Below are 226,754 nucleotides of genomic sequence, written 5' to 3' on the forward strand. Positions count from 1 at the left end.
CCTGGGCCGTGCCGGTGTGCGGGCCAGCGTGCTGCGCATTCCGGGTATCTACGCACCTGACCGTGAAGGCGGCACGCCCGAGGCCCGTCTGCGCCGAGGCACGCCGGTGCTGGTGGCCGAAGACGATGTGTTTACCAACCACATCCATGCCGATGACCTGGCGCGGGCCTGTATGGCCGCCGTGTGGAAAGGGCTGTCACAGCGCACTTACAACGTGAGCGACGCCACCCACCTGAAGATGGGCGATTACTTTGACCTGGCCGCCGACCTGTACGGCCTGCCGCGCCCCCCGCGTGTGCCCCGCACTGCAGCGCAGGAGCAGTTGTCGCTGATGCTGCTGAGCTTCATGAGCGAGTCACGCCGGCTCGACAACCAGCGCATGGTGCGGGAACTGGGGTTGCGGCTGCGATACCCCAGCGTGGCCGAGGGGCTGAGCGGGCAGCCGCAGCGTTAGGGCCTGCTGGTGCGCGCCCGTGGCATCAGCAGGGCGCCTGGCCGCCGTTTGAGCGGCAGACACCACCGGGCCCGGGAAACCGCCCCGGACCTGTGCGGGGGTAGGTGTTGCCCAGGTTGTCGGTGCAGCGAAAGTCGCCACATTGGGTGAGGCGTGGTGGGGGTTGTGGGTTACCTGCCTGGGGAAACGGATCGGGGTAGAGAGGGCGGTGCCTGGAGGGTGGGACCACCACCACACGCGGCTGGTTGGCACGTGCCTTTTCGACCTCGGCATAGCCCTGGGGGCCCAGGCAGTCCAGGTCCACCTGCCTCTGGGCCGCTTCGAGCCGCAGTTCCTGCTCATAGGTCGAGCGCGACAGGCCTGCAGCCACCATGTCGAAATTGCGCCGCGAACGTGCACATTCCGGGGAGCGGGCGTAGTCCTGCGGTTGTGGGGCTGCGGCAGCGGCCTGCGCAGCGCGTGCCCGGTCGCGCTCGGCGTTGCGGCGGGCCTCGGTCTCTGCGGCGGTGGCCTCGGCCTGCAGCCGCTGTTGCTTGCGCTCCAGCGCCTCAGCGGCCTGTTCGCGTTCCAGTTGGAGTTCTTCCGGCGTTTTGCGCGCTTCCACTTCGCGCGCCGCCGCTCCGCCCGTACAGGCCCCATCGGTATAGGTCACCTTGCCGGTGCGGGTGTCGGTGCAGCGCACCACTTGTGCGTGGGCCACGGTGCCCAGCCAGGCTGCGCACACACAGAGGAAGAGGGCGAGATGGCGGTTGCGGAGGCTCATGGTCTGCGGCCAAGGTGGGCAAAAGCGTGGCGGTGGGAGCCCTGGTCAGCCCCTGTCAGGGCTTGTCGGGGCTGTTGGACTGTTGGCGGGAGCGCCAGTCGTGGGGGTCAAACGAGTAGCTGCCTGGCGCAACACGGCCTGGAGGGGGTTGGCGGTTGCGGCGATCGTCTGCGGCGCGGCGGTCGCGCTCAGCCTGCTCGCGCAGGGCTTGGTCACGGTCGCGCTGGCGGCGATCGAGCTCGCGGGCCTGCTGTTCGCGGCGATCACGCTCGCGTTCCCGGGCCTGCCGGTCGCGCTCGGCACGTTCCCGTTCGCGTTCACGTTCTCGCCAGTCGTTACGGTTGCGGTCTCGCTCCCAGCGGTCGTCCCGGTCACGTCCGCCGTAGTAGATAACGGCTGGGGGCGCCGAATACGCGGGGTACACCGGCGGCGCGTTGTTGTAGATGTAACCCGGCTGCTCATAAACACGGTACGGAGTGGGTTCGTAGTACGGGTCACCCTGCACCGTGGCGCAGCCGGTCACCGCGGCGCCCAGGACCGTGGCAGAAATAAGGCGGGCAAGTGTGTTTGTCATGGTGGTCAGACCCTGGCAGGGAGTGGCCGTTCCACCCTGCTCGTAAAGTCCCCGAAAAGCACCCCGGCGGGGTGTTACAAATTTCGGAGGCTGGCGCGTTGAAGCCGCTTTCAATGTAGCGCGTGGCCCCCCGTTTTGGTTGACCTGCCTGCCGATGTGCCGGGTAGGACGGCGCCTATTGTCCCATCCGTCGGGGCCGGGCGCTGCCGTGGAGAAACTTCAAAAACAATAGCTATGAACCATTGCCCGATTAGCGGAAGCGGCCAATTTTTTACCCAATATCTGACCGTGGGGGCGGGGCGCCTGCTCCGCGGCAGGCCGCCCTGCCTTTAAGGCTTGGGCAGCACCCGGCGGATGGTTTCGGCCAGGTCTTCCGCCACAAACTTGGCGACGTACCCATCGGCTCCGACGCTGCGCACGTGGTCTTCATTGGCCGAGCCCGACAGCGAGGAGTGAATGACCACGGGCAGCCCATGAAAACGCGCGTCCTGCTTGATGTTGCGTGTCAGGGTAAACCCGTCCATTTCCGGCATTTCCAGGTCGGTCAGTACCATGGCGACGCGGTCCAAGACCGTTTTTCCCTCGGCTTCGGCGCTTTTCGCGATGGCGTTGAGACGGTCCCAGGCTTCCTTGCCGGACTTCACCATTTCATACGGGGCGTTGAGCACTTTGAGCTCTTGCTCGATGAGCGAGCGGGCCACGAACGAGTCGTCGGCCGCCAGGATGATGCAGCCGGGCTTGAGCTTGAGCTTGGCCCCAACCTTTTCTTCGGTGACCTCGTGGCCGTCCGAGGGTGAGATCATCTGAAGGATGGCCTCCACGTCCAGCACCTGGGCCAGGCGGGATTCATCGGTGTTGCCGTCCAGGCGGGCAATGCTGGTGACCAGCTTGCCAGCGGCGCCGCTGGTTTCGGCCGAGAGCACCTGTTTCCAGTCCAGTCGCACGATGTCTTCCACCGACTCGACGGCAAACGCCTGGGTGGTGCGTGCGTACTCTGTCACCAGCATGATGTTCAGGCCCGTCTGTGGCTTGCAGCCCACGATGGAGGGCAGGTCCAGCACCGGAATCACCTGTCCGCGCAGGTTGACCACCCCGAGCGAATGGGCCGTGGTGCCCGCGATCGGCGTGATGCTGGGCATGGCCACGATCTCGCGGATCTTGAACACGTTGATGCCAAACAGCTCTGACTTGCCCAGGGCACTGTCGGTGCCCAAGCGAAACAGCAGCAGTTCGAACTTGTTGGTGCTGGTGAGGTTGGTCCGCTCGTCGATATCCTGCTGCACTGCTTTCATGATGGGTCCTTCGCGCAGAAAAGAAGAAGATACGCGCGTTTACAAATTCTAGGATCAGAACGGGGTGCGCAGTGCGCTAAATGTTCAGGCAATACCCGAATAGTGCACTGCCGCATCCTTGCGTGGCAGCGCTGTCACACGTTGGAGCCGGGTTGCGGGCTCAAGCCGGGGCTGGCAGGGCCACCGGCCCACAGTGCAATACCGTGGGGAAAGGGTCGTAGAAGTGGTGCAGGAGCTGTTTCCAGTCCTGGTACCGGGCCGACTGGCGAAAGCCGATCTCATGGTCTTCCAGGGTGACCCAGCGCACCAGCAGCACATAGTCCTGCGGGCGCTCCAGACAATGGCCCAGTTCGTGTGACAGGTAACCGGGCATCGAGGCAATGATCTGTTGCGCCTGGGCAAAGGCGTGCTCGAAGGCCGCGTTCTGGCCGGGGCGGATGGTGAGGTGGGCGATTTCGAGAACCATGGTGGGCTGGGGCGTGCTGTGCGCTAGGGAAGTGCCTGTTTCTACCGCAAGACTGCCGGGTTACCGTATGCAGCCTGTTGTTCTGTGCCCACCCACACCGGGAGGCGGGAGGCTCAGGCAACGCTGCTCTGGGGAATCACAGAGGCCTTCAAACTGTCGGCCAGGCGGCCCAGCAGTGCGAGCATGGGTGCATCCGAGGCATCGCAGGCCAGACCCAGGTGGCGCGAGAACGCCAGGGGGCCATCGAGGGGGCGAGTGACCGAGCGGCGAGCATGCGCTGCGTGGGACTGTGGCACCACCGCCACGCCCAAGCCGCTGTCCACCATGTGCAGCAACAGCTCTTCGCGTGCGGCGCTGGCCTGTACCTCCAGGGCAATGCCGCGCTCGGCCAGCAGGCGGATGAACGACTGGTGCAGCGGGCAGTAGGGCCATTCAAGAAGCGGCACCCCTTGCAGATCCGCCAGACCGAATTTCTTCTTGAAGCGCAGGGGATGCTGCTCGGGCAACAGCATCACATAGGGCTCGCGCCACAAGGACACAAACGTGTCGCCGGGCGGTTTGCAGTGCTCCGCCACCAGGCGCAGCCGGGCCTCCTGCGCTGTGGCCGTGAGTCGGACCAGCGTGTTGGGCAGGAGGTCGGCAATCTGCGCAAACAGCGGCGCGGCTGGGCCCACCATCAGGTCGTCCTGCAGGAACACGCCCAGCGTTTCGCGGGGCGCATCGCGAAAGTCGCGCACCATGGCGCTGGATTGCGCCAGCAGGCTGCAGGCGCGCGGGTACAGGCGGTGGGCGGCGGGGGTGGGCGCCAGACCCTGGCGGCTTCGCTCGAACAGCACGGTGTCCAGCGCGTCCTCCAGCCCCTTGATGGCCATGCTGATGGACGGCTGCGCCACAAAGCAGCGGCGCGCCGCCGTGGTCACGGATCGTTCTTCGTAGGCCGCGACGAAGTAGCCGAGGGCGCGCAGGTCAAACAGCATGGGGTTTCAGCGGCCGGGGCCACAGTCAGGTAGGGGTGATCGTGGTGACGGTTTCGCGAAAGTAGTCGAGCTGGCCGTTTTGCGAGTGGCTCAGGATCCAGGTCAGCGACTCCACTTCGCGCTGTTGTACTCCATAAAAGAAGCGTTGGCTTAGCTGGGTCATCACCCAGTCGTCGCCCAGCGGCTGGCTGTGGGTGTGAACGATTTGCGTGCCTTGCGGAAAGATCTCCGTGCCCAGGCGCTGCAGCACCGTCAGCAGATCGGCCTGGTTGCGGGCGACCTGCCAGCTGGTGTCTGCATCATCGCGGTAGTGGTCGATGCGGAAATCCAGGTCATCGGCAACGCTACCGAGCAGCGTGGGGACATCGCCTTTTTCAAAGGCGGCCAGTACGCGGTCGATGGGGAAGTTTGTGGTGAGGTTGGTCGTCATGTGCGCTCTCCAGTCGGGGGGTTAAAGGGCCAGAAGCAGGCCCTTGGGGGGCGACTGTAGGCAGCCGGCGCTGCCTGCACAACGATGGAATTTGTGGGTTTGAACGATAAAAAAATGATGGATAAAAAGTGGCAGCGATATCCCTGCGAAGGAAGGCGCCGAAGGCAGTCACCCACGGACTGTTCCCCTCTCATTCCGTGACGCCGGGCAGCTGGCTCAGATAGCGGTGCAGCGCGGCAATGGTCTGGCGCACCTTGGCGGGCTGGGCGTCGCGCTGGGGCGTCATGGCCCAGATGTCCAGGGTGCCAAACGACCAGTCGGGCAACAGCCGCACCAGCCGCCCGGCCTGCAGCGCATCCTGCGAATCCATGCTACCCACCAGCGCCAGGCCCAGCCCCGCCTCGCACATCTGCTGGATCGAAAGCTGGTTGTTGCTGGCAATGCGCGGCTCCACCCGCAGGGCCCGGGGATCGCCCGTGGGGCTGCGCAGGTCGATCAGCAGGCCGCCGTTCTCGCGCGCAAAGCCCAGCCAGCTGTGCGATAGCAGTGCGTCCGGGTGCTGTGGCACGCCGTGGGCAGCCACCCAGCCGGGCGCCGCGCACAGGTACCACTGCATGCCTCCCAGGCGCCGTGCTGCCCAGGTGGAGTCCTGCAGGCGCCCGTAGCGCACGGCCAGATCGATGCGGGCATTGATGAGGTCAATGGGCGAATCGTCTACCAGCAGGCGCAGGCGCAGCGCCGGGTGGGCGGCTAGCAGCTCGCCCAGCGCTGGGGCAATGTGGCGTGCAAACCCGACGGTAGCCGACAGCCGCAGCTCGCCACTCGGGGCATCGCGCGAAGCGGCCAGCTCGGCCCGCGCCTGGTCGGCTGCGGCACACATGGCGGCGCAGCGCGCGTGGTAGCGCTGGCCTGCCTCGGTCAGCGCCAGCTTGCGCGTAGAGCGGTGAAGCAGCGTCACACCGCCATCGCTTTCCAGCTTGCGCACCTGCTGGCTCACGGCAGAAGTGCTCATGCCCAGGGCGCGGGCGGCGCCGCTCATCGAGCCGTGCTGCACCACGGCGGCAAACACCGCCATGCGTTTGAGGTCTTCCATATCAGGTCTTCTCGTCAATCCCCACTGGGCTGTTGTCCGCCTCCATGCCTTGGAACTGGCGCGACCAAGGCCAGTGCCCCCTCGCAAGGGCCGCCAAGCTGCTTGTGCGGCGCTTCGCTGGAGTGCGCTGGGGGTGTCCCCATCCCGCATGGCGCAGCCATGCGAGAGAGGGGGAAGGCGCAAAGCGACTCAGGATGTGATTCATCCATTGTGAAGTTGAGCTTCAAAGAGAAGGCAGATTTAGCCATCTACCGCCCGCTTTGACAATCTCCTATTCTCACTACATCGCAACTTCGACCCAAGGACATCGATATGAACATCGCCCTGATTGGCGCCACCGGCTTTGTTGGCGCTGCCGTGCTGAATGAACTGCTGCAACGCGGCCACCGCGTGACGGTACTGGCCCGCAACCCCGCCAAGCTCGCCGCGCGCGAAGGTCTTACGGTAGTGGCGGCCGACGCGCAAGACGCAGCCCAGGTCGCCAAGGCCGCTGCCGGCCATGATGCTGTGGTCAGCGCCTATAACCCCGGCTGGGAGAACCCCAACATCCACGACGAGTTCCTGAAAGGTACCCGCGCCATCATCGACGGCACCAAAGCGGCTGGTGTGCGCCGCTTTCTGATGGTGGGTGGCGCTGGCAGCCTGTTTGTGGCGCCCGGCGTGCAGCTGGTGGATACGCCCCAGTTCCCCGCCGAATGGAAGCAGGGCGCCCTGGCCGCGCGCGAGGCGCTGAACTGGATTCGCACCGAAAACACGCTGGACTGGACCTTCCTGTCACCGCCCATCCTGCTGCAGCCTGGCGAACGCACGGGCCAATACCGCCTGGGCGACGAAGCGCCGCTGATGAATGGCGAGCAACCCGGCAGCATCAGCGTGGCCGACCTGTCTGTGGCCATCGTGGACGAGCTGGAGACGCCGCGCCACGTGCAAAAGCGGTTTACGGTGGCGAACTGACCGCCAGTGCTTGCCGCGGTGCAAAGGTCGAAAAGGCCAGAATACTTCTGTTTTGATAGCTGCTAGCGCCTGATGGATAAGCGCTAGCGACCAATTTGGCTATAAATAGTCACGGTTTAGCCGATAAACCAGCGCATCGGCACCAGCACGATGGACGGGAACAGCACCATCAGGAACATCATCGCGAACTGCGCGCCCATGAAGGGGAGCACGCCCCGGGTGACTTCGTCCATGCGCATGCGTCCCACCCCCGCCACCACGTTCAGCACCGTGCCCACCGGCGGTGTGATCAAGCCGATGGCGTTGTTCATGATGAACAGCACGCCGAAGTAGACCGGGTCGATGCCTGCGGCTTTGACCACCGGCATCAGCATGGGCGCTAGGATCAGGATGGTGGGCGTCATGTCCATGGCGGTGCCCACAGCCATCACCAGCAGCATGATGGCCATCATCAGCAGGATGGGGTTGTCCATGAAGGGCTTCAGCAGCGAAACAAGCTGTCTGGGGATGTCGGCCACCGTGATGAGCCACGCGCTCACCATGGCGGCGGCCACCAGGAACATGATCACGGCCGTCGTTTTGGCAGCGCTCACGAACACGGCGGTCAGCTGGCGCCAGTGCAGCTCGCGGTACACCACCGTGGCCACGAAGAGCGCATAGACGGCGGCCACGGCGGCGGCTTCGGTAGGGGTGAACACGCCCATCTTCAGGCCCACGATCACGATCACCGGGAGGAACAGTGCCCAGGTCGATTCCCTGAGCGCCTGCAGCTTTTCGGCGGTGGATGCCTTGGGCGGTGGCGTGACGTTTTCGCGCTGGGAGACCCAGTACCAGGTGATGGCAATCGCCACTCCCATCAGCAGCCCCGGCACGATGCCGGCTAGGAACAGCTTGCTGATCGACACGTTGGCCGCCACGCCAAACACCACGAAGCCGATGGACGGCGGAATGACCGGCGCGATGATGCCCGCCGAAGCGATGAGCCCGCCCGCTCGTGCCTTGTCGTGCCCGGCCTTCACCATCATGGGCAGCAGCAGGGCCGCCAGCGCCGCCGTGTCGGCCACGGCGGAGCCTGACAGCGCCGCCAGCATGCAGGCCGCCAGGATGGCAACGAAACCCAGCCCGCCCCGCTTGTGCCCCACCAGCGTGAGCGCGAGCTTGACGATGCGCTGCGACAGACCACCCACGTTCATGATCTCGCCCGCCAGCATGAAGAAGGGCACGGCCAGCAGCGGAAAGCTGTCGGCGCCGTTGATCACGTTCTGCGCCAGGATTTGCGCGTCAAACAGGTCCAGGTGCCACATCAGGGCGACGCCGGACACCAGCAGCGCGTAGGCAATCGGCACGCCGATGGCCATGGCGGCCAGTAGGGAGCCGAGGAAGATAATAACGGTCATGGGAGAGCGCTCCAGGTCATTGCGGTGTGGGGTTCACTGGCGCGAGGCCGTGGGCGCTGGGGCTGTGTGCGGCACTTGGCTGCCCACGGCGGCCAGTTCTTCGGATTCGGCGATGTGCAGCAGCTCGTTGTCGGGCATCTGCCCCGACACAATCCGCCACAGATCCAGCGCCAGCAGCAGCCCCGCCGCCACGGCAAACACCACGCCTGACGCATAGAAGATGGCCATGGACGCGCCCGTGACCGGTGCATCCACATCCCAGTTGATGCGCGCCTGCTCCAGCGCGCCGCTGAAGAGCAGCCAGGTGCACCAGATCATCAGCGCGTAGCTGACGGCGAGGCAGATGCGCTGGCCCAGCGGCGGCAGGCGCGCCAGCAGAAAGTCCGTGCCCAGGTGGCCCCGCTCGCGCACCGCCACGATGGCGCCCAGGAAGGTGATCCACACAAACAACCAACGCGAGACCTCCTCGCTGATGGCGATGCCGGAGTTGAACGCGTAGCGCAGCACCACGTTGCCAAACACCATCACCACCATCACCGCCAGCGCCAGGGCAATGAGCAGGTTGATCCAGCGGCAGCAGCGGTCGATGAAGGCATTGAGCATGGGGTTGTCTCCTGTTTTTCTTTTGACTCAGAGCGCTGTGCCCTGCAGCAGCCCGCGCTGTGCCAGGTTGGCCATGAAGGCGCGCAGGCCAAAGCGCCAGGGCGGCGCGGCCTCGCTGTGCGCCACGCGGTTGTGCAGTCCGCCCAGCCAGGCGCTCTGAATGGACACCAGATCGTCCAGCTGGTGCGTGAAGCCGCCGCCCGGCTGGCCGCGGTCTTCGATGGGGGCGAACAGCGTGCCCATGAACAGCATGAACCCGTCCGGGTACTGGTGCGCGGCCAGCGTCTGCGCCACCAGGTCGGTGGGGTCGCGGCTGATGCTGGCCATGGTGTTGATGCCGCGCAGCTCAAAGCCATCTACGCCCGCGACGCGGAGGTGCACCGTCTCATTGCGCACTTGTTCCAGCCCGAAGCTGGCATCAAAAAGGCGGATGAACGGGCCTAACGCGCACGACGCGTTGTTGTCCTTGGCCTTGCCCAGCAGAAGGGCGCTGCGGCCCTCGATGTCGCGCAGGTTCACGTCGTTGCCCAGCGTGGCGCCCACGATCTGGCCCCGGCTGTTCACCGCCAGCACCACCTCGGGCTCGGGGTTGTTCCAGGCCGAGTCGGAGCGGATGCCGATGTCGTCCCCGCAGCCGACGGACGCCAGCACCGGCGCCTTGGTGAACACCTCGGCATCGGGGCCAATGCCCACCTCCAGATACTGCGACCACAGGCCTTTCTCTTGCAACAACGTTTTGAGTTCCATGGCCTCGGGCGAACCAGGGCGGATGTCGGCAAGGTTCTCGCCGATCAGCTCGATGACCTGGCTTCGCAAGGCTTGCGCACGGCTGGCGTCGCCCCGGGCCTGTTCTTCGATCACGCGCTCGATCAGGCTGGCCGCAAACGTCACGCCCGCAGCTTTGACCACCTGCAGGTCGCACGGCGCCAGCAGCCAGGGGCGGCTCGTGTCGCGCGTGCCGGGCAGGCTGTTGGCCAGCAGGTCTTCCACGCTGCACAGGTACTGGCCGGTGGCTGCACGCACGGCCTCGGCGGGCGCCAGGGCGTCGAGCAGCGTGCTCATGGTGGGGTAGTGCGCGCTGAGGTCGAACACGCCTTGGGGCCGCAGGGCCACCACAGCTGGGCCCGCGACGGCGCCCTGTGGTGCCCACACCCGGCCCACCAGCGAGCCCTGCAGGCCATCGTCGGGAAGCACTTGCAATGCGGTCTGGGGCGCACGGGCCCGTTCGGCAACTGCCGCCGCCGTCATGTTGTTCATGGAGAGTCCTTCGAAAAAATCCGGGGGTGGCGCCGGTGGCCCGCCCGCTCGTTGTCAGTGGTTGTGGCGTGGTGTCTTTTCGGAAATGCGCTGGAATGCCAGCGCGAAGTCGAGCGTCGCGCCATCGGCCAGCTGCCCCGTCTTCTCGCGGTACAGCGCTTCCCAGGGGGACTGGCTCGCGGGCACGGGTGGGTCGGGCAGTTCACGCTTTCGGCGGGCGATTTCCTCGGGCGCGACCAGCGCATCGCAGCGCCCGGTGTTGAGGTCGATGCGGACCGTGTCGCCGCTTTGCAGCCAGGAGAGGCCCCCGCCCACGGCGCTCTCGGGCGATGCGTTGAGGATGGACGGGCTGTCTGCCGTGCCCGACTGGCGCCCGTCACCCAGTGTGGGCAGGGTGTTGATGCCGCGCTTGATCAGCGCGTCGGGCGGCTGCATGTTGACCACCTCGGCCGAGCCCGGCCAGCCGATGGGCCCGGCGCCGCGCATGACCAGGATGCAGCCCTCGTCGATGTCGAGCGCCGGGTCGTTGATGCGTGCGTGGTAGTCGTCCGCGCCTTCAAAAACCACGGCACGGGCTTCGAAGATGCCCTCGCGGCCCGGCTGGCTCAGGTAGCGCTCGCGAAACGCGGGCGATATCACCGAGGTTTTCATGATGCCGAAGTCAAACAGGTTGCCGCTGAGCACCAGGAACCCAGCTTTTTCCATCAGCGGCGCGTTGAAGGGGCGAATCACTTCACGGTCGCGCGCTTCGTGGCCCTGCAGGTTGTCGCCGATGGTTTTGCCCGTCACGCTGGCGCAGTCGTTGTGCAGGCGGCCCGCTTGCTGCAGCTCCCACATCAGCGCAGGCACACCGCCCGCGCGAAAGAACCGTTCGCCCAGGAACTGGCCTGCAGGCTGCATGTTCAGCAGCAGGGGCAGGTCGTAGGCGTGGTCCGTCCAGTCCTGGGCCTCCAGTACCACGCCTGCATGGCGCGCCATGGCCATCACGTGCACCTGCGCATTGCTGGAGCCCCCGGCCACACTGATGACCGACAGCGCGTTCAAGAAGCTCTCGCGCGTCAGGATGCGCGAGGGGCGCAGGTCTTCATAGGCCATATCAACAATGCGCCGCCCGGTTTCGTACGCCATCTGACCGCGTTCTCGGTACGGTGCAGGAATGGCCGCGCAGCCGGGCAGCGACAGGCCCAGGGCTTCTGCCACTGCGTTCATGGTGGAGGCCGTGCCCATGGTGTTGCAGTGGCCCGCCGACGGTGCGCTGCTGCAGGCGCGCTGCAGAAACTCTTCTTCATCAATCTCGCCCGCCGCGAGCTGGCGGCGGCTGCGCCAGATGACGGTGCCCGAGCCCACCAGCTGCCCTTCGTGCCAGCCATCGAGCATCGGTCCGCCCGAGAGCACGATGGCCGGAATGTCCACCGTGGACGCGGCCATGACGCCAGCAGGCGTGGTCTTGTCGCAGCCCGTGGTCAGCACCACCGCGTCGATGGGGTAGCCGTACAGGATCTCCACCAGCCCCAGGTAGGCCAGGTTGCGGTCCAGTGCGGCCGTGGGCCGGCGGCAGTTTTCAAAGATGGGGTGAACAGGGAACTCCATCGGAATGCCGCCCGCATCGCGGATGCCGTCGCGCACGCGGCGCGCCAGGTCCAGGTGGATGCGGTTGCAGGGCGACAGGTCGCTGCCCGTCTGCGCGATGCCGATGATGGGCCGGCCCGAGCGCAGTTCCTCGGGCGTGAGCCCGTAGTTCATGAAGCGTTCGAGGTACATCGCGGTCATGTCCGAGCGCTCGGGGGCGGCAAACCAGTCGCGGGAGCGGAAGGGGCGGCGGGGTGTTTTGGTCATGGGGTCGGGACGTCGCAAAAGGAGGGGCGGGGCGCAGCTGCAACCAGCTGCGCCCCGGGAGGCGAATCGCTTACTTCCCGCCCCGCGCCTTCGCCAGCTCGCCCATCATTTCGCTGGTGGTTTCCTCACCAAACTCCTTGCCGTACTTGGCCAGCACGGGCTGCAGCTTGGTGCGCAGCTTGGCCTGCTCGGCAGCAGGCAGCTCGGTGATCTGCATGCCGGCCTTCTTCAGTTCGCCCAGGGCGGTTTCGCTGAAGGCGCGGATGGTCTTGCGCTCGAACACCGTGGCCTCGCGCGCGGCCTCCTGCACGATCTTCTTCTCGTCGGCCGAGAGGCCGTCCCAGGTCTTCTTGGAGATGAGCAGCACCCACGCGCTGTACATGTGGCGCGACAGCACCAGATGCTTTTGCACCTCATAGAACTTGCTGGCCAGGATGGTGGCAGGCGGGTTCTCCTGGCCGTCGACGGCCTTTTGTTCCATGGCCGTGTACAGCTCGGTGAACGGCATGGGCGTGGCGTTGGTGCCCAGCGCGTTGAAGGTGTCCAGGAACAGGGGGCTCTGGATCACGCGCAGCTTCAGGCCCGCCAGATCGTCGGCCGTGTTGATAGGTCGGCGCGAGTTGGTCACATGGCGGAAGCCGTTTTCCCAGAAGCCCAAGCCGATCAGGCCCTTGTCCGGCAGCATGGCCAGCAGCTTTTGGCCGAAGGGGCCGTCTAGCAATGCGTCGGCTTCGGCCTCGGTGTTGAAGGTGAGCGGCAGGTTCAGCACGCCAAAGGGCTTGATCAGCGACATCAGCGTGGACGAATCGGGAATCGTCATCTCCAGCGTGCCTCCGCGCAGGGCCGAGGTCATGCTGACATCGTTGCCCAGCGCACCGCTGGCGAACAGCTTGGCGTTCATCTTGCCGCCGCTCTTGGCCTGCAGGCGCTCGGCAAAGTGGCGCACGGCCTGGGCCTGCGGGTGGTCGTCGCTCAGGCCAATGCCGACCTTGAAGGTGTGTTCCTTGACTTGGGCCGCGACGGGGGCGGCAAAGGCGGCCAGCAGCGTGGCAGCAAGCGCCAAGGATTTAGCGAGGGTCTTGAATTGCATGGTGTCTTGTCTCCGTTGGAATGGCTGACCCCGTTGGCGAGGCCTTCGGCGTATGCAGCTTTTTGGGGCAAGCCGTCATGGACGCAAGGCGAAGGTTAGGTTTCGCGTCCTGCCGGGTCCACTGAATGTTTTGCGACAATCCATTCCAAACGCTTATGAGTCCAGACGAATTTCCGGGTAAACCCTTGTCTTTGGCGCAGGCCTGTGCGCGGCTGCGCTTTCGGCATTTGCAGTTTCTCGACATCCTGGGCCGCACGCGCAACCTGCGGCTCACGGCCGAGCAGATGCATGTCACGCAGCCTGCGGCCACCAAGATCCTGATGGACATCGAGGAGATCCTGGAGGCGCGTTTGTTCGACCGCCTTTCGCGCGGCATGCGGCCCAACGAGCTGGGGCTTTTTACGCTGCGCTACGCCAGCGCGGCGCTCGATGGGCAGCGCAAGTTTGTGGACGAGTTCAATGCGCTCAAGCAGGGCGGCCACGGCCATGTGACGGTGGGCGCCATCACCGGGTCAGCCGCGCATGTGCTGGTGGCGTCGGTGGTGGAGATCCAGCGCCTGCGGCCCCTGCTGGTCATCAAGATCCTGGAGCAGAGCAGCGACCAGCTCATCGCCTGGCTGGCCGAGCGCAAGATCGACCTGATGATCGGCCGCTTCACCACCGAGGACCAGCGCAGCCAGTTCCACTACGAGCACCTGTCCGCCGAGCCGCTGCATGTGGTGGGTGGGCAGCACCACCCGCTGCGCGGCGCCACCGACCTGTCGCTCACCGAGCTGGCGCACTGGCCGTGGATTCTGTACCCCGCCTCCACGGCCGTGCGCAAGGTGTCGGACGATCTGTTCGGTGGCGCGGGGCTGGCACTCACGGCGGGGGTGGTGGAGACGCCGTCCTTCCTGTTTGCGCTGGAGCTGATGAACACCACCCACATGATGTCGCTGCAGCCCGCCGCGCTGATCCAGAAATATGTGGACCGGGGCCTGCTCTCGCGCATCCCCGTCGAGCTGCCCGACCGCATGCCCAGCTACGGTCTCATCACCCGGCTGGGCGAGCCGCCCACTCCTTCGGCGCAGGCCTTTATCGATGTGCTGCGCGAGGCGGCGGGCGTGGCGCCGGACCCTTCGGCAGAGTGACAAGGTCCGCGCTATGCACGGCCTTTTTCGATAACCAACGGTTATTGAAGATCTGGGCCACCAGGCCCTGCCGTTATGCTCTGCGCCCTTTCCCGCAACCCAGGCCTTTTTCTCCATGACCGACGCACCCGACACGCCCGACACCATCCAGGAACCCCGCTGCTGGAGCGATGGTCGCTGGACGGCGCAGGTCATCAAGAACGAAGACGACGATGGCTGGGCCGTGTCCATGACGCTGAAGGGGGAGTCCGAGCCCGCGCTGGTGGGCCCCTGGACCATGGGCCGCGACAAGAAGAACCCCAAGCCGCTCGATGTGTCGGCCTTCCATACCCTGGTCAAGACCGCGAGCGAGGTGGTGCGCCGCCATGAGCAGCAACTGCACGCGCAGCTGAACAAGAGCGTGCACATCACCACCGCCGACGGCCAGCGCCTGCGCGTGGCGCTGGCCATCGTGCCCGACGAGGAAGGCGCCACGGCCACGCTGAGCGCCGAGGATGCACTGGGCCAGGAAATCGCCCGCGTGCCTGCGCCGCCCACCTTCCGCCTGACGGCCGCCAGCGCCACCGCCTGGGCGGACGGGGGCTTTGCGCGGCCCCGTTGACCTCGGCGCCCAGCGCTTTTGCACGCCCCCGACAAGGTGGCGAAGAGTTTCTTGCAGCCCTGCGCGCTGCCAGGTGCTGCGCGCAGGGCGGCGTTTGGGTAGATTGGAGGGCATGGCCCAGTGGCCCGTCGGAGTCCTGCCGTGCGTTCCTCATTTCAACCCTTGCTGCCATTGCCTTCCCCGTCCGAGGGCTTGTTCCCGCCACCACCGCGAGCAGGCTGTGCTGGAGCCGCCCTGCTGGTCTGCTGCGCGCTGTTGCCCCTGCCGGCCCTGGCGCAGCAGGGGGCTGGCGCGCCGCAGCCCTCCGCCCGGGCCCAGGAGCTTGCGGTCTCCGCTACCCCCGAGCCGCGCCGCATCTTCATCGACGGCGCACGCGCGGCCAGCGACGTCGGGCTGGCCTCAGTGGGTGTGCAATGGCCCTGGGCCTGGCGCCGTGATTTTTTGGGCGGCGAACTGACGGGGCACTGGGATATCCACATCGCGCACTGGCGCGTGCCGCCCGGCACCGCCGTGCCGGGCGGGCGCCGCCGCTGGACGCAGCTGGCGGTGGTGCCGACACTGCGTTGGCGATTCGACGGCGGGCGGTCCGCCTGGTTCATGGAAGGCGGCATCGGCCTGTCGGCGCTGGACGGGCACTACGCCACCCGGCACAAGGCCTTCAGCACCCGTTTCAACTTTGCCGACCACCAGGGCGTGGGCTTCAACTTTGGCGCCCGCCGCCAGCACGAACTGATGCTGATCGTGCGCCACATTTCCAACGGCGGCATCCGCAAGCCCAACCCGGGCGAAGACTTTGTGCAGGTGCGCTACAGCCGGTCTTTTGAATGATCCGGCTTCCATCAACTTGAACCGTTCGCTGAGCGCCGTTCAAGCGCCGCGCCTGGCTTGGGCAGGCTCAGCCAGAACGGGTGAACGGGATCGGCGAAGGGGGCCAATCGCCTTGGCGACGGCGCGAATGTCACCAAGCTCCTAGAATCCCCCTGCCGGCCCTGGATCCACTCCAGGGCCGGCAGCGTTCTCAGGGCGGGGCGGAATTCCCCACCGGCGGTATTTGAGGGCTGAAAAGCCAACAAGAGCCCGCGAGCGCCTGTGGTGCCGTTCTTTGGAACAGGCCCGCAGGGTCAGCAGATCTGGTGCGAAACCAGAGCCGACGGTCACAGTCCGGATGAAAGAGATCGCGAAACTAGGGATGTCCTGCATAACCCTCGCGAGTCGGTGGTAGTGCGGATCGGGATGGGCCGCAAGGCGACTTTTTGCAGCCAATAGCGCGGCTATTGGCATGAAAAGCAACGCAGCGGACCGCCCGAGACCGCGCCATCACGGACCGCAGGGAGTTATGCAGGACATCCCTAGAGCACCCGCTATGGGTGGCTGGGCCCTTGGCGTTTGCCTGCGTGTTTTTTGCCCGCTCGCAAGCGCCGTGAGGCCTGCGCCGCCCTGTGCGGGCGCCGTATTCGCGCGCGCCCTGATTCTGGTCTGACCTGTTTTGAGGAACCCATGAATCAGTCTTCTTCACATTCCGTTTCCCCCCTGGCCCCCGTCGCCGCACACCGTGGCGCCCGTGTGGCCATCATCAGTGCCAGCTGGCACCAGGACATCGTGCACCAGGCGCGTGACGCGGCCCTGGCCGAGTTCGACCGCCACGGCCTGCCACCCGCGCAGGTGGCGCTGTTCGATGTGCCCGGTGCGTTTGAGATCCCGCTTTTGGCCCGCAAGCTCGCGCGCAGCGGGCGCTACGATGCCATCGTGGCCTGCGCGCTGGTAGTCAACGGCGGCATCTACCGCCACGAGTTCGTCACCACCGCTGTCATCGACGGCCTGATGCGCGTGCAGCTCGACACCGAGGTGCCCGTGATGTCGGCTGTGCTCACCCCGCGCGACTTTCACGACCACGAGGACCATGTGCGCTTCTTCCGCGAACATTTCGTGAAGAAGGGCACCGAGGTGGCCCAGGCCTGCCTGCAGACCATGGCCTACCTGCGCAAGCTGGCCTCGCCCACGTTGGCCTCCGTGCAGCAGGCTTCGCCGGTGCTGGCAGAAGCCTGAGAAGGTGCCAGTTGCTACTTTTTATGTAGCTACTGGTGCATGATTTACTGGCGCTTCAGGCCGATTGGGCTTGAAATGCCCGCGCTACGTCAGCCCGCAGCCAACCGGGGCTGGTGGTGGCCCGGTGCGGGCATGCTGGCCTGCCTGGGGGTGTTGGCGTCGGTGTCTGCCAGCCGGAACACCGCCACTGCCTGCACCAGCTGCTGCGCCTGCACCTTGAGGCTGTCGGCGGCGGCGGCGCTCTGTTCGACCAGCGCCGCGTTCTGCTGCGTGGCCTGGTCCATTTCGGTGATGGCGTCCCCCACCTGGGCCACGCCTGCACTTTGCTCACTGCTCGCGGCGCTGATCTCGCCCACGATATCCGTCACACGGCGGATGGCGCTGACCACCTCGCTCATCGTGGCTCCCGCCTTGTCTACCAGCGTGGTGCCCAGCTCTACGCGCTCCACGCTGGCGTGGATCAGGGTCTTGATCTCCTTGGCGGCGTCTGCGCTGCGCTGGGCCAGGTTGCGCACCTCACTGGCAACCACCGCAAAGCCCCGGCCCTGCTCGCCCGCGCGGGCTGCTTCCACGGCGGCGTTCAGCGCGAGGATGTTGGTCTGGAAGGCGATACCGTCGATCACGCTGATGATGTCGGCAATCTTCTTGCTGCTGTCGTTGATGCCCTTCATGGTCGTCACCACCTCGGCCACCACATCACCGCCCTGCACGGCCACGGTGCTGGCGTTCACGGCCAGCTGGTTGGCGGTGCGCGCGTTTTCGGCATTGGCCTGCACGGTGGAACTCAACTCCTCCATCGATGCCGAGGTCTCTTCCAGCGCGCTGGCCTGCTGCTCGGTGCGGGCTGACAGGTCGTTGTTGCCCTGTGCGATTTCGGTGCTGGCGGCGGCCACGCTATCGGCGTTGTTGCGCACATTGCTCACCACGTGCGACAGGCTGATCTGCATGTCGTGCAGGGCATTCAGCAGCAGGGCGATTTCGTCCTTGCCCTGCACTTGCCGTGCCACGGTGAGGTCGCCGCTGGCCACGGCCTGCGACACGCGCACCGCGTTGTCCAGCGGGTTCACTACGGTGCGGCTGAAGACAATGGCGCCCGCAATGCCCAGGGCGCACACCACGAGCATCACCACCAGGCTGATAGTGGTGGCGCGCTGCGCTGCTTTGGCGGCGCGCTCGGCCACTTCGCTGCTGGCCTTGGCGATCAGGCCACCGGCCTGGTCCAGCAGCTGCGAGGGCTCACGGTCCATGCCCGCCACGGCCTTGTCGCCCGCCTGCGGGTCGTGGTCGGCGGCCTTGAAGGCCTCAAACCCCTTGCGGTAGGCCGCGCCCATGCGCTCGTGGGCCTGGGAAAACTGCAACACGCGTTCACGGCCTTCGCCGGGGGGCAGGGCGACCACGAGCTTTTGCGCCTCGTCCTTGATGGCCTTTTCCTGCTTTTCAAACGCGGCCCAGTAGCGCGTGAGCTGGGCTGGGTCCTTGCCGCGCAGCAGTACGTTCTTCCACTCCTGCACCTGCACCTTGAAGTTGTTGAGCATGTCCGCCGCCATGCGCTCGTGCTCGAAGCTCTGGGCCACGGTGGTTTGGTAGGTGTCGAGCGCCTGGTTCAGGCGGCTGATGCCAAACAGCGCCGCCGCAAACAGCAAAAGCAGCGACACGGTAAAGGCCAGGGGGAGCTTGAGGCTGAGCTTCATGGGGAACTCCTGTGGGGTCCACTATTCGCCGCTGGGGCGGGGCAAAGTGCATGCGGCCCAGCCGGACTTCCCCGTACGTTGCGGCGGTTGTCCCACTGCGCCTCTCGTCTCGGTCAACCGGCGCGTGCTGTGCGCCGTGCCGGAGAGATTCCCGCTGCCATTATGGAGAGATGTGTAAATTTTTGTACATGTCTTTTTTACCAAGGTGCGAACACATGTAGGCGCCGAGAGCACCAAGATTTGTTATCAAATTGATAGCTGATAGCGTTTGGTGGATAAGCGCTAGAACCTGATTTGGTTCAGATGGTGCAGACAAAAAAGCCTTGCCGGTCAGGGCAAGGCTGTTCAATGGCGGGGGCGTTGCGCAGCTCGGTGCAGCGTGGGTCTGGCTACAAAACCCCGTTGGCCCGCAGCGCCGCAATGCGCGCCGAGTCCAGCCCCATCTCGCGCAGCACTTCGTCGGTGTGCTGGCCCAGTGCCGGTGGCGCGTTGCGCAGCACGGGTGGCGTGGCCGACAGGCGCAGCGGGCTGGCCACGCCGGTGATCTGCAACACGTTGTCGGTGGCGGCCTCGCCGTCCTTCCAGCGCGGCAGCGTCACGGCCAGGCCACGGGCCTGCACCTGTGCGTCGTCAAACGCCTGGGCAATGGTGTTGATGGGGCCGCAAGGCACGGCCTTGTCTTCCAGCAGCGTGATCCATTCGGCTGTGGTGCGCGTGCGGGTCACGGCCTCCATGGCGGGGATCAGCGCGGTGCGGTTTTGCACGCGCAGGGTGTTGGTCGCAAAGCGCGGGTCGCTGGCCCACTGGGGCTGCTCGGCGGCGGCGCAAAAGCGCTGGAACTGCCCGTCGTTGCCAATGGCCAGCAGCATGTTGCCGTCGGCGGTGGGGAAGTCCTGGTAGGGCGCGAGGCTCGGGTGGCTGTTGCCCATGCGTCCGGGCGCCTTGCCCGTGGCGAGGAATCCCGAGGCCTGGTTGGCCAGCACGGCCATGCCCACGTCGAGCAGGGCCATGTCGATGTGCTGGCCCTGGCCGGTGCCATTGGTGGCGTTGTCGCGCACATGCAGCGCGGCCAGGATGGCGTTGCTGGCGTACAGGCCGGTGAACAGGTCGATCACGGCCACGCCCACGCGCATGGGGCCGCCGCCGGGTTCGGTGTCGGCCTGGCCCGTGATGCTCATCAGGCCCGTCATGGCCTGCACCATCAGGTCGTAGCCTGCGCGCTCGGCATAGGGCCCGTCTTGGCCGAAGCCGGTGACGGAGCAGTAGATGAGGCGCGGGTTGAGTGCGCGCAGGCTGTCATGGTCCAGGCCGTATTGCTTGAGGCCGCCGACCTTGAAGTTCTCCACCACGATGTCCGCCTCTTGTGCCATCTGCCGGATGAGCGCCTGGCCCTCGGGCGAGGCCATGTCGATGGTCACCGAGCGCTTGTTGCGGTTGCAGGCGGTGTAGTAGCTGGCCTGGTTGGTGTCGTTGCCCTCGGCGTCTTTCAAGAAGGGCGGGCCCCACTGGCGCGTGTCGTCGCCCACGCCGGGGCGCTCCACCTTCACCACGTCAGCGCCCAGGTCGGCCAGCACCTGGGTGCACCAGGGCCCGGCCAGCACGCGGGAGAGGTCGAGCACCTTGATGCCTGCGAGGGCGCCTGGGGAGGAGGGGGATGTGGTCATGAAGGTACTATAAGTTTGATAGCTGGTAGCGCTTATCCATCAAGCGCTAGAGGCCTAAAACGCTTGAAACATGTGTAGAGGAGCCCCGTTTTAACTCCCTCTCCCCTCGCGGGAGAGGGTGGGGGAGAGGGGGCGAACAGGCACAGCGCACGCCACTACCCCCTCTCCCCCGGCCCCTCTCCCGCGAGGGGAGAGGGGAGTTCTCACCACCGCATTGGATGGAGGGGAGGCCGGGCCTCAGTTGGCAAACGCCGCAATGCCCGTCTGCGCACGGCCCAGAATCAACGCATGCACATCGTGCGTGCCTTCATACGTGTTCACCACTTCCAGGTTCACCAGGTGGCGGGCCACGCCAAACTCGTCGCTGATGCCGTTGCCGCCCATCATGTCGCGCGCCAGGCGGGCAATGTCCAGCGCCTTGCCGCAGCTGTTGCGCTTGATGATGGAGGTGCCTTCCACGCTGGCCGTGCCCGCGTCCTTCATGCGGCCGAACTGCAGGCAAGCCTGCAGGCCGATGGCGATTTCGGTCTGCATGTCGGCCAGCTTCTTCTGGATGAGCTGGTTGGCGGCCAGGGGGCGGCCAAACTGCTTGCGGTCCAGCGTGTACTGGCGGGCGGTGTGCCAGCAGAACTCGGCCGCACCCAGGGCGCCCCAGGCGATGCCGTAGCGCGCGCTGTTCAGGCAGGTGAAGGGGCCCTTCAGGCCCTGCACTTCAGGGAAGGCGTTTTCTTCGGGCACGAACACGTCGTCCATCACGATCTCGCCGGTGATGGAGGCGCGCAGGCCCACCTTGCCGTGGATGGCAGGGGCCGTCAGGCCCTTCATGCCCTTTTCGAGCACAAAGCCGCGGATGGGGCCCACGGCGCCGCCTTCGGAGACTTCCTTGGCCCAGACCACGAACACGTCGGCCACGGGGCTGTTGGTGATCCACATCTTGCTGCCCTTGAGCTTGTAGCCGCCATCGACCTTGTAGGCGCGCGTGGCCATGCTGCCGGGGTCGGAGCCGTGGTCGGGCTCGGTCAGGCCAAAGCAGCCAATCCACTCGCCGGTGGCGAGCTTGGGCAGGTACTTCTGCTTTTGTGCTTCGGTGCCGAATTCATGAATGGGCACCATCACCAGCGACGACTGCACGCTGGCCATCGAGCGGTAGCCCGAATCCACACGCTCCACTTCGCGGGCGATCAGGCCATAGGCCACGTAGCTCAGGCCGGGGCCGCCGTACTGCTCGGGGATGGTGGGGCCGAGCAGGCCCACTTCGCCCATCTCGCGGAAGATGCTCACGTCCATCTTTTCGTGGCGGAAGGCGTCCAGCACGCGGGGTGCCAGCTTGTCCTGGCAATACGCTGCGGCGGCGTCGCGGATGGCGCGCTCGTCGTCGGTCAGTTGCTGGCTCAGGAGGAAAGGGTCATCCCATTGAAAAGCGGCGTGGGCCATGTGTGTCTCCGGTCGGAAAGAAGGTGAAAGAAACGGGTCTGAAGCGCATCGTAGGCCCTGGTGTTCCAGCCCGCAAGCGAGTTCTTTTCATCCAGATATGCGTTATTGGAATGTATGGAATACTCGCGTCCATAGGTTGCAAGTGAGATAACCTCGTTAAAAGTTCCTCTTCATCATGCGTCGCAACATCCCATCGACCCAGGCCCTGGCCTGTTTTGAAGTCGCCGCCCGACACGAGAGCTACACCCGCGCCGCGCAGGAGCTGTCGCTCACCCAAAGCGCGGTGTCGCGCCAGATCCAGGCGCTGGAAGAATTTTTGGGCGTGGCGCTGTTTCGCCGCACGCGCCACGGCGTGGTGCTGACGCCTGCGGGCGCCCACTACGGCCGCCAGGTGGCGCGCTGGCTGCAGGGCCTGGAGCGCGATACGCTGGATGTGATGGCCCACCAGGGCGAGGGTGGCACTCTGTCGCTGGCCGCAGTGCCCACCTTTGCCACGCGCTGGCTCATCCCACGCCTGCCGCTGCTGGCGCAGGAGCATCCGGACATCGTGGTGCACATCGACACGCAAACGCGGCCTTTTCTGTTTGCCGACACCACCTTCGATGCCGCCTTGTATGCAGGCACACCCGAGCAGGTTGCCAACTGGCCCGGCGTGCAGGCCCTGCTGCTGATGCACGAAGACGTGGTGCCCGTGTGTTGCCCCCGCCTGCTCGAATCCGCCGCGCCCCGGGGCCGCGGCCGCGCCCACCAGCCGATCGCTGCCGAGGCGCTGGCCGAGCTGCCGCTGCTGCAGCAAAGCACACGCCCCTATGGCTGGCGCCAGTGGTTTGATGCGATGGGTGTGGATGCCCCGCATGCGCTGGATGGCCCGCGCTACGAGCTGTTCTCCATGCTGGCCGTGGCCGCCACGCATGGCATGGGCGTGGCGCTGATGCCGCCTTTGTTGATCGAGGCCGAACTGGCCAGCGGCGAGCTGGTGGTGGCCTGCAACCGACCGCTGCGTGGCGAGCGTGCCTACTACCTCATCAGCCCCGCGCAAGCCCAGCCGCCGGTGTTGGGGGCGTTTGCACGGTGGCTGCAGGGTATGGCAGCGGCGGCAGGCGGAGTGCCGCCGGTCGCCGGGGCAGACGGCAAGGGATGACGCGCTTGCATCCGCCCAGGGGCTGAACTAATCTGGTGGCGCTGGAGTCTGTCTGCACATACCGATCCGGGAGTGACCCCATGACCACCTACCATGCCCCGCATTTCGACCCCACCGTGGACGAGATCGAGACCCTCAAACAACTCGAAATGGGCCAAGTCATTACGTTGCCCCATGCGCTCAAGGACCACGTGTCTGGCCGCCTGCTCGAATGGGGCTTCATCACCAAAGGCTCCGGCGGCGAACTGGCCATTACGCCCAGCGGTCGGCAACTGATTCGCCGACAGGACAACTAGTGTGGTGTTGCACGCTATCCGGCACTTAAAACCGCGTCTTTTCGACCAGGGCTGCGCTGCAAATCCGCGCGATACCTACGGGTATCGCTGTGGTTTGCGCCTTGCCCTGGCCAAAAAATCCATCGGTTTTCAATGTGCCGTCAAGCATGCAACACCACACTAGCCCCACGGCGCCGCAGAGCGCCACCGATGGCAAGGTCCTGCCGCACTGCTCCACAGTGTCGGGGCTTTCGCCAATCCTCGCGCAGTTGGCGGGGTATTGCAGCCCGCAAATTTCTCCGTGCAGCATTGGTCCTATCCTGCTTCCTTGCTTTCCTTTCTCTTTCTACACGAGGAGCTTCTGTGCGCGCACCGTCCCTGATTCGCAAAGCACTGTGTGTTGCCACCCTGGCGGCATGTGGGCTGCTGTTGCAAGGCTGCAGCACTGTCAAGCTGGCCTACAACCAGGTGCCGCACCTGGCCTACTGGCAGCTGAACAGCTACCTCGGCCTGTCAGAAACCCAGACCGAGCGCGTGCGCGATGAACTGGGCGACCTGCACCAGTGGCACCGTGACACCATGCTGCCCCGGCATGCCGAGCTGCTGCAAAAGGTACAGCAACAACTGCCATCCGCCATATCGCCCGGCCAGGCCTGCCGCACCTACGACGCAGTGCGCACCCAGATCGACAAGGTCATCGCCCAGGCCGAACCCAAACTGGCCTGGCTGGCCGCCCAGCTCACCGACACCCAGATCCGCAACCTGCAAAAGAAGCAGGCCGACAGCAACGCCGACTGGAAGAAGGAATGGGTAGATATCACGCCCGACAAGCTGCGAGAGCAGCGCTTCAAGCAGCTCTTGTCCCGCGCCGAAGGCTTCTACGGCGCCTTGGACGAACCGCAAAAATCCGCACTGCGCACCTTCATCGCCCAGTCGTCCTTTGACCCACAGCGCACCTATGCCGAACGCCTGCGCCGCCAGAAAGACCTGGTGCAGGTGCTGCAGAAAATCGCCGAAGACCGCACCAACACCGACCAGGCCCGGAGCCTGCTGCGCGGTTACCTCGCACGTTTTCAAACATCGCCCGACGCGGCCTACCAGCGTTATGCGCAGGCGCTGGTGGAAGAGGGCTGCGAAGGCTTCTCTAATGTGCACAACGCGATGACGGCTGCGCAGCGGTTGAAGGCAGTGCAGTCGGTAAAGGGGTATGAGCAGGACTTTCTGGTGCTGGCGGCGCAGTGAGTGTTGGAAGGTAGAAATACGAACAAGAGATGAACAAAAGGCCGCGTTGCCCCTGAAGCCGCTCAGGGTCGCCTGTGACGCCCGACCATGTCCCGCATGTGGCATCGAGGCCGCCTGCGCCAATTGCTGTCATGCTCAGCCCCCATTCCCTCAGGTACTTACTTGTATGCGTTTCAGCGGCTATTGCACTTTGGTCATCGCGATAACCGTGGCAGGTTTCGCTATCGCTCAGCCTGCGAATCCGGTGGACAACCACACGTCGTGCACTGCAGAAAAGGCGGACGTCGAAAAACGCATGGAAGTCGCGCGATCCAAGGGGCAGATGCTGCTACGTAGGCAACTGGCTGACCAACTGGCGGCGCTGCACTCGAGCTGTCAGCCGCTCGCGGTTGATCAGGGCCACACGGCGAATATTGAAAGGCTGGAAAAGGAAGTCCGAGCGCTCAGGGCAGAGCTTGAAGCTGCCGAGGAGCAGTTGCGCAAGCTGAAAAGCGAAGCAATTCGCTAGACGGTGAATGGACTGCAGGAGCCGCGCCAGGGGCCGCAGACTCGGCGTCACGCTGCGGGTTGAGAGATTTCCATGCCAGATGGCAGCCGTAAAAATGAACCCGGGGTGTGGGGCTAGTTGGGCTCTGTGTGCCGGTGACTGTAGCCTCGCAGACCACCCCAAAGTAACGCGCTGAAAATGGCACTTTAGAAGATGGAAGCCCCTGTGAATCAACCTGTTGCCCATGCCGAGCTGATCGCCACTTTCAAAAGGGCGCAGGCTGACGCCGCCCACAAGCACGGCCTCATCAAGGCTGTCGGCGCCAAGGGCCCAAAAGCCATTCAGGCGGCTGTTGATACGGCAGCCAAAGCAGCGAAGCGCAGGGATTCGTATGCGGAAAAGCTCGCTGCGCTGGGGGTGGTTCTCAAGGATTGAGCGGGGTACGGCGATGGCATCTGCCAGGACAAGACGATCGGTATCGCAGAGGTACCGGCTGCGGATGGGGCCACGCAGCACCGTCGAGCAGGCCAAACAAAAAAGACCCCGAGGCTGACGCCTGGAGGTCTTTGTTTGTCATTTGCGGAACGTCACGGCGAACAAACGCGGAACATGCTGCAAATAACATAGCTAAAAAGCTATGGTGCCGGGGCCGCACCCAAACTCTGCCCCGGAACCCGCATGAATGCTGGGTGTGGTTTGACTTTTCGCGGAATGTACCCCCAAATGTACCCCCAGACTGCGAAGGATACCCCCCACCATGAAGCTGACAGACGCCAAACTGCGCAACCTGACCGAGCCCGGCAAATACTTTGACGGCGGCGGGCTGTTCCTGGATTTGACCAAGGCGGGCGGCCGGTACTGGCGTTTGAAGTACCGCTACGGCGGCAAGGAAAAGCTGCTGGCGCTGGGCGTGTATCCGGCCGTGGGGTTGAAAGATGCACGCGACCAAGCCACAGACGCCCGCACGGTCCTGGCCAGCGGCGGCGACCCTGGCGAGCTGCGCAAGGCCACCAAGGCGCAGGCCGCCCATGAAGCCATCAACACCTTTGAGGCGGTGGCCCGCGACTGGCACCAGCACCAGGCCAGCCGGTGGGAGCCCGACACGGCCGGGCGCATCCTGGCATCGCTGGCGGCCGACATATTCCCCACGCTGGGCGCCCGGCCCATGGCCGGCATCAAGCCGGGCGAAGTGCGCGAAGCCATCGTGAAGATCGAGAAGCGGGGTGCAGCCGACCAGGCGGGCCGCGTGCTGCAGCGTGTGAAGGCTGTGTACCGCTGGGCGGTGATCCATGAGCGCATCGCCACGAACCCCATGCTTGATCTGGTGCTGTCCGAGATCCTCAAGCCCCGAGAGGTGCAGCACCGCGCCGCCATGGCAGACAAGGAACTGCCCGAGTTCCTGAAGAAGCTGGACGCCTACGAAGGCGACCCCCACACCGTGCACGCGCTGCGCATGGTGATCCTCACGGCCACGCGCCCGGGTGAGGTGCGCGGCGCACGGTGGGCAGAGTTCGACCTGGATGCGGCGCTGTGGGTGATCCCGCCCGAGCGCATGAAGATGCGGGCAGAGCACCGCGTGCCCCTGTCGCGCCAGGCTGTGGAGGTGCTGCGCCGCATGCAGGCCCTGAGCGGCTGGCGCGAGCTGGCGTTCCCGAGCCCCGTTTACCCCAGCAAGCCTCTGAGCGAGAACACCTTCAATTCGGCCCTGGCCCGCATGGGCTACAAGAACACCGCCACGGCCCACGGGTTCCGGGCGCTGTTCTCTACGGTGGCCAATGAGTGCGGCTGGAACCCCGATGTGATCGAACGCCAGCTCGCCCACAAGGAGCAAAACGAAATCCGGGCGGCCTACCACCGCAGCACCTACATGAAGGACCGCGAGCGCCTCATGCAGTGGTGGGCGGACTACCTGGACGGCCGCAAGGCGGGCAACGTGGTGAAGATGCCCACCAGGGCCGCATGACTGAAAACCTGGAACCGAATCGAGTGTGAAAAGCAGGAACCACAAAGGGCCGCAGGGCCCTTTTTTCATGGGCGCATGGGGCTACTTTGCATTTCCTTCGGCACCATGAACGCCAAAAGTGCCGGGGACACGGGGACAAATGGCCCGAATCCAGCAGCCATGCGGGTTTGCAGGGAATGGCTACCGGGGACAAACCGGGGACGGGCCGGGGACAAAGCGGGGACAAAGGAGATATTTATTGAATAGTGAAATTCATTCACACATTCATACCCATTGAACCCCGCCCCAGCCCTTCAAAGGGTCCCCGCTCTGCCACCTGCTGATGGGGCGGCACTGCCACCGCAGCGCAGCGGTGCAGGATGCCCGTCGCCTAGATGTGTTGCACGTGCATGCACATCGGTGGAAATGAGCGCGAGAGGGCCCTCCCCTGGCGCCACCCCCGCAGTGGTTGGCATGCCGTCGTCGGCCTGTGGATAACTATTCCCGGTAGAGTGCATAAAAATGAGGCAACTGCACACCACCCGCAACCCCGCATGAATGCTGGGTTTCCCGATAATGTGCTGAAGTTGTCCACAATGCGCACCATATACGACGAGCGTTATGTTAAATAGTGTGCGTGTTTGCATATGTTTTAGCACACTAACGGGAGTGATGCGACAATGCTGCACATGCCAAACCCAGAAACCCCCATGACGATTGAAGAACTGGACGCGGCCCTGCAGTCGCTGGGCTGGAAGGTGAGCGAGTTTTGCCGAGCCACTGGCTTGCACCGCAACACGCCCAGCCGCTGGCGCAATGAGGGTGTGGAGATACCTGCATGGGTGCCCAAGCACCTTGGCCTGCTGTTGGAACTGCAACGGTTGCACGCCGCGTATTTGGTGCCACCGAGCACCAAAGGCGACGATTGAGGAGCCACTCATGGCAGATCCAAAGTGGTATTTGGCCATCGGCGAAAGCGAAGAATTTGGCCAACACGACAAGCAAGAACCTTGGCGGTGGGCGTTGACAACCGAGCAGATCGCCGTGTTGCAATACCAGTGCGCTGACGATGACCGCAAGGGTCTTGCCGACCGGGCAGCGTGGCGCAAGGCACTGGACGATTCGATAGCGGATGGCAGTCTTCGAGGCTTTGAAAGTGGCGGTAAATTTTGCGGGTCTCGGGCATCTACGCCCGAGGAGGCCGCCCTCATTCGTCCCATGCTCTCGCACTTGGGACTGCCGCCTGGGTCTGAGTGGAGCACTTCAGCCCAAGCGCAGACGTACTACACGGTTGCGGCCCGCGACCTTGCGCGATGGATGCAGATGCAGGATGAGGAGCCTGCGGACTACGTTCTGTTGTGGTTCAAGAAAGCGGGTGTGGCTTGGCCTCTTGGGATCGCTTCTGTTGCGAGTGAATCACCAGCCCCTGCCACGCTTGGTGCGCATGACGTGAAGGACGCGGCAACTCTGGTGGCCTACCGCCTGCAGTTCGCGGGTGGACTGCCTCAGCAGCAGCCCGCATGGCTTGACTCACACGTTGCGATTCTGCGGGAGGCTGTGAAGGCATACGGGCGAGGTGGACAAGCGGAATTCGCTCGGCGCATGGGGTGCACTGCGGCACGCATTGGACAGTTGCTGAACGCAAAGAGCCGAGCCTCCCAGGCTGCACCGTGGCCTGCTATCGGCAGGGGCAAAGCGGCATAGGGCCCAGCCGCTGGCGCAATGAGGGCGTGGAGATCCCCGCGTGGGTGCACAAGCACCTTGGTCTGCTGCTGGAGTTGCAGCGCTTGCACGCCGAGTATTGGTGCCACCCAGCACCAAGGGCGACGACTGAGCGCAAGCCGTTACTACGCGGATGGGCGTTTGCCCGCCTTCTTGCGTGCATAGGCTGCCCGGGCGACGGCTCGTGAATGCTCGCGGTTAGCGGCCCGCCGTGCGTTGCATTGGGCTCGGTGCAGCTCGGGGGCTTGGGCGTAGGCTTCGCGGCGCCGTGCGTTTTTTTTGTCCCTTTGCTTGGCGTAGCTTCGGCGGTCTATTTCCCGATACAAATCCGGTTTTGCCGCTCTGCGTAGACGTTTCTTCTGAGCCTCCACCTGCCGCTTTTCATCGGACCACTCGCTGCGTGCAATCCTCATCCGGGCAGATCTGAACTGTTTCAGCTCCGCACAGGCTATTGCTCGCTCTGATCCAAATTCGCGATGAAACCAAGGGGTGTGACCCACGAGATCGTCGTAGCTTCTGCTGATCTGCCCCTCGTGATACACCGTCATGGCGGGCGCCTGCTGCACCCGCTTGCGTAGTCCAGTCGCGGTTTCTTCCATCTGGCTGCGCCAGCCCTTGATATGTCGCGTTTCGCCGGTAGTCATGCATGCCTCCGCCGTGCATAATGTATGCAACCCCTGACCGGGGCCGGTGCGTAAGAACACCTTTTCGCAAAGCGGCGCAACCTCCCCGATAGTGAGGTTTTGTCACGTCTGTATTCAGGCGCATGGCTGGTTTGCCATGTGCTAAGTTTCGGGCGGGATGGGGCTACCCGCAAGGGCGTCCGCACGTCTTTGCGCGTGTTCTTAACATCCCGTCCACCTCATGCGCGTAAGAACGTATGTGGTGGTTTCAAGTCTCGCAAAGGAGCAAGAAGCCATGACATCCGTCATCCCCGTGGCCGGCCGTCGCGCTGTGCCCAGCGGCCCCCAAGGCGCCCGCCTTGGAGCCCCCATTGACCCCATCCAACTACATGCCGAAGCGCACAACGCGCTGGCCATGGCGTTGCACTACCTGCGCCAGCCCGGGGCTTTGAATGTGCCCGGGGCCACGCGCAAAGCCGTGCAAGCCTTGGCAGCGCTGCGCCGCCTTGATGCACAGGTGCAAGGGGGTGTGGCATGAGCGCACCCACTGCAACCACTGTGCAACACGCTTTCTATTCCACGGGGCCATCGACGGGGAATTTGTTCGATGTGCGTGCGGGCGTTCCAGTTGTCATTTCGTTGGAGCAGGCATCGTGCTTTCTTGGGGCCGTGTTTCAAACGCTGCAAGACTCGGCAGAGGAGCCCAATGCAGACGTTATCTACGGTGCCGCCTATCTCACTGAGATGGCTAAGGCTGTGATTGATTCTGTTGTCTCTCGCCTTGCACGCGAGCAAGGGGGTGCGGTATGAGTGCCCTTCACATTGCACCACTGAGAAAACGGCGGGCATTGCCCCACCCTAAGGTGGGCGAAGCACTGCCCGTGTACGGCGTTGCTGATGCATCGAATAGTTTCCTGCGCGGGCTTCGGGCACGCGAGAGAGCAACCATCGAGCGGGCACTGGAAATCCTGGGATCGTGGATGACTGAGGATCGCAGCGTTTTCGATAGTTCAGACGCGGTGAAAAACTACTTGAGTCTGCATATCGGCTGTGAGCCATGCGAGCACTTTGCAGTGCTGTTCCTCGACTCGCAGCACCGTGCCATTGCTTTTGAACGCATGTTCGTTGGGACTCTGACGCAAACCAGCGTTTACCCACGCGAGGTGGTGCTGGCAGCACTGCGGCACAACGCTGCCGCCGTAGTCCTGGCGCACAACCACCCCAGCGGTAGCGTGCAACCCAGCCGGGCAGATGAGCACCTTACGCAGACGTTGAAAACAGCACTTGCCATGGTTGATGTGCGCGTGCTGGACCATGTGATTGTGGGTGGCGGCAACGCGCTGAGCATGGCAGAGCGGGGCTTGATTTAAGGCCTACCAGCAGGCGGGCATCAGTTGATCCCCGCCTGCTGCGAATGCCGCGCCGGTTCCCCCTTCGGTCAAACCCGTTCGCCTTGTGTTTACCTTGCGATTGCCTTGCGAAACAGGCGCTCGCTTGCCCGTCCTTGGTTCTGTACAGCCTTGCATGGAAATTTCAAGGCGACAGCAAGGCACTCCACCTGGAAATATTCCGCACATACCCACTTGATCCACGGTGGATGCGAGGGGACTCATATGGAGGTATCGCGGCAATGCAAGTAGTTCACCAGTCTCGACCAGTCGTTCCTCGTGATCGACTGTTGCGCATCGGCGAAGTGGAATCAGTCACCTCGTGCAAGAAGTCAACCATCTACCAAATGATGCGTGAAGGCCGATTTCCCAAATCGTTGCGCTTGTCTTCCCGCTTCGTGGTGTGGCCAGAAACGGCTGTTTTGCAGTGGGTGCAAGACCGCATTGCAGATTCGCAAGGGGCTCAGAAATGAGTGCGCACGGACTCGAACCCGGCGGCATGGAAAAGGCCATTTCCGCAGCTCGTGACAGCGCCCAGCAGTGCCTGCAAGCCGCTGCGGCTGCCATGGCGTCAAAGGTGTCTGCCGATGGCGCAATCTGTTCTGGCCTGCTGCGCAAGCCCGGTTGCAAGCCTGTATCCGTGCTGGTGCTGTGGCCCTGCTGGGTGTTGGAGTTGGAACCAGGCACCGGCACCATCATTGCAGAGACCCACATTGCAGAGCTGCAGGCGAAGCGACCCGACACGGCGGCGTTCCTGCAGCGCATGGCAGAGGGCGGCCCTGCAAAGTCGATGTTTTTGCACCCAGCCCAATCGAGGCGCCAGCGTGCCACGGTGGATGCCCAGTGTGTGGTGCGTGTGCACGACACGAAGACAGGCGAGCTGCGGGCCGAATCTGAACCCGGCCAGCCCGGCGTGTTGCGTGCGGGCTTTGAGCCCCTGACGCCTGCCGACCTGGCGCCGCGTCTGACTTGAGGTGCGGCATGGTAGCCCCAGCAAAGCCCCAAGAAGACACCCGGCCCGAACAGGCCGTGCGCGTTGCCGACTTCCTTGAAAAACACCCCGCCAGCACGCAAAAGGAAATCGATGCGGTGTGCGACACCGGTTGCATTTCCAAAGTGCTTTCGGACATGGAGCGCACCGACCTTTACGGCATGGGCTACGGCCTTGCACGTGACTGGCGGCAGATCCCGTGTGCAGGCGGCACCCACGTTCGCAAGGTGCGCACCTACACCCTGCTGCATCGGCCGCGTGAGCAACCGGACCTGTTCAACACCGAGTGAGCTGCTGTCTGCCTGTGCATGCCTGTGCGGTGTTTGCCACTACCGCCCGATGAACAGCCGCACGCCGCACCACAGCACGTATCCAGCCAACCCAACAGCGGCCAGCGCGGCCAGTGCCATCCCCACACGCACGGAAACGCCAGCCCCCACCAAAAAGGCAATGCAGAAGGTGAACGCGATCAAGCGGGCCATCTGCGCATTTTATGAATTGAGAGGTTCCCATGAGCGGAATGAAAGAAATCGGCATCGTCATCAAGGCCAGTACCGAGGGTGAAAAGTCCATAACAGACCTTGCCCAAGACCTGGAGAACGTGGCGAAGGTTGCTGAAGGCGACCTTCAGCAGGCGGCGCGTGCTGCCGCTGCACAGTTGCGCCAGCTTGGCGAACAGGACGCGGCCATATCGACGTTTCTGCGGCTGCAGCAAGGAGTGGCAGCCAGCACCAAGGCGATGAACTCTGCGGCCAGCGAGGCCGCAAACTACGCCCGGCAGATCGCACAGGCAGGCCCGGCAACCGCCCAAGAGGCTGCAGCACTGCAGCGGCTGGAAACCGCTGCTGAAGGTGCACGCGTTGAGTTGAGCCGACAGACTGATGAACTCGCCGCAGCGCAGGCAGCGTTGCAGCGGTTTGGCATTGCCGGAAAAAATGCGGTGGCCGCCCAGCAGCGTATTCGGGAAGAAGTGGCCCTTGTGCGCACTGCGGTGGATGGCATTGCCCCTGCGTACCAACGCGCTGCAACCGGTGCCGAAGCGGCCGGCACGAGCATGGTGCGCACCCATCGCCAGATCGGGGATGGCGTGGAGTCCATCAGCCAGCAGCTGGGGCGCCTGCAAGGGTTCGTGGCTGGGTTGGCGGGCCTGCAGGGCTTGAAGTCCATGGCGACCGATTTGGCGCAGACAGCCGACCAGGTGAACAACCTGCAGGCCCGGTTGAAGCTGGTGACGGGCGAGGGCAAGGCGTTTAGCGACGCATGGGCGGGTGTGCAGGACGTGGCATTGCGTACCAACAGTGCGCTGGAGGAAACGGCCACGCTGTTCTCGCGGCTGGCTCAGGCAGGCAAGGATGCGGGCCAGTCCAGCGCCGATGCCACGACCAATGCCCTGGCACTGACTGAGACCATCAACCAGGCAATCCAACTGAGCGGCGCCAGTGCGCAGGCTTCAAGCGCTGCCATTACCCAACTGGTGCAGGGCCTGCAGGGCGGCGTGCTGCGGGGCGATGAATTCAATTCGATCATGGAGCAAAGCCCGCGCCTTGCGCGTGCCCTGGCGGACGGCCTGAGTGTGACCACGGGTGAACTGCGCAAGATGGCCGAGGCTGGATTGCTGACCAGCGAAACCGTGATTGGGGCCCTCAAAGGGCAGAGCGATGCGGTGGCCGCAGAGTTCAGCAAGCTGCCGCCCACTGTGGGGCGAGCGCTGCAGAACCTGAGCACGCAGTGGCAGTTGTATGTGGCCGATACCGACAAAGCCACGGGTGCCAGCACGGCCGCTGCCGGTGCCATCAACGCTCTGGCGGGCAACCTCAAGACGATTGCCGACCTGCTGATTGACGCAGGGCAGGCGGCTGCAGCCTTTGCAGCACTGCGGTTGGCGCAGCACTTCCTGGGCATCGGCGCTGCAGCCCAGCAGGCTGCGGTGGCGATGGCGGCCCACAACGCGCAAATGGCTGCGACGGGCGCGGCCGCCAATGTTGCGGCCGCTGGCGTGGGGCGCATGGCCACCATTTTTGCGTCCCTGCGGACCTTCACCCTGATCGGGTTGCTGGTCAACATCAAGGACATTGGCACATGGCTTGGCGAGGCTGCGGCCAAGCTGGCGGGCTACAAGGACCGCACCGAGGAACTGGCACGCGCTGAAAAGCTGGCATCCGACATAGCGAAGGAAGCGGCAGCAGATCGCGCCCGCCTTGCTGCGGCGACGCAGGCCGCCATCGACAAACAGTTTGAGTTGTCCAAAGCATCCCGTTCGGCTGTCGCTGAGTTCGACCAATTGACCAAGAACGGCACCGCTGCGGCGGAGGCGATCAAGAAAATAACCGAGGGGTTCGACCTGTCGAAACTGCAGGGCGTGAAGGACTTTGCCGCGACACTGGACAAGCTGGCAGCTGATGGGAAGGTGTCGGCATCGGAGTTTCAGGCGGCATGGGCACAGGCGCTCAGCGGCAAGGATCTTGCGCAGTTCGAGGTGATGGCGCGGGCCGCGTTTTCCGGGGCTGCGCGTGAGGGTGAACGCGTGGCCCAAGTAATGGATGCCATCCTGCATGAGGCCGTGAAGCGCACGGGACTGGATTTTGAAGAACTGCAGGGGAAGATCGGCGCGGCCTCGCGCAGCGCCATCAATGACCTGGATGCCCTGATTGTTGGTGTGGAACGGCTCAAGGCGCAGGGCCTGGATGCGGGCCGGGTGCTGACGGCCAGCTTTGTCAATGCCATCAACACCGCCGACAGTGAAAAGGCGCTGGAGACGATCCGTGCAAAGGTCGAAGAGGTACGCAGTGTCTTGGGCGACAAGATTGCAGACGGCCTGCTGGACCAAGCCAAGGAGAAAGCCGAGGCGCTGGCTGATGCGCTCGACAAAGCTACACCGGGCATCAACAGCGTGCGCGAGGCCATGGCGCAACTGGGCATCACCTCGGACGAATCGCTGCGCAAGACCGCCGCCACTGCCAAAGAGGCCTACGACACCTTGACCTCCAGCGGCCTGGCCAGTGCCCGCGAACTGAGCGAGGGATTCAGGAAGGCGGCCGAAGCCGCCATTGCTGCAAACAACGGCGTTGCGCCTTCGTGGGTGGCCGCTGCTGCGGCTATGCGGGGCTTTGAAGTTGAGGTGGACCGTGCGGGCAAAAGCACCCTGCGCCTGCGGGATGCCACCAACAGCGCCGCCGATGCACACGGCCGCGCAGCCCGTGCAACCCGCGACCAGACCACTGAACTTGAACGCTTGAACGCCCAGAAAGAACGGGAGATTGCCGCTCAGGAAAAAGCCAACCAGCTCAAGGAGCGTGAGATTGAGCTGTACCTCAAGAAATGGAACATGGACAACCAGCACCGCAGCCTGGATGCCGATGGCAAGGTGCGTGAAGAAGACGGCATGCCCACCAAGAAAGGCATCTTTGACCGTGCGAAAAAAGGTGGCATGACCGATGAGGAAGCGCTCGCCTTTGCGGACGCCTTCGACACCAACAGCCTTAGGGATCGGGGCTCGCGGGGCACGCCGTTCATCAACCTGCAAAAGCTGGATGAGGCGATCAACGAAGCGGTGATGGAGGCCATTCGCAGAAGGATCAATGGCACTTCAACGGATGCCGACAAGGGGGGCACGAGCTCCGGCCAGGGGGGCGGCGCGACACCTGGCCGCGCCTCTGGTAGCTCTGCGGGGGTTGGGTCCTCTGGTTACTCTTCCTCTGGGGTAGGGGCTCTAGGCCAGTCGTCTTCTGGCGTGCAAATCACGATGAATGTTCACGGCATACAAGACCCCGTGAAGCTGGCCCGATTGATGGAGCCAGAACTTAAGAAGTTGGCGCGTCTTGCTCGTTGACCTCACGCATCTTTCATTGAGCCCCTACAGCGCCTTCCTGCAAGGTGCGGAGCATGCCCTGCAATGTTGACCCCGACACCTGAATTGATCCGCGCTGCTCTGGCGCACATCCCCGCCACCCTGGCACGCGAAGAATGGGCGCGGGTGGGCATGGCCATCAAAAGCGAGTTTCCCGACGCCACGGGCCAAGACCTGTTCGAGGCATGGAGCGCGACCGCAGACGGGCACGATGCCCGCGCCACGCGCAGCACCTGGCGCAGCATCAAGGCAGGCGGCGGGGTGGGCATCGGCACCCTGCTGCACCTGGCCAAAGAACACGGCTTTGTGCTGCCCAAGGCCAGCGAAGCCCCGGCCGCCCCGAGCCCCGAGGTGCTGGCGCAGCGTGAACGCGAGAGGGTAGAGCGCCAGCAGGCAGAGCAAGCTCGCCAGCAGGCCGCCCACGCGGCTGCAGCGGCCGATGCAGTGGCACAGTGGGATGCAGCCAGCGACACCGGCACCAGCCCCTACCTGGCCCGCAAGGGCGTGGCGGCCCACGGTGTGCGCTTTGCATCTGATGGCTGCGTACTGGTGCCCCTGCGCGATGCAGCCGGGGATCTGTGGAACCTGCAGCGCATTGCGCCAGAGCGCCCGGCCGATGGCACCGACAAACTGTTTTTGAAGGGCGGGCGCAAGTCGGGGCTGTGGCACTGGTGCGGTGATCCTGCGGGGGCTCAGGTGCTGCTGGTTGCCGAGGGCTACGCCACGGCCGCCAGCCTGCACCAGGCCACCGGCCGCCCGGTGGCTGTGGCCTTTGATGCGGGCAACCTTGCCCACGTTGCCAAGGCCCTGCGCCAGCAACACCGCGCCGCGCTGCTGGTGCTGTGTGGCGATGATGACCGCGCCACCGAAGCCCGTACCGGCACGAACACCGGCCGCGTGAAGGCCGAAGCCGCAGCCCGTGCCGTGCGTGGCCTGGCGGTGTTCCCCGAGAGCCTGCCCGATGGTGGCAGCGACTTCAACGACATGCACCAGGCGCAGGGCCTGCAGGCCGTGGGCGCCTGCGTAGAGGCCGCCATTGCAGCGCACCAGGCAGAGCAGGGCGAACGCGCCCAGCAGGCCACGCAAAGCACCAAAGGAGGCAAGGACAGCACACGCACACCACGCGAGCCCCACGCGGCCGATGGTGGGCACGGTGGCGGCAATGAGCCCCCCAGCGACGGCCGTCCGTTCGACCCCTTCACCGTCAATGATTTGGGTGTATGGCATGCAGGCGTGGACAAGGAGGGGCAACCCAAGGCGCCGCAGTGGGTGTGCAGCCGCCTCGATGTGCAGGCTCTGACCCGTGATCAGGACGGCGCAGGCTGGGGCTACCTGCTGGCCTTTGCTGACCCGCTGGACAAGCCCAAGCAGTGGGCCATGCCCGCCCGCATGCTGTCTGGCGATGGGGGCGAATACCGCGCCGCGCTGCTGAATATGGGGCTGCGCATCGCTCCATCACCTGCGGCCCGCAACCTGCTGACCCAGTACATACAGACCCGCCAGCCGGGCGAGTTTGCGAGCTGCACCGACCGCATCGGTTGGCACGGCCGCGCCTTCGTGCTACCCCATGAAACCATCGGCGACGATGCCGAGCGCATCGTGTTCCAGAGCGAAAGCCAGATGGAAAACACCTTCCGCGTGAAGCACGACGCAGCCGCCTGGCGTGATCGCATCGGGGCTTTGTGCGTGGGCAATTCCCGGCTGGTGTTTGCGGTGGCCTGTGCCTTTGCCGGGCCGCTGTTGCGCCCCGCAGGCATGGAGAGCGGGGGCTTTCACATCCGGGGCGACAGCAGCAGCGGCAAGACCACGGCGCTGCGCCTGGCTGCCAGCGTGTACGGTGGCCCCAGCTACATGCAGCGCTGGCGCACCACCGACAACGCGCTTGAAGCCATCGCCGCGCAGCACTGCGATTCGTTGCTGATCCTGGATGAGCTGGCGCAGGTAGAGGGCAAGGTGGCAGGCGAGTGCGCCTACATGCTGGCCAATGAACAGAGCAAGGCCCGCGCTACCCGCAACGGCGCACCACGCGCCCGCCTGTCCTGGCGCCTGCTGTTTCTGTCTGCTGGTGAGCTGGGGCTGGCTGACCACATGGCCGAAGGCATGAAGCGCACTCGGACCGGGCAAGAGGTGCGCATGGCAGACATACCAGCCGATGCAGGCGCGGGGCTGGGCGCCTTCGAGAACCTGCATGACTTTGCGGGCGGGGCTGCGTTCTCCAGCCACTTGGCCCGTGAGGCGCAGCTGTGCCACGGCGCACCAGGCCGTGCCTTCGTTGAATGGGCCTGCGCCCATGCCGACAACCTGCCCAAGCGCCTGCGCACCGCTGTGCAGGCCCTGGCCCGTGAATGGATACCGCAAGGTGCATCGGGCCAGGTGGAGCGGGTAGGCGCCCGCTTTGCGCTGGTGGGTGTGGCGGGTGAGCTGGCCACCGAGGCCGGGCTTACCGGTTGGCCAGCGGGCGAGAGCGCACGCGGTGCACGCGCCTGCTTTGACGCTTGGCTGGCTGCGCGTGGCGGGGCTGGCAATGGTGAAGTGGTGGCCATGCTGCGGGCTGTGCGCCGCTTCTTGGAGACGCACGGCGATGGCCGCTTTGCCATGTGGCACCGGGCTGCTGATGACCACGCACCCAAGACGCTGCAACGTGCCGGCGTGCGCCGCATGCTGAACGCCGATGGTGAGCCCATCAAGAGCGACCCCGAGCACCAGCGGGAGTATGGCGAGCGCATGCCCGCCACGCTGGGCGAGGGCGTCAGCTTTGAATACTTCGTGTTGGCTGAAACGTTCAAAGCCGAAATCTGCCAGGGCTTCGACCATGTGGCGGTGTGCCGCGTGCTGGCTGCGCACGGTTGCCTGACGGTCAGGGAGTCCGACCGATACACCATCAGCACCAGACTGCCAGGCATTGGCAAGGTGCGGTGCTATCAGATACCGCCTGCCATCTTTGAGCTGGATCTGTGAGCGGTAGCCCGGCCGGGGCTTTGCGTGCTCGCCCTGCGGCAGCAGCCATGCCATGCCGTGCCGTGCCGCCCGTGAGGGGCGGGGGCGGGAGCTGCCTTCGCGCTGTACATGCCCGGCTTACGGCATCTGGTGCCAAGGGGAAAGGGCGCGGCCCTGGCCGTTGATCTGGTGCGGGGCTCGCCCAGTCACCCGTGTCTCTCGCTGCCGTGTGCCTTGGGTCCTTCCTGGGTGGCCCAAGCGCGGGTAATTCGAGCCGCGTTGCCGCGCTGTTCTGCGGTGCTCTATAGGGGGTTAAGTGAAGGCAATGCGTCAATGGCTGGACGATTGCGCACGTCTGTGGATTCAATTGTCCCCGGTGTCCCCGGCAGATTTGCGTTTGTCCCCGGTGCTGCCGGGGACAAACTATTCAATACTGGCGCGGGTTTCCGGGCGGTTTTGATTTTGTCCCCGGTGTCCCCGGTAAAAAAGGGGTAACCCCCCGAAGGGTGTGCAACCCGCTGGGGTGTTGTGGGTCCTTCCTGGGTGGCTCAGGTGAGGGTAATTCGAGCCCCGCAGGCGAGGTAGTGCATGCGGTTTTGAAAAGGTTGACAAACGGTTGACGGTGGACAGTGGACACATCCATCCCCCCGGTCTTGGGTCCTTCCGGGGTGGCCCAAGCGCGGGTAATTCGCACCCCACAAAATTTCTAGTCCTGGCCGCTGGCAAGAGGTAAGTAAGCATGGCCTGGGTGGGGCGGTGCTTGGGTCCTTCCCCGGTGGTCCCGGTGCGGGTAATTCGAGCCGCGTTGCCGGACTGTTGCGGGACTCTCCCTAGGGGGGTTGTATTGTGGTGTGGCGCCCCTCAGCGTGGCATCTATTCTGGGGCGCCGCTGCCTATGGCTGCACCCTGGGGGTATCGGGGCCATGTACCCCCATTTTTCGGAAATGCACCCCCAAATGTACCCCCACGTACCCCCGGATTCATGCACACTCAAGCGCACGCATGCGCACTAGTCAAAGCCACTTCCCATAGGGGAAAAGAAAAAGGCCGCACGGTTATGGAACCATGCGGCCTTATCAGTGGTGCCCGGGGCCGGAATCGAACCGGCACGCCTTGCGGCGGGGGATTTTGAGTCCCCTGCGTCTACCAATTTCACCACCCGGGCTGGAATTCGTGAAGCCCCAAATTATGGCACAGTAGGGCGCATGAAATATCCGACGATTGAAGATGCAGTGGGTAACACCCCTCTGGTCGCTTTGCAGCGCATTGGGGCCAAGGACAACGCGGCGCGCGGCAATGTGGTGCTGGGCAAGCTGGAGGGCAACAACCCGGCGGGTTCGGTCAAGGACAGGCCCGCGCTGTCGATGATCCGCCGGGCCGAGGAGCGTGGCGACATCCGCCCCGGCGACACGCTGATCGAGGCCACGTCGGGCAACACCGGCATTGCATTGGCGATGGCGGCGGCCATCAAGGGTTACCGCATGGTGCTGGTGATGCCCGAGGATTTGTCCATCGAACGCGCACAGACCATGAAGGCCTTTGGTGCCGAACTTGTGCTCACGCCCAAGAGCGGCGGCATGGAGCACGCACGCGACCTGGCCGAGGCCATGCAAAAGCGCGGCGAGGGCAAGGTGCTCGACCAGTTCGGCAACCCCGACAACCCACGCATCCACTACGAAACCACCGGCCCGGAGATCTGGGAGCAGACGGGCGGGCGCATCACGCACTTTGTGAGCGCCATGGGGACCACGGGCACCATCACCGGCGTGTCGCGTTTCCTCAAAGAGAAGAACCCTGCCATCCAGATCATTGGTGCGCAGCCCGAAGAGGGTTCGCGCATCCCGGGCATCCGCAAGTGGCCGCAAGAGTACCTGCCCAAGATCTATGACCCGAGCACGGTGGACGAGCTGGTCTATGTGAACCAGGACAGCGCCGAAGACATGTGCCGCCGTCTCGCGCGCGAAGAGGGCATCTTTGCAGGCATCTCTGCCGCAGGCGCGTGCTGGGTTGCGCAGCAGATTGCGGCGCGCGACAGCAATGCCACCATTGTGTTCATCGTGTGCGACCGGGGCGACCGGTATCTGTCTACCGGTGTGTTTCCTGCGTGACAGGCGGCCGTCGGCTGCCGGGTTCGAAGGTTTTAATGAAATTGGCTGCTAGCGCTTGATGGATAAGCGCTAGCAGCTATAAAAATAATAGCTCTACCATGCACTACGAAGTCCGCCACTGTACCCACTGCGGTACCGCGCTACAGCCCATCACCCTGGCCGAAGACGGAGGCGACAAGGAGCGGCTGCGCTGCCCCGCCTGCGGCTGGACCCACTGGAACAACCCCACGCCCGTGCTGGCAGCGATTGTCGAGATCGACGGCAAGGTGCTGCTGGCGCGCAACGCGGCCTGGCCGGGCAAGATGTTCGCGCTGATCACCGGCTTCATGGAGGCAGGCGAGTCGCCCCAGGAAGGCATTGCGCGCGAGGTGAAGGAGGAAACCAACCTCGACGTGCAGTCCACCACCCTGGTGGGCGCCTATGAGTTCCTGCGCATGAACCAGATCATCATTGCCTACCATGTGGTGGCCACGGGGCAGGTTCAGTTATCGCCCGAGCTGGTGGATTACCGGCTGTACGATCTGGCAGACCTCAAATGCTGGCCGGCGGGCACGGGCTACGCGCTGGCCGACTGGCTGCGCACCAAGGGGCACGAGCCGGTGTTTTTTACCGCTGAAGAAAATGCAGAACGGCGGCGCGGCCTGGACGAACAACCGCCGCAGCCGCCAAAGGATTGACGACCATGGACATTCACAAAGAAATCGACACCCGGGGCCTGAACTGCCCCTTGCCCATCCTCAAGGCCAAGAAGGCGCTGTCCGACATGGCCAGCGGCCAGTTGCTGAAGGTGGTGGCCACCGATGGCGGGTCGCTGCGGGATTTTCAGGCGTTTGCCAAGCAGACGGGCAACGAACTGGTGGAGCAGCAGACGGTGGGCGAGGAATACATCCACATCCTGCGTCGTCGGTAGATTGAAGGAAAAATAGCTGCCAGCGCTCTATGGATAAGCGCTGGCAGCTATTAATTTGGAAGCGTTTGAGGCGCTTCCAGTGTGAGCCCGGACTGTGGCTTACAGCGCCAAGGTCTTCAGATATTCCCGGAACTGCGCGCCCACCTGCGGGTGCTGCAAAGCCAGTTCCACCGTCGCTTCCAAAAAACCTTCCTTGCTGCCGCAGTCGTAGCGCTTGCCTTCGTACTGGAAGGCGTACACGGCTTCGTGCTGCATCAGGCGGGCAATGCCGTCGGTGAGCTGGATCTCGCCGCCCACGCCGCGTGGCTGGTTGCGGATCTCGTCGAAAACGCCGGGCGTGAGGATGTAGCGGCCGGCCACGCCCATGCGCGAGGGGGCGACATCGGCCTTGGGCTTTTCGACGATGCGTTCAATGCGGATCAGCGGGCCGCCTGCGGGCTCGCCGGCCACGATGCCGTATTTGTGGACCTGGTCTTCCGGCACTTCCTGCACCGCGATGACCGAGCGGCCTTGCTGGCGGAAGGCGGTGGCCATCTGGGCCAGCACGGGCTGGCCGCCTGGGGGGCCCACCATCAGGTCGTCGGCCAGCAGCACGGCAAAGGGTTCCTTGCCCACCAGCGGCTCGGCGCACAACACGGCGTGGCCCAGGCCCAGCGAGCGGGGCTGGCGCACGAACGCGCAGTCCATGTCGTCGGGCTGGATGGAGCGTACCAGCGCCAGCAGTTCCTTCTTACCGGCGGCTTCGAGTTCGGCCTCCAGCTCATACGCCGTGTCGAAATGGTCTTCGATGGCGCGCTTGCTGCGGCCGGTCACGAAGATCATGTGGCGGATGCCAGCGGCATAAGCCTCTTCCACAGCATACTGAATCAGCGGCTTGTCAACCACGGGCAGCATTTCCTTCGGAGACGCCTTGGTGGCGGGCAGAAAACGGGTGCCCAGGCCAGCGACGGGAAATACGGCTTTGCGAACGGTGGTGGCAACAGTCATGAGACTCCTTGAGTGAAGACAGGGATTCGGGGTGTTGTGGTCGTCGTGGATATGCAAGTGTCAGGCCAGAGTTGCCCGGCCTTTCACTTTTGTTCTGTCAGCCCAGGCGACCCAGCTGGTCGCGCAGGCGGGTCAGCGTGGCGCCGAAGTCAGCGATGCGCTTCTTTTCCTGGTCGATCACGGCCGGTGGGGCCTTGGCCACAAAGGCTTCGTTCGAGAGCTTGTTGTTGGCCTTGGCGACTTCGCCTTCGATGCGGGCGATTTCCTTGGACAAGCGGGCCTTCTCGGCGGCCACGTCAATCTCCATGTACAGCGCCAGCCGAGCTTCGCCCACCACGGCCACAGGCGCTGCCTGCGCGGCAGCGGCCCAGGCGGCTTCGTCGTCAAACACCTTGACCTCGCTGAGCTTGGCCAGTGCCTGCAGCACCGGGCCTACGCCGCGCATGAAGTCGGTGTCGCCCACGGTGTACAGCGGCAGGCGGGTGGACGGGGACACGTTCATTTCGCCACGCAATGCGCGGCAAGCGTCCACCAGCCCCTTCACGCGGCCCATGTGGGCTATTGAAGCCTCGTCGATCTTGTCCAGTTGCGCCTGCGGGTAGCGGGCGATGCTGACCGATTCGCCGGGGATTCCGGCCACAGGCGCCACCACCTGCCACAGGGCTTCGGTGATGAACGGGATGATGGGGTGCGCCAGGCGCAGGATGGCTTCGAGCGTGCGGATCAGCGTGCGGCGCGTGGCGCGTTGCTGCGCTTCGGTGCCGTTCTGGATCTGCACCTTGGCGATTTCCAGGTACCAGTCGCAGTACTCGTTCCAGACAAAGTCGTAGATCGTGTTGGCCACGTTGTCCAGGCGGTATTCGGCAAAGCCCTTGGCGACTTCGGCCTCGGTCTTCTGCAGCAGCGAGCTGATCCAGCGGTCGGCCTGGCTGAACTGCATGTAGCCGTGGGCCGGGCCGCCGGGCTGGCACTCTTCCTTGGTGTGCTCTTTCAGGCCACAGTCCTGGCCTTCGCAGTTCATCAGCACAAAGCGGCTGGCGTTCCAGAGCTTGTTGCAGAAGTTGCGGTAGCCCTCACAGCGCTTGCTGTCAAAGTTGATGCTGCGGCCCAGCGATGCCAGTGCGGCAAACGTGAAGCGCAGCGCATCGGCGCCATAGGCCGGAATGCCCTCGGGGAATTCCTTTTGCGTGTTCTTGCGCACGGTGGGCGCGGTCTCTGGCTTGCGCAGGCCGGTGGTGCGCTTGTCGAGCAGGGGCTCCAGCGCAATGCCGTCGATCAGGTCCACCGGGTCGAGCACGTTGCCTTCGGACTTGGACATCTTCTTGCCCTGCGCGTCGCGCACCAGGCCGTGGATGTACACATGCTTGAACGGCACGCGGCCCGTGAAGTGCGTGGTCATCATGATCATCCGGGCGACCCAGAAGAAGATGATGTCGTAGCCCGTCACCAGCACGGTGCTGGGCAGGTACAGGTTGAAGTCGTCGGTGGCGCTGTCGCCCTGGTTGGGCCAGCCCATGGTGCTGAAGGGCACGAGGGCGGACGAGTACCAGGTGTCCAGCACGTCTTCATCGCGGCGCAGCGTCTTGCCCGGGGCCTTGGCCTGGGCTTCGGCTTCGTCGCGGGCCACGATCACGTTGCCGTCTTCGTCGTACCACGCCGGGATCTGGTGGCCCCACCACAGCTGGCGGCTGATGCACCAGTCCTGGATGTTGTTCATCCACTGGTTGTAGGTGTTCACCCAGTTCTCGGGCACAAAGGTCACTTCGCCGCTGGCCACGGCATCGATGGCCTTTTGCGCAATGCTCTTGCCGGTGGCGTCGCCTTCGCCCACCTTGCTCATCGCCACGAACCACTGGTCGGTCAGCATGGGCTCGATCACCTGTCCGGTGCGGGTGCAAATCGGCACCATGAGCTTGTGCTTCTTCACCTCGACCAGCGCGCCGATGGCTTCCAGGTCGGCCACCACGGCCTTGCGGGCCACAAAGCGGTCCATGCCCTGGTACTTGGCGGGCGCGTTCTCGTTGATGGTGGCTTGCAGGGTCAGCACCACGATCATGGGCAGCTTGTGGCGCTGGCCCACGGCGTAGTCGTTCTGGTCGTGCGCAGGCGTTACCTTCACCACGCCCGTGCCGAACTCCTTGTCCACGTACTCGTCGGCGATCACCGGGATCTGGCGGTCGCACAGCGGCAGGTTCACCATCTTGCCGATCAAGTGCGTGTAGCGTGAATCCTCGGGGTGCACCATCAGCGCCACGTCGCCCAGCATGGTTTCAGGCCGGGTGGTGGCCACCGTCAGGCTGCCCGATCCATCGGCCAGCGGGTAGGCGATGTGCCAGAGCGAGCCGTCTTTTTCTTCGCTCTCGACTTCCAGGTCGGACACGGCGGACTGCAGCTTGGGGTCCCAGTTCACCAGGCGCTTGCCACGGTAGATCAGGCCCTGCTCATACAGCTTCACGAAGGTGTCGGTCACCACGGCGCTGAGCTTGTCGTCCATGGTGAAGTATTCGCGGCCCCAGTCCACGCTGTCGCCCATGCGGCGCATCTGCGTGGTGATGGTGTTGCCAGACTTTTCCTTCCACTCCCACACCTTGCTCACAAAGTTCTTGCGCGCCTCGGGCGGGGTAGGGCCCATGTCGTAGCGGCTGATGCCCTGCTCTTGCAGCTGGCGTTCCACCACGATCTGCGTGGCGATGCCGGCGTGGTCAGTGCCCGGCACCCACACGGTGTTGAAGCCACGCATGCGGTGGTAGCGCGTGAGGCTGTCCATGATCGTCTGGTTGAACGCATGGCCCATGTGCAGCGTGCCCGTGACGTTGGGCGGGGGCAGCTGGATGGAAAAGGCGGGCTCGCCCGCCTGGGGCTGGCCCGTGCCACGGTGGCCCGCGGTGCCATACCCGCGCTTTTCCCATTCGGGGCCCCAGTGGGCTTCCAGCGCGGCGGGTTCAAAGGACTTGGACAGGCTGTCGAGGCCGGGTTGTGCTTGGGGCGTGCTCATGGGGTTTGGCAGAAGGAAGAGGCAGGCACAGGGCGTGCCTCAACGGTCAAGAGGGTGGACCGGGCATTTTACGGGAGCGCCAGCCGGTCTTCCCCTGCGCTCGCATCCCACCGGCATTCCGTCTGTCGGGCATTTCTCGCCAATTGTTACCTTGTCGCTCGACCTGCCCACCGTGGCGTCTTGATAATCCCGCCCGGTGGAGCGAGAGGGCCCCTGGAGAGGGGGGCGGGCTCCACGCATTGCCCGGGTCAAAAACATACAACCAATCGTTCCCATCCATGCATCTTCCATCCGCACTCCGCGCGGGCCTTGCCAAGGTCTTTGTCTACGCGCTGCTGGCGCTTTTTCTCATCCCGGCGTTGACCTATGGGTTCACCGTCTACGCGCAGCGCGACCAGGACGCGAACTTTGTGGCCGGCATCAGCCAGCGCATCGACGCTGAAAAGGGCATGCCGCCCGCCGAGAAGCAGGCGCGCAAGGATTACTACCGCAGCAATCCGCCGTCCACCATTTGCAGCAGCACCGACCCCGACGCGCAGGACTACCGCGAAGCCCTGTGTGAGCGCTATTCCGACGTGTGGCAGTTCCACATGGCGCGAGCCGTGTCGTTCTGGACCCTGGTGGCCAGCGGCGTGCTGCTGGTGGCGGTGCTGGGCCTGGGCGCGCTGGCCTTTGCCGACCGCACGCTGCAGTACACCAGCTTTGTCGCGGGCTGGCGCCTGACCACCTGGGGCAGTGCCGCCGCGCTGGTGGTGCAGGGGGCGATGGCGGTGTGGCTGTCGTTCTGGGTCACGGCGTTCTTCTTTCACAAGTATTCGCCCAAGCTCATCATCGTCGTGGGGCTGGCCGTGGCGGTGGGTGTGTTTGTGGCGGTGGCGGGCATCTTCAAGCGCGTGCAGTCTGACAACCATGCCGTGGGCGAGCTGGTGTCCGAAGACGATGCGCCCCTGCTGTGGAAGCGCATCCGCCACATGGCCCAGCGCCTGAAGACCGAGCCTCCGCAGAACATCGTGGCGGGCATCGATGCCAACTTTTTCGTGACCGAGGCACCGCTCACGGTGGGCAACCACACGCTCACGGGCCGCACGCTGTTTGTCAGCCTGCCGCTGCTGCGCATCCTCGACCAGGCCGAGGCCGACGCCGTGTTCGGCCACGAGCTGGCCCACCTGCGCGGCGGCGACACCCAGAGCAGCGCCCGGCTGGGCCCGAAGCTGGTGCAGTTTGACCACTACCGCCATGCGATCCGCAGCGGTGGGCTCTCGGCCGTGGTGTCGCCAGTGCTGGACCTGTACCGCACCATCTTCGAAATTGCCCTGGCGCGCGACAGCCGCGAGCGCGAGTTCAAGGCCGACCGCATCGCTGCCAAGCTCATCTCGCCAGCGGCCATTGCGCAGTCGCTGGTCAAGATCGCGGCCTACGCGCAATACCGTTTCAAGATCGAGGACGAGCTGTTTGGCCGCAACGAGCGGCACGACACCACCACGCTGGGCATCGCCCGCTTTGTGGCCCAGGGGCTGGCGCCCTATGCGGCGTCCAGCGATTTTGTGGATGCGATGAAGACGGCCAATGTGCCGCACCCCTTTGACTCGCACCCCGCCATGCCCGAGCGCCTGCGCAACGTGGGCATGGCGCTGAAAGAGCAGGACTACGGTGCCATCGCCGTGCGCGCGCCCGCTGCCACCTGGGTGCAAGAGATATTGACGGCGGACGCGATCGAGCAGCGCCTGTGGAGTGACTACGAACAGCAGTTTGCGCAAGACCATGAGCGCAGCCTGGCCTACCGCTACGAGCCCGCCACCGACGAAGAGCGCGCGCTGGTGCTGCGCTACTTTCCGCCCGTGGTGTTTGCGCTCAAGGGGGAGAACACGGTGGAGGTCAGCATCGACGGCATCCGCACCTCGGCCGACGAGACCACGGTGTTCTGGGACGCCATCAAGGCGCTGGAATTCAAGGAAAGCAGCTTCGGCAATGCCCTGGTCGTGACGCACCCCGAAAAGAACGCCCTGGGCCTGGGCGCCAAGACCAGCAAGATCAAGCTGTCCGGCCTCACCAAGGAAAAGGACCAGTTCAACGCCGTGGTGGGGGCCTACTGGCAGCGCCACCAGATCATGCGCGCGCAGCAGCAACAGCCTCAAGAAGGGTGATTGCTACCGCTGGAGTGGTTGGTGGAATTTTGCTACCAAATAAATAGCTGTTAGCGCTTGTTGGTAAAGCGCTAGAGGCTATTTTTACCTGCATTTTTATCGCTGACGCCACGTTGCACCTTGGGTGTGCAACGTGGCGGCGCCAAAGGCTTGTCAGCCTTTGACGAACTCTGGCCGGTCGTTCTGCTGCGGCTTGAGCGGTTCCACCGCCTTGCCTTCAGCGCGCTCCTTGCGCCACTGCTCCTTGCGCGCCGTCCACTCGTTCAGGCGGGCGTGGGCCACGGTGCTGTCCTTGGCCATCTGTTCTTCGTCGGCCAGCTGGGCCGACAGCTCCAGACGGATGCCGTTCGGGTCAAAGAAATAGATGCTGTGAAAGATGTGGTGGTCCGTTACGCCCAGCACCTCAATGCCGTGGGCTTCCAGGCGCTTCTTGGTGTTCTCCAGCTCCTGCACGGTGTCCACCCGGAAGGCGATGTGGTTGACCCACAGCGGCGTGTTGGGCGAAGGCTCTGCCTTCACGTCGTCGCCCAGGTCGAAGAAGGCGATGAAAGAGCCGTCCTTGAGGCGGAAGAAGAAGTGCGTGTAGGGGCAGTATTCGCCCGTGCTCGGCACGTAGTCGCTCTGGATGATGTGGTACAGCGGCAGGCCCAGGATGTCCTCATAGAACTGGCGCGTTTCTTCAGCGTCACGCGCCTTGTAGGCGTAGTGGTGCAGCTGCTGGATGGGCGCGGGCGGGGGCAGGGTGGCCAGATCAGGTTTCAGGATGGCGTTCATGCAGAGTCTCCTCAAATCGGTTTTGTGATTCTACTATTCGTAATTGATTTACGTTAAGTTAATTTTTGAGGGCGGAGATTGCGGTACATTCCGCAGTCGTCCTTCTTTGCCCCTGAGGTATTCGTCCGATGCGCCTGTAAGCCCCTCAAGCCTTTCCTTCCTGCTTGCCCTTTGCCGGGCCAGGCGGTTGTATGTCTTGTCTGGAGTGCTTTTGCATGGCGACACCTTCAATGCCGGGCGATTCCGCCCATCGCAGCCGCAGCGCTGCCGCAGCCTCGACGGCTGCCTTCCCTCCTCGGCCCTCTATTGCCGCCCCCCGCAGTGTGGCTTCGTCTGCGGGTCCCGTTGTCCTTCAGTTCCACGACGTCACATTCAGCTTGCCTGACGGGCAGGCACTGTGGGCACGCCCGCTGAATGTGGCCCTGGGCCAAGGCGTGATCGGCTTGGTGGGCGCCAACGGCGTTGGCAAAAGCGTTTTCTTGCAGCTTGCGCAGCGCATGCTGCAGCCAGCAAGCGGTGTGGTGGCGGGCAGCCCTTCAGTGCACGCGGTGGCGCAGGAGGTCGGTGCAGCCCCTTCAGCCACCGTCGCCGATATTGCGGGCCTGGGCCCGGTTCTGGGTGCACTCGACCGACTGGAAGCGGGCCGGGGCACGCCCGATGATCTGCTTTTGGCCGACGGGCGGTGGGACCTGCCCTCGCACTTGCAGCAGGCGCTGCACGCGCTGGGTTTGGGGCGCCTGCCGCCGGAACACGCGGCGCAGCACCTTAGCGGTGGCGAGCGCATGCGCGTGGCACTGGCGGGGGCATTTCTGTCGGGCGCCGAACTGCTGGTGCTGGATGAGCCCACCAACCACCTGGACCGCCCGGGTCGGCGCTGGTTGATGGAGTCGCTGGCGCAGTGGCGCGGTGGCGTGCTGGTGGCCAGCCACGACCGCGAATTGCTGGGCATGGCGAACAACATGGTTGCGTTGTCTGCAGCGGGGCTGCAGCGCTACGGCGGAAACTGGTCCGTGTACGAGGCACAGCGCCAAGCCGAGGCTGCTGCTGCCCAGGCCGCGCTCGATCAAGCACGCACCGAGCGCGAGCGGGGCATGCGGGCGCTGCAGCGCGAGCACGATGCCCAGCAGAGCCGCGCCGCGCGGGGGCGCGAGGCGGGCCGCACTGCCAACCAGGCATCCGTCCTGCTGGACCGCAAGAAGAACAACGCCCAGGCCCACGCGGGTCGCGAGCACGAGCGGCAGCAGCAGGAGCGCCTGCGGCTGAACGATGCGGTGCGCGAGGCCGCTCAGCGTGTTCCTGCGGGGGGCGATACGGCGCTGGTGCTGCCCCAAAGCGCCGTGCCTGCGGGCAAGCAGGTGCTGGCGTTCGAGCAGGTGCATGTGCCGCATGCGCCGCCCGGCTTTCCTCCGCTCCATGGAGTCTGGAACGGGCCCATCCGCATCGCCATCACCGGGCCCAACGGCTGCGGCAAAAGCAGCCTGCTGCGCACCATTGCCAACCCTGCGTTGGCCACTGCGGGGCGGGTGTTGCGGGGTGTGCGGGCCGCGTGGCTGGACCAGCACAACGCCGACCTGCTTCCACCCCAGCACGGTGTGCTGGCGCGCCTGCGGGCGCTCGGCACGCCCCTGCCCGAAGCGGCGCTGCGCACGCACCTGGCGCAGCTTGGCCTGGGCGCGGACAAAGTGCAGCGGCCTGCGGGCGTGCTCAGCGGTGGAGAGCGCATCAAGGCCGCCCTGGCCAGCGCCCTGTGGTCGGGCGAGCCCGCGCAAATGCTGCTGCTCGATGAGCCCACCAACCATCTCGATGTGGATGCCATCGAAGCGCTGCAGTCCGCCTTGCAAGCCTTCACGGGCGCGCTGGCCGTGGTGTCGCACGACGTCACCTTCCTGCGTGCGCTTGGGCCTGATGTGGTGTGGGCATGGCAGCCGCAAGGCTGGAATCTGGATGCCACGCTGGACGCTGCCTGACACTCTTGGCGAAGTGCGCGTGCATGAAAAAGCCACCCGCTGCGTGAACGCAGGGGTGGCCCGTGGGTTTGGCGCGCAGCAGCCGCCCTTCAGGGGCAAGCAGCCCGCGTGCCTGCCGATGGTGGATTACTGCTTCACAGCTTCGATCTGCACCACCAGGCGCACGTTCTTGGGGAAGCCCCATTCCACCCCGTAGTTCATGCCCCACTGGGTGCGGTCGATGGTGGTTTCAAAGTCGCCACCGCACACTTCGCGCTTGAGCATGGGGCTGTCGTAGCAGTTGAACTGCGTGGCCTTGAGGGTGACGGGCGCGGTCTTGCCCAGCAGCGTGAGCTGGCCGGTCACTTCGCTGACCTTGTCGCCGTTGAAGCTGAACTTGTCGGACACGAACTTGATCGTGGGGTGCTTGGCGGCGTCAAACAGATCGGCGCTTTGCAGGTGCTTGTCAAAGGGAGGCGTGCCGGTATTCACCGAGGTGGTGTCGATGGTGATGTCCACCTTGCCGGTCTTGGCGGCGCGGTCAAATTCCACAGTGCCTTGCTTCTTGTCGAAGCGGCCACGGTTGGTGGTGGCGCCAAAGTGGCTGATCTCGAACGTCACGAAGGTGTGCGTGGGGTCGATGGCGTAGTTGGCGGCCTGGGCAGCGCCAGCGGTCATTGCGGTGGCAGCGGCCACGGCGAGCAGGGAGAAGAGGGACTTGCGCATGAAAAAGACTCCTTGAAAAGAGGAACTACGAAACGAACCAGGGGAAAAACGGAGGATGAAAGAGGCGTAGCTGGAGCCAGAAGCTGGTCAAAGCTTGCCGACGCCCGTCAGTGCGAGCTTGAATTTCACGGTCACGTCGTCGGCCACCATCGAGGTGTCGGCCCACTCGTTCTCGCCAATCTTGAAAGCCAGCCGCTTGATGGGCAGCGTGCCGGTGGCCGTGGTGGTGGGGCCGCTCTGGGTCAACGTCACCGGCACTACCACGTTCTGCGCGGTGCCCTTGATGGTGAGCTTGCCCGCCACCTCAAACTTGCCGCCGCCCAGCGCCTTGATGGCCGTGGATTCGAACTGCGCCTGCGGGAACTTGGGCACGTTGAACCAGGTGGGCTTGGGCAGCTCGGCATCGGTTTCGCGCGAGCCCAGTGTGGCGCTGCCGGTGTCTACGGTGAAGGCGATCTTGCTGGTGGCCAGCTTGGCGGGGTCAAACGCCACCTGGGCGCTGAACTTCTTGAAATGGCCATCCAGCGGCACGCCCATCTGGCGCGCGGTGAACTGCACCTCGCTCTGGGCGGGGACCAGTTGCTGCTGGGCCAGTGCGGCCTGCGCGCTCAAGGCTACGGCGGCCACCAGGAGGGTGCGAGACAGGTGGGAAGACAGGTTCATGCAAAAAACTCCGTTCAAAAGACAGAAAGTGAAAACCAGATCCATGATCTGGAGGGCGGTGCGTTGCCCCGCCATGCACGCGACTCAGGGGTGTTTCATCTGCCCGGCAGCATGCGGGCGATGAGCCCATCGCGGTCCACGATCTGGTGCTTGAGCGCGCCTGCGATGTGCAGCAGCACCAGGCCCGCCATCGCAAAGGCGGTGTACTGGTGCCAGGGTTTGATCGCCTCGGCCAGCTCCTTGCTCACGGGCACGAAGTCGGGCAACTGCCACAGGCCCAGAAACACGATGGGAAAGCCTGCTGCCGAGCTGTAGGCCCAGCCAATCAACGGCACGGCGAAAAACAGCGTGTACAGCAGCCCGTGCGTGGCGTGGTGCGCCAGCTTTTGCCAGCCCGGCATGGCGTTTTCGATGGCTGGCGGCAGCGCGGGAGGGCGGTGCGTGACGCGCCACAGCAGGCGCAGCACCGACAGCACGAGGATGGTGACCCCCGCCCACTTGTGCCAGTTGTAGAGCTTGAGCCGCTGCGGCGAGAACGGCAGCCCGGTCATGTAAATACCCACGCCAAACAGCCCGATCAGTGCCAGGCCCAGCACCCAGTGCAAAAGCATGGCGGTGCGCGTATAGCGGCGGGGCGGTGCGTCGGCAGCGGTGCGGGTGGCGGTGGCAGTCATCAGGAAAGAATGGGAGGGTCTGGCAAACAGGGGGCTGGGCGAACCTGCCAGCCCGTTCGGGGCTGACATGCGTCAAGCGATGGGGCAGTGTAGGAAGCCGTTGCCGCATTCGGCTTCAGGCAGATTGATGCTTCAATTCAAAAAAAATGAATTGATAAGGCCTGAGCGCTCAAAGTTCCCCAATGCTGTGTACGCTGCACCAGCGTGTATCCGATGGGGTGTGAGGGCGGCGGATTCACCAGGGATGCCCTGGTTCGGTGCGGCCCAGAGCGCTGCGGCCCGGGCTTTTTTACGCAAAGGGCTGCGCCTGGAAGGCGCAGCCTTGCAAAGAAGGCCGTTTACCGGCCGAGCGCGGCCTTCTTCCAGGCCTCGGCGGCGGCGCCGTCGTCGCCACGTTTTTCTGCCAGCTCGGCCAAGTGGCGCCAGGCGCTGGCCCGCAGGCTGCTGTCGCCCAGCTGCTGCGCCGCCTGTGTGAGCAACTGCTGGGCCTTGCCCCACAGCTGGTGCTTGAGGCAGGCCATGCCCGCCAGGTACTGCAGGCGGGCGTCGCGGGGATTTCCCTGGTAGGCCGATTCGATGCGCGCCAGCCAGGGGGCGTCGAGGTCGTCCAGCCCGGCTTCGAGTGCGCGCACCAGCTTCAGCGCATGGTGTTCGGCCAGCGCGTCGGGCAGGTCCACCATGCGGTCCCACACGGGCAGCAGCCAGGCGCGCACCTGCGTCGCGTCACCGCCCAGGGCTGCCAGCCGCTGTGCGGCGTGGATGGCCAGCTCGGGCATGCTGCGCTCGGACGATTCCAGCGACATCCAGGTCTGCTGCAGCTGCGCGGTGTCGTGTGCGCTGTTGATGAGTTCAATGGCCAGGCCCCGCACGATGCTCTGGGCCGCAGCGGGCGAGAAGGCGCGGTGCTTGCCCAGCAGGCGTGCGGTGTCCAGCGCCTCCTGCGTCTGGCGTGCCAGGCGCGTGGCCTTGAGCTTGATGCGCAGCGACAGCGTGCGCCGGGCGGCACCTTGCGGCAGGGCGGCCAGGCGGTCGAGCGCAGCGTTGGCATCGCGGTCGTCCAGCGACCAGCGGGCGGCACGCATCTGGGCGCCCTCGCGCATTTCCTGCTCGTTCACGGTGCCGCGCAGCGGTGCCTCTTGCAGGGCGTCCTGCAGATGGCTTTCGCGCGTGGCGCTGTCTTGCAGCGCGTGCGAGGCCTCGGCCGCAATCATGTGGGCCAGGGCGCGCAACTGGCGGCCGTGGGGCACGGCCTCGCCAGCGGTGGCCAGCGCGTTTTCTTGCGACAGCGCAGCCACCGCAGCCTTGCGCGAGCGGATGAAGCGCCCGCCCAGCATGTGCGTCAGGGCGTCCAGCAAGGCCGCGTGCATGGCGCGCTCCTTTTGCTGCACGCGCCAGCGCCGGGCCTGGTGGGGCAGCTCCAGCAGCGCCGCCAGGGCGCGCAGCGCGGCGTACACGGTGACAAACCCGCCCACCAGCAACAGCACGACCAGGTTCAGCGACAGGTCGATGCGGTACGGCGGCCAGTACAGGGTGACGGTGCCCTGGTTGTTGCCCGCAAACAGCGCGGCGGCCACCGCCACGCCAAACAACGCCAAAAGCCAAAGAGCTGCTCGCATATCAGTTCAGTTGTCCGTTGCGCTGTGCGCAAATTGCTGAAACTGGCGCGACCAAGGCCATTGCCCCCGCGCAAGGGCCGCCCCGCCGCGCTGGGGGCGTCCCCCTCCCGCATTGCGCAGCAATGCGAGAGAGGGGGAAGGCGCGAAGCGACTCAGGGGGTGTGTCATCTTCCGGCTGCAGCTGTTGCCAGCGCAGAGAGCGTTTCGTCCAGGCGCGGCTGCTCGGCCGCTTTCATGCTGGCCTGGGCGGTCTGCAGCGTGCTGGCAGCGTTCTGCGTGCGGCGCGATGCCGGGTCAAAGTATTTGTTGAGCGCAGCGTTGGCGGCGGCCAGGTCGGCGCGGGCCGATTCGAACTGGCGCGCCAGCACGCCCAGGCGGGCATTGAGCAGCTTGAGCTTGAGGTTCTCGCGCAGGAAAAACGTCTGCTCGGGCGCCAGCAAGATGGCCTCGGGCTGGTCGATGCGGCTCACGCGCACCAGGCCCCGGGCCTCGTCGCGCACCACTTCCCAGCTGCGCTGCAAGGCTGCCTGCCACCAAGCCAGGTCACCCTGGTTGAGCGGTGGTGTGTTTGTGGGAGCGGGTGTGGCTGCCAGGCGGCGTGTGGCGGCCGCCTGGGCCACGGCGTTCAGCACGGGCAGCTCGTCCACCTGGCGCACCAGGTCGTCCAGACGGGCCAGCAGGCCGGCGGTGTCGGTCACGGTGGCGCGGGTCAGGCGGTCCAGGTCGCGGCCAATGGCGCGCTGCACGGGGGCCAGGCGGGGCTGGGCGGCGCGTTCGATGCGCTGGTTGGCGCTTTTGAGCGCGGCCACCAGGGGCTCCAGGCTGCCGGTGAGCTGCGCCTGTTGCTGCGCCAGGCGGATGGCCGATTCGATGTCCACCACCAGGTTCTCGTCGCGCGAGCGCGACAGGCTTTGCATGAGTTCTTCGAGCTGGCTGCGCTGCAGCGCCACTTCGCTCACCCGCGCTTCGGCCACCGACAGGCGCGCGGCTGTCTCGCGCACCAGTTCTTCGGCCTGGCGGGCCATGGTGCGGGCCTCGATGGCCTGCGCGCCCGAGTCTGCGGACTGACGGGCCAGTTGCTCTTGAATGGCGCTGAGCTTTTGCCACAGCATGCCGCTGCTGACCAGCGCGGCAGCGGCCACCGCGCCCAGGAGCAGCGTGACGGCGCCACCCCGGCCCGGGGTAGGTGCTGGAGGGGCGGGCGCGGCTGCCGGGCCCACGGCCGGTGCGCCCACAGATGCCGCGGCAGGTGCCGCCATGGGCGCTGCGGTGGGTGCGGGGGGCAGATCGTTGGGGGGCGCGGAACTCATGCGGCCGATTCTATCGAGGCCACCACATCCTCCAGCGCTGGACGGCATTCCCGCACGGTGCCAAAGCCCGCAGCGCGGGCCGCTTCGGCGATGCGCGGGTGTGTGGCCAGCGCGTGCGCGGCGCCCCAGTGCTGGCCGGGCAGGGCTTCGGCCAGGTGGGCTACGGCTTCAGAGCTGCTCAGCAGCCAGATGGAGCCATCGCACGCCGCCTGTTGCGCCAGCGCCACCTCGTGCGCTGAAAAATGCGGTGCGCCGCGTTGGTAGGCCACCACAAACTCCACCGTGCCGCCCGCTGCCTCGATCTGGCGCGCCAGCCAGTCGCGGCCGTTGCCTAGGCTTTCATGCACACCCTGGGGCGTGGAGGACCTCCCGCGCACGATCAGCACGCAGTCGCCAGGCCGGATCTGCCCAGAGACCTGCTGCCACAGCGCTTCCGAGTCGAACTGGGGGGCATCCGGTGCCGGGCCGTCGATGCAGCCAGGCGGCACACCGGCCTGCTCCAGCGCACGCGCCGTGCCGGGGCCCGGAGCCCATGCTCTTGTTTTGATAGCTGCTAGCGCTTGTCCATCAAGCGCTAGGGCCTTATTTGGCTCAAAAAAATGAAACACCGCATTGCCACTGACAAACATCAGGGCCCGGTACTGTGCAAGCCGGGCATGCGCCTGGGTGAGTGCTTGCTCTGCTGCCGCGTCACGGCAGGGACCGATGGCGATGAGCGGCAGGGCCATGGCATCCACACCACGCGCGCCCAGCAGCTTGACCCAGTGCGCAGCCTCGCGGGCGGGCCGCGTGACGATCACCCGGGGCATGGCATGCGCGTTCAAACCAGGGGTTCGGCGCCCCGGGCACCACCGGCACGCAGGCGCTGCGCAATCGCGTCGCCCAGCGCTTCGGCCTGCGCCAGCGTGGAGACGGCGGCGCTGGCCGCTGCGCGCACCAGGGGGGCCTGCGCGTCCACGTCGCCCCAGGCGGCGTCGAGCTGCAGTACGCCCTCGGTGAACGTGCCGTGCGCTGCCAGCGGCATGGAGCAGCTGCCGCCCATGGCGCGGCTCACGGCGCGCTCTGCGGCCACGGTCAGCCAGGTGGGCTGGTGGGCCAGCGGGGCCAGCGCTGCGATCAGGTCTTGCCGGTCGCTGCGCACTTCAATGCCCAAGGCACCCTGGCCCGCTGCGGGCAGCATGGCCGTGGGCGCAAACGTGGCGCGGATGCGGGATTCCAGCCCCAGGCGCTTCAGGCCCGCAGCCGCCAGCACGATGGCGTCGTACTGGCCTTCGTCCAGCTTGCGCAGGCGGGTGTCGAGGTTGCCACGCAGGGGTTCGATCTTGAGGTCGGGCCGCAGGGCCTGCAGCAGCACCTGGCGGCGCAGGCTGGAGGTGCCCACCACCGCGCCCTGGGGCAGGGCATCAATGTTCGGGTAGTTGGGTGAGACAAACGCATCGCGTGGGTCTTCGCGCTCCATCACGCAGGCCAGTGCAAAACCCTCGGGCAGCTCCATGGGCACATCCTTGAGCGAATGCACGGCAATGTGCGCGCGGCCTTCTTCCAGCGCCACTTCCAGCTCTTTCACAAACAGGCCCTTGCCGCCCACCTTGCTGAGCGAGCGGTCCAGGATCTGGTCGCCCTTGGTGGTCATGCCCAGCAGCTCCACCGTGTGGCCCTGTGCGCGCAAAAGAGCCTGTACATGCTCGGCCTGCCATAGCGCCAGGCGGCTCTCTCGGGTGGCAATGACGATGGAAAGGGGGGAATGGGCGAGGCTCAAGTTCGTAACCTGTTTGTAATCATTCAGGGGCGGGCGATGCTAGCATGCGCCCGCACTGGGGCCGGTGCGCCCCGGGGGATGCGGGGGCAGGCGGCGCCAGGTCACCTACCCACCTCCGGAGACCCACGCACCATGAAACGATCCGACAAGGACCAGCCCCTGATTGACGACATCCGCCTGCTTGGCCGTATTCTGGGCGATGTGATCCGGGACCAGGAGGGCGTGGCCGCCTACGAACTGGTCGAGCAGGTGCGCAAGCTCTCGGTGGCCTTCCGCCGCGACGCCGACCAGGAGGCCGACCGCGCGCTCAAGAAGCTGCTCAAGTCCCTGTCGGGCGACCAGACGGTGAGCGTGATCCGCGCCTTCACCTACTTCAGTCACCTGGCCAACCTGGCCGAAGACCGCCACCACATCCGCCGCCGCGCCGTGCACGAACGCGCGGGCGACACGCAAGAGGGCAGCATCGAAGTAGCCCTGTCGCGCCTGCGCTGGGCTGGCATTGCGCCCAAGACCATCTCGCAGACGCTGGCGGGCAGCTACGTGGCCCCCGTGCTCACTGCCCACCCCACCGAAGTGCAGCGCAAGAGCATTCTGGATGCCGAGCGCGACATCGCCCAGTTGCTGGCCACGCGCGACGACATCCAGGTGCGCGCCCAGCTCTACAACAGCGCCAAAGACGCGCTCACCCCGCGCGAGCTGGCCGCCAACGAAGCCCTGCTGCGCGCCCGCGTGGCCCAGCTGTGGCAAACCCGCCTGCTGCGCTACAGCAAGCTCACCGTGGCCGACGAGATCGAAAACGCGCTCTCTTATTACGAAGCCACCTTCCTGCGCGAGATCCCCAAAATCTATGCCGACCTGGAGGCCGAGCTGGGCCAGTACCCCGTGCACAGCTTTCTGCGCATGGGCCAGTGGATCGGCGGCGACCGCGACGGCAACCCCAACGTCACCGCGCAAACCCTGCAATACGCCCTGGGCCGCCAGGCCGAGGTGGCCCTGCGCCACTACCTGACCGAAGTGCACTACCTGGGCGGCGAGCTGTCGCTGTCGGCGCGCTTGGTGCAGGTGTCCGCCGAGATGGAGGCCCTGGCCCAGCGCTCGCCCGACACCAACGAACACCGCGTGGACGAGCCCTACCGCCGCGCCCTCACCGGCATCTACGCGCGCCTGGCTGCGTCGCTCAAGGACCTGACCGGTGGTGAGGCCGCCCGCCATGCCGTGGCCCCACAAAACGCCTACGCCAGCGCCGAAGAGTTCCTGGCCGACCTGCGCGTGATCGAAGCGTCATTGAAGTCGCACCACGGCGAAGCCCTGGCCGCAGAGCGCCTGCACCCGCTGATCCGCGCCGTGCAGGTGTTCGGCTTTCACCTGGCCACGGTAGACCTGCGCCAAAGCTCCGACAAACACGAAGAAGTGGTGGCCGAGCTGCTGGCCAAGGCGCGCATTGAGCCCAACTACGCCAGCCTGCAAGAGGCCGCCAAGCGCGCCCTGCTCATCAAGCTGCTGAACGACGCCCGCCCCCTGCGCGTGGTGGGTGCCGAATACTCTGCCCATACAAAGGGCGAGCTGGCCATCTTTGAAACCGCCCGCGTCATGCGCGAGCGCTTCGGCCACGAAGCCATCCGCCACTACATCATCAGCCACACCGAAACCGTGAGCGACCTGCTCGAAGTGCTGCTGCTGCAAAAGGAAGTGGGCTTGATGAATGGAACCTTGGACACCGAGTCCAAGAACCACCTCATCGTGGTGCCGCTGTTCGAAACCATCGAAGACCTGCGCAATGCCGCGCCCATCATGCGCGAGTTCTATGCACTGCCCGGCGTGGCAGCCCTGGTGCAGCGCAGCGGTGGCGAGCAGGACATCATGCTCGGCTACAGCGACAGCAACAAGGACGGCGGCATCTTCACCAGCAACTGGGAGCTGTACCGCGCCGAGATCGCCCTCGTCGAACTCTTCGACGAACTCGCCACCAGCCATGGCATCCAGCTGCGCATGTTCCACGGCCGGGGCGGCACCGTGGGCCGGGGCGGCGGCCCCAGCTACCAGGCTATCCTGGCGCAGCCGCCCGGCACCGTGCGCGGCCAGATTCGCCTGACCGAGCAGGGCGAGGTCATCGCCTCCAAATACGCCAACCCCGAAATCGGCCGCCGCAACCTCGAAACCCTGGTGGCCGCCACGCTCGAAGCCACACTGCTGCAGCCCACCAAGCCCGCTACCAAGGCGTTTCTGGATGCTGCTGCGCAGCTCTCGCTGGCCAGCATGGGCAGCTACCGCGCGCTGGTGTACGAGACGCCCGGCTTCACCGAGTATTTCTTCAACTCCACCCCCATCCGCGAGATCGCCGAGCTCAACATCGGCTCCCGCCCCGCCAGCCGCAAGGCCAGCCAGAAGATCGAAGACCTGCGCGCCATCCCCTGGGGCTTCAGCTGGGGCCAATGCCGCCTCACGCTGCCCGGCTGGTACGGCTTTGGCTCGGCCGTCGATGCGTTTGTGAACGTGGAGGGCAAAGACCCCAAAGCCCAGCTGGCCCTGCTGCAAAAGATGTACCGCCAATGGCCGTTCTTCCGCACCCTGCTGTCCAACATGGACATGGTGCTGGCCAAAAGCGACCTGGCCCTGGCCTCACGCTACAGCGAACTCGTCACCGACGCGCGCCTGCGCAAGAAGGTCTTCACCAGCATCGAGGCCGAATGGCACCGCACGGCCGAGGCCCTCACCCGCATAACCGGCGACAAACAGCGCCTCACACACAACACGGCGCTGGCCCGCTCCATCAAGCACCGCTTCCCGTACATCGACCCGCTGCACCACTTGCAGGTCGAGCTGGTGCGCCGCTGGCGCGCGGGGCAGGGGGATGAGCGGGTGCAGACGGGGATTCACATTTCTATTAATGGGATTGCTGCGGGGTTGAGGAATACGGGGTGATTTCCCAGAAGATCTGTGCGGTTTTAAATTGCAGCAGCCCCCTTGTTTTGTGTGCTACTTTTAAAAATGCAAATTGTTCCGCCGAACGATTTTGTGCGTGCGGAACGATTCAAATCTTGTCAACGTATCTTGGTTGCCTAAACGCCATGTTGAAAAGCTTGCTTAAAGTTTGTTTTATTTTTATATATTTCTTTGGGCAGGCATTCGCTTATCAAAACCCAACATGGCTTTTTAGTGCCGATGACTGCAACAAGGCCGGAGCCCTTTGTGTGCCGCCCATTCCAACAGAATGGCGTTATTTTTCGACTATCAGCGGCAATTGCTCTGGAGAGCGCGGATTGGGTGTTCCGGAGTCGGAAGGGGGTGAGGCAGTCGTCTTGAATTGTGAGATCAGCGTCTTGGAGTCTTTTGGCATGCCCCCGCAAAGGCTGGGAAGCCGGTGCTCCAAGTACACTGCCACCGCCCATGGGTGGAAAGCAAAACAATATTTCCCTCACCTGCCAGCGGTAACTTATGTTGAGGTTCCAGATTCCCCATTTTTGAAATTCAAATTTTGGGATATTGCAAGTCCCACTTCAAATTTGACATGTATTGGTGATGGGGAGCAAGCACCATTAATATATAGGCAACGTTTTCTGCGCTGCCCACAAGGCTTTATTGGCAATGATGGCTTGGTTGAGAGCCCGTCGATCAAGTTTTGCTACAGATATTCTGAGCAACAACCTGTCGAAAAATCCTGCAGTGCGGCAGTTTTTGGAGAGGGTACAGGTGCTTTTTATTTCGGAAATCCAGCAACTGAACGATATCAAGATGGGTTGTTGTTTGGTAATCCAGTTGAGACGGCTACCGGGGAGAAATTCCAAGTCGAATACGATTGGATCGACCCTTCTGGACGTGGCCTCAGTGTTGCGCGCCTTTACCGTACAGATTGGGCAGAACAAAAAAATGGTTTGATTGGCAACGCATGGCAATTGTCTTTTTCGGCATACCTGAATTCAGTAACAAACAATCAGAAGGCGATTCGTCTCCCAGACGGATCATTGAGAAGATTCACAGCAGACAATAGCGTAAGCCCTGCGCGATGGATTCCCAGTGGACATGCGAGTACTTTAATTTTGCTCGACGGAAAATTTTTATATGAGCATGCTGAGGACGGCAGTCGCTGGGTTTTTCAGGATGGGCTGCTGCAGGAGGTGATCTATCGCAATGGGTGGAGGAGAAAGTATTTTTATAGCTTTGGTGAAATTGCAAGAATTCAGGATGAATTTGGTAGGCAGATTGAAATAACTTATGGAACGAATGGTCCGGCTTCGATTTTGACTCCCGGTGGTGGACTGATACGCTATATTTATGGCGAATTTGGTAATTTGTCGCAAGTAGTTTATCCTGATGGTAGTTCTCGCAGCTATGCGTACACTGGCTCTGGAGAATCTCCGCTTCTTGCAAAGATATATGATGAAAATGGAAATATATTTGGCGAATATGCTTATGATGATAAAAAAAGGGCTATAAGCAGTTCTCAGCCTGATGGTGTGAATTCTTATGGCTTTTCGTACTATGATGGGGCGAATCCATATACTCGGGTGAAAGATCCGTTGGGTCAATTCCGTGATTATTGGTTTTCTGTGAAAGGCGGCGCAATCAATGTCACAAGTTCATCGCGCATAAGTCTTGATGGTTACGATGCGCGCTGGCGCACCGTTAATGAAAAAGGGCTTGTAGTAAGCGACACAAATGCTCTTGGTGTAGTGACCAAGCACTCGTGGGACGTTGCTCGCTATCTGCCAACATCGAAAATTGAAGCGGCCGACACTGCAGACCAGCGCACAACCAATGTGACCTGGCATTCTTTGTGGCGCCTGCCGGTAGCCATCACGGAATCTGGGCGCGTCACCCATTACACCTATGACGTGCAGGGCAACCCCCTGAGCCAGACCATCTCTGACACCGGTGGGGGCTCCGGTGGTTCCGGCACCACCCGCACCACCAGCTGGACCTATCACGCCAATGGTCTTGTCGCCACCGAAACAGCCCCGAATGGAGCCACCACCAGCTACCAGTACGACAGTGCAGGCAACTTGACAAGCGCCACCAACGCACTGGGCCATGTAGACAGCTACACCCACGACGGCGCAGGCCGCGTGCTCACCCACACTGCGCCCACGGGGCTGGTCACCACCTACACCTATGACGCCCGTGGCCGCATGCTTACCGTTAACCGCGGTGGGCAGCTCACCACACTCACCTACCGCCCCAGCGGCCAGGTCGCCACCGCCAGCCTGCCACACGGCCTTGTCGTCACCTACACCTACGACACCGCCCAGCGCCTCACAGGCTGGAGCGATAGCCGGGGCAACTCGGGTGCCTACACGCTGGACGCCATGGGCAATCGCACGCTGGAAGACATTCGTAGTTCCCAAGGACATACGGTATGGCGCTTGGCGCGCACCATCAACAGCCTCAATCGGGTGGAACGCGTTACCCTGGGCAACCAAACCACCACCTTTGGCTATGACCAAAATGGTGAACTGGTGAGCATTTACTACGGCGAGAACCAGAGCACCAGCCAAAGCCTGGACGTCCTGCGCCGCACCAAGGCCATCACCAATGCCGAACGTGCGACAGCATCACTTGCCTACAACGCCCTCGACAGCGTCACCCAGGCTAAGGACTTCAAAGGCATAGCCACCACCTACACCCGCGACGCCCTCGGCAACGCCACCACCGAAACCAGCCCCGACACCGGCACCGAAACCGCCCAGTACGATGCCCTGGGCCTGCCCAGCACCATCACCGACGCCCTGGGCCAGGCCACCACCATCGAACGCGACCTGCTGGGTCGCCCCACGCTCATCACCCATGCCGACGGGCGCACCACCACCCTGCGCTACGACCTCACGGCCACGGGCAAAGGCTTCTTGGGCGAAATCGTGGACCCCAGCGGCACCACCACCTACGAGCGCGACGCCCACGGCCGCGTCACCAAAAAAACCCAGCGCCTCATCAACAGCGACACGCGCAGCGTCAGCTACGCCTACAACGCCCAGGGCCTGCTGGCCAGCACCACCTACCCCGGTGGGCAAGTGCTGCAAAACGTCTACGACACCACCGGCCAACTCACCGGCCTGACCTGGGCAGGCCAACCGCTGGTTACCGGCATCACCTGGAACCCTCTGGGCCAGCCCACCGGATGGAGCTGGAGCCTGCCCGGTGGCGCGGCCGCCATCCCGGCGACCCGCAGCTACAACACCGCAGGCCAGCTCACCGCCACCGACTTCAGCAGCTACCAGTACGACGCCGCAGGTCGCATCAACGGCATCACACAAAACCTGTGGCAACCCGCCAGCACCAACCCGCAGGACGCCACCATCACCCAGGCCACTGCCAGCTGGACCGTGCTGTACGACAAAGCCGGCCGCATCACCGGCTTCACCCGAACCACGGCGGCCAACACCCCGGCAGACACCGCCGCCTTCCAATACGACCCCAACGGGAACCGAAAGAGCAGCACCCGCAACGTAGCCGGCACCACCACCAGCCGCACCTACAGCAGCGAAGCCAGCCACAACCGCCTGCTGGGCTTCAGCCAAACCACCAGCACCGGTGGCAACACCGCCAACACCAGCGTCACCTACCAATACAACCCCGCAGGCGACCTGCTGGGCGACGGCCTGACCACCTACCGCTACGACAGCGAAGGCCGCATGGAGAGCGCCAGCACCGGCCAGGGCGAAGACGCCCCCACCACCAAATACGCCCACAACGGCCTGGGCCAGCGCGTGTTCAAGACAGAGCCGCTGTACAGCAGCACCCCGGCCAGCGGCAGCAGCAACAAAAACCTCAACAACCTGCTGGCCGACGACGACGAACCGCAGGCCGAGCCACCCGGCCTCATCCAGCAAATCCTCAGCTTCTTCAGCAAACTCTGGAGCCCCAGCACCAGCGATGCCGAGAAACTGGGCTACAGCTACATCTACGCAGAAGACGGCAGCCTGCTGGGCGAATACGGCTCGGGCGGCAGCAACAGCAGCGGCACCGCCCAATACATCTATTTACCCACCGCCAGCGGCCCCATGCCGATAGCGGCAGTGATCAAAGGCCAGACCTACGCCGTCCACAGCGACCACCTGAACACGCCAAGAAAACTCACCCAGCCCGACGGCCAGGTGGCCTGGCAATGGGCGTACAGTGCGTTTGGAGACGAACAGCCCACCATCGGGGCCAAGCGATTCACCAGCGAGACCACCACCCCCACCACGGGCGCCACCAGCATCCCGGAAGTCACGTTCAACCTGCGGTATCCGGGGCAGTACTTCGACAAAGAGACGAAGCTGCACTACAACTATTTCCGCACGTACGCGCCGAGCACGGGGCGGTATACGCAAGGGGATCCTATTGGGCTGGATGGGGGATGGAATCGGTTTGGGTATGTGGGGGGGAATCCACTTTTGTTCGTCGATCCCGAGGGGTTGAGGTCTGCGAGGCCCGCCGCTCCTGGCGGCAATGCATACAACCGCAGACAGTGGCGTAGACATGGCCCAGGCTCATTTGAGCGGCCTACTGGCGAGGGCAATCAGTCTGCTTGGGAGTCAGGTGCTGAGATGTTCACACCTAATCCGGATGAGGGCGATTACCGGCTCCGTTGCTTGCGGTGGGAGTGCAGTGAAAACTCTTGTACTCCGGGGAAATCTCCGACCGATTTCTTGCCTGCGGCCTATCACCAGGATGACGCCCCAAGCGGGTGCAAGTGCACTCAAACAAATCTCGGCCCAGTGTTCAATCCGCCCAGCGCCGATCGGAACGATGTGCTGGACACAATTGGAAAATATCGCCGCAGCGATGGACAGTTAGGCCGTATGTGGCGCTCCCTTCGCTAGCAGGACTGCTCTATGAATAAGGTCGAAATTGGAATTGGGCTCACAGCCGTATCAATTGGACTGGCGCTCATGGTGAGCGGTCAGCGAATGTGCCGCACGAGTTGCTGGGTAGACAACGTGTTCAAGTTGCTACTCCCGAGCGGCTACGAGTTCTTGGCGGGAGGCATATCGTGGTTCCTGATAGGAGTCGCAATTGTTGCCCATGCCATTTGGAAGAGGCCGAAGCCGTGATGCCGTGTGCGGCCCAGGTCTTGAGGTAGCCACGCACTGAGGTCTATTACTCACAAAAAAAGCCACCCGCCACCCCTGCCAGCCGCTAAAGCTGTGGGGTTGCGGGTGGCTTTCTCTTTTAGCCGCTGGGTTGATGGGTTGCGCGCTACGTCTTTTTGCGCGGCCCTGACTTGCTCGCCTTCACCGCCTTGGCGCTCCCCTTGGGCTTGTCGTGCTCCAGCGGCAAGAACGCAGCAACGGGGTCAGGTCTTGCCTTTTGCCTAGATGGTGCAACCGCAGCACTCGTGCTGGCTCTCAGCTGTTGAAAACTCCTAAATTGATAGCTGCTAGCGCCTTTCTATCAAGCGCTAGCGGCCAATTTGGCTCCAAAACCGCAAAGGCCAGCAGGCTCCACACCCTGCTGGCCTTGGCCCTCGTCTTTGCCGGGGCCACGTGCCACGCCATCAGCTTTCCCCACATTTCCCCGGCCATCCACAACGACCCGCATCTGCTGGGCGACGGCCTGACCACCTACCACTACGACAGCGAAGGCCGCCTGGAAAGCGCCAGCAACCGACGGGTCAGGTTGAAGAGTTTCCGAGGCATTCCAACACCAACAAAAAGGGCTCCCAAGGGGAGCCCAGTTTGCTTGGCCAGCGCAGGAGTGTTTGTCTAAAACACCTCCCATGGCAGCAGCACCCGCACTGCGCGAAGTGCCACCACCATGGGAAGTCCCGCAACTGCTTCAACCAATCTCAAGCAGTTGGTCTGCCAATTACATGGCGCTGAATTCGCCGTGGGGGATCTGGCCGGTGCGCAGGGCTTCCGCAGCCTGGGCACGCACGGCAGCGCGGTCAGCGGTGGAGGTGTAGGTCACCACACGCGAACCAGCAGGTTCTTGGCTGCGGGTCTGGGCCACGGTGGCGGCTTCAGCGGCCACTTCAGCGCGGGTGCGGTTCGTTTCGAACTTCAGGGCAAATTGCGAGCTGTCGGCTTCGTCAGCCTGGGCGCCAAAAGAAGCGAAAGCGGCAACAGCAGCGACGGAGAGGAAACGGGCGGTCTTGTTCATGATGAAAATCCTTGAAGGTTAAAAAGCGTCTCAAAAAAGCCGGGTCAAGAACCATTCCTGAAGCGGGTTCGGTGAGTCGCCTTGCGGGTTCGGCTCATCGATGGGATGAACTGTACGCCGATGGTGTTCACGGAAAAACTACCTGGTCGCGAACTAACTGTTCCAGTATTGGAAACAATCTTTGAGGCCGCCTTGACCTCCTGGGCCACGCAGGTGCGCCGTGATGGCGAGTAATGTGGGTGGGGTGGGAGAGGTGGGTGAGGTGGGGCTGAGATGCCCATCGCCCCGCAGCGTGGCGAGGGGGCATCTGCCGGTTTGCGGCAGATGCCGTGTGTCAATCCCCCAGCAATTCGCCCACGGCCTTCAGGTCTTCGACCCGGTCGCACACGGCCTTCACGGCCATCATCACCGGGATGCCCAGCAGCAGGCCCCACAGGCCCCACAGCCAGCCCCAGGCGAGCACGCTGACGAACACGGCCACGGGGCTCATGCTGCTGGTGCGGCTGGTGAGCCAGGGGGTGAGCAGGTTGCCCACCAGGGTGTGGATGACCAGCGATGCACCGCCGATGGCCAGGGCCATGTCCAGGGTGCCGAACTGCAGGAAGGCCACCAGGGCCGATGCGCCGGTGACCAGGGCGGAGCCGATGTAGGGCGCGAGGTTGAGAACTCCGGCCGCCACACCCCACACGGCGGCGTTCTCCAGGCCCAGGGCCCAGTAGGCAAGGCCGGTGGCCACGCCCACCAGCACGCTGGTGAACACCTGCACCATCAGGTAGCGCTGGATCTGGTTGGTGATGTCTTCCAGCACGTGGATGGTGACCTTGCGCCGCTCCAGGCTGGTGCCCGCGATGCGCAGCAGCTTGTTGCGAAACAGGTTGCCCGATGCCAGTGCAAAGTAGGTAAGGAACACCACCACCGTGAGCTGCCCCAGCGCGGACATGAGCCCCATGGTGCCGCTCCACAGGTAGTCGCGGATGTTGAAGGGCGGGCGCTCCACCACCACGCGCTGCACGCCGCGCCGGGGCGGGCTGGCGGTGGCGCTGTTTTCGTTGGCGGCCTGTTCGATCTGCGTGGCGGCCTTTTGCATGGTGTCGAGCGGGCTGCTGGCGCCGGTGCGCGCCTTGAGGCTGTCGCGCACCTTCTTGGCGGCCACGGGCAGCGAGTCCACCAGTTGCGCGGCGCCGTCGCTCAGCGACCAGGCTGCGCTGGCCAGGCCCACCACGATGGCGATCAGCAGCACACCCGCCCCCAGCCAGCGGGGCACGTAGCAGCGCCGCAAGACCTCCACCACGGGCCGCAGTGCCGTGGTGAGCAGCAGGCTGAGCATGATGGGGATGAACACGGCGCTGGCCCAGTGCAGCAGGGCCACGCTGGCAAACAGCGCCAGCAGCGCGAGCGAGAGGTTGCGCACGTCCACGGGCATGTGGAGCATGAGCGGGCCGGGGAGGGATGCGGTGGCTGCGGGCGCGCCGCTTGGTGGTTGCGCAGGCGGTGGGGGGCTGTCGGGGGTTGACCGGGCTTTGGCGGGTGGGGCCGCTTCGTCCGCTTCGTCCGCTTGGGCCATTTGGGCCACTGGTGCGGGGCCGTCCGCCGCAGGCGCGCGGGGGGGCAAGGTCGGGGCTGCGTCAGCGGCGGGGCTGTCTGGCTGTGGGGGCTCGGCAGCGGAGGCGGGCGGGGATGCAGGGGTGGGCTCGGTCATCATGCGCGGATTGTGATGGGACTCGGGCCTGCTGGGTTGTAGGTCGGGCTGACATGCAGCGTGTCGGCGGGGGGATGTGGCGGTTCGGAAGCTCTGGCCGGTGGTTTGCCCGGCACCCCGCCAGCGGTGCCTGTGTGGCAGGGTTCGGCGCCCTGCCCGTTGGCATCAGCACAGCGGCAGCGGGCGCTTCTTGTTGAGTGCATCCACCGTGCCCAGCAGCTGCTGCCAGTAGGTGGGCAGTGATGACCACGAGGCGCCGATGGCCAGGTTGGTGGCATAGACCATGCCGGTGTTCAGGCGGGGCCGGTGGGCGTGCTTCACGGCAGCCTGCATGTCGGTGCAGGTGCTGGCGGTGTGGACCAGCATGGCCTGGGCGGTGTTGTCCTTGGCGTAGACCCAGGTGCTGGCGGGCTGGGGGTCTGTGGCCTGGTAGGCGGCGGCATTGCCAGCGTAGGTGACCAGCGTGTCGGCCACACCCGCATAGGCCGCTACGGGGTAGGTGCCTGGGTTGCCGATCACGGTGGGCGCGTTGGGCGGCGTGGCGCCTTTGCTCATGCCCGAGGCCCGGGCCTTGGCGTAGTTGTAGACGTCCTGAAAGTACGCCAGCCGTGCGCTGTCGGTGGCCATGCCGTCCAGGAAGAAGCCGTCGAGCTGGTCGGGGTAGAGGCGGATGTAGTTGTCGATGGTGGCCTTCACGTCGGCCACCGAGCGCGACCCGCCGCTGCCCGAGGTGGCCACGTAGGCGACGACTTTGTTGGCGGTTCCCGCCACGGCCTTGAAGTCTTTGATGGCCGTGAGCAGGTCGTCGTCAACCTCGGAGTCCGCCGTCAGCACGCCGTCGCTGGCGCTGGCCACGGCGGTGATCTGCACGTCCGGGTAGCTGGCTGCGCCGCTGGTGAGGGTGGCCCAGGGCGATGAGGTGCCGCTGGCGCTGAAATACGCGGGCACCAGCACCTGCAGGTTTTTGTGGGTGGGGCGCACGTAGTACGTGAGGCTGTCGCCCGCCGTGTTGGCGCTGCTGGTGGCCGTGGCGCTGACCTGGAAGGTGGCGCTGGGCGGCAGGCTGCTCACGGTGAGCGTGGTGCTGGCCACGCTGGCCACGGTGGTGGGCGCCACGGGAGAGAAGGTGGCGGCTGCGGAGGGGTTGACGGTAAAGGTGACCACCGTGCCGTTGGGGGCTGCGCCGCCGTTGACGGTAACGTCGGCCGCCAGCGGCTCGGATGCGCCGGGTTCGAGCACGTTCTCGGTGGGCTGCACGAAATGCAGCGTGACGGGCGCGCTCGCGGGTGGCGGTGGGGCTGTCGTGTTGTTGTCCTTGTCCGTGGCGCCGCCGCAGCCCGCCAGTGCCGCAGTGAGGGCCATCAAGGACGCGAGGCGGTGGGTGCGGGTTGTGGTGAGCATGGTCTTCACGGAGGGTTGGTATGAATGGGTTGATTGTGAAGGTTCGTGCGTGCGGCTCCAAGGGCTGAAACGGCCGCTTTGACCGGGAAAAACGGCCTTGTTGCGCCGATTGCCGCAGGCAGGCGCCAGTACCATGGCCCACATGCCATCCTTCCTTCACCGCATTCCGGCCGCCGCAGCAGCCTTGCTGTGCGCAGCGCTGCTGCTCGGCTGCGGCACGCTGGACGTGCCGCGTGCCGACAACTACCCCGCCACCGGCCAGAAGAAAGCCCGCGCCGTGCACCACTGGGATGTGCTGGCGGGCGATGTGGCCGGGCGCGTGGCCGAAAAAATCGCATCCTGGCCCGAGGGCGAATACCCGCTGTACGTCACGGTGGCGGACAACTCCAGTTTCAACCAGAGCTTTCTCAAGTTGCTCAAGGTGCACCTGCTGAACCGGGGCGTGGCGGTGTCCACGGTGCCCACGGCGGTGGAGCTGGAGGTGCAGACGCAACTGGTGCAGCACGGGTCTGGCTCACCGCGCGGCCTGCCCGTGCCCATGGCCGGCACCATCATCGGCACTGGCGTGGGCGTGTGGCGCGACTGGGCGGTGCACTATTCCGACCGCACCCTGTTGCCGGGTGTGGCCACGGCCCTGGGCGTGGGGGCAGGGGTGGCGCTGGACATGGCCCAGCTCTACACCCAGGGCGCCGCCGCAGGCGGGCCCACGCGCACCGAGGTGCTGATCACGTCCACGCTCAAGTCGCGCGACCGGTACCTGGCCGGCACGGCCGATCTGTATTACATCGAGGGGGCCGACGCAGTGCTGTATCAGCCCGAGCGGCCGCCCGCGCCTGCACCGATGACGCCCGTCAAGACCTGGCGGGTGGTGGCGCCATGAAGGGGCTGTGGACGTCGCAACAAGCTCCCCGGGGCGCACGCGCCGCCAGCTGGTGGGCGGCTGCCGCCCTTGCGCTGGGGGCGTTGCAGGGCTGCGAGACCACCAACCCTATGCACAGCTACTACTACGGTGACCGGGCGGGCGGAATATCGCGCTCCAACCTCATCGAGCTGAATGAACGCGCCACCGATGCGCTGCTGCAGACCGCACCGCTGGATGCCAACCAGCCCGTGCTGGTGGCCACGCTGGTCAATGTGGACCGGCTCACTGAATCGTCGCGGCTGGGCCGCATCTTCTCGGAGCAGATCGCGGGCCGCATGGTGCACCGGGGTCTGAAGGTGACCGAGGTGAAACTGCGCGAGAACCTGCTGCTGCAGCGCGACCAGGGTGAGCTGCTGCTGTCGCGCGAAGTGCGCGAGGTGAGCCAGTCGCAGAACGCGCAGGCCGTGGTGGTGGGCACGTATGCGGTTTCCACGTCGGTGGTGTACATCAGCCTCAAGCTGGTGAACCCGGTAGGCAACACCGTGGTGGCGGCGCACAACTATGCCGTGCCAATGGATGAAAACGTGCGCGCGCTGCTGGCTGGGAGATAGATGACATCCCCCTGAGCGGCTTCGCCGCTTCCCCCTTCTCTCGCGCGCTACGCGCGGGAAGGGGGACGCCGCCAGCGCGGCGGGGCGGCCCTTGCGCGGCGGCCCTGGCGGGTGCAGCGCCCATTTTTTCGGTCGGGGTGGGAATCAGGCTAGAGCGCCCGTTTGGTAGGTGCAAAAAGCTAATGCTTTGATATCCATCTCAGTGCAACATGAGTGCGCCAGCCGTCTTGCTCTTGCCGGCGCGGGCGGGTGGGTTGCACAGGCCGCAGGTGAAGTGGCGGTTCTCATACAGCTCGGTCACGAACTGGCCGCTGCACTGGCTGCACTTGGTGCGCGTCAGCATGCCAGCGTCCACAAATTTCACCAGGCGCCAGGCGCGCGTGAAGGAGAGCAGGGGTTCGATCTCGGCCGTGGCGACCTGTTCGTTGTACAGGCGGTAGGCTTTGGTCAGCAGCTCCACCGAATCCAGGTCCACGCCCTTGGACAGGTATTCGTAGATGTTCAGGAACAGCGAGCTGTGGATGTTCTCTTGCCAGGTCAGGAACCAGTCGGTGGAGAAGGGCAGCTGGCCTTTCGAGGGTGACTTGCCCGCGATCTCTTTGTACAGCCGGATCAGGCGTTCATACGACAGTGTGGTTTCCGATTCAAGCACCTGCATGCGGGCGCCCATCTGGATCAGCATGGCCGCGCGTTCGATCTGCTTGGATTCGTTCAGCACGCTCTTGGCGGGGGCTTTGGCAGCGGGTGCGTTGGTGGACATGGCGGGCTTTCGGTGGAGACTGGGGGAAGAGGGCTGCGGGCAAGTGCTTCAGAGCACTTCCGACACGCGGCTGGCCATCAGGATGTTGGCGTGCAGCGTGTTGGTGGCTTCGTTGCCCACCTTCTTGGCCGAGTGGTTGGTGAGCAAGCTCCACACCAGGTTGTCGTCCACGCGGAAGCTGCAAAGAAGCGTGTTGCGGGAGGCCAGTTTCATCACTTGCGCTGGCGACAGCGATGCCAGAATGTCGGCAGACTCTTCGTTCATTCCCAAGCGGAACACGGCTTCGGCCTTGTCCTGACGGATCAGGGTTTGGGCCAACATCAGGTAGGTGAGGTTGGCTTCGCGGATTTCAGCGAGGATTTGTTCGTTGGTCATGGCAGCTTCCTTTTTTCCAGTACCGGGTCTTGCGTTGCCTGCTGATTGCAGGTTTTGCGTGATCCGTTGAAATGGATTGTGAAACCGCCCCAATCAGAAATTAAGTCGGGGTTTGGCTGTGCCGCGTGTCTGGTTCTGCGGTGGGCTGTGTAGGAATTTGCCCTACACGCACATCAGGTGCAGGCTGGCATTTCAGGCGATGGCCGCTGCTGTGGCAGTGGGCCCAGGCTGCCCACTTCTGTTCATGGTTTTGATAGCACCCTCAAAACCATCTTTTTTGCACTTTTACAACCTGCGCTGCCGTGCTGGACGCTGGATCAGCCTTTTTCGACCGGGCGCGTGGGGTCTGAACACCACTCGCTCCAGCTGCCGGCAAACAGTGCCGTCGGGCCGAGGCCGGCTATCTCCATGCCCAGCAGATTGGGCACGGCGCTCACGCCGCTGCCGCACTGGTGCACCACGGTGGCGGGGTCACGGCCGCCCAGCAGCGCTACAAATTCAGCGCGCAGCACGTCAGCAGGCTTGAAGCGGCCATCCGCGCCGATGTTTTCGGCAAAGGGGCGGTTCAGCGCGCCCGGAATGTGGCCCGCCACGGGGTCCAGCGGCTCCACCTCGCCCCGGTAGCGGGCACCTGCACGGGCGTCGATCACGGTCTGGCCGGGCTGCTGCAGGCGCGCAAGCACCTCGCTGGCCGTGGCCAGCTGGCGCAAGGGGGCGCCCAGCTGGAAATTGGTCTGGAAGTGCGCGGGCTCTTCGCCGCTGTTCACCGCCCCACCGGCGGCCTGCCAGGCTTGCAGCCCACCGTCGAGCACGGCCACGGCATCGTGCCCCGCCCACTTGAGCATCCACCACAGGCGGCCACAGTAGTTGGCGCCCTGGCGGTCGTACACCACGGCCTGCATGCCGTTGGCAAAACCCACGCTGGACAGCCACATGGCAAAACGCTCGCGGCTGGGCAGGGGGTGGCGTCCACCGGATGCCGGCTGGTCGGCTTCCTGGGCGGTCAGCGTGCCGTGAGCGCCGGGGGCACCGTGTTTGGCGCTGAGGTCGTTGTCAAGGTTGGCGTACACCGCGCCGGGGATGTGCGCCTGTGCGTACTGCTGGGCACCGGCCGTGGGTTGCATCAGTTCGAAGCTGCAGTCAAACACCATCAGCGGCGCACCGCTGGCGATCAGGGATTGCAGGTCGGGGGCAGAGATGAGCGTGGTGTAGGTGGTCATCGGCAGAAAATGGGCAAAGTGACGGAGTGCGTCGAAAGGGGCTCCATTGTGGCCATCCCGGTAGGGCGTGTCCTCGTGTGGCCGTATCTGTTTTTGTATCCGTCAGTGTTCCTCGGCAGGTGCCCCGGGCGCAGCCCGCGCGCGCAGGATGGTGGCCACAATGCCGCTGCCCACGATGAGGGCCATGCCGAACCAGCCGATGGGCGGGATCTTGTCGCCAAACAGCAGCACGCTGTAGACGGCGGCAAACACGATGCCCGAATACTGCAGGTTGGCCACCACCAGCGTGCCGCGCTGGGTCTTGGCGCTGGCGTAAGCCTTGGTCATGCACAGCTGGCCGCCCGCAGCCAGCACACCGATGGGCAGCAGCCACAGCGCCTGCCAGCCCGGCCAGTCCGACATGCCGGTAAACAGCATGGCCCCGCCCCCCGCCACCGCAGAGCCCACGGCAAAGTAGAAAACGGTGCGCGATTCGGGCTCGCCCAGGCGCGACAGCGCCACCACCTGCATGTAGGCAAATGCGGCGGTCAGGCCCGACATCAGGCCGATCATCCCGGCAAAGGCCTGGTTCTGGTCCAGGCTGGGGCGCAGCATCAGCACCACGCCCACGAATCCGGTGAGTACGGTGAGAATCAGCGGCCCTTGCAGGGCGGGCCGTGGCGATGCCGCAGAAGGGCGCCAGGCCAGCAGCGTGCCGCCGACCAGGAAGGCGGCGATCCACACGCTGCTCATGTAGTTGAGCGTCATGGCCGTGGCCAGCGGCAGGTGGGCAATGGCGTAGAACCAGGCGCCCAGCGACGCCACCCCCACCAGGCTGCGCCAGGCGTGCATGCCGGGGTATTGCGTGGCCAGCGTCACTTTTTGAGAGCGTGCCAGCAGCCACAGGATGGCCATGCCGATCAGGCCCCGGTAACACACCAGTTCGGCCGAGTTGAAGAAGTCCGATGCGATCTTGACGCACACCCCCATGCTGGCAAACAAGAACGCGGCCAACACCATCCAGAGGGCTTGCATCGTGACGTGATCCTGTGAAAGGCCGCGCGCCGCACGTGGGGCATGGGATTGCACGGCTTGAAATAAAAATAGCTGCCAGCGCTTGCGGATCAAGCGGTGGCAGCTATTGTAATGAGAGCGGTCAGGGTAGTCGTCGCGAATGGATAGCGTTTACCTCGCTGTTCGAGACTTCACGGATCGACGGCACAGACTCAGGTTGGGGCCTCTCAAAATTGGCGGTGCTCAGGCCAGTGCCCCCGCGCGAGGGCCGCCAAGCCGCGGATGCGGCGCTTCGCTTGCGTGCGCCGCCCCGTGGGGGGGGAAGACGCGAAGCGGCTCAGGGGGGGCTTCCCATGACCTGGCGGTACCACTCGTGGAAGTGCTGCATGCCATCTTCCATGGGGCTCTGGTAGGGGCCGACTTCGTTGTCGCCGCGCGCCAGCAGGGCCTTGCGGCCTGCGTCCATGCGCTCGCCGATTTCGTCGTCCTCGATGCAGGTCTCCATGTAGGCGGCCTTCTGCGCCTCGACGAATTCGCGCTCGAAGGCGGCGATCTCCTCGGGGTAGTAGAACTCCACCATGTTCAGTGTCTTGGTGGGGCTGATGGGGTGCAGCGTGGACACGGTGAGCACATGCGGGTACCACTCGATCATGATGTGCGGGTACAGCGTGAGCCAGATGGCGCCGTACTTCGGCGGCTTGCCTTCGCGGTAGTCCAGCAGCGCCTTGTGCCAGCGCTCGTACACCGGGCTGCCGGCCTTGCCCAGGCGGTTGGCCACACCCACGGTTTGTACCGAGTAGTTCTTGCCGAACTCCCAGCGCAGGTCGTCACACGTCACAAAGCTGCCCAGGCCTGGGTGGAAGGGGCCAACGTGGTAGTCCTCCAGATAGACCTCGATGAAGGTCTTCCAGTTGTAGTTGCACTCGTGCAGCTCCACATGGTCGAGCACGTAGCCGTCAAAGTCCAGGTCGGCACGCGGGCCCATCTGGGCCAGGTCGGCGGCCACGTCGTAGCCGTTGTCTTCAAACAGCAGGCCGTTCCACTCGCGCAGCTTGTAGTTGTTCAGGTTCAGGCACGGGTCATGCGCAAAGTGGGGTGCGCCCAGCAGTTCGCCCTGGGGGTTGTACGTCCAGCGGTGCAATGGGCACACGATGTTGCCGCCCGCGCTGCCCTTTTGCTGGGTGTTCAGCGAGCCTTTGCCCTTGAGCATGACGGCCTGGCGGTGGCGGCACACGTTGGACACCAGCTCAATGCCGCCTTGGGCGTTGCGCACCAAGGCGCGGCCCTCGCCCTCCTGGGGCAGTGCGTAGTAGTCGCCCGTGTTGGGCACCGCCAATTGGTGCCCCACATAGCGGGGCCCGCGCTGGAAGATGGTGTCCAGCTCGCGCTGGAACAGCGCATCGTCAAAGTAGCTTGAAACTGGTAGTTGGCTTGCGGCCTGCTGCAGTTGAAGACTTAAATCAGACATGGGTGACCTGACCTAAAGACTCCCCACAGGGAGAAAGTGCGGGAGGTGCGCCGGGGAATGCGCATCTGGAAAAAAGGAAACCGGCTAGGGTGGCTAGCCGGCTCGACTGGAATGGGATTATAGGCGGTGGGGTTATTCCCGCACCCCCGCTACGTGAATAGAAAACATCGCTTTCTGAAAATAGAGCGGCGTCACGCATCGGACCGCGTCTGACACGAAGGGCGTACCGGTGCGCCTAAAATCATCGGTTTTTCACCCGCGCTCTGCCGCCCCCTCCATGCCCAAGGCCCCCGCAACCCCCGCTCCACCCGCCGAACCCGCCAGCTATGAGGCGGCCCTGGAAGAGCTGGAGCAACTCGTGGCCCGCATCGAGTCGGGCCAGTTGCCGCTGGACCAGATGCTGGCCGGCTACCAGCGCGGCGCCACGTTGCTGGCGTTTTGCCGCCAGCGGCTCGAAGCCGTGCAGGACCAGATCAAGGTGCTGGATGAAGGGCAACTGCAACCATGGAACCAGGAATGAGCGCGGTGCCAACGAATTTCGAGAGCCAGCCGCTGGACATGAACCTCTGGAGCCAGAACCACCTGGCCCGGGTGGAGCAGGCCCTGTCGCAATGGGTGGGCGATGGCGCACCCGCCGGGCTGGGCGACGCCATGCGCTATGCCGTGCTCGATGGCGGCAAGCGGCTGCGGCCCCTGCTGGTGCTGGCGGCCTATGAGGCGGTCTGCAGTGGCGCACCGGCCTCTGCGGTGGTTGACGATGCCGCGCTGCGCGCTGGCCTGGACGAGGCGGCCCTGCGGGCCGCGTGCGCGGTGGAACTCATTCATGCCTACTCGCTGGTGCACGACGACATGCCCTGCATGGACAACGACGTGCTGCGCCGTGGCAAGCCCACCGTGCATGTGCAGTTTGGCGAGGCCCAGGCGCTGCTGGCGGGCGATGCCTTGCAGGCCTTTGCATTTGAGTTGCTCACGCCCGACAACACCCTCATCCCCGCCGCCACGCAGGCCACGCTGTGCAGGCTGCTGGCGCGGGCCGCCGGATCGGCCGGCATGGCGGGCGGGCAGGCCATCGACCTGGCCAGCGTGGGTGTGGCGCTGACCGAAGACCAGTTGCGCCAGATGCACCGGCTCAAGACCGGCGCGCTGCTGCAGGGCAGTGTGCTCATGGGGGCGGCGTGCGGCCACGCCGTGGGCGCGGCCTACCAGGCGCTGTCCGACTATGGCGCCGCCATGGGTCTTGCGTTCCAGGTGGTGGATGACATCCTGGACGTGGTGGCCGATTCGGCCACGCTGGGCAAGACGGCCGGCAAGGATGCTGCGGCCGACAAGCCCACCTATGTGTCTTTGCTGGGGCTAGCGCGGGCGCAGGCCTATGCCCAGGAGCTGCTGGCCGAGGCCTATGCGGCCCTGGCCCGCAGTGGCCTGCCCGATAGCCGCGCGCTGGCGGCCCTGGCGGACATGGTGGTGCGCCGCTCGCACTGAGCCTGGCCCGATGATCCGTGCTGCACCCTGTTCATGCCCGTTGCAGTGAAATCAATGCCAAATTGGCCTCCAGCGCTTTCCTGTAAAGCGCTGGCAGCTATGAAAAGAATAGTAAATGTCCACGATGTCCTTTCCCCTGCTGCAGACCATCAATGACCCGGCCGACCTGCGCCAGCTATCGCGCGCAGATCTCAAGGCCCTGGCGACCGAGTTGCGCGGGTTCGTGATCGAAAGTGTTGCGCGCACGGGCGGACACCTCAGCTCCAACCTGGGCACGGTGGAACTGACGATCGCGCTGCACCATGTCTTCAACACCCCTGAAGACCGCCTGGTGTGGGACGTGGGCCACCAGACCTATCCGCACAAGATCCTGACCGGCCGCCGCGACCGCATGCACACGCTGCGCCAGTTGGGCGGTATCTCGGGCTTTCCGCAGCGGGCCGAGAGCATTTACGACACCTTTGGCACCGCGCATTCGAGCACCAGCATCTCGGCCGCGCTGGGCATGGCGCTGGCCGCCAAGCGCAAGGGCGAAAACCGCCACGCCGTGGCGATCATCGGCGATGGCGCCATGAGTGCGGGCATGGCGTTTGAGGCACTGAACAACGGGGGGGTGGCCGATGCCAACCTGCTCGTGGTGCTGAACGACAACGACATGAGCATCAGCCCGCCCGTGGGCGCGCTCAATCGCTACCTCGCTCAGCTCATGAGCGGGCAGTTCTACGCGGCTGCCAAGAACGTGGGCAAGACCGTGCTGCGCCCCGTGCCGCCCCTGCTGGAGCTGGCCAAGCGCTTTGAGCAGCAGGCCAAGGGCATGGTGGTGCCTGCCACGTTGTTCGAGAAGTTCGGCTTCAACTACATCGGCCCCATTGATGGGCATGACCTCGATTCGCTGATCCCCACGCTGGAGAACATCAAGGGCCTCAAAGGCCCGCAGTTCCTGCACGTGGTCACCAAAAAAGGCCAGGGCTACAAGCTGGCCGAAGCCGACCCCGTGGCCTACCATGGCCCCGGCAAGTTCGACCCCTCCGTGGGCCTCACCAAGCCCGCCACGCCGCCCAAGCAGACGTTCACGCAGGTGTTTGGTCAGTGGCTGTGCGACATGGCCGCACACGACTCTCGCCTGGTGGGCATCACGCCCGCCATGCGCGAGGGCTCGGGTATGGTGGAGTTTGAAAAACGTTTTCCGGACCGCTACTACGACGTGGGCATTGCCGAGCAGCATGCCGTAACCTTTGCCGCCGGCATGGCCTGCGAAGGCGTCAAGCCGGTGGTGGCGATTTACTCCACCTTCTTGCAGCGCGGCTATGACCAGCTGATCCACGACGTGGCCCTGCAAAACCTGCCCGTGGTGTTTGCGCTGGACCGCGCGGGTCTGGTAGGCGCCGACGGTGCCACGCATGCAGGCGCGTACGACATTCCGTTTGTGCGCTGTATTCCCAACATGAGCATGGCCTGCCCTGCTGACGAGCGCGAATGCCGCCAACTGCTCAGCAGCGCCTTCGAGCAGGACCACCCCGTGGCCGTGCGTTACCCGCGTGGCAGCGGCGCCGGTGTGGCACCACTGGCGGCGTTGGATGGCCTGCCTTTTGGCAAAGGCGAGATCCGTCGCGAGCGCCAGGGCACCGATGCCAAGGCGCCGCGCATCGCGATCCTGTCGTTTGGCACGTTGCTGTACCCCGCGCTGGAAGCGGCCGAGGCTCTGGACGCCACGGTGGTCAACATGCGCTGGGCCAAACCCATCGACGAGGCCTTGTTGCGCGAGGTGGCCGAGCGCCACGATGCGCTGGTCACGCTGGAAGAGGGTGCGATCATGGGCGGTGCGGGCAGCGCCGTGACCGAGGCGCTCCACAGCATGGGCATCGTGCGGCCCGTGCTGCAGCTGGGCCTGCCGGACGTGTTCATCGAACATGGCGACCCGGCCAAGCTGCTTGCGTTGCAAGGGCTCGATGCCGAGGGAATCCGCCTTGCGATCGAGCGGCGGTTTTTGCCCGCGCTGCAGTCTGTGCGGGCGGCCTGATCTGGCAGGGTGGTCTGCCGCAGTCCCGTTTTGCAGCGGGGCGTGTGCGGCTGTCCCCAAGATGCTTGCAGAAGCCTGAAGCCATGTGCAAGGGCAGGGATTTTCGCGGGAAAACCCGCAAAAGTCTGAGGGGGCATGTTTCTACAATGAACCCGGCTCAAACAAGTCCTTGACGGCGCCGTGCACAACGCGTGCGCCCAAGTTTCGCAATCACTATATCGGAGAGAACCTCATGGATCGTCGTTCAATCATCAAGCAGGCTGGCATCGCTGGCGTGCTGGCTGCAGGCGTTGCGCCTGCCGTCCACGCCCAGGCTGCCATTCGTTGGCGTCTGGCTTCCAGCTTCCCCAAGTCGCTGGACACCATCTATGGCGGCGCTGATGTGTTCTCCAAGGCCGTCAAGGCCATGTCGGGTGGCAAGTTTGAAATCTCCGTGCACGCTGGTGGCGAGCTGATGCCCCCCTTTGGCGTGATGGACGGCGTGCAGCAGGGCACCGTGGAGATGTGCCACACCGTGCCTTACTACTTCTACGGCAAGAACCCCGCCTTCGCGCTGGGTTCGGCAGTGCCCTTCGGCTTCAATGCCCGCCAGATGAATGCCTGGATGCTGCATGGCAATGGCCGCAAGCTGATGAACGAGTTCTACGCGAACTACAACGCCATCAGCTTCGCTGGCGGCAACACCGGCACCCAGATGGGTGGCTGGTTCCGCAAGGAGATCAAGTCGCCGGATGATTTCAAGGGCATGAAGATGCGCTTGGGCGGTGGTCTGGTCGGTGAAGTGATGCAAAAGCTGGGCGCTGTGCCCCAGAGCATCCCTGGCGGCGAAATCTACCAGGCCCTCGAAAAGGGCACGCTGGACGCTGCTGAATGGGTGGGTCCGTACGACGACCAGAAGCTGGGCTTCAACAAGGTGGCTCCGTTCTACTACTACCCCGGCTGGTGGGAAGGTGGCCCGGAAGTGGACTTCTTCGTCAACCAGAAGGCCTTCGACGGCCTGTCTGCCGAGAACAAGGCCATCATCGAAGCCGCAACCAACGTGGCCCACATCGACATGCTGGCCAAGTACGACGCGCTGAACCCGACGGCCCTCAAGCAACTGGTGGCTGCCAAGACCAAGGTGCTGCCGTTCTCGCAAGCCGTGATGGACGCTTCGTTCAAGGCCTCCATGGAAGTCTTCGCCGCCAACGACGCGAAGAGCCCCGAGTGGAAGAAGATCTACGCCGACATGCGCGCATTCCAGCGCGACCAGGTGCTCTGGTTCCGCTTTGCCGAAGCCCGCTACGACTCGTTCATGTCTTCGCAGAAGCTCTGATCCCGAGTGGCTCTGGAATGGCGGCGCAAGCTGCCATTCCAAGGTCTGCAAAACCCGTCCTCTCCCGGACGGGTTTTTTTTCGTCCCGGTGTTCTGTGAGGCGGCACCTTGCTGTGGCCATGCGGCCCCCTCAACCGCAGGAACGTGGGCGAGGTCCCAAGCCCCCAAGCCCAGCCCGGCCAGGCTGCTTGACTCTCGATGCCTTGGAGTGCGCGGCCGGTGCCTGTTTCCTGCTGAAGCCTCTCAAGTCGTGAAGAGGCTTCCTTGGGGCTGCTGGCCACCAAGAAAGGGGGGCAGGGGATCAAGAGGCTTGTCTGCTTGCGCGATGTGCCAAAGTCGATACCCCACCACTACCTCCATGATCCATGGCGCACCGGGCCCCTCCGCGTCTGCTTCATAAAAAAACCTCCGCAGAGGTTTCCCATCTGCGGAGGTTTGAGGACCAGGGCGCGGGGCCCGGGTCAGACTGAATCACGGTCGTCTTGCAAGCGGTGTGCTCACTTCTTGTCGGTGGACATGGAGTCTTGCAGTGCCTTCAGGGGGTCGTCTGCTGCAGGAGCAGGCGCAGGGTCCGCAGCGCCGGCCATGCCGGCAGTCGGGTCGGCCGCTCCGGCGCTAGCGTCGGGCATGGTCGCTTCCATTTCCATGCGGACCTTGTCGAGGTCATAGACCTCGGCCTTGTCCAAGCCGCTGGAGACGATGCCCGGGAAGACAATGATCAGGCCCACCATCAGCAGCTGGATGCACAGGAAGGGAATGGCACCCCAGTAGATCTGGGGGGTGGTGACCGGCGCAATCATCTTCTTGGTGACCTTGTCCATGTACTCCTTGGCAGGAGCCACGCTGCGCAGGTAGAACAGCGCAAAGCCGAACGGCGGGTGCATGAACGAGGTCTGCATGTTCACGGCCAGCAGCACGCCAAACCAGATCAGGTCAATGCCCAGCTTGTCGGCCACGGGGGCCAGCAGGGGCACGACGATGAAGGACAGTTCAAAGAAGTCCAGGAAGAACGCCAGGAAGAACACCATGACGTTCACGACGATCAGGAAGCCCAGCTGGCCCCCTGGCAAGCCGGTCATCAGGTGCTCCACCCACAGCGGGCCGTCCACGCCCTGGAAGGTCAGGCCGAATATCGTGGCACCGATCAGGATGAACACCACAAAACACGACAGCTTGGTGGTGGTGGTGACAGCCTGGCGCAGCAGCGACATCGTGAGGCGGCCGCGGAGGACGGCCATGATGCCGGCGCCCAGTGCGCCCATGGCGCCGCCTTCGGTGGGGGTTGCAACGCCCAGGAAGATGGTGCCCAGCACCAGGAAGATCAGCAGCAGCGGGGGGATCAGCACGAAGGTCACGCGTTCTGCTGCCCGCGAGAGCAGGCCCATCCGGGTGATCTTGTTGATGCTGGCAGCCACGAAGGCCAGTGCCACGCCAAAACACATGGACACCACGATGGTTTCGTCCAGCGCCACGCGGTCCACGGCTTCACCGGACCACCAGGTGTGCAGGGCAGGCATGTTCTTGGCCACATAGATGGATGCCGCCACGCAGATGCCGGTCAGCACCAGCAGCGAGGTCACACCGCTCTTGCCGTTGTCGTCGCGCAGCGTGCGCGCTTCGGGCGGGATGGCGGGCACCCACTGGGGCTTGAAGATGGCCAGCAGAATCACGTAGAGCGCATAGAAGCCGGTGAGCATCAGACCGGGCACGAAGGCGCCCTTGTACATGTCGCCCACGCTGCGGCCCATCTGGTCGGCAATGATGATGAGCACCAGAGAGGGGGGAATGATCTGCGCCAGCGTGCCGGAGGCTGCGATCACCCCCGCCGCGAGTCGCCGGTCGTAGCCATAGCGCAGCATGATGGGCAGCGAGATCAGGCCCATCGAGATCACCGATGCAGCCACCACGCCCGTGGTGGCTGCCAGCAGCGCACCCACGAAGATCACGGCCAGTGCCAGGCCGCCACGGATGGGGCCGAACAGCTGTCCGATGGTGTCGAGCAGGTCCTCCGCCATCCCGCTTCGCTCCAGTATGAGCCCCATGAGCGTGAAGAACGGAATGGCCAGCAAGGTGTCGTTCTGCATGATGCCGAAGATGCGCAGCGGCACGGCTTGCAGCAGGGCTTCGGGCAGCACGTTCAATTCAATGCCGATGAAGGCGAAGAACAGTCCGCAGGCGCCCAGGCTGAAGGCGACCGGGAAACCCACCAGCAAAAAGCAGATGAGCCCCGCGAACATGATGGGGGCGAGGTTATGGGCGAGAAATTCCATGGTGTGTGCTCCGCTCAGGCGGCCTCGCTCTTGTTCTTGCCGTTGCCCTTGGCGGCTTCGGCCAGGTTGCGGATGGATTCGGCCAGTTCTTCTTCAGCCGTTTTTTCAATCTTCTTGACCGTGGGGTCTTCGATGAGGCCCTGCAGGAACCCCAGGCGCTTGATGAGTTCGGAGATGCCTTGCAGCCACAGCAGGGTGAAGCCCAGCGGCATCATCAGGTACACAGGCCAGCGGATCAGCCCGCCAGCGTTGTTCGACATTTCGCCCGACGCGAGGGCGCGGGTGAAGAAGGGAATGCCATACCAGAGCACCGCCAGGCACATGGGCGTGAGGAAGACGATGTAGCCGAACACGTCGATCCAGATCTGGGTGCGCTTGGAAAAGCGGCTGGAGATCACGTCCACCTTCACGTGTTCGCCCTGGAGCAGCGTGTATCCGGCGGCCAGCAGGAACGACGCAGCAAACAGGTACCACTGGATTTCCAGAAAACCGTTGGAGCTGATGTTGAACGCTTTGCGGACCACGGCGTTCACACCGCTGATGACTGTGGAGGCCAGGATGAGCCAGACCACATATTTACCGACCTGGGTGTTAAGCCAGTCGATCCCCCTTGATAACTTCAGTAGAGCCTGCATGGTGTCTCCAATAAAAAGGCTTTGCGTGTGATATGCCGACCCACGCGCCGGTAAGCGCAACGATTCGACAAACTTTTACAACGGCGCGATTCTACGGAGCACTGTAGGCCCAGGCTGACGGCAGCGTGACGGTGTTATCCCGCAGCCGGTATTCATTCTGTAGCTATAAAAAAAGTAGCAATTAGGGTTTCTTCCTAGGCTCGGAAGTGCGCTTTTTGCGGGTGAACTGCCACCACGGCAGCACCGTGTTCATGGCCTGCACCTCGCCGCACTGCCAGGGGCTGTAGCCCGGCAAGGTGGCCATCTGGGCCAGCCATGCGGGGGTTTGCAGCAAGTTGCGCAGGGCCAGCGTGGCGGGTTGGTCCAGGCTGGCTTTCAGGCAGGCCAGGTGGTAGCGCTCGTGCACCAGCGGCACAAAATCCAGCCCACGCGCCCGGGCTGCCACTTCAATACCCATGCCCACATCGGCCGCGCCCGCAGCCACGGCCTGGGCAATGGCGGTGTGAGACGGTTCGTTGAGCGCATAGCCACGAATGGCCTGGGCCTCCACGCCGGCCTGGGCCAGCAGGTCGTCGAGCAGCACGCGGGTGCCGGTGCCCAGTGGCCGGTTGAGAAATCGGGCGCTGGTGCGGGCCACGTCGGCCAGACTGCCCAGCCCAAGCGGGTTGCCCGGTACCACGATGAGGCCCTGGGTGCGCTGGGCAAAGCCGATGATCTTGTGCAACCCGGGCTGCAGCAGGGGCTTGTAGGTGCGCGCAGTCAATGAATCGGCTGCGGGGTGCTCCACCGTGTGAAAACCCGCCAGCGTGCAACGCCCCTCATTCAGCGCACGGATCGCATCCACACTGCCGGTGAAGCGGATATCGAGGTGTAGCGCGCCCGCATCGGCCTGCGCGGCGGCGTGGGTGCGCAGCGCCACCAGCGCATCGTCATGGCTGGCGTACAGGGTGAGTACGTGGGCGTTGGGGTCAAAGGCCACGGCAAACGCGCGCTCCAGGTCGGCATGCAGCGCGGCGATCTGCGGCGCGAGCCGCGCCTGGGCCTGGCGCTCGGCCCACAGCAGCTTGGTGCCGAACTCGCTGAGCTGCGCCGACTGCCCCTTGCCCCAGATGATCAGCTCGCCGCCCAATTGCTCCTCCCAGCGCTTGAGGGCGCCCCAGACATGGCGGTAGGACAGGTCCAGCGCGCGCGCCGCGCCCGAGATGGAGCCCTGCTCGGCCACGGCCTGCAGCAGTTCGGGCAGTGGGTTGCGGATCAGCGCATTGCCTGCATCGCGGCTGAGCGTGTAGTGAAGTTGGACCCTATGCACGGACGTTCATATCGCTGGATATTGGTGAGGTGCCTACGATAGCTGAACCCGATCACAAGGCCCCATGTCCACCCTCACCGAAAGCGCGAGCACAGCGCTGCAACTCACCCTCTCCTCCGACCCCGTCCTGTGGACCATCGTGGGCCGCTCCTTGTCCGTCAGCGCCACCGCATGCCTGATCGCCTGTGGCGTGGGCCTGGTGCTGGGCGCCTGGCTCGGCGTCGCCCGCTTTGCCGGGCGCGGTGCCGTGCTGGCGGTACTCAACACCTTGCTGGCGGTACCGTCGGTGGTGGTGGGGCTCGTGGTGTACCTGGTGCTGTCACGCAGCGGGCCCCTGGGCTCGCTGGGCTGGCTGTTCAGCTTCAAGGCCATGGTACTGGCGCAGGCCATTTTGGTGCTGCCGGTGGTCACTGCGCTGACGCGGCAGGCGGTGGAAGACGCCGAGCGCGCGCATGGCGAGCAGTTGCGGTCCATGGGCGCGGGCCCGCTGCTGCGCGCCCTGCTGTTGGCCTGGGACGAGCGTTATGCGCTGCTCACGGTGCTGCTGGCCTCGTTTGGCCGTGCGATCTCCGAGGTGGGTGCGGTGATGATCGTGGGCGGCAACATCGACGGCTTCACGCGTGTGATGACCACCGCCATTGCGCTGGAGACCAGCAAGGGTGACCTGCCCCTGGCGCTGGCGCTGGGCATCATCCTGCTGGCCGTGGTGCTGGCGCTCAACGTGCTGATCGCGCTGGTGCGCCGCTGGCGCGAACGGGTGGATGGCTCTGCGTCCAGCGCGCCGGTGGGGGTGGCCGCGTGAACGCGCCGTTGGCCCCTTCGTGGGTGGATCTGCGCCAGGTGTCCGTGCGCTACGGCCGCGTGCAGGCGCTGGACCTGGTCTCGCTGTGCATCGCGCCCGGCGAGCGTGTGGCACTGGTGGGCGCCAATGGCAGTGGCAAAAGCACGCTGCTGCGCGTGCTGCACGGCTTGGCGGATGCGGCGGGCGGAGGCTTTCAGTGCGATGCCACCTTGCAGCAGGCCATGCTGTTCCAGCGCCCGCACATGCTGCGCACCAGCGCGCAGAACAACGTGGCGCTGGCGCTGTGGCTGCGCGGCACGCGCTGGCGCGATGCGCGGCTTCAGGCCCTCACGGCACTGCAGCGCGTGGGCCTGGCCGACATCGCCGCGCAGAACGCGCGCACCCTGTCGGGCGGGCAGCAGCAGCGTGTGGCGCTGGCCCGCGCCTGGGCGCTGCGGCCCGATGTGCTGCTGCTGGACGAACCCACCGCGAGCCTCGATCCCCATGCCAAGCGCGAGGTTGAGGCCCTGATGGCCGACTTTGCCGCCAGCCACAGCGCAGCAGGCCCGGCCCACCCCGTGACCATGGTCTTCAGCAGCCACAACCTGGGCCAGGTCAAGCGTCTGGCCAGCCGCGTGATCTATCTGGAGCACGGCCGCCTGGTGGCCGACCTGCCCGTGCACGACTTTTTCAACGGCCCCTTGCCGGAGGCCGCCCGTCTGTTTGTCAAAGGAGAACTGGTATGACAAGAATTGACCCCCACGCTCCCCACTTCGTGGGGTCGCTGCCCCGCCAGGGGGCTTTTTCATCTTGGGGCGGCCCGGTGATGAAAAATTTCAAGCCTTTTTATGGCCTAGCGCTTATCCATAAAGCGCTAGCAGCTATCATATTTGTAGTATCCGGCCCGGTGCTTGCGCAGAGCATCACCATGGCGTCCACCACCTCCACGGAGCAGTCCGGGCTGTTCGGCTACCTGATGCCTGAATTCAAGAAGGCCAGTGGCCTGGACGTGAAGGTGGTGGCGCTGGGCACCGGCCAGGCGCTCGATATGGCGCGCCGGGGCGACGCCGACGTGCTGTTTGTGCACGACCAGGTGGCCGAAGAAAAGTTTGTGGCCGACGGCTGGGGCGTGAAGCGCTACCCCGTGATGTACAACGACTTCATTCTGATCGGCCCCAAGAACGATCCGGTGGGCACCCAGGGCAAAGACATCGTGCAGGCGCTGCAGAAGCTGTCTGCCGCCAATGGCAACTTCATCTCGCGCGGCGACAAGAGCGGCACGCACGCGGCCGAGCTGCGCTACTGGAAGCTCGCGGGCGCCGACGCCGCAAATACCTCAAAAGGCAGCGGCTACAAGGAGTGTGGCTGCGGCATGGGCCCTGCGCTCAACATTGCGGCATCGAGCGGCGCCTATGTGCTGGCCGACCGTGGCACCTGGCTCAACTTCAAGAACCGCGCCGACCTGGCCGTGTTGGTCGAAGGTGACACCAAGCTTTTCAACCAGTACGGCGTGATGGTCGTGAACCCCGCCAAGCATCCCCATGTGAAGGCGCAGGATGCGCAGAAGTTTGTGGACTGGGTGGTGTCGCCCGCAGGCCAGGCGGCCATTGCGGGCTACAAGATCGGCGGCGAACAGCTGTTCTTCCCGAACGCGGGCAGGTAAATCCCCCTGAGTCGCTTCGCGCCTTCCCCCAAAGGGGGACGCCAGCGGTGGTCCGGCAAGGTCGGTTCTGCCGCATCGGCTTGGGTCGCGCCAGTTTCCAGGCGGCGGGGAGAAGGGCTACCGCCTCAGCGCCGTAGATCGGGCTGGCCCGAAGGGCTTAACCCGACAGCTGCATGCTCAGTCATCGTCGCGGTGGTGGCTGCTGCGCCAGATGGCGCGCACCAGCCACAGGCCACAAACCACGGCACCAGAGAACCCCAGGAAGCCAAACGCTGGCAGGCCAAACAGCGTAGGCCCACCCTTCACAGTCATCACGATGGACGAGCCAATGATGAGCGCTGCAATCACCAGCGCCATCGCCAGCCGGTTGGCCGACCGGTCGATCTGGTCGCCCACGCGCTTGAGGTGGGCCAGCTCGATGCCCACCTGCAGGTGCCCGCGCCGCGCATTGCGCAGCAGCCGCCCGAGGTCGTCCGGCAACTGCTCCACCGTGGCCAGTGCACGCCGCAGGGTGCTCCACGCGCGCCCGGCGAGCACTTTGGGCTCGTAGCGTGCGCGCACCACCTGCTTGAGCAGCGGCAGCGCTTCGCTGGCCATATGGAAGTCCGGATCGAGGTTGCGGCCCATGCCTTCGAGCGAGATGAAGGCCTTGATGAGCAGCGCGAGGTCGGACGGCAGGCCCAGGTGGTGTTCACGCAGGATGGCCGTCACGTCGGCCAGCATCTGCCCCAGGCTCAGCTGCGCCAGCGGCACGCCGTGGTACTGGTCCACAAAGGCCTCGATCTCGGTTTCGAGCTGGCCCAGGTTCAGGCCCTGCGCGTCGCCCGTCCAGTCCAGCAGCACGTCGGCCACGGCCTGAGGCTGGTGTTCGACCAGGCCCAGCAGCAGTTGCAGCAGCTCGTCGCGCCGGCGCTGCGACAGGCGGCCCACCATGCCGAAGTCGATGAAGGCAATGCGGTTGCCGGGCAGGTAGAACACGTTACCGGGGTGCGGATCGGCGTGGAAAACGCCGTCCTTCACGATCATCTGCAGCACTGCCTGCGCGCCCCGCTGCGCCAGCACGGTGCGGTCAAAACCGGCCTCGGGCGTCAGCGCCGCCAGGGCTCCGCCAGGCGTGCCGTCAATGAAGTCCTGCACGTTGATGCGCTCGCGCGTGTAGGCCCAGTGCACGCGCGGGATCACGATGTGGGGCAGCGCCGCCATGTTGGTGGCAATGCGTTCGGCCTGGCGGCATTCGCCGGCCAGGTCCAGCTCGCGTCGCAATGAGCGCGCGAACTCGCGCACCAGTTGCTGGGGCCGGTAGGGCTTGAGCGCGGGCAGCTCGGCCTCGGCCAGCGCGGCCAGGCGCTGCAGCAGGCGCAGGTCGGCCTGGATGGTGTCGGCAATGCCGGGGCGGCGGATCTTGACGATGACCTCGCTGCAGTCCTGCAGGCGTGCGCGGTGCACTTGCGCAATCGATGCGGCGGCCAGCGGCGTGGTGTCAAACCAGGCAAAAACGGCTTCGGGTTCGGCGCCCAGGTCTTCGCGCAGTTGCGGGCGCAGCGCATCGATGGGCACAGCGGGCACCTGGCTGTGCAGTTTCTCGAATTCTGCAATCCACTCCGGGCCAAACAGGTCGGCCCGGCCCGCAAGGATCTGGCCAAACTTGACGAACGCGGGGCCCAGCTCTTCGAGCGCCAGGCGCACCTGCACGGGCGGCTCCACGCGGGCCAGGTCTGCTGCGTGGGTCCAGTTCAGTGCCTGGCCCGCGCGCTCCAGCCGGTCGGCCAGGCCCAGGCGGCGCACGGTGTCGCCAAACCCGTGGCGCACCATCACGCCCAGGATTTCCTTCAGGCGCCCCAGGTCGCGGGCAGTGTCCAGGGTCTCGATCAGCATGGGGCGATGATAGGTTCAGAAGTTCAGGGTGGGTTTGTTCACCATCAGGTAGAACACCACGGCCATGGCCACAAAGGCCGGGTAGCCCAGTGCCTCCCACCAGCGGGCGTAGCGCCAGTACAAGGGCGGCAGCACGCCGCCGCCTGGTGCGGACTGCGCCGCCTCTGCAGTCTCTTTCGCTATGTCGCGCATGCGCAGCTGCAGCCACACCACAGGCAGCCAGCAGGCACCGGCCACCAGGTACAGCGCCATAGACACCGCGAGCCACGGCGTGCTCCAGGGCAGGCCCGCCATCGCAGCCATGGCCAGCCCCGTGGCGGGCTGGAGGAACACCGTGGGCGTGGTGAACCACCAGTCAGCCCGCACCACCAGGCGCGTGACCACCGCCTGCGCCTGCACATTGCCGCTGCGGTTGGTAAAGAACATGTAGAACGCCGAGCCCAGCCCGGTGCCCACCAGCAGCACGCTGGAGATGATGTGCAGCCATTTGAGGGTGAGGTACAGGCTCATGGCTTGGGTGGTGTCGTCGTCGCGTCTTGCAGCAGCACAAGCAGGATGGCGGCGATGGGCAGGTTTTTAGTCAGCGGGCCCAGCGGGTGCAGCCACCAGGACGGATCAACGAAAGTGGCCAACAGCGTCATGACCCCCATGAGCAGCAGCGCCGCCAAGTAGACGGCCCTGCGGGGGCGCCAGGCCATCCACAGGCCGATGACGGCGTCGGCGGTGGCACCCGCAAGGATCAGAAAGTGAGCCAGTCCTGGGGTACTCCAGGCTGGGGGCAGGCTGACCAGCAGTGCCCGGCTTTGTCCGTTCAACTCCACCACGCTGACGATGGCCGTGGCCAGCCACACAAACACCAGGCTCCAGCGCAGCAAGGCATAGGTGGCAGGGGTCATGGCTCCTCCACGATGTCCGTCACCATGCCCCACTTCGCAAACTCGGGTGCAAAGGCCGACAGCGGCAGCAGGCTGGTGCTGGTGTGTGCGCCGGTGGGCAAGGGTTGTCCAACAGCCAGTTGGCGCGCCAGCAGGATGGCGGCCATGCAGGGGATCTCGGGGCCATGGTCGTGGTCGGCTGCAATGTGCCAGGCGCGGCGGCGGGGCTGGCCTTGCGCACCGGTGCCCGCCACACGCACCACCATGCCGCCCAGCGGCGTGCCCAGAAAGTCCAGCGCGCCGCCCGCGTGGTGCATCAGCCAGGCCAGCTTTTCGGGATGGGGCAGCACGCCCCAATGGCGCAGCGCTGCAAGGGTGGCGAAGGCTCTCTGTGCCAGGCCCACCTCCAGCGCTGCGCGGAAGGTGACGCGGTCGCGGGCTTTGTAATGGGCTGGGAAAATTTCCAGATCCGGGATGTCGCAGACCGCCCCCAGGCGCGGTTGCAGCCGCTGGAACTGGACCGGCGTGGGCTGCGCCCAGCCCCGTTTCGGCTGCCAGCGGCCGTCTTGCCACACATCGATGGCCAGGCCGCAGTAGCTCAGCACGGCCGCCAGCGTGGCCTGTCCGCGTGGCGCGCGTTGCGCGGGGGCGATGCAGATATCGATGCTGTCAATGCACTGCCAGTCCGCGCACAGGTGGTCGATGACGGCCGAGGACAGCGCGGGCACGGTGCTGGCGCCAGCGATGGCGGTGCGTCCGGCGGCGGTAAACGCGGCCTGCATGGCAGCTGGAAAGTCGCACACAAAACGGCGGCCATCGGCCAGGTCGATGTAGTGCGCGCCCGCCTCAGCAGCGGCCTGGGCCACGCTGTAACCCTGTGCCTGAAAAGGCCCCGCAGTGTGGATGACCAGATCCACGCCCCATTCGCGCAAGGTGGCAGCCAGACCCGGGGCCTGGTGGTCGAGGACCACGCCCTGAGCGCCGTGGCCCAGTGTGTTCGCCAAGGCCTGGGCGCGGGATGCGTCGCGGCCTGCCACCAGCAGGGCGATGTGGTGGCGCGTGGCCGCGCCGCCTGCCAGCGCGCGGCAGATGCGTGCGCCAAAGTTGCCGTACCCGCCCAGGACCAGTGTTTTGAGTGTTGCCATGGGTTCAGAGTCCGGGGGCTGGCGCGATGGCGGGCGGGAGTGCTGAAAACGGTGTGGAACCCGCCGGGCGCAGCAAGGCCTGCAGCGCTGCGCGCTGGGGCTGCATGTGGGTGTGGTGCCAGTCGGGTACGTGGGCTGCTGGAATTGGTTTGCTGAACACGTAGCCCTGGATGCAGTGCAGCCCAATGGCGGCCAGCGTCTGCAGCTCCTCCACGGTCTCCACGCCTTCCACCACCACAGACAGGCCGAACTCGCCGGCCAGCGCGCTGATATGCCGCAGCAGCATCTGCCGCCGGCTGTCCTGCGGCAGCTTTCGCACAAAGAGCCGGTCGCATTTGATGCCTGCAATCGGCAGGTCGGCCAGCATGCCCAGCGACGAGTAGCCGGCGCCAAAGTCGTCCATCCACACGACAACACCCATGGCGCTGAGTGTGTGGATGGCGGCCACCATCTCCGTGCCCAGCGCAATGATGGCGTGTTCGGTCATTTCGAGTTTGAGGGTGCGCGGCGGCAGGCCGCGCAGGGCCAGTTCTTTACGCAGCCACGGGGCAAAGCGGTCGTCCAGCAGCGTGATGGGGGCCACGTTCACGCTGATGGTCGTGTCGTTCAGGCCCTGGGCTTGCCAGGCCTTGGCACTGTCGAGTGCGTTGCACAGGATCATCCGGTCCACTTCGGGCGTCTTGCCCTGCAACTCGCACACCAGCAGGAAGGTTTCAGGATTGATGGCGCCCAGGGTCGTGTCGGTCATGCGCAGCAGGGCCTCGAACTGCACGCCACGCTGCTGAAAATCGACGATGGGCTGAAAGTGCAACGCCAGGTTCTCCGGGTGCAGCAGCCGGTGCAAATGGTCTGCAATGAGCGACAGCTGCATGTCGCGCTGGGCGTTTTGCGCCGTGGCCGATGACCGCATCATCGACAGCCCGCGTCGCAAGAGCTGCTGGCGGCCAGCGTCCGAGCGCATGTTGCTCATCTGTTCCAGCGCTACGGCAATGGCAAAGGCCAGCACGGTGACCAGCAGCGCAATGCCGTCGGACTCCCCGCTCGGGTCGCCCAGGTGCAGTGCAAAGGTGTTGACCAGCATCCAGTGCAGCACCAGGATGGCCGCGCCGCACAGCACCTTGTCTTCCCAGGTTTGTGCGCGGTAGCGGGGCGTGAGCATGCTGAGCTTGGCCGAGCGGTGCCGGATTGCGGTGCACGCCGCAAGGGCCACGGCCGTGGCCATGGACGCCATGATCGCCAGCACATTGACCTGCGAAAAACTTTGCACGTGGCCCCAGGTGATCGCAAAGTGCCCCGTCAGCATGCCAGCCGCCAGCCATACACCGGCCACCACAATGCGCGCCTTGCTGGCGCTGGTGCTGAGTGTCGGAATGGTGAGTCGCGCACTCACCGCCATGATCAGCAGGCCACTGAGGGCGGGCACCAGCTCCAGCACGTGGTGCGCCAGCTCGGCATACATGAACAGACCCACCACATCCAGGGCCCAGACAATGCAGCCAATGCACAGGGCAGCTTGCGAGGCGCTGATGCGGCGGCTCGATGGATCGACCGAAAACGCCGTGTGTTCGACCAGGCGCTGGCACACATGCACCACCAGCGACGCGAAGATCCAGAACAGCAGGCTTTGGAGCAGCGGCGGAAACCCCACTGCAAACGCCATGGTGGCGTCGTGCCAGATTGAAACCATTTCCACCCCTTGTTCCCACCCTTGTTTTTTGACGGTCATCATACGACCGATGGGAGGCCCTGGTGGCCACTGGGTTCGCCTGTGAGGCCTTCGGTGGGGAGGCCTGGATTGCGCTGCCCATCAGTTCACGATGGCAATGCCCTTTACCTGCGCAAATACGGGTTGGCCAGGCGCCAGCGCCAGCGCCCGGGCAGAGCGTTGCGTGACCCGCGCCAGCAGCCGTGTGGTGCCTGCATCCAGGGCCACCATCATTTGCCCGGGGCTGTCTTCGCCCAGCGCCACCACCGTGGCTGGAAGCACATTGAGGATGCTGGTGTCGCTGGGTGCGGTGAGTGCCAGGCTTACATCACGCGCCTGCACCCGCAGCCGGATGGGCTCGCCCGTGGCTTGTGCCCTGGGGCTGACCAGCATCAGGTGCCCACCGCTGAATGCCACGGTCGTGATGTGGTCCTGCGGGTCGTGCTGTTGCACCGTGCCTTCGATCACCGTGGCGGCAGTGTCGCCATGGGCCAGGGGCAGGTCCAGCCGCACGATCAGTTCGTTGGTGCGGCCCTGGGCCAGCACACGGCCCTCGCGCAACAGCACCATGTGCCCGGCCAGACTTGCCACCTCGTCGATGGCGTGGCTCACATACAGCATGGGGATGTCGAGGGTGTGTTGTAACCGTTCCAGATAGGGCAGGACCTCGGCCTTGCGCTGGGCGTCCAGGGCAGCCAGGGGTTCGTCCATCAGCAGCAGGCGGGGGCTGGTGGCCAGCGCACGGGCGATGGCCACGCGCTGGCGCTCGCCGCCCGACAAGGCCTGGGGCTTGCGGTCCATCAGGGGGGCGATGCCCAGCAAGTCCACCGCCTGCTCCAGCGCCACCTTGCGGCGTGCGGGGGGCGTGCGCTTCAGGCCGTAGTCGATGTTTCCACGCACGCTCAGGTGGTCGAACAGACTGGCCTCCTGGAACACATAGCCCAGGCCCCGCTCGTGTGTGGCGCGCCAGATGGTCTGTGCATCGTCCTGCCACACCTCGCCGTTGACCTCCACACGCCCAGGCTGCGCGCGCTCCAGACCGGCAATCGCGCGCAGGCAGGAGGTCTTGCCGCAGCCCGAGGGGCCGAAGAGGGCGGTCACACCCCGGCCGGGCAATTGCAGGTCCACATCCAGCGTAAACCCGGGGCGAGTCAGCGTCAGTTGCGCGGTGATCTGTGCCGAAGAAGCAGTGGTGGTCATCACTGCACCATCGACAAGGTTTTGCGGCGGGTGAGGTTCAGCCCCAGCAGCACCACAAACGAAAACAGCACCATGCCGCCCGCCAGCCAGTGCGCCTGGGTGTATTCCAGCGCCTCGACGTGGTCGTAAATCTGCACAGACACCACGCGCGTGACACCCGGGATGTTGCCGCCCAGCATGAGCACCACACCAAACTCGCCCACGGTGTGCGCAAAGCTCAGGATCGCGGCGGTGATGAACCCGGGGCGCGCCAGCGGCAGCGCTACGGTGAAGAAACGGTCCAACGGCCCTGCGCCCAGCGTGGCCGCAGCCTCCAGCGGGCGCCGGCCGATGGCTTCAAAAGCGTGCTGCAGAGGCTGCACCGCAAAAGGCAGCGAATAGATGAGCGAGCCCACCACCAACCCCCAGAAGGTAAAGGGCAGGGTGCCGAACCCCAACCACTGCGTGAACTGCCCCAGGGGGCCGTTGGGGCCGAGCGTGACTAGCAGGTAAAAGCCGATCACCGTGGGCGGCAGCACCAGCGGCAGCGCCACCACTGCCGACACCGGGCCGCGCCAGCGCGACGGCGTGTGCGCCAGCCACCAGGCCAGGGGCGTGCACAGCACCAGCAGCAACACCATGGTGGTGCCCGCCAGCCGCAGCGTGAGGCCGATGGCAGCCAGATCAGCGCTGGAAAATGGCATGAAGATGGGCGATCCGTCGATGGGGCTATAGGCGGTCAGAAACTATAGCCGTACGATTGAATGATTGCGCGCGCCTTGCTGCCGCGCAGGTAGGTCAGCAGTGCGCTGGCCGCCGCGCTGTCCTTGCCTGGCATCAGCAGCACTGCATCTTGCCGGATGGGTTCGTGCAGGCTGGCCGGCACCTGCCAGGCCGAGCCACTGCGGATCTTGCCATCGGCCATCACCTGCGACAGCGCCACAAAGCCCAGCTGCGCATTGCCGGTGGAGACAAACTGGAAGGTCTGGGCGATGTTCTCGCCTTGCACCAGGCGCGGCTGCAGGGCCGTCGCCACGCCCAGCTTTTCCATCACCTGCAGGGCCGCCGCGCCATAGGGCGCCAGCTTGGGGTTGGCAATGGCCAGGTGTTTGAAGTCACCCGACTTGAGCACATCGCCCTTGGCATCCACGGTGCCGGGTTGTGCGCTCCACAGCACCAGCGTGCCGATGGCATAGGTAAAGCGCGAGTGGGCTACGGCCTTGCCCTCGCGCTCCAGCCGGGCAGGTGTGGTGTCGTCGGCCGACAGCAGCACCTGAAACGGCGCCCCGTGGGTGATCTGCGCGTAAAACTTGCCGGTGGCACCGAACGAGAGCTCGGCCTTGTGGCCCGTGTCGGCCTCAAAAGCTGCGGCGATCTTCTGCATGGGCGCCGTGAAATTGGCGGCCACCGCGACCGAGACGGTGTCGGCATGTGCCATCCCTAGCATGGCCCATGCAACACCAGCACAGGCGAGGGTGCGGATCATGGATGCGGCGAGGTGGGGCATGGTGGCTGGCGCAAAAGCGCTATTCGTTTATGGAATAGCGAGAGTATAGGCAAGGTCGTGCGTTTTCCCTGCCTGCCTCTGTCTATCCATCACGCGCGACGACCCGCGTCACCAGCTTGCGAGCCAGCGGCGCCGCCAGCATGACCGCCGGGAAGGCGAACAGCCACCCCGTGAGCCACGCGCCCGCCCAGAGGCCTAGAAACCCCTGGTCCACCTGCGCGGCTCGAAAGGTGGAGATGCCGGACACCAGCAGCGACATCACGCCCGACAGGATGAAGCTGAACAGCACGGGGCCGTAGCGGGCGGGGATCATGCAGCCACCGCCTCGGCGGGTTGGTGTGCCGCCACACCGCCCAGGCGCTGCAAGGTCTCGGCGAAATGCAGCCCAAACATGCGGGCGGTCTTGGTATCGCCTGGCACAAACGCATCCGCTGCCGCCCCATGGCCTGCCTGCGCCATCAGGCCCGACCAGGATCCGAGACGGTTGGCTGCTTCGTCATACGGAACCCCGGTGTGCTGCTCGGGCAGGATGGGGTTGCCCACCCACACCATGCCGTGCTGCATGGCAAACACCCACATCGACAGCAGTGTGGACTGCTTGTCGCCCGCTGGCAGCGACGACACGGTGAAGCCCGCCGCGAGCTTGTTCTTGAGCTGCTGCGTTTTCCACAGACGGCCGGTGGCGTCCATGAAGGTCTTGAACGGACCGGAGACTCCGCCCAGGTAGGTGGGCGAGCCCAGGATGAAGCCGTCGTAGTGCAACAGGCTGTCGGGTGCGTGGGCCAGGTCTTCGGCTTGGCGTAACTCGGCATGGATGCCGGAAACGCCCTGGGCGCCCTCCAGAACGTGGCGGGCGATGTGTGCGGTGTGTCCGTGGGCGCTGTGATAAATGATGGCGATGGTTTTCATGGCATGGGTTCCAAACAAGTGATTTCGAGGGGAAAAACGCGCAGAACCGTCATCGAGAAATCAGTGCGATGGCGAGCGCAGACAGGTACAGGCCGAAGCCAAAGACGGTGTGGTTGGCCAAGCTGCGCAGGCAGTTCTTGAGCGGCGTGGGCGTGCGCGATGCCGCAAAGCCCGAGCCCATGGCGGGCTGCATCACCAGCAGCGGCGCCGCCACGGTGCAGACGCCCACGGCCAACGCGGGCAGCAGGGTGGGGCTGCGTACCCAGTCGGCGCCCTGGAGGCCGACCAGCACGGTGGAAAACGCCATGCCCACGGCGTAGTGCGTGAGCCAGCCCCAGGCCAATTCCCCCCGGATGGGCACCGCCTTGGCGATGGCGGCATGGGCAAACTGGCCCCGAAACAGATGGCCCACCCAGCGGCCGATGAAGGCGAAGTTGAGGGTGGGGACGCCCAGATGCTTGAGCAGTAAAAGCCATGCGTCCATGACGGCGGTGGCGCCGATGCCTATCAGCATCGCGAGGGGAAATTCTTGCAGTGGGAGTGTCATCAAAGCACCTCGAAAAGTTGACGGAAGCAGGTTTTGAAGGGAATATAGAAGTTCAAGTCAACTTGAAGTCAAGGGGTTTTTTGATGGACATTGCCGAAGTCGCCAAACGCTCCGGGCTGCGGGCCTCCACGCTGCGGTATTACGAGGAAAAGGGGTTGATCCACTCTGTAGGCCAACCTGGCGAGCGCCGTCGTTTTGCGCCGGGCGTGCTGGACCAGCTGGCGCTGATTGCATTGGGGCAATCGGCCGGGTTCTCGCTGGACGACATCCGTGCCATGTTTTTGCCCAGCGGCGAGCCCAGCATTGACCGGCAACTGCTCTCGGCCAAGGCCGATGAACTCGATGCCATGGTCAAACGCCTCAAGGCCATGAGCAACGGCCTGCGGCATGCAGCAGCCTGCCCGGCCGAGAGCCATGCGCAATGCCCCTCCTTCCAGCGGCTGCTGAAGGCCGCAGCGACTGGCGCGCTGGAGCGCCAGCAGAAGCTGGCAAAGCCCGTCACGGGGCTGCGCCGCAAGGCGGCGTGAAGGGAGCGCTCAGGCATCATCCGCGCATGCCTGTATCTCTTTCTCTCACGGATGCGCTGGGCCATGCCCTGGCCGACAAACGCATCGACATCCTGCGCCAGATTGGCACCTGTGGCTCCATCTCGCAGGCCGCGCGTGCCGTGGGCGTGAGCTACAAGGCCGCGTGGCAGGCGGTGGACACGCTGACCAATCTGGCGGGCACGCCGCTGGTGGCCCGTGCGGTGGGTGGGGCAGGGGGCGGCGGTGCGCAGCTGACCGAGGCGGGGCACCAGTTGCTGGCGGCGGCAAATGCGATGGCGCAGGCGCGGGGCGCTGTGCTGTCGCGCTGGCAGGCTACGCCCCATGCGGGCCCTGCGCTGGCGCGGCTGGCGGTGCGCACCAGCATGCGCAACCAGTTGCCGTGTGTGGTGGAGCGGCTGGTGGTGCAGGGGCAGATCGTGGCGGTGCACCTGCGGTTGGGCAATGCGAGCGATGGCGACGGTGCCGCAATGGGCGTGCCTGCAGCACTGGCCGCGCGCATCACCCGCGAGAGTGCGGAGCTGCTGGGCCTGCAGCCGGGGCTGGCCGTGCAGGCGCTGTGCAAGGCCACGGCCGTGCGCGTGGATCGGGGTGGTCGTTTGGCATCAGCGTCTGGATCTGCGGTGGCCGATGCACCCGGCATCCACCGCCTGCCTGCAAAAGCCACGCGCGTGGTGCGGGGCGAGTCGGGCGATGAGGTGTCTGCCGAGCTGTCGGGTGGCTTGCAGATGGTGGGTTTTGCGGCGCCCGGCAGTGGCCTGCGCGCGGGCAGCCCGGTCGTGCTGGTGGTGGAAGACAACGCCGTGGTCCTGGCCTTGGCCGAGGTCTGAGACTGGGCCCGTTGTGGGAATTGCGCTATACATTTTATAGCTATTGGGGCTTGCTGAGTAAGCGCTAGCGGCCAATTTGATGCAAATATCTGCTACGCCTTGTTGGCAGGTGCCGCAGCCGCCGATCACAGCCCCTTGGGATGGCCCAGTTTGCGATACACCGTGGCGCGGCTGATGCCGAGCACCCGGGCAGCTTCTGCCACATTGCCACGGGCGTCTTGCACGGCTTGGCGAATCAGGGCGGTTTCAGCCTCGCGCAGCGGTGCGGCCGTGGGTGAGGCGCCCGCCAGCGCCTGGGACAGGGTGGCAACAGGCTGGCTGGCGCCACGGGTGTTTTCTGGCCGTTGCGCTAGCGCCTGCAGGCGCAGGCCCGACCACAGGGGCAAATCGATCGGCTGCGCCGGGTGCCGCCGCGCAGCATCGAACAACATGGCCCACGGCATGGCCAGCAGGTCGCTGGCGTGGGTGGGCGCACCCGGGGTGCGCAGTGGCTGGGGCACCAGTTGGCGGGCCATGCTGTTGCAGCCCACCACAAATCCATCGCCGTCCAGTGCCAGCAGGCCGTCGCCCTCGCTGCCCAGCGGGCCGCCGGGCCAGTTCACGCGCAGCAGCAGGGCATGGGGCAATTGCAGCAGCAAGGCGTCTTCCATGGCGCGGGCCGATCGGGCCACCAGGTGGCGCAGCTCGGGCCGCTCGGGCACATCCACGCCGGTCAGGTCCAGCATGCCCACACACTGGCCCTGCGGGTCGAACAGCGGTGCGCCTGCACAGCTGTAGCTGGCGTTGTCATCAAAGAAGTGTTCGCCCCGGTGCAGCCACACCGGCTGTAGTTCGGCCAGCGCAGCGCCGATGGCTGTGGTGCCCACTGCCGCTTCCGACAGGTCGATGCCCACGCGGCCAATGGCGCTGGCGCGCGGGTCGCCCGGGTCGCAATGGCCTTGCACGTCCACCACGATGCCGCGTGCGTCCGTCAGCATGGCGAAGTAGTGCATGCCCGCAATCGCGCGGGTGAGCTGTTGCAGCACGGGCCGTGCCGCGCGCAGCAGGTGGTGGTTCTGTTCCTGGCTACGGCGCAGCGCCGTGGCGCTGACGGCGTCAAATGCCACACGGTGGGTGGGGTTGAGCCCCTGGGCCAGGCAGCGTTGCCACGACCGTGCAATCCATGGCTCCACCTCGGCCCGCAGGGGCGCTGCGCCATCCGCCAGCAAGCTTTGGCGCGCCTGTGCAATCAGTGCGTGGCGGTGGGCGGGGGAGGTGGGCGCGGAGGACAGCATGGTGAACCGAATCCTTGAGCTGCGCATGATGCGCTGGTGTGCGCTGCAACATGTTTCATTTTGAGAATATCCGGCCGGGGCTGCCGGAAATCTAGGGTTGTCCCTAGGGATGGGTGGTGGGGCGCGGCAGAAGATGCGCGAGGTCAGTCCAGCCAAAACCTATTCAGGAGACAGCCAGATGCAAGTCCAGTTCACGGTCAACGGGCGCGCTGCCAGTGTTGACATCCCCCCCAATACCCTGCTTGTCCATGCGCTGCGAGAGCACCTTCTGCTCACCGGCACCCATGTGGGTTGTGACACCAGCCAGTGCGGGGCGTGTACGGTGCATGTGAACGGCAGGGCCGTCAAATCCTGCGCCATGCTGGCGGTGCAGGCCCAGGGGGCCGAGGTGACCACCATCGAAGGCATGGCCACCCCCGACGGCACCATGCACCCCATGCAGGCCGCGTTCAAGGAATGCCACGGCCTGCAATGCGGCTTCTGCACCCCGGGCATGGTGATGAGTGCGGTGGACCTGTGCAAGAACCACCCCAACGCCAGCGAAGGCGAGATCCGCGAGCTGCTCGAAGGGAACATCTGCCGCTGCACGGGCTACCAGAACATCGTGCGCGCAGTGCAGGTTGGCCAAAAGGCCATGGCTTCAGCGTAAACACACAGGAGAAGAACCATGGGTGCATCCGACTTTTCCAAGCTGCCGCACATCGGCGAATCGCTCAAGCGCAAGGAAGACTACCGCTTCCTGACCGGCGCGGGCCAGTACACCGACGACGTGGTGCTGGCGGCGCAAAGCCATGCGGTGTTTGTGCGCTCGCCGCACGCACACGCCAAGATCAACAGCATCAATGTGGAAGCGGCCAAGGCCGCGCCGGGCGTGCTGGGCGTGTTCACCGGTGCCGACGTGGCGGCCGACAACATCAACGGCCTGCCTTGCGGCTGGCTCATCACCAGCACCGACGGTCAGCCCATGAAGGAGCCGCCGCACCCCATCCTGGCGCAGGGCAAGGTGCGCTATGTGGGCGACCACGTGGCCATCGTCGTGGCGCTGACGCAGCAGCAGGCGCGTGATGCGGCCGAGCTGGTGGAGGTAGATTACGACGTGTTGCCCGCCGTGGTCAGTGTGGCCGATGCCGCAGCAGGCACCGTGGCGGGCGCAGGGCTGCATGACGCCGCGCCGGACAACCATTGCTACAAATGGGCCATTGGCGACAAGGGCGCGGTGGACGCCGCATTTGCCAACGCCGCGCACGTGACGAAGCTGGATCTGGTCAACAACCGCCTCATCCCCAACGCGATGGAGCCCCGCGCCGCCATTGGCTCGTACAGCCGCGCCAACGACGAATACACGCTGTACGTCAGCAACCAGAACCCGCACGTCGAGCGGCTGCTGATGACCGCCTTTGTGATGGGCCTGCCCGAGCACAAGGTGCGCGTGATTGCGCCCGATGTGGGGGGCGGCTTTGGCTCCAAGATCTTCTTGTATGCCGAGGACGTGTGCCTGACCTGGGCGGCCAAGAAGCTCAACCGCAACATCAAGTGGGTGGCCGATCGCAGTGAGTCTTTTGTGTCGGACGCGCATGGCCGCGACCATGTAAGCCACGCAGAGATGGCCATGGACAAAGACGGAAAGTTCTTGGCCATGCGCGTGCACACCGATGCCAACATGGGCGCCTACCTCAGCACATTTGCCAGCGCCGTGCCCACCATCCTGTACGCCACGCTGCTGGCCGGGCAATACACCACCCCGCAGATCTATGTCGAGGTCGATGCCTGGTTCACCAACACCGCACCAGTCGATGCCTACCGCGGCGCAGGCCGGCCCGAGGCCACCTACCTGCTGGAACGGCTGGTGTCGCGCTGTGGCTGGGAGATGGGCCTGGGCCAGGACGAAATCCGCAAACGTAACTTCATCACCAGCTGGCCCTACCAGACGCCCGTGGCACTGCAGTACGACGTGGGCGATTACCACGCCTGTATGACGCAAGCGCAGGAGCTGGCCGACGTGGCGGGCTTTGCGGCGCGCAAGGCGGCCAGCGAGGCCAAGGGCTTGAAGCGTGGCATCGGCTACAGCAGCTACATCGAAGCGTGTGGGATTGCGCCGTCCAACATCGCGGGCGCCCTGGGCGCGCGCGCAGGTCTGTTTGAATGCGGCGAAGTGCGTGTGCATCCCACGGGCAGCGTGACGGTGTTCACTGGCTCGCACAGCCACGGCCAGGGGCACGAGACCACCTTTGCGCAGGTGGTGGCCGCGCGCCTGGGCATCCCGGTGGAGAACGTGGACATCGTGCACGGCGACACGGGCCGCGTGCCGTTTGGCATGGGTACCTATGGCTCGCGCTCCATCAGCGTGGGCGGCGCGGCCATCATGAAGGCGCTGGACAAGATCGAGGCCAAGGCCAAGAAGATTGCTGCGCATTTGATGGAGGCCAGCGACGCCGACATCGACTTCAGCGGCGGTGAGTTCACCGTGCGCGGCACGGACAAGAAGATCCCCTTCGGCCAGGTGGCACTCACGGCCTATGTGCCGCACAACTACCCGCTCGACAAGCTCGAACCGGGCCTCAACGAAACCGCGTTCTACGACCCGACCAACTTCACCTTCCCTGCTGGCACCTACATCTGCGAAGTGGAGGTGGACCCGGCCACAGGCAGCACCCGCGTAGACAAGTTCACGGCCGTGGACGACTTCGGCACCATCATCAACCCCATGATCGTGGAGGGCCAGGTGCACGGAGGCCTGGTGCAGGGCATCGGCCAGGCGCTGATGGAAAACTGCGTGTACGACCGTGAAACGGGTCAGCTCCTGACCGGCAGCTTCATGGACTACGCCATGCCGCGCGCTGATGACTTCCCCGAGTTCAAGCTGGGCCATGTGTGTACCCCCTGCACGCACAACCCGCTGGGGACCAAAGGCTGCGGCGAGGCGGGGGCGATTGGCTCGCCACCGGCGGTGATCAATGCGGTGCTGGATGCACTGCGCCCGCTGGGGGTTAAAGAGTTCGACATGCCCGCATCGCCACACCGTGTGTGGGAAGCGATTCAGAGTGCCAAAGCCTGAGGAGAACCAGCATGTACGCATTCACCTTTGAAAATCCCTCCTCCACCGCCGCCGCTGCACAGCTCATCGCCCAGGGCGGCAAGCTGCTGGCCGGTGGCCAAAGCCTGCTGCCATCGATGCGGCTGCGCCTGGCCAACCCCGAGAAGATCGTTGACCTCAACAGCATCCCCGAGCTGGCGGGCATCCGCCGCGAGGGCAACGCGCTGGTCATCGGCGCCATGACGCGCCACATGGACGTGGCCAACAGCGCCGATGTCAAGGCCGCCATCCCCGCGCTGGCCGACTTGGCCGCGCACATCGGCGACCGGCAGGTGCGCGCACGCGGCACGCTGGGTGGTTCGGTGGCCAACAACGACCCAGCGGCGTGCTACCCCAGCGCCGTGCTGGGCCTGGGCGCCACAGTCATCACCAACCAGCGCGAGATTGCGGCCGACGACTTTTTTGTGGGCATGTACACCACGGCGCTGGAAGAGGGCGAGATCATCACCGCCATCCGCTTTCCGATTCCGAAGCGCGCTGCGTACCTCAAGTTCAAGCAGGCTGCATCGCGCTTCTCGCTGGTGGGTGTGTTTGTGGCGCAGACCGACGGCGGTGTGCGCGTGGCCATCACGGGCGCGGCCAGCAGCGTGTTCCGGCATGCGGGGCTGGAGGCAGCGCTGAACCAGAGCTTTACGCCAGCATCGGCGGCGGCGGTGAAGATCGATGCAAGCGATCTCAACGCTGACATCCACGCCAGTGCGGCCTATCGCGCCAACCTCATCAGCGTGCAGACCCAAAGAGCAGTAGCGCAAATCCTGGGCTGATGGGGGATAGCACCCGCGCCCTGCATACTGCATCCAGGGGCGGGTGTTTGAATGAAATTGGCCTCTGGCGCTTTTCTATCAAGCGCTATTAGCTATAGAAACTATAGTAATGAACGTTTCCCCTCCCGTGCCCATGACTGCGCCTGCGCTGTCCTCCATCGACGCCCTGGTGTCGGCCTTGCAGGGCGTGGGCTATTTTGCCGACCGGCGGCTGGCCACGGCCGTGTTCCTGGCGCTCAAGCTGCAACGCCCGCTGCTGCTGGAGGGAGAGCCCGGCGTGGGAAAGACGGCGCTGGCCCAGGCGCTTGCCAAGGTGCTGGAACGCAGCCTGATCCGTCTGCAGTGCTACGACGGCCTGGAGCAGCGCGAGGCCCTGTACGAATGGAACTACGCGGCCCAGCTCTTGCACATGCGCGCAGCGGAAGGCAAAGGCAGCGCCGACATGGCGCAGGTAGAGCGCGAGGTCTACCAGGACCGCTACCTCATCCGACGCCCTTTGCTGCAGGCGCTGCAGGCGCCAGAACCCGGCGCCGTGCTACTGATCGACGAAGTGGACCGTGCCGACGAGCCCTTTGAGGCGTTTTTGCTCGAATACCTGGGCGAGTACCAGGTGAGCATTCCCGAGATCGGCACCGTGCGCGCCACGGCCACGCCGGTCACCATCCTCACCAGCAACCGCACGCGGGATCTGCACGACGCCGTCAAACGCCGCTGCTTGTACCACTGGCTGGACTACCCCGAGCGCGAGCGCGAACTGGCCATCGTGCGTACGCAGGTGCCGGACGCCAGCGCGGCTTTGGCCACCCAGGTGGCGGATTTTGTGGGCCGCCTGCGCAGCCAGCCGTTTGCCAACGCTTTTCAGCGCGCGCCGGGCATAGCCGAGAGCGTGGAGTGGGCCAAGGCGCTGGTCGCGCTCGACACCATCGTGGTGGACCCCGAAGTGGTGTCCGACACCGCAGGCATCTTGTTCAAGCAGCGCGAGGACGTGGCTGCGCTCACGCGCGACATGGCGGCGCAGTTGCTGCAACCCGCTGAGGCCGATGCCTGAGGGCTCAACCGTGGTAGAGGTCAAAACGATCTCCCAGCTGGGCGATGCCCGCACGGGCAAGCTCGCCGACAACCTGAGCGGTTTTGGCCGCACCCTGCGCCGCGCCGGTGTGCGCGTGGACGCCGCCCGCATGGCGCTGGCCCAGCAGGCGGTGATGCTGGTGGGCCTGCGGCGCGAGGATTTCAGTGCCGCACTGGAGGCCGTGCTGGTCAGTCGCGAGCAGGACCGTTTGATCTTCCGCGAGTTGTTCGACGCGTACTTTCGCAACCCCAACGTGGCGCAAAAGCTGCTGGCGCAGATGCTGCCCAGCGCTGAGTCCAAGGCCGAGCCCGCCAAACGCAGCCCGCGCGTGAGCGAGGCGCTCGCCCCCGTGCGTGCCGCCCGCAACACCCCCCCGTCGCGCGAGGACGAGAAAATCGATTTCGACGCCGCCATGACGGCCAGTGACCTGCAGCGCCTGCGGCAGGCCGACTTCAACCAGCTCTCGGCCAGCGAATACCTGCTGGTGGAGCGCCTGGCGCGCGAGGTGCCCTTGCCCCTGCCGCGCTACGCCGCCCGCCGCACCCGCCCCGGTGGGCGCGGCAGCCGCCCGCACTGGCCCGGCGCCATGCACCACGCGGCCCGCAACGGGGGCGAGGTGCTGCGCATCCCGCTGCTGCAGCGGCGCCAGCAACCGCTGCCGCTGCTGGTGCTGGTGGATGTGTCGGGCTCCATGGAGCGCTATGCGCGGCTGCTGCTGGCGTTTTTGCATGCCGCCACGGCACCGCGCCACACCGGCGATGCCGTGCGCCGCGACGTGTTTGCGTTTGGCACCGGGCTGACCGATCTCACGCCAGCATATCGCCTGGCCGATACCGACGCGATGCTGCAGGTGGCCAGCCATTCCATCAATGATTTTGCGGGGGGCACCCGCATGGGCGACAGCCTGGCCCAGCTGCGTTTGCAGCATGCCCGGAGGCTGGTGGGGCGGCGCACCCTCGTGCTGCTGATCAGCGACGGGCTGGACACCGGCACGCCCGAGGTGCTGGCGCAGGAACTGGGCTGGCTGCGCCGCCATTGCGGACGCCTGCTGTGGCTCAACCCCTTGCTGCGTTTTGAAGGCTATGCACCCACGGCACGCGGCGCCTCCGAACTGCACCGCCAGGCCCACGGCATGGTGGCCGTGCACAACCTGAGCCGCTTGCAGGATCTGGCGGCCAGCCTGGCGGCCGTGCTGCGGCAGTGACCGATTTCAGAGATAACCAGACAACACAAGGAACCCACCATGGAAATGCAAGCCAGCCGCACCCTTGCCGTGAGCCAGCAGCAGGCCTGGGAGGCACTCAACGATCCTGAGGTGCTCAAGCTGTGCATCCCCGGCTGCGACAAGGTCGAGGCGACCGGTGAGAACCAATACGCGGTCGCCATGGCGCTCAAGATCGGCCCCGTGTCGGCCAAGTTTGCGGGCAAGATCACGCTGTCGGACATCGTGCCACCAGAGAGCTACACCATCGCCTTCGACGGATCGGGTGGTGTGGCGGGTTTTGGCAAGGGCAATGCGCAGGTCAAACTGGTGCCTTTGCCCGCGGATGCCGCTGGGCAGGAAAGCTGCGAGCTGCACTACACCGTGCATGCCACGGTGGGCGGCAAGATCGCTCAGCTGGGACAGCGGCTCATCGACGGCGCGGCCAAGAGCATGGCAGAGGATTTTTTCAAGCGCTTTGACAACGAAATGCAAAGCCGCCATCCGCGCGCGCCGGCAGACGATGGTGCGGCATCCTCCGAAGCGCCCACCGAGCCTGGGGCACTGGCGGCGTCGGCGGGGGAGGATATTCCCCCCAGCGGCATTCCGGTTTGGGTGTGGGTGGTGGGCGCGGCGGCGCTGGTGCTGATAGCCTGGGCAATCAATTGACTCCTCCTGAGCCGCTTCGCGTCTTCCCCCTGAGGGGGACGCCTCGGGTGGCCCGGCAAAGCCGGATCCACGGTGGCGCTGGCCTGGGCGCCGCGCGGCTTCAGACGCAGCGGACGTAGATGGGAATATCTGAATAAGCGGTAGAAATGAATTGGTGACGGAACGATGGAAAACCTGGATGTGATGGTGTTGCGCACGCTGCAGGGCTGGCGGGCCGTCGGGCGGCGGGCGTTGCTGGCGACGGTGGTGCGCACGTGGGGCTCTTCACCCCGGCCGGTGGGCTCCATCATGGCGCTGTGCGAAGACGGTTCGGTGGTGGGGTCTGTGTCGGGCGGGTGCATTGAGGACGATCTGATTGACCGCCATACGCGGGCCTACGCGCAGGGCGCGCCCACGGCGAATTCGGTTGGAGACAAGGATCACAGCATTCCCAGCGGCCCGCCGACGTTTGTGAAATACGGCGTCACTGCCGACGAGGCGCACCGCTTCGGTTTGCCCTGTGGCGGAACGCTGGAGCTGCTGCTGGAGTACGACCCGGCCCCGGAAAGCCTGGCAACACTGATCACCGCGCTGGAGGCTGGGCGCCTGATGCAGCGCAGCGTGCGCTTGGTCGACGGCGCGGTCACGTTGACGCCTGCGGCAGCGCCCACCGAGCTGGTGGTGGATGCTGAGCGGCTTATCAACACCTTTGGCCCCGAGTACCGCATGCTGCTGATCGGCGCAGGCCAGCTGGCGGAATACCTGGCCACCATGGCGCTGTTCAACGGGTTTGCGGTCACGGTGTGCGACCCGCGCGAGGAATACCGGGGCAGCTGGAACGTGCCCGCTGCCACGGTAGTGAGTGACATGCCCGACGATGTGGTGCTGGCCTTCAAGCCCGACCGGCGCAGTTGTGTGGTGGCCCTCACGCACGACCCCAAGCTCGACGACCTGGCGCTGCTGGAGGCGCTGAATACCGACGCGTTTTATGTGGGCGGCATCGGCTCGCGCCGCAACAACGAGGCGCGCCGTGCCCGCATGATCGAACACTTCGACCAGACCGAGGAGAGCCTGGCGCGCCTGCGCGGGCCGATCGGCATCTACATCGGCAGCAAGACACCACCCGAGATTGCGGTGAGCGTGATGGCCGAAATTTTGGCCGTCAAAAACGGTGTCACCCTGCCGCGCGACATGGAAGTGGCCCAGGCCAAGAATGACCGGGAGCTGGCGCACAACGACCCCGGTGCGCTGGTGTGTGGGGTGCGCGCCGCGTAGTGCTAAAGCGGCCTGGACCGCAGCTGCAACTGCTGCCGCACGTGGTGCAGCAGGCCATCACAGGCGTCTTCCACCAGGTCCAGCACCTCCTCAAAACCAGCGGCCCCGCCGTAGTACGGATCGGGCACCACGGGGCTGTCGAACCGTTGGCAGAACTCTGCCATACGGCGCAACTTGCGGGCGTGTTCGGGTGGGCAAAGGTCTTGCGCAAGGGCCAGGTTGTCCCAGTCCATCGCCAGAACCAGATCGTGGCGTTCAAAGTCGTTGGCCAGCATCTGCCGAGCGCGCAGATTCGACAGGTCGTAGCCCCGTTGCGCCGCATGGCGTTGCGTCCGCTCGTCCGGTGCCTTGCCGGGGTGGTAGTTGTGGGTGCCTGCCGAGTCCACACGCACCTGGCTGGCCAAACCACTGTGAACCACCTTGTGCCGGAACACGCCGTGGGCCGTGGGGCTGCGGCAGATGTTGCCCATGCACACAAAAAGCACCGAGTAGGTAGCGACGCGGTCAGGCATCTCTGTGATCCCGACGATGTTCAGGCGGACATCACCACCGGGCCACCCTTGGCAATGCCGCGCTGGTACGCGGGGCGGGCCTCCATGCGCTGCTTGTAGGCCAGAAGGTTTGGGCACGCACCGGACTTGCTGGCGCGTGAGAGGGCGGCCTCCACCGCAAAGCTCATCTGAAAATCGGCCATGGTGAGGTGCTCGCCCGCAAACCAGCGGTGCGTGCCCAGGTGCTGCTCCATGAAGTCGAGCGCGGTGTTCACATTGGGGTCGATCAATTTCTCCTGCACCGTGCCGCACAGTGCCTTGGCGATGGGCTTGACGAAGAACGGCATGGGCTGGGTGGGGATGGTCATGAACACCAGCTTCATCACCAGCCAGTTCATGAGCGAGCCTTCGGCGTAGTGCATCCAGAAGCGGCACTGGCGGTACTCTGGCGTGCGCGGCGCCGGTTGCAGGTGGGCCAGGTCGCCGCCCGCCTGGGCTCCGTAGGTTTCCACCAGGTATTCGATGATCGCGCCCGACTCGGCGATGACCTCTTTGCCGTCGGTGATCACCGGTGATTTGCCCAGCGGATGGATCTTCTTGAGTTCGGGCGGGGCCAGCTTGGTGGCCTTGTCGCGCTGGTAGATTTTCAGCTCGTAGGGAACACCCAGTTCTTCGAGCAGCCAGAGAACGCGCTGCGAGCGCGAGGTTTCGAGGTGGTGGACGGTGATCATGGGTGAATATTGGCACAGGTTGCCGGAGCAAGGCGCCACCGGCCGGGTGGTGTGAAAGCCCCAGAAAGCAAAAAGCCCTCTGGCGAGGGCTTTCTTGCAAGGAACCAACCGCAGTCGGCCCGTGGCGATCTGGCGATCAACCGCCCTTCTTGGAGCGCTTGCCAGGGTTCTTCTTGCTGCGGGTTGCCACACCGCGTTCCAGGCTCACGCGCTGGCCACGGCCGGGAGTGGCCAGGGTGTAGCCGGGCACGGGCGTAGGGCGGGGAGTGCGCTTGCGGTCTGCTTCGGTGACGATCTTGTTGCCCATGGTAGGTCTCTGAGTTGGTGGAAAAAGGGGAGATTTTAGGCCACAGCCGGGTTGCCGGGCTTTCAAAGGTGTTTGGCAGGTGTTTTGTGGGTGCTCAGGCCGCCACAAAACCTGCGGCCACACCCGCCGCCACACCCGCCGCCACACCTGCGCCGTGGTCGGTGGACAGCGCTTGTGTGCAGTGGCGGGGCAACTCAAAACCCCGCGCGGCATCCTGAATGGCCATCGTACGGATCACGGGGGGCTTGGCCCACACGCCACCGAAGATGGTGGCAAAGGCCACATCTGCCGCATCCCTCCCCACACCAAACCGCAGCAGGCCCATGGGGATCGCCGTGCCAGACGGGTCAAAGATGTACCAGCGGTCGCCCAGATACACCTCCACATAGGCATGAAAGTCGGGGGGGCCCAGGGCCGGGTCAGCGCCGTAGTCGGTTCCGGTGGTGAAACGGGCCGGGATGTTGATGGCGCGGCACAAGGCAATCATGAGGTGGGCGAAGTCACGGCACACGCCCACCTGCTCCACCAGCGTGTCCACCGCAGAGGTGTTGGAGTTGGAGGTGTTGGAGGTGAACGCCACGTGCCGCTGCACCCAGTCGCAGATCGCCTGCACGCGGCTGTGCCCTTGCCACAGCGCACCAAACTCGTTCGTCGCCAGGCGCAGCAGCCGGTCGGACTGGCAATACCGGCTGGGGTAGATGTAGCCCATTACCTCTTGCGGCAGGCGCCTCACCGGTACTTCTGCCAATTGGGAGGGGTCGATGCGGTAGTGGTTGATATCGACCGTGGCTGAATACGACAGCTCGAGCGTGCCGGGCTCGCCATGCAGCCGCAGGTAGCGGTTGCCCGTGGCTGGATCCGTATGAATGTGGTGGGCAATGGGCTGGTTGATGACCAGGCGCTCTGCGCTTACCGACTGGTTGGGTGTCTGCGCCGCGTGAATGTTGAAGACGAAATCGGCACCATGCTGGTCCACCTCGTAGCACAGATCAATCTGCAGCTCCATGCGTACGCGGTCATGGCTTGGCTGGTCTGCAGGGACTGTGCCGACTTGCTGGGCGGGGTAGGGGGCAGGCCAGGTGGCAGCGTTGCGGGTATTTGACTGCGGGGGAGGGCTTTGGGTGTTTGCCATGGGCATGTCCTTCGTGCACCGCGTTCCGGGGCATCCGGCACAGCAGCGTGGCTTGAGGATAGTCCTTTCCCCCGCGCTCGATGTAGGCGAACGACCCGCCGCCATGCCCGCCCGCTACCCATTCGCGGGAAGCCGCCAGGTCACCCCGTCAGGCGGGTATGGAAAGACGCGCCAGGACCTCGACGTTGCCACTGCGATCTGCCCGGAGAATCAGCCCCTCGCCCGAGCTGGTGTTGGTATTTGCCAGGTCGGACAGCACAAACATGTGGGTGAACCACACTTCGAAACGACCGGGCTGGGACGACGCTGTGGCCAGCGCTGTACGCAGTTCACGCAGGTGGGCTGCACCGGTGGTCTCCGGGCTACCCCGGGGCGACCCGAGTGCCGCCCAGACCTGCGGCGTACCAAAGGCGAGGGTGGCACTGTCCACGCAGCGACACCAGGGGCTTGATAAAACCTTGCCAGGTTGGAGTTGGCGCTGCTGAAACCACGCCCCCACGCTGCGTGCCTGTGCGCGGCCTTCTTCGCTCAGATTGCGCTGGGTGCTGCAGTCACCCAGGCGGAATCCTGGGGGGTCAAACGTGCCGGGGGCCAGCGAGTGGCGGAAGGCTGCCACCACCCCGCCCTTGCGCAACAAGGCTTCGGCATCCGCGTCTTGCGCCGCCCAGCCGCGCAGGCTGGCCAAGGCCAGCCCGGCGCCCAGCACCGCACGGCGGGCAATGCGGGGCTCAGGCGGCAGGCTGGAAGGCATAGCCATTGCCAGAAGCCTCCATGCGGCCAAACGCAGGGAACGGGAAGTGGAAGCCGCCCAGCATGGCATTGCTGGCGGTGATGCGCTGGAACACATCGCGCCGCACCTTGCGCGCAGCCTCGGCGTCCATGTCAAAGGTCACAGCCCAGTCGGGATTGCGTGCGAACAGTGCAGGCACATTGGTCAGGTCTGCCACGTAGAAGAACTTCTGGCCCGACGAGGTCAGCTCGAACAGCGTATGGCCCGGCGTGTGGCCATAGGCCGCCACAGACTTGATGCCCGGCGCCACTTCCGCATCGGCCGCAAACTGCACCAGCGTGTCTGCGGGCATGGTGGCAAAGGTGCGGCGCACGTTATCGAATGCACCCTTCATGCCAGCGGGCGCAGCGGCCATGCGGGCGTCGTCCATCCAGAACGCGTGTTCGGCGGCGGGCACCATCACCTTGGCCTTGGGGAAAACCAACTCACCGGCCTTGTTGCGGATGCCGTTGATGTGGTCGCCGTGGTAGTGGCTGATCAGCACGGTGTCGATGTCGGCTGCCTGCATGCCCGCCGCGCGCAGGCTGTCGAGCAGCTTGCCGGTGGTGGCGCCACCAAACTCGCCCAAGCCGGTGTCGATGAGGATCTTGCGCGCGCCTGCCACCACCAGAAAGGGGGTGTAGGGCACGTCGATGTAGTCGGTGGGCAGTCCTTGCGATGCCAGCAGCGCACGTACCTCGGTCAGCGGCGCGTTCTTCACAAATTCCTCTCCCAGCGGGCGGCGCGTGATGCCATCGTTCAGCGCAATCACCTCCACATCGCCCACCTTCATGCGGCGAAAGCCGGGGCTGGGCAAGGTGGGGGTTCCGAAGTTGGGCGCGTTCTGGGCCCACACGGGGACAAACGAGCCCGCTGCGTAAACGGTGGTGGCCAGGCTTGCACCCAGGAAGTGGCGGCGTGACAGCATGAAACTCTCCGGTCTTGAGTTGAACTGATGAGTCGCAACTGTAGCGATGCCGGAGAGATTGCCGCTTGCGGACGCGCTAACCTGTTCGCAACGTGGGGCTTTTGCTGGTAATTGGGGCTATGGAGGCTATTCGATCGCGAAGGCGTCGCGCAACGCACCGCAAAAGTCAGCATTTCCGCTGATTGTCAAGGTGATCGTGGTCCGGGGTGGGGCGGGGTTGCCTGGCGCCGCACGCAGCTGCCCGGCGGAGTCATCAAACGTCAGCACCAGCGGTGTGCTGACCTCCTGCACGCCCTGCAGGTCGTAGTGCCATATGCCCCCATCTTCCGACGGGCCACAGGCATCGGGCCAATGCTGGTGCGCCCAGACGAGCACGGCGCTGATCTCGGTCTGCAATGCGGGAATCTGCGCGGGCTGCACGCTCGCCATGGCGTCAAACGTACCTACGCCGTCCGCGTCTTCGCTGTAGTCAAAATCCAGGTAGTTCAGGTTCATGGTGTCCGTTAAAGAGATGTCATGTCCAGGTACGGCCCAGCGCCTGGGCGGCTTCGCCCAGGCGGGTCACCTGCTGTAGCGCCTGCGCCAGCGGCATGCGTGCCGCCGGTGCTTGCAGGGCCACGGCGCAGCGTACCTGCCGCCGCCCGCTGCCCAGCACAGGCACAGCCACACAAACGAGACCGTCCACAAACTCTTCGGCATCTGTGGCGTAACCCTGCCGCAGGATCTGCTCCAGCTCGGCCTCTAGGGCGGTGCGGTCGGTCAAAGTGGTGGCCGTGTGGCGGGTCAGCGGCAGTCCGTCCAGGATCGCCGCCCGGCGCGCGGCCGACAGGTGGGCCAGAAACAGCTTGCCGCTGGCCGAGCAGTGGATGGGCACACGCGTGCCGGGCCGCAGCTCCATGCGCAGCGGAAAGGCCGACTCCACGCGGTCCAGGTAGATCACCTCGGCGCCGCTGAGCGCCGTGAGGTTGCAGCTCTCGCCAATATCGGCCACCAGCTGGCGCAGCACCGCATGGCGCACGCCATGCTGGGTGCCCGCGCTGAGCGTGCTTTCGGCCAGGCGCAGCAGGCGGGGTGCGGGGGTGTAGCGGCGCCCATCGGGCTCGCGCGCCAGCAGGCCACCGCTTTCGAGCTGGCCCAGCATGCGGTGCACGCTGGGTTTGGGCCAGCCTGTGGCCTCGATGGCGTCCGCCAGGCTGAACGGGCGACCATGGGCGCACATGATTTCCAGCAGTTCAAACAGGCGCAGGCTGGGGGATGAGTTGGTCATAAATCCCGGAATTCGAGACGAATCCATAAAACATTTCGGGATTATTGAGCATTGTGGCTAAGCTGCAAACCAACATTTCACGGGGTGCTCATGGCGGCGACTTTTCAGAACGCGGTACTCACAGGCGCTTGTGGTGGCCTGGGCCAGGCCCTGGCGCGGGAGCTGATCGGCCAGGGCGCCGCCGTGGCGCTGGTGGGGCTTCACTTGCCCACGTTGCAGGCACTGGCTGCGCTGGCGCCTGGGCGCTGCGCGGTGTACGCGCCCGATGTGTCCGACAGCACCGCGATGCAGGCCATGGCGGCCGACTGGATGGCGCGCTCGGGCGCGGTGCCCGACCTCGTCATTGCCAACGCGGGCGTGGCAGGCGGCTTTGACACTGCCGAAGCCGACGACCTCGCGGTGCTGCGCCGCATGCTGGAGATCAACCTGCTGGGCGCGGCCACCACCTTTCAGCCGTTTGTGAAAGCCATGCGCGCGCAGCGGCGCGGCGCACTGGTGGGCGTGGCCAGCATTGCGGGCTGGCGCGGCATGCCGGGCAACGGCGCCTATTGCGCGAGCAAGGGCGGGCTCATCCGCTACCTGGAGAGCCTGCGTGCCGAGCTGCGCGGCGAATCCATTGTGGTCAGCACGGTGAGCCCTGGCTACCTTCGCACCGCGCTCACGGCGGGCAATCGTTTTGCCATGCCGGGCCTGATGGAGCCCGAAGCCGCAGCCCGGGACCTGCTGGCGGGCGTCGCGCAAGGTCGTACCCACATCGTGCTGCCCGCGCGCATCGGCTGGCTGGCCCGCTTGCTGAACCTGTTGCCCGACGCCCTGCACGACCGCCTGCTGTTGGGCCAGCCGCGCAAGCCGCGCGTGGGCGAGGCGGGGGCCACGGCCATTCCGGGCCTGCCGTTGCCTGCGGAGACACCGATACACAACGAAAGCAAAAACGCATGACAACGGAGACAACACCCACTGTGGCAGACACCCGCTCCCAGATCGCTTTGATAGGCGCCGGACCCAGTGGCCTGGCGGCTGCGCGCAACCTGCAAAAGCTGGGGGTGCCCTTCCAGGGCTTTGAAGCACACAGCGACGTGGGCGGCCTGTGGAACATCGAGAACCCGCGCAGCACGGTCTACGAATCGGCACACCTCATCTCCAGCAAACACACCACAGAATTCACCGAGTTCCCCATGCGACCCGAGGTGGCCGACTACCCCAGCCACCGCGAGATGCGGCAGTACTTCATGGACTTTGCCGAGCACTTTGGCCTGCGTCCCTGCTACTGGTTTGGCACCCGCGTCTTGAAGGTGGAACCCGTGGGCGAGGGCGCAGCGCCGCTGTGGCGCGTCACCTGGAGCCAGCACGGCGGACCCGCGCAGACCGCAGAGTTCAAGGGCGTGGTGATTGCCAATGGCACGCTGGCCGAGCCCAACATGCCGCGCTTTGAAGGCCAGTTTGATGGCGAACTGCTGCACACCAGCGCCTACAAAAGCGCCGAGTTGTTCAAGGGCAAACGCGTGTTGGTGGTGGGCGCGGGCAACTCGGGCTGCGACATAGCCGTGGATGCGGTGCATTACGCGCGCAGCGTGGATCTGTCGGTGCGGCGCGGCTACTACTTTGTGCCCAAATACGTGTTCGGCCAGCCCGCCGACACGCTGGGGGGCAAGTTCAAGATGCCGCCCTGGCTCAAGCAGAAGATCGACAGCGTGGTGCTGCAGTGGTTCACCGGCGACCCGGCGCGGTTTGGCCTGCCCAAGCCAGACTACAAGATGTACGAATCGCACCCCGTGGTGAACTCGCTGGTGCTGCACCACCTGGGCCACGGCGACATCCATGTGAAGCCCGATATTGCACGCCTGCAGGGCCACACCGTGTTCTTCAAGGACGGTAGCGCGCAAGACTACGACCTGGTGCTCTGCGCCACCGGCTACAAGCTGCACTACCCTTTCATCGACCACGGCCTGCTCAACTGGAACGGCATGGCGCCGCAGTTGTACCTCAACATCCTGTCCCCGCGCTTCGACAATCTGGCGGTGATGGGGATGATCGAGGCCAGCGGCATCGGCTGGCAGGGCCGTTACGAGCAAGCGGAGCTGGTAGCGCGCTTTTTCAAGGCGCAGTCTGAAGGATCACCGCGCGCCGAGGCCCTGCGCCAGGCCAAGGCCGGGCCTCCACCCGATCTGTCGGGTGGCTTCAAGTACCTGAAGCTCGAACGCATGGCGTACTACGTGCACAAGGACACCTACCGCAACGCGGTGCGGGCAGCGGCCGCTGCCCTGGCATGAAAGCCCCCCTGAGGCGCTGCGCGCCTTCCCCCCGCTCTCGCAGCGCTGCGCACTGCGGGCAAGGGGACGACGCCCTCGCTGCGGGGCGGCCCTTGCTCGGCGTCCCGCGCTGTCGCTGCGACAGTCTCGTGCGTTGCGCGTTGCGCAATACGCGGTGAAGAACTGAACTCAAAGGTTATCTATGCTGCCCGTCGACGAAATACGCCTCAACTTCAACCCTGCATCGCTCGTGGCGCTCAATGTAGTGCTGGGTTTTCTCATGTTCGGCATCGCGCTCGATACGCGCGTGGCCGACTTCAAGCGCGTGCTGCGCATGCCCGGTGCCATGGCGGTGGGCATTGCGGCGCAGTTCATCGTGCTGCCTGCCGTGACCTTTGTGCTCACGCTGCTGCTCCAGCCCGGCCCCAGCATTGCGCTGGGCATGATCCTGGTGGCCTGCTGCCCGCCGGGCAATGTGAGCAACATCCTCACGCACCGCGCAGGCGGCAATGTGGCGCTGTCGGTGTCGATGACGGCGATCTCCAACGCGCTCGCGATTGTGCTTATGCCGCTCAACTTCGCGTTCTGGGGCGGTTTGCACCCCACGGCGGCACCGTTATTGCGCAGCATTGCGCTCGACCCGCTGGAGATGGCGGGGCACATCGTCGCCATCATCGGGCTGCCGTTTGCGCTGGGCATTCTGTGTGCGGAGAAGCTGCCGCGTTTCACGCAGCGGGTGAACAAGCCCGTGCGCATCCTCAGCTTTGTGTGCCTGATCGGTTTCATCGTCGGGGCTGTGGCGGGCAACTGGCGCTACTTCCTCGACTACGTGGGGCTGGTGCTGCTGGCCGTGGTGTTGCATGACGCACTGGCCTTTGGCACCGGCTATGCCTGCGCGCGGCTCAGCGGCTTGTCGGACTACGACCGGCGCGCGGTGAGCATTGAGGTGGGCATCCGCAACGCGGGCCTGGGCCTGGTGCTGATCTTCAGTTTTTTTGGAGGCCTGGGGGGCATGGCTGTGGTGGCGGGTGTCTGGGGCTTCTGGGACATCATTGCCGGCCTGGCGCTGGCGGGATGGTGGGGCCGCAGACCTGCGGTGGTGCCGCTGGGGGCTTCGGCCAAGGAGCACGGTGCATGACGGCTTCTTCATTGGCAACGCGCCGCATCCTGGTGACCGGGGCCGACGGTTTTCTGGGCCGGGGTGTAGTGGCCGCCCTTGCGCGCGAGGGTGTGCACACGCTGGTGGCGGCCGATGTGCGCGAGGTGCCTGCCGAGCGCCGCCTGCCTGGCGTGATCTATCTGGTGCAGGACGTGCGTGACCCCGCGCTGGCGCAGACGCTCGCCGACCATGCCATCGACAGCGTGGTGCACCTGGCCTCCATCGTCACGCCGGGCAAAGGATCCAAACGCGAATTCGAATACTCCGTGGATGTGCTGGGCAGCCAGAATGTGCTCAACGCCTGCGTGGCCACGGGGGTGAAACATATTGTGGTCAGCTCCAGCGGCGCGGCCTATGGTTACCACGTCGACAACCCGGCCTGGCTGCGGGAGACCGATGCGCTGCGCGGCAATGAGGTTTTTGCCTATGCCCACCACAAGCGGCTGGTGGAAGAGATGCTGGCGCAGTACCGCGCGGACCACCCCGCGCTGGCGCAGACGGTGCTGCGCATCGGCACCATCCTGGGCGAGCGGGTGGACAACCAGATCACCGCGCTGTTCGACAAACGCCGCCTGCTGGCCATCCGTGGCAGCGAGAGCCCGTTTGTTTTCATCTGGGACGAGGACGTGACCGGCGCCATCCTGCATGCGTTGCGCACGCAGCGCGCTGGCTGTTTCAACCTGGCGGGCGATGGTGCGCTGCCGCTGCGCGAGATCGCCCGGCGCCTGGGTAAACCGGTGCTGGAGTTGCCTGCGGGCCTGCTGCGTGCCGCGCTGGCGGTGGGCTCCGCGCTGGGCCTGAGCCGCTACGGGCCAGAGCAGCTGGATTTTCTGCGTTACCGCCCCGTGCTGCTCAATGCCGCGCTCAAGGAGGTGCTGGGCTACGTGCCTGGCAAGACCAGCGCTGAGGCGTTCGAAGCCTTCGTGGCTGCCCGGGCGCGCCAAGGGCGGCCGGTGGCTGCGGCTGCGGCGGTGGCTGCATGACGGCGCTGGCACTGAGCCGTGGCGACTTGCTGCGCGCGCTGGCCGTGGTGGTCATCTGGGGGCTGAACTTTGTGGTGATGAAGCTGGGCTTGCAGGGGCTCAGCCCCATGCTGCTGGGTGCCCTGCGTTTCACTGCGGCATCCTTGCCGTTTCTGCTGTTCGTGCCCCGCCCATCGATGCCCTGGCGCTTTGTGGTGGGCTACGGGCTGGCGCAGGGGCTGGGGCAGTTCGGCTTTCTGTTCCTAGGTCTGCAGCTGGGCATGACGGCGGGCATGGCCTCGGTGGTCATGCAGACGCAGGCGTTTTTTACGCTGCTGCTGGCTGCACCGCTGCTGGGTGAGCGCGCCAAACCCTGGCAGTGGTGGGGTCTGCTGCTGGCGTTTGGCGGGCTCATGACCATTGGTCTTGCCCATGGAGAAGGGCCCGGGCAGATGACGCTGGCCGGTTTTGTGCTCACCCTCGGCGCGGCCTTCATGTGGGCGGTGTCCAACCTGGTGGCACGCCGCGCTGCGCAGGCAGGGACTTACGCGCCGTTTCCGTTCATCGTGTGGAGCAGCGTGGTGCCAATCGTTCCGTTCTTTGCGCTGGCGGTGTGGACCGAAGGCACCAGCGGTGTCGTGGCGCAATTGCAGGCGGTGGACGGCAGGGCCTTGCTCGCAGTGCTTTACCTCGCATTGCTGGCCACCTTGCTGGCCTACACGCTGTGGACGCAGCTGCTGCAACGCCACGCGGCCGGGCGGGTGACGCCGTTTTCGCTGCTGGTGCCGGTGGTGGGGCTTTGGGCTGCCTACTTCTTTTTGGGCGAAACGCCCTTGCCGCTGCAGTGGGCGGGCGCAGCCGCTGTGTTGTGTGGCCTGGTGGTCAACCAGACCGGCGGCTGGTTGTGGGCACGGTGGCGGCGCAAAGCCGAGACCCACTCGACCGCTCTCTAGAATCCTGGACCGGCGCAGGCTTGTACGGAATGTCCTGCGCAACAAACCCAAGGAAGCAGGATGTCTGAGAACGTGGTGTTGCAGGTGGAGGGGCTGTGTTTTGCCTATCCCGAATGTGGGGTGCTCAACCAGTGGTCGGTGGCGCTGCCTGCAGGCCTGGCGCTGGTGCGTGGCGACGAAAGCAGTGGCAAGACCACGCTGCTGCGCCTGCTGGCGGGTGAACTCACGGCGCAGGCCGGGCGCATCACGCTGCAGGGTGTGCGCCTGGGCGACACGCCCAAGGCCTTTGCGCAAATGGTGTTCTGGGTTGATCCCCGTGCTGGCGACCTGGACAAACTCACCGCCCGTGGCTGGCTGGACAGCCTGCCCGCGCACTACCCGCTGTGGGATGCCGCAGCGCTGGCCACGCACATTGAAGGCTTCACGCTGCACGAGCATCTGGACAAGCCGTTCTATGCGCTGTCCACCGGCAGCAAACGCAAGGTGCTCATGGCCGGGGCGCTGGCCTCGGGCGCGCCGCTGACCTTGATCGACGAGCCTGTGGGCGGGCTGGACAAGCCGTCGGCCACCTACCTGGGCCGCGCCCTGGCGCAGGTGGCGGGCCAGCCCGGGCGGGTGGTGGTCGTGGCGCACTACGAGGCTTTGCCCAGCGTGCCCTGGGGCACGGTGGTGGAACTGAACGGTTGAGTGGTGTCCGGGGCACCGAGCGCCTGCGCCTTCCGCCCCCGCTTTTTTTGGACTGGGCCGCTATCGGGTGTTTTCCCGTTCTCTGAAGGACTGTTCCATGGACGCGCTTCTTTTTGCCCCGGTGGCGGTTGCCATTGCCCTCACGCCTGGCCCCAACAATTTCTGTGGCCTCAACAACGGCATTCGCGCGGGGATTGGTGCGGCCATGGTGGCGACGCTGGGGAGGGTGGCTGCGTTCGCGATTTTCCTGACGGTGTCTGCGGTGGGCCTGGGGGCCATGCTGCTGGCGTCCGAGGCGGCCTTCACGGCCGTGAAGTGGGTAGGCGCCTGCTACCTGTTCTGGCTGGGCTGGCGCGCGTGGCGCAGCCGTGAGTTCAGCGGGCTGGATGTGGTGGATGGCGCAGACGGAGGTGCGGTCAAAGCGGGCGGTGCACCGGTGCGCCTGCAGTCGCTCATCGCGCAGGAGTTCTTGCTGGGCATCACCAATCCCAAGGCCATCATCCTGTTTGCAGCGGTCTTTCCGCAGTTCATCGACCCCGGCCAGCCGGCCCTGCGCCAGTTTGTGGTGCTGGGGGCGGTGTACCTGGGGGCTGAGTTTGTCTCCACGGCGGTTTATGCGGCGGGGGGGCGGCAGATCCGCCGGTTTATCCGCACCTCGCGGGGTGTGGTGCGTCTCAACAAGGCCACCGGCGGGTTCTTCATGGGGGCGGGTGGCCTGCTGCTGGCCACCAATCGGTAAACACGTTCTAAGAACCCTCGGGGACTACATCGCCTTGAAAAGGTGCGCGTAAAGGCGGCTCACGGGCAGCTTCTCGGTCCGGCCCGCCAGCTCCAGATGCAGCTTGCCCGCCTCGTCGCGCGTCACCGTGGTGATGGCGCTGGCGCGCACCAGGGTGCTGCGATGGATCTGCCAGAACACCTGCGTATCAAGCTGGCTCGTCAGCTCCTTGAGCGGCGTGCGGATCAGGTACTCGCGCGCCGCAGTCAGCACCCGCACGTATTTGTCGGCCGCTTCAAAGTACAGCACGTCGGCCACCGGCACCATGTGGATCTGGCTGCCGCTGCTGGCCTGGATGAGGGTGAGGGGGGCGGTGCTGCTTGGTGCCGCTGCAGCGGATGGCGAGGCAATGCCGGGCGCTGCCAGCAGGTGGCGCAGCTGCTCCATGGTTGCTTCTAAATTGATAGCTGGTTGCGCTTTATTCATAAGCGCTAGCTGCAGTTTTTGCACTGTTTTTTGCAGCCGGGCCGCCTGCACGGGCTTGAGCAGGTAGTCCACAGCCTGGGCTTCAAACGCTTGCACGGCGTACTGGTCGTAGGCCGTCACGAATACGAGTGCGGGAAACGGTTTGTCGTCGGGCCAGGCGTCGGCCAGTTCCACGGCGGCATCCAGCCCGCTCTGGCCCGGCATGCGGATGTCAAAGAAGAGCACGTCGGGGAGCAGGGCCAGCGCCTGCCTGACGGCCGACAGGCCGTCGCCCACGGTCGCGGCGATCTGCAGCGCGGGCCAGGCGCGGGCCAGCTCCTGCTGCAGTGCGGCAGCCAGCAGGTGTTCATCCTCGGCAATCAGGGCGCGGGGGGCGGGCTGGTTCATGGGTTGGGAGCGGATTTCAAAGGAAAAACGACGCTAGCGCTTGTCCCTCCTGCGCTAGCAGCTATCAAATCAAGAGTGCCTGATGCGCCGTGCAAGGTGGCCAGGCGTTCGCGCACCTGGGTCAGGCCAAAGCTCTGGCCGGGGCCCGGCGTGGGCAGGGTGCCGGGCAGGCCCACGCCGGTGTCGTTGACCTCGATCACCAGCAGCGGGCCGTTGGCGCCCGGGCGCGTGCTGGCACGCACGGTGATGTGGCCGCCTTCCACCCGGGGCTCCAGGCCGTGGCGGATGGCGTTTTCCACCAGGGGCTGCAGCAGCAGTGGCGGCACGGGCACATCCCGCAGTGCCTCGGGCAGGTCCAGCGTGTAGGCCATGCGCGGGCCCATGCGCACCGCCATCAGCTCCAGGTAGTCGCGCAGGCGGTCAAACTCGTTGGACAGCGGGTGCTGGGTGCTGCGCGACGCGGTGAGCGTGGCGCGCAGGTAGGCAATCATGCGGTCCAGCATCTCCTGCGCACGCGCGGGGTCTGTGCCGATCAGCACGCGCAGGTTGGCCAGCGTGTTGAACAGCATATGCGGTTCGAGCTGGGTTTCCAGCAGCTTCAGGCGCGCCTCGCTCGCGTGCATGCGCGCCTCGGCCATCTTGTCTTCCAGATACGCCGATTTGTGGATGGCGTAGAAGTAGTAGCTGCCCACCAGCCCGGCAATGGCCGTGATGAGAATGGATGTGCGCTGATCAGACCCGGTAGTGGACGTGCCCGGTGGGTAGAAGTGAAAGTAGTACACGCACAAGGCGTTGGCCAGTGCCGTGCCTGCCACATACCCCACAACGATGCCCCCCGCCACCAGCGCCATGCCCTGCCACCCATGCGGCCAGCCCGTTTCGGCGGCAGACGGTATCAATTCGCGCCCCAGGTCGATCACGGCCCAGGTGAAGGTGCCGATCAGTATCGAATACACCACCGGCGGCCCGTAGGGCTTGTCGGGCATGAAGGCATATTGGATAGTCGCAACGACCAGGGTGAAGGCGAGCACCTGAAGGAAGTGCCGCAGCTTGCTGATGCCGTTGAAGGGGCGTCGCAGCATCATGGCCGGTGCTGCTCTTGCTGCTCTTGCTGCTTTTGGGCTTGTTCGCGCTGCAGGGCTTCGCGCTCGCGCTGCACCATGCGTTCGCGCAGGCCGTTGCCGTTGCCCAGCAGGAACACCGACACCCCGTGCAGCACCAGCCCCAGGCCCCAGCCCAGCAGTGGATAGATCGACCAGGGGCGCGTACCGAACGCGTAGCGCGACATGGCAAAGAGCAGCGCGTTGACCAGCACGAACGCCACGGCGTGCACGTACCAACCCAGCTTGGCGCTGGCGCGCCGGCGGGCCAGCGTTTCGATTTCTTCGGGGCTAAGAGGGGAGGTCATGGCGGGGCGGTCGGGGGTGAAAAGCTCGGGGCGCTGCAGGGATTCTAGGGGCGGGCTAGGCCGGGCAGGCGTGGCGCGCCACCGTGGCCACAGCCTGGGCGTCCAGCGTCAGCCCCATGTGGTTCACGCCGGGCACCAGGGTCACGGGCACAGGCTTGCCCGCCTGGGCAAACAGGTCGGCAAAGCGGTCGGCGTAAAAAAGCTCATCGTCCTGCCCGGCCACGATGCAGACCGTGCCCCGGGCATTGCGGATGTCGGCCTGGTAGTCGTCGTGGGGGCGGAAGTTGGTGGCCACCGTGTACGAATAGCGGGGCGTGAGCAGCTCGCGGGCTACGTCGTTGAGGGCAAAGCTCAGCACTGGCAGGTGGTTCCACCGGGTGATGCCGATCTGATTGAGCAGCGTGATGGCAACCATGCGGGGCAGTCCCACCGACACCCAGCCGCCGCTGTCAGGCCGCGATGTGGGGGCGTTGTGGTGCAAAAAAGGCGAAAGCAGCACATAGCGGTCGAACAGGTCCTGCCGCGCGCTGCCCGCAAAACGCAGCGCAAACCCGCCGCCTGCCGAAAATCCCATCAGCGTTTGCGGGCCAGCGTGCGGCACGGCGCGCAGAAAGTCCTCGATGTCGTCTTCCATCTGGCCGATGTACGCGGCCTGGCCCCTGGGGCCGGACGCGCCGTGACCCCGAATGTCCAGGGAAGCCACGGCATAGCCCTCAGCCGCCAGCGCCTGTGCCAGCACGTGGTTGGACTGCCCGCGTGCGGAAGACCCATGCACCAATACCACCCGGCGCTGTGGTGTGGCTGCTGTTGCCGGACTGGGGCTGTAGCCATGCCACGCCAGTGAAGTGCCGTCGCGCGCTGTGTAGCGCTGGGCTGGTGGAACACCGCCGTAGTCCACGCCCTTGAACGGATTGTTGATGCTGGACAGTGGCGGGATGTCGTGGGGGCCACCCCAGGCGATGGCGGCAGCAAGTCCGGCAAGCCCCAGTGTCAGCAGGGCTGCAGCGATGAACAAGGGGTACCGGCTGCGGGGCCGCAATCTGGAGGTTTGCGTCATGGTGGCGAGCAGGCCAAGGGTGGCGGCAGAGATGAGGAGCATGGGGGCGTGTGACGCAGGATGGCCGCGTTAGGGCACTGGTTGAAAGGGGTGCAAGGGTTGCAGGTGCTGGGCGAAGAACGCCACGATGCGTGCATCCACCTCGGGCAGCACCTTGCGGTCAAAGCCGGGCGGGTCGCCCAGCAGCGCGGTCTGCACGTCGCTCAGCAGGTGCAGCGGTGGCATGGGCGACAGCATGGCGCCGTGGCTGGCGTCCGGCAGGTGGGCTACGTGGGTGCAGCGGTCCTGGCAGGCCGTGAGCACGGCGTCACTGTGAAAGCGCGGCACCTGGTTCACATCCATGCCCGCAGTCACCAGCCCCAGCGCGATGCTCGGGGTGGCAAGGGTGGCCATGTCAAAGTCGGCTGCAAAGGGCACGCTGGCCACGGCGGCTTGTATGCGGGAGTCCTGGTGTGTGTAGGCGGTGTCATCGCCAAAGCGGTGCCGTATCACGGCCAGTGCAAACCACTTCTTCAGGCCATCCAGCAGGTTGCCGTGCAAACGGGTGATGAACCCGACGCAGGAGGAAAAATCATCGGCAATATGGGCCTCGCAGTGCTGGCGAAAGCGCGCGGGCGACCACGCGCCGCCCGCCAGCGTCAACGCCGTATGGCCACCGGCGGAACCACCAAAGACCCCTACCTTGTCCAGTGTGAGCAACGGGGCCAGGCGGTTGTCCTGTGCCACGGCGTCGATGGCGCGGGAGACCTCGGCGGGGCGGCGCTTCCAGCTCTCGGGGCCGGGGGTGGAAGGGTCTTTGGAGTTGTCTCCCGCATGTTCGGGCAATGCCACGACAAAACCTGCGGTCACCATTGCACGTGCCAGATCGGTGTGGACCCACGGATTGCCGCCCGAACCGTGTGTAATGACGATCAGGCGGCCGTTGCCCCGCACGGGGCTGCCCTGCCAGGCCAGCTGCAGCTGGAAGGGGCCGCGCTGCACGGGTTCGTCGGCACTGCTGCTGGGGTAGAACACCGTGACGGGGCCATCCCCCAGCAAGCCGGGCAATTCCATCAGCCCCGTACCCGCCTGGGAGGCGGTGGCCGCACCCCATGTCGCGAGTGTCAGCAGGGTCAGGGTCAGTCGTCGGAGCATCTTCATGGGATTTCTTTCGTGCGGAAGGCGGGTGTAGGCGGGTTCAAGGACGTTGCCCCTGCTGCGCCAGACGGTCGCGTTCGGCCTGCACCATGCGCTCATGCAGCCCGCCGCCAGCAATCAGGAACACCACCGCCCCATGCACCACCAGGCCGATGCCCCATCCCAGCGCGGGGTACACCGCCCAGTGCCGCCCGCTGGCGGCCGACAGGGTGATCAGCAACAGGTTGACCAGCAGATAGACGCCGGCGTGCATGTACCAGCCGAGTTTGGCCCCGGCGCGCTTGCGGGCCAGGCGTTCCATGGGATCTTGGGTGGGGTGGATGTAGTGCATGGTGATGTCTCCAGACAAGGTGAGTCAGTTCGATGGGAGGGCAGGGTTCTGGCCGGGCTCAGGCGCCCACGGGGGATGCGCCGTAGACCACGCTTTGCTGCGCCAGGCGCCACATCCGCAGGGCCCGGGCGGCGAACAGGCCGTTGAACACCCCATAAAGGGCCGAGATCTGCAGCGCGAAGGTGCCGTCCCGTGCCAGGGTGGGTTGCATGGCCAGCTCCACCCCTACGAAATACTTGGTCAGGAAGATGCCGACGATCAGCGCGAGCGGCATGGCGCTGCCCGGAATGTAAAAACTGCGCGAAGAGGCGCTGTAGAGCGTGCCGGTGGGCGCCGTGGGCTGGAACCACAGGGCCAGCGCCGTGGTCGCCGTGGCGGCTGCCAGCCAGAGACCCACTGCCTGTACGCCGGAGGAGGCCGAACCGCCGAATGCCGACAGCAGTCCTGCCACCGAGAAGGCGGCCATGCCCAGCGGCATGAGCTGGGTTCGCAGCAGGCTGGCGCTGCGGTCGCGCAGCTGGCTGGCTCCCAGCCCCACCAGGCCGGCCAGCATGCCCCAAACCCAATAGGGGGTGTGACTGATGACCTGGAGCATTGCTTGGGGTTGGTGAACAATCAAATTGAGCAGCATGGGGATCTCCTGAATGGAAAGGGTGGATGGAGAGGGAACGGCAGGGTCAGATCACGCCCAGTGCCGACCAGAGCGAATGGCCGAGAAAGCGATCAGGCAGCAGAGTGAAGCCACCGGCCACCACGCAGGCGCCGATGTAGACGCGCTGCATCGTCTTGCGATGCCCGTCGATGTTGCGCCGGGCCAGGAAGACAAAAGACAGCACCAGCATCCCCAGCGTGACCGGTATCAGCAGGTGGATCAGCCCGAAGCTGCCCCATCGCGGGCCCGGGCCCCCACTGATGAAAATGGCCGACACGGCTGTGGCCACCATCAGGGTTACCCAGGCATACCCGGCGGCGCGGTGCAGGCGCGGGCGTTGGGTGGCACCCTTGCGGGCCCACAGGGCGATGGGGCCGATGGCGGTCGCGGCGAGCGCTGCGGCGAGGTGGATGGCGATGACGGGGGTGAGTTGCATGGTGTGGCTCCGGGCTCGTTCTTCAATGGAGCGGACTGTGCCGACACCGCCCCGTCGCTGCCAGCGGCTTGCGACGAAATGCGCCAGGGCCGCCGCGAAATGCAGGAGCGCGGCGTGACTTGCGGGGCATTTTTGGTGGTCGGCCCGTTGGTGGATGTGCCTTCCCTACGAATTGCTTTGACCCCAAGGTTTACTTTTCTTCGCACAGCGTTCAAAGCAACGCGTGAACTGAGCCTCTACGATCCGGTACGGTTGACCGTGCTGACACCCGCCCTGCACGCACCCCGAGAACACGAATCAAGACCGCCATGAACCCCCAAGAAGTCAACGCGCCCCCGCCATCGGCCATTCCTCCCGCTCCCCCCGGCAAACCGCCACGCCGATCCCGATGGGTAGGAAGCCTGCTGGCGCTGGTGTTGGTGGGGCTGGTAGGAGGGGCGGCGTGGTATCTCATCCAGCGGGCCAATGGTGAATCCAGCGGCGGTCCGGGCTTTCCGGGGGGCGGGCGCCCCATGGTCACGGTGGGGGATGCCGTGGTGCGCAAGGCTGAACTGCCGGTGATCATCGATGCGCTGGGCACTGTGATCCCCGCCACCACGGTCACGCTGCGGCCCCAGGTGTCGGGCATGCTGACCCAGGTGCTGTTCACCGAGGGGCAGATGGTCAAAAGAGGGCAGTTGCTGGCGCAAATCGACCCCCGCCCCTTCGAGCAGGCGCTGATGCAGGCCCAGGGCACCCGCCAGCGCGACGAGGCGCAGCTGGAGAACGCGCGCCTCACGCTGGAGCGCTACCGCACATTGCTGTCGCAAGACTCCATCGCCCGCCAGGACGTGGACACGCAGGCCGCGCTGGTCAAACAGCTCGAAGGCACGGTGATGACCGACAAGGCCCAGGAGGGCACGGCGCGCCTGAACCTGGACTACACACGCATCACCGCGCCCGCGTCGGGGCGCATCGGTCTTCGCACCGTGGATGCGGGCAACTACGTGACCTCGGGCGACACGGCGGGCCTGGCCACCATCACGCAGGTGGCGCCCATCGACGTGCAGTTCTCGGTGCCGCAGGACCGCGTGGCCGACATCCAGGCAGCGCAGGGCGCAGCGGACGCCCTGGCCGTGACGGCGCTGGACCGCACGCGCAAGGCCGAACTCGACAAGGGGCGTTTCTCTACGCTGGACAACCAGGTGGACACCACCACCGGCACCGTCAAGGCCAAGGCTCGGTTCGAGAACGCGGCGGGTGCGCTGTTTCCCAACCAGTTTGTGAACGTGCAACTGCTGCTGCGCAACGTGCCCGCGCTGGTGGTGCCCGTGACCGCCGTGCGCACCGGCGCCAATGGCGACTACGTCTATGTCATCAACGAAGACCGCACGGTGTCGCTGCGCAAGGTCAAGCGCGGTCAGGCCACGGTGGGGCTGATGGCGATCACCGAAGGCCTGAAGGAAGGCGAACGTGTGGTGACCGAGGGCGGGGACCGCTTGCAGGATGGCATGGCCGTGCAGCTGCCGGGTGCGCAGGCCGCCCGTGCACCGCGTGCGGGGGCCAGCGGGCCGCGAGGGGAGCGTGGAGAAGGTGGCCAGCGCCGCCAGCGTCCTCCTCAGAATCCCTGAGCGCGACACGACAACATGAGTCCTTCACGTCCATTCATTGAAAGGCCCGTGGCCACTGCGCTGCTGATGATTGCCATCGTGCTGGCAGGGCTGGTGGGTTTCCGCTTTCTGCCGCTGTCGGCCTTGCCCGAGGTGGATTACCCCACCATCCAGGTGCAGACCCTGTACCCGGGTGCCAGCCCCGAGGTCATGAGCCGCACGGTGAGTGCGCCGCTGGAGCGCCAGTTTGGCCAGATGCCCGGGCTCACGCGCATGGCGTCCACCAGCGCCTCGGGGGTGTCCATCATCACGCTGCAGTTTGGCCTGGGGCTGGCGCTGGATGTGGCCGAGCAGGAGGTGCAGGCGGCCATCAACGCGGGCAATTCGCTGCTGCCCGCAGACCTGCCCGCACCCCCGGTGTACGCCAAGGTGAACCCTGCCGACGCGCCGGTGCTCACGCTGGCCATCAGCTCTGACACGCTGCCGCTCACCGAAGTGCAGAACCTGGTGAACACGCGCCTGGCGCAGAAGATCAGCCAGGTTTCCGGTGTGGGGCTGGTGTCGCTGGCGGGTGGGCAGCGGCCTGCCGTGCGCATCCAGGCCGACACCAAGGCGCTGGCGTCGTACGGCATTGGCCTCGATACCCTGCGCACGGCCATCACGTCGGCCAATGCCAACAGCGCCAAAGGCAGCTTCGACGGGCCCCAGCGCTCCTACACCATCAATGCCAACGACCAGTTGCTGACGGTGGACGACTACAAGAACCTCATCGTGTCGTGGCGCAACGGCGCGCCGGTGCGCATGCTGGAGGTGGCGCGGGTGGTGGAGAGTGCGGAGAACAACCGGCTGGGCGCGTGGGCGGGGGTCAACGACCCCCTCCGCGCCGCGCCGGGCCGCCCCAAGCAAGCGGACGCCCCCCCGGGGGGCAGCGAACCACACGAAGTGGGGAGCGTGGGGGCTTCCATCACTCCAGCGATCATCCTCAACGTGCAGCGCCAGCCGGGCGCCAACGTGATCGCCACGGTGGACAACATCAAGAAGCTGTTGCCCGAGCTGCAGGCGGGCCTGCCCGCATCGCTCAAGGTGCAGGTGCTGTCGGACCGCACCACGGGCATCCGGGGCTCGGTCCACCATGTGGAACTGGAACTGGTGCTGGCCGTGCTCATGGTGGTGCTGGTGATCTTCTTCTTTCTGCACAGCCTGCGCGCCACGGTGATTGCCAGCCTGGCCGTGCCCATTTCGCTCATTGGCACCTGCGGGGTGATGTACCTGCTGGGCTACAGCCTCAACAACCTGAGCCTGATGGCGCTGACGATTGCCACCGGCTTTGTGGTGGACGATGCCATCGTGATGATCGAGAACATCGCGCGCTACCTGGAGGAGGGCGAGCCGCCGTTCCAGGCGGCGCTCAAGGGCGCGACGCAGATTGGCTTCACCATCATCTCGCTCACGGTGTCGCTGATCGCGGTGCTGATCCCGCTGCTCTTCATGAGCGATGTGGTCGGGCGGCTCTTTCGCGAGTTCGCGGTCACGCTGGCCATCACCATTCTCATCTCGGGCGTGGTGTCGCTCACCCTCGTGCCCATGATGGCTGCGCGCTGGCTGCGCGCCGAGCCCGCTGGGGGCCCGAAGGGCGTGGCGGGCCGTATCAACCGGGGTTTCGAGCGGGTGATTGGCGGCTATGACCGCTGGCTGCAGTGGGTGCTGCGCCACCAGGGCGCCACTCTGGTGGTGGCGGTGATGACGCTGGCCCTCACGGCGCTCTTGTATGTGGTCATCCCGAAGGGGCTTTTTCCCACGCAGGACACCGGGCAACTGCAGGCGCGCGTCGAGGCGTCGCAGGATGTCTCGTACGCCCGCATGAGTGAACTCCAGCAAGCCGCCGTACGCGCCATCTTGCAAGACCCCGACGTGTTGTCGCTCAGCTCGTTTGTGGGTGTGGATGCGGCCAACAACACCATGCTCAACGCCGGGCGCATGCTGATCAATCTCAAGCCTGACCGCGACGGGCAGGAAGCCATCATGCAGCGGCTGCGTGAGCGTGTGCGGTCTGTGGCGGGTGTCACGCTGTACCTGCAGCCCACGCAGGATCTGACGATCGATGCGGAAACCGGCCCCACCGAGTACCGCGTGTCGATTGGCGGTGTGGATGCCGCGCAGGTCAACGACTGGACCCGCAAGCTCGCCGAGCGACTGCAGCGCGAGCCCAAGGTGCGCAACGCCACGACCGATGCGGGCGCGCAGGGCCTGTCGGCCTTTGTGGACATTGACCGCAACACGGCATCCCGCCTGTCGGTCACGGCCAGCAGCGTGGACGACACGCTCTACAGCGCGTTTGGCCAGCGCATCGTGTCCACCATTTTCACCGAGACCAACCAGTACCGCGTGATCCTGGAAGCCCAGCAGGAAGGCATGAACACGCCCGAGGCCCTGGGCACCTTGCAGCTGCGCACAGGCTCCGGCACGCCCACGCCGCTGGCGGCTGTGGCCACCATCCGCGAGCAACTGGCGCCGCTGCAGATCACGCGCGTGGCCCAGTACCCGGCGGCAACCCTGGGTTTTGACAAGGCCGAGGGCGTGTCCTTGGGCAGTGCGGTGGACGCCATCCGCGCTGCCGCGAAGGAAATCGGGATGCCGCAGGGCCTGTCGATGGAGTTCCTGGGGGCTGCCGGGGCTTACGAAAAATCGTTGTCGAGCCAGCTGTGGCTCATCCTGGCGGCGATGGTGTGCGTGTACATCGTGCTCGGCGTGCTGTACGAGAGCTATATCCACCCGGTCACGATCCTCTCCACCCTGCCTTCCGCCGGGGTGGGGGCGCTGCTGGCGCTCATGGTGTCGGGCAACGACCTGGGGGTGATCGGCATCATCGGCATCATCCTGCTGATCGGCATCGTCAAGAAGAACGCGATCATGATGATCGACTTCGCCATCGACGCCGAGCGCCACCAGGGCATGGGGCCGCAGCAGGCCATCCACCAGGCCGCGCTGCTGCGCTTTCGCCCCATCCTCATGACCACGCTGGCGGCGCTGTTTGCCGCGCTGCCGCTGATGCTGGGCTGGGGCGAGGGCGCGGAACTGCGCCGGCCCCTGGGGCTGGCGATTTTTGGCGGCCTGATCCTGAGCCAGATGCTCACCCTTTTCACCACGCCGGTGATCTATCTGGCGTTTGACCGGCTGGGCCGCCGCTGGACGGGCCGGGGCACGGCGGCGGCGCCGGTCCAGGCCGGGGAGGTGACGTGAATCTCTCGCGCCCCTTCGTCGAGCGGCCGGTCGCCACCGTGCTGCTGACCATTGGCGTGGCCCTGGCGGGGATCGCCGCATTTTTTGTGCTGCCCGTATCGCCTTTGCCGCAGGTGGACTATCCGGCCATTTCGGTCTCGGCCAGCCTGGCGGGCGCCAGCCCCGAAACCATGGCCACCAGCGTGGCCACCCCTCTGGAGCGGCGGCTGGGGGTGATTGCCGGGGTCAACGAAATGACCTCGACCAGCTCCAACGGATCGGCGCGTGTGAGCCTGCAGTTCGACCTGAACCGCAATATCGACGCGGCCGCGCGCGAGGTGCAGGCCGCCATCAACGCGGCGCGGGCCGACCTGCCCGCCACGCTGCGCAGCAACCCCACGTATCGCAAGCGCAACTCGGCGGCATCACCCGTCATCATTCTGGCGCTGACATCCAAGACGCGCACGCCGGGTGAGATCTACGATGCCGTCTCCAACGTGGTGAGCCAGCGCCTGTCGCAGGTGGACGGTGTGGGCGAGGTGGAGATTGGCGGCGGCTCGCTGCCCGCCGTGCGCGTGGAGCTGCTGCCCTTTGCGCTCAACCGCTACGGCATCAGCACCGAAGACGTGCGCGCTGCCATCCAGGCCTCCAACGCCAACCGGCCCAAGGGCGCCATCGAGGGCGACGGGCGCCGCCTGCAGATCTATACACCATCGCCCGCGCGCAAGGCGGCAGAGTACGAATCGCTCATCGTCGCCTGGCGCAACAATGCCGCCGTGCGGCTGGGGGATGTGGCGCGCGTGGTGGACGGGGTGGAAAACCGCCGCACCGTAGGGCTGTTCAACGGTGACCCCGCCATTATCGTGCTGGTCACGCGCCAGCCGGGTGCCAACATTATCGAAACGGTGGATGCCGTGCGCGCGCTGTTGCCCGACCTGCAGGCCCAGCTGCCGCAGGACATCCAGGTGGCCGTGGCGTCGGACAGCACCAACTCCATCCGCTCCTCCCTGCATGAAATCGAGCTGACCCTGATGGTCTCCATCGCCCTCGTGGTGCTGGTGGTGGGCCTCTTCCTGCGCAAGGCGCGGGCCACGGTGATCCCGGCGGTGGCCACTGTGGTGTCGCTGCTGGGAACCTTCGGCGTGATGTACTTCCTGGGCTTCAGCCTCAACAACCTGAGCCTGATGGCGCTGACCGTGGCCACAGGTTTTGTGGTGGACGATGCCATCGTGGTGCTGGAGAACACCATGCGCCACATCGAGGCCGGCATGGACCGCATGCAGGCCGCGCTGCAGGGTGCGCGGGAGGTGGGCTTCACCGTGCTGTCCATCAGCCTGTCGCTGGTGGCTGTGTTCATTCCGCTGCTGTTCATGGACGGCCAGGTGGGGCGGCTGTTCCGCGAATTCGCCATCACGTTGTCAGCGGCGGTGATGATTTCGCTTGTGATCTCGCTCACCACCACGCCCATGATGTGTGCGTGGCTGCTGCGGGCGCACGACCCGGCCAGCGACAAGCCCCCGTCGCGCCTGGCGCGGTGGGCAGAGCGCGGCTACCAGGGCGTGCTGCGCGGGTATGGACACAGCCTGGACTGGGCCCTGGCCAGCAAAGGCCTGGTGGTGCTCATCCTGCTGGCGGTGATCGGGCTCAACGTGTACTTGTTCGCGAAGATCCCCAAAGGGTACTTCCCCGAGCAGGACAACGGCCAGCTCAACGCGGGCCTCAGGGCCGACCAGAGCATTTCGTCCGAAGCCCTGGCGCGCAAGCTGCGCCAGGCCGTGGAGATCATCCGCAAGGACCCAGCGGTGGACACCGTCGTCGGCTTCTCGGGTGGCAGCCGGGCCGGGGGGGGGTTCATGTTTGTGAACCTCAAACCGTTGAAGCAGCGCACGGACAGCACACCGGCCGTCATTGCGCGGCTGCGGCCGCAGCTCAACCAGATCACCGGCCTCAGGGTGTTTCTGAACCCCGTGCAGGACCTGCGCATGGGCGGGCGCTCCAGCAACTCCACCTACCAGTACACGCTCAAGAGCGACAACATGGCGGACCTCAAGCAATGGGCGGGCAAGCTGGCCGACCGGCTCAAGGACGAAAGCCTGCTCAAGGACGTGGACACCGACCAGGCGGAAAACGGCGTGGAGACCTATGTGGAGGTGGACCGCGACAGCGCTTCGCGCCTGGGCGTGAGCGCCTCGGCCATCGACAACGCGCTGTACAACGCCTTCGGCCAGCGTTCGGTGGCCACGATCTATGGCGAACTCAACCAGTACGCCGTCATCATGGAGTGGGCGCCGGAGTACACCCGGGGCCCGCCGGCCCTGAAAGATATCTACGTGGCCAGCAACCCGACCGGTGCCACGGGGACGGCCGCCAACCCGGGCCAGCGCGGTGCGTCCACGGGCAATGTCATCAGCACTGCGGCATCGACCATGGTGCCGCTGAGCGCCGTGGCGCGCGTGGTGGAGCGGGCCTCACCCACGTCAATCAGCCACCAGGATGGCGAGCTGGCCACCACCATCTCGTTCAACATCGACCCCGGGACCTCGCTGGCGCAGGCGCGCCAGGTCATCGAGCAGGCCGAGGCCGACATTGCCATGCCCACCAACGTGCGCGGCAGCTTCCAGGGCACGGCGCTCAGCGCCCAGCAGTCGCAGGGGCAGCAACTGTTCCTGATCCTCACCGCCATCGTGGTGATCTACATCGTGCTGGGGGTTCTGTATGAAAGCCTGATCCACCCGATCACGGTGCTGACCACGCTGCCGTCGGCGGGGGTGGGCGCCGTGCTGGCGCTGCTGCTGTTCAACATGCAGTTCACCATCATTGCGCTCATCGGCGTGTTCCTGCTAATCGGCATCGTCAAGAAGAACGCGATCATGATCATCGACTTTGCGCTGGACGCCGAGCGCGCGCGCGGGCTCACGGCCCTGGAGGCCGTGCGCGAAGCCTGCCTGCTGCGGTTTCGCCCCATCCTGATGACCACGATGGCTGCTGCACTGGGCGCACTGCCGCTGGCCATCGGCTTCGGGCAGGGCTCGGAGCTGCGCCAGCCGCTGGGCGTGGCGATCATCGGCGGGCTCATTGCGAGCCAGTTGCTCACCTTGCTGACGACGCCGGTGGTCTATGTGCTGCTCGACAAGCTGCGCAAGCCCGCACCCAACGAACAACAACTGAGCCGCGCCGGAGCCCCCGGTGCCGCTGTCTGATTGCGCACCATGACCCGTCCCATCATCCCCCTCGCACCGGGTGTACGCGCCGCACGCTGGGCCAGCCTCGGGCTCGCGCTGACGCTGCTGTCTGCCTGCTCCGTCACTCCGCCGTACCGGCGCCCCGAGATGCCAGTGCCGGCCACGTTCAAGGAGGCGGGCGCCACCTGGGCGCCAGCCGCGCCTGCCGACGCGCTGGACCGTGGACCCTGGTGGGAGCTGTTCGGAGACGCCGAGCTGAACCGGCTGGCGGAGCAGGTGCAGCTATCCAACCAGAACATTGCCGCCGCAGTGGCTGCCTATGCCCAGGCGCAGGCCGTGGTGCGGCAGCAGCGCGCGGGGCTGCTGCCTTCCGTCAGCCTGTCGGGCGGTGCCACGCGTTCGGGTGGCGAGGGCGCCAGCCGGTCCGGCACCACGACCCAAGCCTCGTTGGGGGTGGACTGGGCCCCGGACCTCTGGGGGCGACTCGAAAGCGGCGTCAACAATGCCCAGGCCAGTGCGCAAGCCAGCGAGGCCGACCTTGCGTCGGCCCGCCTGTCCGCCGTGGGCAGCCTGGCCTCCGCCTATTTCCAGCTGCGCGAGGCTGATGCGGAAATCGGGCTGCTGCAGGCCACGGTGGAGGGCTACGAGCGCAGCCTGCAGATCGCCAGGAATCGTTATTCCGCCGGAGTGGTGGCCCAGACCGATGTGCTGCAGGCGCAGACCCAACTGGCAAACGCGCGGGCCGACCTGGCCACCGCGCGCCAGAACCGGGCGCGGTTCGAGCACGCGCTGGCGGTGCTGACGGGGCAGGCGCCCTCCGACTTTGTCGTGCCCAGTGCACCGTGGGTGGCCCAAGTGCCCGAGGTGCCACCAGGCGTCCCCTCAACCCTGCTGCAGCGCCGCCCCGACATCGCGTCGGCAGAGCGGGCCGTGGCCGCTGCCAACGCGCAGATCGGCATCCAGCGCGCGGCATACTTTCCCAGCCTGAGCCTGGGCGCCACCCTCGGCAGCGGTGGCAGCAGCGTGGCGGATCTGTTCAAGGCGTCGGGCACTGTGTGGTCGCTGGGGCTGTCCATTGCACAGACTGTGTTTGATGCAGGTGCCACCGCCGCCCGCGTGGAGGAGGCGCAGGCTGCACGCGATGCCCGTGTGGCCGTCTACCGCCAGACCGTGCTGACGGCCTTCCAGAGCGTGGAAGACCAGCTCACCGTGCTGCGCACCCTGCGAGAACAGGAGCCCCTGCGGCGCGAGGCCGTATCGGCCGCCGAACGCACGGCGCAGCAGCTGCTCAACCGCTATCGCGAAGGGCAGGTGGGCTACACCGAGGTGGTGACCGCGCAAGTATCAGCGCTGTCTGCCCAGCGCGCCCTGCTGCAGCTGCAGGTCAACCGCCAGCTGGCCGTGGTGGCGCTGGTGCAGGCGCTGGGGGGCGGGTGGCAGGCGCCGTGGCAGCCCCCCGCCTGAAGGCTGCGCGGGGCTGCTCGGCATATACTCCTGTTTTGATAGCTGCTAGCGCTTGATAGATAAGCGGTAGAGCCTAATTTGATTCAAATTTATCTCAAGGAGTGTGCGTGGACGTTGTATTGCTGGTCAAGGCCGCCATCATGGGCGTGGTCGAAGGCCTGACGGAGTTCCTGCCCATTTCTTCCACGGGGCACCTGATCCTGGCGGGCTCTCTGCTGGGATTTGATGATGCCAAGGCCAAGGTGTTTGACATTGCCATCCAGACCGGTGCCATCTTTGCGGTGATCCTGGTGTATTGGCAGAAGATCCGCGCCACGCTGGTGGCCTTGCCCACGCAGCGGCAGGCGCAGCGGTTTGTACTCAATGTGCTCATCGGGTTTTTGCCCGCTGTGGTGCTGGGCCTGTTGTTTGGCAAAGCCATCAAGGCCCATCTGTTTACCCCTGTGGTGGTGGCCAGCACCTTCATCATTGGGGGCTTCATCATTTTGTGGGCAGAGCGCCGATCTCCTGCGGCCACCCGCATCCAGTCGGTGGATGACATGACGCCGCTGGACGCCCTCAAGGTGGGCCTGGTGCAGTGTCTCGCCATGGTGCCGGGCACCAGCCGCAGTGGCTCCACCATCATCGGGGGCATGCTGCTGGGCCTGTCGCGCAAGGCAGCCACCGATTTTTCGTTCTTTCTGGCCATTCCCACGCTCATTGGCGCGGGGGTGTACAGCCTGTACAAGGAACGCGCGCTGCTGTCGGTGGCCGATCTGCCCATGTTCATCACCGGGCTGGTCTTTTCTTTCCTGAGCGCCTGGCTGTGTGTGCGCTGGTTGTTGCGCTACATCAGTACCCATAGCTTTGTACCGTTTGCGTACTACCGCATCGTGTTTGGCATCGTTGTTCTGGTGACAGCATGGACTGGATGGGTGCAGTGGGCGGACTGATAATCCACCCATGAGCCGTTTTGCCCCCATTGCACCCCTGGTTTCTTGTGCTTCGTTGCTGGCCTGCCTGTGCTCCTGGCCGGCGGCGCACGCAGCGGATGCGCCTGCGCCTGCAGCCGAAGAGCCGCCCAAACCGTTGTTCAACTACGCGCTGGGCGCCATCGTGGGCTCCAGCCCGGACTACGCGGGCGGTGATGGGCGCAAGAACAGCTTGCGGCCCGCATGGGCCATCGAATATGGACGCTTCAGGCTCAGTACCTCGCGTGGCAGCGCCTTCATGGGACATGGGCTGGGTCCGCGCGAATCGGGTGCCAGTGCCACGCTGGCGCAGGGAGATCAATTCAACCTGAGCGCCTCGCTGCGCATCGACAAAGGCCGTGACGGCTCGGACGCACCGATCCTGGTGGGGCTGCCCTCGGTCCGGTCCACGCTGCGCGCGCGGGTGAGCGCTGGGTATGCGCTGACGCCACGGTGGTCTGTGGGCGCCGGGCTTTCGCAGGACATTCTGGGGCGCGACGGCGGCGCGCAGTTGTCCACCAGCGTGGGCTATACCTGGCCCGTGACCGAGCAGACCAAAGTCACTTTCGGCGCAGGCGCGAGCTTTGGGGATCGCACCTATCTGCGCGGTCATTTTGGCGTGCCTGCGGGTGGTTCCGGGGCCTTGCCTGCCTTTGATCCGGGCGCAGGCCTGTACAGCGTGGATGCCGGGGTGGAAGTCATGTCGGCCATCAATCGCCACTGGGTGATTCTGGGTGCGGCGCGTGTATCGCAGCTCAAGGGCGACGCCCGCCGCAGCCCGCTCACCGTCGAGCCCACAGGGTATTCCGTGTCCGTCGGCCTGGCATATCGTTGCTGCCGCTAGTCCACTGAAACCGAGAAATCGGCCCTGCCAGACCCTCACCCTTCGGGCCGGGGTGGCAGCAGGCGCATCGCTGCGTTGCGGGCCTTGCCAAGGCGGCCAGCCTTGGCAAGGCCCGCGCCTTGCGCTGCACCCGCTGCCACCTCGGCGCACAGCCGATTACTCGGTTTCAGTGGACTAGCGTGCAACACCGTGCGGGAGCTGGCCTTTTGCGAAAGGCCCGTGGGGCCTGCGGGGGCACCATGGGCCGAAAGTGATAAGCTGGTGCTGACACACTGTTACCTGTAGCAGGGCGATGCAAAGCGGCCACCGTGAAGGAGGTGCAGCGTTGGATCGCCCCCTCTGTCGATGACCATCTCCCCGCCGGGGCTATCGCCGCATGATGCAAGACGAGCCTGAGTTGTCGCAGCCCCCCACAGCCGTCCATCAGGATTCCTGGTCCAAGGCTGAATTGCTGGATCTGATCACCCGCAGCGCGGGTGCCACCATGGCCGTGATCGACCGCAGTCTGGCCATGATCTATGTCAACGAGGAATACGCCCGCTGGTTCGGCGCCGTGCCCCAGCAGTTGGTGGGGAAAACCCTTGTCGAGGTGTATGGTGAGAGCGACTGCGCCCGATTCATGCCCTTCGTCGAGCGTGTGCTGCAGGGCGAGCGGGTGCAGTACCAGCGCCTTCTGCGCACACCGTATGGCATTGATGAATGGCGCACCATCTGCCTGACCCCCTGGCACAACCGGCAGGGGCTGGTGGACGGCTTCATCACCACTGCGCTCGACGTTCATGAACTGCAGGTCACCATGAATGCGCTGCGCGCTGCCAACCAGCGGCTTTCCTCGCACATGGAAAACAGCCCGCTTGCGGTCCTGGAGATGGACCATAACCTCAGGCTCCTGCACTGTTCGCAGCGCGCTGTGCAGCTCATGGGCTGGCTGCAGGTGGCGGGGCTGGAGGGGCGGTTGCTGACGGAACTTGTGGATCCCTCACTTCAGGACGATGGGCTTCAGAGTGCGCTACAGCGCCTGCAGTCGGGGCAGGAGTCCCAGAACCGCGCGGAGACCTGCTTTGTGCGGGAGGACGGTAGCGAAGTGCATTGCGAGTGGTTCAACTCCGCACTGACCGACGCCCAGGGGCAGGTCACATCGATCATGGCGCTGGTCCAGGATGTCTCGGCCAAGATCCAGATCGCCCGCCAGCAGCACTATTTGGCCAACCACGATTCACTCACGGGCCTGCTCAATCGGGCGGCTTTTCAGAGCCGTCTGGAACAGTCCCTGACGCAGGCGCGATGCAATGCCGGGTCTGTGGCCTTGCTGTTCATCGACCTCGATGGGTTCAAGGGTGTGAATGACGCCGAAGGCCATCGCGCCGGTGATGAAGTGCTGCGCATTGTGGCCCAACGCATTGCCAGCACGGTGCGTGCGGGCGACACCATGGCACGCCTGGGTGGCGACGAATTCCTGGTCATGCTCGACCGCGATGTCACCCGCGACGTGACCGACACCATCGGCCACCGCATCATCGAGGCATTGCACCAGCCCATGGTTGTGGAAGGGCGTGACCTTTTCATCGGCGCCAGCATTGGCGTGGCCGTGTATCCCCCGCTGGAGGGGGATATCGACGCCCTGATGAACCGCGCCGACCAGGCGATGTACTCGGCCAAACGCGCGGGCAAAGGCCGGCTCCATTACGCTGAAACGGCCTCTTCCTGAGCGCAGGGGATGGCCTGCATAACTCCCTGCGGTCGGTGATAGCGCGGTCTCGGGCGGTCCGCTGCGTTGCTTTTCTTGCCAGTAGCTGGGCTATTGGCTGCAAAAAGACGCCTTGCGGCCCATCCCGATCCGCACTACCACTGACTCGCGAGGGTGAGGCAGGACATCCCTGAGGCTCTTGTCCCAGAGGGCTTCTATCAGGACCTGCATTCCTATTTCTGTGGCAGCCGGACGCTCTGCTGAAAGTGGAAGAAGTTCCCGGGGTCGTACTGCGCCTTGATCTGCTGAAGCTGCGGGTATGCAGGGCCCCAATAGGCCTGGGCAAAGTCCTGCAGGTTTGCGTCGGGATAGTTCTGGTACACGTGGCCGTTCAGGGAGGGTTTGACCAGGTTCATGAACCCATCGAGCCAGGCCTCCATCTGGGCCCGCTCGGTGTCATTGGTCCAGAATACGTCCACCACGAGGTCGGCATCCACATGGCGGTGGATGAAAGCGCTGTCGGCCACCGGATAGCGGTTGATGGCGCCGCCATAGGGTTCCAGATAAGCCAGCGACCAGGGGTTGGGCGAGGTCTTGAAGTAGTCGATGATGCGTTGCCAGTCGGCTGTTGACAGCGGCGTGCTGATGTAGCCGCAGGCCTTGGTTTCCGCCACGCCGTCGGGCAGGTTGTCTGGCAAGGTGTAGGGGTGGTCTTCCAGCCAGATGTTCATGTCGGGGTAGGTGCCCGTCTTGTCCACCAGCAGCTGTGCGCTCGGTATCGCCATGAGGCGTGAAATGGCCTTCATGCCCTCATCGCGCGTGCCGCAGAACATGCCTTGCACCATGTAGACCGGCGTACTGTTCTGGTAGCCCAGGTTCATCATGTAGCCCAGGGCATCGGGTGCGCCGGTTTTCATATAGTGGGCTTGCATCGTTGTCAGGACTTCGGCGGCATGCGCGGCGTCCCAGCTGATGGCCCAGGCCCACACTTGGTCCAGCCGGTGCATGCGGTAGGTGACCTGCAGCAACACACCAAAGTTGCCGCCCGTGCCACCGCGCATGGCCCAGTAGAGCCCCGGGTTCTCCTGCGCGCTGGCCGTGACGATGCTGCCGTTGGCAAGCGCCACCCGGAACGATTCCACCAGATCGCTCTGGATGCCGAAGGCCCGCGACGTATAGCCGTAGCCGCCACCCTGCACGAAGCCCCCCACGCACACGCTGCCGCACGCTCCCGTGGGCACATGCCAGCCGGTGTGGTTCATCGCGCCGTTGAAATGGTCGAAATCGGTGCCCGGCAGCACATGCACGCGCTCGCGGGGTGGGTCCAGCACCACGCCTTTCAGGTCGCTCAGGTCCACCACCATGCCGCTGTTGACGGAGTAGCCTGCCGTGCTGTGCCCGCCGCAGCGCACGGCCACCCACAGGTTGTAGGTGCGGGCCACGGCAAGGCATTCGAGCACATCGTGTTCGCAGGCGCAGTAGACGATGATCTCGGGATAAGCCTGAAACGCGGGGTTGGACTCTTGCCGTGCAGCGTTGTAGTCGGGGCTGGATGGCAGCACGATGCGGCCCACCAGCTTGGCCTCCAGCGCAGCCACGGCGTCCCAGGTCAGGGTTGCGCCCGGTGCGTTTGGTGCGGCCTGGCGTGTAGCCAACGACTGAAAATGCGCAATGCGGGCGTCTTTGGCAATGCGGGCGGGACTTTTGCGATGGGCCATGGTGAACAATCCTTGGGTGGTAACGCGAAGCCCCGTGTTTAACGGAAGCCAGGCCGTTTGACCAGTTCGGAATGGCCCTTGGGGCTCAGCCGCAGGGTGCGGTGTGCACTGGTAGCGCTCAGGCCGACGACAGCGCCAGGTCCCCGGTGTTGCGGCGAAGGCAGAATTTCCCCCCTTGCTTGCCGCTGTACATTGCCGCATCCGCCAGCTTCAGCAGGCCCAGTGCATCGTTGCTGTCGTCCGGTGCAATCGCGTAGCCGATGGTCAATCCCACTTCCACCTGTAGATCGCCCAGCGAGAAAGGGGTGCGAAAAGCTTCCAGCAGTTTGAGCCCCAGCTCCTGGGCTTGCTGGCTGCTGCCAAGGTGGCCTGCCATCACCACAAATTCATCGCCGCCCAGGCGCGCTACCACGTCACTCTGGCGCACATGGCCTTGCAGCCGACGGGTCACGGCGATCAGCAGTTCATCGCCCACATCGTGGCCGTGCCGGTCGTTGACGGGCTTGAAACCATCGAGGTCCATCACGTACACAGCCAGCAGGCTGTTGGGGCCGCTGTGGGGCAGGGCGGAGGCCAGGGCAATGCTCAGGCCACGCCGATTGGGCAAGCCGGTCAAGGGGTCGGTATGGGCCAGCGAGTGCATCGCGTCACGCTCGCGGTTGGCATCCAGCGCCTCCAGCCGCAATGCCTTGGTGCGCAGGCCCAGCACGCGCATGAAGAGCAGCATATCCAGCGTTGCACCAAACTGGAAGGAATGCAAAGTCCAGAAATTCACCGGCACCCAGCCGTTGATGACGCCGATGACGATCGCGGTCGCAATGAAGTAGACCAACCAGGCCAGCAGCAGGCTGGTGCCGACCCCATCACCCCGGATCGCACGGCGTGCCGCACCGGGGATGCCCATCAGGGCGGGTACAAGGCCCAGGATGCTCACAATGGCTGCAATGGCGCGGGTGGAGATGGCATCCAGTCCGTATGCCAGTGCAAGGAGCACACACAGTGCCGCTCCACAGCGCATGAAGCGCAGAAAGCGTTTGTTGGAGTCGGGCTCCGACAGGGCCTGTCCGATGAAGAGGAACGAACCACAGGTGGCGAGCAAGGCAGAGAGCCCTCCCATGTGGACTTCATGCCAGAGGCTGTCGCTCCAGAGGAACTGCCGACCCACGCCGAACAGGTGCATCGAAAACAGCAGGCTGCCGGATGTGAGCAATGCGTAGTAGATGAACAGTGGCTCGCGCAGGCTCAGCCACTGGCCCACGCTGTACACAAGCAGGCACAGGGCCAGCCCGGTCAATACGCCCTGCAGCATTTGCTCGTTGACAGCCTTGCTGAGCATGGCTGCAGGCTTGTAGAACGAGATTGGCAGGATCATCGCCCCCCGGGTCTGGATGCGCACCAACAGTTCGTACTGCCACCCGGGCCTCAGATTCAGCGTGAGCGCGTGGGATCGGCTTTGCAATGGACGGTGCGCGTAAGGGTGCAGGCTGCCCAGGGTTGCTTGCTGGACCACATAGCCGCTGGTCGTGAGGTAGACGCCGATGTGGTTCAGGTCGGAGTGGTTGACATCCAGGATCCACTGGGCGTCAGACGTCGAGGCCACTTCGAACGGGATGCGCAGCCAGACTGCATCGGGCCTCACCCCCAACGTGGCGCCCACGCTAGGGGGCGGGGTGAACTTGTCGGACTGCGCCAGTACATCTTCCACTGAAAGCTGAAGGCTGGGATCGCTCAGTAGCGTGACGGCTGGCCATGCATCGATGGCTCCCCGCTCGTCGTTCAGCAGCAAGGGTGAGCTACCTGCCCACGTCCAGGGGCATACCATCAACGCCCAGAGCAAAGCCAGCCAAGGGAGGTGGTGGGGCCGGGGCCGGTTCGGCATGGGGTGACGGCGGGGCATGGTCGGGCTGGTTCAGTATAGGCAAGGCACCACGGTGCAGGAGGCCTGTTTCATGGCGCAAGCGCCAGTTCGCCACTGTTGCGCAGGATGGAGCTTTTGCCCCCTTGCTTGCCGGCATACATGGCTGCATCGGCAAGACGGATCAACCCATGGGAGTCGTCGCTGTCCAGGGGGGCCAGGGCATAGCCGATGGTCAGTCCCACCTTCAGGTTCAGGTCGCCCAGGGAGAACGGCGCATCGAAAGCGTGCAGCAGGGATCGGCCCAGCTCTTCGGCATGGTGCGGACTTTCGAGATGGCAGGCCATGACGATGAATTCATCCCCGCCCAGCCTTGCTACCAGGTCGGTCTGCTGGCGGACACTGGCTTGCAGCCGCTTGCCCACAGCCACCAGCAGGTCGTCGCCCACATCGTGGCCATGTGAGTCATTGATGGGCTTGAACCCGTCCAGATCGATCAGATACACCGCGACCAGATGGCTTGGTGAGCTGGAAGACAGCGCAAGTTGCAGCGCATGCTGCAGCCCACGCCGGTTGCTCAGACCTGTCAGTGGGTCGCTGTGCGCCAGCGAATGCATGATGTCGCGCTCGCGCAGCGCCTCCTGTGCTTTCATCCGCATGGCTTTGGCACGCAGCCCCATGACGCGCAAGAACAGCAGCATGTCCAGCGTGGCGCCGAACTGGAATGAGTGCAGCGTCCAGAAGTTCGCGGGCACCCAGCCCTGCACCAGGCACACCATGAGTGCGGCAGCCACACCGTAGGCAATCCAGGCCGCCAGCAGGGTGGTGCCGATGGGGTCTTTTTGCCGCACCCGCGTGATGGCAGCAGGCACGCTGATGAGAGAAGGCAGGGGGCCTACCAGACTCATGAAGGCGATGGCGATGGCGATGCTCAGCCAGCCCAGCGTGACGGCAACGCAGACCACTGCTGTGATCGCTGCACCTGCGCGCATGGCGCGTGCGTACCGGCTTTGCGGGTTGTCTGCCAGTGCGGCACTCAGGAACAGGAACGAGCCCGCCAGGGCAATCAACCCAGCGGCCAGTCCTGCATACCGGCTCATCCACAGATTGCCCGGCCATAAAAACTGGTCGCCAATGCCGAAGAACTGCAGCGAAAAACCCGCGCTGCCCAGCACCACCAGTGCATAAAAGCCGAACAAGTGCTCGCGCTGCGTGAACCACTGGATCAGGCTGTACGCCAGCAGGCACAACGCCAGCCCGTTGAGCAGACCCTGCAACATCTGCTCGCGCAGGGCCTGGTGCATCTGGTAGGGCATTTCGCCGACCGTGATGGGCAGGATCAGTGGTCCGGTGGCTTGCACCCGTATCAGCAGGTCGTAAGCCTGTCCGGCCTGCAGGTCGAATGCCATCGCTGGCGTGCGGCTGGATAGCTGCATCTGATCACGCTGGCTGGTGCGAATCTGCTGGAGCACTCGGCCGCCACTGGTCAGGTAAATCTCGGCCTGCAGCGAGCTGTAGCCGATATCCACCATCCAGGGGGCGCGCGGTGTCTTGGGCGCGACGATGGGAATGTGCAGCCACATGGCTGCCTTGTGCACACCCAGCGAGCCACCGCGCCGGGCAGGCGCCTCGAACTCATTCAGGCGTTCCAGCATGTCCTGCACCGAAAGCTGGTACGTGGGATCGGCCTTGAGCGTGATGGCTTCCCAGGCATTCATCTGCGGCCGATCCTGCGTCAGCACCAGAGGCGCGTTCGCCTGCACGCCCGCAGGCAGAGCCATGATGACGAACAGCCAAAGCAGGCTGGACGCCACGCCGCAGCGCGCACGACCAAGCCGGGTGATCGTCAGGAGGGCGCAGACCAGCGGGGACATTGGCGTGGGAACAACGGCTATGTGGGTTGCTGCGCCTGGGCGGGGTGTGCGGCAGGGGCCTGGGCGGCCAGGCCCGCGCTCCAGCTGCCGCGCGTCGTCAGCCGGTCTTCGATCCGGTTGATCCAGCCCGGCGCGTGGGGGTCATCGCTCCAGCTGTGCACCACCTCGTCCACCTGGTTGAGCAACTCGGTGGGCAGTTGGAGGGGGCGGGTCTGGCTCATCAGCACGCGGCTCATGAAGTGGTAGCCCAGGATGCGCGTGAGTGTCCTCACGATCGAGAACCGGGGCAGCACCAGGCGCAGCACGGTGTCGATGGCACGGGCGATCAGCAACACCCCCCAGAACAGCAGCGCCGATGGCCACGGAACAGGCTGGGTCAGGCCCAGGTCGCTGGCCGTGTCGCGCCCGCACAGGTAGCGGGTCATGAGTTCGGGAAAGGGTTTCACAATGTTCCAGGGCAGCGAGTTCTCCATGGTCTGCATCAAGGCCCGGCCCAGGGCAGGGCGGGGGTCCGGTGTGACGGGTTCGGCGCGGCCCCGGGCCTGCATGCGCGCCATCAGGGCCTGGCCCTGGTCCATGGTGTCCACCATCAAGGCCCGGTCGATGCCCAGGATGTGGCCCACCACGTTCCAGGCGTGCAGGTAGGCCTCTTCGTCGGCCGTGCGCAACCTCAGCCCCAAGCGGCGCAAGCTGCGCAAAAACACATAGCCAAACGTTAGCAAGGTGTAGGCCAGCTCTTCCTGGTTGCAGGGCAGTCCATCGCCTTTCAGGTTCCAGCCGCGGGCGTACAGCGTCTGGAACATGGCCTGACGCCCGCCCCCGCTGGGCAGGGCTTGTGGTGCCACCTGCCCGCTGCCCCCGGCCAGCAGCTGTTTGACGGCACTTTGTGGGCTGCCGTGCAGGATCAGGTTGCGGATGGTGGCGTGAATCAGCCGCACCTTGAGCACCTGCGCCACGCCCGCGCCGCGCTGGCTGAGGCCACCGTGCAGCATCACGGGGAAGATCATCGCGGCCGTGGACCGGATGCGGTACTCGGCGTTCTGCTCCAGCTGACCCGAGGTGTGCAGCACGCTGGAGAGGTCGGGGATCACATAACACTCGGGCAGGCTGGCGCAAAACAGCAGGATGCACGACAGCGCCCCATGTTCCATGAACAGCTTCTCGGCACGCTCGATCTTTTTCGCATCGGCCCAGGACGGCAGCACTTGCGCGGTCTGCACGTAGTGGTTCAGTGCCCGGGCCATGGCTGCATCCACCCCGTCACCTTGGGCGGTCCAGCCCACCAGGCTCTTGTTGTCCGTCCATTGGCCGAACAGGCGGTTCACGGTGTCGATGCGCGCCCATTGCGGCGCATCCACCGCGACGTCCCCTGCGGGCCAGTCGCCCAGGATGTCGGCGATGGTCTGGTCGGCCAGGGGGTCGGCGTGGTGCTGCATACCCGCCAGTTCGGCGTCCGAGATGGTGTTGGAGTGTGACGTGTTCTGGTTCATACGCTGGCCTTTGCGGGGGCTGCCCAGCGCTGGTACCCGGCCAGCGCGCACAACAAGGGGATGCCCATCGCAAACGGCGCAATGGAGCGGATTTCCACCGGATTGCCCAGGATCATCTGAAACACCATATTGCTCCCATACAGTGCCAGCGGAACCAGGGCATGGTGGCGCAAGAACGGGCTGGATGGCTGCAGGGCCTGTTTGCGAACCGACATGCGGAAACCGAAGATGATGACGAAGGACACGAACACCCAGCCAAAAAACCCCTGCACCGTCTCCCCAAACCATGCGCCATCGGTCTTGGTCATGATCCAGGCCTTGAGGGTGTACACCATGTAAGGGTCGGCGCCCAGATCAAACGCCGTGACGATCATCGCTGCCAGAAATGACAGCATGGCGGCATTGCCCAGGCCCCGCGCGCCGTCCACCGCGCTTTGCCAGACGATGAGGTTGCAGATCACATACCCCGCATAGGTCAGCGAAAACCACATCAGCGGGATGACCAGGGGCACGTCCCCCAGACGGGGACCCAGCACGTCGGTGTAGGTGTACTGGCCAAAGAACCAGCCGCGCGAGGAGCCCATCTGCTCGGCAAACCAGCCAAAACTCACGGCAATCAGCACAAACTGCAGCGCTGGCCGCGCGCCCAGCAAATGGGTGGCACTGGCCCAGCAGCAGGCAAACATCACGACCGAGGCAATCACCAGGGCAATGGTGGTGTCGTTGTGGGTGCGGACTGCGAGGATGACCAGATAGACGGCCAGCAGCACATAGCTGAGCACAGGCAATCGCGAGGCAAAGTGAGGCAGGGTGGGCATGGGGGTGTATCACACTGTAACAACTCCCCCAGTGTAGGGGATTGCTCCACTCCGGGCGAACCTTGTTTGCCCTGATCGAAGGCCGTCTTGGCGGGGCTTTTTGGCGCTATTCGGGGCATTGCAGGAGGTATTGGGTGCTATGCCGCCCCAAACCCCGCAGCCCCCCAACACTGCGGGTGGGTCGTCAGTGCTTGACCGGGTTCAGCGCCGCCAGGTTGAGCAGCGCCGCCTCAATGGCCGCCGCCGTGGCCATGGGTTGCTCCATCGGAAACAGGTGGCTGCCGTCCAGCATCATGGTGCGGCCCTGGGTGATGCGCAGCGTCATCGCCATGCCCACCTGCCGCATCTCGTCCGAATCGCGCCCGCCGATGAAGGCGGCCGGGCACTGCAGGGGGTGGGTGCTGAGCAGCCGTCCCAGGTTGTGTGGCAGCGTGTTGTAGATGGCGGTTTCCACCGCGCGGTCAAAGCCCAGCACGCGCTTGCCGTCGTGGTCCACCAGGCCGTGGGTGATGTAGTCGCCCAGCACTTCGGGGTCCCAGTGCGCAAAGGCCTTTTTCTTGCGAAAGTGTTCCAGCGCCTCTTCGTTGCTGGCCCAGCTGAAGCGCCGCTGCCGACTAACCTTGCCCGGCGAGATGGAGCCCACGACCTGCGTGCGCTTGGCCACATCGACCGCGTTGGCCTTCCATCCGCCCAGCAGGGGCGAATCGATCAACAGCACACCGCGCACCAGGTGGGGGTGGCGGGCGGCGGCCATCACGCTCAGAAAGCCGCCCAGCGAATGCCCCACCAGAAATACAGGCTGGCCCAGGCGCTCCACCTGCGGCGCGGCGAAGTCCGCCAGCTGCTGCACCAGATGGGGCCAGTTGTTGGTCACCGGGTACTTGGGGTCGTGGCCGTAGCGTTCCACCGCGCTGACTTCAATCCCCCGGGCCTTGAGGTGCTGGAAGAGCACGCGGTACGTGCTGGCCGGGAAGCTGTTGGCGTGCGAGAAAACGATGGGGAGCATGGGGATACCGGCGGGGCAGGGCGAACCCCGCCGTCAGAGAAATCAGATGAGCTTGTCGGTGTGGTTGGTGATCTTCTTGAGCGGCTTGCTGCGGGCCGGGTTCACCATGATGGGCACGGTCGTGGCGCCACCCCCCCAGGCCGGGTCTTCGATGCTGTCGAACACCTGGCGCAGCTTCTGGCCCCAGCTGTCGTGCAGCATGCGGAAGTAGGGGTTGTTCTCGTCGATGCAGACCACCTTTGAGGTCGAGAAGCTGTCGGCCTCGTACACCACCAGGTCCAGCGGCAGGCCCACCGACAGGTTGGACTTGAGCGTGCTGTCCATGGACACCAGCGCGCACTTGGCGGCTTCGTCCAGCGGGGTTTCGGGGGTGAGCACCCGGTCGAGCACGGGCTTGCCGTATTTGGATTCGCCGACCTGGAAGTACGGTGTCTCGGACGTGGCCTCGATGAAGTTGCCAGCCGAATACACCTGGAACAGGCGCATGCCCTCACCCTTGATCTGGCCGCCGAACACCATGGACACATTGAAGTCCACGCCCGAGCGCTTGAGCGCTGCGCCGTCGCGTTCGTGCACATGGCGCACCGCAGCACCGAGCACGCGGGCGGCGTCGAACATGCTCTTGGCGTTCCAGATCGAGATCGTCTCGCCCGAGTCACCGTCCTTGAGCTGCTCGGTCTGCAGGATTTCGCGCACCGACTGTGAAATGGACAGGTTGCCTGCCGACAGCAGCACCATGAAGCGGTCGCCCGCCTTCTCGTAGACCATCATCTTGCGGAAAGAGCTGATCTGGTCCAGGCCGGCATTGGTGCGCGAATCGGACAGGAAAACCAGTCCGGCGTTGAGTTTGATGGCGACGCAATACGTCATGGAAGAAGTGGGGTCGTTGTAAGAGGGGAACCCGCGAGTTTAGTCCGGCGTGGGAAGGCACCCTTGGGCAGAGTGCGGGCCAGTCATCGCGTGTGCCGTAGCCGATATCCTGTATTGATAGCAACCAACGCTTGGTGGATAAGCGCTGGAGGCCATTTTTACTCAAGAATTGGCAGATCCCGCCCTTTTGCGTTCACCCGAAGTTCCGGCGGCAGCCAAGGCAACTGCCGCCCCGGGGGTAAAGGGCTATTGCTTACGGGCCAGGCAGTGTGTGCCCGTCGCTCCTATCATCCGCCGCTTCACCTGGAGGGGCCTTGCCGTGTTGAACCCACTGATTTTGTCTGTAACCCGCCGCGCCTGCGCGCTGGCCTTGGTGGCATTGCTGGCGGCCTGTGGTGGGGGCAGCGCGCAAGACCCCGGCGATGGCGGCAACACTCCGGAGCCACCTCCCGCACCGGCGCGTTCCGGCCAGCTCGAATCCGCCGCCTTGCTTGGCACCGTGCCGGCCGCTGATATCGCTGCAGCGCTGGCCGCCAAGGAGTCGCTGGCCCAGGACGTGGTGCCGCGCTACAGCGTCACTTCTTACCGGATCGAGTACCTCACCACCGATGCCGACGGCAAAGAGGTGCGCGCCTCGGGGCTGGTCAGCGTTCCGCAAAAGCCAGCGGGCGCCAAAAGCCCGGTGCTCAGTTACCAGCATGGCACCCTCTTTCGCGATGCCGAGGCGCCCAGCAACAACGCGGTTGCGTCCGAGGTGGCGGTGGTGCTCGCATCGCTGGGCTATATCGTGCTGGCGCCCGACTACGTGGGCTTTGGCGCTTCCAAGGGCACGCCCCACCCCTACCTGCTGGCGGCGCCGTCCGCAGCCGCCACGGTGGATTTTCTGACCGCCACCCGCACCTGGCGCAGCCAGGCCAACGTGGCGGACAACGGGCAGCTCTTTCTGACCGGCTACTCCGAAGGCGGCTACGTCACCATGGCCACACACCGCGCGCTGCAAGCAAGCGCATCGCCCCACCTGCAGCAGCTGCGCATGGTGGTGCCGGGCGCGGGGCCTTACAACGTGCAGACCACCATGGATGGCCTGGTGGACCTCGTGCGGCAAGAACAGCCGGTGATCGGCGCGCTCATCAACCCGGGCTTCTTGCGTTACCTGGGGGGTAGCGTGCAGCGTGAGGTGCGCCGCCTGCTGCTGCGCGCGCTGATCCCGGGCGATGCCGATGTGGCCTACGACACACGTTTCATCGACCACTTCCTGGCCGACGACGTGTTGGCCCTGGCCAGCGCCAGCAACGTCTACGACTGGAAACCCAATGTGCCAGTGCGCCTGTACCACGGCCGCGATGACCGCACCGTGCCCTACGCCAGCTCGGTCAGCACCGTGCGCGCGATGCAAAGTCGCGGCGCGGGCGATCTGGTCAGCCTGACTGAATGCCGCGCACAACCGGTGGCCGGGCACCTGCCCTGTGTGCCGCCGTTCATCACCTTCATGCTGGGGCAGCTGGCGCCGGTGGCGCAGGATCTTTAAGCCGGGCAGGTGGCGGGGCTCGCCTTGGTGGGGAGTGCTACCCGCTGGGGTGCGTGACTGCGTCAGCCCGCCATCTTCTTGAGCTGGTACAGCGCATCCAGCGCCTCGCGCGGGCTCAACGCGTCTGGGTTGATGCCTGCCAGCGCAGCTTCCAGCGGGCTGGCGCCCGCACTCTCAGGCACCTCGGGCGCAGCGAACAGGTCCACCTGCAATTCATCTTCGCCCGCCCGCTCTTCCAGCGCCGCCAGCGCATGCCTTGCATGGTGCAGCACGGGCGAGGGCATGCCCGCCAGCTTGGCCACCTGAATGCCGTAACTGCGGCTGGCCGGGCCGGGTTGGATCTCGTGCAGGAAGACGATGTCGGTGCCGCTCTCGGTGGCGCTCACATGCATGTTGATCGCGTGGCGCGCCTTGGCGGGCAGCTCCGTCAGCTCGAAATAGTGCGTGGCAAACAGCGTGAAGGCGCGGGTCTTGTCGTGCAGGTGCGTGGCAATGCCGCTTGCCAGCGCCAGGCCGTCGAACGTGCTGGTGCCCCGGCCGATCTCGTCCATCAGCACCAGGCTGTGAGGTGTGGCCGCGTGCAATATCTGCGCGGCCTCGGTCATCTCCAGCATGAAGGTCGATTGCGCATTGGCCAGGTCGTCCGCCGCGCCGATGCGGGTGTGGATGGCGTCGATGGGCCCCAGGCGGCAACTGGCGGCGGGCACATGGCTGCCCATGCTGGCCAGCAGCACGATCAGCGCGACCTGGCGCATGTAGGTCGATTTACCGCCCATGTTGGGGCCGGTGATGACCTGCATGCGCGTGTTGGCGTTCAGGCGCGTATGGTTCGCGATGAAGCTGCCGCTGGATGTCTCAGCCAGGCGGGCTTCGACCACGGGGTGGCGGCCGCCTTCGATCTCGATGCAGGGCTCGGGCACAAACTGCGGCGCGCACCAGTTCAGCGTGAGCGAGCGTTCGGCCAGTGTGCACAGCACATCCAGCGTGGCCAGCGCCTGGGCCAGGCGGGTGAGGGCGGGCACGTGGGGTTGGAGCTGGTCGAGGATTTGCTCGTACAGCCACTTCTCGCGGGCCAGCGCACGCTCGTTCGCCGACAGGGCCTTGTCCTCGAAGGTTTTCAGCTCGGGCGTGATGAAACGCTCGGCGTTTTTCAGCGTCTGGCGGCGGCGGTAGTCGTCGGGTACGCGGTCGAGGTGGCTGCCGGTCACTTCAATATAGAAGCCGTGCACCTTGTTGAATTGCACGCGCAGGTTGGGGATGCCGGTGCGCGCCTTCTCGCGGGTTTCCAGATCCAGCAGAAAGGCATCGCAGTTGGTCTGGATGGCGCGCAACTCGTCCAGCTCGGTGTCGAAGCCGTTGGCGATCACACCGCCGTCGCGCACCAGGGCGGCGGGCTCTTCGGCGATGGCGGCCTGCAGCAGGCCGGTGCAGCCCTCGGGCGGCTGCAGGTGGCCGAAGATTTGAATCAAATAGGGCTCTAGCGCTTGTCCATTCAGCGCGAGTAGCTCTGCTTTTTGTAGCGTTTTGCCCAGGCCCACCAGTTCGCGCGGGCGCACCTGGCGCAGGGCGATGCGGGCCGTGATGCGCTCCACATCGCTCACCCCTTTGAGTTCGCCGCGCAGCAAGGCCCACGGGCCAGTGCCACCCCCAGCGCCGCCTGCACCGCGCAGCGCAGTGGTGGCCGACAGGCGTTGGCGTGCCTCGGTGCGGTCGCGGCGTGGCTCCAGCAGCCACGTCTTGAGCAGGCGGCTGCCCATGCCGGTCATGCAGGTGTCGAGCAGCGAAAACAGCGTGGGAGTATCGTCGCCACGCAAAGTCTTCACCAGTTCCAGGTTGCGCCGCGTGGTGGCGGGCAGGTCGATGAGGTCGTCGTTGCGCTGCACCTGCACGCTGTGCACGTGGGTGAGCATGCGGCCCTGTGTGTGTTCGGCATAGGTCAGCAGCCCGGCGGCGGCGGCGTGCGATTCGCCCAGGTCTTGCGCGCCCCAGGCCTGCAGGCTGGCGGCGCCCAGGTTTTCGAGCAGCTTGCGTTCGCCCAAGGCGCTGTCGAATTGCCAGTCGGGGCGGGGGCTCATGGGGCAGGTGAAGGCGCCGCCCTGGCGCAGCACCTGCAGTTGTTGCTCGAAGCGCTCTGTCACGCCCGCGCTGTAGATCAGCTCGCTGGGCGCCACGCGCGCCAGCCAAGCGCCCAGTTCGTCCTGCGCACATTCGGCCAGGAAGACGCGGCCCTGCGTCACGCTCAGCCAGGCCAGTCCACAGCGCGCACGCGGCGCCTGGTGCACGGCCATCAGCAGCGATTCGGATTTGTCGGACAGCAGCTCCGTGTCGGTCAGCGTGCCGGGCGTGACCACGCGCACCACCTTGCGCTCCACGGGGCCCTTGCTGGCGCCCACCTCGCCCACCTGCTCGGCAATGGCTACCGATTCGCCCATCTTGATCAGGCGCGCCAGGTAGTTCTCCAGTGCGTGGAAGGGCACACCCGCCATTACCACCGGCTGGCCGCCCGACTGGCCGCGCTGCGTGAGCGTGATGTCGAGCAGCCGCGCGGCCTTCTCGGCGTCTTGCCAGAAGACCTCGTAGAAGTCGCCCATGCGGTAGAACAGGAGCGTTTCAGGGTACCCGGCCTTGAGGGCGAGGTACTGCTGCATCATGGGGGTGTGGTGTTCGAGCGTGTCGGACATGCTGGAGGCCGAGAAATGAGGCGTGGACTGTAGCAGTTCGCTCCACGGGCCTGCACTGCATGCGGCAGGGGGCGGAGCCCGTTGGCCCAGGCGGATACGGTCATCGCCGTGCTGCACGAAGGGCTCCGGGTTTTCCCTTGGGCAAATGCCACAGGTTTTTATTGTTCGTTACGTTTTGACATACTCTTGCCTGTATGCTGGCACATTGGCTGTGACCCTCGGCCCCGTCTTGCGCAGGCGGGATTCCTACCCACCGCAGGCTTCAAAGGTTTCAGAGCGACCGTGATCTCGTCCGAACTGTTGACCGATCTCCTTGCCCCCGTTGGCGAGGGCCACATAGAGCCGATGGCGCAGGCGCGTCTGCAGGCGCTGGTCGATGCCGTTCCGGTGGCCTTGATGGAGTTCCGGCTGCAGCACGGCCGTCTGCTGCTGCTGGCCGCCAACGCTGCCGCACGGCGCATGCCCGGCCTGGGGGCGGTGCGCAACCCCGGAGCGGATGCCTGCGAGGTGTTTGACCTGCTGGCGGGCACCCCCCTCATGGACCAACTGCAAGGCGTGGCCCGCGTGGGTGCGCCGCTCGAATGCCGCCAGGTGGTGCGCGAGCCGGGTCGGCTGCTGCTGGCCTGGGATCTGTCAGCGCGCCGTGTGACCAGCGACTGCATCGTGGTCACCGTGCGCGATGCCACCGAGGCCGAAACCCTGCGTGCCGCGCTGGCAGCGTCCGAACGCGCCCTGGAAGAAGTGCGCCGCGAACTGCGCGAACAGACCGAGGTCTTCAACACCATGGAGAGCCTGGCCCGCACGGGCCATTGGCGCCGCATCGAAGACCCGGGCGAAACGGTGCTGCTGTGGTCGCCCGGCCTGTGCGACATCGCTGGCTTCGAACAGCAGGAATGGGTGGACCCCGAGCGCGCCGTGAGCGGCATCCTGCCCGAGGACCGCCATGTGTTCGACAAGGCCCGCATGCCAGGTGCCGGCCTGGATGTGGAATACCGCTGGCGCCGGCCCGATGGCGAAGTGCGGTGGATGCGGTCGCGCGTGCAGCGCACGTTGCCACGCGACGGGGTGCAGGTGGTGATGGGCGTGGTGCAGGACGTGACGGACGAACACCGCGCGGCCGAACAGCTGCGCGAGCAGCTGCTGTTCATCCAGCGCATTGCCAGCCGCATCCCGGGCTTTATCTACGAGTACCGACTGCATGCTGATGGCGGCACCAGCGTGCAGTACATCAGCGATGCGGTGCGTGACTTCATGGGGGTGGAGCCGAGCCAGGTGACCGCCGACCACGGCGTGCTCATGCACCGTGTGTTGCCCGAAGACCTGCCGCAGGTGCAGCGCTCGGCGATCACGTCGGTGCGCAGGCTGGTGCCCTGGCAGTGTGAGTACCGTGTGCGCATGCCCGACGGCAGCGTGCGCTGGCACATGACTAATGCCATTCCGCACCGCGAGCCCGATGGCTCGGTGGTGTCCCATGGCTTCACCATGGACATCACAGACCGCAAGCGCGCAGAACAAGAAATCGAGCGTCTGGCCTTCTTCGACGCCCTCACAGGCCTGCCCAACCGCCGCCTGCTGCTGGACCGCCTGCAACGCTCCATCGCCGCCTGCCAGCGCACCAAGAACCTCGGCGCCCTGCTGTTCATCGACCTCGATAACTTCAAAGACCTCAACGACACCCTGGGCCACGACATGGGCGACCAGCTCCTGTCCCAGGTCGCCACCCGCCTGGTGGGCAGCGTGCGCGAAGCCGACACCGTGGCCCGCTTTGGCGGCGACGAATTCGTCGTCATGCTCGAAGCCCTGGCCCCCGACCTGCAAGACGCCGCCACCCAGGCAGAAACCGTGGCCGAGAAACTCCTGGCCAGCTTGAACCAGCCCTTCGAACTCGACGGCGCCCAGCACTACAGCACCCCCAGCATCGGCATCACCCTCTTTGGCGACGAACGCCTCACGGTGGACGAACTCCTCAAACGCGCCGACCTGGCCATGTACCAGGCCAAAGCGGCAGGGCGCAACACCCAGCGCTTCTTCGACCCCGACATGCAAGCGGCCGTCAACGCCCGCTCCAACCTGGAAGCCGACCTGCGCCAGGGCCTGGCCCGGGGCGAACTCCTCGTGCACTACCAGCCCGTCGTGGACCACCAGTCCCAGCTCATGGGCGCAGAAGCCCTGGTGCGCTGGCGCCACCCCCAGCGCGGCATGATCAGCCCCGGCGACTTCATCCCCCTGGCCGAACAGACCGGCCTGATCCTCCCTTTAGGCCAATACGTGCTGCAAACCGCCTGCGAACAACTGCAGCGCTGGGGCCAGCACGAGGCCACCGCCCACCTGTCCATCTCGGTCAACGTCAGCGCCCGGCAGTTCAGGCAACCGGGCTTCGTGGCCGAAGTGCTGCAGACCCTCAAGAACCACCACGCAGACCCCCGCAAACTCAAGCTCGAACTCACCGAAAGCCTGCTGCTGGGAGACATCGAAGACACCATCGCACGCATGGTGCAGCTCAAGAGCGAAGGCGTGGGCTTTGCGCTGGATGACTTTGGCACCGGCTACTCCTCCTTGAGCTACCTCAAGAGATTGCCCCTGGACCAGGTCAAGATCGACCAGAGCTTTGTGCGGGACGTGCTGACGGACCCCAACGACGCGGCGATTGTGCGGACCATCCTGGCGCTGGCCAAGAGCCTGGACCTGGAGGTGGTGGCCGAGGGGGTGGAGACGACGGGGCAGCTGAGTTTCCTGAGGCTGCATGGGTGTGAGGGGTTTCAGGGGTATCTGTTTGGGCGGCCCGGGCCGGTGGGGGACATTGATGCCTTGCTGTATCCCGCTCGGTAAGAGCCGCTCGCTGGTTGGCCAGGGCTTGGACGGAGGTTCCGCGTGACGCGGGTGGGTGAGGGCTTGGGCGGATTTCTGGACAAGGTGCTGGACCGCAATGCCCCTGGCGTGCGCGGTCTGGTGCTGGTGGTGGCTGCGGCACTGGTGGGGGCCTGGCTGGTGGTGCTGGGGGCCATGCACTGGCAAGGTGCCCAACGAGCTGACGAGCGCGCCAAGCTGCTGCAGCAGACCGTGGACACGCTGCAGGCCCGGATCACGGGTGGCGGCATGCTGGGCGCGGTGTCGTTGCTGGGCCTGAGCGAGCCGCTGCTCAAGGCGATGGCCCTGGGGCAGCTGGCACCGGACGACCCTGAAGCCCTGGCGCGGCTGGGGGTGGCCCGGGGGCGGTTTCTGGTCAACGGCGTGTATGTCATGGCGGCCGATGGCACGGTGGTGGCCCACGAGACGCCGGGGGGCCGATCCACCGGCATCAACCTGGCGTTTCGTCCGTATTTTCAGCAGGCCATCAAGGGCGCCATCAGCGTGTATGCCGCCATTGGCAGCAACTCGCAGGAGCGTGGCCTCTACTACGCCGCGCCGCTGTATGAAAACGACACGCCTTCCAGCTCCATCATCGGTGTGGTGATGTTCAAGGTGGGGTTCGAGTTGTTTGACGAGGTGCTCAAGAGCACCCAGTTGCCCACGGTGCTGTTGTCTCCGCAAGGCGTGGTGTTCGCATCGACGCGGCCCGAGTGGCTGTTTGCGGTGGCGCCGCCGCTCACGCAGGCGCGCATTGATTCGATCCGCGCTTCGCGCCAGTTTGGCAACCACTTCGACAAGGGCCTGGCTTCTTCCCTGCCCTTCGCGCCGGATGCGGGCGAGGTTGTCATCGACGGGGTGAACTACGCAGTGGAGCGCCGCCAGGTCGATTGGAGCGACCCCGGCGGCCAGTGGCAGCTGGCGATGCTGGATGACGTGAGCACCCTGATGACGGGGGCTGAGCGCCTGAAGGTGGGAGGGGCTGCCTTCGTGCTGCTGAGCCTGCTGGGGCTGCTGCTGCTGGAGCTGCTGCGCAGCCGGGCGCGGGTGAGCGCTGCGCTGGAGCGCTTCAGGGTATTGGGCGCTGCGCTGGGGAGCAGCCCGGTCTCGGTGGTCATCACCGATGGAGACGGGCGCATCGACTGGGTCAATCCGCAGTACGAGCGCAACTCCGGCTACACATTGCAAGAGGTCCGTGGCAAGAAGCCGTCAGTGGTGTCCAGTGGCCAGACCCCGGCGCAGACCTACCAGGAGATGTGGTCCACGCTGCTTTCGGGCCGCTCGTGGCAAGGGCAGTTTGTCAACCGCCGCAAGGACGGAAGCCTCTACCACGACGAGGCCACGCTCTCGCCCGTGTTTGACGAGCGTGGCAAGCGCATTGCCATCGTCGGCCTGCATGAAGACGCCTCGGGGCGTATCCAGGCACAGAAGGAGCTGGAGCGGCGTGAGCGTCTGCTCAACGAGCTGCTGGAGCAGCAGACTGCCATCTTTGACAACGCGCCCCCCATTGCGCTGGTGGGGGACGGGAAGTTCCGGCAGTTCAACCCGGCGTTTGTGGAGCTGATGGGCAGCACGGCGTCCGAGCTGCTGGGGCTGGACGTCGGGGTGTTGCTGGGTGGGGAGGATCGCGCAAGGCAGTTCTACGGCCAGGTCGGTCCCGTGCTGAACGCCGGGGGCGCCGTGCGGCAGGTGTCGACGCTGTTTCGCCTGGATGGCCACAGCTTTGAGGCACGCATGGCAGGACGCAGCGTGCAAATGGAGGGGTTCAAGAACGCATCCCTCTGGGTGATCGAGGACGTCAGCGAGCAGCGCCGGGCCGAGATCGCCATGCAGCAGGCCAAAGACCGGCTGGAGCTGGCGCAGGAGGCCGGCAAGATCGGTGTGTTCGACATTGACCTGCTCACCTCCCAGGTGCTGTGGAGCGAGAAGCTGCTGGCGTTGCTCGGCCTGGCGCCGGGCACGGAGGTGCGCTCCCAGCGTGACTGGCAGGCGGTTCTGCACCCCGATGATCGAGCCCGCGCGGTGGCCGCCTTTTCGAGTGCCCTGGCGGGCGGCGAGACCCACCTTCGCGATTCCTGGCGCATCGTGCGGCCGGACGGTGAGGTGCGATGGTTCCTGTCGGCGGCACGCATATTTCGCGATGGCAACGGGCGGGCGGTGCGGGTGGTGGGCGTCAACGTGGATATCCACGAACAAAAGCTGCTGGAACAGCAGGTGGCCGAGCAGCTGGATTTCCAGCAGGCACTGATTGACGCCATCCCCGTGCCGCTGTTCTACAAGGGCGCGGACGGCCGGTACATCGGCTTTAACCGCGCCTACGAGCAGGCCTTTGGGGTGCAGCGCGAGGCACTGATCGGCAAGACCGTGCGGGACCTGGCGTTCCTGCCCGAGACCGAGCGCGAACGCTTCGATGCGGACGCGCAGGAGGCCTTGCACGGGGTCCAGTCGGTGCACAAGGAGGTGGACCTGCCGTATGCCGACGGAAAGGTGCACCACACGCTGTTCTGGCTGCACGGCTTCTCGCGGCCCGACGGCTCGCCGGGCGGGGCCATCGGGACCTTTGTCGACATCACCGACCGTCAGCGTGCCGAGCAGGACCTGCGCCGCGCCAAGGAGCTGGCCGAGGAGTCCACCGCACTCAAGTCCAACTTCCTGGCCAACATGAGCCACGAGATCCGCACGCCGATGAACGCGATCATCGGCATGTCGCACCTGGCGCTCAAGTCGGGCCTGACAGCACGCCAGCACGACTACGTGAGCAAGATCCAGCAGGCCGGCCAGCACCTGCTGGGCGTGATCAACGACATCCTGGATTTTTCCAAGATCGAGGCGGGCAAGCTCATGGTGGAGAAGCAGCCCTTTGTGCTCGACCGCATGCTGGAGAGTGTGTCCGACGTGGTGGGCTACAAGGCCGGTGCCAAGGGGCTGGAGCTGGTTTGCGATGTGGCGGCCGACGTGCCCCCCAACCTGGTGGGTGACTCGCTGCGCCTGGGCCAGATCCTCATCAACTTTGCCAACAACGCCATCAAGTTCACTGAAACGGGCGAGATCAGCATTGCCGTGCGGCTGCTGGAGGCAGAGGGCAACCGGGTGATGCTGCGGTTTGAAGTGCGTGACACCGGTATCGGACTTACGCCCGAGCAGATGGGGCGGCTTTTCCAGAGCTTCCAGCAGGCGGACACCTCCACCACGCGCCGCTATGGCGGCACGGGCCTGGGCCTGGCTATCTGCAAGAGCCTGGCGGAGCTGATGGGCGGCGAGGTGGGGGTGCAGAGCACCTATGGCCAGGGCTCCACGTTCTGGGTCACTGTGCCGCTCGAACGCGGTGCACCCGCGCGCGTGCTGCTGCCGCCCCCGGACCTCCGGGGACGCCGTGTGCTGGTGGTGGACGACAACCAGACAGCGGCCACCGTGCTGTCCGACATGCTGCTGGCCATGGGTTTTGAGGTGGAGCAGGCCCACTCCGGCCTGGAGGCGCTCGACCGGCTGCGCGAGTCCATGGCACGGCACCAGCCCTTTGGTCTGCTACTGCTGGACTGGCACATGCCGGGCATGGACGGCGTGGAGCTGGCCGGCCACATCCGGGGCCTGGGCATGGCGCAGGTGCCCAAGATGCTCATGGTCACGGCCTACGGCCGCGAGGATGTGATGCGTGCCGCCCGCGTTCAGGGCATCGACACGGTGCTGATCAAACCCGTCAACGCCTCGCTGCTGTTCGACACGCTGATGCAGCCGCTGGAACACTCCACCTACAGCCCGCGCCGCGCGGTCACCCCCGCGCCCGCTGCTGACGAGCTGCCGCTGGAGATCCGGGGAGCGTCGGTGCTGCTGGTGGAGGACAACGAGCTCAACCAGATGGTGGCGGTCGAACTCTTGCTCGAAGCCGGTTTTGCCGTGGATGTTGCCGAGAACGGCCAGATCGCCCTCGACCGCATCGAGCGCAAGGCTTATGACGTGGTGCTGATGGACATGCAGATGCCTGTCATGGACGGCGAAACGGCCACGCGGCAATTGCGCAGCAATCCGCGCCATGCCCACCTGCCCATCGTGGCCATGACGGCCAACGCGATGGAGTCCGATCGCCAGCGCTGTTTTGCGGCCGGCATGAACGACCATGTGGCCAAACCCATCGAGCCTGCGGCGTTGTGGGCCGCCCTGAGCCGCTGGATTCGACCCCGGCCGGGGCTGGGCAAACCGCCTGTGGAGGGGGTGCCCCGCGCAGCAGGCGCTGGTGCCAGTTCGGGTTGGGGGGCTGATGGGATGGCGCCAGAGGGGGCTGATGACGCTGCGGTGGCAGCGGCTTTTCCCGCAGTTGCCGGGCTGGACACCCGCCTGGGTCTGCAGCGCGCCTTGGGCAAGCCGGGCTTGTACGCCGAGATGCTGCGGCGATTTGTGCAAGGCCAGTCGTCGGTGATTGCGCATCTGGAGCAGGCCGTCGCCAGCGCAGATGTGGTGCTGGCCGAGCGGCTGGCCCACACCCTGCGCTCGGTCGCGGCCAACATTGGCGCGCACGAGGTGTCGGCCCATGCACAAGCGCTGGAGCAGGCCTTGCGCAGTGGGGCGCATGCCGAAATGTCCGCGGGACTGACGGCCACCCTGGGCGCTGCGTTGCAGCCCCTGCTGACGGGATTGCAGGCGTGGATGCAGGGGCAGCAAACGGGGCGGCCGGAAGGCCTGAAAACCCCTGCTGGGGCCGCGCTGCAGGGCATGGGCGCCACGGCGGTCCTGCAAAAGCTGCGCATGCTGCTGGAGCAGGACGACCCTGCAGCCCCCGAGTATTTCCAACACAATGTCCAGGTGCTCCAATCCGCGCTGGGGAGCAGCTTCACGGTGGTCGAGATGCACACCCAGAATTTTGATTTTGAGCAAGCACTGGCGGCAATGGCCGCCGTGTCAGGCCCCGAACACCCTGCCGTTCACACCCCTTGAGCGGCACAACACCCAGGAACTTCCATGGACAACGCGCCCTTTGCCTCCCCACAGGCCGCTCTTGTTGACAAGCCGATCGCCACGGTGCTGGTGGTGGACGACACGCCGGACAATCTCACCCTCATGGGCAGCCTGCTGCGCGAGCATTTCCTGGTGAAGGTGGCCAACCATGGCGAGAAGGCCCTGAAGATCGCGCAGTCCGACACCCCTCCCGACCTGATCCTGCTCGACATCATGATGCCCGAGATGGATGGTTATGAGGTGTGTCGGCGCCTGAAGGCTGCGGCGGCCACGCGCGACATCCCGGTGATCTTTCTCACGGCGCGTTCCGACACCGACGACGAGCGCGCGGGCCTGGCCCTGGGGGCCGTGGACTACATCACCAAGCCCATCAGTCCGCCCATCCTGCTGGCGCGGGTCAACACCCATCTGGCGCTCAAGGCCACGGCGGATTTCCTGCGCGACAAAAGCTCCTACTTGGAGCGCGAAGTGGCCATGCGCACGCTGGAGGTGCAGGCCATCCAGGACGTGACCATCATGGCCATGACATCGCTGGCAGAGACGCGCGACAACGAAACCGGCAACCACATTCGCCGCACCCAGCTGTACGTGAAGACGCTGGCCGAGCGGCTGCGCCACCACCCGCGTTTCGAGCCCGTGCTCAACGACCGCATGATCGAGCTGCTCTACAAGTCCGCCCCGTTGCACGACATCGGCAAGATCGGCATCCCCGACAGCATCTTGCTGAAACCCGGCAAGCTCACGGTGGAAGAGTTCGAGATCATGAAAACCCACACCACCCTGGGCCGCAACGCCATCGACGAAGCCGAGCGGCGCCTGGGCATGCGCGTGGCGTTCTTGAGCGTGTCCAAGGAGATCGCCTACAGCCACCAGGAGAAGTGGGATGGCTCAGGCTACCCGCAGGGCCTGGCGGGCGATGCCATCCCGGTGTCGGCGCGCCTCATGGCCGTGGCCGATGTGTACGACGCACTCATCAGCAAGCGCGTCTACAAGCCCGCGTTTTCACACGACCAGGCCTGCAACACCATCATTCGCGGCAAGGGCTCGCACTTTGACCCCGATATGGTGGATGCGTTTGTGGACATTGCGGAAGACTTCCGCAGCATTGCCCAGAAATACCCCGACCCTGGATAAAGGACAACCCCCTGAGCGACTTCGTCGCGTCCCCCTTCTCCCGAATTGCTGCGCAATTCGGGAGAAGGGGGACGCAGCCAGTGCGGCGGGGCGGCCCTTGCACGGCTGCACTGGTGTGCGTCTCGCCCGCTGCACGGTTCAGCTAGGAGATCTCACCATTGGTCATCGTGTGCTGGCCTAACTGCCGTGCGCGGTGGATGGGTTTAGAACGGCGCGTCTTCGCTTTTGGGGGCGTCGGCCTGTGGGGCGGCACCCGTGGTGTCGGACTCCGCATCGGCTGCAGCCTCGGCTTCAGTGCTGACGGGTGCGTCTGTCGCAGCCGCCTGGCGCACAGCCGCCTTGTCGCCAGCGCTCGCAAACTTGCTGTACTTGCCCAGAATAGGCACCAGCTGGCCGTAGATGCGGGGGCTGCCGGCCAGGCACTCGCGCTGCTCCAGAAAGTCCGCTTCGCCCGTGAAGTTGCCCACCAGGCCACCGGCCTCGGTCACCAGCAGCGAGCCCGCAGCCACGTCCCAGATCGACAGGCCGGTTTCAAAGAAACCATCGGTGAAGCCCGCAGCCACATAGGCCAGGTCCAGCGCGGCGGCGCCGGGGCGGCGCAGGCCGGCGGTGCGCTGCATCACGTCGGCCATCATGTTCAGGTAGCTCTTGAAGTTGTCGCCCGGGCGGAAGGGGAAGCCGGTGGAGATCAGGCAGTCCTTGAGCTGGGTGCGCTTGGAGACGCGGATGCGGCGCTCGTTCAGGTAGGCGCCACGGCCCTTGGTGGCGGTGAACAGGTCGTTGCGCGAGGGGTCATAGATGACGGCCTGCTCGACCTTGCCGCGCACCGCCAGCGCGATGCTGATGCAGTACACGGGAAAGCCGTGGATGAAGTTGGTGGTGCCGTCCAGCGGGTCGATGATCCAGACAAATTCCGAATCCTTGGCGCCGTATTCGCTGCCCGACTCTTCGGCCAGGATGCCGTGGCCGGGGTAGGCCGTCAGCAGCGTCTCGATGATGATTTTTTCGGACGCGTGGTCCACTTCGGTCACAAAGTCGTTGATCTGCTTTTGCGAGATCCGCACCGATTCCACGTCAAGGGCCGCGCGGTTGATGATGGCGCCGGCGGCGCGTGCGGCCTTGATGGCCACGTTAAGCATGGGGTGCAGGTTGGACGACATAAATTGTGGTGGTGAGCAGGGCGCCGTGCGTCAACAATGAAGCGAGGCAGCCTGCGAATCAGGAGCGGTGCGATCCGACCCGGCGATGCGGGCGGCGACAATGAGGGCAGGATTTTACCCGCAGAGCCTCTTTTTCGCCTAACCGCTTGCCTTTTCCCTTGTCCTGCACCTGCCCATGAAGACCCGTTTTGTCCTGATCAACACCAGCCACGCCGGCAATGTGGGCGCTGCCGCCCGCGCCATGAAAACCATGGGTTTCGACGATCTGGTGCTGGTGGCCCCGCGCTGGGCCAACGTGCTGCGGCGCGAGGAGACCATCCAGCGCGCCAGTGGCGCGCTCGACGTGCTGGAGAACGCCCGCATCGTGGCAACGCTCGATGAGGCGCTGGACGGCATGAGCCACCTGTGCGCCACGGCGATGACCCCGCGCGACTTCGGGCCGCCCACGGCTGCGCCGCGTGCCCATTTCGAATTGCTATTAAAACAAGAGCTGCTAGCGCTTGATGGAAAAGCGCTAGAGGCCAAAAATACCTCAAATCCAGAAGATCCATCGGCTGCGGCAGCCGGCCAGGCCGGTGTCGCCTTCCTGTTTGGCTCCGAGCGTTTTGGCATGACCAACGAGGACGTCTACCGCTGCCATGTGGCACTGTCGATTCCCACCAACCCCGGCTTTGGCTCGCTCAACCTCGGCGCCGCCATCCAGGTGATTGCCTACGAATGGCGCATGGCGCTGGGCGGGTTCCCGGTGCTGGATGCCACACCGCCGCGCGCCCTGGCCGACGCAGCGCAGGTGGCGGGCATGCTGGGCCACTGGGAGCAGGCGCTCACCACCATCGGCTTTCTAGACCCCGCCGCACCCAAGAAGCTCATGCCCCGCCTTAACCAGCTTTTCAATCGCGCGCAGCTCAGCCCTGAAGAAATCCACATCTTGAGAGGTGTCGCCAAAGCCATGATCGAGGCCGCTGAGGCGAAACGCTAGACTGTGCGGCCATAAACACATAACGAAAAGAACCGATGTTCGCCCGCCTGCGCTCCGATATCCAGTGCATCCTCGACCGCGATCCTGCCGCGCGCAGCACGTGGGAGGTGATCACCTGTTATCCGGGCCTGCACGCGATCTGGCTGCATCGCCCCGCGCACTGGTGCTGGCACCACGGCCTGAAATGGCTCGGTCGCTTTATTTCGCATTTTGCGCGCTGGTTCACGGGCATCGAGATTCACCCCGGCGCGAAGATTGGAGAGCGCGTGTTCTTCGACCATGCGATGGGCGTGGTCGTGGGCGAGACGGCCGAAATCGGCGACGGCTGCACCATCTACCAGGGCGTCACGCTGGGCGGTACCTCGCTGTACAAAGGTGCCAAGCGCCATCCCACGTTGGGCAAGGACGTGGTGGTGAGTGCGGGCGCCAAGGTGCTCGGCGGCTTTGAAGTGGGTGACGGCGCGAAGATCGGCAGCAATGCCGTGGTCATCAAGCCGGTGCCTGCGGGCGCCACGGCGGTGGGCATTCCGGCCCGCATCATCCCGTCCAAAGAGGGCCAGAGTGCGGACGTAACCGAGCCGCAGCAGGCGCGCAAGTTCACGGCCTATGGCATCACGCAGGAGGACGATCCGCTCTCGCAGGCCATGCGCGGGTTGATCGACAGCGCTTCGTCGCAGGAGCACCAGATTGCGCTGCTGTGGCAGGCCATCGAGAAGCTGTCCTCCAATTCGCAGAACAAGGACTGCGTGCCGTGTGATGCCGCGCTCAAGGAGCAGTTCGAGGCGGGCAAGCTCAACGAGTTGGTGGGCAAGTAGCGGCTTGCCGGCGCTGTATTCAAAAATCAGATTGCTATAAAAAATATAGCTGCTAGCGCTTGTGAGATAAGCGCTAGCAGCTATTTTTCTTTGAATCTTGAGAAATCAGGCCGGGCGGGGCGCTCGCACCGCGTTCTTGGGCCGGAACGCCTTGCAGACTTCGTCGCGCGTTTCCAGATACGGGCCGCCAATCAGGTCCACGCAGTACGGCACGGCGGCAAAGATGCCGGGTACGATCTGCTTGCCGTCGGCCTCCTTCAGGCCCTCCAGCGTCTCGGCAATGGCCTTGGGCTGGCCGGGCAGGTTGATGATGAGGCTCTGGTCGCGCACCACGGCCACCTGGCGCGAGAGGATGGCGGTGGGCACGAACTTCAGGCTGATCTGGCGCATCTGCTCGCCAAAGCCCGGCATTTCCTTGTGCGCCACGGCCAACGTGGCCTCGGGCGTCACGTCGCGCAAGGCAGGGCCCGTGCCGCCGGTGGTCAGCACCAGGCAACAGCCTGCGTTGACCAGTTCGATCAGCGCCGCGCTGATGCCGTCCTGCTCGTCGGGGATCAGGCGGGATTCGAAGGTGATGGGGTTGTGCAGCGCGCGTGTGAGCCAGTCCTGCAGCGCGGGCAGGCCCTTGTCTTCATAGACACCGCTGCTGGCGCGGTCGCTGATGGAGACGATGCCGATCTTCACCGGGTCGTGCAGGGCAGAAGGCTCACTCATCGCCGTGGTCCTCATCGGTATCGCTGGCCTCGTCCGCACCCGTGTCGCCCAGGTGCTCGCGAACCAGCTGGAACAGCTCGCGGTAGGCGCGGCCCTTGCGCGGGGCCAGGCCTTGCGAGACCTGGACATTGGCCTCCTTGCCGGCAGGCTGTGCGTCCTTGCGGGCCTGGCGGATCAGGGCGCGCAACTGCTGCGTGTCGGTGGTGGGGTGCTCGGCCATCCAGGGGGCCAGCGCGTCATCGTCGGCAATCAGGCGGTCGCGCCAGTGTTCGGCCAGGTGCAACTGCATCTTTTCGGTGGCCGAGCCCTTGTGCTGCTCTTCCAGCGCCTGGCGGGCTGCTAACACCAGCTCGGGTTCGAGCTTGCGCATGATCTTGCCCACGTACTGCATCTGGCGGCGTTTGCCCTCAAAGTTGGTGATGCGCTTGGCCTCGGCCAGCGCGTCCACCAGCTTGTCGGGCAGACCCACCGCCTCGAACAGGTCGGCGCGCAAGCTCAAAAGCTCTTTGCCCAGCTCCTGCAGTTCGTCGCTTTCGCGCTTGAGATCGGTGCGGCTGGCATCGGGCGTGCCTTTGAGTTCGGCCTTGAGCTGAATATCCAGTTCGCTGCCTTCGGCAACAAACTGGCCTCGCACAAAGTAGCCTTTTTTGGGTTTGCGTGACATGGGTGGGGGCAAAAAGAGAAGCGGCGCAGAGCGCGCCACAGCGGCAAGTATCATAGCTGCCGCTATGAATAAACCCTCCACCCGCGCCGCGCGCGCCCAAAGCGCGGCTGCCGCAGCGCCCGCGCCTGCCACCTCCCGCACCCCTGACAACGGCTTCAGCTACAGCCGCGCGTTCTTTGAAGACCTGGTGGACCGCGCCCTGGCCCATGCCAAAAAGCTCGGCGCCACCGACGCAGGCGCCGAGGCGTCCGAGGGCTGCGGCCTGTCGGTCAGCGTGCGCAAGGGCGAGCTGGAGAACGTGGAGCGCAACCGCGATAAATCCCTGGGCGTGACGGTGTACCTTGGCAAACGCCGTGGCAATGCCAGCACTTCCGATTTCTCGAACAAGGCCATCGAGCAGACCGTGCAGGCAGCCTACGACATCGCCCGTTTCACGGCCGAAGATCCCATGGCAGGCCTGCCGGACGCCGATGACATCGCCCCGGCCGACACGCACCGCGATCTGGACCTGTTCCACCCCTGGGCCATCACCAGCGAAGAGGCCGCTGAAATCGCCAAGGCCTGCGAGGCCGCCGCGCTCAAGACGCACCGCCGCATCACCAACAGCGAAGGCGCGGGCGTTTCAGCCCAGCAAAGCCATTTCTTCAGCGCCCACACACGCGGCTTTCGCGGCGGCTATGCCAGTTCGCGCCACAGCTTCTCCGTCGCACCCATCGCCTCGCTGCCCGGCCGCAACGCCGAGATGCAGCGCGATGCCTGGTACAGCTCCATGCGCGACGCCACCGAACTGGCATCGCCCGAGGCCGTGGGCCGCTACGCCGCGCAGCGCGCGTTGAGCCGCCTGGGCAGCCGCAAGATCCCCACCACGCAATGCCCGGTGTTGTTCGAATCCACCCTGGCCGCCGGCCTGCTGGGCGGCTTTGTGCAGGCCGTCAGCGGCGGCTCGCTGTACCGCAAGAGCAGCTTCTTGCTCGACTCGCTGGGCAAGATGGTCTTCCCCAAGCACATCGACATCCTGGAAGACCCCTTCATCCTGCGCGGCAAGGGCAGCTCGCCGTTCGACGAAGAAGGCGTGCTCGTGGCGCCGCGCAAGGTGGTCAAAGGAGGGCGCGTCGAGGGCTACTTCCTGTCCAGCTACTCGGCCCGCAAACTGGGCATGAAGACCACGGGCAATGCGGGCGGCTCGCACAACCTGGTGATGACCTCGCGCCTCACGCAAGCCAGCGACAACCTCGACGCCATGCTGCAAAAGCTGGGCACGGGCCTCTTTGTGGTGGAGCTGATGGGCCAGGGCGTGAACTACGTGACCGGCGACTATTCGCGCGGTGCGAGTGGTTTCTGGGTGGAGAACGGCAAGATCGCCTACCCGGTGCACGAAATCACCATCGCGGGCAACCTCAAAGACATGCTCAAGGGCATTGAGGCCGTGGGGGCGGATGCCTACAACTACGGTGCCAAGACCGTGGGCTCGATCCTGGTCAACCGGATGAAGGTGGCTGGGAGCTAATGCCTGGTTCGCCGTGCAGCCGCCGCAAAGGGCCGCGCTGATGCAAAAAAGGCCCTCGCGATGAGCGAGGGCCTTTTTGTTTTTTGAGCAGCTGTTGCGCTACGTGTCGCCTGCCCGCGCACCCGCCAGCAAGGCCTGCACCGCTGCTTGCAGCACGGGTGTCGCCTCCTCGCCGCTGAGCAGGCCTGAACTCACAAAAGCCCCATTGATGAGCACAGCCAGCTGGGCCGCCAGGGCCTCGGGCCGGGGCACGCCCAGCCGCTCTGCAATGCCGTGCAGGCGGCCGCGCAGCGTCACCATGTGCTGCTGCGCCACGCGGCGGGCAGGGTGGTCCTGCTCGGCAAATTCGGCCGCCACGTTGATCTGCGGGCAGCCCCGGTAGTTGGACCGGCCCAGCCGCTCGCCGATCCACTGCATGTGGGCCTGCAGCTCGGCGGCCGGGTCGTCGGCATGCTGCGCTGCCACCGCATCCCACAGGCCCCAGAAGTCCACGTCTTCACGCTCCAGAAACGCCACGATGAGGTCGTCCTTGGTGGGGAAGTAGCGGTACAGGCTGGTCTTGGCCACGGCCGCTTCGGCCACCACCAGGTCCACCCCCACGGCGCGCACGCCGCGTTGGTAGAACAGGCTCGACGCCGTGTCGAGGATGCGCTCGCGCACGTCCTGCGCGGGCTCGCTGGAGGCCGTCGCAGCGCGCCGTGACGCAGGCTTGGGGCGGGCGCCGGGCGCGGTTGCCGGGAGGGGATGGGGAAAAGAATGTGCAGCCATGCTTGACATGATACAGACCTGTCTGTAATCTTCAAACAACAGACAGGTCTGTATCGTCAATTTTCCCTCCACTTCTTTCCCGAAAGGTTCTCCATGACATCCTCTGTTCCTTCCATCGCGGTGTACGGTGCCAGCGGCCATACCGGCCAGTTTGTGGTGCAGGAGGCCTTGCGCCGTGGCCTGCGCGTGGTGGCCGTGGGGCGCAATGCCGCCCGGCTGGCTGCGCTGTTTCCCTCGGGGGTGGAGTGCCGCGTGGCGGCGCTGGACGACCCGGCGGCGCTGGTGCAGGCCTTTGCCGGTTGTGGCGTGGTCATCCACTGCGCGGGGCCCTTCATGGACACGGCCACCCAGGTGGCGCAGGCCGCGCTGCGGGCGGGCGCCCACTACATCGATGTGACCGCCGAGCAGCCCAGCGCCCAGGCCACCTTTGCCGATCTGCAGGCGCCCGCCGTGGCTGCCGGGCGCGTGGTGGTGCCAGCCGCTGGTTTTTATGGCGGCCTGGCCGACCTGCTGGCCAGCGCGCTCGCCGCGCCCGCCCCCATCGACGAGATCACCGTCGCCATGGGGCTGGACCGCTGGTGGCCCACCGAAGGCACGCGCCTGACGGGCGAGCGCAACAAGGCGCAGCGCCAGGTGGTGCAGGGCGGGCGCCTGGTGCCCCTGGTGCCCGCCGCCGACGTGCCCGACTGGACCTTTGCCGCGCCCCTGGCGACCTATGCCATGGTCGAGCTGCCGTTCAGCGAAACCATCACCCTGGCGCACCACCTGCAGGCCGACACCATCCGCTCGCTCATCAACCGCTCCGCCCTGGCCGACATCCGCGATGCCAGCACCCCGCCGCCCACGGCCGTGGATGGCAGCGGCCGGTCGGCCCAGCGTTTTGAACTGGTGGTGCGGCTGGTGCAAAACGGCATGGTGCGGACGGCTGGTGTGCGCGGCCAGGACATCTATGCCGTGACGGCGCCCCTGGTGCTGGAGGCCGCGCAGCGCCTGATGGCCCCGGCGTACCAGCGCAGCGGCGCGCTGGCCTTGGGCGAGGCGGTGGACCCTGCCGATACGCTGCGGGCGCTGAACGGACAGGCGCTCGAAGTCTTTGGCGATGTGCGGCTAGCCTGAAAAGCGACTCCGAGTGTGCGTGCCAGCAGAAGTCCCTGCCCGGGAAAATCGGGCGGGTCGCCAAAACCCAAGGCGATATGCTTCGCGCATGCCCTTTGAGCGCCCGCACCCATTGCCCTCCAGCGCGCCCTCTGCGCCATCGAAGCAGACATCGGGTGCGGCTATTGCGCCGCAAGACCCGGCCTTGCTGCGCCGCCTGCTGCGCGCCAAGGACCGCATGGACGCCGCATCGCACGAGGCCTGGCCCGTGCAGCGGCTAGCCGAGGTCAGCGACGTGTCGCAAGCGCATTTCGCCCGCTCGTTCCGGCAGGCGTTCGGCATTCCGCCCCACCGCTACCTGCTGACCCGCCGCATCGAGCAGGCCACCACGCTGCTGCGCGATACGAACCTGCCCATCACTGAGATTGCTTTTGCCACCGGCTGGGAGAGCCTGGGCACCTTCGGGCGCATCTTTCGCGACATCACGGGGATGAGCCCCAGTGCGGTGCGCAGGGAGGCCCAGGCCAATGCCACGCCACTGGACCGGGTGCCCGCCTGTGTCTTGAAGGCCGCGCAACGTCCCGACCTCACCACAGCAGTTTTGGAGAAGCGCCGCCGCCTGGCGGAAGGTACAAATCGGCCATCAGCAACCAAGGAGATCTGATGACGAAGAACCAAGGCATTGGTGTGGTGGGGGTGTATGTGGACGACCAGGACGAAGCGCTCGCGTTCTATGTGGGCAAGCTGGGGTTTCGTATGCACACCGACGTGCGCAACGGGCCGTACCGTTGGCTGACGGTGCAGCACCCCGATCAGCCAGACTTTCAGCTGGGGCTGTTCACACCCGGCCCGCCCATCCACGATGCCGCCACGGCGCAGACGTTGCGCGCCATGGTGGCCAAGGGCGCCATGCCGTCGCTGGTGTTGCATGTGGCGGACTGCCGCGCTGCGTATGCCCGGCTGCGCGACCAGGGTGTGGAGTTCACGCAGGAGCCCGTGGACCGGTACGGCAATGTGGATGCGGGTTTTCGGGACCCTGCGGGCAATGGCTGGAAGCTGATCCAGCTCGTGGCCGGAGGTGCGCAATGAGCGCCGGTGTGGGCATTCGGCGGTTTCACCGCTGGGTGTCGATGGCGTTCACGCCAGGGCGTGCCACTCTTCAATTCCCCCACGCGCTGGCCGCGCAATGCGGATGGATGCGCGAAGGGGGGCGCAGCCCATAGTCATCTATGGGCAAGCCACGCGACAAAGCAGACGCCGCATTGCGGGGCCAGCCCGGAGGGAAAGCCAGCCAGGCCGCGCATTGCGTCGTTGCCCTTCGCTTGTGTAGCCAAGCTACACGGCACTCAGGGCGCCTAGCACTGCACGGCCTGGCTGGCTTTCGCGTGGGGGAATTGAAGGGTGACACGCCCTAGCCGTCATTGGCAATTTTGTGGTCCGTGCGCAGGGTGCAGGCAACCCGTCGGATTGGGTGACCTATGCACCCCTGCCGCCGCTGGCGCTGCTGCTGTTGACGGGGCTGTACCTGTTTGTGCAGCCCTATTTGCGGCGGTCTGCGGTGCGGCGTGCCCCAGGCGCTCCAGTCTTACCACCCGTGTGATGGCGGGCGGCAAGCCCAGCTGTTACTCCCCAAAGTCCGCAAATTCGACCAGCAGTTGCAGCACGCCCTCCACGGCGGGCGAGGGCGGTGGCTGGTGGCGGTGCGCCACAGCCATGGGGCGCATGAGCGGCGGCTGCAAAGGGCGGATTTGCACATCGGGCGTGCCCTGCAGGTCCTCCACCTCCTCCATCGGCAGCAGCGCGGCGCACTGGCTGGCCACCGCCAGGCTCTTGAGCGCGCCGGGGTAGCTCAGCGCCAGAAAGGGGCGCGGGTGGTGGCCCGCCTGGCCAAACCAGTTGGCAATCAGCCCGTGCATCTGTGTGGCGGGTGCAAACGATGCCCAGCGGCGGCTGACCAGCCAGTCAGGGGTTGCGAACGCGGGCGCCTCCCAGGCCGCAGGCAGCAGCGCCACCATGGGGTCGTTGCGCCAAGGGGTCTGGCGTACCTCGGCCAACGGTGGTTGGGGGCTGGCGATGATGCCAATGTCCAGCGTGCCTGCCTTGAGCCGCTGCATGGACTCGGCCGATCCGACGGCCTCCAGCCGGATCTCCACCCCGGGGCAGCGCACCGCCAGCGCCTCCAGCATGCGCGGCAGCAGGCGCGTGCTCACGCCCGCCGACACGCCCACACGCACGATGCCCTCGCGCCCCGAGGCGCGGCGGCGCACGCGCTCCATCAGATCGTCGCAGGCAAGCAGCAGCTGGCGCCCCTCCTGCACCAGCACCTCGCCTGCGGGCGTCAGCTCGGCCTGCCGCCGACCCCGCACCACCAGGTCGGCCTGCAGGCGCGATTCCAGTTCCTTGATGTGCAGGCTGATGGTGGGCGGCGCCAGGTGCAGCGCCTGCGCGGCCGCCGCAAAGTTGCCGAGGTCGGCGATGGCGATCAGCGTCTGCAGGTGGTCCAGGTTGAAATTACGCATCAGATTTTGTGAATTGAGGCTTCATTGAATTCAACTTTACAGATGGTACGCCAAGCCCGAGCATGCGGGCCATGTTGCATCCCACCCGTTTGGACCCCGAAAGCACGACCCGCCAATCCCGCGCCTGCCAGCCGCCGGGGGCCGTGCCAGAGCACTCGGCCCATCGGGGCCGCTGGCCCCGGCGGGTGCGGCGCCTGGGTGGGCGGTGGCTGCGGGCGCTGGGTGCCGCCCTGGCGCGGGCGGAAAAGCGCATCAGCGAGAACTTCCGGGTGCCGCCCCATGGGGGGTGACGAGGGTGGGCCTCCTCACTGCCTGTACTGCCTGTAATGCTTGCACTGGTGAGGCGGCGGGGATCGGCCTACACTGCACCACCGGTCAGGCGGCCCGGACCGGGGCCTGGTGTGCGCCAGGGGGCTGCAAGGCCCGGGGCCGGATTGAGCGAAAGGACCTGGTATGTTGTCCGATGCTTCTGTAACCACCATGCTGCCTGTGATGGACATGGACCGCGCCCGTGCTTTCTATGAGGGCTGCCTGGGCCTGAAACCCGGCGGCTTCCGGCCCGATGGCAAGTTTGTCTATGCCGTGGGGGGCAGCACGCTGGCGCTGTTCCCCAAGCCGGAAGGCACCAAGGCCGACCACACGGCCATCAGTTTCCAGGTGGCCGACATAGCGGCCACCATCGAGGCGCTGAAACGCGCGAAGGTGGTCTTCGAGGACTACGACTTCCCGGGCCTCAAGACCGTCAATCACGTGTGTGTGCTGGGCGCCGAGAAGGCCGCGTGGTTCAAGGACACCGAGGGCAACTACCTCTGTCTGCACGAGGACATTGCCACATAACCCGTTTTTTCAAGCAAAAAAGGCTGTTTCCGAGCGGTGGGTATGCCTTTTAAAGCTATTGAAATAGGAGCGTTTTGGCGAGGGCTGTGGCTCCGTGCCCAGCCACCCGCGCCGCAATGGCCTCACCCACCCGCGTGGTGCTGGCCGTGCAGCCCAGGTCCGGTGTGCGCGGGCCGCTTTTGATCACTTCTTCGATGTGCCGTCGCAGCTTCGGAGTGCGCGCAGGCGCACATCACGGCCCAGTTCCGGGTGCCGCCGGGTGGTGGCTGTTTACCCGCAGGCGAATGGCCTTCGCAATCGACTCCAGCAAGCCTTGTCCACCAGCAGCGCTTGCTGCGTCGGCCCTGAGTCGGTCGGAGGGTTGGGTGAATATGGCGCATTATTTCATCAGCCTGATCGCTCACCCATTTAACTCTCGAAGAAAAATTCTTGTGGCAATAATGGAAAAAATCAAAAAAATAATAAATAGAGCAAACGGTACCCAAGGTGACTCAATTTCATTCCGGCTTCCGATGGTAATCATTGCGTCTATTCCATTCTTTGTAGGGTTCTGAATTTATCTTACGTGCTGGATTTCATTTAAAATCCTGATTTAATTGGTGTCTGATCCAATACGTTTGGCGCAGCGTGCAATGAGGCCTTCTGTTTGCGCTTGGGGTGATTGATGGCTGTGTAGATCACCAACGTAGAAAATGTCGTTGTCTCCCACCTCGATGCTGTATGTGGGGTGCCACATTTCTGGTGGAAGATAGCTTTCCTCAAATGAATCAAACTCCACAGTGGCTTGGCTGAAGTCCACATGCGGATAGCGACTGAAATCAATCAACTGGCCCCAGCCGCAGTCCGGTGCATCATCTGTAGAGTGCAGCCCACGAAGAGGATTGTGTGTCTTTAAAACTGCGGCGGCCGAAGCCGAAACATACGCATAGCCCTCATTTTTCATCACTAAACATTCGCTGCGGCCGATTCTTTCTGCTTCCATCCAGCCGCCCATCACGGTTTGCAGAGGTTGCCTGGCTCCCATGATGATCATTCGTGTGGCGAGTTGTTCATCTGGCACTGAAAGCCGCTTGATGCGATCTTCATTCAAGATCACTTGTATGGCCAGCACGGGTTGTTCTGGAAATTCCCATACTTTTGTAACCTGTTTGCACAGCAGTTCAGTCCCCATTTCTGCCTTGCTCCAGACCCAATCACCTACGCGAATTTTCTCAATGGGCACCAAGCCATTGCGGGTGTGAACCGGGGTGCCTGCGATGAAGCCAATATCATGGCTTACCGTGCTTTCGCTCGCTGCTGAATGTTTTTTGTGGAAATTGACGGGCGTATTTTTCGGGGGATAAATTTTATGGACCAGGATACCCGCCAATCTCCAGATCATCAGGGGTGGAATGATGATGCCGAAAACCAGGATTCCGAGTTTCATGACGCGGATGTCCCATTGCGGAAGGACATCATTGATGAGATAGATCGCCCAGGGAATGGTCCCGAGTACTGCCAGAAACAGTGCCCAGTTCTCCATGATCTCTGCCCTGCTGATTTTTTCGGCGGGCAATGGGGCGGGGGACTTAATGGGCATGGCGGGGGGGGGGGCTGCGTGCGTTGGGCCGGAGGGCGGTTACTTGCGCCTGTTGAAATGGCTTTCGACTTCGGCGGTATGGCTGGCATAGCTCTTGGAGATGGGCCAGGTATTGCACAGGCTGGTGCGCAGCCGTTGGCCTGATTGGAAGGCGAACACCATGTGCTCGGACCCCTTGGCGAACCGCACGCCGCAACTCCCCTGGTCGCCCCGAGTGTGCACCGTGATGGCCGTGGCCTGATCGCCTTTGTAGATGGTGGTGGGCCTGAAAAGGGCTCGGTACTCGTTTTTGTTCGCAGGGTCGACGATTTCTTCTGTCACAACGCCTTTGAACACGACCGTGGCCTGTGGTGCATTTGCTTCCGCAGAGGCGAGCTTGCAGCTGCATGCATAGGTGTTACTGGAGGCCAGCCAGGCCATGGCGGCGGTGCAGAAGATGGTGGTGATGGGCTTCATGTGGGGCCTTGCACAGGTGATGGAGTGGGGCGGTTTTCGATTCGGCGATACCGGTGTTGCAGCAGTGCTTGGTCAGTTCACTGCTGACGACGAGTCGTTCATTGCCCGCAGTGATGCTTTTGTGATGCCGCGCACCGATCAGACTGTGGCCACATGCTCCGCGATGGCTTGACCCACTTGCGTGGTATTGGCACTGCCACCCAGATCGGGCGTACGCGGCCCGCTTCGCAGGGTGTGTTCAATGGCGCGCACGATGGCGTCGTGTGCCAACCTGCCCGCGCCCTGGCCCTGGGTGAGGAAGTCCAGCATCAGCGCGCCCGACCAGATCATTGCGATCGGGTTGGCAATGTTCTTGCCATAGATGTCGGGTGCCGAGCCGTGCACGGGCTCGAACAGGCTGGGAAAGTTGCGCTCAGGGTTCAGGTTGGCCGACGGCGCCAGGCCGATGGTGCCGGTGGTAGCCGGGCCCAGGTCACTGAGGATGTCGCCAAACAGGTTGGTGGCCGCCACCACGTCAAAGCGGCCGGGCTGCAGCACAAAGCGGGCGGTGAGGATGTCGATGTGCTGCTTGTCCAGTGTGACCTCGGGGTAGCCCTTGGCCACGTCGTCGGCACGCTGATCCCACCAGGGCATGCTGATGGCAATGCCGTTGCTTTTGGTGGCCAGGGTGACGTGCTTCTTAGGGCGGCTTTGGGCCAGCTCGAAGGCGAACTTCAAGAGGCGGTTGGCACCGTGCCGGGAGTAGACCGATTCCTGGATGACGATTTCACGGTCGGTGCCTTCATACATGATGCCGCCGAGCGACGTGTATTCACCCTCGGTGTTCTCGCGCACCACGTAGTAGTCGATGTCACCGGGCTTGCGGCCGGCCAGGGGGCAAGGCACGCCTTCAAACAGGCGCACGGGGCGCAGGTTGATGTACTGGTCGAACTCGCGGCGGAATTTGAGCAGCGATCCCCACAGCGACACATGGTCGGGCACGGTGGCGGGCCAGCCCACGGCACCGAAGAAGATGGCGTCCATGCCCGACAGTTGCGCCTTCCAGTCGTCGGGCATCATTTTTCCGTGGGCGGCGTAGTAGTCGCAGCTGGCCCATTCGAATTCGTGCAACTGCAGTTCAAAGCCAAAGCGGGCGGCGGCGGCCTGGATGGCGCGCAGGCCCTCGGGCATGACTTCTTTGCCGATGCCGTCTCCGGGCAGGACGGCGATGCGGTAGGTCTTGGTGGTGGGTGCGTTCATGGTGCGGGCAGGGGGGCAGGGTAGAGGGAAGCCGTAGGTGGGTGCGGTCGGTGTGTGCACTGCATTATTCCGAGCGCCATCAAAAACTACAATCCGCCAACTGTGGCTCCATCATTCACACATCGTGCATAAAAACCCAGCTGCCGACGATTTGCGCGTTTTCACGGCGGTGGTGCGCAAGTCCAACTTTGGCGCGGCTGCTGCCGAGCTCGGCACGTCGCCCGCCTACGTGAGCAAGCGCATCCGCCTGCTGGAGCAGGACCTGCAGGTCAAGCTGCTGCATCGCACCACCCGCCGGGTGGCGGTGACGGAGGAAGGCGAGCGCGTTTTCCACTGGGCGCAGCGCATCCTGGACGACATGGATCAACTCATGCAGGAGGTGGCCATCACACGCAGCGAGCCGCGCGGGCTGCTCCGCGTGAGCAGCAGCTTCGGCTTTGGGCGGCAGATCGTGGCGCCTGCGCTGTCGCGTCTGGTGGAGCAGCATCCGGGGCTGCAGGTGCGGCTGGAGGTATTTGACCGGCTGGTGGATGTGGCGGGCGAGGGTTTTGACCTGGATGTGCGCGTGGGCGATGAGATTGCGCCACACCTCATCGCGCGCCGCCTTGCCGACAACCATCGCGTGCTCTGCGCAGCGCCCGCCTACCTGCAGCACAAGGGCGCTCCGCGCACGGTGGCGGACTTGGCTGCGCATGACTGCCTGGTGATCAAGGAGCGCGACCACCCGTTTGGCGTGTGGCGCCTGCGCAGCGGCGCGCAGGAAGAGTCGGTCAAGGTGCGCGGCCCGCTGTCGGCCAACAACGGCGAGATGGCCGTGCAGTGGGCGGTCCATGGCCGCGGCATCGTGCTGCGCTCGCTGTGGGATGTGGGTACGCACCTGCAGGCAGGGCGCCTGGTGCAGGTGCTGCCGCAGTGGCAGCAGGAGGCCAATGTGTGGGCCGTGTTCCCGACGCGGCTGGAGCGGTCGGCCAAGGTGCGCGTGTGTGTGGAGTTTCTGCAGGAGCATTTCCGCTCCGGGTGGATGGCGCGGGATGCCGACGCGGGGGGAAGCACCCCGGTTTGAAGCAAAAATAGCTGCTACCGCCTGTCTGACAAGCGGTAGCAGCTATCAAAAAAATACTGACTGGGTGGTGGTGAGGGGGCGATCAGCCTGCCAGCGCAGCCTTCACAGCAGCCGACACCTGGCCCATATCGGCCTTGCCCGCCAAGCGGGTCTTGACCACGCCCATGACCTTGCCCATGTCGCCAGGGCCCGATGCGCCCACCTCAGCCACGATGGCCTTCACGGCAGCCAGCGTTTCTTCGGCCGACATGCGCTCGGGCAGGTAGGCCTGCAGCACGGCCATCTCGGCCTTTTCCTTGTCGGCCAGGTCCTGGCGGCCAGCGCCTTCAAAAGCGGTGATGGAATCCTTGCGCTGCTTGATGAGCTTGTCCACGATGGCGACCACGGCCACGTCGTCCAGCTCGATGCGCTCATCCACTTCCTTTTGCTTCATCGCAGCCTGCAGCAGGCGGATGGTGCCCAGGCGCTCACTGTCCTTGGCGCGCATGGCGGTCTTCATGTCTTCGGTGATCTGGTCCTTGAGGCTCATGGCGGCTTCCTTTTTTGGGTTTCAAACAGGGACAAGGGTTTGCCAAAAGGCTTTCTGGCTAGGCGTCAACGCCGCAGACAGTAGTCTCGCTACGGCAAGGCGTTGCAACGACGCCAGAAAGCCTTTTGGCAAACCCGAAAAACAAAAACCCGCGCTTGGCGTCCCTAGCGCGGGTTCTGGGACCCAAGCAAAAGGCTCGGGGCCGAAGATGGATCAGTACATCTTCTTGGGCAGTTGCATGCTGCGAACGCGCTTGTAGTGGCGCTTCACGGCAGCTGCCTTCTTGCGCTTGCGCTCTGCGGTGGGCTTTTCGTAGAACTCACGGGCGCGCAGGTCGGTCAGCAGGCCGAGCTTTTCAATGGTGCGCTTGAAGCGGCGCAGTGCAACGTCAAAGGGTTCGTTTTCTTTTACGCGGATCGTAGTCATTAGCTAATGGTTTTCCAAATGGTGCCTGCAGAGGGGCTTGGGGAGATCGGGCCTCAAGTCCGTACAAAGCGGTTTCCCCGTCTGTAACTAGTATTTGGCCGACGGGGCATTGCCAGCAAAGCCGGAGATTATAGCCTTTGTGGCGCGGATGGGAAGTACCCCTGTGCAGCTCCCTGCGTCCCGTCCCGCGCTACGGGACGCCGCCACTGGTGGCCTGCCTGGGCATGGGCCATGTGGCACTGCTGTGGGCCGCGCCCGAACAACGACTGAGGTCGTTCTCACCGGAGGCATTGCCTCCGTCCATCCTCAGGCCGCGCAATGGCGTGGAAATTGCTTCACGTTGTAACAATCACTTACCACCGTCGGTGGGTTGCCCAGGTCATCCGCCCGGGTGGGCCTGCCGCCACAGACACCATGGCATTCATGCACCGCGTTTCGGGCTGGCTGGGCCGCCTCAGTGTGGGGCGCAAGCTCATGCTCATCTACCTGCTGGACCTGTCGGCGGTGATCTATGTGTCCAGCATTCTGATCCACGAAAAGTACGTGGCCATCGATTTCACACGCAAGGAGATCGTGGGCACCACGTATGCGGCGGTGCTGCGCGACGGGCTCATGGGGCAGTTTCTGGATGCATCCCAGCAGCCGCCGCTGGCGGGCGATGTGATTGCACGGCTGACGGGTGTGCGCAAGGCGTATGACGAGCAGTTGCGCACACAGGAAGTGGGCGAACGCTTCAGCATGGTGCTCGGGCAACTGGCCGCCAGGCCGCCGTCTGCAACGGATGCGCAGGTGCTGACCGGGATGCGCAGCCAGCTGCTGCGCGAGGGCCGCGAGCTGCTGACCACGGTAGGCAACCAGTCCAACCTGATTCTGGACCCGGATCTCGACAGCTACTACGGCATGTCGCTGGTGGTGCTGCGGTTTCCAGAGCTGCTGCAGGCGGTGCACGACACGGTGGTGTTCTTGAACGCGGCGCAGACCGGGCGCGGTCCGCAGTGGTCCTTTGAGCTGCTCACGCTGGTGGGGCGGCTGGATGCTGTGATGCAGGGCATTGAGGCGGACTACAACCAGGCATTCATCGCAGGCTCGCCCGAAATGCGGGCGGCCTTGCAGGGGCCGCGCGAGGCGCTCCACCAATCCCTGGAGGGCTTCCAGGCGTTGCTGCAGGGTGTGGCGGCGGGGGAGTCGCGCCTGACCATGGCGCAGGTGGGCACGCAGCAGATGCAGGTGCTGGGCGCGCTGCGCGATGCCTGGACGGTGGGTATCGTGGACCTGGAGCGGCTGCTCAACCGCCGTGTGGATGGGCTCTTCGCTCGCATGTGGCTGCATTTGGGCACCGCGCTGGTGCTGCTGGGCTGCATCCTCTCCCTCGTGACGCTGGTGGCGCGGCAGATCGCCAAGCCGCTGCAGCAACTGGCGCGGGTGGCCGACGAGGTGCGCAAAAGCGGCGACCACACACTGCGCGCGCACTGGGCCAGCCGTGACGAGATCGGGCGTCTCGTCACGGCTTTCAATGAAATGCTGTCCCAGCTTGACCGCGACCGCGTGCTACAGCAGGAGCTGGCCGCCAGCGCGCGCGCGGCCGAGGCCCAGCGCGAGCTGGTCGAGGCCTTCCCCATCCCCATGGTGGTCACCTCGGTGCCCGAGCACGAGGTGCTGCACTCCAACGCCCCGGCTGCCCACTGGCTGGGTGACCGCAAGACCGACCCGTGGGCCGTGGGGCTGGAGCCCGGCGTGCGGGCGCGCTTCTTCCAGCGCCTGGCGGACCAGGGCTCGGTCGATGAGTTCGAGGTGCGCTGGAAGGGCACCGCCGAGCCTTCCTGGGCCGTGCTGTCGGCGCGGCGCCTGCAGTTCCAGGGGCGCGATTCGGTGCTCACCGCGTTCACGCCGATCAACGTGCTCAAGGTGATGGAGCAGCGGCTGGAGCTGTGGGCCAAGGTGTTCGAGGCCTCGTCCGAGGGCATCATCATCATGAACGCCGATCAGCAGATCATCAGCGTGAACAAGGCGTTCTGCCGCAGCACGCACTACGACTTTTACGAGGTCATCGGCGAGGACCTGGGCTTTCTGCTGGAAGAGTCGGGTGCCGAGCCGCTGTCGGCGCAGATCCACCGCACCATGCTCGACAAGGAGTCGTGGCAGGGCGAGGTGCGGTTTCGCCGCCGCTCGGGCGAGACCTATCCGGCCTGGCTCATGGTGTCGGCCGTGCGCGAGACCAAGGGTGGTACGTTGGCTAACCACATCGGCATCGCCATCGACATCACCGACCGCAAGCGCAGCGAAGAGCGCATTCAGTTCCTGGCGCACCACGACGTGCTCACCGAGTTGCCCAACCGTTCGCTGTGCGTGCAGCGTCTGCAGATGGCGCTGGCGCAGGCGCCGATCACGGGCGAGAAGGTGGCTGTGCTGTTCATCGACCTGGACCGCTTCAAGGCCATCAACGACACGCTGGGTCACCACATCGGCGACGGCCTGCTGCGCTCGGTGGCCGGGCGCCTCACGCAGGCCGTGCGCAGCCGCGACACGGTCAGCCGCCTGGGCGGCGACGAGTTCGTGGTGGTGATGCGCGACGTGGCCGGGCGCGAGGATGTGCAGCAGCTGGTGGAGCGGCGCCTGATTCCGCTCATCCGCCAGAGCCACCCGGTGGAAGGGCACGAGCTGAACGTGTCGTGCAGTGTGGGCATCGCCGTCTACCCCGAGGACGGCAGCGACATCGACGAGCTCATGCGCCGTGCCGACGCCGCCATGTACGAGGCCAAGACCACGGGCCGCGACATGGCGCTGTTCTATTCGGCCGAGACCGACCAGCGCGCGCTGGCCCGCCAGACGATGGAGCAGCAACTGCGCCGCGCGCTGGAGCGCCAGGAGCTGAGTCTGCACTACCAGCCGCGCCTGTCCGCCAAGGGCGGCGGCCTGCTGGGCGTGGAGGCACTGCTGCGGTGGAACAACGCCACCCTGGGCCACATCCCGCCCAGCGAATTCATCCCCATTGCCGAGGAGACCGGCATGATCCGCGCGATCGGCGGCTGGGTGCTGCAGCAGGCTTGCGAGCAATGGGTGCGATGGCAGGTGCCGCTGTCGGGCCCCTCCGCGCGCGGGCTGGTCCATCCGCTGGCGCATGTCTCCATCTCGGTCAACCTCTCGGCCGCGCAGCTGGCTGACCCGCTGCTGGTCAGCGACATCGAGGCACTGCTGGCGCGCACCGGCATGCCGGCCCACCGGCTGGAGCTGGAGATCACCGAGTCACAGCTCATGGACAACGCCCACGCGGCCGAGCAGCAACTGGCTGCGCTCAAATCGCTGGGCGTGCAGTTGTCCATCGACGACTTTGGCACCGGGTATTCCAGCCTGGCCTACCTTAAGCGCTTTGACATCGACCGGCTCAAGGTGGACAAGTCCTTCGTGCACGACATGCTGAGCAACCCCGCCGACATGGCGATCACGCGCGCCATCATCGCGCTGGGCCACACGCTGGGCCTCAAGATTGTGGCCGAGGGGGTGGAAGACCTGGCCACGGCGCAGGTGCTGAGTGCGCTGGACTGCGAGGAGCTGCAGGGTTACCACTTCAGCCGCCCGCTGCCGCCCGAGGCGCTACACGCCTGGGCTCTGGAGCACGGCGTGCTCCAGAGCGCGTCGGTACGGGGGCTGGGTTTTGGCAGTACGCAGCCTGCACCGCTGTGGGGGTGACCCGGCCCTCAGCGCCCGTCCTTACCCATCAGGCAATTCGGATGTGCAGCGCGACGGCCAGTCCGACCAGGATGGCGCCCGGGGCCATATTGCCCAGCCACAGCGAGGTGCGTGAGGTCGAGCGGCCCGAGATGCGTGAGTCGGCTCGCAGGTAGGCATCGCCCTCATCAGTGCGCAGCCACCACACCATCACCGCGCCCCCGGCCAGCGAGCCCACGCCCAGCGCTGCGAGGATCGCGATGAAGATGTTTCCGCCAATGCTTGCTGCAGGGACGAGGGCAATTAGTGCGCCCACGGCCGTTGCGGCCGCTTGGTACTTTTCTGCGCGTTCGAATCCATCCATGCCGTGGCTCCCGCCGTATCACCGGTAAAGCGATGTGTTGTTGCGTGGAGTTTAGGTGCGATGCCCCTCCCGGTTGCGAACGGAGTGCTTCAGTGGTCCGCTGGCGGCAACGCCTGCGCGCACGCCGCAGCGCAGGCCCAGGCCCACTGGAAGTTGTAGCCCCCCAGCCAGCCCGTCACGTCCACCACTTCGCCAATGAAGTACAGGCCGGGCTGCGTCTTGCACTCCATGGTCTGCTGCGACAGCGCCTTGGTGTCCACGCCGCCGAGCGTGACCTCGGCCTTCTTGTAGCCCTCGGTGCCGGTGGGCGTCAGCTCCCAGCGCGCCAGCTGCTCGGCCAGCCGCGCCAGGGCCTTGTCGCTGGCCTCGTTGATGGGGCGCTGCCAGTCGGCCTCGCGCTGCGCCCAGGCATCGGCCAGGCGGCTGGGGACCAGGGTGGCCAGTTCGTTGGCGATCAGCTTGCGCGAGCGGGCCTTGCCCTGCGCCAGCGCGGCGGGCAGATCCACCGTGGGCGCGAGGTTGATGGCCAGCGGCGCGCCTTCCTGCCAGTAGCTGGAGATCTGCAGCACGGCCGGGCCCGAAAGGCCCCGGTGGGTGAACAGCAGGTCTTCGTCGAAGGCCATACGGGTTTTCTTGGCCCCGGTGCTGATTTGCACCGGAAGCGCCAAGCCCGCGAGTTGCGCATACGGCGCCCAACCCGTGCCATCAAAAGTCAGCGGCACCAGGCCCGGGCGGCGCTCGACAAGCGGGATGTTGAACTGCTGCGCCAGCCGGTAGCCAAAGTCGGTGGCGCCGATCTTGGGAATGGACAACCCGCCTGTGGCAATGACCAGCGAGCGCGCGTGCACCGGGCCACGGTCAGTATCAATTTGATAGCTGGTAGCGCTTGATGGATAAGCGCCAGGGGCCAAAAACTTTATATTTTTGACCGCACAAGGTTGCCAGTGCGTCACCTGGCCCGCCGCGCACTCGGCCAGCAGCATGGCGATGATGTCCTCGGCCGAGCGGTCGGCAAACAGCTGTCCCTTGTGTTTTTCGTGGAAGGCAATGCCGTGCTTTTGCACCAGCGCAATGAAGTCGGCGGGCGTGTAGCGCGACAGCGCCGAGCGGCAAAACTGCGGGTTTTGCCCCACAAAGTGTTTGTGGGGCGCGGCGGGGTCCAGGTCGCGGTTGGTGAAGTTGCAGCGTCCGCCGCCCGAGATGCGTATCTTTTCGGCCACCTTTTCGGCATGGTCGATCAGCAGCACCTTCAGGCCCCGCTGGCCCGCCTGGCCCGCGCAGAACAGGCCGGCAGCACCGGCGCCGATGATGACGACGTCAAAAACAGGGGAAGTGTGGGACACAGTGATGAACAGGCAGCGGTGACAGGGCCGCCATTGTCGCCGCAGCGTTCATGGGGCCCTCACGCCATCACTGTCGGTACACCCCGCCAGAGCCCACCACCGCGATGTCCACGTAGTTCGAGCCGTGGTGGTTCTGTGGGCTGAACTGGTAGCTGTAGCCGCCCAGGTCAAGGTTGCCCAGGCCTTCCATGGCCTGGACCAGGCTGGCCCGGGTGACGCCAGGCCCTGCTGCGCGCAGGCCTTCAATCAGCACGCGCGCATCCATGTAGCCGGTGTAGCGGTCGTAGTCCACAGGCTTGTCGTGGCGCTTCATGGAGGCCTGGAAGTCCCGCGTGAGCGCAATGGTGGGCTTGGTGGGCGAGGGGCCGGTGCGTGCCACGGCCAGACCGCGCGCGTCGTCACCCAGCGCCTTGAGCACTGCGGAGCCTGCGCCCAGCGACAAGGTGTAGACCGGCACTCCCAGGTGCGCGCGGTTGGCCCGCACGTAGGCCACCACAGGCGGCCCCGCCGCCACCAGCAGCACGGCTTGTGGTTTCTGGGCGGCCAGGGCCTTGGCCGCGTCGTTGGCGTCTGCCCCGGTTGGCGCGATGGCATGCGAGCCGGCCAGCGTCGCGCCTTCGGCGGCAATGGTTTTTTCGACCAGCGGCAGCAGCAGCTTGCCAAAGTCGTTGTTCTCGTAAGCCACGGCAATGCGAGAGGTCTGCACTGCCACCAGGTTGCGCACGATCTTGACCAGCTCGTCGGCATAGCTGGCGCGTGTGGTGAAGAGGTAGGGATGCTGCTGCGCCCGGATGGCAGGGCTACCCGTGTACACCGAGATCAGTGGCAGCTTGGCTTGCACCAGGTAGGGCAGCAGCGCCATCACCTGAGAGGTGCCCGACACGCCCAACAAGGCCAGCACGCCCTCCTTTTCGCTCAGCTGCCTGGCGTTCTCCAGCGTGCGGCGCGGATCGAACCCGTCGTCGAGCGTCACCAGGCGAATCTTGCGTCCGCCAATGCCGCCCTTGGCATTGGCGTCTTCCACTGCAGCGTCCTGTCCTTCATGGATGGGTGCAAGAAAGGGGGCCATGCCACCCGACAGCGCGGTAGACCGGCCAATGAGAATGTCGCCCTTGCCCGGAGCGGGTTGCGCCCTGGCAGACATGCTGGCCAAGGCCGCACCGCCTGCCAGTGCCAGCACGAGGCTGCGGCGGCGCGCCTGGGAAAGCCGCTGGCTAACGGGCAAGGCAACGTGGGTCTTCATCAAACAGCTCCTCCTGGTCGTGGCCACCGTGGCCTCAAGGTGCGGCGATGGTAGGAGTGCGGTAGCCGCGCACCCACCGGGTTTTTACCGGGGGTGCGTCAAGTTAGGGACAGGCGTCTATCCCTATCCCTTTTTGAGACTGGAGCGGCTGCCCCCAGCCCTGGGGCACGCCTTGTTGGTGTCGGTCAAGGCCTCGATGCCACCAAGGAGGCTCTGAGCCGGTTGTGCGCGGCGCGGTAGCATGTGACATCCACCCGCCGAGGACTATTCCATGAAACCGATACGCTGTGCCGCCTGCGCCTTGGTGCTGGGCTTTCTGGCCCCGGCCTGGGCCGTCAACAAATGCACGGATGCCGATGGCAAGGTGTCGTTCCAGGATGGCCCTTGCCTGGGCCAGGGCGAGAAGATCGAGGTGAAGCCAGCCATGCAGGGCGCCACCCCTGTTCCACCTGGCCCCTCCACCGCGAAGGAGGGCGCCTTCGGCCCCACCTGGCAGCGCAAACACTATCTGCAGAACCAGGGCGTGCCGCAGGCGCGCGCGGCCCTCGAACGCAACCAGCAGGAATGCGCGGCAACGGCACCGGATGCTGCAGTGGCCCATGCAGGCCCCCTGCGGCGCAGCACCCTGGCACAAGGCTCCCAGTTCGCGCAGGAACGCGCGGCTGCAGCGGGCAAGGACAAAGCCGCGTGTGAGGCCCGAACCGAGGAGCTGCGCAACCAGCTCAAAGCGCTCGAAGCCGAACTCGGCAAGCTGTAGCCCTCCTCGGTGGGGGAGGGGGGAGGCGCCTCAGCCTCTCAGCCCTTCCAAGTGAACGGAAACTTGAACTGCTTCACAAACCCGTTGGGCACGTAGTCGCCCAGCACGCCGTAGTGTTCGGGCCAGAGCTTGGTGCTTTTGACGGCGGTGCCAAACAGGTAGTCCAGAAACGCAAAGTGCGCAGCGTAGTTCTTGTCCAGCGCCTCCTGGTCCTGGCTGTGGTGCCAGTGGTGGAAGTTGGGCGTGACGAGCACGTAGCGCAGCGGGCCCAGGCGCACGCTCACGTTGGCGTGGTTGAAAACGGCCTGGAAGCCCACGATGACGATGTAGGCGTCGATCACTTCCTTGCTGAAACCCAGAACGTAGATGGGCGCCAGCACCAGTGTGCGGGTGATGAGCAGCTCCAGGATGTGCTGGCGCGAGCCGGCCATCCAGTCCATGCTTTTCACGCTGTGGTGCACCGCATGCAGGCGCCACAGCAGCGGCACCTCGTGGTAGGCGCGGTGCGTCCAGTACTGCACCAGGTCGGCCACGAGCACGATGAGGAACAGCGCCACCCAGAAGTTCAGGTCCTGTACCCAGCCGCGAATACCGTCGTTGGCCGCCCAGCCAAAAAATTTGTGCACGATGAGGTTGGTGGCCAGGAGCACAAAGCCCACCACCATGTGGTTCACGATGAAGTGGTGGAAGTCGGTTTGCCACTCGGCGCGGAAGATGGGCTGGTCCTTGCGCAGTGCAAAGAGTTTCTCGATGAAGATGAAGATCAGTGAGCTGCCCAGCAGGTCGAGGATGAACCAGTCCAGGCCGATGTACGGTGTGTTGTCAGGGAAGTTCGGGTCCACCTCCACCTTGTGGCCGCCCAGTAACGCCGCCAGCGCCACCATGGCAAAGGCAAACGTGGCCAGCCAGCGCGAACGGTTGAAGAGGATGTTGACGAGGGAGATGCCCCCCGCGATGGCCATGGCGGTCAGCATGATGGTGCGAATCACCGTCACGTCGTAGCTCTTGCGCAGCTGTGGTGTCGTCAGGTACTCGGGGAAGTGGAAGGCCAGCACGCCCAGAAAACACAGGATGGCCAGCGTGAGTGCAATCACGCCCGACACCAGCCCGCGCCCGGTGCGCAGCGCGCCATGGCTTTCGGTGAATTCATTGAGCTTGTCGATTTCGAGCATGGTTTCCCCTCTGGCCTCCCGGCCTGCTTGGCTTTTTTGATGGGCCGTGATCTGGCTTGTGTGGCGCGAGTGTAGCGGCCTGCAGCGTTGCGCCTGCGACACGGGGGAGCCCTAAAATCGCGGCATGAACATCCCTTCACACCAACTCAGCATGACGGTGCTGATGTCCCCCGACATGGCCAATTTTTCGGGCAATGTGCACGGCGGGGCCATTCTCAAGCTGCTGGACCAGGTGGCCTATTCGTGCGCAAGCCGCTATTCGGCCTGCTATGTGGTGACCTTGAGTGTGGACCAGGTGATGTTTCTGCAGCCCATCCATGTGGGAGAGCTGGTGACCTTCCTGGCCAGCGTGAACTACACCGGTTCCTCGTCGATGGAGGTTGGTATCAAGGTGGTGGCCGAAGACATCCGCTCGCAGGTGGTGCGGCATGTGAACAGCTGCTTCTTCACGATGGTGGCAGTGGACGAGGCGCGCAAGCCGGTGCAGGTGCCGCCGCTGTCGCCTTCCACGCCCGACGAACGCCGCCGCTGGGATGCGGCACTGCTGCGCAAATCCTTGCGCAAGGAGCTGGCGGAGCGTTTCAGGCAGGTGCGCGAGACTGCTGGCGGGTAGGCCGGGAACCCGGAACAAAAAAGGGCCCCTGCATGGCAGGAGCCCTTGTTCAATTGGGGAAAAAGTTGCTCAGCGCGCGGCGCAGAAACCGAATTCGGCCGCTGCCCCGGGGGCGAGGGTCTTGTTCCAGTCCACGCCGGACGCGTTCAGGTTGCTGCCAGCCTGCGTCCATGTGGCATTCCAAAGATTGTTGATGGTGCCGCTCACGGGGATGGTGATCGCCCAGTTGCCAGCGGCGGTGCCCTGGTTGGTGACGCGGACCCGCTGGCAATAGCCTGCGTTCCAGACGCTGTCCATCATCTCCTGCACCGAGAAACCGCCAGTGGGCGTTGGTGGGGTGGGCGTCGTCGGCGTCGTGGGGGTGGTGGGTGTTGTAGGGGTTGTGGGCGTTGTACCGTCGCCCCACAGCCGCTTCAGCAACTGGACCTTGTCGGTGCGCACGGTGGTCCAGTCATCGTCCAGAATGCCGCCGGTGTCGCCACTGTTGGGGTTCCACGACCAGTAGAAGCCGCTGCGCATGCCCTTGCCGACCATGTAGTCCACCAGCGCGTTCTGCCACTGCACATCCCGCGCATCGCCCCGGCCAAATTTGCCACCGAACTCGCCCAGCATGACGGCATAACCGGCCTGCACGAACTGGCCAAAATGCTGGTCCCAGATGGCCGGCATGTTGCTCGGGAAGTTCGAAGCATTGAAGTAAGGCTGCACGTAGACATCCGGCCCGTATGTGTGCGGCGCCAGCAGCAGGCGGTTGGCGGGGATGTTCAGGGGCGTGCAGGCCAGAGGTTCGAGGTTTCCACCCCAGAAGTGCGCGTTGCTGCCCGAGCAGCTGGGGTTCTCGCCGATGCCTTCCACGGCAATCAGCCAATGGGGAGCCAGCGGCAATACGGCAGCGGCTGCGCGCTCGGCGGCGCGGTTCCAGTCGGTGGCGTTGTTGCCCGTGCCCCAGGTGGCGGCACCGTGGGGTTCGTTCTTGATATCGATGCCGATGACGCCGGGTACGCCTGCGTAGCGCTGGGCGACAAAGGTCAGATCACTGATCCATTGCTGTTCGCTGTAGCTTTGGGTGTACCAGAGTTCACTGATGGTCTGGCAATCGGGGGTGTGATGGTCCAGCAGCACATACATGCCACGGTTGCTCAGTTCCGTGACCACCTTGTCCATCACCTGGATGGCCGAGAGGCCCTGCAGGTCGGCATTGCGGCCGTAATCGATGCTGCTGGGCGGCGCCGAGCCGTGCAGGGTGGCGGGGCAGAACGGCAGGCGCACGGCGTTGAAGCCCTGGGCCTGCATTTGCGTGATCATTTCAGTCCAGTTGCGCGCCCACAGGCCATGCACCACATGGTTGTTGGTCTCAAAGCCAAACCAGTTGACGCCGCGCAGCTGGATGGCCTTGCCCGCACCGTCCAGCACCTTGCCTGCGTTGATTTCGTAGCTCCAGGCCATGCTGGTACTTGCCAGCAGGCAACCGGCCAACGCCAGGCTCTTGCACAGGGTGGTGATCTTCATGGCTTACGCATCTCCCGAAAGTGTTGTGTGTCTGGCGTGAAAGAGGACAGGCCCGCTACAGCCGGGCTACGGCCCGGTGGTGGGCTGAGTGTGGGCGCCCTACCCATCGGCCACCGTTTCCAATGGCTGCAATTGTAAGTGCCTGTTGCGCCCTTTTCAGGCTGCGCCACGGCTGCGTCCAGCCAGCGATACTGCCTGTAGCGAAAGGCCGTCTATTTCGTTGGTGATACCCGACAGTACGTTGGCCACCACCGCAAATTCCCGTCCGTGCTGGCCTGCGCGGGCGGCCATGACCTGGGCATTGAAGCTGACCACCTTGGCCTCGCGGGCCACGGTCTGGATGGAAGCCACGATGCCCGCCAGTTCTTTCATGAGGGTTTCGGACTTGGCCTTACCCACTTGATCGAACGCGGTGGTGGCGGTATTCAAGGCCTCCAGTGCGCTGTCGGTGGACTCCACCAGCCGCGCCAGCGCGTCTTCCACACGCGGGCTGTGGCGCTCTGCCAGGTCCAGCGTGGTGCCCACCTGCTGTGCAAACGCATCAATCGTGGCGCCAACGCCGTTGGGGCCGTGGTAGGTCTTGCGGATGATGTCGCCGTTGGCGGCATCCAAGTGACCGGCAGTGTCTACCAGCCTGGCCTGGCTGTCGGTGAACAGCGCCAATGAGCTGCGCGCCGCCTTCATGTGCAGATCGCTGCCGCGTGCGGCCAGCACCGTCTGCAACACCATGCGCTGCGACAACATGCGCTGGCGTGCCGCCAGATTGACCAGCGACATCTCGCTGTCTCGGCCTGCTGAAGACCCGGCCTTGGGCGCCAAAGACAGCGTCGAAGAGGGGGGCGAAAAGGACGTCGAAGCTGGCGTTGAGGAAGTGGCCATGCCGTTGCGGGTGGAGATGGGGAAGGCTGCCATGGTGTTCCTTGTGCTGATTGCATTCAGATACATCCGGTCAAGCAATACCCGGGCCAGTGTCACGTGTCGCAGCCGCTTTCGATGCGATGGATGCAGACGCACTGACGAGGTTTGGCCCGCACCCGCTACCGGCCGCGCAAGGTGCTCCGGCACGTTGGCGGCAGGGAAGGGCACGTGCGGCGCGGCGCTGGGCGCTCAGTACAACGCTGCGAAGCGCTCCACCATGCGCGTGGGGCCTGCCACGATGAGGTGGTCGCCCGGTTTGATTTCGGTTTCTGCCTTGGCGTAGATGAAGTCGAGGTGGCGGCGTTTGATGCCCACCACCGTAATGCCATGGCGTTTGCGCACGTCGGATTGGGACAACGGCTTGTTGTGTGTCTCCATCGGCGCCCGGGTTTTGGCAATGGCAAAGCCGTCGTCAAACTCGATGAAGTCGATCATCTTGCCGGTAACCAAGTGCGCCACGCGCTCGCCCATGTCCGCCTCAGGGTAGACGACATGGTGCGCACCCACCCGCTCGGCAATGCGGCCGTGCTGGGGGTCAATGGCCTTGGCCCAGATGTCCTTGAGCCCCAGCTGGCTCAGGTTCAGGATGGTGAGCACGCTCGCTTCCAGGTTGCCGCCGATGCTCACCACCGCATGCGCAAAGTCGGGCACGGCCAGCTGGCGCAGGGTTTCCAGGTCGGTGGCGTCGGCCTGCACCACATGGGGTAGCACGCTCGCCAGCGACTGCACCGTCTCGGCATCGCTCTCGATGGCCAGCACGTCGTGGCCCAGCTCCACCAGTGATTTTGCAACCCCGGTGCCAAAGCGGCCCAGGCCAATCACCACCACGCTGCCCGACAGGTTCTTTACGGCTTTATCCAACAATGGGTTTCTCCTCGGGGTAACGGTAGTTGCGGCGCATCTGGTTGGTGGCCAGGGCCACGGCCAGGGTGACCACGCCCACGCGCCCAATGAACATGAGCGCAATGATGATGGCCTGCGCCCCCGGCACCAGGTCGGCGGTGATGCCCGTAGACAGCCCCACGGTGCCGAACGCTGAAATCACTTCGAACAGCACCTTTTCCAGCGGTAGTGGCGTGAGCGGCAAGATGAGCAAAATGGCCAGTCCCACCACGGCCGCGCTGAGCACCAAGATGGTGATGGCCTGGCGTTGCACCGAATCGGCGATGCGACGACCGCGAAACTCGACGTCGCGGTGCCCACGGATTTCGTTCCACACCACCAGTACCAACACAAAAAACGTGGTCACCTTGACGCCCCCGGCGGTGCCCGCGCTGCCCCCGCCGATGAACATGAGGATGTAGTGCAGCGCCAGTGATTCGGTGCTCAGCGCTCCGATATCGACTGCATTGAACCCTGCCGTGCGTGCCGATACCGAGGTGAACAGTGCCACCAGCCCCTTGTGCGCCCAGCCCATGGGCCCCAGCGTTCCCGGATTGTCGAACTCGGCCAGAAAGATCACCACCGTGCCCAGTGCGATCAACGCCAGCGAGCCCCACACCGTGAGGGCGGTGTGCATGGACCACAGTGGGCGTTTGCGTCCGCGTTCGGCCAGCAGCTCGTGAAGCACCGGAAACCCCAGGCCTCCGATGATGATCGCCAGCATCAGCGGAGCCAGCACCAGCACATCGGACGAGAACCGCACCACGCTGTCTGCCCAGGTCGAAAATCCCGCATTGTTGAAGGCCGATATGGAGTGGAACATGCCTTGCCAGGCAGCCTCTCCCCAGGGCATGCCATAGCCCAGTGCGAACCGCAGGCCCAGGGCCAGCGCCATCAGCAGCTCGACGGCAACCGTCACTTGGAGCACGATCTTGGCAACGCTCTTTACGTCCCCCAGCGCCAGCGAATGGGTCTCTGCCTGCAGCAGCAGCCGGGTGCGTATGCGCATTTGCCCACTGATGAGCAGCCCCATCAGCGTGGCCGACGTCATCATGCCGAAGCCGCCCAGCTGAAACAGGCCCATGATGAGGGCCTGGCCCGTGCCGCTCCAATAGGTGCCGGTGTCCACCACCACCAGCCCTGTCACGCACACTGCGGAGGTGGCGGTGAACAATGCCGTGAGAAATGGCGCGCTCTGCCCCTGGGCGTGCGAGAGCGGCAGCATGAGCAAGACCGTGCCGGCAGCGATGACGGTCAGAAAAGACAGCACCAGAACCGCTGCGGGGTGCACGACACGTTGGTTCAAACGAATTCCTGGGCGGGTGGTAACAATGCGCGGCCCGTGAGGGTCGGGGCTTGGCGAAGACTCTCTCCAGAGTCTGCGCGCGGCGATGCTATCAGCTTTGGATAGATCTCTCGCCTGCTGCGGCGCTGTGGAGGCGGCCGGTGCTGCGCACAGCCGCAGGCACCCCCACGTCGTCAGACAGCGCGCCGCGCCCGGGGTGCTTCGGATTTTTCAGACGTGGAATGCATCGCGTCCTGCGACGCCAGCGCCACACCCCGCACCACATCCCCCACAACGATCACCGAGGGGCTGGCGAGCCCGTCGCGCGTGATGGTGGTGTGCAGTGCGCCCAGTGTGGTCACGGCGTGGCGCTGCTGGGGCAAGCTGGCATGCTGGATGATGGCCACGGGCGTGCTGGCGGGCAGGCCGGTGAGCAGCTCCTGCTCGATGGTGGCGGCGCCGCTCACACCCATGTAGATCACCAGCGTGAGCTTGGCGTCGCGGGCCGTGGCGGCCAGTTGGCGCCAGTCGGTGCCCGCATCGCCGGGCTTGGCGTGGCCGGTGACGAACACCACGCCGTGGGCATGCTCGCGGTGGGTGAGCGGCGCGCCCAGCGAGGTCAGGCCCGCCAGGCCCGCTGTGATGCCGTTGATGACGGTGACCGGCACGCCTGCCGCGCGCAGGTGCTCCACTTCTTCACCACCCCGGCCAAAGATGAACGGGTCGCCGCCCTTGAGCCGCACTACGTTCTCACCCTCGTTCACCGCCATCAGCATCAGCTTCTCGATGAAGGCCTGGGGCGTGCTCTTGCAGCCACCACGTTTGCCCACGTAGACGATGCGGGCCGTGGGCGACGCGTGCGCCACGATGGCGTCGCTCACCAGGTCATCCACCAGCAGCACGGTGGCGGCCTGGATGGCCTTGAGCGCCTTGATGGTGAGCAGTTCCGGATCGCCGGGGCCAGCGCCCACCAGCGTGCAGCTGCCTCCCGTTCCGAGGTGGGGCTTGGAAGGGGGCAGGGTGTTGGTGTGCGTGGGGCGGCTCATGGGGATGTCTCCGAATTGGTTTGTTCCGCAAGTCGCAAGATATGTTCCACCTGGCGCTCAATCGCAGGCGGAATCGGCAACTCGCCCGCCAGCACGCAGCGGGTGTAAGTGGCCGTTGTGGACACGTCGATCTCGGTGGGTAAGCCGGGCACCTCGCTGGCGGTCCCGGGCTGCTGTGATTCCAGCACCGCGTGCACGCCGTGCACAAAACCGTCGTATCGCGGTGTGCGGCGCGGATCAGTAGCGACCTCGCCCTCCAGCCCGCGCGAGAGCAGCGCGCTCACGCCCAGTGTGCGAAAGGTGGTCTGCAGCATCTCGAAATATTCAGGGTGTGTGTACGCAGTGACCACCACCGACGGCCCCGCGCACGGGCTCATCAGCTTGACCACGCTGTGCCCCGGGTTGCGCAAGCCCACCACCTCGCGCACTGAGAGCAGGCGCGCCAGGCCTGCGTGCAGGTGTTGGGTGTGGATATGGCGCACGGTGCCGTTTGCTATTTTTTCAGGAGCTGTTAGCGCAGGTACATCAAGCGCTAGAAGCACATCGGATGCCAAAATGCGCCGCGCCTCGGTGCGCATGCCGTGCAGCAGCACGGGCAGCCCCTCGCGCGCCAGCAGCAGCGCCAGCAGCGGCGTCAGCACCGGCAGCTTGCGCGCGCCGTTGTAGCTGGGCAGCACGATGAGGGGGCGGTCGGTGGCGGGCAGCAGGGCCAGGCGCTGGTGCGTGGCATCCAGAAAGCCGCACATCTCTTCGGACGTCTCGCCTTTGATGCGCATGGCCAGGCAGAACGCGCCGATCTCCAGGTCGCTCACATGCCCGTCCAGCACTTGGCCGAACAGGTCGGTGGCCTGCTCGCGCGTCAGTGGCTTGGCGCCGCGCGCGCCGCGGCCGATTTCCTTGATGTACTGGGCGATGGCCATGGTCTTTGGTGGCGGGACTTGTGAAACAGGGCTTCAGCGTCGTTGTTTCGGCTTGCCGTACAGGCGTACTGTCTGTGCCGAAAGCGCCTGGCTGCAGCCCTGTTGCACAAGTTCTGGTGGGGTTTGTTGGTTTGAAGGCTATTTTCTCGCAACCCAGAGAACTTTGGGTTATATGGTGGCCTGCGCCAGGGGCTTGGACGCCAGTGGCCCTGTGGCGCGCACCATGCGCTTGAGTTCGGGCAGGCACGAGCCGCAGTTGGTGCCGCAGCGCAGCTTGCCCTGTAGTTGCGCCAGGCGGTCGTCGTCGGTTCCGTGGCAGTGCGCCAGCTCGGCGGTGATGGCCGCATCCGTCACGTTGAAGCAGGTGCACACCGATTTTCCGCGCGACTGTACGGCCACGGGGGCTTTGGCGCCGGGCACGAGCAGCAGGCGGCCATAAGTCTGCGCGGGCAGTTCTTCCTGCAGCAGGGTCTTGAGCCAGCCCTCGGCGCTGGTGTCGCCCGCGAGCACGATGCCTTCGAGCGTGGTGGTGTCCCCATGGCGAGCCAGCCGCGCGGCGCGGCGCTGGCCGCGTTTCTTGTCGGCATAGCGCAGCGTGTCGGCGCCAGTCAGGCCCATCAGAGATTCGATGCGTTCCACAGTGGCGTCGGGCGGTGCCTCGTGCGCGGCGGCGCGCAGCAGCACACCCACGCGCTCACGGCCGGGTTCGCCCAGCGGTGTGTTGTTGCTGAAGGGAACGCAGCTCGCAAACGGAAACTGCGCCATCAGCGCGGACAGCGCCTCGCGCGTGGCCTGGGCGCTGTCGGCGGGCAGCCAGGCCATGGCCAGCAGCGTCCAGGGCAGCTCGGCCTTGAGCACCTTCACGGCCGCGTGCTTGAGCTCGGGCTGCTTGGACGTGGGGCAATAGGCCGAGGTGGTGAGCGCGTTCACGCCTGCCAAGCGCTCGCCGGTGGACGAGCAGCCGCTCAAAAATTCGCTGCCCCAGTGCATGGCCATGAACGCCTGCGACAGGCCCACGGTGGTGTCGGCCTGCGCGGGCACCACGATGGTGCCGCGCTTGCTCGTCACGTAGACCAGGTCGCCGTTCTTCAGGCCGCGCCGCTCCATGTCCTGTGGGTGCAGTTGCACGCTGGGCTCGGCCACGTGGCCGAAGAGGCGGCCCAGGGTGCCGGTGCGCGTCATGCCGTGCCACTGGTCGCGCAGGCGGCCGGTGGTCAGGCTGAAGGGGTAACGCGACTCGCGCTGCTCGGCCGTGGGTTGCCAGGCGTGCGCGGCAAAACGGGCGCGACCATCGGGGGTGGGGAACACGCCGTCTTCGTACAGGCGGGCCTTGCCCGTGGTGGATCCCTCAGGCAATGGCCACTGTTGGGGGCCTGCAGATTCGAGCGTCTCCCACGACAGACCGGTGATGTCCAGGTCGCGTCCGCGGGTGCTCTCGCGGTGCTCATTCCACACAGTTTCGGCGCCTTGGTCGGCGTCGTCAGTGGTGTAGGGGAACAGCGTGGGCTGGCCGGGGCGCAGGCGGGCCTCCAGCTGGTGCGCAAACTGCACCGCAATGGCCCAGTCGTGGCGGGCCTCGCCCGGTGCGGACACGGCAGTGCGCACGCGCGAGATGCGGCGTTCGCTGTTGGTCACCGTGCCAGTCTTCTCGCCCCAGGTGGTGGCGGGAAGCAGCAGGTCGGCATAGGCACAGGTGGCGGCGGTGGCAAAGGCTTCTTGCACCACCACAAACTCGGCGCGCTGCAGTGCGCGGCGCACGGTGGCCTGGTCGGGCATGCTTTGCGCGGGGTTGGTGCAGGCAATCCACAGGGCCTTGATCTCGCCGTCGGCGGCGGCCTGGAACATCTCCACGGCCGTCTTGCCCGGCTTGCTGGGCACATCGGCCACGCCCCAGAGCGCGGCCACTTCGGCGCGGTGCTGCGGGTTGGCCAGGTCGCGGTGGGCGCTGAGCAGATTGGCCAGGCCACCCACTTCGCGCCCGCCCATGGCGTTGGGCTGGCCGGTCAGGCTGAACGGGCCCGCGCCGGGCTTGCCGATCTGTGCGGTGGCCAGGTGCAGGTTGATGAGCGCCGCGTTCTTGGCCGTGCCGCTGCTGCTCTGGTTCAGGCCCTGGCAGTACAGGCTGAGCGTGGCGTTGGACTGCGCAAACCACTTGGCGGCGGTGGTCAGGTCGGCCACGCTGATGCCACAGGTCTGCGCCACACGATCGGGTGTGTAGTCGCGCACCAGGGCCTTGAGTTCGTCAAAGCCCGTGGTGTGTGCAGCGATGTACGCGGCGTCCGTCCATCCCTCCCACAGCATCAGGTGCAGCATGCCGTTGAACAGCATGACGTCGCTGCCGGGCTGGATGGGAAGGAACAGGTCGGCCATGCCGGCGGTGTCGGTGCGGCGCGGGTCGGCCACGATGACTTTCATGCCCGGGTTGGCGGCGCGTGCGTCTTCAATGCGGCGAAACAAGATGGGGTGCGCCCAGGCCGCGTTGCTGCCCACAATGAACAGGCACTGCGCGTGTTTCACATCGTCGTAGCAGGCGGGTGGCGCGTCAGCGCCCAGGGTCTGCTTGTAGCCCGCCACCGCGCTGCTCATGCACAGGCGCGAGTTGGTGTCGATGTTATTGGTGCCGATCAGGCCCTTGGCCAGCTTGTTGAAGACGTAGTAGTCCTCGGTGAGCAATTGGCCGCTCACGTAAAAGCCCACGGCATCGGGGCCGTGGTTCTGGATGGTGTTTGCGAATTTTTCGGTGGCCAGGTTCAGCGCGGCGTCCCATGGCAGGGGCTGGGGAGCATCGCTGCGTTGCGCGCGGTGCAGGGGCTGTAGCAAGCGGGTCTGCAGCGTGACGGGGCTGCTGGCCGTGAGGTGCAGGGTCGAGCCCTTGGTGCACAGGCGGCCAAAGTTGGCGGGGTGGGTGGGGTCGCCGCGCACGCCGGTGATCTGCGCGCCTTCGGATTCGATGATCACGCCGCAGCCTACGCCACAGTAGGGGCAGGTGGATTTCGTTTCTTGCATGGCGTGGATTCCAGATGTTTTTTGGGCTCTAGCGCTTGATGGAAAAGCGCTGATAGCTATGTATTTAATAGCTTTGGTGTTCGATGGACGTTGCGGGGTGATCAGGCCGCCAGGCCGCGCCGCGCCGGCCCTGCTACGGGGCGCGTCAAATCGACCGCATGCTCGTCCAGCTCCAGGGCATCCAGATACACCGCGCCATCTTCCACCTTCACGGCGAACTTGGGCGTGCAGCCTTCGTCGGGAGCCGATGCCTGCCCGTCGCACAGGCCGATGGTCCAGTTGTGCAGCGGGCAGGCTACCTGCGTGCCAAACACGATGCCTTGCGACAGTGGCCCGCCCTTGTGCGGGCAGCGGTCGAGCAGTGCGAACACGCCCCCGGCATCGTTGCGGAACACGGCCACATCCAGGCCCTGTGGGCGCGCCACACGGCGCGAGCCCAGCACGGGGATGTCGTCCACGCGGCAGATCAGCTTCCATTGCGGGCTGTTGGTTGTGGTCATCATGGTTCCTTCGGTGTCTTTGGATGTTGTCGGGGAGCCTGCCAGGGTCATCGTGGGGCGGCTCGTTATTTTTTGAGGAAGTCTCGGGTGGGCTCAGGCCGCCAGCGCCGCATACATGCCGGTCACGCGGTCCATGCTGGAGAGCAGGTTTTCGCTGGCCACGTACACCTCGGCCACTTGGCGGTTCACGTTGCCCCCACCCTGCATGCGCTGCAGCGCAGCGTCAAAAAACACCCACTGGCCGTCGGCCAGCTGCAGTTCCTGGCGGATGCGGTTGGTGGCCTGGGGGGCATTGCGCAGCAGCTCGGTGGCTGCGATGAATTCACTGCGGGCCTTGGCGATTTCGGTGGTGGCGGTGGACGCGTCCACGGGCAGCATGGCGGCCAGGTAGAACTTGGCCATGCGCTGGCTCAGCATGCGCTGACGGCCTGCAATGTTCACCAGGTGGCCCACGGGCTTGCCCGAGGCTGCCTCGTACTGCGTGGTGCCCAGATGGGCCAGGGCCAGCACCTTGGCATCGGCCTGCAGCATGGCGCTGGCATTGTCGGTGGACGATGTGGCGGCAGCCAGCGTGGTCTTGTGGGCGGCCCAGGCGGTTTCCAGCTTGGTGTACGTTTCGCGGATGGTGGGCGAGGGCGCATAGGCCTTGAGTTCCACCAGCTGGCGCTCGAAAAGCGCGATGGACTGCTCCATCACCTGGCGTGCCGTGGGCGTGTCGGCCTTGTGGGCCAGGGCCAGCCAGGCCTTGCCCACACGCTGGCTCAGCATGCGCTGGCGCCCAGCCTTGTTGATGGCGTCGTTGAGGTCGGTGACCTGGGCGTGGGCGCTGCCCAGCGGGGCGAGGGCGCTGCACGCAGCGGCGCAGCTGGCGGCGGTCAAAAGGGTTCTGCGGTGCATGGTGGGGTCTCTCCGGACTTGGGCGATCAGGCGCTCAAGGGCGCGAACTGGCGTGTGTCCACGGCCGCCTTGTCAAAGTCGAACCAGGGATCGGGCTCGCCGTCCAGCGCAAACTGCAGCTGCTCCCACAGCGCCTTGCGGCCTTCGTGGTCTTCCAAAATGCGCTTCTTCACATAGTCCAGGCCCACACGGTTCACGTAGTGCACGGTGCGCTCCAGGTACCAGCCTTCCTGGCGGTACAGCTCGCAGAAGGCGCCGGTGTACTCCAGCACTTCCTCGGCGGTTTTGAGCTTGGTGAAGAAGTGCGCTACCTCGGTCTTGATGCCACCGTTACCGGCCACGTACATTTCCCAGCCGCTGTCCACACCGATGATGCCCACGTCCTTGATGCCGGCCTCGGCGCAATTGCGGGGGCAGCCGCTCACCGCAAATTTCACCTTGTGCGGCGCATACATGCGCCACATGGCGCGCTCCAGGTCCTTGCCCATCTGCGTGCTGTCCTGCGTGCCCATGCGGCACCACTCGCTGCCCACGCACGTCTTCACGGTGCGCAGGGCCTTGGCATAGGCGTGGCCGCTGGGCATGCCGATGTCCTTCCACACATTGACCAGGTCTTCCTTCTTCACGCCCAGCAGATCAATACGCTGGCCGCCCGTGACCTTGACGGTGGGAATCTTGTATTTGTCCACCGCGTCGGCAATGCGCCGCAGCTCGTCGGCCGTGGTCTCGCCGCCCCACATGCGCGGGATCACGCTGTAGGTGCCGTCTTTCTGGATGTTGGCGTGGCTGCGTTCGTTGATGAAGCGGCTCTGCGGGTCGTCCTTGGCTTCCTTGGGCCAGGTGCTGATGAGGTAGTAGTTGACGGCGGGACGGCAGCTGGCGCAGCCGTTGGGCGTCTTCCACTCCATAAACTTGAACACCTCGGCAATGCTGACCAGCTTGCTGCTGCGGATCGCATCGCGCACGGCCTGGTGACCGTGGTCGGTGCAGCCGCACATGGCCTTGGTCTTGGGTGTGGCGCTGTAGTCACCGCCTGCCGTGAACATCAGGATCTGTTCCACCAGACCCGTGCACGAGCCGCACGAGGCGCTGGCCTTGGTGTGCTTCTTGACCTCTTCCAGCGTGAACAGGCCCTTGTCCTTGATGGCTTTGCAGATGGCGCCCTTGGTCACACCGTTGCAGCCGCAGACCTCATCGGTGTCGGCCATGGCAGAAGCCTTGCTCTGGCCCTGATGGCCTACATCCCCGATGTTGCTCTCGCCAAACATCAGCTTGTCGCGGATGTCGCTCACGCTGCGGCCGTCGCGCAGCAGCTTGAAGTACCAGCTACCGTCCACAGTGTCGCCATACAGGCAGGCGCCCACGAGCTTGTCGTCTTTGATGACGAGCTTTTTGTACACGCCACCGAAGGGGTCGCTCATCACGATCTCCTCGGTGTCGTCTCCTCCTTGAAAGTCTCCGGCCGAGAACAGGTCGATGCCCGTCACCTTGAGCTTGGTGGACGTGAGCGAGCCCTGGTAGCGGCCGATGCCGAATTCGGCCAAATGGTTGGCCAGCACCTTGCCCTGCTCGAACAGCGGGGCCACCAGGCCATAGGCAATGCCCCGGTGCGCGGCGCATTCGCCCACGGCGTAGATGCGGGCGTCGGTGGTGGTCTGCAGCGTGTCGCTCACCACGATGCCGCGGTTCACGTGCAGGCGCATCTTTTCGGCCAGGGCGGTGTTGGGGCGGATGCCCACGGCCATCACCACCAGGTCGGCGGGCACCTCGGTGCCGTCCTTGAACTTCACGCTGGCCACGCGGCCTTCGGCGTTGCCCACCAGCTCCTGCGTCTGCGCCTTCATCAAGAACTGCATGCCGCGCTCCTGCAGCGACTTTTGCAGCATCTTCCCGGCCACGTCGTCCAGCTGCCGTTCCATCAGCCAGTCGCCCACATGCACCACGCTCACTTGCATGCCGCGCTTCATCAGGCCGTTGGCGGCCTCCAGGCCCAGCAGGCCGCCGCCGATGACCACGGCATGCTTGTACGTGGCGGCCGCGTCGATCATGGCCTGTGTGTCGGCAATGTCGCGGTAGGCCAACACGCCCTGCAAGTCTTTGCCGGGGATGGGCAGGATGAAGGGGTTGGAGCCTGTGGCGAGGATCAGTCGGTCGTATTCGGCGGTGACCACCGTGCCATCCTTGCTGGTGGCGCTGACCACGCGGCGCACGCGGTCCACGTCGGTCACGGTGAAGCCGGTGTGCAGCGTGATGTGATTGTCGGCATACCAGGACCAATCGTTCAGAATGATCTCGTCGATGGTCTGCTCGCCGGCCAGCACGGGCGAGAGCAGGATGCGGTTGTAGTTGGGGTGGGGCTCGGCCCCAAACACCGTGATGTCGTAAAGATCCGGGGCAATCTTGAGCAGCTCTTCCAGCGTGCGCACACCGGCCATGCCGTTTCCTACCATCACCAGCTTGAGCTTTTTCATCGTGACTCCGTCGGTTCTATCGCCTGGGCGATTCGAAAAACAAAAAAGGCGTCCACACGATGCCGTTTCGAATTCCTGTCGAAACCGCATGTGCGGACGCCTTCGTCCGGGCAATCCACCCCTGCGCCATTGCACGGGTGGATTGCGTGACCCTGTGGGGTCGTTGCTGGAGTTAAGCAATGCTTGTGCCAGTCGATTTGCACTGAGGTGGGGCGGCTTCTGGGGGTGTTTTGAGACCCGCGTGTGGGGGGTGGTGCAGTGCTGCCCCGGCTCTGCGCAGGCGCCACGGGGGTATGCCCTTGTCTGGCGCGGGGCGCACCACCTTGGGCACGGAACCTGCAAGGAGCTGGTGCATGACTTTTGAACTGGATTTCGGCCACACCTCGCAGGCTGGGCGCAAGGAGGTGAACGAAGACTTCGCCGCGCTCGTGCTGGGCCAGGGGCGCGACCGTGAGCGCGGAGCCATCGCGGCCATCGCCGACGGCGTGAGCACCGGCGGCAATGGCCGCGAGGCCGCCCAGACTTCAGTGAACACGCTGGTGAACGACTACTTCGCCACGCCCGACACCTGGGACACCACGGTGGCGCTGGACCGCATCCTGTCCGCCCACAACGGCTGGCTCGCCTCCATGAACCGGCGCCGCCAGCCTGCGGTGGGGTTGACCACGCTGACCGCGCTGGTGCTGTGTGGCCAGTCCTACACGCTGGCCCATGTGGGAGACACGCGCGCCTACCTGGTGCGCGAGGGCCGCCTGCAGCAGCTGACCACCGACCACGTCATGGCGCAGCACGATCTCAGGCACCAGCTCACCCGCGCCATGGGCCTGGACGACCACGTGGTGGTGGACTACAGCCAGGGCGAGCTGCGCAGCGGCGACCTGTTTGTGCTGCTGTCGGACGGCGTGCACGGCAGCGTGCCCGAGCGCGAACTGCGCCAGCTGCTGCGCCAGGAGATACCGGCCCAGGCGCTCACCGACGAGCTGGTGCAGGTTGCCCTGCGCCGTGGCAGCAGCGACAACGTGACCGCGCTGGTGGTGCGGGTGCAGGGCGCGCTGGAGGCCACGCTGCAAGACGAATCGCGCCGCGCCCAGGACCTGCCCGTGCTGCCCCTGCTCAAGGTGGGCGACACCGTGGACGGCCTCACGGTGACAGCCATCGTGGCCGACAACGGCATCCACCGGCTGTACCAGGTGCGCGACGGGGCCACGCAGCGGCTGTATGCCCTCAAGACCCTGCTGCCCGCGCGCGCCCACGACGCCGAAGAACGCGCCACGCTGGCGCACGAGGCCTGGGTGGCGCGGCGCATGCAGTCGGGCCAGGCCGCCGCCCATCTGGCGCGGCTCAACGACTGGCCGGTGGGAGACGGCGGCTTTGGCGATGGCGCCGCAGCCAGCGCGTTTTACCTGCTGTACGACTGGCATTCCGGCGACACGCTGGGGCAGCGCCTGCGCCATCGCCAGCACCTGGCCGTGGGGCAGGCTGTGACGGTGACCGTGCAGGCCGCGCGCGTGCTGGGCTGGCTGCACCGCCAGGGCGTGGTGCACCGCGACATCAAGCCCGACAACCTGCACCTGGGCGACGACGGGGTGCTGCGTGTGCTGGACCTGGGCGTGGCCCTCTCAGGCCGCGAGCCCGAGGCCACCCGCCGCCTGCACGCCGGAACCCCCAGCTACATGAACCCCGAGCAGTGGCCGGGCTATGAAAAGGGCGGCGACCCCTCCGGCCAGCTGCCCGATGCGGGCAGCGACCTGTTTGCGCTGGGGGTCACGCTGTACCAGCTGCTCAGCCACGGGCGCCTGCCCTATGGCGAGGTGGTGCAGTACCAGCTGGGCCGCTACCACCGCGACCCGGTGCCCCCCAGCCGCCACAACCCGGGCGTGCCGATCTGGCTCGACCAGATTGCCCTGAAGGCCGTGGCCCGCAACCGCGCCCAGCGTTTTGAAACTGCCGAGGAACTGCTGCTGGCCCTGGAGCGCGGCGCCTCACGCCCCCTGTCGGCGACCGGGCCCCAGCCGCTGATGCAGCGCGATGCCACGGCCCTGTGGAAGATCGCTCTGGCCGTGAGCGTGCTGGTGAATGTGCTGTTGATTTATTGGCTGCTGTTTTTGCCGCGGTGAGCTTTCGCGGCGATTTGCTATTAAAAACATAGCTTTTAGCGCTTATGAGATAAGCGCTGGGGCTTGTTTTGGTAAAAGACCGTGCATGCACGACGCCCATTGAGCGAGTGCCCTTTGGCTGGAAGTGGGGCGAGCGCTTGCGCGCTCACCGGCTACGCCGGTCATGCGCTGCGCGCACGTCCACCCTTCTCTGCCCACGTGCGCGTCCAGCGGATCTGCATCACCCGCAGTAGCACCAGCATGGCCAGCGCACACACCGCAATGCCCACAAAGCCCCAGAGGTAGGTGCCGGTGTACTGGCGCGAGATGCCCATGCCATTGGGGATGAGGCCGCCGCCCAGCGCGCCGATCTCGCCGATCATCGAGCCTGCCACCGCCGTGGCCAATGGCCAGCGCAGCGGCACCAGCTGGAACAGGGCGCCGTTGCCTGCCCCCAGGGCCGCAAAACACACCAGGAACAGCAGCATGGTCACGGGCAGTGATTTTTCGGCCAGGCCACACAGCACCATGCTGGCGGCGGTGATGGCCAGCACGCCGGTCAGGGTGTTCACACCGCCCCAGTGGTCCGACAGCCAGCCACCAAACACGCGCAGGGCCGCGCCCAGGAATGCCGCCATCATCGTGAGCTGGCCGGCCGCCACCTTGCTTACGCCGAACTGGTCATAGAAGTAGCTGGGCAAGAAGGTGGTCAGGCCAATGAAGCCGCCAAAAGTCACGGCGTAGATCAGGCTGAAGGCCCAGCCGTCTTTTTCAAACAGGCAGGCGATGTGCTCACGGAAGCTGGCGTGGGGTGCCAGGTCGGGCGGCTCCTTGGCATACACCGCCATCACCAGCGCGGGTATCGCCACACTCACGGCAGCAAAGCCATACACGGCCTGCCAGCCAAACTTCTGCGCCAGCATGGGCGCGAGCAGGGCTGCCACCGCAGTGCCCACGTTGCCGGCGCCCACGATACCCATGGCCAGGCCTTTGTAGCGCGGCGGGAACGAGCCCGAGCCCAGTGACAGGGCCACCCCAAAGCTGGCACCCGCCACGCCCAGCAGGATGCCCATGGCGAGCAGGTCGTTGTACGAATGCACGAACAGGTAGCCGTAGCCCATGGCCACAAAGATCCCCGCCATCTCGACCAGCGTGGCGTTCTTGCGACCGATGTACTGCGCCAGGATGCCCAGCGGAAACCGCATGAGGGCGCCCGCAAAGATGGGAATGGACAGCATCATGCCCATCTGCGTCGGTGTGAGCTGGAAGGCATCGCGGATGAACGGTGCCATGGCACCGTTGATCACCCAGACTGCGCACGAGAAACCGAAATACAGAAAGGACGACCACAGCGTTGGGGCGTGGCCGGACTTGAGAAACTCTCGAAATTGAAGCATGGCGATCTAGCGCAAAGAGGCTGCTGTGCTGCTGCAAGCACACCCACAACCGGGCAGAAAAACAAAAAGGCGCCAACACGGGCCGCGCGGGCTTGCTGGTTTGTTTGCAAGCCCCACACATCCCATGAAGACGCCAACGTCTTGTTCGCCCAATCCGCCGTTGCACCGGGCTGACACACGGCCAGCGTTGACCGTGGTGCTGAACATGCAAAGGATGTGCCAAGTTCTGGTGGCACTTGGTTTGAGTAAAAACGGCAGCTGGCGCTTGCGTATCGAGAGTTTTTTGCTATCAAATTTGAAGTTAAAATTGCCTGCCAGTCCAAGTTAGTGCAGCGTGCTCCGGTGTGATGCACTTTTTTGGCGCGATGCACCAATTTGGTGGCTGCAAACCAGCAGAGCCACTTAGGTGTTTCAAATCATAAAAATTCAACATAGGATGTATTCGGTTCATCCGTTGCCGTGTTGCCCGGTTATGAGGTGACGAGGCATTCCCTGAGGAGGGTCCCCATGCGCGTCAATCTCCCGATCAGCACGCAGGAATATGCGTTCCCCAAAGGCCAGACCCTGGTGTCCACCACCGATCTCAAGGGCCGCATCCTGTACTGCAACCCGATGTTCATCGAGGTCAGCGGGTACGAGAAGGAAGAGCTGCTGGGCCAGCCCCACAACATCGTCAGACACCCCGACATGCCCGAGGAGGCCTACCGCGACATGTGGGAGACCATTGCCAGCGGCAACCCGTGGTCGGCCCCGGTCAAGAACCGGCGCAAGGACGGCACGTTCTACTGGGTGATGGCCAACGTCACCCCGCTCATGCAGGGCGACCAGCCCACGGGCTACATGTCCGTGCGCACCGAGGCCACCCGCGACCAGATACAGGCCGCCGACCAGCTCTACCGCCAGATGCAGGCCGAAAAACAGGCTGGAACCCTGGTGCACGTGCTGCGCGAGGGGCAGATCGTCAAGAACACGCTCTGGGGGCGCATGGCCCGCGCAGTGCAGCTCGGGCCGCTCGGCAAGATCATGCTGTGCACGCTGCTGCTGGTGTTCGCGTCGTGGGGGGCTGCGCTGCTGGGCGGGCACACCATGACCGTCGCGGCTGGCGCAGCCTGGCTGGGCGTGGTGCTGCTGGCCCTGGGCATGGCGGTGTACCTGCACCGGGCCACCGTGGCGCCGTTGTCGCAGATGCTGCGATGGGCCAACCGCATGGCCGCAGGCGACCTTACCCAGAAGATTGCGGCGTCGCGCAGCGACACCGTGGGTCAACTGCAAAAGGCGCTGGCCCAGCTCAATGTGAACCTGTTGTCCATCGTGCGCGATGCGCGCCAGGAGAGCGAACACATGCAGCTTTCCACCCGCGAGATCGCGCAGGGCAACCAGGACCTGTCAGAACGCACCGAAGCCCAGGCCAGCAACCTGGAGCAGACGGCGGCGTCGATGGAGGAAATCACCGGCACCGTCAAGCAGACGGCCGAATCGGCCCGCCAGGCCACCGTGCTGGCCACCCAGGCCACCCAGGTGGCTGAGCGCAGCAGCGAGGCCGTGGACGGCGTGGCCAGCACCATGAAGCAGATCCAGACTGCCTCCGGCCGCATCAGCGAGATCACCCAGCTCATCGACTCCATTGCGTTTCAGACCAATATCCTCGCGCTCAACGCCGCCGTGGAGGCCGCGCGTGCGGGTGAGCAGGGGCGCGGGTTTGCGGTGGTGGCCTCCGAGGTGCGCAGCCTGTCGCACCGCACGCTCTCGGCCGCCAAGGAAATCCGCCAGCTCATCGACGACTCGGCCACCAAGGTGAGCGAAGGCCACGCAAAGACCGACGCAGCGCAGAAGACCATGACCGAATCGCTGGAGCTGGTGCGCCGCGTGAACACGCTGATCGGTGAAATTCACAGCGCGTCCAACGAGCAGCTCAGCGGCATCTCTCAGGTCAACGCCGCCGTGGCGCAACTGGACACCATCACGCAGCAGAACGCCGCGCTGGTGGAGGAAAACGCCGCCTCGGCGATGCAGCTCAACGGGCAGGCGCAGACGATGACCGAGACGGTGCAGGTGTTCCGCATCGATGCGTCGGCGCCCAGCCAGGCGCGGGATGCGGTGGCGTTGCGCAAGGAAATGAAGGCAACCTCCGGCGGCCGGGCGCTGGCAGCACCGACCTGAGATGAGAGCTGGAGCTGGCGGCACCAGCTGCCCGCGGCCTTGCTGCGATCGCTGTGACTGGGTGGGGTGGTGCACAGGCAAGGAGGTTGTTGAGCGGGCCATGGCATGCAGAGGCTGGATGACGGTGCGACAATGTGTTGTCTTGATTGTCCTGTTGCCATCGTCTGCAAAACCCCGAGAGCCCAACGCATGCATTCCCCAGATTCCAAAGCCCAGATTGCCCGCATGGAGCTGGCCAATCGGTTGTTCTTCAGGCTGTATCAATGCGCTAACTTGTTGCATAAAACCGGTTCGCGGGCGGTGGAGAGCGAAGGGCTGACCACGCAGCAATGGGCAGTACTTGGTGCCCTGTCGCGTGAGGAAGCGCAGCAGGGCATGGGTGTGAACGAGCTGGCGCGCTACCTGTTGGTCAGCCGCCAGAACCTTGCGGGTGTGATCGGGCGGCTGGAGCGCGATGGCCATATCTGCATGGAGATCGATGAAAAGGACCGCCGCTCCCGTCTGATCAAGATGACCGAGTCAGGGCGCATGGTGTGGCTGGTCAAGGCCCGGCCCAAGATCGATGCGTACTATGAACAGGCGCTGGATGAGTTCTCGGTGGGTGACATCACCCACACGCTGCACTACCTGCTCAAGCTGCTGGACAACATGCAGCGGCTGGACACTGGCGGGGACACCGAGGGCTGAGCAGACTGCAGCCGGGTGGACGCCGGACGCCGGTCGGAGGCGACCGGCTTCTTCCGCTCAGCGGTGTTCGAATGCCGGTTCGCGTTTGCCGAGAAACGCATGCATGCCTTCATGGGCATCTGCACTGGCAAAGCGCTCGTACAGCGCATGGCGCTCGAATAGGATGCCTTCGGTCAGCGGGCTTTCCCAGGCGCGGTTGACCGATGCCTTGATGGCCATAAGCGCGGGCAGCGAGAAGCCGGCAATCTGGGTGGCCAGGGCCAGCGTGCGGTCCAGCAGTTCGGCGTCGGGTACGACGCGTGAGACCAAACCGTAGCGGTCGGCCTCTTGCGCGTCGAGCAGGCGGGCCGACAGGCACATGTCCATCGCCTTGGCCTTGCCGATGGCACGCGGCAGGCGCTGCGTGCCGCCGGCACCGGGCAGCATGGCGAGCTTGATCTCGGGCAGCGCGAACCGGGCCGATTCGGCTGCCATGATGATGTCGCAGGCCAGGGCCAGCTCACAGCCGCCGCCCATGGCAAAGCCTGCCACGGCCGCCAGCACCGGTTTGCGCACTTGGCGAATGGTCTCCCAGTTGCGGGTGATGAAGGCGCCCCGGTACACATCCATGAACGACCAGTCGGCCATGGCCGCAATGTCTGCACCGGCCGCAAATGCCTTGGTGCTGCCGGTGAGGACGATGGCGCCGACATGGTCTTCCGCATCGAAGGCCAGCAGGGCGGCGCCCAGCTGGTCCATCAGGGCGTCGTTGAGTGCGTTGAGCTGCTGGGGCCTGTGGAGCGTGATCACGCCCACCCGACCCCGGGTTTCCGTCAGTACCAAAGCGTCATTCATCGTGGGTGTGGCGGGTGGCCGGGTCAGTCAATGTTGATCTTGGCTTCCTGGATCAGGCCAGACAGCAGCTTGGTCTCTTCGGTCAGAAGGGTGCGGAACTCGGCGTTGTCCAGGCCCACGGGCTCGGCGCCCAGCGATTCATAGCGGTTCTTGGTGCTGGGCAGGGCCAGCACCTTGGCGATCTCCCGGGCCATACGTGCCGTGACGTCTGCAGGCGTGCCATTGGGGGCCCACATGCCAAACCAGATGTCCAGCTCCGCACCCTTGAAGCCCAGCTCTGCCAGCGTGGGCACGTCCGGGAAGAACGACGACCGCTTGGCCCCCGCCACGGCCAGCATGCGTACCTTGCCTGCGCGCACGTGCGGGAAGGCAATGCCTGGGTCAAAGACATAGTCCGCCTGGTTGGCCATCACATCCTGCAATGCAGGCGCTGCGCCCCGGTAAGGGATGTGCGTTGCAAACACGCCGGTGACTTTCTTGAACAACTCGCCCGCCAGGTGCGGTGGTGTGCCGGGGCCTGCGGAGGAGTACGACAGTTTGCCCGGGTTGGCGCGGGCATAGGCCACAAACTCCCTGGCGTCCTTGAAGGTGGACTGGGGCTTGACCACCAGGTACATCTGGCTGCGGCCCACGCCCGCGATGGGCGTGAGGTCCTTGGCCGGGGCAATGCTCTGCTTGAAGAGGAAAGGGTTGGCCGTTTCGAACGAAGTAGGCGCAATCAGGAAGGTGTGGCCGTCTGCAGGTGCGCGAATCACTTCGGCCGCTGCCACGTTGCCGCTGGCGCCAGGTTTGTTGTCCACCACGACGGGCTGGCCCAGCGCTTCGGTGAGCGACTGGGCCATGACGCGTGCCATCACATCGGTGGTGCCGCCTGGGGCAAAGCCGACCACGATCTTGACTGGCTTGGTGGGCCAGGCCTGCGCATGCGCCGTGCCGATGGCGCCCAGGACACAGAGTGCCAGGGCGGCAGACTGGATGAGGCGTCTGCGGATGGGGGAAGGTTGGTGTGTAAGCATGTCGTTGTCTCCTGCTGGTTTGTTGTGTAGTAGTGATCGACGGGAAAACGGTGGCAACCTTCAGGCAACCTGTTCGCGCAGCATTTCGCGCAGCTTGAACTTCTGGATCTTTCCGGACGGTGTGGCTGGCATCACGTCTCGCACGATCAGGCGCTCGGGGATGTACTGCACGGCAATCTTCTGGTCCTTGAGGAACTGCACCAGGCCTGGCAGGTCGATGGTCTGCCCGGGCTTGGGCACCACCACAGCGCAGGCCCGCTCGCCCAGGCGCTCGTCAGGGTAGGCCACGATGGCCGCCATGGCGATGGCGGGGTGGCGATAGAGCAGCGACTCCACTTCGACCACCGGAATGTTCTCGCCGCCGCGGATGATCACGTCCTTGCTGCGGCCGGTGATGCGCAGGTAGCCGCGCTCATCGATGCGGGCCAGGTCGCCGGTGTCGAACCAGTCGTCGGCGTCGGTGGCGTTCAGATGCGCGCGGTGCAGGTAGCCGCCAAAGTTGGAACATGAGCGCAGCAGCAGCTTGCCGGGCTCGCCTGGCGGCAAGGCGTTGCCGTCCACATCCACCACCTTGATCTCCACGCCAGGCAGCGGGCAGCCATCGGTGTTGAAGGAGCGTTCATCGTCGTCCTCCAGCCTGGTGAGCGTGACAGCGCCGTTCTCGGTCATGCCCCAGGCCGAGACGATCTTGGCGCCCAGCGCCTTGCGCGCCTGTTCCACCAGCGGACCGGGGATGGGCGCGCCAGCGCACAAAAAGGTGCGCAGGCTGGGCACGGCTACGCCGCTGTCGGCCACCGTACGCGCCAGATCGGTGAGGAACGGCGTGGAGGCCATGGTGAAGCTGGCCTTCTCTGCATTGATCAGTGCAATGGCCTTGGTGGGCTCCCACACGTCCTGCAGCACGGCACTGGCCTGTAGGAGGATGGGCATGATCAGGCCGTACATGAAGCCCGTCTGGTGTGCCATGGGCGAGGCCATCAACACCACGTCGTCGGCACCCAGGTGCAAGCGCTCGGCGTACGGGATGATGTTGGCCATCACGGTGTTGGCCGAGTGCATAACGCCCTTGGGCTCGCCCGTGGTGCCCGACGTGTAGATGAGCTGGGTGACTTCGTCGGGGCCGGGGCGGTGGGCGGTCAGGATGGCTTGCGCATCGGGCTGCTGTTCCCATTCGGGACCGCTGAGCAGGGCGTCAAAGCTGTTGGCACCACTGCCACCGACCACCACCACATGCTTGAGGTGCGGCAGGGTGGGCTGGAGGGCGGTGATCATTTGCTCAAAATCAAAGCCCCGAAAGGTTTGGGGCGCAATCACCACCTTGGCCTCGCCATGTTGCAGCATGAACGAGAGTTCGCGCTCGCGAAAGATGTGCATCAGCGGGTTCATTACGGCACCGATGCGCGAGCAGGCCAGGTAGATCAGCGTGAACTGCCACCAATTGGGCAACTGGCACGCCACGATGTCGCCCCGGCCCACGCCCAGGCGCGATAGGCCCACGGCAATGCGATCAGCCATGCGTGCCAACTCGCGGTAGGTAAAGCGGGTGGTGGCTCCCGTTTCCACTTGCAACGCGGTCAGCGCCAGCTTGTCGGGGCAGGCAGCCACGCAGGCGTCCAGCGCATCGTTGATGGTGCGGTCACGCCAGTGGCCTTCGGCCACCCGCTGCGTGCGGCGCGGGGGGAGCAGTACAGCGTCAAATTCCATGGTCTTGTCTCCTGGTGTTGTTGTGGGTGATCCGTGGCCTGCGGTGAGCTGTGGTGACTTGGGGGGGGCGCTCAGGCAGGCACAAACTTGCGGCCGGCTCGGGCGCGGGCGATGATGGTTTTCATGATCTGCGCCGTGCCGTCGCCGATCTGGAAGCCCAGCACGTCGCGCAGGCGCTGCTCCATCAGTCCGCGGTCGTAGCCGCCGTGGCCAAAGCACAGCAGGCATTGGTGGATCACGTCGTATGCCAGCTTGGGGCCCCACCACTTGGCCATGCCGGCTTCTGCGGTGTGCGGCAGGCCCTTGTCCTTGAGCCACAGGCCCTGCAGGCACAGCAGGCGAGCGCCTTCGACCTCGGTGTCGTACTGCGCCAGCGGATGCGTCACGCCCTGGAACGCCGACAGCGGCTGGCCGAAGGCCTGGCGCTGGGTGATGTATTCCCAGGTTTCCTCCAGCGCCACGCGCGCCACGGCCAGGCATTGCAGACCGATGAGCGAGCGCGAGAAGTCAAAGCCGTGCATTACCTGCACGAAGCCCTTGTTCTCGTCGCCCAGGCGGTGGCTGATGGGCACGCGCACGTTCTCGAAAAAGATCGAGCCGCGGCCAATGGCGCGTTGGCCATGGCAGTCAAAGCGGTTGGTGGTGATGCCAGGTGTATCCATGGGCACCAGCACTGCGGTCACCCCATGCGCGGCCTGCTCGGGTGTGCCGGTGCGACCAAACACCACGGTGATGTCGGCCTGGTCGGCGGCCGAGATGGAGGTCTTTTCACCGTTGATGACGTAATGGTCGCCATCGCGGTCGATCTTCAGGCGCAGGTTGGCGGCGTCGGAGCCGCCACGCGGCTCGGTCAGGGCGATGGCGCAGATCGCTTCGCCTTGAATGAGCTTCTGCAGCCAGGGGCCGACCACGTCAGGGTTGCCATACTTGGACAGGATCTGCGCGTTGAGCGATGCCAGCAGATTCAGGTACGAGAAGCTCAGGTCGGCGCGGGCAATCTCTTCGTGGATCACGCCCGCAGCCAGACACCCCATGCCCAGTCCGCCGAACTGCTCGGGCAACTCCGGCACGATGAACCCGAGCGAGCCCATTTCACGCAGCAGGGCGCGGTCCAGCACCCGGGTCTTGTCGCGCTCCAAAAAGCCAGGTGCGACCTTCTCCTGCGCAAAGCGGCGCACCGTTTCAGCCAGTGCCTGCAGGTCTTCGTTGATGTACGGGTTCGGGTTCATCGTTCTTCTCCGGCGGTTGCTTACTTCACGTACTTGCGGAATTCGGGCTTGCGCTTCTCTTTCAAAGCGTTCACGCCTTCTCGCGACTCTTCGGTGTCGTAGTACAGCTTGAGCGCATACATGCCCAGGCCCGCAATGCCGGCCTGGTGGGCGGTGTCGGCGTTGAAGCTGCGCTTGGCAATGGCCAGCGCGGTGGGGCTGCGCTCGCACAGCTCTTCACCAATTTTTTGCACTTCTGCATCCAGCTCGTCGTGCGGGAAGCAGAAGTTGGCAAGGCCCATGGCCACGGCCTCGGCGCCGCTGTAGCGGCGGTTGAGGTACCAGATCTCGCGCGCTTTCTTTTCTCCGACGACCCGGGCCAGGAAAGCCGTGCCGTAGCCGGGGTCCACTGAGCCCATCTTGGGACCGACTTGACCGAACTGCGCCTTGTCGGAGCAGATGGTTAGGTCACAGATGGTGGCCAGCACGTTGCCGCCGCCGATCGCAAAACCTTGCACACGGGCGATCACGGGCTTGGGCACGTCGCGGATGGCGGTGTGCAGTTCTTCCATAGGCAGCCCAATGGTGCCGCGGCCGTCGTAGTTGCCGCTGTGGGCCGATTGATCGCCGCCAGTGCAGAAAGCGCGATCGCCAGCGCCGGCCAGCACGATGGCACCCACATCACGGTCATAGCCGGCCTTGTTCAGCGCCTTGATGATTTCGTCGCAGGTCTGACCGCGAAAGGCGTTCATCTTTTCGGGCCGGTTGATGGTGATCCAGGCCACGCCGTTGCGCACTTCGTACAGGATGTCTTCGAAATTCATGGTGTTCTCTCGGTAAAGGTAAGGAGGTATCCGGGGATCAACCGTGCATGGTCAGGCCGCCTGACACGCTGATGACCTGGCCGGTGATGAAGCCCGCGTCATCGCTGCCAAAGAAGGCAATGGCGCTGGCCAGGTCATCGGGCTGGCCCAGGCGGCCCAGGGGGATAGCGCTGCGAAACGCTTCCAGCAGCTTGGCGGGGTCGCGGGCGCCTTCAGCCACGCCGGCCAGCAGTGCGGTGTCGGTGGGGCCGGGGCAGACCACGTTGACGGTGATGTTCTGGCGGGCGTGCTCCCGGGCCAGCGTCTTGGACAAGGCCACCAGCCCTCCCTTGCACGCGGAGTACACCGCCTCGCCGGACGAACCACCGCGCGCCGCATCGGACGCGATGTTGACGATGCGGCCGGTCTTGCGCTCTGCCATGCCGGGCAGCACGGCGTGCAGCATGTGCAGTGCACCCGTCAGGTTGATGGCAATGAGCTTGTCCCACTCGGCAGGCACGGTCTTGGTGAAAGGCTTGAACACATCCCAGCCGGCGTTGTTGACCAGCACATCGATGGGGCCCAGAGCAGCTTCGGCGGCTGCCACGGCGGCGTCCACCTGGGGGCGCTGTGTGATGTCGCACTGAAAGGCCTGGGCCACGCCCCCTGCAGCCCGAATGCCCTCCACCACTTTCTGCGCAGCCTCCAGGTTCATGTCGAACACGGCCACCCGGGCGCCTTCTTCGGCGAAGCGGCGGCTGGTAGCCCCACCAATGCCGCCGCCGCCGCCGGTCACGATCACGGTCTTTCCATTCAGATTGCGCATGGTTCACTCCTGGGTAATTCGAGGCATACCTTCCTGCGACAGCGCTCAGTCGAAGGTATTTGAGACAATGTATTTGCATATCGTATGGATCTGGAATTCATATGTCAAATAGTTGTCGTTTAATCTTGTCTAGGTGTTTACCCTTTATTTGTCGTAGTCAAGAGAGTTTTGCTTCGAGGTTGACTTTGTTTGTTGAAGATTTTGATTCTTTTATAAGTAAATAGATTGTCTTAAATGGGCTGTTTTTATACGCCGCGGAGAGACTGCAGGGCGGATGTTGGGTGAGGGGGCTTTACTGAGGTCATGGCTTGGATGACTGGCGGCGTGTCATACCGCCCACAGCGCGTGTGGCGTGCATGCTCAGAGGTGGAGTGCAGGGGGCTGCGCTCTTTACGGCTGTGGCGCGTGCCATGCACGCCCTGTGCGTGGCCGACGGGGAGGCGTTGCCCGCGCAAGGGTTACAGCGGCGCAGCCGTCAGGCATGGGGATCTTCAGAAAAAATACCGCGCTATGTATGCACCTGCGGTTTCGGGCAGTCTGCGGCGTTGCAAAGACTCGCAATAGCCACGGCTACTGCCGCGTTGTACGCCTGGCAGCCCATCCTGATCCGCAGCGCACACTGTCCGCTCGATGTGCGCAGAGAACCCCTGGGAGAACGGCGGGGCGGCGCGGGTATGTCGGGTGCGCGCCGTGTTGCGCGGTCAGGTACTTGCCCGCACTGTCAGCTCAAACCCCAGATTCACTGAATTTTTCTCCGGCATCTCGCCCCGCATCAGCGTCAGCAGCATCTGCGCACTGGCCTCGCCGATGGCCGAGCGCGGGGTGCGTACGGTGGTCAGCGGCGGCAGCATCTGGTCGCTGCCTGCCAGATCGTTAAAGCCGGCGATGGCCACGCGGCCAGGCACGGCCAGACCCAGACGCTGGGCAGCCAGTAGACCACCCTGGGCCAGGTCGTCGTTGCAGAAGAACACGGCGTCCACGCCAGGGCGGGTGCGGAGCACCTCTTCCAGCAGCTCTGCGCCCAGGCGGATGGATGAAGGCTGAGGGCTGAGCAGCTCCAGCCGTGGGTCGTACATCCCCGCCTCGCGCAGGCAACGGCGGTAGCCTTCGGCGCGCTGCATGGTGCGTGGGTCCAGCTGGGCGGCAACGAATGCGATGTTCTTGTGGCCGCGCGACAGCAGGTGGGTTGTCATCGCATGGCCCGCGTCCTGCTGTGAAAAGCCCACGCAGAACACGCCGGGTGCGGGCGTCATTTCCATCAAGTGCACGCAGGGCACGCCGCTGGTGGCAATCATGTGGCGGGCGGCCTCGGTGCGGTCAAAGCCCGTGACAAGCAGGCCCGCCGGGCGGTGGGCCAGGTAGGTGCGCAGTAGCTGCTCTTCTTCCTGCGGATCGTAGTGCGTCACGCCAATCAGGGCTTGGTAGCCGTGCGGGAAGAGGGTGCGGTGCACGGCCTCCAGCACGTCTACAAACAGTGCGTTGGACAGTAGCGGTACCAGCACCGGCACCTGCACACTGCGCTGCGAGGCCAGTGCGCGGGCGGCGGGGTCGGGCACGTAGCCCAGTTGTGCGGCGGCGTCTTTCACACGCTGCACCAGTTCTTGCGCCACGCCGCGCTCGCCGCGCAGGGCACGGGACGCGGTGATGGGGCTCACCTCGGCGGCCTTGGCCACGTCGTTCAGCGTGATGCGGCCGCTGGAGCGGCGTCTTGTCTCGGGTTTGTTCAAGGGTTAACCCTCATGGGGGGTCGAGATTGATCTGGTTAGGATAGCGCTGTCCAAGCGATGGAGCAAGGCGATGCCCGCCATTTTGGATGAAGTTGAAGAACTTGCCACAGTTTGTGCGGCATCCGGGAGCGGATGCCTTTTTTACTGATTGCTTGGATAGCGCTACCAATATGAGTGTTTTGCCGTCAACGGTTTATCTGGTGGTCATGGGTGTGGCCGGATGTGGCAAGTCCAGCCTCGGCGCTGCGCTGGCGCAGGCCGAAGGGCTGCCCCTGATCGAAGGGGACGACCACCACAGCCCAGCCAGTCGCGAAAAAATGCGCCAGGGTATTGCCCTGACCGACGAAGACCGCGAGGGCTGGCTGGCCACGCTGGGGCAATTGCTGCAGGCGCACCCGCACGGCGCGGTGCTGACCTGCTCTTCGCTCAAGAAGGCCTACCGAGACCGGCTGCGCGGCGCCTGTCCGGGGTTGCGGTTCGTGTTCCTGGAGATCGACCGCGCCAACGCAGGCCAACGTGTGGCGGCGCGCGCGGGCACCCATTTCTTTTCCAGCGCGCTGGTGGACAGCCAGTTCGCCACGCTGGAGTCACCGGTGGGCGAGGCGGGCGTGTTGCGGCTCGATGCGCTGTTGGATCTGGCCACGCTGCAGCAACAGGCTTCGGCCTGGATCGCCGCCCAGGAGTCTGCATGAATTCCCCTGCACAACAAGCGCAACTGCAGCCGTCGCTCAGCCGGTTCGCCAGGATCTCCCAGCTGCTGATGGCCAGTTGCCTCGGCGTGATGGCCGTGGCGGTCTTCATCAACGTGGTGCTGCGCTACGGCTTCGGCAGCGGCGTGGCGGCCAGCGAAGAGCTGTCGCGCCTGCTGTTTGTCTGGATGGTTTTTATCGGCGCCGCAGCGGCCTACCCCGCCGGTGAGCACATGGCCTTTACCAGTCTGGCGGGCTTGTTGGCAAAGCGACCGGTGGCCTTCGGCCTGTTGACGGCCGTGATCCGGTTGCTGGTGATCAGCGCCAGCGCCATGTTGGCCTGGGGCGCCTGGCAGCAGGTAGTGGTGGGCATGGGCAGCCGCTCCGTCGTCATGGCCTACCCGGCGGCGTTGCTACCACTGCCGGCCTTTTTGTGCGCGGTGGCCATCGGAGTGATGGCGGTCATCGAGTTGATTCAACGCAAGCCGCTGGAACTCGGTCACGGCGCCGAGGTGGAGTAAGTGATGATGGCCATGGGACCCGAAGCGCAGGCTTTTATCGTTTTTTCGCTGGGCATGCTGGTGCTGATGGGCACCGGCATGAACATGGGCCTGGCCCTGGTGCTCACTGGCGCTGGCATGGCCTGGGTGCTGGATTTTTTCGACACGCAATTGCTCGCGCAGAACCTCGTGGCCGGGGTGGACAGCTTTCCGCTGCTGGCCGTGCCGTTCTTCATCCTGGCCGGTGAGCTGATGAACTCAGGCGGCATCAGCCGTCGCATCATCGACATGGCGCAGGCATGGGTGGGGCATATCCGGGGTGGGCTGGGTTATGTGGCCATCGGCGCTGCGGTGCTGATGGCCAGCATGAGCGGGTCGGCCCTGGCCGACACGGCCGCGCTGGCCACCATCCTGCTGCCCATGATGCGCCAGCAGGGCTACCCGATGAACACCTCGGCAGGGCTGATCGCCTCGGGCGGGATCATTGCGCCCATCATTCCGCCGTCCATGCCGTTCGTGATCTATGGCGTGACGACCAACACCTCGATCTCGGCGCTGTTTGTGTCGGGCATCGTGCCTGGCTTGATGATGGGCGCGGGCCTTATCTTTGCCTGGCGCTGGGTGCTGCGCGGCTTGGATCTGCCCAAGGGCGAACCCTTGCCCGCCAAGGACCGCTTGCGCGCCACGGCACGCGCCTTCTGGGCCATGCTGATGCCGCTCATCATCATCGGCGGCATGAAGACGGGGGTTTTCACCCCCACCGAGGCCGCCGTGGTGGCCGCGTTCTATGCGCTGGCGGTGGCACTTTTCATCCACCGCGAGATGAAGCTGGCGGACATCTATGGCGTACTGGTGCGCGCGGCCAAGACGACTTCCATCGTGATGTTCTTGTGCGCCGGTGCCCAGGTGGCCAGCTACATGATCACGCTGGCCGACCTGCCCAATGTGCTGACCAGCTGGCTGGGCCCGCTGGTGGAGAACCCGCGCCTGTTGATGGCCGTGATGATGATCGTGCTGGTGCTCATCGGCACGGCGCTGGACCTCACGCCCACCATCCTGATCTTTGCGCCCGTGATGCTGCCCATCGCCGTCAAGGCGGGGATCGACCCGGTGTACTTCGGCTTGATGTTTGTGCTCAACGGCGCCATCGGCCTCATCACGCCGCCCGTGGGCACCGTGCTCAACGTGGTGGCCGGGGTGGGGCGCATCTCGATGCACAGCGTGATCAAAGGCGTGAACCCGTTCCTCTTCACCTATGTGCTGATCCTCGCGCTGCTGGTGGCGTTCCCGCAGATCGTGACAGCCCCTGTGGTGTGGATGAGGTGAGATGAAGCACCCCCTGAGTCGCTTCGCGCCTTCACCCCTCTCTCGCCTCGCTGCGCGATGCGGGAGGGGGACGCCGCCAGCGCGGTGGGGCGGCCCTTGCGCCGCGGCCGCTGGTGCGGTGTGTGCCAGTTCGCCCACCTTGCCTCTTTGATTCTTTTTCCCGTGCCTTTCTTTCCCTTGCCAATGGAGACAACCATGAAAACTTTCCGACGTACCCTGCTCGCCGCCCTGTCGGTGACTGCCATCACCTGTTCGTTCCAGGCAGTTGCCCAGGACTTCAAGCCGCGCATCATCCGGTTTGGCTATGGCCTCAACGAGGTGTCCAACCAGGGCCGCGCCACCAAGCTGTTTGCCGAAGAGGTCGAAAAAGCCTCGGGCGGCAAGATGAAGGTGCGCGCCATCGGTGCTGCGGCGCTGGGTTCGGACGTGCAGATGCAGCAGGCGCTGATCGGCGGCGCGCAGGAAATGATGGTCGGCTCCACCGCCACGCTGGTGGGTATCACCAAAGAAATGGCGATCTGGGACACGCCCTTCCTGTTCAACAACGCCAAGGAAGCCGACGTGGTGCTGGATGGCCCTGTGGGCCAGAAGGTGATGGACAAACTGCAGGAAAAAGGTCTGGTGGGCCTGGTGTACTGGGAGAACGGCTTTCGCAACCTCACCAACAGCAAGCGCCCCGTCAACAAGCTGGAAGACATGGACGGCATCAAGCTGCGCGTGATGCAGAACAACGTGTTCCTCGACAGCTTCAAGACCCTGGGCGCCAATGCCGTGCCATTGCCGTTCTCCGAACTCTTCACCGCGCTGGAGACCAAGACGGTAGATGGCCAGGAGAACCCCTACAACACCATCCTGTCGAGCAAGTTCTATGAGGTGCAGAAGTACCTCACCGTGACCAACCACGTCTACAGTCCCTGGATCGTGCTGGTGAGCAAAAAGTACTGGGACGGCCTGTCGAAGGCCGAGCAGAAGGTGCTGCTCGACGCTGCCAAGAAGAGCCGCGACTTCGAGCGCCAGGACACGCGTGCCGAGGCCGACAAGGCGCTGGCCGACCTCAAGGGCAAAGGCATGCAAGTGAACGAGCTGCCTGCCGCCGAAGCCAACCGCATGCGCGAAAAGCTCAGCGCCGTGAACGCGAGCATTGCCGCCAATGTGGGTGAGAGTCTGTGGAGGGACGTGCAGGGCGCTGTGGCGCAGGCGCGGGCTGGCAAGTAAACCAACGCTTGTTGACGGGGCTCAGCCCCCGGCAATAGAAAAGGCCGAGGTCCCATGCGGGGCCTCGGCCTTTTTTGCATTTGCAATCCAGAGTCTGCGCCACGGCGCAGACCCGGCAAATTACAGCGAACCGATTTCGCCGGAAGAGATCTTGCCGGTGCGCAGCGCGTCCACAGCCTGAGCGTTCACTGCATTGCGGTCAGCCGTGGAGGTGTAGACCAGAGCACGCGAACCGACGGGGATGGCGCCGCTGGTCTGGGGCACGGTGGAGGCTTCAGCCATCACTTCAGCGCGGGTGCGGCTGGTTTCGAACTTCGTGGCGAATTGCGATGCATCGGCTTCGTCAGCCTGGGCACCGAAGGAAGCGAAAGCGGCAACAGCAGCGATGGAGAGGAAACGTGCGGTCTTGTTCATGGTGAAACTCCTGTGAAATTCAAAAAATGGGGACGAGGTGTCTGGAATACGTGAAGCGCGAAGCCGTGGATTCAAAAAGGTGAATCAACCGCCTTCAGCGGGGCCCACGCGGCCAGTGCGCATGGCTTGTGCGGCAGCTTCGGCACGCACTGCAGCGCGGTCTACCGTGGACTTGTAGGTCACCACGCGGGAGCCTGCTGGCTCCTGGCTGCGCATTTGGACTGCGGCGGCGGCTTCGGCAACCACTTCGGCACGGGTGCGGTTCGTGTCGAATTTCAGGGCAAATTGCGAACCATCAGCTTCGTCAGCCTGGGCACCCAACGAAGCGAAAGCAGCCACAGCGGCGATAGAGAGAAAACGTGCAGTCTTGTTCATGATGAAAGTCCTTGAAGTTAAAAAAAGCGTCTCAAAAAAGCCGGAGCGAAGATCAAAAACAACGTGCTTCGCACCGGGTTCGGTGAGTCGCCTTGCGGGTTCGGCTCATCGATGGGATGAACTGTACGCCGCAGGTGGATGAAGAAAAACCAGCTGGTCGCAAACTAACTGTTCCAGTTTTGGAAACAATCTGGACGCTTGTTTCCTGCCTGTGGCCGATGAGAAGAATCTCAGGCCCGCAGCCGGTCGCAAGCGATCGATCCGAGGCAAGAAGGGTGGGCGTTGATTCCTTTGGAAGTGCGTTGGACATGGGCTGTATCGTGCCCGGCCGGCGCTGCGGCGTCGTCTCGTCGCCGTTTCGGTTCTTTTCAGTTTGTTTCGGGTTCGGCCGAATGCAACGGGGTCGAAACATATGCATCGCTGTTGCCACACCGGGCCCAAAAGCGGGATAAATCGGGCTTGCGCGGCTTGCGCCCGTTGGGCTTATGGGCTGAAATCTCTCTGTACCTGTTCCAGGTGTTACGAGGGAGGTTCCATGACCGTAGTCGCCAAAATTCTTCAGTCCAAACCGGACGCCACTGTCCACACCATTGCGCCCACGGCGTCGGTGTTCGATGCGCTCAAGCTCATGGCCGACAAGGGCATCGGCGCCCTGGTGGTTACCGAGGGGGATGCCATCGTGGGCATCTTCACAGAGCGCGATTACGCGCGAAAGATCGCCCTGCTGGGCCGCACGTCAGCCGCCACGCTGGCGCGCGATGTGATGACCACCTCGGTACGCTTTGTGCGGCCCGAGCAGACCAGCGAGCAGTGCATGCAGATCATGAGTACCGGCCGCCTGCGCCACCTGCCCGTGGTGGACAACAACGGCAAACTCGTGGGCATGATCTCGATCGGGGACTTGGTCAAGGACATCATCTCCGAGCAGAAATTCATCATTGAACAGCTGGAGCAGTACATCACCGGAACTCATTGAAGGGCGACCCCCTGAGGCGCTGCGCGCCTTCCCCCTTCTCTCGAATCGCTGCGCGATTCGGGAAGGGGGACGCCCCAGCGCGGCGGGGCGTCCCTTGCGCGGGGGCGCTGGCCTGGGGTTGCGCGCGTGCGACGGCCCTGCCATGGGGACAAAACGAAAAAGGGCTCTGACCGATCTGGTCAGAGCCCTTTTGATTTGCCGTGTTGTCGGGCCTGGAGCCCAGCGGTTCAAGCTGCTTTTTCGACGTGCCCCTGGCGGGTGTACAAGAAATCGATCACCGCCTTGCGGTAGTGCACGTACTGCGGGTCTTCGGCCAGCTCCACGCGTTTGCGGGGGCGGGGCAGGTCGACGGTCAGCACTTCGCCAATCGTCGCGGCCGGGCCGTTGGTCATCATCACGATCTTGTCGGACAGCAGCACGGCCTCGTCCACGTCGTGGGTCACCATGACCACGGTGCTGTGGGTGCGTGCGACGATTTCCAGCAATTCGTCCTGCAGCTTGGCGCGTGTCAAGGCGTCCAGCGCGCCAAAGGGCTCGTCCATCAGCAACACCTGGGGCTCCATGGAGAGTGCCCGGGCAATGCCCACGCGCTGCTTCATGCCGCCAGAGATTTCACCGGGGCGTTTTTGCCCAGCGGGCGTGAGGCCCACCAGGGCCAGTGCGGCGTCGGTGCGGGCCTTGAGCTGGGCCTTGGTTTCCTTGGCGCCAAACACGCGTTCCACGGCCAGGTAGATGTTGTCGAAGCAGGTGAGCCAGGGCAGCAGCGAGTGGTTCTGGAACACCACGGCGCGCTCGGGGCCGGGGCCCTTGATCTCCTTGTTGGCGCACAGCAGCGCACCGTTGGTGGGCGTAGTCAGCCCGGCGATCAGGTTCAAGAGCGTGGACTTGCCGCAGCCCGAGTGGCCGATCAGCGCCACGAACTCGCCCTTGGCAATCGTCAGGTTGATGTCGCGCAGCGCGGGGAACAGGCCCTTGGCCGTCTTGAAGGTCTGTTCGACGCCGTGGACTTCGATGAACTTGGTGGTGAGAGATGCATGCATGAGGAGCTCCTGGTTTTTTCGAGGACCACCGTGGAACCGGCTTTGCCGGGCCACGGGTGGTGTCCTAGGGACGCTCTTCACGAATCGTCGCGTCGTGTGCATCTGCGGCCTCGGGCGGTCTGCTGCGTTGTAAATGCTCGCAATAGCTACGGCTATTGCTGCGCTTTACGTCTTGCAGCCCATCCCGATCCGCAGCGCACACTCCAGCGCGATTCGTGAAAAGCATCCCTTGAGGGGGCGACGCGCCGCAGGCGCGGCTTCGGGGTGGGTCAAGTTTTGACCTCTTCAAACGTAAATGCGGTGGCCAGCTTGATGAGCGCAAACTCCAGCACCAGCCCGACGATGCCGATCACGAAGATCGCGATGATGATGTTCTTGACGTTGAGGTTGTTCCACTCGTCCCACACCCAGAAGCCGATGCCCACACCGCCGGTCAGCATCTCGGCAGCTACGATCACCAGCCATGCGGTGCCCACGGCCAGGCGCACGCCGGTCAGCATGTAGGGCAGCACGGCGGGGAAGAGGATCTTGGTGGCGATCTTCCATTCGCTCAGGTTCAGCACGCGGGCCACGTTCATGTAGTCCTGCGGCACGCGCTGCACGCCCACGGCGGTGTTGATGATCATGGGCCAGATGGAGCAGATGAAGATGGTCCAGATGGCGGCGGGGTTGGCGCCCTTGAAGACCAGCAGGCCAATGGGCAGCCAGGCCAGCGGCGACACCGGCCGCAGCAGGCTGATGAGCGGGTTGAACATGCGCGACAGGAAGTTGAAGCGCCCGATCACGAAGCCTGCCGGAATGCCCACCAGCGCCGCCATGCCAAAGCCCACGGCCACGCGCTCCAGCGACATCAGCACATTCCAGCCCACGCCCTGGTCATTGGGGCCATTGCGGTAGAACGGGTTGCTGAAGATTTCCAGCGCCTGCTTCCAGGTCTCCACCGGGCTGGGGATGCTGCCGCCCGTGGTGGTGGATACCACCGCCCACAGACCGATGAGCAGGCCCAGGCCACAGAGCGGCGGCAGCACCGCCATCCAGAAACTGCGCGACAGGGCCGCCCAGTCGCGACTGGCAGGGGCGGGGCTCGCCGTTGTTTCGGTTTTGGACTGTTTTTGGCTTCTGCCGCTTGCTGGTGAAGCGCTGATAGCTACATTATTCATAGCGTTCTGTGCAACCACGGGGGCTGCATCCAACGGGGAGTGAAAGACGGCACTGACCATGGTGTTCTCCTTGGCAGGGTGGGCGGGGCAGGGCGTTTACGCCTTGATCTTGAAGCTGTCGGCGTACTTGGCGGGGTCTTTGCCGTCCCACACCACGCCGTCCATGAGCTTGGCGGTGCGCATGGGGTCCTTGGGCACGTTGATCTTCATGGCGCTGGCAACCGACTTGTACAGGTCCACCTGGTTGATCTCTTTGGCCACGGCCAGGTAGTCGGGGTGGCTCTTGATCAAACCCCAGCGCTTGTGCTGCGTCAGGAACCACATGCCGTCCGACAGGTAGGGGAAGTTCACCGCGCCGTCGTTGAAGAATTTCATGTGGTTGGGATCGTCCCAGGTCTTGCCCATGCCGTTCTGGTAGCGGCCCAGGATGCGCTGGTTGATGGCGTCCACGCTGGTGTTGATGTAGGACTTCTGGGCCACCGTTTCGGCCATCTTCATCTTGTTGGACAGGCTGGCGTCAATCCACTGGCTGGCTTCCAGCACGGCCATCATCACGGCGCGGGTGGTGTTGGGGTTCTTCTTGACGAAATCGGCCGAGGTGCCCAGCACCTTCTCGGGGTGGTCCTTCCAGATGTCCTGGGTGGTGTTGGCGGTCACTCCGATGCCATCCATGATGGCGCGGTGGTTCCAGGGTTCGCCCACGCAGAATCCATCCATGTTGCCCACGCGCATGTTGGCCACCATCTGGGGTGGCGGCACGGTGATCAGCTTGGCGCCCGACAGCGGGTTGATGCCGGCGGCGGCCAACCAGTAGTGCATCCACATCGCGTGGGTGCCGGTCGGGAAGGTGCCTGCGAAGGTGTACTCGCGCTTGTTGGCGGCCATGAACTTGGCCAGGGACGGGCCATCCACCGCGCCCTTGTCGGCCAGTGCCTTGGACAGCGTGATCGCCTGGCCGTTGTTGTTCAGGCTCATCAGCACGGCCATGTCCTTCTTGGGGCCGGCCGTGCCCATGTGCACGCCGTACACCAGGCCATACAGCACGTGGGCAAAGTCGAGTTCGCCATTCACCAGCTTGTCGCGCACACCGGCCCACGATGCTTCCTTGGTGGGGATGATGGTCACGCCATACTTCTTGTCAAAGCCCAGCACCGAGGCCATTACCACGCTGGCGCAGTCGGTCAGCGGGATGAAGCCGATCTTCACTTCCTTCTTCTCGGGGGCGTCCGAACCCTGGGCATGCACCAAGGCGCGCAGGGCGGGGCTCACGCCCACGGCGCCCACGGTGGCGGCCTGCAGTACGGTGCGGCGGTTGAGGCTGGTTTTCAACAGATCGGTCATGGGGCGGTTCCTCGGTGCGTTAGAAAACAAAAAAGGCGTCCTCCCCTGGCCTGGTTGCATGCGCAAACGAGCTTCGGAGAGGGACGCCTTTGTCCATGGCAAAGCCCATTGGGGGGCCTTGTGTCAGCACCGGCCCGCCATTGGGTCAGTGCTGTCAGTGGTGGGACCGTCTTTGGTCTTGCCAGGGTTAATGCAAGCAGCGTGCCAGCCTGTTTTCGCCAGTTTGGCGCCACAATTACTATGCTTTTGATAGCTGCCTAGGCATGCTGGAAAGGCGCAAACGGCCTTTTTTGGCCTGCAATGGTCAGGGTTGGTGCATGCGCGCTGGCTGCACTGCGTTTGTGCGGCGCACCATCTGGGAGAAGCTGGTTGAGCTGGGCTTGGCCTAGGCGAGGGATGCCAAGCAAGGGCCGCCCCGCAGCGAGGGCATCGTCCCTCCTTCCCGAATGGCGCAGCGATTCGAGAGAAGGGGGAAGGCGCGCAGCGCCTCAGGGGGATGTCACCTGCCTACCCCAGCAGATCCATCACATCGAGCATGCGCTGGGCCACGTCCACGAGCTTGAGGCCCTTGTCCATGGCGGTCTTGCGCAGTTTCTCGTACGCGGCCTGTTCGCTCAGGCCCTGGCGCTGCATGAGCAGGCCCTTGGCGCGGTCGATGGTCTTGCGGTCCTTGAGTTCGGTCCTGGCGTCGGCCAGCTCGGCGCGCAGCGCCTGTTCGTGCTGGAAGCGCGCCATGGCCACGTCCAGAATGGGGCGGATGCGCTGGGGCGCCAGGCCCGCCACGATGTAGGCCGACACGCCCGCCGCCACCGCGTCCTTCACGTGCGAGGTGTCCTCGTCGTTGGTGAACATCACGATGGGGCGCCGCTCGTCGCGCGTGGCCATCACCACATGTTCGAGCGCGTCGCGCGCCTCGCTTTCGGCGTCCACGATGATGAGGTCGGGCTGCAGCTGGGCGATGCGCTCGCTCAGGAAGACATCGGCAGGCAGGGTGGCCACCAGGTTGAAGTTGTTCTCCAGCAACCCAATGCGCAGCGCCCGCGACCGTTCCGCCTGAAGTACGGCGTGTTCGTCGGCGGGGTCGGCGACTGCCAGATCCGGGGCAACCACCACGATGCGCAGAGACTCGTTCATACCCAGGAGCATAAGCAATTTTTACGCCACAAAATGGTGCATCGAAGCGGTGCGTTCCGGGGCTGCAGGCTGGCAGCAGGTTGTGACAGCTTCCAAGGCCTGAAACTTGCTAATAGTTTGTCGATGGGCAGGGCATACCCGATAGCAGCTACCCGGTCGCATCGCATATACATCTGGTCACATTGACCCATTCAAGAGGATTTGCATGAACAAGCACATTGACCGGCGGCGTATCTCTGCCGGCTTGGCCCTGACCACCGTGGCGGTATCCGCGCTGCTGGTGCTGACAGGCTGCAGCAAGGTGCCCGACACCATCAAGATCGGCGTGGCCCAGCCCCTCTCCGGCCCCTTGGGCGCGCTGGGGCAGGATTTGCTCAACGGCGTCAACCTGGCCGTGGCAGAACTGAACAAGGGCGGCTACACCGTGGACGGCAAGCGTGTGACGCTGGAGGTGGTGTCGGTGGACGACAAGGCCGACGCCGCCACCGGCAAGACCGTGGCGCAGCAGCTGGTGGACTCAGGTGTGGTTGCGGTGATCGGGCACCTGAATTCGGGGGTGAGCATTGAGACGGCTCCGATTTACGCCGCCAAGGACATCGCCCAGATCGCCATCTCCACCAACCCCAAGTTCACGCAACTCGGCTTCCCAACCACCTTCCGCATGGTGGCCAATGACACCTTGCAGGCACGCGCTATCGGCTCGTTTGCCGCCACACAGCTGGGTGCCGCCCGCTACGCCGCGCTGGACGATGGCACGCCTTACGGCAAAGGCCTGGCCGACGGGGCTGCCGAGCAGCTCAAGGCTGAAAAGAAGGAAGTGGTGGTGCGCAAGTCGTTTGACGACAAGACGGTGGCTTTCGACGAACTGGCTGGCGAGCTGAAGGCCGCCAAGGTCGAGGTCATCGTGTCCACCCTCAACGACTTTCAGGCCCTGGCTCTGCTCGAAGCCCTGCGCAAGGTGGACCACACCAAGGTCAGCCTGCTGGGCGGGGACACCATCAAGACCACCGACATGACCAAGGCCATGGGCATGGTCGAAGGCGTCTACGCCACATCGCCCGTACTGGAAGCCAAGGAGTTCACCACCGGCAAGCCCTTCCTCGAAAAGTACATCGAGGCCTACAAGAAGCCCCCGGCCTATGGCGGCCACTACAGCTACGACAGCACCTATGTGCTGTCAGCCGCCATCCAGAAGGCCAAGTCGGCAGATCCGAAAGCGATCACCAAGGCCATGCACAGCATCAACGGCTATGCGCCCGTGATCGGCACCATGACCTGGGACGACAAGGGCGAACAGCGCTACGGCGCCGTGGGCGTGTATGAACTGCGCAGCGGAAGCTGGGAACTGCGCATGCGTTCGGACCGCTGGTAAGCAAGCCGCCGCGTCGGCAAGCGCCATCCATCCGCACAACCCCTGCTGGCGACTGCCAGCAGGGGTTTTTGCATCCGACCCTGAACGGGGCCGGGTTTTACACTCGGGGCATGAGCTTGCTGATCCTCGGTATTGAATCTTCGTGCGACGAAACGGGCGTGGCATTGGTCCGTTCCACGGGCAATGCTGTGCCCACGTTGCTGTCGCACGCGCTGCACAGCCAGATTGAGATGCACCAGGCCTACGGTGGCGTGGTGCCCGAGCTGGCCAGCCGTGACCACATCCGCCGCGTGTTGCCGTTGGCCACGCAGGTGCTGACCGAGTCCGGCCAGTCGCTGGCCGATGTGGACGTGGTGGCCTACACCCGCGGGCCGGGCCTGGCCGGTGCGCTACTGGTGGGGGCGGGCGTGGCGTGCGCGTTGGGCGCTGCACTGGACAAGCCGGTGCTGGGTGTGCACCACCTGGAGGGGCACCTGCTGTCGCCCTTCCTCAGCGCCGACCCGCCTGAATTCCCTT

The 226,754-nt window shown here is 65.0% G+C and carries 199 protein-coding genes, 1 tRNA gene, 2 pseudogenes and 1 riboswitch (2 of these 203 only partly in view); of the genes and pseudogenes, 89 read left to right on the forward strand and 113 right to left on the reverse strand.

All coding sequences use genetic code 11. From position 1 onward, the window contains the following. Positions 1 to 454 carry the 3' end of an NAD-dependent epimerase/dehydratase family protein gene (locus tag ACSQ22_RS12915; protein WP_436130538.1) on the forward strand. It extends 503 nt beyond the left edge of the window, so the window shows 454 of its 957 coding nt (coding positions 504-957); the start codon falls outside the window, past its left edge; it ends in the stop codon at positions 452 to 454. 25 nt (positions 455 to 479) lie between these two features. On the opposite strand, the gene ACSQ22_RS12920 is transcribed toward ACSQ22_RS12915, so the two are convergent. The 7 genes from ACSQ22_RS12920 to ACSQ22_RS12950 all read right to left on the reverse strand — a co-directional run bounded on the left by ACSQ22_RS12920 (position 480) and on the right by ACSQ22_RS12950 (position 6,049). Next, on the reverse strand, positions 480 to 1,217 hold the full coding sequence (locus ACSQ22_RS12920; RefSeq protein ID WP_121419285.1) for a DUF4124 domain-containing protein: 738 nt from the start codon (positions 1,215 to 1,217) through the stop codon (positions 480 to 482). Between the two features lie 55 nt (positions 1,218 to 1,272). Then, positions 1,273 to 1,791, reverse strand: coding sequence for a hypothetical protein (locus ACSQ22_RS12925; RefSeq protein ID WP_228899876.1), 519 nt, complete (start codon positions 1,789 to 1,791; stop codon positions 1,273 to 1,275). 329 nt (positions 1,792 to 2,120) lie between these two features. Next, a complete protein-coding gene (locus tag ACSQ22_RS12930) occupies positions 2,121 to 3,083 on the reverse strand; it encodes a chemotaxis protein (protein WP_121419286.1) in 963 nt (320 codons plus the stop codon). Between the two features lie 160 nt (positions 3,084 to 3,243). Then, positions 3,244 to 3,549 carry an antibiotic biosynthesis monooxygenase family protein gene (locus tag ACSQ22_RS12935; protein WP_431152219.1) on the reverse strand — a complete coding sequence of 102 codons (306 nt, stop codon included), beginning with the start codon at positions 3,547 to 3,549 and terminating at the stop codon, positions 3,244 to 3,246. Positions 3,550 to 3,662: 113 nt separating this feature from the next. Further along, on the reverse strand, positions 3,663 to 4,526 hold the full coding sequence (locus tag ACSQ22_RS12940) for a LysR family transcriptional regulator (protein ID WP_121507216.1): 864 nt from the start codon (positions 4,524 to 4,526) through the stop codon (positions 3,663 to 3,665). A gap of 25 nt (positions 4,527 to 4,551) precedes the next feature. Then, entirely contained in the window at positions 4,552 to 4,956 is a 405-nt protein-coding gene (locus tag ACSQ22_RS12945; protein WP_055395103.1) for a hypothetical protein, read from the reverse strand. A 190-nt stretch (positions 4,957 to 5,146) separates the two neighbouring features. Next, positions 5,147 to 6,049: a LysR family transcriptional regulator gene (locus tag ACSQ22_RS12950; RefSeq protein WP_121419288.1), complete on the reverse strand. Its 903-nt coding sequence runs from the start codon at positions 6,047 to 6,049 to the stop codon at positions 5,147 to 5,149. Between the two features lie 312 nt (positions 6,050 to 6,361). Here ACSQ22_RS12950 and ACSQ22_RS12955 point away from each other — a divergent pair, with 312 nt between their 5' ends. Next, on the forward strand, positions 6,362 to 7,003 hold the full coding sequence (locus tag ACSQ22_RS12955; protein WP_426306843.1) for an NAD(P)-dependent oxidoreductase: 642 nt from the start codon (positions 6,362 to 6,364) through the stop codon (positions 7,001 to 7,003). A gap of 116 nt (positions 7,004 to 7,119) precedes the next feature. Here ACSQ22_RS12955 and ACSQ22_RS12960 read toward each other — a convergent pair whose 3' ends face one another. From ACSQ22_RS12960 to ACSQ22_RS12980, 5 genes are all read right to left on the reverse strand, one after another. Next, on the reverse strand, positions 7,120 to 8,400 hold the full coding sequence (locus tag ACSQ22_RS12960; protein WP_436130539.1) for a TRAP transporter large permease subunit: 1,281 nt from the start codon (positions 8,398 to 8,400) through the stop codon (positions 7,120 to 7,122). Positions 8,401 to 8,433: 33 nt separating this feature from the next. Beyond that, on the reverse strand, positions 8,434 to 9,003 hold the full coding sequence (locus ACSQ22_RS12965) for a TRAP transporter small permease (RefSeq protein WP_436130540.1): 570 nt from the start codon (positions 9,001 to 9,003) through the stop codon (positions 8,434 to 8,436). Positions 9,004 to 9,030: 27 nt separating this feature from the next. After that, entirely contained in the window at positions 9,031 to 10,260 is a 1,230-nt protein-coding gene (locus ACSQ22_RS12970) for a fumarylacetoacetate hydrolase family protein (protein ID WP_436130541.1), read from the reverse strand. A 54-nt stretch (positions 10,261 to 10,314) separates the two neighbouring features. Beyond that, positions 10,315 to 12,096: an IlvD/Edd family dehydratase gene (locus ACSQ22_RS12975; RefSeq protein WP_436130542.1), complete on the reverse strand. Its 1,782-nt coding sequence runs from the start codon at positions 12,094 to 12,096 to the stop codon at positions 10,315 to 10,317. Between the two features lie 70 nt (positions 12,097 to 12,166). Continuing rightward, complete coding sequence (locus tag ACSQ22_RS12980) at positions 12,167 to 13,186, reverse strand: TRAP transporter substrate-binding protein (protein ID WP_436130543.1); 1,020 nt, start codon at positions 13,184 to 13,186, stop codon at positions 12,167 to 12,169. Positions 13,187 to 13,341: 155 nt separating this feature from the next. Between ACSQ22_RS12980 and ACSQ22_RS12985 the strand changes: the two genes are divergently transcribed. The 4 genes from ACSQ22_RS12985 to ACSQ22_RS13000 all read left to right on the forward strand — a co-directional run bounded on the left by ACSQ22_RS12985 (position 13,342) and on the right by ACSQ22_RS13000 (position 16,963). Beyond that, a complete protein-coding gene (locus ACSQ22_RS12985) occupies positions 13,342 to 14,316 on the forward strand; it encodes a LysR family transcriptional regulator (RefSeq protein ID WP_436130544.1) in 975 nt (324 codons plus the stop codon). Between the two features lie 115 nt (positions 14,317 to 14,431). Beyond that, the gene (locus tag ACSQ22_RS12990; RefSeq protein WP_218298501.1) at positions 14,432 to 14,917 is read left to right on the forward strand and encodes a hypothetical protein; all 486 of its coding nucleotides are present in this window, start codon (positions 14,432 to 14,434) and stop codon (positions 14,915 to 14,917) included. Positions 14,918 to 15,058: 141 nt separating this feature from the next. Continuing rightward, a complete protein-coding gene (locus ACSQ22_RS12995) occupies positions 15,059 to 15,745 on the forward strand; it encodes an acyloxyacyl hydrolase (protein ID WP_436130545.1) in 687 nt (228 codons plus the stop codon). Positions 15,746 to 15,927: 182 nt separating this feature from the next. Continuing rightward, a riboswitch (FMN riboswitch) is annotated at positions 15,928 to 16,098 on the forward strand. 316 nt (positions 16,099 to 16,414) lie between these two features. Next, positions 16,415 to 16,963 carry a 6,7-dimethyl-8-ribityllumazine synthase gene (locus ACSQ22_RS13000; protein ID WP_436130546.1) on the forward strand — a complete coding sequence of 183 codons (549 nt, stop codon included), beginning with the start codon at positions 16,415 to 16,417 and terminating at the stop codon, positions 16,961 to 16,963. A gap of 89 nt (positions 16,964 to 17,052) precedes the next feature. On the opposite strand, the gene ACSQ22_RS13005 is transcribed toward ACSQ22_RS13000, so the two are convergent. From ACSQ22_RS13005 to ACSQ22_RS13015, 3 genes are all read right to left on the reverse strand, one after another. After that, entirely contained in the window at positions 17,053 to 18,654 is a 1,602-nt protein-coding gene (locus ACSQ22_RS13005; RefSeq protein WP_436130547.1) for a methyl-accepting chemotaxis protein, read from the reverse strand. 389 nt (positions 18,655 to 19,043) lie between these two features. Then, entirely contained in the window at positions 19,044 to 20,318 is a 1,275-nt protein-coding gene (locus tag ACSQ22_RS13010; RefSeq protein ID WP_436130548.1) for a CaiB/BaiF CoA transferase family protein, read from the reverse strand. Between the two features lie 237 nt (positions 20,319 to 20,555). After that, positions 20,556 to 21,752 (reverse strand): acyl-CoA dehydrogenase, encoded by a 1,197-nt coding sequence (locus tag ACSQ22_RS13015; protein WP_121507204.1) that lies wholly within the window; start codon positions 21,750 to 21,752, stop codon positions 20,556 to 20,558. 175 nt (positions 21,753 to 21,927) lie between these two features. Here ACSQ22_RS13015 and ACSQ22_RS13020 point away from each other — a divergent pair, with 175 nt between their 5' ends. From ACSQ22_RS13020 to ACSQ22_RS13055, 8 genes are all read left to right on the forward strand, one after another. Next, the gene (locus ACSQ22_RS13020) at positions 21,928 to 22,893 is read left to right on the forward strand and encodes a LysR family transcriptional regulator (RefSeq protein WP_121419301.1); all 966 of its coding nucleotides are present in this window, start codon (positions 21,928 to 21,930) and stop codon (positions 22,891 to 22,893) included. Between the two features lie 80 nt (positions 22,894 to 22,973). After that, the gene (locus ACSQ22_RS13025) at positions 22,974 to 23,189 is read left to right on the forward strand and encodes a hypothetical protein (protein ID WP_055401611.1); all 216 of its coding nucleotides are present in this window, start codon (positions 22,974 to 22,976) and stop codon (positions 23,187 to 23,189) included. A gap of 342 nt (positions 23,190 to 23,531) precedes the next feature. After that, complete coding sequence (locus tag ACSQ22_RS13030) at positions 23,532 to 24,410, forward strand: DUF6279 family lipoprotein (RefSeq protein WP_436130549.1); 879 nt, start codon at positions 23,532 to 23,534, stop codon at positions 24,408 to 24,410. Positions 24,411 to 24,576: 166 nt separating this feature from the next. Then, positions 24,577 to 24,918: a DUF1090 family protein gene (locus tag ACSQ22_RS13035; protein ID WP_436130550.1), complete on the forward strand. Its 342-nt coding sequence runs from the start codon at positions 24,577 to 24,579 to the stop codon at positions 24,916 to 24,918. A gap of 204 nt (positions 24,919 to 25,122) precedes the next feature. After that, positions 25,123 to 25,332: a hypothetical protein gene (locus ACSQ22_RS13040; RefSeq protein ID WP_436130551.1), complete on the forward strand. Its 210-nt coding sequence runs from the start codon at positions 25,123 to 25,125 to the stop codon at positions 25,330 to 25,332. Between the two features lie 322 nt (positions 25,333 to 25,654). Beyond that, entirely contained in the window at positions 25,655 to 26,860 is a 1,206-nt protein-coding gene (locus ACSQ22_RS13045) for a tyrosine-type recombinase/integrase (RefSeq protein ID WP_436130552.1), read from the forward strand. A gap of 689 nt (positions 26,861 to 27,549) precedes the next feature. Then, positions 27,550 to 27,768 carry a hypothetical protein gene (locus tag ACSQ22_RS13050; RefSeq protein WP_436130553.1) on the forward strand — a complete coding sequence of 73 codons (219 nt, stop codon included), beginning with the start codon at positions 27,550 to 27,552 and terminating at the stop codon, positions 27,766 to 27,768. A gap of 10 nt (positions 27,769 to 27,778) precedes the next feature. After that, positions 27,779 to 28,543 (forward strand): hypothetical protein, encoded by a 765-nt coding sequence (locus ACSQ22_RS13055; RefSeq protein ID WP_436130554.1) that lies wholly within the window; start codon positions 27,779 to 27,781, stop codon positions 28,541 to 28,543. A 143-nt stretch (positions 28,544 to 28,686) separates the two neighbouring features. Here ACSQ22_RS13055 and ACSQ22_RS13060 read toward each other — a convergent pair whose 3' ends face one another. Continuing rightward, on the reverse strand, positions 28,687 to 29,205 hold the full coding sequence (locus ACSQ22_RS13060) for a hypothetical protein (RefSeq protein WP_436130555.1): 519 nt from the start codon (positions 29,203 to 29,205) through the stop codon (positions 28,687 to 28,689). 274 nt (positions 29,206 to 29,479) lie between these two features. Here ACSQ22_RS13060 and ACSQ22_RS13065 point away from each other — a divergent pair, with 274 nt between their 5' ends. From ACSQ22_RS13065 to ACSQ22_RS13090, 6 genes and pseudogenes are all read left to right on the forward strand, one after another. Continuing rightward, on the forward strand, positions 29,480 to 29,722 hold the full coding sequence (locus ACSQ22_RS13065) for a hypothetical protein (protein WP_436130556.1): 243 nt from the start codon (positions 29,480 to 29,482) through the stop codon (positions 29,720 to 29,722). Beyond that, on the forward strand, positions 29,719 to 29,994 hold the full coding sequence (locus ACSQ22_RS13070; RefSeq protein WP_436130557.1) for a DUF3077 domain-containing protein: 276 nt from the start codon (positions 29,719 to 29,721) through the stop codon (positions 29,992 to 29,994). Before ACSQ22_RS13065 ends, ACSQ22_RS13070 begins: the two co-directional genes overlap by 4 nt. 182 nt (positions 29,995 to 30,176) lie before the next feature. Further along, positions 30,177 to 30,554: pseudogene (radC, locus tag ACSQ22_RS13075) on the forward strand (RadC family protein); the annotation flags it as partial. A gap of 260 nt (positions 30,555 to 30,814) precedes the next feature. Beyond that, entirely contained in the window at positions 30,815 to 31,045 is a 231-nt protein-coding gene (locus ACSQ22_RS13080) for a helix-turn-helix transcriptional regulator (RefSeq protein ID WP_436130558.1), read from the forward strand. Beyond that, positions 31,042 to 31,545: a hypothetical protein gene (locus ACSQ22_RS13085; protein ID WP_436130559.1), complete on the forward strand. Its 504-nt coding sequence runs from the start codon at positions 31,042 to 31,044 to the stop codon at positions 31,543 to 31,545. Before ACSQ22_RS13080 ends, ACSQ22_RS13085 begins: the two co-directional genes overlap by 4 nt. A gap of 8 nt (positions 31,546 to 31,553) precedes the next feature. After that, positions 31,554 to 31,853, forward strand: coding sequence for a hypothetical protein (locus ACSQ22_RS13090; RefSeq protein WP_436130560.1), 300 nt, complete (start codon positions 31,554 to 31,556; stop codon positions 31,851 to 31,853). A 39-nt stretch (positions 31,854 to 31,892) separates the two neighbouring features. Here ACSQ22_RS13090 and ACSQ22_RS13095 read toward each other — a convergent pair whose 3' ends face one another. Next, entirely contained in the window at positions 31,893 to 32,045 is a 153-nt protein-coding gene (locus ACSQ22_RS13095; RefSeq protein WP_436130561.1) for a hypothetical protein, read from the reverse strand. 29 nt (positions 32,046 to 32,074) lie between these two features. On the opposite strand from ACSQ22_RS13095, the gene ACSQ22_RS13100 reads away from it, so the two are divergent. Both ACSQ22_RS13100 and ACSQ22_RS13105 read left to right on the forward strand, forming a co-directional pair. After that, entirely contained in the window at positions 32,075 to 35,392 is a 3,318-nt protein-coding gene (locus ACSQ22_RS13100; protein WP_436130562.1) for a tape measure protein, read from the forward strand. Between the two features lie 63 nt (positions 35,393 to 35,455). Then, positions 35,456 to 38,368: a DUF927 domain-containing protein gene (locus ACSQ22_RS13105; protein WP_436130563.1), complete on the forward strand. Its 2,913-nt coding sequence runs from the start codon at positions 35,456 to 35,458 to the stop codon at positions 38,366 to 38,368. Positions 38,369 to 39,427: 1,059 nt separating this feature from the next. On the opposite strand, the gene ACSQ22_RS13110 is transcribed toward ACSQ22_RS13105, so the two are convergent. Beyond that, positions 39,428 to 39,512 (reverse strand) — tRNA-Leu (locus ACSQ22_RS13110). Between the two features lie 40 nt (positions 39,513 to 39,552). Between ACSQ22_RS13110 and cysM the strand changes: the two genes are divergently transcribed. The 3 genes from cysM to ACSQ22_RS13125 all read left to right on the forward strand — a co-directional run bounded on the left by cysM (position 39,553) and on the right by ACSQ22_RS13125 (position 41,365). Beyond that, complete coding sequence (gene cysM / locus ACSQ22_RS13115; RefSeq protein ID WP_055401636.1) at positions 39,553 to 40,455, forward strand: cysteine synthase CysM; 903 nt, start codon at positions 39,553 to 39,555, stop codon at positions 40,453 to 40,455. Positions 40,456 to 40,553: 98 nt separating this feature from the next. Next, the gene (locus ACSQ22_RS13120; RefSeq protein WP_055401638.1) at positions 40,554 to 41,132 is read left to right on the forward strand and encodes an NUDIX domain-containing protein; all 579 of its coding nucleotides are present in this window, start codon (positions 40,554 to 40,556) and stop codon (positions 41,130 to 41,132) included. A 5-nt stretch (positions 41,133 to 41,137) separates the two neighbouring features. After that, complete coding sequence (locus ACSQ22_RS13125) at positions 41,138 to 41,365, forward strand: sulfurtransferase TusA family protein (protein WP_010459874.1); 228 nt, start codon at positions 41,138 to 41,140, stop codon at positions 41,363 to 41,365. A gap of 99 nt (positions 41,366 to 41,464) precedes the next feature. On the opposite strand, the gene galU is transcribed toward ACSQ22_RS13125, so the two are convergent. Next, complete coding sequence (gene galU, locus ACSQ22_RS13130) at positions 41,465 to 42,352, reverse strand: UTP--glucose-1-phosphate uridylyltransferase GalU (protein ID WP_055401640.1); 888 nt, start codon at positions 42,350 to 42,352, stop codon at positions 41,465 to 41,467. 97 nt (positions 42,353 to 42,449) lie between these two features. Next, positions 42,450 to 45,347, reverse strand: a complete 2,898-nt coding sequence (locus tag ACSQ22_RS13135) for a valine--tRNA ligase (RefSeq protein WP_436130564.1) — start codon at positions 45,345 to 45,347, stop codon at positions 42,450 to 42,452. A 278-nt stretch (positions 45,348 to 45,625) separates the two neighbouring features. Here ACSQ22_RS13135 and ACSQ22_RS13140 point away from each other — a divergent pair, with 278 nt between their 5' ends. Beyond that, complete coding sequence (locus tag ACSQ22_RS13140) at positions 45,626 to 47,491, forward strand: M48 family metalloprotease (protein WP_436130565.1); 1,866 nt, start codon at positions 45,626 to 45,628, stop codon at positions 47,489 to 47,491. Positions 47,492 to 47,644: 153 nt separating this feature from the next. Here ACSQ22_RS13140 and ACSQ22_RS13145 read toward each other — a convergent pair whose 3' ends face one another. Then, complete coding sequence (locus ACSQ22_RS13145) at positions 47,645 to 48,265, reverse strand: VOC family protein (protein ID WP_055401646.1); 621 nt, start codon at positions 48,263 to 48,265, stop codon at positions 47,645 to 47,647. A 215-nt stretch (positions 48,266 to 48,480) separates the two neighbouring features. On the opposite strand from ACSQ22_RS13145, the gene ACSQ22_RS13150 reads away from it, so the two are divergent. Then, the gene (locus ACSQ22_RS13150) at positions 48,481 to 50,232 is read left to right on the forward strand and encodes an ABC-F family ATP-binding cassette domain-containing protein (protein ID WP_436130566.1); all 1,752 of its coding nucleotides are present in this window, start codon (positions 48,481 to 48,483) and stop codon (positions 50,230 to 50,232) included. A gap of 126 nt (positions 50,233 to 50,358) precedes the next feature. On the opposite strand, the gene ACSQ22_RS13155 is transcribed toward ACSQ22_RS13150, so the two are convergent. The 7 genes from ACSQ22_RS13155 to hemC all read right to left on the reverse strand — a co-directional run bounded on the left by ACSQ22_RS13155 (position 50,359) and on the right by hemC (position 56,959). Further along, positions 50,359 to 50,937: a YceI family protein gene (locus ACSQ22_RS13155; RefSeq protein WP_228899928.1), complete on the reverse strand. Its 579-nt coding sequence runs from the start codon at positions 50,935 to 50,937 to the stop codon at positions 50,359 to 50,361. Between the two features lie 87 nt (positions 50,938 to 51,024). Beyond that, a complete protein-coding gene (locus ACSQ22_RS13160) occupies positions 51,025 to 51,600 on the reverse strand; it encodes a YceI family protein (RefSeq protein WP_436130567.1) in 576 nt (191 codons plus the stop codon). A gap of 95 nt (positions 51,601 to 51,695) precedes the next feature. Next, entirely contained in the window at positions 51,696 to 52,274 is a 579-nt protein-coding gene (locus ACSQ22_RS13165) for a cytochrome b (protein WP_436130568.1), read from the reverse strand. 338 nt (positions 52,275 to 52,612) lie between these two features. Then, positions 52,613 to 53,890, reverse strand: a complete 1,278-nt coding sequence (locus ACSQ22_RS13170; protein WP_436130569.1) for a heme biosynthesis protein HemY — start codon at positions 53,888 to 53,890, stop codon at positions 52,613 to 52,615. Between the two features lie 164 nt (positions 53,891 to 54,054). Next, complete coding sequence (locus ACSQ22_RS13175; protein ID WP_436130570.1) at positions 54,055 to 55,200, reverse strand: uroporphyrinogen-III C-methyltransferase; 1,146 nt, start codon at positions 55,198 to 55,200, stop codon at positions 54,055 to 54,057. Then, a complete protein-coding gene (locus tag ACSQ22_RS13180; protein WP_436130571.1) occupies positions 55,197 to 56,009 on the reverse strand; it encodes a uroporphyrinogen-III synthase in 813 nt (270 codons plus the stop codon). Before ACSQ22_RS13180 ends, ACSQ22_RS13175 begins: the two co-directional genes overlap by 4 nt. A gap of 11 nt (positions 56,010 to 56,020) precedes the next feature. Next, on the reverse strand, positions 56,021 to 56,959 hold the full coding sequence (hemC, locus tag ACSQ22_RS13185) for a hydroxymethylbilane synthase (RefSeq protein ID WP_436130572.1): 939 nt from the start codon (positions 56,957 to 56,959) through the stop codon (positions 56,021 to 56,023). 132 nt (positions 56,960 to 57,091) lie between these two features. Between hemC and ppc the strand changes: the two genes are divergently transcribed. From ppc to ACSQ22_RS13200, 3 genes and pseudogenes are all read left to right on the forward strand, one after another. After that, complete coding sequence (ppc, locus tag ACSQ22_RS13190) at positions 57,092 to 59,881, forward strand: phosphoenolpyruvate carboxylase (RefSeq protein ID WP_436130573.1); 2,790 nt, start codon at positions 57,092 to 57,094, stop codon at positions 59,879 to 59,881. Positions 59,882 to 60,294: 413 nt separating this feature from the next. Beyond that, positions 60,295 to 60,921, forward strand: a pseudogene (locus ACSQ22_RS13195) (DUF6531 domain-containing protein); the annotation flags it as partial. 795 nt (positions 60,922 to 61,716) lie between these two features. Next, complete coding sequence (locus ACSQ22_RS13200) at positions 61,717 to 64,758, forward strand: RHS repeat-associated core domain-containing protein (RefSeq protein ID WP_436130671.1); 3,042 nt, start codon at positions 61,717 to 61,719, stop codon at positions 64,756 to 64,758. Between the two features lie 985 nt (positions 64,759 to 65,743). Here ACSQ22_RS13200 and ACSQ22_RS13205 read toward each other — a convergent pair. The 3 genes from ACSQ22_RS13205 to ACSQ22_RS13215 all read right to left on the reverse strand — a co-directional run bounded on the left by ACSQ22_RS13205 (position 65,744) and on the right by ACSQ22_RS13215 (position 69,137). Then, positions 65,744 to 66,037, reverse strand: coding sequence for a hypothetical protein (locus ACSQ22_RS13205; protein ID WP_055397528.1), 294 nt, complete (start codon positions 66,035 to 66,037; stop codon positions 65,744 to 65,746). A gap of 334 nt (positions 66,038 to 66,371) precedes the next feature. Next, a complete protein-coding gene (locus ACSQ22_RS13210) occupies positions 66,372 to 67,739 on the reverse strand; it encodes an AI-2E family transporter (RefSeq protein ID WP_436130574.1) in 1,368 nt (455 codons plus the stop codon). A gap of 162 nt (positions 67,740 to 67,901) precedes the next feature. After that, a complete protein-coding gene (locus ACSQ22_RS13215; protein WP_436130575.1) occupies positions 67,902 to 69,137 on the reverse strand; it encodes a spherulation-specific family 4 protein in 1,236 nt (411 codons plus the stop codon). 142 nt (positions 69,138 to 69,279) lie between these two features. Here ACSQ22_RS13215 and ACSQ22_RS13220 point away from each other — a divergent pair, with 142 nt between their 5' ends. Beyond that, the gene (locus tag ACSQ22_RS13220) at positions 69,280 to 70,017 is read left to right on the forward strand and encodes a hypothetical protein (protein ID WP_436130576.1); all 738 of its coding nucleotides are present in this window, start codon (positions 69,280 to 69,282) and stop codon (positions 70,015 to 70,017) included. Further along, positions 70,014 to 70,610, forward strand: coding sequence for a FlgO family outer membrane protein (locus ACSQ22_RS13225; protein ID WP_426306879.1), 597 nt, complete (start codon positions 70,014 to 70,016; stop codon positions 70,608 to 70,610). The genes ACSQ22_RS13220 and ACSQ22_RS13225 overlap by 4 nt, the downstream gene beginning before the upstream one ends. A gap of 199 nt (positions 70,611 to 70,809) precedes the next feature. Here the strand turns inward: ACSQ22_RS13225 and flhC are convergent, their stop codons facing one another. From flhC to ACSQ22_RS13250, 5 genes are all read right to left on the reverse strand, one after another. Next, a complete protein-coding gene (flhC, locus tag ACSQ22_RS13230) occupies positions 70,810 to 71,370 on the reverse strand; it encodes a flagellar transcriptional regulator FlhC (protein ID WP_010459839.1) in 561 nt (186 codons plus the stop codon). Positions 71,371 to 71,418: 48 nt separating this feature from the next. Beyond that, positions 71,419 to 71,745 (reverse strand): flagellar transcriptional regulator FlhD, encoded by a 327-nt coding sequence (gene flhD / locus ACSQ22_RS13235; RefSeq protein WP_055400499.1) that lies wholly within the window; start codon positions 71,743 to 71,745, stop codon positions 71,419 to 71,421. Between the two features lie 317 nt (positions 71,746 to 72,062). Beyond that, complete coding sequence (locus ACSQ22_RS13240) at positions 72,063 to 72,965, reverse strand: sulfurtransferase (protein ID WP_436130577.1); 903 nt, start codon at positions 72,963 to 72,965, stop codon at positions 72,063 to 72,065. 102 nt (positions 72,966 to 73,067) lie between these two features. Further along, positions 73,068 to 73,979, reverse strand: a complete 912-nt coding sequence (locus tag ACSQ22_RS13245) for a DMT family transporter (protein WP_121507188.1) — start codon at positions 73,977 to 73,979, stop codon at positions 73,068 to 73,070. Positions 73,980 to 74,295: 316 nt separating this feature from the next. Next, a complete protein-coding gene (locus ACSQ22_RS13250) occupies positions 74,296 to 75,426 on the reverse strand; it encodes an aromatic ring-hydroxylating oxygenase subunit alpha (protein ID WP_121419318.1) in 1,131 nt (376 codons plus the stop codon). Positions 75,427 to 75,703: 277 nt separating this feature from the next. Between ACSQ22_RS13250 and ACSQ22_RS13255 the strand changes: the two genes are divergently transcribed. From ACSQ22_RS13255 to ACSQ22_RS13270, 4 genes are all read left to right on the forward strand, one after another. Then, the gene (locus tag ACSQ22_RS13255) at positions 75,704 to 75,946 is read left to right on the forward strand and encodes an exodeoxyribonuclease VII small subunit (protein ID WP_055400508.1); all 243 of its coding nucleotides are present in this window, start codon (positions 75,704 to 75,706) and stop codon (positions 75,944 to 75,946) included. Further along, positions 75,943 to 76,908, forward strand: coding sequence for a polyprenyl synthetase family protein (locus ACSQ22_RS13260; RefSeq protein WP_431152282.1), 966 nt, complete (start codon positions 75,943 to 75,945; stop codon positions 76,906 to 76,908). The genes ACSQ22_RS13255 and ACSQ22_RS13260 overlap by 4 nt, the downstream gene beginning before the upstream one ends. Before the next feature lie 115 nt (positions 76,909 to 77,023). Beyond that, positions 77,024 to 78,928 (forward strand): 1-deoxy-D-xylulose-5-phosphate synthase, encoded by a 1,905-nt coding sequence (dxs, locus tag ACSQ22_RS13265; protein ID WP_121419320.1) that lies wholly within the window; start codon positions 77,024 to 77,026, stop codon positions 78,926 to 78,928. 232 nt (positions 78,929 to 79,160) lie between these two features. Then, entirely contained in the window at positions 79,161 to 80,243 is a 1,083-nt protein-coding gene (locus ACSQ22_RS13270) for a TRAP transporter substrate-binding protein (RefSeq protein WP_121419321.1), read from the forward strand. Between the two features lie 497 nt (positions 80,244 to 80,740). On the opposite strand, the gene ACSQ22_RS13275 is transcribed toward ACSQ22_RS13270, so the two are convergent. From ACSQ22_RS13275 to ACSQ22_RS13285, 3 genes are all read right to left on the reverse strand, one after another. Next, on the reverse strand, positions 80,741 to 82,513 hold the full coding sequence (locus tag ACSQ22_RS13275; RefSeq protein ID WP_218299120.1) for a TRAP transporter large permease: 1,773 nt from the start codon (positions 82,511 to 82,513) through the stop codon (positions 80,741 to 80,743). A gap of 14 nt (positions 82,514 to 82,527) precedes the next feature. Beyond that, positions 82,528 to 83,148 carry a TRAP transporter small permease subunit gene (locus tag ACSQ22_RS13280; RefSeq protein WP_218299121.1) on the reverse strand — a complete coding sequence of 207 codons (621 nt, stop codon included), beginning with the start codon at positions 83,146 to 83,148 and terminating at the stop codon, positions 82,528 to 82,530. Positions 83,149 to 83,329: 181 nt separating this feature from the next. After that, positions 83,330 to 84,457 (reverse strand): substrate-binding domain-containing protein, encoded by a 1,128-nt coding sequence (locus ACSQ22_RS13285; RefSeq protein ID WP_436130578.1) that lies wholly within the window; start codon positions 84,455 to 84,457, stop codon positions 83,330 to 83,332. A 64-nt stretch (positions 84,458 to 84,521) separates the two neighbouring features. On the opposite strand from ACSQ22_RS13285, the gene ACSQ22_RS13290 reads away from it, so the two are divergent. The 3 genes from ACSQ22_RS13290 (at position 84,522) to ACSQ22_RS13300 (ending at position 86,901) form a co-directional block, all read left to right on the forward strand. Further along, positions 84,522 to 85,259 carry an ABC transporter permease gene (locus ACSQ22_RS13290; protein WP_436130579.1) on the forward strand — a complete coding sequence of 246 codons (738 nt, stop codon included), beginning with the start codon at positions 84,522 to 84,524 and terminating at the stop codon, positions 85,257 to 85,259. After that, positions 85,256 to 85,984, forward strand: a complete 729-nt coding sequence (locus tag ACSQ22_RS13295; RefSeq protein WP_436130580.1) for an ABC transporter ATP-binding protein — start codon at positions 85,256 to 85,258, stop codon at positions 85,982 to 85,984. Before ACSQ22_RS13290 ends, ACSQ22_RS13295 begins: the two co-directional genes overlap by 4 nt. Positions 85,985 to 86,064: 80 nt before the next feature. Then, complete coding sequence (locus tag ACSQ22_RS13300; RefSeq protein ID WP_436130672.1) at positions 86,065 to 86,901, forward strand: extracellular solute-binding protein; 837 nt, start codon at positions 86,065 to 86,067, stop codon at positions 86,899 to 86,901. Positions 86,902 to 87,078: 177 nt separating this feature from the next. Here the strand turns inward: ACSQ22_RS13300 and ACSQ22_RS13305 are convergent, their stop codons facing one another. The 11 genes from ACSQ22_RS13305 to ACSQ22_RS13355 form a co-directional block, all read right to left on the reverse strand. Beyond that, positions 87,079 to 88,776: an ABC1 kinase family protein gene (locus tag ACSQ22_RS13305; protein ID WP_436130581.1), complete on the reverse strand. Its 1,698-nt coding sequence runs from the start codon at positions 88,774 to 88,776 to the stop codon at positions 87,079 to 87,081. Positions 88,777 to 88,791: 15 nt separating this feature from the next. Next, a complete protein-coding gene (locus ACSQ22_RS13310; protein WP_436130582.1) occupies positions 88,792 to 89,286 on the reverse strand; it encodes a DUF2269 family protein in 495 nt (164 codons plus the stop codon). Beyond that, positions 89,283 to 89,672 (reverse strand): DoxX-like family protein, encoded by a 390-nt coding sequence (locus ACSQ22_RS13315; RefSeq protein WP_436130583.1) that lies wholly within the window; start codon positions 89,670 to 89,672, stop codon positions 89,283 to 89,285. Before ACSQ22_RS13315 ends, ACSQ22_RS13310 begins: the two co-directional genes overlap by 4 nt. After that, on the reverse strand, positions 89,669 to 90,796 hold the full coding sequence (locus ACSQ22_RS13320) for a saccharopine dehydrogenase family protein (RefSeq protein ID WP_436130584.1): 1,128 nt from the start codon (positions 90,794 to 90,796) through the stop codon (positions 89,669 to 89,671). The genes ACSQ22_RS13315 and ACSQ22_RS13320 overlap by 4 nt, the downstream gene beginning before the upstream one ends. Before the next feature lie 4 nt (positions 90,797 to 90,800). Continuing rightward, the gene (locus ACSQ22_RS13325; RefSeq protein ID WP_436130585.1) at positions 90,801 to 92,483 is read right to left on the reverse strand and encodes an EAL domain-containing protein; all 1,683 of its coding nucleotides are present in this window, start codon (positions 92,481 to 92,483) and stop codon (positions 90,801 to 90,803) included. A gap of 120 nt (positions 92,484 to 92,603) precedes the next feature. Continuing rightward, the gene (gene modC / locus ACSQ22_RS13330; RefSeq protein ID WP_436130586.1) at positions 92,604 to 93,701 is read right to left on the reverse strand and encodes a molybdenum ABC transporter ATP-binding protein; all 1,098 of its coding nucleotides are present in this window, start codon (positions 93,699 to 93,701) and stop codon (positions 92,604 to 92,606) included. Next, positions 93,701 to 94,384, reverse strand: a complete 684-nt coding sequence (gene modB / locus ACSQ22_RS13335) for a molybdate ABC transporter permease subunit (RefSeq protein ID WP_431152295.1) — start codon at positions 94,382 to 94,384, stop codon at positions 93,701 to 93,703. Before modB ends, modC begins: the two co-directional genes overlap by 1 nt. A 35-nt stretch (positions 94,385 to 94,419) precedes the next feature. Further along, positions 94,420 to 95,187, reverse strand: a complete 768-nt coding sequence (gene modA / locus ACSQ22_RS13340; RefSeq protein ID WP_436130587.1) for a molybdate ABC transporter substrate-binding protein — start codon at positions 95,185 to 95,187, stop codon at positions 94,420 to 94,422. An 82-nt stretch (positions 95,188 to 95,269) separates the two neighbouring features. Beyond that, positions 95,270 to 95,500, reverse strand: coding sequence for a DUF2798 domain-containing protein (locus ACSQ22_RS13345; RefSeq protein WP_436130588.1), 231 nt, complete (start codon positions 95,498 to 95,500; stop codon positions 95,270 to 95,272). Then, entirely contained in the window at positions 95,497 to 96,096 is a 600-nt protein-coding gene (locus ACSQ22_RS13350) for a flavodoxin family protein (RefSeq protein ID WP_436130589.1), read from the reverse strand. The genes ACSQ22_RS13345 and ACSQ22_RS13350 overlap by 4 nt, the downstream gene beginning before the upstream one ends. A gap of 49 nt (positions 96,097 to 96,145) precedes the next feature. Beyond that, the gene (locus ACSQ22_RS13355) at positions 96,146 to 96,610 is read right to left on the reverse strand and encodes a DUF2938 domain-containing protein (protein WP_436130673.1); all 465 of its coding nucleotides are present in this window, start codon (positions 96,608 to 96,610) and stop codon (positions 96,146 to 96,148) included. A gap of 116 nt (positions 96,611 to 96,726) precedes the next feature. Here ACSQ22_RS13355 and ACSQ22_RS13360 point away from each other — a divergent pair, with 116 nt between their 5' ends. Next, a complete protein-coding gene (locus tag ACSQ22_RS13360; protein WP_228899978.1) occupies positions 96,727 to 97,170 on the forward strand; it encodes a helix-turn-helix domain-containing protein in 444 nt (147 codons plus the stop codon). 26 nt (positions 97,171 to 97,196) lie between these two features. Then, on the forward strand, positions 97,197 to 98,018 hold the full coding sequence (locus ACSQ22_RS13365) for a TOBE domain-containing protein (RefSeq protein ID WP_436130590.1): 822 nt from the start codon (positions 97,197 to 97,199) through the stop codon (positions 98,016 to 98,018). 125 nt (positions 98,019 to 98,143) lie between these two features. Here ACSQ22_RS13365 and ACSQ22_RS13370 read toward each other — a convergent pair whose 3' ends face one another. After that, positions 98,144 to 99,292: a helix-turn-helix domain-containing protein gene (locus ACSQ22_RS13370; protein WP_436130591.1), complete on the reverse strand. Its 1,149-nt coding sequence runs from the start codon at positions 99,290 to 99,292 to the stop codon at positions 98,144 to 98,146. Between the two features lie 178 nt (positions 99,293 to 99,470). Between ACSQ22_RS13370 and ACSQ22_RS13375 the strand changes: the two genes are divergently transcribed. The 7 genes from ACSQ22_RS13375 to ACSQ22_RS13405 all read left to right on the forward strand — a co-directional run bounded on the left by ACSQ22_RS13375 (position 99,471) and on the right by ACSQ22_RS13405 (position 107,343). After that, entirely contained in the window at positions 99,471 to 99,941 is a 471-nt protein-coding gene (locus tag ACSQ22_RS13375) for a (2Fe-2S)-binding protein (RefSeq protein ID WP_436130592.1), read from the forward strand. Between the two features lie 18 nt (positions 99,942 to 99,959). Further along, complete coding sequence (locus tag ACSQ22_RS13380) at positions 99,960 to 102,347, forward strand: xanthine dehydrogenase family protein molybdopterin-binding subunit (protein WP_121419341.1); 2,388 nt, start codon at positions 99,960 to 99,962, stop codon at positions 102,345 to 102,347. Positions 102,348 to 102,358: 11 nt separating this feature from the next. Then, positions 102,359 to 103,150, forward strand: coding sequence for an FAD binding domain-containing protein (locus ACSQ22_RS13385; protein ID WP_436130593.1), 792 nt, complete (start codon positions 102,359 to 102,361; stop codon positions 103,148 to 103,150). Positions 103,151 to 103,283: 133 nt separating this feature from the next. Further along, positions 103,284 to 104,198: an AAA family ATPase gene (locus ACSQ22_RS13390; RefSeq protein ID WP_436130674.1), complete on the forward strand. Its 915-nt coding sequence runs from the start codon at positions 103,284 to 103,286 to the stop codon at positions 104,196 to 104,198. Beyond that, complete coding sequence (locus ACSQ22_RS13395; protein WP_436130594.1) at positions 104,191 to 105,423, forward strand: vWA domain-containing protein; 1,233 nt, start codon at positions 104,191 to 104,193, stop codon at positions 105,421 to 105,423. The genes ACSQ22_RS13390 and ACSQ22_RS13395 overlap by 8 nt, the downstream gene beginning before the upstream one ends. A gap of 39 nt (positions 105,424 to 105,462) precedes the next feature. Next, complete coding sequence (locus ACSQ22_RS13400) at positions 105,463 to 106,089, forward strand: CoxG family protein (RefSeq protein ID WP_121419345.1); 627 nt, start codon at positions 105,463 to 105,465, stop codon at positions 106,087 to 106,089. Positions 106,090 to 106,254: 165 nt separating this feature from the next. After that, entirely contained in the window at positions 106,255 to 107,343 is a 1,089-nt protein-coding gene (locus ACSQ22_RS13405; RefSeq protein WP_436130595.1) for an XdhC family protein, read from the forward strand. A 2-nt stretch (positions 107,344 to 107,345) separates the two neighbouring features. Here ACSQ22_RS13405 and ACSQ22_RS13410 read toward each other — a convergent pair whose 3' ends face one another. The 8 genes from ACSQ22_RS13410 to ACSQ22_RS13445 all read right to left on the reverse strand — a co-directional run bounded on the left by ACSQ22_RS13410 (position 107,346) and on the right by ACSQ22_RS13445 (position 112,968). Beyond that, positions 107,346 to 107,855 carry a low molecular weight protein-tyrosine-phosphatase gene (locus ACSQ22_RS13410; RefSeq protein WP_436130596.1) on the reverse strand — a complete coding sequence of 170 codons (510 nt, stop codon included), beginning with the start codon at positions 107,853 to 107,855 and terminating at the stop codon, positions 107,346 to 107,348. A 20-nt stretch (positions 107,856 to 107,875) separates the two neighbouring features. Next, positions 107,876 to 108,565, reverse strand: coding sequence for a glutathione S-transferase family protein (locus ACSQ22_RS13415; RefSeq protein WP_436130597.1), 690 nt, complete (start codon positions 108,563 to 108,565; stop codon positions 107,876 to 107,878). Between the two features lie 136 nt (positions 108,566 to 108,701). After that, positions 108,702 to 108,872: a hypothetical protein gene (locus tag ACSQ22_RS13420; RefSeq protein WP_162995995.1), complete on the reverse strand. Its 171-nt coding sequence runs from the start codon at positions 108,870 to 108,872 to the stop codon at positions 108,702 to 108,704. A 94-nt stretch (positions 108,873 to 108,966) separates the two neighbouring features. After that, complete coding sequence (locus ACSQ22_RS13425) at positions 108,967 to 109,878, reverse strand: transglutaminase-like domain-containing protein (protein ID WP_436130675.1); 912 nt, start codon at positions 109,876 to 109,878, stop codon at positions 108,967 to 108,969. A gap of 274 nt (positions 109,879 to 110,152) precedes the next feature. Beyond that, the gene (locus tag ACSQ22_RS13430) at positions 110,153 to 110,755 is read right to left on the reverse strand and encodes a histidine phosphatase family protein (protein ID WP_426306911.1); all 603 of its coding nucleotides are present in this window, start codon (positions 110,753 to 110,755) and stop codon (positions 110,153 to 110,155) included. Further along, positions 110,733 to 111,701 carry an MBL fold metallo-hydrolase gene (locus ACSQ22_RS13435; protein ID WP_436130598.1) on the reverse strand — a complete coding sequence of 323 codons (969 nt, stop codon included), beginning with the start codon at positions 111,699 to 111,701 and terminating at the stop codon, positions 110,733 to 110,735. Before ACSQ22_RS13435 ends, ACSQ22_RS13430 begins: the two co-directional genes overlap by 23 nt. A 126-nt stretch (positions 111,702 to 111,827) precedes the next feature. Continuing rightward, positions 111,828 to 112,196: a hypothetical protein gene (locus tag ACSQ22_RS13440; protein ID WP_436130599.1), complete on the reverse strand. Its 369-nt coding sequence runs from the start codon at positions 112,194 to 112,196 to the stop codon at positions 111,828 to 111,830. Between the two features lie 19 nt (positions 112,197 to 112,215). After that, a complete protein-coding gene (locus ACSQ22_RS13445) occupies positions 112,216 to 112,968 on the reverse strand; it encodes an IclR family transcriptional regulator (RefSeq protein ID WP_055396268.1) in 753 nt (250 codons plus the stop codon). Between the two features lie 90 nt (positions 112,969 to 113,058). On the opposite strand from ACSQ22_RS13445, the gene ACSQ22_RS13450 reads away from it, so the two are divergent. The 7 genes from ACSQ22_RS13450 (at position 113,059) to ACSQ22_RS13480 (ending at position 119,717) form a co-directional block, all read left to right on the forward strand. Continuing rightward, complete coding sequence (locus ACSQ22_RS13450) at positions 113,059 to 113,907, forward strand: SDR family oxidoreductase (protein WP_436130600.1); 849 nt, start codon at positions 113,059 to 113,061, stop codon at positions 113,905 to 113,907. Further along, positions 113,904 to 115,238 (forward strand): flavin-containing monooxygenase, encoded by a 1,335-nt coding sequence (locus tag ACSQ22_RS13455; RefSeq protein ID WP_436130601.1) that lies wholly within the window; start codon positions 113,904 to 113,906, stop codon positions 115,236 to 115,238. The genes ACSQ22_RS13450 and ACSQ22_RS13455 overlap by 4 nt, the downstream gene beginning before the upstream one ends. 181 nt (positions 115,239 to 115,419) lie before the next feature. After that, positions 115,420 to 116,355, forward strand: coding sequence for a bile acid:sodium symporter family protein (locus tag ACSQ22_RS13460; RefSeq protein ID WP_218299143.1), 936 nt, complete (start codon positions 115,420 to 115,422; stop codon positions 116,353 to 116,355). Next, complete coding sequence (locus ACSQ22_RS13465) at positions 116,352 to 117,359, forward strand: NAD-dependent epimerase/dehydratase family protein (RefSeq protein ID WP_436130602.1); 1,008 nt, start codon at positions 116,352 to 116,354, stop codon at positions 117,357 to 117,359. The genes ACSQ22_RS13460 and ACSQ22_RS13465 overlap by 4 nt, the downstream gene beginning before the upstream one ends. After that, positions 117,356 to 118,291: an EamA family transporter gene (locus tag ACSQ22_RS13470; protein WP_436130603.1), complete on the forward strand. Its 936-nt coding sequence runs from the start codon at positions 117,356 to 117,358 to the stop codon at positions 118,289 to 118,291. The genes ACSQ22_RS13465 and ACSQ22_RS13470 overlap by 4 nt, the downstream gene beginning before the upstream one ends. Before the next feature lie 60 nt (positions 118,292 to 118,351). Next, on the forward strand, positions 118,352 to 118,978 hold the full coding sequence (locus tag ACSQ22_RS13475) for an ABC transporter ATP-binding protein (protein ID WP_436130604.1): 627 nt from the start codon (positions 118,352 to 118,354) through the stop codon (positions 118,976 to 118,978). A gap of 97 nt (positions 118,979 to 119,075) precedes the next feature. Continuing rightward, complete coding sequence (locus ACSQ22_RS13480) at positions 119,076 to 119,717, forward strand: LysE family translocator (protein WP_055396280.1); 642 nt, start codon at positions 119,076 to 119,078, stop codon at positions 119,715 to 119,717. A 24-nt stretch (positions 119,718 to 119,741) separates the two neighbouring features. Here ACSQ22_RS13480 and ACSQ22_RS13485 read toward each other — a convergent pair whose 3' ends face one another. The 8 genes from ACSQ22_RS13485 to ACSQ22_RS13520 are packed head-to-tail and all read right to left on the reverse strand — an operon-like array spanning position 119,742 to position 125,590. Further along, positions 119,742 to 120,569, reverse strand: a complete 828-nt coding sequence (locus ACSQ22_RS13485; protein ID WP_055396282.1) for a LytR/AlgR family response regulator transcription factor — start codon at positions 120,567 to 120,569, stop codon at positions 119,742 to 119,744. Then, complete coding sequence (locus tag ACSQ22_RS13490) at positions 120,566 to 121,654, reverse strand: sensor histidine kinase (RefSeq protein WP_436130605.1); 1,089 nt, start codon at positions 121,652 to 121,654, stop codon at positions 120,566 to 120,568. The genes ACSQ22_RS13485 and ACSQ22_RS13490 overlap by 4 nt, the downstream gene beginning before the upstream one ends. Next, positions 121,651 to 121,977, reverse strand: a complete 327-nt coding sequence (locus ACSQ22_RS13495; RefSeq protein WP_436130606.1) for a 2TM domain-containing protein — start codon at positions 121,975 to 121,977, stop codon at positions 121,651 to 121,653. Before ACSQ22_RS13495 ends, ACSQ22_RS13490 begins: the two co-directional genes overlap by 4 nt. 55 nt (positions 121,978 to 122,032) lie before the next feature. Next, positions 122,033 to 123,076, reverse strand: a complete 1,044-nt coding sequence (locus ACSQ22_RS13500; RefSeq protein ID WP_436130607.1) for an alpha/beta hydrolase — start codon at positions 123,074 to 123,076, stop codon at positions 122,033 to 122,035. Positions 123,077 to 123,103: 27 nt separating this feature from the next. Continuing rightward, positions 123,104 to 124,168 (reverse strand): alpha/beta hydrolase family protein, encoded by a 1,065-nt coding sequence (locus ACSQ22_RS13505; protein ID WP_436130676.1) that lies wholly within the window; start codon positions 124,166 to 124,168, stop codon positions 123,104 to 123,106. Positions 124,169 to 124,211: 43 nt separating this feature from the next. Beyond that, complete coding sequence (locus ACSQ22_RS13510) at positions 124,212 to 124,502, reverse strand: 2TM domain-containing protein (protein WP_436130608.1); 291 nt, start codon at positions 124,500 to 124,502, stop codon at positions 124,212 to 124,214. Positions 124,503 to 124,560: 58 nt separating this feature from the next. Continuing rightward, positions 124,561 to 125,133, reverse strand: a complete 573-nt coding sequence (locus tag ACSQ22_RS13515) for a DUF6622 family protein (protein ID WP_142144400.1) — start codon at positions 125,131 to 125,133, stop codon at positions 124,561 to 124,563. Positions 125,134 to 125,179: 46 nt separating this feature from the next. Beyond that, entirely contained in the window at positions 125,180 to 125,590 is a 411-nt protein-coding gene (locus ACSQ22_RS13520; RefSeq protein WP_121419366.1) for a DUF2306 domain-containing protein, read from the reverse strand. 308 nt (positions 125,591 to 125,898) lie between these two features. Here ACSQ22_RS13520 and ACSQ22_RS13525 point away from each other — a divergent pair, with 308 nt between their 5' ends. The 7 genes from ACSQ22_RS13525 (at position 125,899) to ACSQ22_RS13555 (ending at position 138,546) form a co-directional block, all read left to right on the forward strand. Continuing rightward, positions 125,899 to 127,200 carry an efflux RND transporter periplasmic adaptor subunit gene (locus tag ACSQ22_RS13525; protein WP_436130609.1) on the forward strand — a complete coding sequence of 434 codons (1,302 nt, stop codon included), beginning with the start codon at positions 125,899 to 125,901 and terminating at the stop codon, positions 127,198 to 127,200. 15 nt (positions 127,201 to 127,215) lie between these two features. Then, positions 127,216 to 130,419: an efflux RND transporter permease subunit gene (locus tag ACSQ22_RS13530; RefSeq protein WP_436130610.1), complete on the forward strand. Its 3,204-nt coding sequence runs from the start codon at positions 127,216 to 127,218 to the stop codon at positions 130,417 to 130,419. Then, entirely contained in the window at positions 130,416 to 133,598 is a 3,183-nt protein-coding gene (locus ACSQ22_RS13535; protein ID WP_055397372.1) for an efflux RND transporter permease subunit, read from the forward strand. Before ACSQ22_RS13530 ends, ACSQ22_RS13535 begins: the two co-directional genes overlap by 4 nt. Before the next feature lie 9 nt (positions 133,599 to 133,607). Next, positions 133,608 to 135,044, forward strand: coding sequence for an efflux transporter outer membrane subunit (locus ACSQ22_RS13540; RefSeq protein WP_436130611.1), 1,437 nt, complete (start codon positions 133,608 to 133,610; stop codon positions 135,042 to 135,044). A gap of 107 nt (positions 135,045 to 135,151) precedes the next feature. Beyond that, positions 135,152 to 135,976, forward strand: a complete 825-nt coding sequence (locus tag ACSQ22_RS13545) for an undecaprenyl-diphosphate phosphatase (RefSeq protein WP_121422620.1) — start codon at positions 135,152 to 135,154, stop codon at positions 135,974 to 135,976. A gap of 10 nt (positions 135,977 to 135,986) precedes the next feature. Then, positions 135,987 to 136,838 carry a MipA/OmpV family protein gene (locus ACSQ22_RS13550; protein WP_436130612.1) on the forward strand — a complete coding sequence of 284 codons (852 nt, stop codon included), beginning with the start codon at positions 135,987 to 135,989 and terminating at the stop codon, positions 136,836 to 136,838. Positions 136,839 to 137,214: 376 nt separating this feature from the next. Further along, a complete protein-coding gene (locus ACSQ22_RS13555; RefSeq protein WP_436130613.1) occupies positions 137,215 to 138,546 on the forward strand; it encodes a diguanylate cyclase domain-containing protein in 1,332 nt (443 codons plus the stop codon). Positions 138,547 to 138,758: 212 nt separating this feature from the next. Here the strand turns inward: ACSQ22_RS13555 and ACSQ22_RS13560 are convergent, their stop codons facing one another. From ACSQ22_RS13560 to ACSQ22_RS13590, 7 genes are all read right to left on the reverse strand, one after another. Next, positions 138,759 to 140,243, reverse strand: a complete 1,485-nt coding sequence (locus tag ACSQ22_RS13560) for an FAD-binding oxidoreductase (RefSeq protein WP_436130614.1) — start codon at positions 140,241 to 140,243, stop codon at positions 138,759 to 138,761. A gap of 118 nt (positions 140,244 to 140,361) precedes the next feature. Beyond that, positions 140,362 to 142,029, reverse strand: a complete 1,668-nt coding sequence (locus ACSQ22_RS13565) for a diguanylate cyclase domain-containing protein (protein ID WP_436130615.1) — start codon at positions 142,027 to 142,029, stop codon at positions 140,362 to 140,364. A gap of 161 nt (positions 142,030 to 142,190) precedes the next feature. Beyond that, positions 142,191 to 143,972, reverse strand: coding sequence for a diguanylate cyclase domain-containing protein (locus tag ACSQ22_RS13570; RefSeq protein WP_436130616.1), 1,782 nt, complete (start codon positions 143,970 to 143,972; stop codon positions 142,191 to 142,193). A 17-nt stretch (positions 143,973 to 143,989) separates the two neighbouring features. Beyond that, positions 143,990 to 145,462, reverse strand: coding sequence for an oxygenase MpaB family protein (locus ACSQ22_RS13575; protein WP_121422622.1), 1,473 nt, complete (start codon positions 145,460 to 145,462; stop codon positions 143,990 to 143,992). Next, positions 145,459 to 146,280, reverse strand: a complete 822-nt coding sequence (locus ACSQ22_RS13580; RefSeq protein WP_055397363.1) for a carotenoid biosynthesis protein — start codon at positions 146,278 to 146,280, stop codon at positions 145,459 to 145,461. Before ACSQ22_RS13580 ends, ACSQ22_RS13575 begins: the two co-directional genes overlap by 4 nt. Before the next feature lie 184 nt (positions 146,281 to 146,464). Further along, entirely contained in the window at positions 146,465 to 147,286 is an 822-nt protein-coding gene (locus ACSQ22_RS13585) for an alpha/beta fold hydrolase (RefSeq protein ID WP_436130617.1), read from the reverse strand. 42 nt (positions 147,287 to 147,328) lie between these two features. After that, positions 147,329 to 148,156: a proteasome-type protease gene (locus tag ACSQ22_RS13590; protein WP_010459683.1), complete on the reverse strand. Its 828-nt coding sequence runs from the start codon at positions 148,154 to 148,156 to the stop codon at positions 147,329 to 147,331. A 319-nt stretch (positions 148,157 to 148,475) separates the two neighbouring features. On the opposite strand from ACSQ22_RS13590, the gene ACSQ22_RS13595 reads away from it, so the two are divergent. Continuing rightward, entirely contained in the window at positions 148,476 to 149,684 is a 1,209-nt protein-coding gene (locus ACSQ22_RS13595; protein WP_228900060.1) for an alpha/beta hydrolase family protein, read from the forward strand. Between the two features lie 62 nt (positions 149,685 to 149,746). Here the strand turns inward: ACSQ22_RS13595 and mutS are convergent, their stop codons facing one another. Next, positions 149,747 to 152,365, reverse strand: coding sequence for a DNA mismatch repair protein MutS (mutS, locus tag ACSQ22_RS13600; protein ID WP_436130618.1), 2,619 nt, complete (start codon positions 152,363 to 152,365; stop codon positions 149,747 to 149,749). Between the two features lie 282 nt (positions 152,366 to 152,647). Between mutS and ACSQ22_RS13605 the strand changes: the two genes are divergently transcribed. Genes ACSQ22_RS13605 through ACSQ22_RS13615 form a run of 3 tightly spaced genes read left to right on the forward strand, consistent with a single transcriptional unit; the run spans position 152,648 to position 161,296 of the window. Further along, complete coding sequence (locus tag ACSQ22_RS13605; RefSeq protein WP_233573355.1) at positions 152,648 to 155,194, forward strand: putative bifunctional diguanylate cyclase/phosphodiesterase; 2,547 nt, start codon at positions 152,648 to 152,650, stop codon at positions 155,192 to 155,194. A 42-nt stretch (positions 155,195 to 155,236) separates the two neighbouring features. Continuing rightward, positions 155,237 to 160,141, forward strand: a complete 4,905-nt coding sequence (locus ACSQ22_RS13610) for a PAS domain S-box protein (protein ID WP_436130619.1) — start codon at positions 155,237 to 155,239, stop codon at positions 160,139 to 160,141. 24 nt (positions 160,142 to 160,165) lie between these two features. Further along, positions 160,166 to 161,296 (forward strand): response regulator, encoded by a 1,131-nt coding sequence (locus ACSQ22_RS13615; RefSeq protein WP_436130620.1) that lies wholly within the window; start codon positions 160,166 to 160,168, stop codon positions 161,294 to 161,296. Positions 161,297 to 161,499: 203 nt separating this feature from the next. Here the strand turns inward: ACSQ22_RS13615 and ACSQ22_RS13620 are convergent, their stop codons facing one another. Beyond that, the gene (locus tag ACSQ22_RS13620) at positions 161,500 to 162,456 is read right to left on the reverse strand and encodes an inositol monophosphatase family protein (protein WP_436130621.1); all 957 of its coding nucleotides are present in this window, start codon (positions 162,454 to 162,456) and stop codon (positions 161,500 to 161,502) included. 175 nt (positions 162,457 to 162,631) lie between these two features. On the opposite strand from ACSQ22_RS13620, the gene ACSQ22_RS13625 reads away from it, so the two are divergent. Together ACSQ22_RS13625 and cysE are read left to right on the forward strand one after the other, a co-directional pair. After that, the gene (locus tag ACSQ22_RS13625; RefSeq protein ID WP_436130622.1) at positions 162,632 to 163,435 is read left to right on the forward strand and encodes an RNA methyltransferase; all 804 of its coding nucleotides are present in this window, start codon (positions 162,632 to 162,634) and stop codon (positions 163,433 to 163,435) included. 35 nt (positions 163,436 to 163,470) lie between these two features. Then, positions 163,471 to 164,250, forward strand: a complete 780-nt coding sequence (gene cysE / locus ACSQ22_RS13630; RefSeq protein WP_436130623.1) for a serine O-acetyltransferase — start codon at positions 163,471 to 163,473, stop codon at positions 164,248 to 164,250. 105 nt (positions 164,251 to 164,355) lie between these two features. Here cysE and mog read toward each other — a convergent pair whose 3' ends face one another. Next, complete coding sequence (mog, locus tag ACSQ22_RS13635) at positions 164,356 to 164,964, reverse strand: molybdopterin adenylyltransferase (protein WP_436130624.1); 609 nt, start codon at positions 164,962 to 164,964, stop codon at positions 164,356 to 164,358. Beyond that, the gene (yjgA, locus tag ACSQ22_RS13640; protein WP_436130625.1) at positions 164,957 to 165,628 is read right to left on the reverse strand and encodes a ribosome biogenesis factor YjgA; all 672 of its coding nucleotides are present in this window, start codon (positions 165,626 to 165,628) and stop codon (positions 164,957 to 164,959) included. The genes mog and yjgA overlap by 8 nt, the downstream gene beginning before the upstream one ends. A 64-nt stretch (positions 165,629 to 165,692) precedes the next feature. Between yjgA and pmbA the strand changes: the two genes are divergently transcribed. Beyond that, complete coding sequence (gene pmbA, locus ACSQ22_RS13645; RefSeq protein ID WP_436130626.1) at positions 165,693 to 167,135, forward strand: metalloprotease PmbA; 1,443 nt, start codon at positions 165,693 to 165,695, stop codon at positions 167,133 to 167,135. A 99-nt stretch (positions 167,136 to 167,234) separates the two neighbouring features. Here the strand turns inward: pmbA and ACSQ22_RS13650 are convergent, their stop codons facing one another. Continuing rightward, the gene (locus ACSQ22_RS13650) at positions 167,235 to 167,903 is read right to left on the reverse strand and encodes a TetR/AcrR family transcriptional regulator (RefSeq protein WP_436130627.1); all 669 of its coding nucleotides are present in this window, start codon (positions 167,901 to 167,903) and stop codon (positions 167,235 to 167,237) included. Between the two features lie 93 nt (positions 167,904 to 167,996). Here ACSQ22_RS13650 and ACSQ22_RS13655 point away from each other — a divergent pair, with 93 nt between their 5' ends. The 3 genes from ACSQ22_RS13655 to ACSQ22_RS13665 all read left to right on the forward strand — a co-directional run bounded on the left by ACSQ22_RS13655 (position 167,997) and on the right by ACSQ22_RS13665 (position 170,087). Next, positions 167,997 to 169,019 (forward strand): saccharopine dehydrogenase NADP-binding domain-containing protein, encoded by a 1,023-nt coding sequence (locus ACSQ22_RS13655; protein WP_436130628.1) that lies wholly within the window; start codon positions 167,997 to 167,999, stop codon positions 169,017 to 169,019. A gap of 88 nt (positions 169,020 to 169,107) precedes the next feature. Continuing rightward, on the forward strand, positions 169,108 to 169,662 hold the full coding sequence (locus ACSQ22_RS13660; protein ID WP_436130629.1) for a helix-turn-helix domain-containing protein: 555 nt from the start codon (positions 169,108 to 169,110) through the stop codon (positions 169,660 to 169,662). Next, positions 169,662 to 170,087, forward strand: a complete 426-nt coding sequence (locus ACSQ22_RS13665; RefSeq protein WP_436130630.1) for a VOC family protein — start codon at positions 169,662 to 169,664, stop codon at positions 170,085 to 170,087. Before ACSQ22_RS13660 ends, ACSQ22_RS13665 begins: the two co-directional genes overlap by 1 nt. Positions 170,088 to 170,620: 533 nt before the next feature. Here the strand turns inward: ACSQ22_RS13665 and ACSQ22_RS13670 are convergent. Next, positions 170,621 to 171,517, reverse strand: a complete 897-nt coding sequence (locus ACSQ22_RS13670; RefSeq protein ID WP_436130631.1) for a LysR family transcriptional regulator — start codon at positions 171,515 to 171,517, stop codon at positions 170,621 to 170,623. Between the two features lie 71 nt (positions 171,518 to 171,588). Here ACSQ22_RS13670 and ACSQ22_RS13675 point away from each other — a divergent pair, with 71 nt between their 5' ends. From ACSQ22_RS13675 to ACSQ22_RS13685, 3 genes are all read left to right on the forward strand, one after another. Then, the gene (locus ACSQ22_RS13675) at positions 171,589 to 171,807 is read left to right on the forward strand and encodes a hypothetical protein (RefSeq protein ID WP_436130632.1); all 219 of its coding nucleotides are present in this window, start codon (positions 171,589 to 171,591) and stop codon (positions 171,805 to 171,807) included. A 163-nt stretch (positions 171,808 to 171,970) separates the two neighbouring features. Next, positions 171,971 to 172,354 (forward strand): VOC family protein, encoded by a 384-nt coding sequence (locus tag ACSQ22_RS13680; protein WP_094286972.1) that lies wholly within the window; start codon positions 171,971 to 171,973, stop codon positions 172,352 to 172,354. Positions 172,355 to 172,470: 116 nt separating this feature from the next. Further along, entirely contained in the window at positions 172,471 to 172,908 is a 438-nt protein-coding gene (locus ACSQ22_RS13685; RefSeq protein WP_436130633.1) for a hypothetical protein, read from the forward strand. A gap of 38 nt (positions 172,909 to 172,946) precedes the next feature. On the opposite strand, the gene ACSQ22_RS13690 is transcribed toward ACSQ22_RS13685, so the two are convergent. The 3 genes from ACSQ22_RS13690 to ACSQ22_RS13700 all read right to left on the reverse strand — a co-directional run bounded on the left by ACSQ22_RS13690 (position 172,947) and on the right by ACSQ22_RS13700 (position 175,628). Next, a complete protein-coding gene (locus ACSQ22_RS13690; RefSeq protein WP_436130634.1) occupies positions 172,947 to 173,933 on the reverse strand; it encodes a hypothetical protein in 987 nt (328 codons plus the stop codon). A 39-nt stretch (positions 173,934 to 173,972) separates the two neighbouring features. Then, a complete protein-coding gene (locus ACSQ22_RS13695) occupies positions 173,973 to 174,389 on the reverse strand; it encodes a hypothetical protein (protein ID WP_436130635.1) in 417 nt (138 codons plus the stop codon). A 138-nt stretch (positions 174,390 to 174,527) separates the two neighbouring features. Then, positions 174,528 to 175,628 carry a tartrate dehydrogenase gene (locus ACSQ22_RS13700; protein WP_436130636.1) on the reverse strand — a complete coding sequence of 367 codons (1,101 nt, stop codon included), beginning with the start codon at positions 175,626 to 175,628 and terminating at the stop codon, positions 174,528 to 174,530. A gap of 124 nt (positions 175,629 to 175,752) precedes the next feature. Here ACSQ22_RS13700 and ACSQ22_RS13705 point away from each other — a divergent pair, with 124 nt between their 5' ends. Then, a complete protein-coding gene (locus ACSQ22_RS13705; protein WP_436130637.1) occupies positions 175,753 to 176,691 on the forward strand; it encodes a LysR substrate-binding domain-containing protein in 939 nt (312 codons plus the stop codon). A gap of 82 nt (positions 176,692 to 176,773) precedes the next feature. Here ACSQ22_RS13705 and ACSQ22_RS13710 read toward each other — a convergent pair whose 3' ends face one another. Then, positions 176,774 to 177,220: a GatB/YqeY domain-containing protein gene (locus ACSQ22_RS13710; protein ID WP_228900162.1), complete on the reverse strand. Its 447-nt coding sequence runs from the start codon at positions 177,218 to 177,220 to the stop codon at positions 176,774 to 176,776. Positions 177,221 to 177,433: 213 nt separating this feature from the next. Then, positions 177,434 to 177,646, reverse strand: coding sequence for a 30S ribosomal protein S21 (gene rpsU, locus ACSQ22_RS13715; protein WP_005799779.1), 213 nt, complete (start codon positions 177,644 to 177,646; stop codon positions 177,434 to 177,436). 414 nt (positions 177,647 to 178,060) lie between these two features. On the opposite strand from rpsU, the gene ACSQ22_RS13720 reads away from it, so the two are divergent. Further along, complete coding sequence (locus tag ACSQ22_RS13720) at positions 178,061 to 181,333, forward strand: EAL domain-containing protein (RefSeq protein WP_436130638.1); 3,273 nt, start codon at positions 178,061 to 178,063, stop codon at positions 181,331 to 181,333. A 28-nt stretch (positions 181,334 to 181,361) separates the two neighbouring features. Here ACSQ22_RS13720 and ACSQ22_RS13725 read toward each other — a convergent pair whose 3' ends face one another. The 3 genes from ACSQ22_RS13725 to ACSQ22_RS13735 form a co-directional block, all read right to left on the reverse strand. Further along, positions 181,362 to 181,676, reverse strand: coding sequence for a hypothetical protein (locus ACSQ22_RS13725; protein WP_055400198.1), 315 nt, complete (start codon positions 181,674 to 181,676; stop codon positions 181,362 to 181,364). A gap of 89 nt (positions 181,677 to 181,765) precedes the next feature. Then, entirely contained in the window at positions 181,766 to 183,019 is a 1,254-nt protein-coding gene (locus tag ACSQ22_RS13730) for an NAD(P)/FAD-dependent oxidoreductase (protein WP_436130639.1), read from the reverse strand. 67 nt (positions 183,020 to 183,086) lie between these two features. Continuing rightward, on the reverse strand, positions 183,087 to 184,262 hold the full coding sequence (locus ACSQ22_RS13735; protein ID WP_436130640.1) for an ABC transporter substrate-binding protein: 1,176 nt from the start codon (positions 184,260 to 184,262) through the stop codon (positions 183,087 to 183,089). Between the two features lie 271 nt (positions 184,263 to 184,533). On the opposite strand from ACSQ22_RS13735, the gene ACSQ22_RS13740 reads away from it, so the two are divergent. Then, positions 184,534 to 185,019 (forward strand): DUF4124 domain-containing protein, encoded by a 486-nt coding sequence (locus tag ACSQ22_RS13740; protein WP_055400285.1) that lies wholly within the window; start codon positions 184,534 to 184,536, stop codon positions 185,017 to 185,019. 38 nt (positions 185,020 to 185,057) lie between these two features. Here the strand turns inward: ACSQ22_RS13740 and ACSQ22_RS13745 are convergent, their stop codons facing one another. Further along, positions 185,058 to 186,191: a sterol desaturase family protein gene (locus ACSQ22_RS13745; protein ID WP_436130641.1), complete on the reverse strand. Its 1,134-nt coding sequence runs from the start codon at positions 186,189 to 186,191 to the stop codon at positions 185,058 to 185,060. 124 nt (positions 186,192 to 186,315) lie between these two features. On the opposite strand from ACSQ22_RS13745, the gene ACSQ22_RS13750 reads away from it, so the two are divergent. Next, the gene (locus ACSQ22_RS13750) at positions 186,316 to 186,804 is read left to right on the forward strand and encodes an acyl-CoA thioesterase (protein WP_010459986.1); all 489 of its coding nucleotides are present in this window, start codon (positions 186,316 to 186,318) and stop codon (positions 186,802 to 186,804) included. A 69-nt stretch (positions 186,805 to 186,873) separates the two neighbouring features. Here ACSQ22_RS13750 and ACSQ22_RS13755 read toward each other — a convergent pair whose 3' ends face one another. From ACSQ22_RS13755 to nirB, 10 genes are all read right to left on the reverse strand, one after another. After that, the gene (locus ACSQ22_RS13755) at positions 186,874 to 188,313 is read right to left on the reverse strand and encodes a cellulase family glycosylhydrolase (RefSeq protein WP_436130642.1); all 1,440 of its coding nucleotides are present in this window, start codon (positions 188,311 to 188,313) and stop codon (positions 186,874 to 186,876) included. Positions 188,314 to 188,469: 156 nt separating this feature from the next. Continuing rightward, complete coding sequence (locus ACSQ22_RS13760; RefSeq protein ID WP_436130643.1) at positions 188,470 to 189,225, reverse strand: methyl-accepting chemotaxis protein; 756 nt, start codon at positions 189,223 to 189,225, stop codon at positions 188,470 to 188,472. A 195-nt stretch (positions 189,226 to 189,420) separates the two neighbouring features. After that, positions 189,421 to 190,092 (reverse strand): potassium channel family protein, encoded by a 672-nt coding sequence (locus ACSQ22_RS13765; RefSeq protein ID WP_233559363.1) that lies wholly within the window; start codon positions 190,090 to 190,092, stop codon positions 189,421 to 189,423. Then, a complete protein-coding gene (locus ACSQ22_RS13770; protein WP_431152340.1) occupies positions 190,085 to 191,419 on the reverse strand; it encodes a TrkH family potassium uptake protein in 1,335 nt (444 codons plus the stop codon). Before ACSQ22_RS13770 ends, ACSQ22_RS13765 begins: the two co-directional genes overlap by 8 nt. Before the next feature lie 173 nt (positions 191,420 to 191,592). Continuing rightward, the gene (cobA, locus tag ACSQ22_RS13775; protein WP_055400212.1) at positions 191,593 to 192,444 is read right to left on the reverse strand and encodes a uroporphyrinogen-III C-methyltransferase; all 852 of its coding nucleotides are present in this window, start codon (positions 192,442 to 192,444) and stop codon (positions 191,593 to 191,595) included. Continuing rightward, positions 192,441 to 193,364, reverse strand: a complete 924-nt coding sequence (ybiB, locus tag ACSQ22_RS13780; protein WP_436130644.1) for a DNA-binding protein YbiB — start codon at positions 193,362 to 193,364, stop codon at positions 192,441 to 192,443. Before ybiB ends, cobA begins: the two co-directional genes overlap by 4 nt. A 168-nt stretch (positions 193,365 to 193,532) precedes the next feature. After that, positions 193,533 to 196,370, reverse strand: coding sequence for a nitrate reductase (locus tag ACSQ22_RS13785; RefSeq protein WP_436130645.1), 2,838 nt, complete (start codon positions 196,368 to 196,370; stop codon positions 193,533 to 193,535). A 101-nt stretch (positions 196,371 to 196,471) separates the two neighbouring features. After that, positions 196,472 to 196,870 carry a nitrite reductase small subunit NirD gene (gene nirD / locus ACSQ22_RS13790; protein WP_218299179.1) on the reverse strand — a complete coding sequence of 133 codons (399 nt, stop codon included), beginning with the start codon at positions 196,868 to 196,870 and terminating at the stop codon, positions 196,472 to 196,474. A gap of 93 nt (positions 196,871 to 196,963) precedes the next feature. Then, entirely contained in the window at positions 196,964 to 197,767 is an 804-nt protein-coding gene (locus ACSQ22_RS13795; protein WP_121419395.1) for a type IV pili methyl-accepting chemotaxis transducer N-terminal domain-containing protein, read from the reverse strand. Positions 197,768 to 197,793: 26 nt separating this feature from the next. Beyond that, complete coding sequence (gene nirB / locus ACSQ22_RS13800; protein WP_436130646.1) at positions 197,794 to 200,238, reverse strand: nitrite reductase large subunit NirB; 2,445 nt, start codon at positions 200,236 to 200,238, stop codon at positions 197,794 to 197,796. A 353-nt stretch (positions 200,239 to 200,591) separates the two neighbouring features. Between nirB and ACSQ22_RS13805 the strand changes: the two genes are divergently transcribed. Beyond that, entirely contained in the window at positions 200,592 to 202,355 is a 1,764-nt protein-coding gene (locus ACSQ22_RS13805; protein WP_436130647.1) for a bifunctional protein-serine/threonine kinase/phosphatase, read from the forward strand. A 161-nt stretch (positions 202,356 to 202,516) separates the two neighbouring features. On the opposite strand, the gene ACSQ22_RS13810 is transcribed toward ACSQ22_RS13805, so the two are convergent. Continuing rightward, complete coding sequence (locus tag ACSQ22_RS13810; RefSeq protein WP_121419398.1) at positions 202,517 to 203,731, reverse strand: MFS transporter; 1,215 nt, start codon at positions 203,729 to 203,731, stop codon at positions 202,517 to 202,519. A gap of 507 nt (positions 203,732 to 204,238) precedes the next feature. On the opposite strand from ACSQ22_RS13810, the gene ACSQ22_RS13815 reads away from it, so the two are divergent. Both ACSQ22_RS13815 and ACSQ22_RS13820 read left to right on the forward strand, forming a co-directional pair. Continuing rightward, positions 204,239 to 205,891, forward strand: coding sequence for a methyl-accepting chemotaxis protein (locus ACSQ22_RS13815; RefSeq protein ID WP_121419399.1), 1,653 nt, complete (start codon positions 204,239 to 204,241; stop codon positions 205,889 to 205,891). Between the two features lie 189 nt (positions 205,892 to 206,080). Then, a complete protein-coding gene (locus ACSQ22_RS13820) occupies positions 206,081 to 206,578 on the forward strand; it encodes a MarR family winged helix-turn-helix transcriptional regulator (protein WP_436130648.1) in 498 nt (165 codons plus the stop codon). Between the two features lie 57 nt (positions 206,579 to 206,635). Here the strand turns inward: ACSQ22_RS13820 and ACSQ22_RS13825 are convergent, their stop codons facing one another. The 7 genes from ACSQ22_RS13825 to ACSQ22_RS13855 form a co-directional block, all read right to left on the reverse strand. Then, a complete protein-coding gene (locus tag ACSQ22_RS13825; protein ID WP_436130649.1) occupies positions 206,636 to 207,412 on the reverse strand; it encodes an enoyl-CoA hydratase-related protein in 777 nt (258 codons plus the stop codon). A gap of 23 nt (positions 207,413 to 207,435) precedes the next feature. Beyond that, positions 207,436 to 208,428, reverse strand: a complete 993-nt coding sequence (locus ACSQ22_RS13830; protein ID WP_395453475.1) for a Bug family tripartite tricarboxylate transporter substrate binding protein — start codon at positions 208,426 to 208,428, stop codon at positions 207,436 to 207,438. Between the two features lie 60 nt (positions 208,429 to 208,488). Next, complete coding sequence (gene aliA, locus ACSQ22_RS13835; protein WP_436130650.1) at positions 208,489 to 210,132, reverse strand: cyclohexanecarboxylate-CoA ligase; 1,644 nt, start codon at positions 210,130 to 210,132, stop codon at positions 208,489 to 208,491. A gap of 71 nt (positions 210,133 to 210,203) precedes the next feature. Then, the gene (aliB, locus tag ACSQ22_RS13840) at positions 210,204 to 211,361 is read right to left on the reverse strand and encodes a cyclohexanecarboxyl-CoA dehydrogenase (protein ID WP_056058286.1); all 1,158 of its coding nucleotides are present in this window, start codon (positions 211,359 to 211,361) and stop codon (positions 210,204 to 210,206) included. A gap of 20 nt (positions 211,362 to 211,381) precedes the next feature. Further along, on the reverse strand, positions 211,382 to 212,164 hold the full coding sequence (gene badI, locus ACSQ22_RS13845) for a 2-ketocyclohexanecarboxyl-CoA hydrolase (RefSeq protein WP_436130651.1): 783 nt from the start codon (positions 212,162 to 212,164) through the stop codon (positions 211,382 to 211,384). 37 nt (positions 212,165 to 212,201) lie between these two features. Continuing rightward, positions 212,202 to 212,969 (reverse strand): 2-hydroxycyclohexanecarboxyl-CoA dehydrogenase, encoded by a 768-nt coding sequence (gene badH, locus ACSQ22_RS13850; protein ID WP_436130652.1) that lies wholly within the window; start codon positions 212,967 to 212,969, stop codon positions 212,202 to 212,204. A gap of 701 nt (positions 212,970 to 213,670) precedes the next feature. Then, a complete protein-coding gene (locus ACSQ22_RS13855; protein ID WP_218299183.1) occupies positions 213,671 to 214,696 on the reverse strand; it encodes a LacI family DNA-binding transcriptional regulator in 1,026 nt (341 codons plus the stop codon). Positions 214,697 to 214,902: 206 nt separating this feature from the next. On the opposite strand from ACSQ22_RS13855, the gene ACSQ22_RS13860 reads away from it, so the two are divergent. From ACSQ22_RS13860 to ACSQ22_RS13875, 4 genes are all read left to right on the forward strand, one after another. Continuing rightward, positions 214,903 to 215,388: a gluconokinase gene (locus ACSQ22_RS13860; RefSeq protein ID WP_228900224.1), complete on the forward strand. Its 486-nt coding sequence runs from the start codon at positions 214,903 to 214,905 to the stop codon at positions 215,386 to 215,388. Then, positions 215,385 to 215,906 carry a TRAP transporter small permease gene (locus tag ACSQ22_RS13865; RefSeq protein ID WP_436130653.1) on the forward strand — a complete coding sequence of 174 codons (522 nt, stop codon included), beginning with the start codon at positions 215,385 to 215,387 and terminating at the stop codon, positions 215,904 to 215,906. The genes ACSQ22_RS13860 and ACSQ22_RS13865 overlap by 4 nt, the downstream gene beginning before the upstream one ends. A 12-nt stretch (positions 215,907 to 215,918) precedes the next feature. Next, entirely contained in the window at positions 215,919 to 217,211 is a 1,293-nt protein-coding gene (locus tag ACSQ22_RS13870) for a TRAP transporter large permease (RefSeq protein WP_228900221.1), read from the forward strand. Between the two features lie 195 nt (positions 217,212 to 217,406). Beyond that, positions 217,407 to 218,426: a TRAP transporter substrate-binding protein gene (locus tag ACSQ22_RS13875; RefSeq protein WP_436130654.1), complete on the forward strand. Its 1,020-nt coding sequence runs from the start codon at positions 217,407 to 217,409 to the stop codon at positions 218,424 to 218,426. 120 nt (positions 218,427 to 218,546) lie between these two features. On the opposite strand, the gene ACSQ22_RS13880 is transcribed toward ACSQ22_RS13875, so the two are convergent. Further along, the gene (locus tag ACSQ22_RS13880; RefSeq protein ID WP_055400235.1) at positions 218,547 to 218,840 is read right to left on the reverse strand and encodes a hypothetical protein; all 294 of its coding nucleotides are present in this window, start codon (positions 218,838 to 218,840) and stop codon (positions 218,547 to 218,549) included. An 84-nt stretch (positions 218,841 to 218,924) separates the two neighbouring features. Beyond that, positions 218,925 to 219,215, reverse strand: coding sequence for a DUF4148 domain-containing protein (locus ACSQ22_RS13885; RefSeq protein ID WP_055400238.1), 291 nt, complete (start codon positions 219,213 to 219,215; stop codon positions 218,925 to 218,927). A gap of 535 nt (positions 219,216 to 219,750) precedes the next feature. On the opposite strand from ACSQ22_RS13885, the gene ACSQ22_RS13890 reads away from it, so the two are divergent. Then, a complete protein-coding gene (locus ACSQ22_RS13890) occupies positions 219,751 to 220,191 on the forward strand; it encodes a CBS domain-containing protein (RefSeq protein ID WP_121507105.1) in 441 nt (146 codons plus the stop codon). Positions 220,192 to 220,418: 227 nt separating this feature from the next. On the opposite strand, the gene ACSQ22_RS13895 is transcribed toward ACSQ22_RS13890, so the two are convergent. The 4 genes from ACSQ22_RS13895 to ACSQ22_RS13910 all read right to left on the reverse strand — a co-directional run bounded on the left by ACSQ22_RS13895 (position 220,419) and on the right by ACSQ22_RS13910 (position 224,866). Beyond that, entirely contained in the window at positions 220,419 to 221,231 is an 813-nt protein-coding gene (locus ACSQ22_RS13895) for an ABC transporter ATP-binding protein (protein ID WP_306554784.1), read from the reverse strand. A gap of 269 nt (positions 221,232 to 221,500) precedes the next feature. Further along, on the reverse strand, positions 221,501 to 222,451 hold the full coding sequence (gene ntrB / locus ACSQ22_RS13900; protein ID WP_436130655.1) for a nitrate ABC transporter permease: 951 nt from the start codon (positions 222,449 to 222,451) through the stop codon (positions 221,501 to 221,503). Positions 222,452 to 222,487: 36 nt separating this feature from the next. Continuing rightward, the gene (locus ACSQ22_RS13905) at positions 222,488 to 223,732 is read right to left on the reverse strand and encodes a CmpA/NrtA family ABC transporter substrate-binding protein (RefSeq protein ID WP_121419413.1); all 1,245 of its coding nucleotides are present in this window, start codon (positions 223,730 to 223,732) and stop codon (positions 222,488 to 222,490) included. 507 nt (positions 223,733 to 224,239) lie between these two features. Beyond that, positions 224,240 to 224,866 carry an ANTAR domain-containing response regulator gene (locus tag ACSQ22_RS13910; protein WP_436130656.1) on the reverse strand — a complete coding sequence of 209 codons (627 nt, stop codon included), beginning with the start codon at positions 224,864 to 224,866 and terminating at the stop codon, positions 224,240 to 224,242. Positions 224,867 to 225,071: 205 nt separating this feature from the next. On the opposite strand from ACSQ22_RS13910, the gene ACSQ22_RS13915 reads away from it, so the two are divergent. Together ACSQ22_RS13915 and tsaD are read left to right on the forward strand one after the other, a co-directional pair. After that, positions 225,072 to 226,238 (forward strand): branched-chain amino acid ABC transporter substrate-binding protein, encoded by a 1,167-nt coding sequence (locus tag ACSQ22_RS13915; RefSeq protein WP_121419415.1) that lies wholly within the window; start codon positions 225,072 to 225,074, stop codon positions 226,236 to 226,238. 110 nt (positions 226,239 to 226,348) lie between these two features. Beyond that, positions 226,349 to 226,754, forward strand: the beginning of a protein-coding gene (gene tsaD, locus ACSQ22_RS13920; RefSeq protein WP_228900132.1) for a tRNA (adenosine(37)-N6)-threonylcarbamoyltransferase complex transferase subunit TsaD. Its footprint extends 635 nt past the window's final position; the window shows 406 of its 1,041 coding nt (coding positions 1-406); its start codon is at positions 226,349 to 226,351; its stop codon lies off the right edge, out of view.

This window comes from Acidovorax sp. LjRoot38, assembly GCF_964252975.1.
Taxonomy (GTDB): domain Bacteria; phylum Pseudomonadota; class Gammaproteobacteria; order Burkholderiales; family Burkholderiaceae_C; genus Acidovorax; species Acidovorax facilis.

Bases quoted from the DNA above. Each gene is read 5' to 3' on its own strand.
- ACSQ22_RS12920 (WP_121419285.1), bottom strand. From the start codon at position 1,217: ATGAGCCTCCGCAACCGCCATCTCGCCCTCTTCCTCTGTGTGTGCGCA.
- ACSQ22_RS12925 (WP_228899876.1), bottom strand. From the start codon at position 1,791: ATGACAAACACACTTGCCCGCCTTATTTCTGCCACGGTCCTGGGCGCC.
- ACSQ22_RS12930 (WP_121419286.1), bottom strand. From the start codon at position 3,083: ATGAAAGCAGTGCAGCAGGATATCGACGAGCGGACCAACCTCACCAGC.
- ACSQ22_RS12935 (WP_431152219.1), bottom strand. From the start codon at position 3,549: ATGGTTCTCGAAATCGCCCACCTCACCATCCGCCCCGGCCAGAACGCG.
- ACSQ22_RS12940 (WP_121507216.1), bottom strand. From the start codon at position 4,526: ATGCTGTTTGACCTGCGCGCCCTCGGCTACTTCGTCGCGGCCTACGAA.
- ACSQ22_RS12945 (WP_055395103.1), bottom strand. From the start codon at position 4,956: ATGACGACCAACCTCACCACAAACTTCCCCATCGACCGCGTACTGGCC.
- ACSQ22_RS12950 (WP_121419288.1), bottom strand. From the start codon at position 6,049: ATGGAAGACCTCAAACGCATGGCGGTGTTTGCCGCCGTGGTGCAGCAC.
- ACSQ22_RS12955 (WP_426306843.1), top strand. From the start codon at position 6,362: ATGAACATCGCCCTGATTGGCGCCACCGGCTTTGTTGGCGCTGCCGTG.
- ACSQ22_RS12960 (WP_436130539.1), bottom strand. From the start codon at position 8,400: ATGACCGTTATTATCTTCCTCGGCTCCCTACTGGCCGCCATGGCCATC.
- ACSQ22_RS12965 (WP_436130540.1), bottom strand. From the start codon at position 9,003: ATGCTCAATGCCTTCATCGACCGCTGCTGCCGCTGGATCAACCTGCTC.
- ACSQ22_RS12970 (WP_436130541.1), bottom strand. From the start codon at position 10,260: ATGAACAACATGACGGCGGCGGCAGTTGCCGAACGGGCCCGTGCGCCC.
- ACSQ22_RS12975 (WP_436130542.1), bottom strand. From the start codon at position 12,096: ATGACCAAAACACCCCGCCGCCCCTTCCGCTCCCGCGACTGGTTTGCC.
- ACSQ22_RS12980 (WP_436130543.1), bottom strand. From the start codon at position 13,186: ATGCAATTCAAGACCCTCGCTAAATCCTTGGCGCTTGCTGCCACGCTG.
- ACSQ22_RS12985 (WP_436130544.1), top strand. From the start codon at position 13,342: ATGAGTCCAGACGAATTTCCGGGTAAACCCTTGTCTTTGGCGCAGGCC.
- ACSQ22_RS12990 (WP_218298501.1), top strand. From the start codon at position 14,432: ATGACCGACGCACCCGACACGCCCGACACCATCCAGGAACCCCGCTGC.
- ACSQ22_RS13000 (WP_436130546.1), top strand. From the start codon at position 16,415: ATGAATCAGTCTTCTTCACATTCCGTTTCCCCCCTGGCCCCCGTCGCC.
- ACSQ22_RS13005 (WP_436130547.1), bottom strand. From the start codon at position 18,654: ATGAAGCTCAGCCTCAAGCTCCCCCTGGCCTTTACCGTGTCGCTGCTT.
- ACSQ22_RS13010 (WP_436130548.1), bottom strand. From the start codon at position 20,318: ATGACCACATCCCCCTCCTCCCCAGGCGCCCTCGCAGGCATCAAGGTG.
- ACSQ22_RS13015 (WP_121507204.1), bottom strand. From the start codon at position 21,752: ATGGCCCACGCCGCTTTTCAATGGGATGACCCTTTCCTCCTGAGCCAG.
- ACSQ22_RS13020 (WP_121419301.1), top strand. From the start codon at position 21,928: ATGCGTCGCAACATCCCATCGACCCAGGCCCTGGCCTGTTTTGAAGTC.
- ACSQ22_RS13025 (WP_055401611.1), top strand. From the start codon at position 22,974: ATGACCACCTACCATGCCCCGCATTTCGACCCCACCGTGGACGAGATC.
- ACSQ22_RS13035 (WP_436130550.1), top strand. From the start codon at position 24,577: ATGCGTTTCAGCGGCTATTGCACTTTGGTCATCGCGATAACCGTGGCA.
- ACSQ22_RS13045 (WP_436130552.1), top strand. From the start codon at position 25,655: ATGAAGCTGACAGACGCCAAACTGCGCAACCTGACCGAGCCCGGCAAA.
- ACSQ22_RS13050 (WP_436130553.1), top strand. From the start codon at position 27,550: ATGACGATTGAAGAACTGGACGCGGCCCTGCAGTCGCTGGGCTGGAAG.
- ACSQ22_RS13055 (WP_436130554.1), top strand. From the start codon at position 27,779: ATGGCAGATCCAAAGTGGTATTTGGCCATCGGCGAAAGCGAAGAATTT.
- ACSQ22_RS13060 (WP_436130555.1), bottom strand. From the start codon at position 29,205: ATGACTACCGGCGAAACGCGACATATCAAGGGCTGGCGCAGCCAGATG.
- ACSQ22_RS13065 (WP_436130556.1), top strand. From the start codon at position 29,480: ATGACATCCGTCATCCCCGTGGCCGGCCGTCGCGCTGTGCCCAGCGGC.
- ACSQ22_RS13070 (WP_436130557.1), top strand. From the start codon at position 29,719: ATGAGCGCACCCACTGCAACCACTGTGCAACACGCTTTCTATTCCACG.
- ACSQ22_RS13080 (WP_436130558.1), top strand. From the start codon at position 30,815: ATGCAAGTAGTTCACCAGTCTCGACCAGTCGTTCCTCGTGATCGACTG.
- ACSQ22_RS13085 (WP_436130559.1), top strand. From the start codon at position 31,042: ATGAGTGCGCACGGACTCGAACCCGGCGGCATGGAAAAGGCCATTTCC.
- ACSQ22_RS13090 (WP_436130560.1), top strand. From the start codon at position 31,554: ATGGTAGCCCCAGCAAAGCCCCAAGAAGACACCCGGCCCGAACAGGCC.
- ACSQ22_RS13095 (WP_436130561.1), bottom strand. From the start codon at position 32,045: ATGGCCCGCTTGATCGCGTTCACCTTCTGCATTGCCTTTTTGGTGGGG.
- ACSQ22_RS13100 (WP_436130562.1), top strand. From the start codon at position 32,075: ATGAGCGGAATGAAAGAAATCGGCATCGTCATCAAGGCCAGTACCGAG.
- ACSQ22_RS13105 (WP_436130563.1), top strand. From the start codon at position 35,456: ATGTTGACCCCGACACCTGAATTGATCCGCGCTGCTCTGGCGCACATC.
- cysM (WP_055401636.1), top strand. From the start codon at position 39,553: ATGAAATATCCGACGATTGAAGATGCAGTGGGTAACACCCCTCTGGTC.
- ACSQ22_RS13120 (WP_055401638.1), top strand. From the start codon at position 40,554: ATGCACTACGAAGTCCGCCACTGTACCCACTGCGGTACCGCGCTACAG.
- ACSQ22_RS13125 (WP_010459874.1), top strand. From the start codon at position 41,138: ATGGACATTCACAAAGAAATCGACACCCGGGGCCTGAACTGCCCCTTG.
- galU (WP_055401640.1), bottom strand. From the start codon at position 42,352: ATGACTGTTGCCACCACCGTTCGCAAAGCCGTATTTCCCGTCGCTGGC.
- ACSQ22_RS13135 (WP_436130564.1), bottom strand. From the start codon at position 45,347: ATGAGCACGCCCCAAGCACAACCCGGCCTCGACAGCCTGTCCAAGTCC.
- ACSQ22_RS13140 (WP_436130565.1), top strand. From the start codon at position 45,626: ATGCATCTTCCATCCGCACTCCGCGCGGGCCTTGCCAAGGTCTTTGTC.
- ACSQ22_RS13145 (WP_055401646.1), bottom strand. From the start codon at position 48,265: ATGAACGCCATCCTGAAACCTGATCTGGCCACCCTGCCCCCGCCCGCG.
- ACSQ22_RS13150 (WP_436130566.1), top strand. From the start codon at position 48,481: ATGGCGACACCTTCAATGCCGGGCGATTCCGCCCATCGCAGCCGCAGC.
- ACSQ22_RS13155 (WP_228899928.1), bottom strand. From the start codon at position 50,937: ATGCGCAAGTCCCTCTTCTCCCTGCTCGCCGTGGCCGCTGCCACCGCA.
- ACSQ22_RS13160 (WP_436130567.1), bottom strand. From the start codon at position 51,600: ATGAACCTGTCTTCCCACCTGTCTCGCACCCTCCTGGTGGCCGCCGTA.
- ACSQ22_RS13165 (WP_436130568.1), bottom strand. From the start codon at position 52,274: ATGACTGCCACCGCCACCCGCACCGCTGCCGACGCACCGCCCCGCCGC.
- ACSQ22_RS13170 (WP_436130569.1), bottom strand. From the start codon at position 53,890: ATGCGAGCAGCTCTTTGGCTTTTGGCGTTGTTTGGCGTGGCGGTGGCC.
- ACSQ22_RS13175 (WP_436130570.1), bottom strand. From the start codon at position 55,200: ATGAGTTCCGCGCCCCCCAACGATCTGCCCCCCGCACCCACCGCAGCG.
- ACSQ22_RS13180 (WP_436130571.1), bottom strand. From the start codon at position 56,009: ATGCCCCGGGTGATCGTCACGCGGCCCGCCCGCGAGGCTGCGCACTGG.
- ppc (WP_436130573.1), top strand. From the start codon at position 57,092: ATGAAACGATCCGACAAGGACCAGCCCCTGATTGACGACATCCGCCTG.
- ACSQ22_RS13205 (WP_055397528.1), bottom strand. From the start codon at position 66,037: ATGAACAAGACCGCCCGTTTCCTCTCCGTCGCTGCTGTTGCCGCTTTC.
- ACSQ22_RS13210 (WP_436130574.1), bottom strand. From the start codon at position 67,739: ATGATGACCGAGCCCACCCCTGCATCCCCGCCCGCCTCCGCTGCCGAG.
- ACSQ22_RS13215 (WP_436130575.1), bottom strand. From the start codon at position 69,137: ATGCTCACCACAACCCGCACCCACCGCCTCGCGTCCTTGATGGCCCTC.
- ACSQ22_RS13220 (WP_436130576.1), top strand. From the start codon at position 69,280: ATGCCATCCTTCCTTCACCGCATTCCGGCCGCCGCAGCAGCCTTGCTG.
- ACSQ22_RS13225 (WP_426306879.1), top strand. From the start codon at position 70,014: ATGAAGGGGCTGTGGACGTCGCAACAAGCTCCCCGGGGCGCACGCGCC.
- flhC (WP_010459839.1), bottom strand. From the start codon at position 71,370: ATGTCCACCAACGCACCCGCTGCCAAAGCCCCCGCCAAGAGCGTGCTG.
- flhD (WP_055400499.1), bottom strand. From the start codon at position 71,745: ATGACCAACGAACAAATCCTCGCTGAAATCCGCGAAGCCAACCTCACC.
- ACSQ22_RS13240 (WP_436130577.1), bottom strand. From the start codon at position 72,965: ATGACCACCTACACCACGCTCATCTCTGCCCCCGACCTGCAATCCCTG.
- ACSQ22_RS13245 (WP_121507188.1), bottom strand. From the start codon at position 73,979: ATGCAAGCCCTCTGGATGGTGTTGGCCGCGTTCTTGTTTGCCAGCATG.
- ACSQ22_RS13250 (WP_121419318.1), bottom strand. From the start codon at position 75,426: ATGTCTGATTTAAGTCTTCAACTGCAGCAGGCCGCAAGCCAACTACCA.
- ACSQ22_RS13255 (WP_055400508.1), top strand. From the start codon at position 75,704: ATGCCCAAGGCCCCCGCAACCCCCGCTCCACCCGCCGAACCCGCCAGC.
- ACSQ22_RS13260 (WP_431152282.1), top strand. From the start codon at position 75,943: ATGAGCGCGGTGCCAACGAATTTCGAGAGCCAGCCGCTGGACATGAAC.
- dxs (WP_121419320.1), top strand. From the start codon at position 77,024: ATGTCCACGATGTCCTTTCCCCTGCTGCAGACCATCAATGACCCGGCC.
- ACSQ22_RS13270 (WP_121419321.1), top strand. From the start codon at position 79,161: ATGGATCGTCGTTCAATCATCAAGCAGGCTGGCATCGCTGGCGTGCTG.
- ACSQ22_RS13275 (WP_218299120.1), bottom strand. From the start codon at position 82,513: ATGGAATTTCTCGCCCATAACCTCGCCCCCATCATGTTCGCGGGGCTC.
- ACSQ22_RS13280 (WP_218299121.1), bottom strand. From the start codon at position 83,148: ATGCAGGCTCTACTGAAGTTATCAAGGGGGATCGACTGGCTTAACACC.
- ACSQ22_RS13290 (WP_436130579.1), top strand. From the start codon at position 84,522: ATGTCCACCCTCACCGAAAGCGCGAGCACAGCGCTGCAACTCACCCTC.
- ACSQ22_RS13300 (WP_436130672.1), top strand. From the start codon at position 86,065: ATGAAAAATTTCAAGCCTTTTTATGGCCTAGCGCTTATCCATAAAGCG.
- ACSQ22_RS13305 (WP_436130581.1), bottom strand. From the start codon at position 88,776: ATGCTGATCGAGACCCTGGACACTGCCCGCGACCTGGGGCGCCTGAAG.
- ACSQ22_RS13310 (WP_436130582.1), bottom strand. From the start codon at position 89,286: ATGAGCCTGTACCTCACCCTCAAATGGCTGCACATCATCTCCAGCGTG.
- ACSQ22_RS13315 (WP_436130583.1), bottom strand. From the start codon at position 89,672: ATGACCCCTGCCACCTATGCCTTGCTGCGCTGGAGCCTGGTGTTTGTG.
- ACSQ22_RS13320 (WP_436130584.1), bottom strand. From the start codon at position 90,796: ATGGCAACACTCAAAACACTGGTCCTGGGCGGGTACGGCAACTTTGGC.
- ACSQ22_RS13325 (WP_436130585.1), bottom strand. From the start codon at position 92,483: ATGGTTTCAATCTGGCACGACGCCACCATGGCGTTTGCAGTGGGGTTT.
- modC (WP_436130586.1), bottom strand. From the start codon at position 93,701: ATGACCACCACTGCTTCTTCGGCACAGATCACCGCGCAACTGACGCTG.
- modB (WP_431152295.1), bottom strand. From the start codon at position 94,384: ATGCCATTTTCCAGCGCTGATCTGGCTGCCATCGGCCTCACGCTGCGG.
- modA (WP_436130587.1), bottom strand. From the start codon at position 95,187: ATGCCCCACCTCGCCGCATCCATGATCCGCACCCTCGCCTGTGCTGGT.
- ACSQ22_RS13345 (WP_436130588.1), bottom strand. From the start codon at position 95,500: ATGATCCCCGCCCGCTACGGCCCCGTGCTGTTCAGCTTCATCCTGTCG.
- ACSQ22_RS13350 (WP_436130589.1), bottom strand. From the start codon at position 96,096: ATGAAAACCATCGCCATCATTTATCACAGCGCCCACGGACACACCGCA.
- ACSQ22_RS13355 (WP_436130673.1), bottom strand. From the start codon at position 96,610: ATGCTGATAGGCATCGGCGCCACCGCCGTCATGGACGCATGGCTTTTA.
- ACSQ22_RS13360 (WP_228899978.1), top strand. From the start codon at position 96,727: ATGGACATTGCCGAAGTCGCCAAACGCTCCGGGCTGCGGGCCTCCACG.
- ACSQ22_RS13365 (WP_436130590.1), top strand. From the start codon at position 97,197: ATGCCTGTATCTCTTTCTCTCACGGATGCGCTGGGCCATGCCCTGGCC.
- ACSQ22_RS13370 (WP_436130591.1), bottom strand. From the start codon at position 99,292: ATGCTGTCCTCCGCGCCCACCTCCCCCGCCCACCGCCACGCACTGATT.
- ACSQ22_RS13375 (WP_436130592.1), top strand. From the start codon at position 99,471: ATGCAAGTCCAGTTCACGGTCAACGGGCGCGCTGCCAGTGTTGACATC.
- ACSQ22_RS13380 (WP_121419341.1), top strand. From the start codon at position 99,960: ATGGGTGCATCCGACTTTTCCAAGCTGCCGCACATCGGCGAATCGCTC.
- ACSQ22_RS13385 (WP_436130593.1), top strand. From the start codon at position 102,359: ATGTACGCATTCACCTTTGAAAATCCCTCCTCCACCGCCGCCGCTGCA.
- ACSQ22_RS13390 (WP_436130674.1), top strand. From the start codon at position 103,284: ATGACTGCGCCTGCGCTGTCCTCCATCGACGCCCTGGTGTCGGCCTTG.
- ACSQ22_RS13395 (WP_436130594.1), top strand. From the start codon at position 104,191: ATGCCTGAGGGCTCAACCGTGGTAGAGGTCAAAACGATCTCCCAGCTG.
- ACSQ22_RS13400 (WP_121419345.1), top strand. From the start codon at position 105,463: ATGGAAATGCAAGCCAGCCGCACCCTTGCCGTGAGCCAGCAGCAGGCC.
- ACSQ22_RS13405 (WP_436130595.1), top strand. From the start codon at position 106,255: ATGGAAAACCTGGATGTGATGGTGTTGCGCACGCTGCAGGGCTGGCGG.
- ACSQ22_RS13410 (WP_436130596.1), bottom strand. From the start codon at position 107,855: ATGCCTGACCGCGTCGCTACCTACTCGGTGCTTTTTGTGTGCATGGGC.
- ACSQ22_RS13415 (WP_436130597.1), bottom strand. From the start codon at position 108,565: ATGATCACCGTCCACCACCTCGAAACCTCGCGCTCGCAGCGCGTTCTC.
- ACSQ22_RS13420 (WP_162995995.1), bottom strand. From the start codon at position 108,872: ATGGGCAACAAGATCGTCACCGAAGCAGACCGCAAGCGCACTCCCCGC.
- ACSQ22_RS13425 (WP_436130675.1), bottom strand. From the start codon at position 109,878: ATGGAGCTGCAGATTGATCTGTGCTACGAGGTGGACCAGCATGGTGCC.
- ACSQ22_RS13430 (WP_426306911.1), bottom strand. From the start codon at position 110,755: ATGCCTTCCAGCCTGCCGCCTGAGCCCCGCATTGCCCGCCGTGCGGTG.
- ACSQ22_RS13435 (WP_436130598.1), bottom strand. From the start codon at position 111,701: ATGCTGTCACGCCGCCACTTCCTGGGTGCAAGCCTGGCCACCACCGTT.
- ACSQ22_RS13440 (WP_436130599.1), bottom strand. From the start codon at position 112,196: ATGAACCTGAACTACCTGGATTTTGACTACAGCGAAGACGCGGACGGC.
- ACSQ22_RS13445 (WP_055396268.1), bottom strand. From the start codon at position 112,968: ATGACCAACTCATCCCCCAGCCTGCGCCTGTTTGAACTGCTGGAAATC.
- ACSQ22_RS13450 (WP_436130600.1), top strand. From the start codon at position 113,059: ATGGCGGCGACTTTTCAGAACGCGGTACTCACAGGCGCTTGTGGTGGC.
- ACSQ22_RS13455 (WP_436130601.1), top strand. From the start codon at position 113,904: ATGACAACGGAGACAACACCCACTGTGGCAGACACCCGCTCCCAGATC.
- ACSQ22_RS13460 (WP_218299143.1), top strand. From the start codon at position 115,420: ATGCTGCCCGTCGACGAAATACGCCTCAACTTCAACCCTGCATCGCTC.
- ACSQ22_RS13465 (WP_436130602.1), top strand. From the start codon at position 116,352: ATGACGGCTTCTTCATTGGCAACGCGCCGCATCCTGGTGACCGGGGCC.
- ACSQ22_RS13470 (WP_436130603.1), top strand. From the start codon at position 117,356: ATGACGGCGCTGGCACTGAGCCGTGGCGACTTGCTGCGCGCGCTGGCC.
- ACSQ22_RS13475 (WP_436130604.1), top strand. From the start codon at position 118,352: ATGTCTGAGAACGTGGTGTTGCAGGTGGAGGGGCTGTGTTTTGCCTAT.
- ACSQ22_RS13480 (WP_055396280.1), top strand. From the start codon at position 119,076: ATGGACGCGCTTCTTTTTGCCCCGGTGGCGGTTGCCATTGCCCTCACG.
- ACSQ22_RS13485 (WP_055396282.1), bottom strand. From the start codon at position 120,569: ATGAACCAGCCCGCCCCCCGCGCCCTGATTGCCGAGGATGAACACCTG.
- ACSQ22_RS13490 (WP_436130605.1), bottom strand. From the start codon at position 121,654: ATGATGCTGCGACGCCCCTTCAACGGCATCAGCAAGCTGCGGCACTTC.
- ACSQ22_RS13495 (WP_436130606.1), bottom strand. From the start codon at position 121,977: ATGACCTCCCCTCTTAGCCCCGAAGAAATCGAAACGCTGGCCCGCCGG.
- ACSQ22_RS13500 (WP_436130607.1), bottom strand. From the start codon at position 123,076: ATGCTCCTCATCTCTGCCGCCACCCTTGGCCTGCTCGCCACCATGACG.
- ACSQ22_RS13505 (WP_436130676.1), bottom strand. From the start codon at position 124,168: ATGCTCCGACGACTGACCCTGACCCTGCTGACACTCGCGACATGGGGT.
- ACSQ22_RS13510 (WP_436130608.1), bottom strand. From the start codon at position 124,502: ATGCACTACATCCACCCCACCCAAGATCCCATGGAACGCCTGGCCCGC.
- ACSQ22_RS13515 (WP_142144400.1), bottom strand. From the start codon at position 125,133: ATGCTGCTCAATTTGATTGTTCACCAACCCCAAGCAATGCTCCAGGTC.
- ACSQ22_RS13520 (WP_121419366.1), bottom strand. From the start codon at position 125,590: ATGCAACTCACCCCCGTCATCGCCATCCACCTCGCCGCAGCGCTCGCC.
- ACSQ22_RS13525 (WP_436130609.1), top strand. From the start codon at position 125,899: ATGAACCCCCAAGAAGTCAACGCGCCCCCGCCATCGGCCATTCCTCCC.
- ACSQ22_RS13530 (WP_436130610.1), top strand. From the start codon at position 127,216: ATGAGTCCTTCACGTCCATTCATTGAAAGGCCCGTGGCCACTGCGCTG.
- ACSQ22_RS13540 (WP_436130611.1), top strand. From the start codon at position 133,608: ATGACCCGTCCCATCATCCCCCTCGCACCGGGTGTACGCGCCGCACGC.
- ACSQ22_RS13550 (WP_436130612.1), top strand. From the start codon at position 135,987: ATGAGCCGTTTTGCCCCCATTGCACCCCTGGTTTCTTGTGCTTCGTTG.
- ACSQ22_RS13555 (WP_436130613.1), top strand. From the start codon at position 137,215: ATGATGCAAGACGAGCCTGAGTTGTCGCAGCCCCCCACAGCCGTCCAT.
- ACSQ22_RS13560 (WP_436130614.1), bottom strand. From the start codon at position 140,243: ATGGCCCATCGCAAAAGTCCCGCCCGCATTGCCAAAGACGCCCGCATT.
- ACSQ22_RS13570 (WP_436130616.1), bottom strand. From the start codon at position 143,972: ATGTCCCCGCTGGTCTGCGCCCTCCTGACGATCACCCGGCTTGGTCGT.
- ACSQ22_RS13575 (WP_121422622.1), bottom strand. From the start codon at position 145,462: ATGAACCAGAACACGTCACACTCCAACACCATCTCGGACGCCGAACTG.
- ACSQ22_RS13580 (WP_055397363.1), bottom strand. From the start codon at position 146,280: ATGCCCACCCTGCCTCACTTTGCCTCGCGATTGCCTGTGCTCAGCTAT.
- ACSQ22_RS13585 (WP_436130617.1), bottom strand. From the start codon at position 147,286: ATGCTCCCCATCGTTTTCTCGCACGCCAACAGCTTCCCGGCCAGCACG.
- ACSQ22_RS13590 (WP_010459683.1), bottom strand. From the start codon at position 148,156: ATGACGTATTGCGTCGCCATCAAACTCAACGCCGGACTGGTTTTCCTG.
- mutS (WP_436130618.1), bottom strand. From the start codon at position 152,365: ATGTCCGACACGCTCGAACACCACACCCCCATGATGCAGCAGTACCTC.
- ACSQ22_RS13615 (WP_436130620.1), top strand. From the start codon at position 160,166: ATGGACAACGCGCCCTTTGCCTCCCCACAGGCCGCTCTTGTTGACAAG.
- ACSQ22_RS13620 (WP_436130621.1), bottom strand. From the start codon at position 162,456: ATGTCGTCCAACCTGCACCCCATGCTTAACGTGGCCATCAAGGCCGCA.
- ACSQ22_RS13625 (WP_436130622.1), top strand. From the start codon at position 162,632: ATGAAGACCCGTTTTGTCCTGATCAACACCAGCCACGCCGGCAATGTG.
- cysE (WP_436130623.1), top strand. From the start codon at position 163,471: ATGTTCGCCCGCCTGCGCTCCGATATCCAGTGCATCCTCGACCGCGAT.
- mog (WP_436130624.1), bottom strand. From the start codon at position 164,964: ATGAGTGAGCCTTCTGCCCTGCACGACCCGGTGAAGATCGGCATCGTC.
- yjgA (WP_436130625.1), bottom strand. From the start codon at position 165,628: ATGTCACGCAAACCCAAAAAAGGCTACTTTGTGCGAGGCCAGTTTGTT.
- pmbA (WP_436130626.1), top strand. From the start codon at position 165,693: ATGAATAAACCCTCCACCCGCGCCGCGCGCGCCCAAAGCGCGGCTGCC.
- ACSQ22_RS13650 (WP_436130627.1), bottom strand. From the start codon at position 167,903: ATGGCTGCACATTCTTTTCCCCATCCCCTCCCGGCAACCGCGCCCGGC.
- ACSQ22_RS13655 (WP_436130628.1), top strand. From the start codon at position 167,997: ATGACATCCTCTGTTCCTTCCATCGCGGTGTACGGTGCCAGCGGCCAT.
- ACSQ22_RS13660 (WP_436130629.1), top strand. From the start codon at position 169,108: ATGCCCTTTGAGCGCCCGCACCCATTGCCCTCCAGCGCGCCCTCTGCG.
- ACSQ22_RS13665 (WP_436130630.1), top strand. From the start codon at position 169,662: ATGACGAAGAACCAAGGCATTGGTGTGGTGGGGGTGTATGTGGACGAC.
- ACSQ22_RS13670 (WP_436130631.1), bottom strand. From the start codon at position 171,517: ATGCGTAATTTCAACCTGGACCACCTGCAGACGCTGATCGCCATCGCC.
- ACSQ22_RS13675 (WP_436130632.1), top strand. From the start codon at position 171,589: ATGTTGCATCCCACCCGTTTGGACCCCGAAAGCACGACCCGCCAATCC.
- ACSQ22_RS13680 (WP_094286972.1), top strand. From the start codon at position 171,971: ATGTTGTCCGATGCTTCTGTAACCACCATGCTGCCTGTGATGGACATG.
- ACSQ22_RS13685 (WP_436130633.1), top strand. From the start codon at position 172,471: ATGGCCTCACCCACCCGCGTGGTGCTGGCCGTGCAGCCCAGGTCCGGT.
- ACSQ22_RS13690 (WP_436130634.1), bottom strand. From the start codon at position 173,933: ATGCCCATTAAGTCCCCCGCCCCATTGCCCGCCGAAAAAATCAGCAGG.
- ACSQ22_RS13695 (WP_436130635.1), bottom strand. From the start codon at position 174,389: ATGAAGCCCATCACCACCATCTTCTGCACCGCCGCCATGGCCTGGCTG.
- ACSQ22_RS13700 (WP_436130636.1), bottom strand. From the start codon at position 175,628: ATGAACGCACCCACCACCAAGACCTACCGCATCGCCGTCCTGCCCGGA.
- ACSQ22_RS13710 (WP_228900162.1), bottom strand. From the start codon at position 177,220: ATGAGCCTCAAGGACCAGATCACCGAAGACATGAAGACCGCCATGCGC.
- rpsU (WP_005799779.1), bottom strand. From the start codon at position 177,646: ATGACTACGATCCGCGTAAAAGAAAACGAACCCTTTGACGTTGCACTG.
- ACSQ22_RS13720 (WP_436130638.1), top strand. From the start codon at position 178,061: ATGGCATTCATGCACCGCGTTTCGGGCTGGCTGGGCCGCCTCAGTGTG.
- ACSQ22_RS13725 (WP_055400198.1), bottom strand. From the start codon at position 181,676: ATGGATGGATTCGAACGCGCAGAAAAGTACCAAGCGGCCGCAACGGCC.
- ACSQ22_RS13735 (WP_436130640.1), bottom strand. From the start codon at position 184,262: ATGAAGACCCACGTTGCCTTGCCCGTTAGCCAGCGGCTTTCCCAGGCG.
- ACSQ22_RS13740 (WP_055400285.1), top strand. From the start codon at position 184,534: ATGAAACCGATACGCTGTGCCGCCTGCGCCTTGGTGCTGGGCTTTCTG.
- ACSQ22_RS13745 (WP_436130641.1), bottom strand. From the start codon at position 186,191: ATGCTCGAAATCGACAAGCTCAATGAATTCACCGAAAGCCATGGCGCG.
- ACSQ22_RS13750 (WP_010459986.1), top strand. From the start codon at position 186,316: ATGAACATCCCTTCACACCAACTCAGCATGACGGTGCTGATGTCCCCC.
- ACSQ22_RS13755 (WP_436130642.1), bottom strand. From the start codon at position 188,313: ATGAAGATCACCACCCTGTGCAAGAGCCTGGCGTTGGCCGGTTGCCTG.
- ACSQ22_RS13760 (WP_436130643.1), bottom strand. From the start codon at position 189,225: ATGGCAGCCTTCCCCATCTCCACCCGCAACGGCATGGCCACTTCCTCA.
- cobA (WP_055400212.1), bottom strand. From the start codon at position 192,444: ATGAGCCGCCCCACGCACACCAACACCCTGCCCCCTTCCAAGCCCCAC.
- ybiB (WP_436130644.1), bottom strand. From the start codon at position 193,364: ATGGCCATCGCCCAGTACATCAAGGAAATCGGCCGCGGCGCGCGCGGC.
- ACSQ22_RS13785 (WP_436130645.1), bottom strand. From the start codon at position 196,370: ATGCAAGAAACGAAATCCACCTGCCCCTACTGTGGCGTAGGCTGCGGC.
- nirD (WP_218299179.1), bottom strand. From the start codon at position 196,870: ATGACCACAACCAACAGCCCGCAATGGAAGCTGATCTGCCGCGTGGAC.
- ACSQ22_RS13795 (WP_121419395.1), bottom strand. From the start codon at position 197,767: ATGCACCGCAGAACCCTTTTGACCGCCGCCAGCTGCGCCGCTGCGTGC.
- nirB (WP_436130646.1), bottom strand. From the start codon at position 200,238: ATGAAAAAGCTCAAGCTGGTGATGGTAGGAAACGGCATGGCCGGTGTG.
- ACSQ22_RS13805 (WP_436130647.1), top strand. From the start codon at position 200,592: ATGACTTTTGAACTGGATTTCGGCCACACCTCGCAGGCTGGGCGCAAG.
- ACSQ22_RS13810 (WP_121419398.1), bottom strand. From the start codon at position 203,731: ATGCTTCAATTTCGAGAGTTTCTCAAGTCCGGCCACGCCCCAACGCTG.
- ACSQ22_RS13815 (WP_121419399.1), top strand. From the start codon at position 204,239: ATGCGCGTCAATCTCCCGATCAGCACGCAGGAATATGCGTTCCCCAAA.
- ACSQ22_RS13820 (WP_436130648.1), top strand. From the start codon at position 206,081: ATGCATTCCCCAGATTCCAAAGCCCAGATTGCCCGCATGGAGCTGGCC.
- ACSQ22_RS13825 (WP_436130649.1), bottom strand. From the start codon at position 207,412: ATGAATGACGCTTTGGTACTGACGGAAACCCGGGGTCGGGTGGGCGTG.
- ACSQ22_RS13830 (WP_395453475.1), bottom strand. From the start codon at position 208,428: ATGCTTACACACCAACCTTCCCCCATCCGCAGACGCCTCATCCAGTCT.
- aliA (WP_436130650.1), bottom strand. From the start codon at position 210,132: ATGGAATTTGACGCTGTACTGCTCCCCCCGCGCCGCACGCAGCGGGTG.
- aliB (WP_056058286.1), bottom strand. From the start codon at position 211,361: ATGAACCCGAACCCGTACATCAACGAAGACCTGCAGGCACTGGCTGAA.
- badI (WP_436130651.1), bottom strand. From the start codon at position 212,164: ATGAATTTCGAAGACATCCTGTACGAAGTGCGCAACGGCGTGGCCTGG.
- badH (WP_436130652.1), bottom strand. From the start codon at position 212,969: ATGCGCAATCTGAATGGAAAGACCGTGATCGTGACCGGCGGCGGCGGC.
- ACSQ22_RS13860 (WP_228900224.1), top strand. From the start codon at position 214,903: ATGGGTGTGGCCGGATGTGGCAAGTCCAGCCTCGGCGCTGCGCTGGCG.
- ACSQ22_RS13865 (WP_436130653.1), top strand. From the start codon at position 215,385: ATGAATTCCCCTGCACAACAAGCGCAACTGCAGCCGTCGCTCAGCCGG.
- ACSQ22_RS13870 (WP_228900221.1), top strand. From the start codon at position 215,919: ATGGGACCCGAAGCGCAGGCTTTTATCGTTTTTTCGCTGGGCATGCTG.
- ACSQ22_RS13875 (WP_436130654.1), top strand. From the start codon at position 217,407: ATGAAAACTTTCCGACGTACCCTGCTCGCCGCCCTGTCGGTGACTGCC.
- ACSQ22_RS13880 (WP_055400235.1), bottom strand. From the start codon at position 218,840: ATGAACAAGACCGCACGTTTCCTCTCCATCGCTGCTGTTGCCGCTTTC.
- ACSQ22_RS13885 (WP_055400238.1), bottom strand. From the start codon at position 219,215: ATGAACAAGACTGCACGTTTTCTCTCTATCGCCGCTGTGGCTGCTTTC.
- ACSQ22_RS13890 (WP_121507105.1), top strand. From the start codon at position 219,751: ATGACCGTAGTCGCCAAAATTCTTCAGTCCAAACCGGACGCCACTGTC.
- ACSQ22_RS13895 (WP_306554784.1), bottom strand. From the start codon at position 221,231: ATGCATGCATCTCTCACCACCAAGTTCATCGAAGTCCACGGCGTCGAA.
- ntrB (WP_436130655.1), bottom strand. From the start codon at position 222,451: ATGGTCAGTGCCGTCTTTCACTCCCCGTTGGATGCAGCCCCCGTGGTT.
- ACSQ22_RS13905 (WP_121419413.1), bottom strand. From the start codon at position 223,732: ATGACCGATCTGTTGAAAACCAGCCTCAACCGCCGCACCGTACTGCAG.
- ACSQ22_RS13910 (WP_436130656.1), bottom strand. From the start codon at position 224,866: ATGAACGAGTCTCTGCGCATCGTGGTGGTTGCCCCGGATCTGGCAGTC.
- ACSQ22_RS13915 (WP_121419415.1), top strand. From the start codon at position 225,072: ATGAACAAGCACATTGACCGGCGGCGTATCTCTGCCGGCTTGGCCCTG.